The organism is Candidatus Thiothrix putei, from assembly GCA_029972225.1.
GTDB classification, from domain to species: Bacteria; Pseudomonadota; Gammaproteobacteria; order Thiotrichales; family Thiotrichaceae; genus Thiothrix; species Thiothrix putei.
The window spans coordinates 2,397,031-2,626,302 of record CP124756.1; the positions used below are offsets into that span (position 1 = coordinate 2,397,031).

Sequence of the window (229,272 nt, forward strand, 5' to 3'; positions counted from 1 at the left end):
GTGTCTTTGGGCGCTTTTTTCCTTGGGTATGGGCAGCCATTATCACCATTCTGGCCTCCGGTTATTGGATGCTTCTCGGCCCATTTGGTGGTTTTGCCAACGCCCCCGTGTTCGTGCACCTCATGAATGGGCTAGGTCTGATTATGATGCTGATCTTCTTTCACGTGTATTTTGCCCCCTATCAGAAACTGCGCAAAGCCGTCGCAGCCCAAAGCTGGCCGGATGGTGGCAAAGCACTCGCGCAAATTCGTGTTCTTGTCGGCATCAACACCCTGATCGGCGTGATCACCATTCTGCTAGCGGCTGGTGGGAAATATTTTCTGTGAGTGACGTATTGCGTTTACGGAATATTGGGAGAGAGGGAGTTGCCGCCCTACTCTCACGTTATGGTTTGCAACTGGAAATGGTAGCCGATACGCAACCCATCCCCGGCAGTTATTGGCATGAAGACGAAGCCGGTATCATTGGTTTGAGTGTGTTTGTACGCCAAGACACGCCCCTGCATTCAGTGTTGCACGAAAGCTGCCACACCATTTGTATGGATCAAGAGCGCCGTGCTGTGCTGCATACCGATGCTTGCGGTGAATACAGCGAAGAAGATGCCGTCTGTTACCTACAAATTCTACTGGCAGATTATGTCGCTGGGTTTGGACGTGAACGTGCTTTGCAGGATATGGATACATGGGGTTATACCTTCCGGCTGGGTTCAGCACAGCGCTGGTTTCAGGAAGACGCAGAAGATGCCCGCGCATGGTTAATTCAGCATGGCTTACTCACACAAACCGATGAGGTCATTTTCCGGTTACGCCAAACATAAGGCTGGCAACCAACCAAAACAGTGCCATTAACAAAGGCTGGTGTAATAAGTAAACCGCCAAACTGTGCTTACCCAACCACAATAAGACCGGCAACCAAAACCAACGGGGTAAGGGTTTCAAGCATTGCTTGCAATGTTCCAGCCGGTTTCCAACATAAATACCTAACAACATCACCCCAAACCAGGGCAACAACGGTGTGTAATCTTTGGTGTTGCTGACCACCGTACCTAACCCTAACCATTGCAACCATGCAGCATTAAATAAGGGATCAGCCAACCACTGCGGTAATAGCACCAACAGCAGACCCAGCGGCAGATTTAACCACCCCAAACGCAGGAACGGTACGGCTAACACGCTGGCAACCGCCATAAAATGCAATACCCCAAAAAAAATCCAACTCGTCGGAAAGACTGCGTAACTGCCAGCACTCACCAACACAGCACTGACCAGCAATAGCCCTTCACGCCGCCAAAAGCGTTGCCAATGCAACCCGTGCCGATTTGCCAACGCTAAACTAATACCCGCAACTCCCACAAACAATGCCACGATTGCTTTCTGAAAAGCAGGCCAGAACGTGCTGTGCAATAAATCAAGTTGGAGCAAATCGAAATGATTCAGGTCATACGCGCTATGGAAGACCAACATCAAGAAGACAGCCAAACCGCGTAATGCGTCCGGCCATTCAAGGCGGGAAACCTCCCCCCCCATGGGAGAGGAAGGCTTGGAAAGCAGCAAGTGAACCTTAGTTCTTAGACTTATCCACGATCTTTTGAATCCATGGCATCATTGCCCGCAATTTGCCGCCCGTCTGTTCAATCGGGTGTGCGGCGTTGTTACGACGGTAAGCCGTCATGGATGGGTAGTTGGAAGCCCCTTCCAGAATGAAGTTTTTCGCGTATTCGCCATTCTGAATGTCTTTCAGGGCTTGACGCATGGCTGCGCGGGATTGCTCATTGATGACTTTAGGGCCAGTCACGTACTCACCATACTCCGCGTTGTTGGAGATGGAGTAGTTCATGTTGGCAATGCCACCTTCGTACATCAAATCCACAATCAGTTTCAGTTCGTGCAAGCACTCAAAGTACGCCATTTCTGGTGCATAACCCGCTTCCGTCAGGGTTTCAAAGCCCATTTTTACCAGTTCAACCGCACCACCACACAGCACCGCTTGTTCACCGAACAGGTCAGTTTCGGTTTCATCCTTGAACGTGGTTTCGATAATACCCGTGCGACCACCGCCAATGGCAGAAGCGTAGGACAATGCCACTTCTTTGGCTTGACCAGATGCGTTCTGGAAGACAGCGATCAGGTCAGGGATACCGCCACCTTTGACGAATTCGTTACGGACGGTGTGACCCGGTGCTTTGGGTGCGATCATGATGACGTCCAAATCCGCACGTGGCACGATTTGGTTGTAGTGAATCGCAAAACCGTGCGCGAAAGCCAACGTAGCACCCTGTTTCAGGTTAGGCTGAATTTCTTCACGGTACAATTGGCTTTGGAACTCATCCGGGGTCAGAATCATGATTACATCAGCGGCGGCGACAGCTTCCGCAACCGGTGCTACTTTCAAACCAGCGTTCTGTGCTTTTGCTACTGTTGGAGAATTACTCCGCAGCCCCACGGTGACATCCACACCAGAATCTTTCAGGTTGCAAGCATGGGCGTGACCCTGTGAACCGTAACCGATGATGGCGACTTTCTTGCCGCGAATGATAGAAAGATCAGCGTCTTTATCGTAATAAATATTCAGTGCCATAAAGCCTTTTACCTTAAATCCAAAATATCATAATCAATTAAACGTGTAGGGACGCTTCGCCACGGGCGATGCCCATGCTACCAGAACGTACTACTTCAATAATACGAAAGTCTCGCAGTGCATTCACGAACGCATCCAACTTACTGCGGTCGCCAGTCAGCTCAATCGTGTACGTTTTATCGCTCACGTCAATGATGTTGCCCCGGAAAATATCCGATAAGCGTTTAACTGCTTCACAAGCCGCATTTTTTTCAACACCGACTTTGACAAACATCATTTCACGCTCTAAATGCGCATACTGGGCAAGATCCATCACTTTAACAACATCAATCAACTTATTGAGTTGTTTGACAATTTGTTCCACAATTTCTTCACTACCGCGTGTCACCAGTGTCAAGCGTGACAGCGTTGCGTCATCGGTAGGCGCAACCGTCAGGGACTCAATATTGTAACCGCGTGCCGAGAACAAACCGGCAACACGCGACAACGCGCCCGCTTCATTCTCCATTAAAATGGAAATTACATGCCGCATTTTGTCACCTATACCAGAATCATTTCATTTTGACCTGCGCCAGCAGGCACCATCGGGAATACATTGTTCTCACGTTCAGTAATGAAATCCATGAAAACTAAGCGGTCTTTCATCGCCAACGCTTCTTTTAATGCGCCTTCCACGTCACTGACTTTCTCGATACGCATCCCAACGTGACCATAGGCTTCCGCAAGTTTCACGAAATCAGGGAGTGCTTCCATGTAGGACATGGCGTAACGCTTCTGGTAGAAGAACTCTTGCCACTGGCGCACCATGCCAAGGTAGCCATTGTTCAACGACAAAATCTTGATCGGTAAGTGATACTGCAAACACGTCGCCAGTTCCTGAATGCACATCTGAATGCTGCCATCGCCGGTAATACAACCAACGGTTTCCTCAGGGAACGCCATTTGCACGCCCATCGCGGCGGGCAAACCAAAGCCCATCGTGCCTAAACCACCGGAGTTGATCCAACGGTTCGGCTGGCTGAAGCGGTAGTATTGCGCTGCCCACATCTGATGCTGACCCACGTCAGAACACACGTAAGCATCGCCGTTGGTCACTTCCCAGAACTTTTCGACTACGTATTGGGCTTTGATGGCTGCATTCACATCCTGATTGTATTTCAGGCAGTCGGCTTTGCGCCACCCATCAATTTCCTTCCACCATTCTGCCAAGGTTGCCGCATCGGGGCGTTCATTCCGGCTGCGGAACTCCTCCAACATGTCGACGATGACATTTTTGACATCACCCACGATAGGCACATCCACTTTCACGTTTTTAGAGATTGATGCCGGGTCAATATCAACATGAATAATCTTGGCGTAGGGACAGAACTTCTCGATATTACCGGTTACACGGTCATCAAAACGTGCGCCAATAGCAATCACCAAATCGGCATGATGCATCGCATTATTGGCCTCATACGTGCCGTGCATCCCCAACATACCGATGAACTGCTTATCCATTGACGGGAAACCGCCTAAACCCATCAGAGTATTGGTGATCGGAAAGCCCAGTTCACGGGTCAATTCCGTTAGTTCGTGCGCAGCACCCGACAACACCACGCCACCGCCGGTATACAGTACGGGCTTTTTGGCTTCCAACATCAGGTCAATGGCACGGCGTACTTGACGCTTATTGCCCTTAACCGTGGGGTTGTAGGAACGCATGGTGATTTCTTTGGGGTAATGGAACTCACACCGTGCCGTGGTAATGTCCTTAGGAATATCCACCAACACCGGGCCGGGGCGGCCTGTACTGGCGATATAAAAGGCTTTCTTGATGGTCGTTGCCAAGTCTTTAACGTCTGTCACCAAGAAGTTATGCTTAACACAGGGGCGCGTAATCCCCACGATGTCCACTTCCTGAAATGCATCATTCCCAATCAGATGGCGCGGCACTTGCCCGGTGAACACCACCATCGGCACAGAATCCATGTACGCATCTGCAATGCCGGTCACGGCATTGGTTGCACCGGGGCCGGATGTTACCAGCGCCACTCCCGGCCTATTGGTTGCTTTGGCATAACCCTCGGCTGCATGTACAGCCCCTTGCTCATGTCTTACCAGAATGTGGTTGATTTTGTCGTGCTGCTTGTACAATTCATCGTACAGAAACAACACAGCTCCACCAGGATAACCGAAGATGGTATCAACCCCTTCCTCTTTCAGACACTCGACGAATATCTCGGCACCGGTCAGTTCCACTGTAAACTCCGTAAATCGCTAATGGCGAAGGAAAAGACTCGCATCATAATACGAATGGATTGGGGATTACACCCCAAAAAGCTTGCGAGTATTGATTTTTTAAGAACAAACTGTGGAGACAAATAAAGACACATTCCAAAACACAAAAGCCCCGGCAGATTGCAGCCTGCAAGGGCTTTTGGGACATCATGGAGTACCATGAAACAATTTAATGGCGCATCCGGAAGGATTCGAACCTCCGACCACCTGGTTCGTAGCCAGGTACTCTATCCAACTGAGCTACGGATGCGCTGGAAGAGGTGCGCATTATGCTAACTTGTTCAGAGTCGGTCAAGCAAAAAATTAAAAAAATTTTACAAAAACGTGATAACCACCCGCAACGCTGATCATCGGCACATTATTTGCAGCCAGTTTGACACTTTCGTGACGCTTAGCAGACGAAATAACGCCCTCGGCACTTTCTATGCTACAGTTTGTTTGCACCGCAACAAAAAGGATATAATGACTATGGTAGACACTGATTTCATGCACTCCCTGAAACGGGCACGCACTTACGGGTTGGGCGAATTTTTGGAAATCATTGGGGAGCTTTCCCAAGAAAGCACCAAAAAAGGCATTCTGGATCGTAAACATAAAGAGTTGATTACGCTAGGAATTGCGCTTGCAAAAGGCTGTCATCGCTGCATCGACATCCATACCGAAGCCGCCGTTAAACTGGGCGCAACGGATACCGAAATGCTACAAGTACGCCGTGTAGCGCTGTATGTGCAAGCCAGCCCCGAACACCACCACACTGAGTTATGGAAAGCCTGGATGGACTCATGGCGCGAGTTTTCCCTTAGTAAAGGCTGTATCGACCGTCGCTGCCGTGAATTAGTCGGTTTGGGCATCGCGTTGGTGCAACAAGATGCACGTTTGATCGACATGCACGTCAAAGCCGCTCGTGAGTACGGGGCAAGCCCGGAAGAAATTTTCGAGGTCATGCCCATTGCATTGCTCATGGATGGTGCACCTGCACTTTCGCAAATCCCACAACTTGTCCATGCACTGGAACAGTCCGAACTGCTGGAGGTTGCTGCCTGAGCAAGCACCAACGCATTTATGCCATCGTGCGGCAGATTCCAGCAGGCTACGTCGCCACTTACGGTGACGTAGCCTCTCTAGCCCAGTTACCGGGACACGCCCGGTTAGTGGGTTATGCCTTACACGCCCTCCCCGAATTTTCCGACGTACCCTGGCAACGTGTTATTAATGCGCAAGGCAAAATCAGTCTCGGTCGCGCCTACCCCGGCGGCGACTTGCACCAGCGTCATCTACTCGAAGCGGAAGGCATCGTCTTCGATGCCAATGGCAACATTGATTTAAAACGTTTTCGCTGGCAACCCTAATGCTGAAATGCTGCACTATACTTAACGGATAGGGTAACAACACAGAGGGAGAAACTGATGTCACGACTCGCTGATATGACGCTGGCGCAAGCTAACACTTGGTACACCCAAAACCCGCAAGCCCGTTACGACCGGCCGTTACCGGCTTCTGCCTACACCATCAACGCCGCAAGCGCTCAAACGTTATGGAAAGACCCCACCCTCAAGACTGACCGCAGTCTCGTCACCAAATTGATCGAAGTCGGTGGCAAATGGGAAGAAGTCCCTACGCACATCCACAGTGACAAAGACTTACGCCTGATTGCCTACCAAAATGTCTGGAAAACCAAGCAGCGTGACTTGTTACGTTTTATCCAACCCGGCGAATGGTATCTTGGTTCCTCACACCACAACCCCGGCAACCGCCACATTGTGCAATCCGTGTTTCATAATGAGGAAAAAGGCTTGGAAATGCTCAAGTTCAGCATTACCCACATCCGCAATTACATTGGGGTAGCCAGCGGCATAGTAGCCACCGACAGCCCGCGCAGCTACGCCAATCAACATTCGGCGGGGCATGTGAATCCGAAGGATTACCCTTCCCTGCTGTGGCGCATTCGCTTTCTTGGAGACATTTCCCCCGCAGAACAACGTGCTTACGTTAATAATGTGCGTACTTGGTCGATGCTGTTACAAAAAGTCACCAAATTCCCGCCCGACTACAACGGCAACGACAATCTAATGACCAACACCCACGCTAAGGTCATCGAATTCGGGGGTAATGTACTCAACGCGGTACTCGGTAGCCGTACCGCGTTGGCTACCTTGCACAGCCAAGCTGAACAAGTGTATTGCTCGGAAGCGGGTATGCACCTTGCCCTCAATCTCGGTTTAAATGCCCCGCTAAACCAAGCCAGTGTTAGCGCCCTGTTTGGTGCAGATAAATGGGCAAAAGTCAGCGCCATGCTCAATGAAGGTGAAGCTTTTTGGCGCAATGGCAAATACCTAGACTACTACGGCAATGGCACAGATGGCTTTGTGCAAAATGCCGAACAAAACCGTTTGGTTGACTTAGAACCTGCCCCCACTTGGCTGCAAGCACTCAAAGACCGCTTACCCGGCAGACCCTTAGCAGGCGGGGGGCTAGTTTTCCGCCCGTGGGATGTCGCCGACATGATTGAAAACTTCATCAAAACCGCCATCCCCCGCAAGGGGCGTGAAACGTGGGAAGTCTCCAACGCACAAGCCGAATTACTCTTGTGGTTAAAACCCGGTATTTTTCACTCCATGGGCTTTAGCCGCACTAATCCACCACCGCCACCACTGGTGATGCTGTTTGATACCTTGGTTGCCAAAGTGCGGCGCAATTATGAATCGTATGAAGCCTTGCGGGCAGCCATTGCGCCAGAGTTACAGGCCGCGCAGCAAATCGTTGCCCCCAAAGCGCTGGGTGCGGGCGCGTTCGTCCCGCCCCACATGGTCACCACCATCACGGGTGATGCCGATGAACTGATTGCTTTGGAGGCTGTCGGGCAGTTATTCCATGAAGATGTGCTCAAAGCGAAGTAATCCTTTATAATCGCCGCATTTTAATGATAACCGGCGGTGATTCGCGGGAGCTTTTGCATTATGCCATTTTCAAACCGACCCTCTGTGGATGCTACTATCGGGCAAAATTTGCCAATCCTTCAGGAGCGTTATGCCCTGCGGCGCTGCATGGCCAATACCGCGCTTGGCAAACTGTATTGGGCACAAGACCTGAAACAAACCCAAGGCAACGGTGAACAAGCCAATGTACTGGCCTTCACATTATTGCCCGCCTTGGCACAAGACCCCGTATTTGAACAAGTCTTTGGGCACGTCTTACCCACTTACCAAAAATCAATGCCCGGTATGCCTCATGTCTTGGATGATGGCAAAACCGCAGACGGTACGCGCTGGATGGTGATGCGTAATATCAGCGGCATGTTACTTTCCGAACGCTTGGCAGAACTGGATGACCGGGGAATGCCACTCCCGGAAGCGCTAGAATTGCTGGACAATCTTAAGCATGTGTTTGCCAGCCAAACACCAGATGGCGTGTTTGGTTATGCCGAACCGAATGCTATCCTCCTCACTGAAAAAGCGCCTTGTTTATTGACAGCCCCTGTTGCGGCTGCGTTGCGCATGGCATACCGCAATCCACCTAGCGAATACACCCGCCAAACACTGCATTCCGGCTATATCAGCCCCGATGTGCTACTGGGCGACACCCCCACCAGCGCAGACGATACCTTTTCGATAGCCTGTTTAGCCTATCACCTGCTGCAAGGCTTACCACCGTTTGGCAAGCAAAGTACCCTGGAAGCAGCGGTGCGTAACGTTGCCCCCGGCAGTATCCGCAAATTACGCCCTGATACATGGGCAGCTTTGCAACAAGGGCTAAACTTAAAGCGAGCGGCTCGCCAGCCAACACCCACCGCGTTATTACGCATCTTGCAACGCAAGCAACAAAAAAAGCTGTTGTTACCCGCTATCGCTTTAGTTGCTGCCAGCGCGGTAGCCATCACCACCTACCAATTACTCTCCAGTTGGGGTGAGCCACCAGAAAATGCCGCCGACACGCGCATCACTGGCTTAGAAGCCATCCCATCCAATACCACCCTCCAGCCTGACGCCGCAGACACCACAACACTGGTCGGTGAAGGCAGTCTTCCACCGGTACTGGATCAAGACAGTGTGCAAGCAGAAGCTGACAAGCTCGCCGCTGAAACCGCAGCCAGAACGGAAGCCGAACGCCTCAGCGCCGAAGCTTCGAATCAAACCAAACCAACCACCACCAAGGAACTTAGTGTCTTACAAGCGCAAGCTGCCGAAGCCATTCGCACCGGTAAGCCCGCAGCGCTCGACTACTTACGCCAAGCCGTAGCGCTAGCGCCAGACAATGCCAAAACGCAGCAACTGCTAACGCAACTGATCACCGATCAACATGCCGAAACTGAAGCCTTGCTCAGTTCGGGTAAATTGGAAGAAGCCAGCAAACTACTCAGCACCACTGACCGACTGATCACCGAATTCACACTGGCTGACAGCCTAAAACGTCAAGTGAGTTTAGAAGCCGAGGTTAACCGAGCGCAGCGCAAACTCGCGTTAGCACAAGAACAGGAAACACCCGCCACAAACGCCACTACCCCACCCGAAACCACTACCGCAGCACCCAGTGATACGGATGACACCGATAGCAGGCAATACCTAGAACGTGCCCAACGAGCCATCAGCTATGGCAACCTCAGCCGTGGCGATGACCGCAGTGAAAGTGCCATTGCCTACCTCAGTCCTTTGTTGAAAAAAACACCGGATCACCCTGATGCCATGAAATTGCTGGAAAAGATCGTGGCAGCCCAACAGGAAGAAGCCCGTACACTATTGAGTAAACGTGATACCGACAAGGCTCGCACCGCCCTGAATGATAGCCAAACCCTGATTGGCAAATACAAACTGGATAATCAGGTTGAAGAACAAATCGCGCTAGAAAAGCGTTACCGTGAAACCTTGGCAATGGGTGTGTTTACCCCCGGCACCGAGCCAGAAACGCCTGCCACCACTGCCACCACCCAACCGGAACCCGCAAAGCCTGAACCAACAGCGACCATCACCGCCACGCCACCCGTCGCCGCCCCTGCCCCAGATCAGGAAACAGAAAACCCTGAAGCCGCTGAAATGGCTACTTCAACCGAAGCGGTACCGACGGCGAATCCCCCGATGGAAGTTCGAGTTTCCCCTGATATTCCCGTGCAGGATGCCATAAACGTTACCACAACCGAACTACCACCTGTTCAGTTAGAAAACGCAGTACCAGAACCTATTACCCCCCCCAGCAGCAACGTCATATTTGAGGTTCCTGCGACAGATGCAGACAACAGCGGCACTACCTTCACCCTCGATGTACCCAACCTGATCGAAGTACCGCTGGATACCATCAAGGAAAGCTTGCCACCTGCCGACAGATAAATGCAGACACTGGGCGACCATCGTCCAGTGTTTCTACCGTGTCCAGCAAAATGTCAGAGCCTGCAAATATTTGCGCCAACTCCCCCTGCTTCAGTAAGAAGTTGGGGTTACGCGGGCTACCGAACTGTTCCGCTCCCTGCATAAACGTTTGGTAGATGAGAATACCACCCGGTTTTAGCAAGCGTTGCAGCCAAGGAAACAGCGGGCGGTGCAAGTAACGCGCTACCGTGATCAGATCAAACTGCCCATTAGCGTAATGAATGAACGGATCCGTACCGGTTTCCAAATCCACACACGTGCTAAGGATGCAAACCTGCTGAGTTGCCGCCAATTGTTGAGCACGTTGCAACGCAGCGGGAATGTAATCAATACCGGTCATCGCCCAACCGTGCATCGCGAGATACACCATATCGCGCCCTGCCCCGCACGCAATATCCAAACCCTCGCCCGGTGTAAGCGCATACAGGGGCATGAATTCCGTGACGAAACGCGCAATCAACGGCGCGGGCTGCCATAAACGCTTGGAATGTTCCCCACACTGCCATAAACCTTCGGCTTGTAACATCGCCTCCACTTGCTGCGTCCATTCGGTTTGTTGTGCTACGTGATAGCCTTTGCTGGTGAGAAATGCGTAAGCTTGTTGCAGGTCATCACCAACACCGTATAAGGCGAGCGGTTCGCTGGTTTTGGGAAGTTCGTGCATTCGGGCAGGTAATTCTGCGCTGGGAATGGCGCAGGCAGCGGCATGATGCCCCGCACAAAACGCGGCGAAGGGGCGACAATCAAGGTGAGCAAGTGGCATTATTTTCCTGGAAGGCGTGCAAATAAATGCGAATAATTGCATGTAATGATGCTTAATGTGCGATTAATTTTTGTAATTCATGCAAATCAAGTGTAAATTACAGCCATCTCGTCAGAAAATCATCACAGTTCATCGGATTATGGTCGGTGCAGATCAGGGCGGTAGCGTCTCTAACATCGCGCTTAAATCATATCGGCTGGGCTGCGTACACTGATACCGGGTGTATTCAGAACGTGGGTATAGATCATGGTGGTCGACACATCCGAATGCCCCAGCAACTCCTGCACAGTGCGGATGTCGTAACCCGATTCCAGCAGATGGGTAGCAAACGAATGGCGGAAGGTGTGGGTAGTGGCGTGTTTGGTGATCCCCGCCTGTTTCACGGCGCGGCGAATAATTTTCTGCAAACTGGTTTCATGCAAATGATGACGGCGCACCAACCCTGAACGCGGGTCAACACTGACCGCACTGGCGGGAAACACGTATTGCCAGCGCAACTCCCGTGCCGCCTTCTGGTATTTCTGGCTCAAGGCTTCGGGCAAATACACTTCGCCAAAACCGTTACGCAAATCAATCTGATGCAAACGCGCCACCAACGCAAGCTGCTCTTTTAGTGCTTCTTTAAAACGCTCCGGCAATGGCACAACCCGATCTTTGCCCCCTTTGGCATTACGGATATGCAATTGGTTGTAATCGAAATCGACATCTAACACCCGCAAGGTCACGCATTCCATCAGCCGCAAACCACCGCCATAGAGCAAACCTGCCATCAGATGATGTGTGCCCTTGAGTTGCTGGAAGACGCGGCGCACCTCTTCGCGGGATAACACCACCGGCAATTTGCGCTGGCGCTTTGCCCCGATAAACTCACCCAAATCATCCAGTGGCTTTTGCCACACCTGATTAAACAGGAACGCCAAGGCATTTAACGCCTGCTTTTGTGTAGACACCGAGACATGACGTTTCAGCGCGAGATACTCCAGATAATGCTTTACGTGTTGCCCATTGAGATCACGCACATTATCGGGTTTGTGGAAATAGAAAAACCGTGAAACCCACCCCTGATAAGTTTGCTCCGTGCGGATGGAGTAATTTTTCAGGCGTATCGCCCGCACCACTTCGGCAATCGCAGGCTGATAACGCTGGTAAAGCTCATGGGAACAACGCTCCTCGCCGTCGAGCGTCGCCAAGCCATCCAGCACATTGCTGTAATCGCGGGCAACGGTCGCATGATCCACTTCCAGCGGTTTCGCTGACTCACGCCAATATTCCCAATCGAAATCACGCGCCCAGGGGAGCTTCAGCGCCAGACTAAACAGAATCCGTATAGCATCGACCACCTGCCCAAATTGCCAGGGTGATAGGCGGCTTTCACGCCCCACTTTGTTCAGAAACTGTTCCACATGATGCGGGGTGTGGGTACGAATGTGCTCCTCTGGAAACTCGGCAATGTACTGCTTGGTACGCAATACATACCATGAAACAACACCCTTCTTAACATTTTGTTTCAAAAGAAAAAGTGAATAGTTTTCCCAGAACTCATGAGAATATGCCATTGTTGATTCGACTGGGGTTAGTGTATGCTTCTTATCCATGAAAATCAGTGCCATTGGGGATACACAACGCATGATAATCCGAGACTATACGGAAGGCTTTACGAACAGGATAGGCGGCGTGTGCTCACTGATTATCCGCAGGCTGCCTAGTCTGTTAGACATAGATTCCGCCCAATAAACTGTTAATTGCTTTCGCTCCTCCCTCTGTTCTCCCTCCTTTAGATACGTTCTGTATCGCACTATTCCAAAATCTTTATTGAAGTTTTGTATTTCGCTATATACCTTTAGGGGTTTGTTTATGGCGCATTTTTTCTAATAGCGTCGGGTCGACGGAGTTAATACATTGAATCTATGTAGTTAGAATCCCACCCTGTTGTCCAGGGTGAGACTGTTCCTGAAAGTGTGAGCTTCCAAAAGCGAACTATAAGATTATATCAATTCGCCCTCAATAACTTTTGTATTTACAAATTCTTTTACTTCTTGATAAGAGTTTAAGAATCCATACTTAGTAAGAGTGGCTAACTCTTCTGTAATCTGTTTACGTTTTTCAAGTGTTTCAACTGGAATATCATTAATGTTCGTATACTCAAGGTGATTTTTAACTACTTTGTTTACATTACAATAGACATGCTGATTCTTAGGAAACGCTTGGTTCTGTTCAATGGCATCACCTAATAGCTTATGTGCAGAACTGAACTTATTACGTGTTCCAAATACATCATGTTCTATTAGAATATTCTGAACCTTATTGGCAATGAAGCCATCTATACCGGATAGTAGAACTAATACAAGGCGCTTGTGCATCCATGTTCCTTTATTGTAAACGGTCATTCTAGCCCGTCGTTGACATCCGCAAACAAATCCGAGCGCAATGGCTTATCCGCAAACCGTTGTTTCCAACATCTTGGCGTAAGGTCTTGCACCTGAGAAGCGGGATGCTCACTAACGCGCAACAGAACATCCATCAGATAGACATACGGGTTAATGTCATGCAGGCGGCAGGTGGTGATCAGGCTTTGGATGATGCCCACGTGTTCCGCGCCGAGTTCTGTCCAGCAGAACAACCAGTTTTTCCTGCCCATGGGGATGGGCCGCAGGGCGCGTTCGATGTGGTTGGTATCCATTGGCACGTCGGGATCTTCCAGAAACACGCGCAGTTCGTGTTCGCGGCGGATGACATAACCAAGGGCTTTGGTCAGCGGGTTGGAGGGGATTAAATCGGTACGTTGTAATTGGGTTTGGCACCATTCAAAGAACTGGTCGACCAACGGCTTGCTGTGGGTGAGGCGGTAGGTACGTTTGGCTTCCCCGTCGAGTTTTTTCTCGTTAATCTGGGCTTCGTGCTGATAGAGTGCCGCGATAGTGTCAAGGGCTTGGCGTACTGCTTGTGGTTCAGCGGTTTCGGCGGCAATGAAGGTGCGACGGCTGTGTACCCAGCATTGGGCATGGGTAATCTTGTCATTGGCGTTGACGTAACTGGCATAAGCACGGTAACCGTCGCTGAGCAGTGTGCCGCTGAACTGTTGGCGAAGAGTCTTTTCAATGTGTTGCCGCCCACGGCTGGCGGAGAAGGTGAAGACGATTTCGTCCTGATCCCCGTACAGCGGCCAGAAGTAGCCTTGCTTCATCTTGCCGTTGCCTGCGGGGCTGGCTTTGATGGGGGTTTCGTCCATCGCCAGCAGCTTGCTTTGCAGTACACTGGCGAGTTGCGCTTCGGCAATGGGTTTGAGCAGGTCGATGGCACGTTTCACCGCATTGGTCAGCGTCGTGCGGCTGAGGGTGATCCCCGCTTGGGTCAGGCGTTGGTGCTGGCGGTACAACGGCAGGTGGTACTGGAACTTGTCCACCAACATCCCCACCAAAAAGCTGACATCGGTGACACTACGTTCCAGCACGTTGGCGGGTGCAGGGCTGGGAAGTGGTGGGTTGCTGAGCGAAGCCGAAGCACTGCCCTTACGTTTGATGACCGGGCGCTCGTATTGCAGGATGAGGTAGCTGGCAGGGCGTTGCGCCACCCGATGGGTCACCTGGGTGCCGATCACCTCATACTGGTCAGCCTCTTCCCCCTGAAGTTCCGGCGGGGTGAGGTGAATCACCTTGACCGGGACATCGGCGGTAAAGCGTAACCCGCTGTCATTCACGCAGTCATCGGGGCGCAGCTTGGGGGCTTTGCCGCGTTGGTAGGTGACGGTAATGCTTTCACCCTCGGGTGCGGCAACCGGGGTGGCGGCGGGGGCAAACAACGGCAACTGCGCCACCGGTATCTCAACCGGACGCTTTTCCGATTTGCTGCCAAAGACCTGTTGCCTGAACCACACCAGTTGGCGTTTTAATTCAGAAACTGCCTGTTGCAGGACGGCATTGTCTGCACGTAACCCCGCATTTTCCTCACGCAACGCCAGCATTTCCGCCACAATCGGCGGCATGGGAACGCTGGTGTCAGACGGGGTGGATGGCTTTAAAATCATGGGCTTATTATACCAGAATGTGGCTGCACAGGATACTGGTAACGCTTGAATTGTCTGGATTTTTGCACCTCAATGCCCGCCAAAATCAACTGCAAATCCGTCCGGGTCAGTTCGCGCTGCCCGCTAGTTGTCGGCTGCACCCGGTATTGCCCCTGCTCCAGGCGTTGGCTCCATAAGCAATAGCCGCTGGGTTCAAAATAGAGGATCTTCATCTGGGTTTTACGCAGGTTCACAAACACGAAATAATGCCCACTCAGGGGATTTTGCCCTAACTGGTTTTTCACCAAAGCGGTCAGCCCCGTAAAGCTTTTGCGCATGTCGGTGGCTTGGGTGCATAGCCAGATGCGGGCGGTGGCTGCGGGGGCAAACATCAGCGTTGGCTCAGGCGTAGTTCAACACCATTCCCCAAACTCAGCACAATGTGCCAGCCTTGCCCCAGCGCGGCATGACCCGCCGATAATGCTCCCAAGTCGATGAAGGTATTAGCGGGAACGGCTGGTTCCTCCACGCCATCTGCGGAGCGTAGACGCTGCCGCCATTGGCAAAAACTGGCGTAACCGATACTGTGCTGTTCACAAAATGCCGGGGCGGATAAGCCGCTGGCTTGCCATTGGCTGATGAGGGTTTGCCATTCGCTGGCGCGGCGGTGAGGGCGTTTCATTGAGGTTTCCTTCGGTTGTTCAGGTTGGAAACCAGTTTAGGACGTGGAAATCGCGAGGGCTAGACGTGCTGAAATGGTCGCTTACCTTTATTAGCTCCTCTGCTTTTGGTTTTGATAACTGTAGGACACAGTTCAGAGATATTTGCAATACGACCTTTGTTATCTTTAGTAGCTTCAGATAAAATCATGTCCGGGAAATTCCCGGTCAAGTCTGCTTCAAGTGCTATAGCTGATTCAGTAAATAATTTATTCCTCATATGGTCATCAAGACGGATAGTCTTTTTACGCTTTCTAATGGAAACGTAATACTCGTTTATCTGTTTTATGAAATCAGTTATATAGACTAAATTTGATTTACTATCACCCAAAAAAGAAATGAGTGCATTATTGTTATTGTCTTCTAAAACTGGAACGTTTATTATTAATGACATAGTGATATGCCTCCTTGTGGTTTTAGTTATCGTAGAGACCACATTGAACTCTTGATTAGCCCTATTTGCGTTAGGGCTTTTTATTTGTCTGCTCCTTTTGGAACAGTATTAAAACATAACTTCAAAAAGTTCTCTGTATGCAACTACACGTAATGCAGAATCAATTTTGCCCATTGCTTCTAATGCAACGATAGGATGAACAAATGTTCCGCCTTTGCTGCCATGTACGACTTTAATAAAGTTATCTGGAGAAGTAGCATCTACTTCTTCTGTTAGTGCTGTTAAAAATTCTTTAGTTGTAGGTGAACCTACGAAATCTCTTAGATAGAGTTGGTTCTTACCTTTTAGAATTCTTAGCTTATTGCCAATTTTATAAAGCTGATTAAGGGATACTAATCCTGTCTCTGGGTCAGGATTCATAACTAAATCTAAAGCTTGTTGTAATAATTCGTTTTCCATTTTCAATTGCCCTCGCATTCATTGTTATTTACTTATTTGTTTTAACTATATTATTGAAGTTATACATTAAAGATAAGCTATCTATATAGTATGTCAATAGATAATAACGATACTATTAGAATAATTACATTACAAATTGTTAATGTTCTTTAATCCTTTAGGGGGTTGAAGGGGAACTTATGGGCGCATTTTCTATAAGTCGTTTTCCTTTTGGTGTTTTGGGAAACACCGGCTATTATGAAAATAGATAGATAGATAGATAGATAGAATAATAATGAAGGAGTTTGATATGACAGGTATAAAAAAATTTAGAGCAAAGAAGAAATTCATATTTGAGAACAAGGAAGGGAAACTTATAGTTGGTGTATCTGCCTTAGGGCAGTATCGGTATGTAGGTATTTATGATTCTCTTGAATTAGCTGAGGCGGCAAGAAATGCAGTATTAGAAGAAAATGAACTAATGTATCTGGTAGAGGAAGAGTATATTCCTAAGCCCAAGAAACGAGCTTCAAGAAATAGATCTAAGTATATTATAAAGCGATAGGCATTAATGCGTTAAATACTTACTGTGCTTCGTCCTATTGGGCGCAAATGGCATAAGCCTTATGGTTGTAGCCATAATAAAATAAAACGATTGTAGGACATCTTAGGCTCGTCTCTTGGCGAGACTCTCCACTTACAGGACTGTTGCTTTGTTGGTTGAGTGTAAGCGACCATTTCAGCACGTCTAGCCCTCGCGATTTCCACGTCCTAAACTGGTTTCCAACCTGAACAACCGAAGGAAACCTCAATGAAACGCCCTCACCGCCGTGCCAGCGAATGGCAAACCCTCATTAGCCAATGGCAAGCCAGCGGCTTATCCGCCCCGGCATTTTGTGAACAGCACAGTATCGGTTACGCCAGTTTTTGCCAATGGCGGCAGCGTCTACGCTCCGCAGATGGCGTGGAGGAACCAGCCGTTCCCGCCAATACCTTCATCGACTTGGGAGCATTATCGGCGGGTCATGCCGCGCTGGGGCAAGGCTGGCACATTGTGCTGAGTTTGGGGAATGGTGTTGAACTACGCCTGAGCCAACGCTGATGTTTGCCCCCGCCGCCACCGCCCGCATCTGGCTATGCACCCAAGCCACCGACATGCGCAAAAGCTTTACGGGGCTGACCGCTTTGGTGAAAAACCAGTTAGGGCAAAATCCCCTGAGTGGGCATTATTTCGTGTTTGTGAACCTGCGTAAAACCCAGATGAAGATCCTCTATTTTGAACCCAGCGGCTATTGCTTATGGAGCCAACGCTTGGAGCAGGGGCAATACCGGGTGCAGCCGACAACTAGCGGGCAGCGCGAACTGACCCGGACGGATTTGCAGTTGATTTTAGCAGGCATTGAGGTGCAAAAATCCAGACAATTCAAGCGTTACCAGTATCCTGTGCAGCCACATTCTGGTATAACAAGCCCATGATTTTAAAGCCATCCACCCCGTCTGACACCAGCGTTCCCATGCCGCCGATTGTGGCGGAAATGCTGGCGTTGCGTGAGGAAAATGCGGGGTTACGTGCAGACAATGCCGTCCTGCAACAGGCAGTTTCTGAATTAAAACGCCAACTGGCGTGGTTCAGGCAACAGGTCTTTGGCAGCAAATCGGAAAAGCGTCCGGTTGAGATACCGGTGGCGCAGTTGCCGTTGTTTGCCCCCGCCGCCACCCCGGTTGCCGCACCCGAGGGTGAAAGCATTACCGTCACCTACCAACGCGGCAAAGCCCCCAAGCTGCGCCCCGATGACTGCGTGAATGACAGCGGGTTACGCTTTACCGCCGATGTCCCGGTCAAGGTGATTCACCTCACCCCGCCGGAACTTCAGGGGGAAGAGGCTGACCAGTATGAGGTGATCGGCACCCAGGTGACCCATCGGGTGGCGCAACGCCCTGCCAGCTACCTGATCCTGCAATACGAGCGCCCCGTCATCAAACGCAAGGGCAGTGCTTCGGCTTCGCTCAGCAACCCACCGCTTCCCAGCCCTGCACCCGCCAACGTGCTGGAACGTAGTGTCACCGATGTCAGCTTTTTGGTGGGGATGTTGGTGGACAAGTTCCAGTACCACCTGCCGTTGTACCGCCAGCACCAACGCCTGACCCAGGCGGGGATCACCCTCAGCCGCACGACGCTGACCAATGCGGTGAAACGTGCCATCGACCTGCTCAAACCCATTGCCGAAGCGCAACTCGCCAGTGTACTGCAAAGCAAGCTGCTGGCGATGGACGAAACCCCCATCAAAGCCAGTCCCGCAGGCAACGGCAAGATGAAGCAAGGCTACTTCTGGCCGCTGTACGGGGATCAGGACGAAATCGTCTTCACCTTCTCCGCCAGCCGTGGGCGGCAACACATTGAAAAGACCCTTCGCCAACAGTTCAGCGGCACACTGCTCAGCGACGGTTACCGTGCTTATGCCAGTTACGTCAACGCCAATGACAAGATTACCCATGCCCAATGCTGGGTACACAGCCGTCGCACCTTCATTGCCGCCGAAACCGCTGAACCACAAGCAGTACGCCAAGCCCTTGACACTATCGCGGCACTCTATCAGCACGAAGCCCAGATTAACGAGAAAAAACTCGACGGGGAAGCCAAACGTACCTACCGCCTCACCCACAGCAAGCCGTTGGTCGACCAGTTCTTTGAATGGTGCCAAACCCAATTACAACGTACCGATTTAGTCCCCTCCAACCCGCTGACCAAAGCCCTTGGTTATGTCATCCGCCGCGAACACGAACTGCGCGTGTTTCTGGAAGATCCCGACGTGCCAATGGATACCAACCACATCGAACGCGCCCTGCGGCCCATCCCCATGGGCAGGAAAAACTGGTTGTTCTGCTGGACAGAACTCGGCGCGGAACACGTGGGCATCATCCAAAGCCTGATCACCACCTGCCGCCTGCATGACATTAACCCGTATGTCTATCTGATGGATGTTCTGTTGCGCGTTAGTGAGCATCCCGCTTCTCAGGTGCAAGACCTTACGCCAAGATGTTGGAAACAACGGTTTGCGGATAAGCCATTGCGCTCGGATTTGTTTGCGGATATCAACGACGGGCTAGAATGACCGTTTACGGTTGAGTGATGGGGGTTATCCCGCTTTGACACTCCGGCAGAATCTGCCTGTTAACGAGAACCTGAGAGCTGGTGCAATTTGTCTCTGTTTGGTCTGGGGGATTTGCCAGTGGAGAACGCACAATACCAGAATCTGGGATGAAACGAGAACCTAAGAGCAAGTGCCAAATTGGCAGGTTAACGAGAACCTGACAGATTCAGCCCATGAGCATGGATAAAGGGATGTTAGCTTTTGTATCCGTATCAGTATCAGACACTTCTATACGGGCTACCGTACTCTCAATTTCTGATAGTGGTATACCTGACATCTTCATGTGTCTAGGTTCAACCATCTGCAATAATGGGTTCATTCCCTCTCCATTGTAAGGACGAGCAAGGTCTACACCTATCTTATCCTTTACAGACTTTCTGTATCTTACTCGTGTTCGTTCTGCTGGAATGATTACCTCTAATGGGTCTCCAACATACTTCCATCTACAGTAGTATCCTGCTTCTACTGAATCCAATAAACTTAAATCTTCTGATACTGCTTTCATAAGTTTCAATTTCTCTCTGTATTTTTTATAAATAATTTCTGCTATGTTTATAGACCACTGGGCTACATCACTAAGCTCAAGTTTATCTAACTCTCTTGGCTTTAGTATAAGCTCTATACGTAGCTTGTCTGACATCCATTCTTGGTCTTTACTGGATAGGTATTGTAGCATCTTTTTATTATTGCGCTCTACCCATTTATCGTAAATACGAAAAGCTGAATCACTATGGACATGATTTCCAACATAGACGGTATTATCTTTTACCGTTATTGTTGCGTTTGTATCCAGACGATTAGGTAATAGACTTAGATACTGTGATGGTCTTGGAGTAATGCACATAGAGTTTATGTCTACACCGAGTATTTTTATCTCTGTGGACTCAACAACATTACCGCAGGCGGGACGGAAGACCCTAGGGAGTATGTCTATACGGTTTATTTCTGTTAGCGCCTTATGGACTGTCTCAGTGGTCAGAAACCGTATGTCTGAACTACCATACAAGTTATGACCGTAAAGGTATTTATTGGGTGAGGTTATGACCTCTATTGCTGTGTTATCTTCACATGACCTAATGTATAAAGTGGTTTCGTTTGTAGCATCTGTACTGAGTTTTATACTTTTATTGGTAGATTTTACCACTTCACCGTTATCATCCAGTTCAAGTAGGTATGTTTCTGCTATAGGACGATGTTCTCCTATTGAAATGATGAAATGTAATCTATCTATCATTACAGGTGAAAGAATGTCATGGCTGCTTAGGTAATAGTATCTTGTATTTAATAGATACTTTTTGATGATTTTAGATAAATGTTCTGGACATAATCGGGTATCGTTACTATAATGCACTTATTGAATCTCCTAATTTATTCGACTTCTTTTCGTTATGGGATTTAATGTTTTCAAACTGTAAACCTTAATACCCAATAGTCTGCATAACTACTGGGTATTTTTTTGTATTCAATCAATACAGGCTAACATAGCCATTTTGTATTTATCTGGTTCGTACTTTTGTAGTAGCTTGATGTAGTTATTTAATAACCTATCGTTCTCTGCTTGAAGTTCATCACAGCCTTGTGCTGTTCCAAGTGTCATTCTGTATCCTGCCTCTTCAAGGTGTTTAACTAAAGTAGGTGGAGCTTCCTTATGTTCTTTACAAAACTCCATTATCGTTAAACCTGATTTAATGTATTCGTTTACTAATTCCTTTAGTTGGGATTCTGAACGACGAACTACTTCTTTCCGCTTTTCTATTGTCTCTGCCATAGGTACTACCCTCGTATTAAAATTTTGAAGGTAGCACTTATGATAGTTCTGTAGCAAAAGTGTCTGACAGGTGGTCAGGAGATAAGTCTGCCTGAGAACTTATGTTCATAACGTAGAGTGTGGATTAGGTTAGCTAACTCATTGAGCTTATAATCAAGGTTGCTATCTATTGAGGTTTGGACTTGACCACCACCTAAGTTTAATGACGCTACATTAAGTGCAGTGACTTCATTTAGTAATTTTCTGATACTGGTTAACTGAGCGTTTACAGATACTACTGCTACTGGTGCTTTATCAACCCTGAAAGGTTTATTAAGTTCATCCTGCTCTCTGCGGTAATCTGCTAATTGTGCAGCTCTAAGGGCTTGCATTTCTTCTACTGTTTTAGTTTGAATTGTATTCATCATTGTAGTAGTGCTCCTTGTAAATATTCTTTTAATGATTCGTCTTTAATCAGATTTATTGCACTTGTGATTCTGATAATCTCAAAAGGATTACAACCAGTGGCAGTTAGTTCAAAAGTTTGGAATACTTCACCTTCCTCTGGTCTTTCCTTTAGCCTTAATGACCTTAGGGATACGTACTTAACGTCATCAATAGTGACGAAATGAAATTCGGTATGCTTAAAATACGAGACTCGTCTATTCATTGTTGTACCTCCAGCAGTTTCATCACATCTTCCAGCCATAGTAGGATGGCATAGGTTTCTCTATTCTCGCGCTTTGAGTAATCAATCCCTGCTGCTGTTCTGAAGAATGTCTTACCGTACTTGCTATGAGATACTTGTTTCTGTAGACCTGCCTTAACTAATAGTGAGTTAAGTGTGGGCGCGTCTAAATTATACATTGCCGCTAATTCACTAATCTTATAGTAAAGCTTATCTCCTATCTTCTCTGCCCCTATTGTGTTTCTACTTGGTAATGTTTTTTCTATACGCTCCAGCATTGTAGCTAATTCTGGTAGGTTATTATCGGTACAGTATTCTTTTAGTAGAAGTACGGTAGTATTTTTATCTACTCCTATAATGTCGTTTAAGGCTGCTACTGTTTTAGCTGTATCTAATAATTTTTCGATTTGATTTAATGTTTCCATAACTGCTCCTATTTGTGTTTTTATTATCTTGTGTAATAGCTTCACTTATGTAAGTTCACGTTTTAGATAGTTCTGCTCTATGGGAGCATCACGCTTACAGTAAATGTCTATTCCCGCTTTTTCTTTTAATGATTTTCTGTATTTGGCTCTTGTAGTTTGGTTTTGAATCCAATCTTTTACGTTATGACCAGCCTGCCAAGCTGCGTATAAACTCTTCTCAATAAAATTAAGGTCGGTATTTTCTAAAATCTCATTCATGTTTTATCGCCTTTAGGGGGTTGAGTGCGTTTAAAATTAAAATAGGTTCGTCTTGTAGCGTTTTGCCGCTTATGTGTGCGTAAGTATTTATTCCGTTTCATAGATTACCTTGGTTAAAATGCTATACGGGTAAATGGATACCGTCTTAGGGCGGAATCTTGTCTTACTTGAATGCGTTTTATACATAGGAATTCCATTTTCCTTGCACAGTTTCCTACATAAATTTGATACCCTGAGTATGTTGCTTCTGGTTAAGGCTTCATTAGTAAGTCGCTTTAAGCTTATTTCCTTTTGTAAAAAATTCCTAACGCTGTAATAGCTGCTTAGTGGAATTTCTGATTCTGGAGTATCTGTATTTGTCATTTTAGTTTAAAATCTCCTATAGTTTCTATTATTGTATCTATAAAATCTATAGTATAGGATAGCTTAGATAAGTCAATTAATAGAACTCTATTATTTGTAGTTTTTTTTATTGAGATTTTTAGGCTTACATCTGGTAGCGGAATTTATGAAATGCTGGAATTGAATAGAATAAAGGGATAAATGAAAATACAATTGTGTAGCTCGCATCTAAGCGATGCTCTCGTCTACGATAAGTGAGCACTTCTTAGCGAACGTCCCCAACCACAAGTTTGGGTAGGGGAATTAAACTTTCCCCTTATTTCTGCCGCTATAGCCTATACCCAAATACTTATCGACTCTGGAATTAAGTATGTACTCTAATGATTCGCCTGAATCTATTCTATTCCTTGGTAATTTAGGTTTGTACTTCCCGCGTTTGGATTGAATAGACTTTAGTGAATCTGAGTATCTACTTATAGCAAGACTGGGATTACTATAACTTTTGGTAGCAAAAACGAAATGCTCTCTACCTTTGAGGTAGCAGTTTAAGTAGAATAGTTCTGTAAGTGATAGGGCTTCATTACTCATCTTCTTTCTTGTATCCTGAGTATAATCCAACCGTTAAAACTGCCCCTGTTGCTGTAGCGTAAACGGTCATTCTAGCCCGTCGTTGATATCCGCAAACAAATCCGAGCGCAATGGCTTATCCGCAAACCGTTGTTTCCAACATCTTGGCGTAAGGTCTTGCACCTGAGAAGCGGGATGCTCACTAACGCGCAACAGAACATCCATCAGATAGACATACGGGTTAATGTCATGCAGGCGTAAACGGTCATTCTAGCCCGTCGTTGATATCCGCAAACAAATCCGAGCGCAATGGCTTATCCGCAAACCGTTGTTTCCAACATCTTGGCGTAAGGTCTTGCACCTGAGAAGCGGGATGCTCACTAACGCGCAACAGAACATCCATCAGATAGACATACGGGTTAATGTCATGCAGGCGGCAGGTGGTGATCAGGCTTTGGATGATGCCCACGTGTTCCGCGCCGAGTTCTGTCCAGCAGAACAACCAGTTTTTCCTGCCCATGGGGATGGGCCGCAGGGCGCGTTCGATGTGGTTGGTATCCATTGGCACGTCGGGATCTTCCAGAAACACGCGCAGTTCGTGTTCGCGGCGGATGACATAACCAAGGGCTTTGGTCAGCGGGTTGGAGGGGATTAAATCGGTACGTTGTAATTGGGTTTGGCACCATTCAAAGAACTGGTCGACCAACGGCTTGCTGTGGGTGAGGCGGTAGGTACGTTTGGCTTCCCCGTCGAGTTTTTTCTCGTTAATCTGGGCTTCGTGCTGATAGAGTGCCGCGATAGTGTCAAGGGCTTGGCGTACTGCTTGTGGTTCAGCGGTTTCGGCGGCAATGAAGGTGCGACGGCTGTGTACCCAGCATTGGGCATGGGTAATCTTGTCATTGGCGTTGACGTAACTGGCATAAGCACGGTAACCGTCGCTGAGCAGTGTGCCGCTGAACTGTTGGCGAAGAGTCTTTTCAATGTGTTGCCGCCCACGGCTGGCGGAGAAGGTGAAGACGATTTCGTCCTGATCCCCGTACAGCGGCCAGAAGTAGCCTTGCTTCATCTTGCCGTTGCCTGCGGGGCTGGCTTTGATGGGGGTTTCGTCCATCGCCAGCAGCTTGCTTTGCAGTACACTGGCGAGTTGCGCTTCGGCAATGGGTTTGAGCAGGTCGATGGCACGTTTCACCGCATTGGTCAGCGTCGTGCGGCTGAGGGTGATCCCCGCTTGGGTCAGGCGTTGGTGCTGGCGGTACAACGGCAGGTGGTACTGGAACTTGTCCACCAACATCCCCACCAAAAAGCTGACATCGGTGACACTACGTTCCAGCACGTTGGCGGGTGCAGGGCTGGGAAGTGGTGGGTTGCTGAGCGAAGCCGAAGCACTGCCCTTACGTTTGATGACCGGGCGCTCGTATTGCAGGATGAGGTAGCTGGCAGGGCGTTGCGCCACCCGATGGGTCACCTGGGTGCCGATCACCTCATACTGGTCAGCCTCTTCCCCCTGAAGTTCCGGCGGGGTGAGGTGAATCACCTTGACCGGGACATCGGCGGTAAAGCGTAACCCGCTGTCATTCACGCAGTCATCCGGGCGCAGCTTGGGGGCTTTACCGCGTTGGTAGGTGACGGTAATGCTTTCACCCTCGGGTGCGGCAACCGGGGCGGCGGCGGGGGCAAACAACGGCAACTGCGCCACCGGTATCTCAACCGGACGCTTTTCCGATTTGCTGCCAAAGACATGTTGCCTGAACCACGCCAATTGGCGTTTCAATTCAGCTATATCCTGTTTCAGGGCAGCATTTTCCTCACGCAACGCCAGCATTTCCGCCACAATCGGCGGCATGGGAACGCTGGTGTCAGACGGGGTGGATGGCTTTAAAATCATGGGCTTATTGTACCAGAATGTGGCTGCACAGGATACTGGTAACGCTTGAATTGTCTGGATTTTTGCACCTCAATGCCCGCCAAAATCAACTGCAAATCCGTCCGGGTCAGTTCGCGCTGCCCGCTGGTTGTCGGCTGCACCCGGTATTGGCCCTGCTCCAGGCGTTGGCTCCATAAGCAATAGCCGCTGGGTTCAAAATAGAGGATCTTCATCTGGGTTTTACGTAGGTTCACAAACACGAAATAATGCCCACTCAGGGGATTTTGCCCTAACTGGTTTTTCACCAAAGCGGTCAGCCCCGTAAAGCTTTTGCGCATGTCGGTGGCTTGGGTGCATAGCCAGATGCGGGCGGTGGCTGCGGGGGCAAACATCAGCGTTGGCTCAGGCGTAGTTCAACACCATTCCCCAAACTCAGCACAATGTGCCAGCCTTGCCCCAGCGCGGCATGACCCGCCGATAATGCTCCCAAGTCGATGAAGGTATTGGCGGGAACGGCTGGTTCCTCCACGCCATCTGCGGAGCGTAGACGCTGCCGCCATTGGCAAAAACTGGCGTAACCGATACTGTGCTGTTCACAAAATGCCGGGGCGGATAAGCCGCTGGCTTGCCATTGGCTAATGAGGGTTTGCCATTCGCTGGCGCGGCGGTGAGGGCGTTTCATTGAGGTTTCCTTCGGTTGTTCAGGTTGGAAACCAGTTTAGGACGTGGAAATCGCGAGGGCTAGACGTGCTGAAATGGTCGCTTACATGCAGGCGGCAGGTGGTGATCAGGCTTTGGATGATGCCCACGTGTTCCGCGCCGAGTTCTGTCCAGCAGAACAACCAGTTTTTCCTGCCCATGGGGATGGGCCGCAGGGCGCGTTCGATGTGGTTGGTATCCATTGGCACGTCGGGATCTTCCAGAAACACGCGCAGTTCGTGTTCGCGGCGGATGACATAACCAAGGGCTTTGGTCAGCGGGTTGGAGGGGATTAAATCGGTACGTTGTAATTGGGTTTGGCACCATTCAAAGAACTGGTCGACCAACGGCTTGCTGTGGGTGAGGCGGTAGGTACGTTTGGCTTCCCCGTCGAGTTTTTTCTCGTTAATCTGGGCTTCGTGCTGATAGAGTGCCGCGATAGTGTCAAGGGCTTGGCGTACTGCTTGTGGTTCAGCGGTTTCGGCGGCAATGAAGGTGCGACGGCTGTGTACCCAGCATTGGGCATGGGTAATCTTGTCATTGGCGTTGACGTAACTGGCATAAGCACGGTAACCGTCGCTGAGCAGTGTGCCGCTGAACTGTTGGCGAAGAGTCTTTTCAATGTGTTGCCGCCCACGGCTGGCGGAGAAGGTGAAGACGATTTCGTCCTGATCCCCGTACAGCGGCCAGAAGTAGCCTTGCTTCATCTTGCCGTTGCCTGCGGGGCTGGCTTTGATGGGGGTTTCGTCCATCGCCAGCAGCTTGCTTTGCAGTACACTGGCGAGTTGCGCTTCGGCAATGGGTTTGAGCAGGTCGATGGCACGTTTCACCGCATTGGTCAGCGTCGTGCGGCTGAGGGTGATCCCCGCTTGGGTCAGGCGTTGGTGCTGGCGGTACAACGGCAGGTGGTACTGGAACTTGTCCACCAACATCCCCACCAAAAAGCTGACATCGGTGACACTACGTTCCAGCACGTTGGCGGGTGCAGGGCTGGGAAGTGGTGGGTTGCTGAGCGAAGCCGAAGCACTGCCCTTACGTTTGATGACCGGGCGCTCGTATTGCAGGATGAGGTAGCTGGCAGGGCGTTGCGCCACCCGATGGGTCACCTGGGTGCCGATCACCTCATACTGGTCAGCCTCTTCCCCCTGAAGTTCCGGCGGGGTGAGGTGAATCACCTTGACCGGGACATCGGCGGTAAAGCGTAACCCGCTGTCATTCACGCAGTCATCCGGGCGCAGCTTGGGGGCTTTACCGCGTTGGTAGGTGACGGTAATGCTTTCACCCTCGGGTGCGGCAACCGGGGCGGCGGCGGGGGCAAACAACGGCAACTGCGCCACCGGTATCTCAACCGGACGCTTTTCCGATTTGCTGCCAAAGACATGTTGCCTGAACCACGCCAATTGGCGTTTCAATTCAGCTATATCCTGTTTCAGGGCAGCATTTTCCTCACGCAACGCCAGCATTTCCGCCACAATCGGCGGCATGGGAACGCTGGTGTCAGACGGGGTGGATGGCTTTAAAATCATGGGCTTATTGTACCAGAATGTGGCTGCACAGGATACTGGTAACGCTTGAATTGTCTGGATTTTTGCACCTCAATGCCCGCCAAAATCAACTGCAAATCCGTCCGGGTCAGTTCGCGCTGCCCGCTGGTTGTCGGCTGCACCCGGTATTGGCCCTGCTCCAGGCGTTGGCTCCATAAGCAATAGCCGCTGGGTTCAAAATAGAGGATCTTCATCTGGGTTTTACGTAGGTTCACAAACACGAAATAATGCCCACTCAGGGGATTTTGCCCTAACTGGTTTTTCACCAAAGCGGTCAGCCCCGTAAAGCTTTTGCGCATGTCGGTGGCTTGGGTGCATAGCCAGATGCGGGCGGTGGCTGCGGGGGCAAACATCAGCGTTGGCTCAGGCGTAGTTCAACACCATTCCCCAAACTCAGCACAATGTGCCAGCCTTGCCCCAGCGCGGCATGACCCGCCGATAATGCTCCCAAGTCGATGAAGGTATTGGCGGGAACGGCTGGTTCCTCCACGCCATCTGCGGAGCGTAGACGCTGCCGCCATTGGCAAAAACTGGCGTAACCGATACTGTGCTGTTCACAAAATGCCGGGGCGGATAAGCCGCTGGCTTGCCATTGGCTAATGAGGGTTTGCCATTCGCTGGCGCGGCGGTGAGGGCGTTTCATTGAGGTTTCCTTCGGTTGTTCAGGTTGGAAACCAGTTTAGGACGTGGAAATCGCGAGGGCTAGACGTGCTGAAATGGTCGCTTACGCTGTAGCTGCTACTATTTTGCCATAACTCCATTTTGCGAATTTTCCACCAAGATACGTACCTGCTACAGTTGAAAATTTATTTACCGTTTTATCGAAACTTCTCATGACTGACTCTGATAGTTCATCTACTACAGAGGGGTTTGTCTTTGGCGCGGGTTTTCCTGTAGCTTCAATCTTAGATGACTGGTACGCCTCATCCATAGCAATACTATGGTTCATTTGACGTATTCTTTCTGAACCCTCTCTACCACGACGATTATTGTAATTAAGTAGATGCTGGTCAAAATCAAAAGGAACGTGTTCCATCTCCATCATGTGTCTGTTTACGCTTGTATAAGAACTACTGTATTTATCATTTAGCGTTTGTGGCTTTTTTTGTTTCTGCTGTTTATCTTTTCTGCTCATTTTGTATTGACTCCTTATAGTAGTTTAAAAATTTATAATATTATTTTTTTAAGGTAAGTCATTTAAATCGAAAAGTGAAGTGAAAAAGTTGCCCCCGGTATAGCTTAAACTCATTATTATTTGAATACGCACCTGGTGCGTGTGAGGTAGGTTCTTATACTCCACCTAGGGGAGTATCGCGGTTTCCGCCCCGTGGGGGTCTCTACAGCCCTTGTCTCAAGCCAATCATTGGCGGTTAGGCAATCACATCAAACTGTTTATCAAATTCAATATAGGACTTGTCGTCCGCGTATCGTACCTTAGGAGGTTTATTATGTTCGTTTCTATTAAAAACTTTTTTAAATCTGCTTATGAATTCATGAGCAGTAAGATTACTGGCGCTTATGTACGAGTCAATGATTGGCTGGTAGACAAGCTCACAGGAGAGATACTTGATGAGCTTGATGTTAATCCAACATTTTGGAATGCGGTCTATAGAGCTGGTAGAATTGCTTTATTGGGCAAGCGTGATAGCTCTATTAAGGAATCTGTGATTAGGAATGCTACTGTAGCTTTAGTTGCTATTAGTGGTGGAGCATTAGCTGCTGGTGTATTTCAGATGACCCTTAGTTCTGGATTTATGATAGCCGTAGCTTCTATCTATGGTGCTCTATTTGTTTTTAATCTGGCACTTGAGCTGATTAGGAATCACATGATTAAGGAAGTCAATGCAGTGATGGGAAACTTTGAAGACTTTGCCACTGAATAAAATCCAAGTATCTCTATCAGTACAAGCCCTGTGGGAGAAATCTCATGGGGCTTTTTTTTGCCTATAACCTAAAGGAATCTTAATTATGAAAACCATTTGTTCTGTATCTGTATGGAATACACTATCATCTGAAGTATTCTTCTATTCTCAATTTACCCTAACTGGACTCAAGTTAGATAAAGCTAATAGGTATCTTGCTTCACTGAAGCGTAGGATTATGACTATCTCTAATGGTAGTCCTGATTTTGATACTGCTGTATCTGAATCTCGTATAGTTGTAGCTGGATACAATAAGGCTATAAACGATTTACTGGGTGAAGTATACGAACCTATTAGAACCGATTTTGAGTTAAACAGAGACACATCAAATCTTGTTCCTGTTGCCCCTGTCAAGGTCGAATCTGTTGAAGCTCTCCTTGTGAGGGTTCAAGAGTTTATGAGAACTAAGGGCTATTCACGTAAGACTGAGCAGGCTTATCTGATATGGATTAAGAGGTACGTATCCTTTAATAATAATAGACATCCCTCAAAACTGAATCATCTGAACATTGAAGCGTTTATTAATCATCTGGTAAATGTTGATAAGGTTGCTATAGCTACTCAAAGGCAGGCGTTTAATGGTGTAATGTTTCTGTATCTGAAATTTCTTCAGGTGAAACTTGACCCAATGAATTCTATGAAGCTGTCATCTAAGCAAGTTAAGTTGCCTACTGTCCTGAATAAGGATGAAGTAGCTAAACTTTTTGCTGAATTAGATGGGACACAGCTACTTATTGCGAAATTATTGTATGGAACAGGTATGAGACTTATGGAGTGTGCGACACTCCGTATTAGAGACATAGACTTTCAACGTGGTGAGATTCATGTACACGCTGGTAAAGGTGGTAAGGATAGGATTCTTATGCTACCTAAAACTCTTACTGCTGAAATGAAGGAACATGTTAACTCCGTAGCTGACATACACGCTAAGGATTTAGCTAATGGTTGGGGTAAAGTTGTTATACCTTGGCTTAAGGGTAATAAACTTAAGGCTCGTCAATCTGAATTAGGCTATCAGTTCTTGTTCCCTGCTTCTAAGATTTATGTTGATAAGGATAGCCATGAATGCTTTAGACATCACATCCATGAGACGTACATACAGAAGACTTTACGCAGTGCTGGCTTGAAAGCTGGTATCACTAAGGGCGTGTATCCCCACTGTCTCAGACATTCATTTGCCACAGCTCTACTTGAAGCGGGCTATGACATTAGGTCTATACAGGAACTTATGGGGCATTCCGACATTAGCACGACATCTGTATACCTCCACGTTGCTAACATAAGTGCTAACGGTTGCAGGTCTCCACTAGACTTGTGATAACGGTTTCTTCATCTGGGGCTTGCTGGTAACATTCCCTAGGGCATTTAACAAGATGTTGCTGCATACCTGACGGATGCAGAACTAAGACGTTAGAGTAATTACGCCTATCCTCTGAATGTCTCATAGAGATTGGTATTTGGGCTATTATCTTCTCTGAATGCTCTGTTTGTCTTGATGGCGTTCAGTAGCTCATAGATCTTTTCAAGATTAGCACTTACTTGGTGGGACAATTCAGCCTTGTTCGGCAGGACTGATGTATCTTGTAAAAGATTATCAATGGTGGCGGCTAAATATAATGCCGCGAATAGTTCTTTTTGAAGTTGTCTATAATTGTAAGTCTGATTTGGATTGCTCATTTGGATTTCCTCTTGATGGTATTGAATCTGATCCTTTTGGATCGTTTTATGTTGTGTCTACAGATTTTCACGAGTCATGCAGCCATTGCCACTTTTTCTCTTGTGATTTTCTAAGTCTTTGTTTTCTTTGAATTTCTTCAATGAGTCTACGTTTTTCTACTTCGGGAATTTCTTTTAATTCTCCTGAGTATCTGTCTTTTTGTGGTTCTTTTTTCATTTGCCCTCTATTGTTTTAATCCTTTTGTGAACCCTGTGATGATATGGGTCTCTGCAAATGGTTTGGCAATATCCAACCCTTTGATTTTTAATGCTTTCTTATAATTGAAGTACGTTCTCTTTGATGCTTTAGCTTTCCATTGATCAAGGTTTCCGGCTTTCCAATAGTCCACTAATTTTTCTTCGCCTAATGTTAGTTCTGGCATTTCTGGAACAATAGTGCCATCAGTGAGCTTGTAAAAGTTTTTATTGAATACATCTAATAGCTTTTGGGAATTTACTTGCTTCATGTCTCTTAGTCCTTGTCTTTTCATTTCTTGGTAGCGGAATCTAAATTCCACTCTGAGTGTGTTTTTCATTATTTCTATTTCTGCTGGGGTATACAGATGCTGCGTTCCATGTGCGACCACCTCGGCATATTTGCAATAGATAAGACAAGATGCCTCTCTGCCTGTGTGCCTTGTCCCAAAAACAATGGCGGTGGAAATAGTATTTCCTTTTGAATCAACATATTGCTGTGGCATTAGTCCTTTCCAGCGAAGTGGTGTCAACTTGGCATTAAGGTATAAAGGCTTCAGTTCTTGAGAAATATCAATCTGATTGGTTAAATCCATCATCGTGGTATCTGATAAACGGCGATAGGCATTTAGGAACTGCTGATATAGCTCATGCTTCCGATCTTTGGGGCTAAAGAATGCTGCCATAATTTCAAATGGGACGCTTCTAAAGACAAATGGATTTAGTGATCCTGTTAAATTTTTCCCTGTTGCTGCTTTTGGTGGACAATACTCAAATCCAATAAAATTTGGGTTGTCATTCGTGACAATAGTTATAAATCCCTTATTCTCTATGCTTGGGTTCTGGATACGATAGATTCCTTTGTAGGGTTGTGGAACTTTATAGTTTTCCATCAATTCCAGAAGGTATTGCAAATTTATCTCAGATTTGGGAATATTGTCCCTTGCCCAGTCGGCATGAGGTTGATGATTCCTTAAAATCATTTTTGGGTCTCCTTGGTGGTAGAGGAGTCCTAATAGAAAAGATCAGATGTAGCTCTCTGGTCTTTTTTTTTGTCTTCTGGTTTTGTCTCTGTTGTTCTTCACTTGGGACTCGGAACAACTATCAGAACCTAAGATTTTATCGTTCAGAATACCTTTGTGGGTATTCTTCTCTGAATCTTAGTTTCTTACTGATTTCTCTTTATGTTTTGTTCCCCTATTAAGAGATGCACTTTTGTTCCACCCCTAATTTTTGGAGATTTGAGAGAAAATCCAGAAATTTTTAATCCTCTGTAATCCTTATGGGATAAGGGCTGGAGGACTGTTTAGGTATAATTTTTTTATAGCCTTGGACGCTGATATTATATTAGCCAGCCAACAGAAAATCAATGCATAATTTGCACTAATGTTCTACCAAAATAATACTGGAATAGTTATAGAATCATTATGGAACAATAGAATTATCTTGATAGCTTTGTCTAATCCGTGAGAGTGTTTTCGGACTATAAAAATTAATCAAGGTCTAATATTGAGACTTTTGTTCCAGTCCTACATAATCAAATTTCGTCTGATTGTTTTTTAACAGTCGGACTTCCCAGAACATCAAGTGCCAATTGATGTAATTTGTAATTTCATTTTTTCCTTATTAGCCGCTTTGGGCAGAAATCCATCGCGGCTTTTTTTTTGGTCTGAAGAAATGCAACTTAACATCATTGCCTTATTATTCTTGTTTGAATTAATTACAGCTTTGGGGTATACTTTAATGATAGCCTGATTTAAAGGCTATGCCCGCTATTAAGCAAATCACTATATCTTGTAGTTTATGTCTTTTAAATCAACGAGATACCACAATAGGTTGTGGTTTTATTATCATAACCTACCGATGCCAGAATCCTATCAATTAAGAACAACTACCCTTGTGATAGAAATGGCACATAAAACCTATAGCCAAGGAAAAAAACAACATGGCCACTATAGGATATGCACGGGTCTCTACCATAGACCAAGACTTAACGATTCAATTAGAAAAACTACAGAACGCTGGCTGTGAGCGTACCTTCAGGGAAAAGAAATCAGGGACAAGCAGGGAATCAAGGGTAGAACTTGAATCATGCTTAGAGTTCTTATGCAAAGGCGATACATTGGTAATAACCAAGATTGACCGTCTTGCAAGGTCAACGCGGGACTTCCTGAACATTATGCACCAGCTCGACCAGAAAGGCGTAAGCCTTGAAGTGCTGGATGACCCTGTTGACGTAAAGTCAGAGCTTGGGAAGGCCATATTACCTATACTGGCTATCTTTGCCGAGATTGAGACTAAAAACAGAAAGCAGCGTCAAACTGCGGGAATCGAAAAGGCAAAAGCTAAAGGCGTTTACAAAGGCAGAAAGCCTACAGCGATGAGCCAACAAGCTGATGCCAAGAAATTGCTTGATGCTGGATTATCTAAATCCAAAATTGCCAAGATGCTGAATGTATCTGAGGCATCCATTTACAGGATGCTACCTGCTCAAGAAAAATCTCAGAAAGCTGCTTAATCAAAATGTTCTTAATTAACAATAGTTTATGAATTAATAATTAAGCAAATAATTTTTTATCTGCATTTTGGTATTTGAAAAAAAGCTCTAAATGTTGGTTAAAAATTAAAATCATTTACGTAATTTTTTGGAATGATTATTGCATAAGGACGCTTGGCATAATTATTGCGTAGATGACTAAGAAGACTCCTATAAAGGAGCAACAAATGTATAAAACGAATCTTCCTAATCAGGAATTTTTAAAATCTCTTTTTGACTATGATGCTGAACTTGGTGTCCTACGCTGGAAAGAATCCAGAAGAGGCACTGTTAAAGTTGGTGCTATCGCCGGATGTATTAACAAATCTACTGGCTATAGAGTAATCACGATTACTATTAATGGTAGAGCTAAAAGTTTTTTAGCGTCTCGATTAATCTACAAATGGCATAAAGGAATAGCACCAAATATTATAGATCACAGAGATCAAATTAGGTCTAATGATAAAATTGAAAACCTTAGGAATACTACCTCTGCGGGAAATAATAGAAACAAGAAGAAATCTTCTCGGAATACTTCTGGCTTTACTGGAGTCCATTGGGACAAAGCTAAGAATAAATGGCAAGCTCAGATAATGCTTAACGGCAAACAGAAACATCTTGGTTACTTTGACGATATTTTAGAAGCTGCACAAGCTTATAAAAATGCTCAAGCAGAATTGAATGCTGAGCTACCAAAGCATGAACGTTTTAGTCAACGTCATGGAAAAATAAGAACCGAATTACGGTTCGATTTACAATAATTACTTAACATATAAGGAAATATCTAATGAAAACAACTACTTATCACTTGGCACACGAAGAATTAATGCAAATAGCATCTACAGGAATGATTGGTTTTACTTTGCCAGAAGGCACTGAAAAGCTAATTGTGAAAACCGAAAAAGCTAAAGATGCTGTAAATCCTTTTTTAGTGGATTCATTCCCTCCTTTAGAAGGATTGCCTGAAAATGAAATCCCAGATTCATATTTTGATGGTGACATTCAGGCTTATATAGAAGTCAAAAGATTGATTCTCGAAAATGAATTGTCCCATCTATTGGCAACATCGCGCCAATTGGATTCTGCTGATGAAATCCTTGAAGAAATCGACAATTACAGAGAATCTCTGAATGTCTCGACTCCAAGTGTTCCTGATGATTTTGACAAAGCACCATTTTAATATATAATGTTTTTGTAGTCCCAGTATTGGCATTGTCTTCATTTCTCTTTGCTGATATTGGGGCTACTCCTCCAGACGTGTATTGATATGCTCTAAAAGCCTCAGGGATTTAAAAGTCCTTGGGGCTTTTTTATGACTATTACAATAGTCAATCTTTAAAGTTATCTCATTCTAAAAATAGCTGATAGTGGGACAGCATTAAAAGCTTTAAGGAAATTACTAATGTTTAAAATTATTATCCGGCGATTCTATTAAGTTATTGATTCTTAAGGATTAGACCTTGAATCATTGACCTAAAAAGAAAAGGAAACCCCTATTGTTCCTATGATAGATGTGATGCTTAACGCTTGCATATACGCAAAGGTCGGTTTGCTTCTATGCCGCTGTGATGGTTCTCTATGGCTCTGACAATGTGATTCTAAAGCCAATGATTATCCCTTGTATTTGCTGTTTTTAGCTAATCTCTGGAACTTTATGCTGCTGAGTGATGCTACCCTACATGACTGGTCTCTTAATTGCTTTAAAGTGGAAGATCAGCACACAACGATGCTTTGGCATTGGTGGATGCCGCCGCATCTTGGGACTGATTGAAGATTTTGAACAATAGGGGTGAACGGTCTTATGTTCGTGCTGCTTGTGCGCCTAATGCTTCCTTCATGCCGACTATCTGGGATTCAAGATCAGCAATTTTCTGGACTAACTGCTTATAGGTTGGCTTGTCCTTTGGTGCTGTCATGCCGAGAATCTCTTTCATTTTTGCCAATGATGGCTTTGGAATCTCTGGGTTTTTAATAGCGCACCATTCTTCAGGTGTTGCTTTCTCAGATTTGTAAAAATCTGCTTTGAATGCTTCAATTTGTTCATCTGTGTACTTTTTTGCCATATTTGATCACCTTTTTGTAGAAAAACATTAAAAAATTTAACGTCTCGCTTAGTCTGCAAACGTGGTGCAAATGGGTCAACTTTCTCTGACAAGTGGCTACACGTATAGCTTTGAGCAGTATCTATGTGTAAATATTTTAGCGAGATTTTTGTAAGTGATTGATATATAAATAAAAATCCTATAGTGGTTTTGAAAATTACATATATATATTTTTGAAAGCTGTAGTTCTGAAAATGATTCTAAATGGTATCTGATGCCCACACCCCTATTGATTACATCCTCGCTGACGACCTGGAGTGACTATATCGGTCATTCAAAACATGGGGGGAGTACTTCTGAAAGTGCCCCCACGGTGTCAAACTATTTGGAGAATATGACAATGGAACACAAATCAATTGCCTTGTGGAATAAAGTTCTTCCTGAAATTAACTTTGCTTCAGGTTTTAATCTCACTGAAGAAATGAAACTTGAAGCTGATAAGTTATTGCTAATATTGAAACGTGGCATCTTTAAATCCAATGATGAGAACGAAGCTTTAAAGCTGGTCTTCCAATATAACCATTCTGTTAATGAATTGGTTGCTCCTTTGTTTTCTCAGAACCTGAGCTATGGAATTTCTTACGAAGATTCCACAGAATCCTTCGGAAGCTAATAAGTCTCTCCTGAATTCTTCAGGAAAAACAAAGAGATACATCTTACTTACACGCCTAAGACGACTGATAGTAATCAATCGTCTCAGGCTCCTATTGTCCATAATTTGGAGAATACCCCATGTCCAAACTACTTGATGAAATTGCCTCTGTAATCCGGTTGCGCAATTATTCTTATCGGACTGAAGAGACCTATCTGATGTGGATTAAGAAATTTATCCTCTATCATAATAAGCTGCATCCTAAGGAAATGAACAGTTCTCACGTGGAAAGTTATATAAGCTACCTTGTGAATGTCCGTAGGGTCTCGGTGTCCACCAGTAAACAAGCCTTTAATGCAATTATGTTTATGTTTAATCAGGTGCTGAAAATACCACTTGATAGAATGGAGAACATTGCTAAAAGTAAAAAGCCTAAGAAATTGCCTGAAGTATTAAGCCAGCAGGAACTACGTGCTGTCTTGGAAAATCTGGAAGGTATGCACCTACTAATTTGCAAATTACTTTATGGCACGGGTTGCAGGCTTATGGAAGTCATGGAACTACGAGTCAAGGACGTTGATTTTGATAGAAATCACATAACAGTCAGGAACGGAAAAGGTCATAAGGACAGGATTGTTCCCTTGCCTATGGTTCTCAAGGAAGAATTACAGCAACACTTGGTGAAGGTGAAGAACCTACACGACAAGGATTTGAAGGATGGCTTTGGAACTGTGTTCCTGCCCCAAGGTCTTGAGAAGAAATACAATAGTAAAGATTTTGGGTTCCAGTGGTATTTTCCCAGCGGCAAGCTATCTGTGTGTCCTCAGACTGGGCTTGTTAGGCGGTGGCACTTCCACGAAGCATCTATACAAAAGGCTCTCAGAAATGCAGGAAAACAAGCAAAAATAACGAAGAATGTGCATCCTCATGTACTTAGGCATACCTTTGCAACCTATATGCTGGAACGTGGCACTGATATACGAACAATACAGAAGATTTTGGGACATACGAATTTAGAGACGACAAGCATCTATTTGCATGTGGTCAATATTGGAACGTCTGGTATAGTATCCCCGTTGGATATGTAATCCTGTGTCTACACGACTTCGCCCAACAGATTGGCACGAAACCGATACTCCGTAGCTATCTGGCTACGCCGATAAAGACCGCAAACATAAAAAATGGGGAGTTATTTGGACTTCAACTCGCAGGCAGTTTATCGTAGCGCATAGCGGAATACCTCAGAATACTTAAGATCTAACAATGGCTTACAGCAGTAAACGCCCCAGTGGTTCTTGTTGAAGTTCGGCAGTTGGGGAACTGCTGTGCTTCGATTATAGTGCTACAAGGGGCATTTCTGCTGAAGGCTTTAACGTTATGCCCATAAAACACAAAGGAGTGCCTCATTGAATATACGTGAGATTGCAGGACTTTCACCAAACTACTCAAAAATTAGTCGAGAGGAGCGTAATTATGCTGCTATTTTATTTGCAGTGTTATGTTTTCCAGATAATGCCCAGAGATTTTTAACAAAGTGTGGGTTTAATAAAGATATTAATTCTGACTTTGTTATATATTTCGAGTATGCATACCTACGTGATCTATGGAGCAAAATACAAGATGAAGAAACTAAAAAAAGAATTATAAGAAATAAACTAAAAATAAATAACATCGACGATATTTTAAACCAGCCACTTAAAGAGATTAATAAAAAATTTGGCGTGGGTGGCGAACCATCATCAGACTTTTTACAATATCCCGGCAAATGGTCAATTGCAAAATACAATAATAATTTCCTAGATAACGATGATTTTATAAAAATCTGCAAATTCAAATGGTCTTTTAATATAAAACCAGACATTGTTATTCATTTAGATAAAGATCATGCTATTTGCATAGAAGCAAAATATGAATCTGGCGAAGGTTTTTATCCGGGAACAGATGTAGAGAAAAAGATATTTAAAGACAGAGGCATTATTTATGTTGGTCAGATGGAGCTTCAAAAATATATGATGCAAGAACTACTTGGAGTAAAGACAGATTTTATGTTTTTAGTCTTTAACAAAGAGACAAGCACAACACATAAAGTTATAAGCTGGGCTGAGGCATTCAGCTTTGTCAAAATCGATCAGATGCCAGAATTTACAAAAGATATGATTGATAATATTTCAAAAAGAGCATAACGAGTGGTTCGACGACGGACGCGGTGACAGCCCGCGATTCTTCCCAATCTACTCCCCGCCGCGCCCGTCAACCGAGACGTTAGCGAATTAAATCAATCCTCTGCCTAATACCCTAAAAATCAATTTAAGATATAAAATACTTTGGAGTTTTTATGAAACAACTATTGGCATTTACATTTGTATTGCTATTTTTTAGTGCTTGTTCTTCTATGGAAACAAACATTAAAAACAGTAGTGATATAAAATTAAAGAAATATGCACCATATACTATTCAAGTTCGCACACCATCAAGCGACCTCTCACCTCTAATATATGAGTTTGCAGTCCAAGAATTTAGCAAATCTTTAGATATTGCTGAAAAAGAAAAAGGTAAAGGAACAATAGAAGTTACTTTTTCTAGCCAAGGAGAGAGTGCCTTCATAGGAACATCTTCAACTAATGCGCAAGCTTATAGTTCTGGTTGGTATACAGGTAACACATCTTATAACTCAAGTCGTATAACTGGACAAGCGAATACTATCACTTCAGGTGGGTCATTCACTTGGCAAAATAGTACATTATTTGTCGTAGTTAGAGATAGTGAAGGTCATCGTTTATATTCTGCTGATTATAAATATAAAGGTGGTTGGGAGTTATCTGGCTTCGTAGTTAATACGCCTGAAGAGGCGGCTCGACTTTGTATTGAGAGAGTTCATGAACAAATGATCAAAGAAGATATACTCTAAACTATTAGTTATACAATAATGAAATCACAACTAGAAAATTTATATAGACGATCTGGGATTACTAAAGAAAGTTGTTTTCAAGCTGGAAGACGACTTGATTTACATAACACATTATCACTTTGGTCATTAACAACTCTTGCTTTCAGCTTAATAGTTGTATCATTGATTACCCAAATATATGGTGCAAATAAATTCGTAGAGGAATATTCACGATTCCTTAATATTTCCATGACTGTTTTATCTATATTGGCATTAATAATCTCAGTAGTGGTTCAGAAAAGTGATTTTTCATTAAAAGCAGATAAATTTCGTCGACAAGCGATGGATATTAATGAATTAAGAATATCTTTCAAACATTTAATCGACAATAATGATCAAACAACTGATGACTTAAGAAAATTATATGAAGATAAAAGCAAAAATTACTCTGAAATACTAGAAAGAAATTTAATTCATGATCAAATTGATTACAATGTATCCAATACTCAAGGCATTGAGCACACATATTATTATATAAAGATGATTATTACAGAATTTTTAGGTTACTGGATTATCATTGCCCTAGCGCTATTTGTACTTTCATGGGCTAGTATAAATACATACTTTGTATCTATCGAAACACAAAATCAAAACACCATTAGCAGTTTATGATTTTTATATAAGAACACAACCTAAATCAATTAATTGCTAACGAGTGTTTCGACGACGGACGCGGTGACAGCCCGCGATTCTTAACAGCTTACTCCCCGCCGCGCCCGTCACACGAGACGTTAGATCACCAAAACCAAAAAAACCTATACGTTTTCAACAGCATAGAAGGATTATTCAAAAATAACAACAATTTGAGTGATGTGATATACTCAGAGGCTAATTTTTTTAATAGAGAACAGCTTAAAAATGAAGCTATATCTTGATAATTGCATGTTTAATCGACCATTTGATGATCAATCAAATCTCAAAGTATTATTAGAATCTGAAGCAAAATTAAAAATACAAGAAGATATTCGCTCAGGCATATACGATCTTATTTGGTCTTATATCTTGGATTACGAAAACAATAAGAATCCATTTAAAGAAAGAAAAGAACAAATTGGCAAATGGAGACTATATGCTCAAGCTGATATAGAAGAAGATGAAACTGTAATTAACCTTGCACAATCAATAAATCAGCTTGGCTTAAAAAAGTTTGATTCTTTACATATAGCTTGCGCTATCAAAGCAAATGCAAATTACTTTTTAACCACAGATATTGGCATAATTAAAAAAGCCAATCTTGTTCAAGCCATTAAGATAAAAGACCCAATTGATTTTATCAGGGAAGTGCTGGCATGATTACTGATACAGAGATAAGAGTAAAAGGGGTTCAAGTTCTTGCTCAATATTTAGGTGATATTGAGATGGAGAGATTTATAGCCCTTATTCAAAGAGAGCCTTTTGATTACACTAAATGGCGACAAAACATAGACGATGATGAGAGTATCGAGAGCATTAGCAAAAAGGCAATGCAATTAAGAGCTAATAAGATTAATTAAAATCATCTAACGAGTACATCGACGACGGACGCGGTGACAGCCCGCGTCTATCGCCCATTCTACTCCCCGCCGCGCCCGTCACACATGACGTTAGATCACCAAAACCAAAAAAACCTATACGTTTTCAACAACATAGAAGGATTATTCAAAAATAACAACAACTTGAGTGATGTGATATACTCAGAGGCTAATTTTTTTAATAGAGAACAGCTTAAAAATGAAGCTATATCTTGATAATTGCATGTTTAATCGACCATTTGATGATCAATCAAATCTCAAAGTATTATTAGAATCTGAAGCAAAATTAAAAATACAAGAAGATATTCGCTCAGGCATATACGATCTTATTTGGTCTTATATCTTGGATTACGAAAACAATAAGAATCCATTTAAAGAAAGAAAAGAACAAATTGGCAAATGGAGACTATATGCTCAAGCTGATATAGAAGAAGATGAAACTGTAATTAACCTTGCACAATCAATGAATCAGCTTGGCTTAAAAAAGTTTGATTCTTTACATATAGCTTGCGCTATCAAAGCAAATGCAAATTACTTTTTAACCACAGATATTGGCATAATTAAAAAAGCCAATCTTGTTCAAGCCATTAAGATAAAAGACCCAATTGATTTTATCAGGGAGGTGCTGGCATGATTACTGATACAGAGATAAGAGTAAAAGGGGTTCAAGTTCTTGCTCAATATTTAGGTGATATTGAGATGGAGAGATTTATAGCCCTTATTCAAAGAGAGCCTTTTGATTACACTAAATGGCGACAAAACATAGACGATGATGAGAGTATCGAGAGCATTAGCAAAAAGGCAATGCAATTAAGAGCTAATAAGATTAATTAACTGATGTTACGCAGTCCCACTTCTCCTCGACTATATTTCAGGTATGAACCAAACACGTCTTGACCTCTACACCGACTACCTGACCGTGACCTTTGGCTACGCCACAGCGACGGGCTTATCGCAACTATTGGATGGCGAGATCAGCCACGATGCGATCAGCCGCTTTCTCTCCGAACGGGAATACACCTCGAAAGACTTGTGGAAACAAGTAAAAAAGACCGTGAGGGAGGTCGAAGCAGCGGATGGCATCCTGATTTTCGACGATACGGTGCAAGAAAAGCCCTACATGGATGAAAACGACCTGATTTGTTGGCATTACGACCACTGCAAAGGTCGCAATATCAAGGGAATCAATCTGTTGAACTGTCTATATCATAGCAATGGCGCATCCATTCCCGTTGCATTTGAACTGATACGGAAACCGTTCCGTTTCTGCGACATCAAGACACGCCAAGAAAAACGGTGCAGCGATGTTACCAAAAATGAGCAAATGCGCTCCATGATTGTAAGCGACCATTTCAGCACGTCTAGCCCTCGCGATTTCCACGTCCTAAACTGGTTTCCAACCTGAACAACCGAAGGAAACCTCAATGAAACGCCCTCACCGCCGTGCCAGCGAATGGCAAACCCTCATCAGCCAATGGCAAGCCAGCGGCTTATCCGCCCCGGCATTTTGTGAACAGCACAGTATCGGTTACGCCAGTTTTTGCCAATGGCGGCAGCGTCTACGCTCCGCAGATGGCGTGGAGGAACCAGCCGTTCCCGCCAATACCTTCATCGACTTGGGAGCATTATCGGCGGGTCATGCCGCGCTGGGGCAAGGCTGGCACATTGTGCTGAGTTTGGGGAATGGTGTTGAACTACGCCTGAGCCAACGCTGATGTTTGCCCCCGCAGCCACCGCCCGCATCTGGCTATGCACCCAAGCCACCGACATGCGCAAAAGCTTTACGGGGCTGACCGCTTTGGTGAAAAACCAGTTAGGGCAAAATCCCCTGAGTGGGCATTATTTCGTGTTTGTGAACCTGCGTAAAACCCAGATGAAGATCCTCTATTTTGAACCCAGCGGCTATTGCTTATGGAGCCAACGCCTGGAGCAGGGGCAATACCGGGTGCAGCCGACAACCAGCGGGCAGCGCGAACTGACCCGGACGGATTTGCAGTTGATTTTGGCGGGCATTGAGGTGCAAAAATCCAGACAATTCAAGCGTTATCAGTATCCTGTGCAGCCACATTCTGGTACAATAAGCCCATGATTTTAAAGCTATCCACCCCGTCTGACACCAGCGTTCCCATGCCGCCGATTGTGGCGGAAATGCTGGCGTTGCGTGAGGAAAATGCTGCCCTGAAACAGGATATATACTTCAACCGCCCATAATTGCAGATTCCTCAAAGGTCTGAAAGTTGAGAGTCAGCAAGGAGTCCAAGGCTTTTTTATGCGTAGTGTGGGTTTGTGCCAAACAGGCATCAATGGCCTGCGCAAACGCGGTAAAGTTTTCATGGTAACGTGAATACAGGCATTCCTTCTTCACAAACTTCCAGAGGCGCTCAATCAGGTTCAGGTTGGGGGAATAAGCGGGTAGGAACAACAGTTCGATCCCGAGTGTTTGGGCGAATGTTTGTACCAGGCTACAGCGCTGGTAACGGGCATTGTCCATCACCAAGGTCACCGGGACATCCAGGGCCAATGCCTTGATTTGCCGAAGCAACTGACAAACACTTTGGGAGTTGATGTAACTGTCATTGGTCACGGTGACCAGTTCATGGGTGACTGCATTCAACGCACCGAGGACATTGTAGCGCTGGCGTCCGGCAGGGGCGCGGATGAACAGCCGGGTGAAACACCACAGGAACCCCAGAAACGGGGCCAGGACAAAATGGGCGGCGTCGACAAAGAAAACGGCGCGTTTTCCGGCCTTGGCCTCCTCAAGACGCGGCTCCAGCTCTTTTTTTAAAAGTCTCCTGGGCAGCAGGGTCGGCTTTCGCCGGTATCATCCCCACCTTCCTGACGGACAAACCCAAGTCATGCAGGAATAGCCGCACGGCTTCCCGCTTGAGTTCAAGGCCGGTTAAGCGCTGTATATCAGCGATCGCCTGACTGATCCGGGTCGGTGGATGCTTCTCAAAATGTTTCTTCAGGGGCTCACGGAAAGGTTCCAACCGGCGGGTTGGGCGACGGAAATCCAGTTGTTCCAAGGCAGCGATCCCACCTTGTTGGTAACGTTTCAAATAACGGGTGACCGTCGTTGAACTCACCTGTGCCAGCCGTTCAATGTCCCCATGCGCCATTCCCTGGCTTTTTAGCCACAACACTTCCATCCGTTGGCGGACGCGAGGGTGGGCATGGCGGTAACGCCCCTCATTCAAGGCGGTTTGATCGGATTCGCTGAAGTCTATCTGGATCATGGAAAGGACGACCGGTTGCCAATAACAGCCGTACTTTGCTTGAGGGCTTCTCATTATTCAACAGCTATTCACGGGCAAAGTATAGCTGAATTGAAACGCCAATTGGCGTGGTTCAGGCAACATGTCTTTGGCAGCAAATCGGAAAAGCGTCCGGTTGAGATACCGGTGGCGCAGTTGCCGTTGTTTGCCCCCGCAGTCGCCCCAGTTGCCGCACCCGAGGGTGAAAGCATTACCGTCACCTACCAACGCGGCAAAGCCCCCAAGCTGCGCCCCGATGACTGCGTGAATGACAGCGGGTTACGCTTTACCGCCGATGTCCCGGTCAAGGTGATTCACCTCACCCCGCCGGAACTTCAGGGGGAAGAGGCTGACCAGTATGAGGTGATCGGCACCCAGGTGACTCATCGGGTGGCGCAACGCCCTGCCAGCTACCTGATCCTGCAATACGAGCGCCCCGTCATCAAACGCAAGGGCAGTGCTTCGGCTTCGCTCAGCAACCCACCGCTTCCCAGCCCTGCACCCGCCAACGTGCTGGAACGTAGTGTCACCGATGTCAGCTTTTTGGTGGGGATGTTGGTGGACAAGTTCCAGTACCACCTGCCGTTGTACCGCCAGCACCAACGCCTGACCCAAGCGGGGATCACCCTCAGCCGCACGACGCTGACCAATGCGGTGAAACGTGCCATCGACCTGCTCAAACCCATTGCCGAAGCGCAACTCGCCAGTGTACTGCAAAGCAAGCTGCTGGCGATGGACGAAACCCCCATCAAAGCCAGCCCCGCAGGCAACGGCAAGATGAAGCAAGGCTACTTCTGGCCGCTGTACGGGGATCAGGACGAAATCGTCTTCACCTTCTCCGCCAGCCGTGGGCGGCAACACATTGAAAAGACCCTTCGCCAACAGTTCAGCGGCACACTGCTCAGCGACGGTTACCGTGCTTATGCCAGTTACGTCAACGCCAATGACAAGATTACCCATGCCCAATGCTGGGTACACAGCCGTCGCACCTTCATTGCCGCCGAAACTACTGAACCACAAGCAGTACGCCAAGCCCTTGACACTATCGCGGCACTCTATCAGCACGAAGCCCAGATTAACGAGAAAAAACTCGACGGGGAAGCCAAACGTACCTACCGCCTCACCCACAGCAAGCCGTTGGTCGACCAGTTCTTTGAATGGTGCCAAACCCAATTACAACGTACCGATTTAGTCCCCTCCAACCCGCTGACCAAAGCCCTTGGTTATGTCATCCGCCGCGAACACGAACTGCGCGTGTTTCTGGAAGATCCCGACGTGCCAATGGATACCAACCACATCGAACGCGCCCTGCGGCCCATCCCCATGGGCAGGAAAAACTGGTTGTTCTGCTGGACAGAACTCGGCGCGGAACACGTGGGCATCATCCAAAGCCTGATCACCACCTGCCGCCTGCATGACATTAACCCGTATGTCTATCTGATGGATGTTCTGTTGCGCGTTAGTGAGCATCCCGCTTCTCAGGTGCAAGACCTTACGCCAAGATGTTGGAAACAACGGTTTGCGGATAAGCCATTGCGCTCGGATTTGTTTGCGGATATCAACGACGGGCTAGAATGACCGTTTACCCATGATTGACACCTGCATTCAAAACCAACTGAAATTTTCATGGGTGTTGAGCGACATTTGGTTCGCCTCCGCCGAAAACATGGAACACATCAAGGAGAAACGGCAAAAGGACTTCATTATGGCATTGAAAAGTAACCGATTAGTCGCATTAAGCGAAAAAGATCGGAAGGAAAACCGTTACACACGGCTCGACCAATTGGCATGGACAGAACAAAAAGCCATCACGGGCTACTTGAAGGGACTAACATTCCCCGTCAAACTCGCCCGGCAAATCTTTACGAACAAAGACGGCAGTAGCGGCATTTTGTATCTGGTTTGTAGCAAATTGGCGGCAGAGTGGGACGAAATCACGACAACCTACCAAAAACGGTGGAAAGTCGAGGTCTTCCATAAATCGCTCAAATCCAATGCGGCGTTTGCCAAATCCCCTGCACACACCGCTAGAACACAAGCGAATCACCTATTCGCTTCCATCGTCGCCGTATTCAAAATGGAGTGTTTGACCATCAGCAAGCATTTTAACCACTTTGCCTTGCGTTCAAAGCTCTACGCGAAGGCAATTCGGGTCGCTTTTGATGAGCTACAGGTGCTTAGGGCTGCGTAACATCAGTAATTAAAATCATCTAACGAGAACATCGACGACGGACGCGGTGACAGCCCGCGTCTATCGCCCATTCTACTCCCCGCCGCGCCCGTCATGTTGACGTTAGCCACATTCAAAATGATTGCTCTCAAACTATCGCTTGATGGAAAAGCACTAATTACCGCCGGAGTGGAAGACTGGTCGTTAGTCAGGGCTGAGGTCCTGGCAATGCGTAACGAACCAGACTCGAAGGTTCGAGACGGATATATAGAGTTGTCTTCTGGTGGCCTGACGCTTCCTAATGAGGAAGATATTCGTCACCACTTTCGGTGGCCAAAACTCGATCTCAAAGTTGGCAGCGTCGTCACCATCGAGGTTGTCGAAACAATAACCCCAACGCCACCCAAAAAGCGTTACCGCTCAGACTCTAAGGTTCAGGAAAGTCCTTTTACTGAGGACGAAATGCGGCAGATGCGTTACCAAGACTACTTAGCTCTCAAAGCAGAGTTTGAGAGTGGCTCTAATGGCTAACAAACGCTTCGAGCCGACCGCCCAAAAGCTACGCTTTTGGGTTCCCTCCGCGCTGCGCGCTCCGGCGTCGGCTCAAGCTGCACGTTAGACTTAATATCTCATGGACTTAAAAAAAGCTTTCTTAGATAATTGGGGACGTGAAAATGAAGATTTTTACCCAAAAACGACTCCCAAAAACCATAATTTTCATCAACAAAACATAAAGGATAATTTAGTGAATCAGTCCGATCTTCAAAAAATTCTTGACGACGTTTTCAGCACTTCAGAGATAGACTCTAATGCAAAAGCCGCACTTATAAAAACTATAACCTTACGAGTTGGTCAGTATACTGACCTTACCAATTTAAAAGCCAAGCTGGCGGTATTATATGAATATGAGAAAAACTATCTTGAACTAATAAAAACATATAAAGAAGAAATTAAGTTTGCAGGCTCTTTACAAGAAGACTTGAGAAAAGAAAGAGCCAAATTCTTTTCTGAAACATTAAAAGAGGTTTCAAGTGCATTAGAGTCATCTCAAGTTGACACTAATGTAGCATCTATTTGGCTAAAAGAGTTAGTCGATAGCTATACTAAAAGTTTAGACTTAAGTAGTGGTTTAATTGAAGAGAATACTCTTGATATGATAGGGAAAATCAGAAGAGAAGCAAAATCTGAAGCAAAACAAGTCAGTATTGATAACACTGGAAACTCTCCAACAAGATGAGTCGTGATGAGTTAAAAATATTACTAGCAATTTTTAAAAAAGCAAGAGAGAGTCTTGTCGATGATTTTAAAAGTGAAAATATAGAAATATATGACGCAATGTTTCGTTATGAAGAAAACAAAAAGTTAATGCAAATTTCTATAGATAAGTACTTTATGTCTTGGCTAGACTCTCATTTTAACATATTTGATAAATTACCCGATACAATTGTTTCGGATGATTTTATAAAAAAATTCATGGGGCAAATGCTTGCTTTGATTAGTAAGAATGAAACATCTATTAAAAACAATGATGTAATTTTTATTGAATTATTAAAAGAAAAAAAGGAGATGCTAGGTGCGCTGCTATCAGTGGCTAATAAAGCAGATGCAAACTACAAAAAGTTAATATATATACATCAAAAAGACAATGCTCTATTTAACCGCGAGCTTTTAAGATTGGAAAGAGAAAAAAGATGAGTATTTTAGATAAATTAGCAAAACTTGGTGATATTATTTTAAAGCCTATTGAAGTATTAACCGATTGGACAAGAGAACCACTAAAGAAACGAGAACACGAAAGACATGAGACAACTAGACAAAGGCAACATGACCGTGAAGAACAAGCAAGAAATTCAGAACATGAAAGAAATGTTGAACTCGAAACATTAAAAATAAAAACTGACTCAGAAATTAGAATCAAAGAAAAAGAGTTAGATTCAGAGCTTAGAATAAGAGAAACCGAAGTAGAAGCAAATTTAACGATAAAAAAAGAAACTGGAATTAAAAAAATCCTTATAGAGCTTGATGAGTGGAAAAAAGATCAAGAAATTCAAAGAATGGAAAGAGTTTCAGAAGCAATAATGCGCTATCAAGAGCAATTAACAAAACTAAATGTTAATGCAACTAATGCTATTGGTCATATGCAATTAGAACTGAGAGAGCGTGCGCAAGAATTAGTATATGATAAAACGTAACTACTCAGTCTCCTAAAAAATCAGCTACACTATCGATATGAACCAGCTACCCCGCCCAACACGAGAAAGTCTCCAGCAGTTAAGCCACGCCGAATTGGTGGAGTTAGTGTTGACGCTGTTTGACCGCATTGATCAGTTGACCGCCCGCGTGAATGAGCTGGAAGCACAGCTCAACAAAAACAGTAAAAATTCACACAAGCCCCCGTCATCGGATGGACTGAAACGCCAACCCGCACAGCCGCGTCAGCTTGGACAACGCCCAAAAGGTGGTCAGCCAGGTCATAAAGGGCATAGCCTCGTGATGCACCCATCACCCGATCACGTGGAATATTACGGTGTTGCCGGGCATTGCGACTGTGGTTTGCCGCTAACCGAAGCCCTGATTGAGACAGGTGAATGTCGGCAACAGTGGGACATTCCCGAACCCCAAATCGTGGTCACGGAACACCGCCAACTGATTTGCACGTGTGGTTGTGGCAAGGTTCATAAAGGCGAGTACCCGGCAACACTCGCCCCTTACATCAGTTACGGCGCACGTTTAAAGGCCTATACGGTGGGTTTGGTACAAGGTCATTTCATTTCGCTGTCACGGGCAAGCGAGATTGTATTCGACCAATACGGTGTTAAGCCTTCCGATGGCAGTGTGCAGCACTGGATCGGTCAGGCGAGTGAAAACCTGACGGCCACTTATACAGCTATTCAGAACACCATTAGTAGCAGTGACGTGGCTCACTTTGATGAAAGCGGAATGCGGGCGCAAGGCAAAACCCAATGGTTGCATGTAGCCGCAACACCCGAAGCCGTTTACTACACTGCCCATGCACGGCGCGGATACGAGGCCATGACAGCGGCGGGAATCCTGCCGGTATTCCAAGGCGTTGCGGTTCATGACCATTGGAAACCGTATTTCCGCTTTGATCAGGTGGTACACAGCCTTTGTGGGGCGCATCTGCTGCGGGAGTTGAACTACTTTGATGAAACCCTCAAACATCAATGGCCTGCACAACTCAAACAGGTGTTGATTGATGCTAAGACCGCAGTAGCTCAAGCAAAAGACGCGCAACAAACGGCATTGTCACTGGAGCAAATGACTGAACTCAAGCAACGTTATGACCAATGGGTGAATCACGGACTGTTGATTTTCCCTGAACAACCTAAAATCAACCCTAAACAAGGCAAAGCCAAACAAGACCCCGCCAGAAACTTGTTATGCCGTCTACGTGACTTCAAGGATTCGGTGTTGCAGTTCATTCAGCGGTTTGATGTACCGTTTGACAACAATCTGGCTGAACGAGCCGTTCGACCCGTCAAAGTTAAACTCAAGGTGGCGGGTGGATTCCGCGCAATGGGCGGTGCGGAGGCTTTTTGTGTTATCCGTTCCGTGTGGGAAACCGACAAGCTTCAGGGGCGAAATCCGTTTGAGTCTCTCAGAGCGGTTTTTGGATAGACTGAGTAGTTACGATAAAACCTTGAAATATAAAGAACTTCAAGATTTAGCATTAGAAGAAGCCATGAAAGACTTAGCTAGAATTGAAAGTAGTTTTGAAGGAAATGAAATTGCAAAGAAAATTTTAATTAATGCAGTGGATAAAAAACTATCTAATATTATTGATACAGCACAAAGTTTCTTAATTGAGTTAAATAATGATATTAAACTTTTAAATCAGAGCATAAGTCAACTAGCAGAGAAAGGACAACTATTCATAGAAAATCACTTGGCGCATTTTCATGTGGCTGAGCTATCACTTGATGACAAACAACTAATTGAACAGCAACCAAAATTGATTAAGCATTAAAGAGTCTAACGAGTGTGTCGACGACGGACGCGGTGACAGGCCGCGACTCCAACCACCCTCCTCCCCGCCGCGCCCGTCACACGAGACGTTAGATTGCAAAACCCGACCAAAGCATCCTCAAAAGACTGAAAAAGGAAAAATTAATAATGAAATTAATCAAGCATTTCTCCAAGATATTGCTTGTCTTTATTTTTCCAATGATTTTAAACATAGCTATTGCAGAAGATCTCATCAAGGAAGAAATAAATACTAGCAGTGCTAATGAAATTAACCAGCAAAAGTATAAAGAACTTCAAGATACAAATACAAAACTTCTAGAAGAATCTAAGACAAATATCGAATTAGCATCAAAGATTATTGACTGGTCTGCAATGATTTTTTCAGCACTAGCAGTCTTGTTTATTATAGCTGGAGCTGTAGGGCTAAGAGAATTCTCAAATTTCAAAAATATCAAAGAAGCAATGAGTGAGGAAATATCAAAAATTAGAAGTGAGATAATACAGATACAAAGTACAAGACAAGAGGTTCAAGATGAACTTTCCTTATTAAAAAACAAATTGAGAAAAGAAAGTGGCGATATATTTAAAACAATCTATCTATTAAATGAGGCAATATCAAGTTTTAATACTGGCAGTTTGCAACATGCAATTAATATGCTTACCGATATATTAACTATCAATCCAAACGACTATGAAGCCACCTGCTTACTTGCACGCTGTTAAGTACTTATGCAAAAGTTTTTCGGAAAAACCACCCCTTACAAATCAATCGGTTACGATTGCAAAGTTCCGAGTAACTTATGCCTAAGTACTTACAGCGGACAAGAAAAACATGAAAAAGCTATTGATATAGCTCAACTTGCTGTAAGTCTTTCGGCCACCCCCTACAGAGCATTTTATATTATGGCTGAAAGTTATCGCAGAATGGAAAAATATGACAATGCTATCGAACAACACAAAAAATCATTAGAATTAGCAAAGAGAGCACCTACCCAAAATAGTTTGGCTTACTGCTATTATAAAAAGAAGAACTTTATAACTGCTGAAGCTGAATTTAGAAAATCACTTGAAATATCTCGAAATCCTACTGCCGTAATAGGTGTAGCCAAATCTCTATTAATGCAAGACAACTACGAAAAAGCCTGTGAATATTGTCATGAAGGCGTTGTCCTAACAAAAGAAGAGATAGAAAGGGGGACTACTTTAGTATGGTCATACTACAATATAGCAACAGCATATCTTATTCTTAATAAAAAAGAAAAATGCATTGAAGCCATTAATAAGTCAATATTCATTACAAGTAAAAACAGAGCACAAATTCGAGAACAAGTTTATGATTATGAATTAATGGCAAATAACGAAAATATTAATCAAGACTTAGCAAAAGAATGCATCGACCTTTGGAAGATAGCAATCTAACAAGATTCTCGACGACGGACGCGGTGACAGCCCGCGATTTTTAACGACTTACTCCCCGCCGCGCCCGTCATGCTGGACGTTATACCCACTAAAATGAAGCTATCATTTCAAGTATATAAAAATACAAAAACCAAAATAGAATCATCTATTTTTGATTTAATTTCGGGAGACGGCGAAACAAAACAGACTAAAGGATTAGCATATCTTTTTTCACAAAATCACAGGTTTTGTCTGGCTTTTTTAAATAAATTTTGTCAAACAAGAAGTTCATATCTTAATGAAAAAGATATTTTATCAATTAAAATAATTGCAGAGGCTTTTACTTCATCAGGCAAAAGAATTGATATTTTAATTCTTATTAAAAAACCGAAATTAAACATAGCTTTTGTCATTGAGGCAAAAGAAGTAAATATTTCTACTTCTTTAAACAAAATAAGCAAACAAATTAACTTTTATAACAACCACGAAGAGCTAAAACTAAACAAGAGCTATGAGTTAAAACCCATAATTATTACAAAGTATAAACATATAAGCAAAGATACTACATCAGTTACTTGGACAGAAATAACATCTCTTATCTCAATATTTCTGACAAAAGATATAAACAATAATAAAATTATGATGGATTACTATAGTTTTCTAATCGGAGTATCAAAAGAGATGAATTACTATGAAAAAGAAGTTCTTTCAATCCCTGCCGGAAAAAGTATCGACTTTGTAAAAAAGCATTTAATATATGAGTGTCCAAACACTACACCATATAATTATAAGAAGTCTATTTTTATATGTTTCCGAGAGTCTGGCGGTGGACAAATGGATATGTTATATAAACTTGATGAAATAGTAATATTCGATAGAGCAGATGAAGATAGCACTGATAGATTATATGATTTAGACTTAAATAAGCGAACAATCGAACGATTAAAGAATTATATAGCTGACACAAACTATCAACATAGTTCAGATGTTGAGAAAAAACTATATATTCTTTCAGAAAATAAAAATATAAAATTAAAACACTTGCCTCGCCCGGAAAGAAATAATGCCAAATACACATATTACTCCCTGCATGAAATTTTAGGAAAAGAAATAGTAACTCCAGAATCAAAAGAGTAAATCAAATTATGATATTAAACAGCTTAAGTTTATAAGAAACAACTACTACTAAAAACATAAAAAAGTATAACGAGCACATCGACGACGGACGCGGTGATAGCCCGTGACTCCGTTTTGATTACTCCCCGCCGCGCCCGTCAACCGAGGCGTTAGCTTTTGGTAGGCTCACGGTTCTATACATAAATCGACGAAAAAATTTGAAGTGATTGGAAAATGGCTATTATTTGCCCCGACCTAGAAAATATTCAGCGCCTTAAGGTTCCACCAACCCACGGGGAATTGCATTTGCTAAGTTTTCTCAAAGATAACCTTGATGACACCTATGAGGTGTTTTTTAATCCCTACCTAGATGGCGATAGACCTGATTTTATTATCTTGAAGCAGCATTGCTCCGCGTTCATAATTGAAGTCAAAGACTGGGATTTAAAAAATTATGAAATTACAGAAAATAACAAGTGGAAAGTTTTTGATGGTTATAAATCATCAAACAAAGCATCGCCGCAATCTCAAGCTTTTCGATATAAAAAGAACCTTTACGACTTGCATTTGCCAGTAGTTGGCTTATCAAGACTCACAAACCCAAACTTTTATAATCTGGTTCACTGCTTTGTATATTTTCACAGTGCAGATAAACGTGAGATTGATTCACTTTACTCTCCAGCAGAAGAAAGGCAGAAAGAGGAGCAGTCGAGACTAAATCAGGCTGTACAGGAAAAGAAAATAGCTTTTGATTCTTACGAGAAGGCAAGTGAGTTCCTAGCTCGAAAGAAGCGCAATCTGCAAAGAGATAAAAATATGTCTTTTGGTCATGATCGACTAGCTCACCTGGTGAAAAAGATCAATCAAAATTCTAAACATGTGCTATTTGACGATAATGTTTATCGGGATTTCAAGCGAAGATTTAACCCACCTGAACATACTCTAAATCAAGGAATACCAATCAAATTTGACAATAAGCAGTTATCTTTAACGAATAGTGAAAAGAAAAAAGGAAAAATAAAAGGTGTCGCTGGCTGTGGAAAAACATCTATTTTATCTCAGCGTGCTATAAATGCCTTTCAAAGGCATAATTCAACTGTTCTTATATTGACATTCAATATTACACTAAAAAACTACATCAGAGACAAAATTAGCGATATTCAGGGAAATAGAGATTTTTCATCTTTTGAAATATCCAATTATCATCAATTTTTCAACTCTCAAGTCAATAATACGGGGCAAGATTTCGGTGAGTTAATTGAAAAGTATGGAATAGAAAAACTCTATCTTGTCGATGTCTTTCAAGGCATTGATGTGGCGAAGTATCAAACAATTCTTATTGATGAGATACAAGATTATCAATCCGAATGGGTCAAGATCATTCGAGATAATTTCCTTCAAGAAGATGGTGAGATGATTCTATTCGGAGACGAGGCTCAGAATATTTACCAAACGGACTTTGCTAGGTCTCCCGTGATAGCCCAAGGTTTTGGGCGGTGGACTAAGCTTACTCGATCTTATAGAACGAACTTGGATTCTCCTCTAAATCAGCTATTTAAAGATTTTCAACTAAAATTCCTTGTCGAAAAGCATTCAGACATAGAATTAACTGATGTAAGACCCACTCAAATGAGCATCGGATTTAGTTTACTAAAATATGAGGAGACTACAGTGGATGGATGGAAAGAATTAGTGTTTGAATCAATAAATAGCTATATCAGAGGTTACGATTTACACCCAAATGATATGGTTATTTTATCTTCAAAAATTTCGCTGGTTAGGCAGTTAAACGAGTTATGGATAAAAGGTGAGAAAACGCACTGCATGTTCGAAACGTATGAAGAGTTAGCTGCGTGCACAAATAAAAGTGTAGATGAAATAAATAAGTTAAATGAAAAAGAAATAAACACACTTGTAAATCAAAACAAAGAAGATGTCGAAAGGGTTAGACGGGCAAAAAAGAACCATTTTTATGCAAATAGCGGTTTAATAAAGCTTTCTACTATTCATAGTTATAAAGGGCTTGAGTCAAAAACTGTTTTTTACGTGATGAGCGAGGATGATGATCCAGAAATCGTATATACTTCGATAACGCGCTCCTCAGAGAATCTCGTGGTTTTTGATGTTGGGAGTAATAACAAATGCTCTAGTTTTCTGAAAAATGCTATTAATTGACATCGCAAAAGAAAGCTAGCAAGCCACTAGTATCAGACAAAAAATTTGTATAATTGATGTCAACCCAATTTTTCAGGGTTTTGACGATATGCCGTGCTAACCAAACGTATACAAAGAGAAGATAATTTTAATAATTTCAATTGATTGGCTAACGAGTGTGTCGACGACGGACGCGGTGACAGCCCGCGACTCCGGTCATTCGACTCCCCGCCGCGCCCGTCACACGAGACGTTAGATCACCAAAACCAAAAAAACCTATACGTTTTCAACAGCATAGAAGGATTATTCAAAAATAACAACAATTTGAGTGATGTGATATACTCAGAGGCTAATTTTTTTAATAGAGAACAGCTTAAAAATGAAGCTATATCTTGATAATTGCATGTTTAATCGACCATTTGATGATCAATCAAATCTCAAAGTATTATTAGAATCTGAAGCAAAATTAAAAATACAAGAAGATATTCGCTCAGGCATATACGATCTTATTTGGTCTTATATCTTGGATTACGAAAACAATAAGAATCCATTTAAAGAAAGAAAAGAACAAATTGGCAAATGGAGACTATATGCTCAAGCTGATATAGAAGAAGATGAAACTGTAATTAACCTTGCACAATCAATAAATCAGCTTGGCTTAAAAAAGTTTGATTCTTTACATATAGCTTGCGCTATCAAAGCAAATGCAAATTACTTTTTAACCACAGATATTGGCATAATTAAAAAAGCCAATCTTGTTCAAGCCATTAAGATAAAAGACCCAATTGATTTTATCAGGGAGGTGCTGGCATGATTACTGATACAGAGATAAGAGTAAAAGGGGTTCAAGTTCTTGCTCAATATTTAGGTGATATTGAGATGGAGAGATTTATAGCCCTTATTCAAAGAGAGCCTTTTGATTACACTAAATGGCGACAAAACATAGACGATGATGAGAGTATCGAGAGCATTAGCAAAAAGGCAATGCAATTAAGAGCTAATAAGATTAATTAAAATCATCTAACGAGTACATCGACGACGGACGCGGTGACAGCCCGCGTCTATCGCCCATTCTACTCCCCGCCGCGCCCGTCACACATGACGTTAGTTTTACAAATGAGGCTTCATTCCAATGGCATTATTCTCAAAAGAAAATATTTCTTTGGTGCTTTCCATACTTGCAATTCTTATTTCAGTTTGGCAAGCCAGCATATCAATATGGCAAACAAATATAACAAAAACACATAACGAAACATCAATAGCCCCTGATCTATCAATTGATTATGATGATAAAAATGGAAAATTTGGAATTATCAATAAAGGGTTCGGGTCAGCAAAATTCGGTGATTTGTATGTTATAGTAAATAACAAAGAAACAAAGATTAATAATAATAATGAATTCAAATACATCACAAATTCATTAGACATATCGGGAGAATATACTACAACTTTTCTAGGGACTAAAGAACCTATAGCAAAAGATGAAAACATCCCCATATTGGAATACAAACCACAAGAAAACCCAGGGTTAAAAAACAAGATAAGATTCAGATTTACTTACAGCGATTACTATAATAATCAATACGAATATCCAGAATGATTTTCAAAACATCAAGAGATTGATAAATTGATGACTTACAAATACATTGTATTATCTTTAATTGTTTTATCATTTCCAGTTATTGCTTTTGCAGAGAGTGGGCGTTTCACAGAGACACATAACAAAGCAAGTAATGAAGTTGATAAAAATAAAATCCCAAACAAATATGGAGCGACTTGCAAAATCCGACAAACTGAGTTGCTCAATTTTCAGCATTGACCGAACGCCGCATATTCAGCCGATTTTTTACTCAATTTGACCAACGAAACCTGAGCTTTTTCAGTTTTACCGTAACTTTTGCTAAATTTCACCCATACCGATGCGACTGCTCCTGTTTTTCAGTCAGTCTTCCCGTGTTTTTTCAAACCCAGTCGCTTTATAACAAGACACGCATCAGTTGATCAGCACTCAACACCAAAATCCCAAACATCAAGTGGCTGTAAACTTTTTGCGCACCTTGCACCCACACATTCCGACCACCAAATTCATCCTTCAGGCGGGCATTGGTTCGTTCTACGGTGCTGCGAATTTTGTAACGCTCGGCATCAGCAGGTTCAAACGCTTCTTTCTGTCCGCCGCGAGGATTGTGATCAATCAGAGGGACATGCCCCAGATGACGGCTGTATTCGTGCAAATCAGCACTGCAATAGGCCGCATCCATCAGGTCGTAGAGACTGGTGACACGTTGGGCACTGATTTGAGAGAGTGGGATGGCTGCCCCGCTGTCGTGAAAGGAGGCGGAAGACAGAATGGCTGCTATCGGGACACCACAATCGGCGGTATCGATATGCAGTTTGTAGCCGTTCCAACTGTGCTTGTAGCCTTGGGCATTCTTCTTCGTCCCCCGGTTACACTGAACCGGTATCTCATCGAGTGCTTGCTGAAGTGACTGTTCCCGTTGGCGCTGAATCCGTGTTTGCCCTTGTTTTTTCTTTGGCTTTTCCTCGGCAACAGGCCGTTCACGTGCCTCAATGGCTGTTGAATCCCGACACAGGTGGCCGATCAGCGCATCGCCCAAATACGTTTTCACCAACGTTTCATGCACACGTTCCGCTAAACGCTGTTCAGCAAATTCAGCGAAGGCACGTGAAAAGGTGGATTCGGAAGGCAGTTTCTTGGTCAGGGGAAACCCGCAGATGCGTCGCAGGGAGCGATCGTTTTGCAGCCGGTCAATGAGTGCTCGCGTATTGACAATATTGAGCACGCTTTTGGCGACAAAAGCATTGGCAAACCAAGATCGCTCCGTCGCTGGCCGTCCAGACCCATCACGAAAAGAGCGCACAAAATCTTCAATGCGCGTCAGCTCCAGTACGTGAATGAGCTTTTCAAGCTTGGGGGTCAATGTGCCAAAGGCATCATTGAAGCAAGGCAGTATTTCAATTTGCAGCAAACTCCAGCGTTGTGCAATCAGGGCGCGTTCGGTAGAATTCATAGCGTGGGCTTAATGGTTGTTTTGACGCTTCTATTATCGCCGAAAACGGCAGCCCACACTTCTTTTTTCCTTCAGATGAAGGAAGGTTCACGCTGAAAATGTAATTTTGCAAGTGGCTCAGCCAACAAGTCATTCGACGACGGACGCGGTGACAGCCCGCGATTCTTACTTTCTACTCCCCGCCGCGCCCGTCAATTCAGACGTTGGCGTGGGGCAAAAACAAAAAGCATCGCCAGATTGAGAGCGTTTAAAAAGATGGGATTTCCCTTGCCGACAAAATGCGGTGGTTACGATTATTTGCCCAAAGAGGTGGTTGCTTGATCGTTCACGGTGCGCTGATGCGTGATAGACAACGCCAACTTGAGCGACCGAAAACAGAGAGTTTATCCATTGCCGACAAAGTGCGGTGGCTACGTTGATTTACCAAGATTGGTGGTTGCTTGATCGTTCACGGTGCGCTGATGCGTGACAGGTCGTGCCAGATTGAGCGACCAAAATAGAGAGATTATCCATTGCTAACAAAATGCGGTGGTCATATTGATCTACCGAGATTGGTGCTTGCCCAATCGTTCACAGTGCGCTGATGCGTGACAGACAACACCAAGCCCCAAAAACTGAAAAATTTGGACTGTTGCCCCTGAAAAATACCATGGGCGCATTCCGCTTCCACTTCTGGAGCCGTTACCTGCCGCGCCATTCCCGGCGACCTACCGCCAATCGGCATCTCAAAGCCCCCCAAGCACAGCACCTCCCCACGGTGGTGGCCTGCTGGCAGGCAATGGAAACCTTTGTGTTGTGTGCCTGCATCGCCACCGGTTTGCTACAACTGTTTTCCCTCAAGTACCATGAGGGGCTTTGGAAGCAGCAGGTCTTGTATTTGCGCACCCGTTCCCGTGAATTGCCTTCCGAGAACACCGTGCGACAGATTTTAGCACCACTACTGGCACGGCAATTACTGCGCTCTCCCCCCAAAGCCTTCTGGTGGCGAATTAACGCGGCCGTCAACGGCGATGAGGACGATGATAGGCAAACATGAACCGCTAACAGCGGGAAAATACCCATAATCAAGGTGTTAAAACAGCAGTTCAGTAAGGCTGCTGCCTAACATCATGCTTGGTTTTGGGGGAATGTCACGACTGTTGAGTTTTCAGGGCATCAAACAAGGTTTCAATCCGGGTGCGTCGGCAGTACAGGGTGAGGATGGTTTCCGCGTCCAGCACCAAATCCGAACACATCAGCAGGATGGGGCCACGGGAAGTGACTGCCCAGACAAATTGCAGCGGCTGCCCTAACGGTTTCCACCACAGGGTATGGGACATCAGGCGTACCGACTCCTCCTTGCCATAAATGCACAGGGTCACTTCACGGAAAAAATCAGCATGGTCAAAGGCTTCCCACAACACCAGCTTCATCCCGTACTGGCGTTGCCGCCCACGCCTTCCCGGCGGTTTGGGTGGCGCAGGGAAGTAGGCCACATAGTTCTTTTTAGCGCGGGTGATGACCTGCACCAGTGGTTGTTGTAACGCCACCGACCAAACCGAGCGTGCCAGCCGGAACACCGAAGCCGTGGCAAAGAACGCATCCAGCACCAGCCACACCGGGCGGTCATTCACCTGCGCAAACGACAACGCCATCTGCACCACCCGTGTCCCCAGTTTGAGTGTCGGGTCGTTAGCATCCTCTTCCCCCAAATGCCGAAACCCCTGATGGATTTGCAAACTCAGCGGCAGGCAGAAACAGGCGGACAGGCTCCCCACCAACAACCCCACGGCTCCCCAACACTGCCCCCGGAAATAGTCCGGTTTGCTTTGGGTTTCCGAGGTTTCCCGCAAGGAAACGACCCCCGGCATCCGCCCACCATCCTTAACCACATGGGTATGGTCGCCCAGCACCACCAAACGCCCCGCCACCTCAACCAGCGGCGCATGGGACAACACCCACCGCTGCCAGCTCGCCCGTAACCGCTCAGGATGGTAAGACCCGGCACGAAAAAAATGGAGCAACCGATGGTAGCCCCGTTCATCCGATAACCAGTAACGGCACATCGACGTGACCCCGCTCATCTCGGTCGCCGCTAAAAAGCTCAGGATGATGGCGCAAAACAATAGCCATGCTCGCTGGCGCGAAAATTCACTTTTAAAGTGGTGAAGGCTCTGGTATAGATCAACTAGCATGATGTCCCTTGGATAATAGGTCGCTGGTAACGCCTACTCTAAGGGATTTCGTGCTGCTTGGGGGAATGGGGAGAACTTATGACTGTTGAGTGGAAATTGATGAGCTTAAAAATACTACTCAAGAATAATTGAAAAAGTATTGACAGATATTGTGTGTAACACAATAGGTAACGCTCTGTATTGCCCTCTGTTGCGTTTAAAGCAACGAGGGTATCTTAGGGTAGCTTGTATAGGAAAAAATGGCTTAGAAGCCAGTATAAGAAGAATTAGAGCTGTTGGGGAAATTATGAGCTTAAGGCTATCAGTAGATAAATTTTGTAAAAGCGTAAGCGACCATTTCAGCACGTCTAGCCCTCGCGATTTCCACGTCCTAAACTGGTTTCCAACCTGAACAACCGAAGGAAACCTCAATGAAACGCCCTCACCGCCGCGCCAGCGAATGGCAAACCCTCATTAGCCAATGGCAAGCCAGCGGCTTATCCGCCCCGGCATTTTGTGAACAGCACAGTATCGGTTACGCCAGTTTTTGCCAATGGCGGCAGCGTCTACGCTCCGCAGATGGCGTGGAGGAACCAGCCGTTCCCGCCAATACCTTCATCGACTTGGGAGCATTATCGGCGGGTCATGCCGCGCTGGGGCAAGGCTGGCACATTGTGCTGAGTTTGGGGAATGGTGTTGAACTACGCCTGAGCCAACGCTGATGTTTGCCCCCGCAGCCACCGCCCGCATCTGGCTATGCACCCAAGCCACCGACATGCGCAAAAGCTTTACGGGGCTGACCGCTTTGGTGAAAAACCAGTTAGGGCAAAATCCCCTGAGTGGGCATTATTTCGTGTTTGTGAACCTACGTAAAACCCAGATGAAGATCCTCTATTTTGAACCCAGCGGCTATTGCTTATGGAGCCAACGCCTGGAGCAGGGCCAATACCGGGTGCAGCCGACAACCAGCGGGCAGCGCGAACTGACCCGGACGGATTTGCAGTTGATTTTGGCGGGCATTGAGGTGCAAAAATCCAGACAATTCAAGCGTTACCAGTATCCTGTGCAGCCACATTCTGGTACAATAAGCCCATGATTTTAAAGCCATCCACCCCGTCTGACACCAGCGTTCCCATGCCGCCGATTGTGGCGGAAATGCTGGCGTTGCGTGAGGAAAATGCTGCCCTGAAACAGGATATAGCTGAATTGAAACGCCAATTGGCGTGGTTCAGGCAACATGTCTTTGGCAGCAAATCGGAAAAGCGTCCGGTTGAGATACCGGTGGCGCAGTTGCCGTTGTTTGCCCCCGCCGCCGCCCCGGTTGCCGCACCCGAGGGTGAAAGCATTACCGTCACCTACCAACGCGGTAAAGCCCCCAAGCTGCGCCCGGATGACTGCGTGAATGACAGCGGGTTACGCTTTACCGCCGATGTCCCGGTCAAGGTGATTCACCTCACCCCGCCGGAACTTCAGGGGGAAGAGGCTGACCAGTATGAGGTGATCGGCACCCAGGTGACCCATCGGGTGGCGCAACGCCCTGCCAGCTACCTCATCCTGCAATACGAGCGCCCGGTCATCAAACGTAAGGGCAGTGCTTCGGCTTCGCTCAGCAACCCACCACTTCCCAGCCCTGCACCCGCCAACGTGCTGGAACGTAGTGTCACCGATGTCAGCTTTTTGGTGGGGATGTTGGTGGACAAGTTCCAGTACCACCTGCCGTTGTACCGCCAGCACCAACGCCTGACCCAAGCGGGGATCACCCTCAGCCGCACGACGCTGACCAATGCGGTGAAACGTGCCATCGACCTGCTCAAACCCATTGCCGAAGCGCAACTCGCCAGTGTACTGCAAAGCAAGCTGCTGGCGATGGACGAAACCCCCATCAAAGCCAGCCCCGCAGGCAACGGCAAGATGAAGCAAGGCTACTTCTGGCCGCTGTACGGGGATCAGGACGAAATCGTCTTCACCTTCTCCGCCAGCCGTGGGCGGCAACACATTGAAAAGACTCTTCGCCAACAGTTCAGCGGCACACTGCTCAGCGACGGTTACCGTGCTTATGCCAGTTACGTCAACGCCAATGACAAGATTACCCATGCCCAATGCTGGGTACACAGCCGTCGCACCTTCATTGCCGCCGAAACCGCTGAACCACAAGCAGTACGCCAAGCCCTTGACACTATCGCGGCACTCTATCAGCACGAAGCCCAGATTAACGAGAAAAAACTCGACGGGGAAGCCAAACGTACCTACCGCCTCACCCACAGCAAGCCGTTGGTCGACCAGTTCTTTGAATGGTGCCAAACCCAATTACAACGTACCGATTTAATCCCCTCCAACCCGCTGACCAAAGCCCTTGGTTATGTCATCCGCCGCGAACACGAACTGCGCGTGTTTCTGGAAGATCCCGACGTGCCAATGGATACCAACCACATCGAACGCGCCCTGCGGCCCATCCCCATGGGCAGGAAAAACTGGTTGTTCTGCTGGACAGAACTCGGCGCGGAACACGTGGGCATCATCCAAAGCCTGATCACCACCTGCCGCCTGCATGACATTAACCCGTATGTCTATCTGATGGATGTTCTGTTGCGCGTTAGTGAGCATCCCGCTTCTCAGGTGCAAGACCTTACGCCAAGATGTTGGAAACAACGGTTTGCGGATAAGCCATTGCGCTCGGATTTGTTTGCGGATATCAACGACGGGCTAGAATGACCGTTTACGTAAAAGCTGCATTTATGATCCAGCTAACGCTGGTGCTGGTACATGGAGACAACAAGTAGAAGATTGTACCGTTACCAAATGTGAACTTTGGGTACATAGACCCAAAACGATTGAGACGAGAATACAAACGTCAAAGATAAGAACAGAATTACGCACGATAAGGGCATTAAATGGCGATAACCTGCACCAACCTATCCTACCCTACATGGTCTAGTGGAAAATGGCTTAGAACGCCATATAAGCGTAATTTGGGTATATACGTTATCTGGATAAAAGCAGATGATTGAATCAAGAGGATGTTGTTCACATCCTACCTATGTCCTTAACCGGACTGGGTTTGTCATAGCTCCTATTGCCTCGTGCTGAAGCACTCGGTTACACGCTGCAAGTATTGGTTGCTTTGGTTATATACTTCAACCGCCCATAATTGCAGATTCCTCAAAGGTCTGAAAGTTGAGAGTCAGCAAGGAGTCCAAGGCTTTTTTATGCGTAGTGTGGGTTTGTGCCAAACAGGCATCAATGGCCTGCGCAAACGCGGTAAAGTTTTCATGGTAACGTGAATACAGGCATTCCTTCTTCACAAACTTCCAGAGGCGCTCAATCAGGTTCAGGTTGGGGGAATAAGCGGGTAGGAACAACAGTTCGATCCCGAGTGTTTGGGCGAATGTTTGTACCAGGCTACAGCGCTGGTAACGGGCATTGTCCATCACCAAGGTCACCGGGACATCCAGGGCCAATGCCTTGATTTGCCGAAGCAACTGACAAACACTTTGGGAGTTGATGTAACTGTCATTGGTCACGGTGACCAGTTCATGGGTGACTGCATTCAACGCACCGAGGACATTGTAGCGCTGGCGTCCGGCAGGGGCGCGGATGAACAGCCGGGTGAAACACCACAGGAACCCCAGAAACGTGGCCAGGACAAAATGGGCGGCGTCGACAAAGAAAACGGCGCGTTTTCCGGCCTTGGCCTCCTCAAGACGCGGCTCCAGCTCTTTTTTTAAAAGTCTCCTGGGCAGCAGGGTCGGCTTTCGCCGGTATCATCCCCACCTTCCTGACGGACAAACCCAAGTCATGCAGGAATAGCCGCACGGCTTCCCGCTTGAGTTCAAGGCCGGTTAAGCGCTGTATATCAGCGATCGCCTGACTGATCCGGGTCGGTGGATGCTTCTCAAAATGTTTCTTCAGGGGCTCACGGAAAGGTTCCAACCGGCGGGTTGGGCGACGGAAATCCAGTTGTTCCAAGGCAGCGATCCCACCTTGTTGGTAACGTTTCAAATAACGGGTGACCGTCGTTGAACTCACCTGTGCCAGCCGTTCAATGTCCCCATGCGCCATTCCCTGGCTTTTTAGCCACAACACTTCCATCCGTTGGCGGACGCGAGGGTGGGCATGGCGGTAACGCCCCTCATTCAAGGCGGTTTGATCGGATTCGCTGAAGTCTATCTGGATCATGGAAAGGACGACCGGTTGCCAATAACAGCCGTACTTTGCTTGAGGGCTTCTCATTATTCAACAGCTATTCACGGGCAAAGTATAAAAACCGAAAAATGAGAGCTTTATCTTTCATCTGCCGCGCTAATACGCGGGTAAACAGCGTGCCAAACCCAAAAAAGAGAAGAATGGAATGGTGCGCCGCGCTGATGCGCGGGTAACTTCAGTGCCAGCCCCATTCTTTGTTTCCCAACGTGTGTCGTGCGCTGATGCGGGTCAATAGTGTGCCAGCTTCAAAGTCTGGTTTTAATGCATTGGTGCGCCACACTGATGTGCGGGAAAGATGGATACCAGCACAATTTTAAAGTTCTTTACATCCGTATCCATTCAGATACAATCGTCCCTATGAACATCATCCTCAAATCAGACAAGTTTGACGATTGGTTATCCAATCTGAGGGACAAGAAGGCAAAAGCCAAAATTGCTTTACGGCTTGGACGCGCCGAACAAGGCAATTTCGGTGATTGTGAGCCTGTTGGGGAGGGCGTGTCTGAGATGCGCATTCATTACGGCCCCGGCTATCGCCTTTATTTTACCCGACATGGTGAGGTCGTTTATTTGCTGTTGTTGGGTGGCGATAAATCGACCCAACAACGGGACATAGCCAAGGCTATTGAGATGGCTAATAATCTGCCCAAGGACTCGACACCATGACAAAATTTACCCCATTTGATGCGGCTGATTATCTTGATGATGAAGATACTGTTGCCGCTTATTTATCTGAAGCCCTAGAAGATCCAGACCCAGATACATTTTTGATGGCGGTCAGGACTGTCGCCCGTGCGCGTGGCATGGCACAACTGGCAAAAGATTCAGGGCTTGGGCGTGAGAGCCTTTATAAAGCCCTAACCCCAGGCGCAAAACCCCGTTATGACACAATGATGAGGGTTGTCCGTGCGCTTGGGGTCAAGTTACATGCTGAAGCTGCCTAAAAATCAATGGCTCAATATGCGTTTCAGGGTCTTATCCCAGCAGCAGCGAAAGCAAGGAATGCAGTGCAGTTTTTCCCCGCTTTCTGATGTTGTGTAAAGACTCAAAGAACGCAAGGTAATACGGCAGTTTCTCTTGTGAGATACCCCGATGTGGGCGTAACCATGAGCGCAACAGTGACCAAAAACCTTCCATCGTGTTGACGTGAACCTCATGGAAACCGCCACCATCCTCGTCACGGGCATATTCACCTGAACCATGATTGACAGTTTTGTGGGCATAACCCCAAGCTTCCAACCGGCTGTAAATGTTGTACTCATCGGTGTACACCAGCGTACCTGCTGCCACCGTTTCCACAATCAACGGCTTGATCGTCGCCTGTTTCACATTCGCCAGCATACGGATCACCACCTCCCCGGAACGCTGGATCATGCCGAAGATGGGGGGGTTGTCTTTCTCCAGTGTCCCACGCCCCGGTGCACCTTTCAGGGCGCGGCGGCGACCTTCACGCCCGGCATCCGCGACGGCTTCGGGATTTCCCTTGTGTCCAGCCTTGACGTAGAGTTCATCAAACTCAACATTCCCAGACAGGTTTACTGGCGTTTTTTTTCTCGACACCGCGCCGTAACTGTTCCGTCATCGCCTGAACATCATCCTTGTTCAACCCCAATTCGCGAGCAATTGGGTGTGAACAAAAGTGCGGTGTCCTGTAGACTAAGATGGCATCCCCTAAAACCAGAGAAAAAGGACTTTCCCATGTTGACAGTTAGCTCCCGCGACCAAAAACTTTTAGAAGCCTTGAACCGCAACCCAGCATTAAAAGCTCGGATGGAAGGGCTAATCGAGGTGGTTGAAAATGCCGGTGATGACATTATCAAAGCAGCAGACGCCGAACAGCGGGTGATAGAAGAACTGCGCCAAATGGGAAATGATGCGATCACTGCATGGGCAAACAAACGTGTAGAAAAATGCACAGCCCCAGCCTGTGAAGAAGGCATTGGGAAGTATGTAAAGAGTGGAAAAAAAACTGTCATTGGCACACGACCTACGGAAAAATCCACATAAGCGAACCGGTCTACCGGATTCCCGGCAAGCGTGTCCGCCCCTTTAGCCAGAGTGCCGAGGTTGTTTGCCGAGGCTGTTCGCTCCCGCTGCAACGGGCGGTGACGGACTTTGGGGCGGACTGTTCATTTGCTCAAGTGCCTGATAAATTAGAAGAACATTACGGGATACGGCTGGCATCCAGCAGCATCCGACACATCACCGAAGGTCACGCCAAACGCATCCATGAATCCCAAGTGTTGATAAAAGACTATCCAAGCACGTTGGGAAAAGCCTATGTCATTGCCGAAATGGACGGCAGCATGATCCCCATCGTCGAGATTGACGAAACAGCCCCCGACAAGCGCAAAGGCAAAAAGGAAAGCTGGAAAGAAGCCCGCCTGTGTCTTGCCCACGCCAAAGGCAGTGCTACGCCAACGTTTGGCGCAATATTCGGTGGCACGGTAGAAGATGCTGGAAAAATCTTATTCGACACCGCCTGCCGTGCTGGATTTGGAAAAAGCACGTTCCTCCATGCGGTGGGTGATGGGGCAAGCTGGATCAACCGTCAAGTGGATGAACAATTTGGCACACAAGGACATTACCTGATTGATTTTTATCATGTTTGTGAATACCTATCAGCAGCATCCGCAAGCTGTTCATGCCTCAAGGACAAGGATAAATGGTTTGCCAAACAGAAAAAAGCCCTACAGGATGGTCAAGCTCAAGCGGTCATCGACACACTGAAACCTTTCCTCGAAGCAGAAACGGTAGAAGACAGTAACGCCCCAGTACGAGCTTGTCACCGTTACCTGAGCAACCGCATTGAGCAACTGGATTACCCGACAGCAAAATCCCTCGGATTGCCCGTGGGGTCGGGCGAAATAGAAAGTGCACACCGTTACATCATCCAGCAACGCTTAAAAAAATCGGGGGCATGGTGGAAAAGTGATAATGCGGCGGATATGTTGGCGTTGAGGGTCATGCGGGGAAACCAGCAATGGAAGCATTATTGGCGAAACACCGCTGAGGCGGCATGAGGTTTACCGCACTTTTGTTCACACCCCGAGCAATTTGCTGGTTGGACAAGTTCAACGACATTAGGTACAGGCACAACACCCACACTTTTAGCGGCTGATGGTGACCTTCAAACACCGTTCCCGTCAGGTCATCAAAACGCTTTTGGCAATCCTTACATTGGTAACGTTGGCGTTCCTGCTGGGTGTCATCCTTGCCTCGACGGATAGTGTCCTGTGAACCGCAGTGCGGACAAATCACCCCATTAGGCCAACGCACGGAACGGACTTGCTCGAAACAAGCGGCATCACTGGTCAGGCTGGAAATACTGATGAGCGAGGTCATAAAGCCTCTCCTTGGCTATCGAAAATGACTAACTTTACCGCTATCCATCACGTTTGCAATGCCGGGGAAAACAAGACCCTGAAACACATATTGAGCCATATTTTTTAAGTTCATATCATGCTCTCTAATTGTATACTTCAACCGCCCATAATTGCAGATTCCTCAAAGGTCTGAAAGTTGAGAGTCAGCAAGGAGTCCAAGGCTTTTTTATGCGTAGTGTGGGTTTGTGCCAAACAGGCATCAATGGCCTGCGCAAACGCGGTAAAGTTTTCATGGTAACGTGAATACAGGCATTCCTTCTTCACAAACTTCCAGAGGCGCTCAATCAGGTTCAGGTTGGGGGAATAAGCGGGTAGGAACAACAGTTCGATCCCGAGTGTTTGGGCGAATGTTTGTACCAGGCTACAGCGCTGGTAACGGGCATTGTCCATCACCAAGGTCACCGGGACATCCAGGGCCAATGCCTTGATTTGCCGAAGCAACTGACAAACACTTTGGGAGTTGATGTAACTGTCATTGGTCACGGTGACCAGTTCATGGGTGACTGCATTCAACGCACCGAGGACATTGTAGCGCTGGCGTCCGGCAGGGGCGCGGATGAACAGCCGGGTGAAACACCACAGGAACCCCAGAAACGGGGCAAGGACAAAATGGGCGGCGTCGACAAAGAAAACGGCGCGTTTTCCGGCCTTGGCCTCCTCAAGACGCGGCTCCAGCTCTTTTTTTAAAAGTCTCCTGGGCAGCAGGGTCGGCTTTCGCCGGTATCATCCCCACCTTCCTGACGGACAAACCCAAGTCATGCAGGAATAGCCGCACGGCTTCCCGCTTGAGTTCAAGGCCGGTTAAGCGCTGTATATCAGCGATCGCCTGACTGATCCGGGTCGGTGGATGCTTCTCAAAATGTTTCTTCAGGGGCTCACGGAAAGGTTCCAACCGGCGGGTTGGGCGACGGAAATCCAGTTGTTCCAAGGCAGCGATCCCACCTTGTTGGTAACGTTTCAAATAACGGGTGACCGTCGTTGAACTCACCTGTGCCAGCCGTTCAATGTCCCCATGCGCCATTCCCTGGCTTTTTAGCCACAACACTTCCATCCGTTGGCGGACGCGAGGGTGGGCATGGCGGTAACGCCCCTCATTCAAGGCGGTTTGATCGGATTCGCTGAAGTCTATCTGGATCATGGAAAGGACGACCGGTTGCCAATAACAGCCGTACTTTGCTTGAGGGCTTCTCATTATTCAACAGCTATTCACGGGCAAAGTATAACTGTTCACGGAACAGCTCCCCTTAAGCGGCAAGAAATCCAGTAACCGGATTCAGTACTTGCGGTGGAGGAATCGGCAAACGCACCGTCACTGGTTTTTTGGTCAGTGCCTGCTGGCACGCTTGGCGGATAATTCGGTAAGCGCTGACACCTAGGCGTTTGCAGGTTTCCACAATAGTCAGTATCAACGGGCGGAATTGGTCGCCCCGGAAAGATTGGCTGAAAAAACTGGTCTTACGCCAGATGACATAGGGGCGGATGGCACGTTCGGCGGCATTATTGGTCAGAGGAACACCGGGATGACGCAGAAATGTCCATAACATAAGCTCATCATCCAGTAAACGTTGGCACTGGTTAGCGGTTTTAGTGGGCTTATCAGGATGTTGTGCTTGCCGTAAGCCGCTACCTGCTACCAATGTCTGCCGAAAGGCTTCGCGGAGTTTATCCATGCGTTGCCGGTAGAGTCTGTCAGCGTAAGCGCCTGCGAGCCTGCGGTTATGCAAGTGGACAATCAGGCGTGCCAGACGCAGTAAACGTTTCCCTAAGATGCCTGCACGCCCGTAACGTTGTGCCATTTTTTTGAACTTGCGGATGATATGCGCCCAGCACAGTTGCCGCCGTTCAGTGGGGTGGTGGTTATAGCCGCCGTGCTGGTCGGTTACGAGTATGCCATCGAATGCACCCAACAATTCATCCGCTGCGCCTTTGCCGCGTGAGTAATGCGTCATGAAATACACCACTTGCGGCGAACACATCACCCACAACCATTCACGTTCGCGCCCACGGTAGTGACTGGTTTCGTCCGCGTTTACCACCGGGCTGCTACGCACCGCTTCACCTGCCTGCGCATATAAAGGCGCTAACCAACCGCTGACGGGTGCAGTCGCTTCACTGATCGCACCGCTACTGAAGGATAACTGCCATTGTTCTTCCAGCAGTAACTGGATTTGCCGCGTGGATAGGCGGCAAGCCCCATTCATCAGGGTAATCCAACTGATCAATCCTGCTCCCATCTGCCCACTGGGGACGTTTTCGGGCAACTCAGCTACCTGACGTTTCCCGCAGCAAGTACACGTACCCGCATACAGGCGGTGTTCCGTTACATGGTAAGCGACTTCCGGCAGGTCAAACACCTGATGACGCTGGCTCGGTGTGGTTTCCATCGCCAGATGCCCTCCACAACGGCAACAGCTTTCAGGATAATAGTGCTGGATATACCTTACAGCGTCAAGACCTGAACATTTTTAAAGGTTTGAAAATTTGTTGTCATCAACTGGGTCAGTTCTTTCTTGTGATCGGTATCCAGCTTGTCGAGACAGTTGGTGATGGCCGCCTTGAAAGCGGGAAACTTATCATAGTATTTCGAGTACAAGCATTTTTTCTTGACGAACTTCCACAACCGTTCAATCAGATTGAGGTTGGGTGAATAGGTCGGTAAAAATAATAGTTCAATATTGAGCCTTTTCGCACAGGCAAACACGGCTTCACAGCGTTGATACTTGGCATTATCCAAGACCAAAGTGATCGGTATTTTGAGTGCTAACGCTGCAATTTTTTCCAATAATTCACACACGCTGTTAGCGTTGATATAGGAGTCGTTAGTGATCGTGATGAGTTGTAGCGTTATCGCATTGAGTGCGCCCAATACGTTGTAGCGTTGTCGACCACAGGGGGCTTTGATGAATACGCGGGAAAATGACCACAAAAACCCCAGAAACGGTGCTAACACGAAGTGGGCGGCATCGACAAAAAAAGGGCGCGTTTGCCCTCCTTAGCCTCCTGAATGCGCGGTTTTAGTTCATTTTCCAGGAACTTTTCTTGTGCTTCCACATCAGCTTTGGCGGGTATCATCCCCACTTTATGGATGTCCATCCCTATTTTCTTCATAAAGACACGTACCCTGTCCTCACTGCGTTTGATGCCTGTCAGCTCCTCAATCTTAGCGGCTGCCGCCTTGCTGGTTGCGGGGGGATATTCACGAAAATAGGCTTCAATCTTGTCTTTATATGCCATCAAATCACTCTGTGGTTTATTGAATCGTATTTCTTTAAGAGCTTCTAAACCGTTAGGTTGTAGGTAGGCGTTTAGGTAGGCAAGCAGCGTGGCTTCTGTAATCCTTTCCAATCGTTTGATTTCCTTATGCGTCAACTGTTGGGATTTCAGGTACAGCACGGACATTTTCTTACGGACTCTGGGATGAGGATGGCGCTCCTTCCAGTAGAACAGCTCCGCTATCTCATCCTCAGTGAAAGTGATTTTTAATGTCATACATTACTCATGGCTGCTTTTGTTACCAGTCATCTAACCATATTTCCTTGATCAAAAAAACTATTTTATGGCACGGACTGGTATAGCATCCAGCCGCGATTCCTCCACTAAGGCACGTTCATGTTTGCTGTGCCCCGGCTGACCGCCGCGTTTTAGCGAGCTTTTGGGTTTGCGTTCGCGCTGGGCGCGTTGTTCGGGCGTGTCCCGTGAGGGTGGGTTAGAGGAGTTACTGGAGGAGTCATTCAGGCGTTCTTTTAGTTCTGTCAGTTCCGCTTCCAGTCGTTTGACCCGTGCTTGCAACGCAACCACCAACGTCAGCAGATCACGGTTAAGCTTCTGGGAGGCTGCCAAATCGGTGGGCAACGCAATGTCGGTAAAATCGGTGGTGATGGTCAGATCGTTCATTCATCAAGCATAGCTCAAGCTGGGGCAGTTGCAAGCTCGTGAACAGTTACCTAATTAGAGGGTTGAAAAGCCAACGTCACAGTTGTTGACGGGCGCGGCGGGGAGTAGATTGGGCAAAATCACGGGCTGTCACCGCGTCCGTCGTCGAACGCCTCGTTATCTGTATTATTCTTTGTATTCCCAAGGATTGAATAGTTCTGCTGTGCTTTGCTCCATGTCTGAGGTGTTTCTTGTGGCTACAACACAATTATAAGTTAATCCTGAGACAGCTATAAGCCCATCTAGGGTTGGCATTGTTCTTCCTGCTAGTTCCGCCAAACCTTGAATAGAACCCCAGTTAGTCACAACCTTTAAATCAATGGGGATAATCCGATTTTCAAACCGTTTTTTTAAGTCTTCTTCGACCCATATTTTTAATTTCTTCGTAACTACTCAGTCTCCTAAAAAATCAGCTACACTATCGGTATGAACCAGCTACCCCGCCCAACACGAGAAAGTCTCCAGCAGTTAAGCCACGCCGAATTGGTGGAGTTAGTGTTGACGCTGTTTGACCGTATTGATCAGTTGACCGCCCGCGTGAATGAGCTGGAAGCACAGCTCAACAAAAACAGTAAAAATTCACACAAGCCCCCGTCATCGGGTGTGAACAAAAGTGCGGTGTCCTGTAGACTAAGATGGCATCCCCTAAAACCAGAGAAAAAGGACTTTCCCATGTTGACAGTTAGCTCCCGCGACCAAAAACTTTTAGAAGCCTTGAACCGCAACCCAGCATTAAAAGCTCGGATGGAAGGGCTAATCGAGGTGGTTGAAAATGCCGGTGATGACATTATCAAAGCAGCAGACGCCGAACAGCGGGTGATAGAAGAACTGCGCCAAATGGGAAATGATGCGATCACTGCATGGGCAAACAAACGTGTAGAAAAATGCACAGCCCCAGCCTGTGAAGAAGGCATTGGGAAGTATGTAAAGAGTGGAAAAAAAACTGTCATTGGCACACGACCTACGGAAAAATCCACATAAGCGAACCGGTCTACCGGATTCCCGGCAAGCGTGTCCGCCCCTTTAGCCAGAGTGCCGAGGTTGTTTGCCGAGGCTGTTCGCTCCCGCTGCAACGGGCGGTGACGGACTTTGGGGCGGACTGTTCATTTGCTCAAGTGCCTGATAAATTAGAAGAACATTACGGGATACGGCTGGCATCCAGCAGCATCCGACACATCACCGAAGGTCACGCCAAACGCATCCATGAATCCCAAGTGTTGATAAAAGACTATCCAAGCACGTTGGGAAAAGCCTATGTCATTGCCGAAATGGACGGCAGCATGATCCCCATCGTCGAGATTGACGAAACAGCCCCCGACAAGCGCAAAGGCAAAAAGGAAAGCTGGAAAGAAGCCCGCCTGTGTCTTGCCCACGCCAAAGGCAGTGCTACGCCAACGTTTGGCGCAATATTCGGTGGCACGGTAGAAGATGCTGGAAAAATCTTATTCGACACCGCCTGCCGTGCTGGATTTGGAAAAAGCACGTTCCTCCATGCAGTGGGTGATGGGGCAAGCTGGATCAACCGTCAAGTGGATGAACAATTTGGCACACAAGGACATTACCTGATTGATTTTTATCATGTTTGTGAATACCTATCAGCAGCATCCGCAAGCTGTTCATGCCTCAAGGACAAGGATAAATGGTTTGCCAAACAGAAAAAAGCCCTACAGGATGGTCAAGCTCAAGCGGTCATCGACACACTGAAACCTTTCCTCGAAGCAGAAACGGTAGAAGACAGTAACGCCCCAGTACGAGCTTGTCACCGTTACCTGAGCAACCGCATTGAGCAACTGGATTACCCGACAGCAAAATCCCTCGGATTGCCCGTGGGGTCGGGCGAAATAGAAAGTGCACACCGTTACATCATCCAGCAACGCTTAAAAAAATCGGGGGCATGGTGGAAAAGTGATAATGCGGCGGATATGTTGGCGTTGAGGGTCATGCGGGGAAACCAGCAATGGAAGCATTATTGGCGAAACACCGCTGAGGCGGCATGAGGTTTACCGCACTTTTGTTCACACCCCCCGTCATCGGATGGACTGAAACGCCAACCCGCACAGCCGCGTCAGCTTGGACAACGCCCAAAAGGTGGTCAGCTAGGTCATAAAGGGCATAGCCTCGTGATGCACCCATCACCCGATCACGTGGAATATTACGGTGTTGCCGGGCATTGCGACTGTGGTTTGCCGCTAACCGAAGCCCTGATTGAGACAGGTGAATGTCGGCAACAGTGGGACATTCCCAAACCCCAAATCGTGGTCACGGAACACCGCCAACTGATTTGCACGTGTGGTTGTGGCAAGGTTCATAAAGGCGAATTCCCGGCAACACTCGCCCCTTACATCAGTTACGGCGCACGTTTAAAGGCCTATACGGTGGGTTTGGTACAAGGTCATTTCATTTCGCTGTCACGGGCAAGCGAGATTGTATTCGACCAATACGGTGTTAAGCCTTCCGATGGCAGTGTGCAGCACTGGATCGGTCAGGCGAGTGAAAACCTGACGGCCACTTATACAGCTATTCAGAACACCATTAGTAGCAGCGACGTGGCTCACTTTGATGAAAGCGGAATGCGGGCGCAAGGCAAAACCCAATGGTTGCATGTAGCCGCAACACCCGAAGCCGTTTACTACACTGCCCATGCACGGCGCGGATACGAGGCCATGACAGCGGCGGGAATCCTGCCGGTATTCCAAGGCGTTGCGGTTCATGACCATTGGAAACCGTATTTCCGCTTTGATCAGGTGGTACACAGCCTTTGTGGGGCGCATCTGCTGCGGGAGTTGAACTACTTTGATGAAACCCTCAAACATCAATGGCCTGCACAACTCAAACAGGTCTTGATTGATGCTAAGACCGCAGTGGCTGAAGCAAAAGACGCGCAACAAACGGCATTGTCGCTGGAGCAAATGACTGAACTCAAGCAACGTTATGACCAATGGGTGAATCACGGACTGTTGATTTTCCCTGAACAACCTAAAATCAACCCTAAACAAGGCAAAGCCAAACAAGACCCCGCCAGAAACTTGTTATGCCGTCTACGTGACTTCAAGGATTCGGTGTTGCAGTTCATTCAGCGGTTTGATGTACCGTTTGACAACAATCTGGCTGAACGAGCCGTTCGACCCGTCAAAGTTAAACTCAAGGTGGCGGGTGGATTCCGCGCAATGGGCGGTGCGGAGGCTTTTTGTGTTATCCGTTCCGTGTGGGAAACCGACAAGATTCAGGGGCGAAATCCGTTTGAGTCTCTCAGAGCGGTTTTTGGATAGACTGAGTAGTTACATTTCTTCTTTCTATTTTGATCTGAATCTTTTTGAATGCCTTTCTGTATTTCACCAAACGTCAATATGCTTAAAAATAAATCATCCTCATCTTGGGCTTGTAACCAAGAAATAACATTTTTATTTGGTTCTCTCTTTATTACCTCAGAGATAACACAGGTATCTAGTAGGTACTTCATAGTTCAATATCTCTGGGCATATCTTTATTTCTTGAGAAATCAAGCCCACTTTCTGCCAGAGGCGAGTTTCTGAAGAATGATACCAAATCATCTTTTGGCTTAATAAATCTTATATAGTCTTCAAATGAAATGATAACAACAGCATTACTCCCATGCTTAGTTACAAACTGAGGTCTGTGGTGTATTGCACTATCGACTAATTGACTGAATTTGCTTTTTGCATCTTGGAGTTGCCATATGTTCTTTTCCATAGCTCTAACCTCGTATTAAACTACTCAACAGTCATAAGTTCTCCCCATTCCCCCAAGCAGCACGAAATCCCTTAGAGTAGGCGTTACCAGCGACCTATTATCCAAGGGACATCATGCTAGTTGATCTATACCAGAACCTTCACCACTTTAAAAGTGAATTTTCGCGCCAGCGAGCATGGCTATTGTTTTGCGCCATCATCCTGAGCTTTTTAGCGGCGACCGAGATGAGCGGGGTCACGTCGATGTGCCGTTACTGGTTATCGGATGAACGGGGCTACCATCGGTTGCTCCATTTTTTTCGTGCCGGGTCTTACCATCCTGAGCGGTTACGGGCGAGCTGGCAGCGGTGGGTGTTGTCCCATGCGCCGCTGGTTGAGGTGGCGGGGCGTTTGGTGGTGCTGGGCGACCATACCCATGTGGTTAAGGATGGTGGGCGGATGCCGGGGGTCGTTTCCTTGCGGGAAACCTCGGAAACCCAAAGCAAACCGGACTATTTCCGGGGGCAGTGTTGGGGAGCCGTGGGGTTGTTGGTGGGGAGCCTGTCCGCCTGTTTCTGCCTGCCGCTGAGTTTGCAAATCCATCAGGGGTTTCGGCATTTGGGGGAAGAGGATGCTAACGACCCGACACTCAAACTGGGGACACGGGTGGTGCAGATGGCGTTGTCGTTTGCGCAGGTGAATGACCGCCCGGTGTGGCTGGTGCTGGATGCGTTCTTTGCCACGGCTTCGGTGTTCCGGCTGGCACGCTCGGTTTGGTCGGTGGCGTTACAACAACCACTGGTGCAGGTCATCACCCGCGCTAAAAAGAACTATGTGGCCTACTTCCCTGCGCCACCCAAACCGCCGGGAAGGCGTGGGCGGCAACGCCAGTACGGGATGAAGCTGGTGTTGTGGGAAGCCTTTGACCATGCTGATTTTTTCCGTGAAGTGACCCTGTGCATTTATGGCAAGGAGGAGTCGGTACGCCTGATGTCCCATACCCTGTGGTGGAAACCGTTAGGGCAGCCGCTGCAATTTGTCTGGGCAGTCACTTCCCGTGGCCCCATCCTGCTGATGTGTTCGGATTTGGTGCTGGACGCGGAAACCATCCTCACCCTGTACTGCCGACGCACCCGGATTGAAACCTTGTTTGATGCCCTGAAAAATACCATGGGCGCATTCCGCTTCCACTTCTGGAGCCGTTACCTGCCGCGCCATTCCCGGCGACCTACCGCCAATCGGCATCTCAAAGCCCCCCAAGCACAGCACCTCCCCACGGTGGTGGCCTGCTGGCAGGCAATGGAAACCTTTGTGTTGTGTGCCTGCATCGCCACCGGTTTGCTACAACTGTTTTCCCTCAAGTACCATGAGGGGCTTTGGAAGCAGCAGGTCTTGTATTTGCGCACCCGTTCCCGTGAATTGCCTTCCGAGAACACCGTGCGACAGATTTTAGCACCACTACTGGCACGGCAATTACTGCGCTCTCCCCCCAAAGCCTTCTGGTGGCGAATTAACGCGGCCGTCAACGGCGATGAGGACGATGATAGGCAAACATGAACCGCTAACAGCGGGAAAATACCCATAATCAAGGTGTTAAAACAGCAGTTCAGTAAGGCTGCTGCCTAACATCATGCTTGGTTTTGGGGGAATGTCACGACTGTTGAGTAAACTAGACAGACTAGACGGTATTTTCTTTTCTGAATTTTGTCAAGTGTGTGAGGAATCTATGTGCAGCCAACGAGGGTGTAGAAAAACCCGAATCTGATCATCCCATCCAGACCGGTCAGTCATTTTTTCACCGCTGCCAATTCCTGCTTCCCCATAACGACCTGAATGCCACCTGATACGGGCAATACGGTGGATTTTTGCGTGTTTGGCTGCATCATTTCCCCCTTCATGCGGCATACCCGTAATGAGCCAGCTTTTCGAGGTTGTGCATCAGGCAAAACAGTTTCCATTGCCCGTCCACTTTGGCTTTGCTGCGCAAGGTGAAGCGGTGCAGGCGTTTGTTGCCGCGCAAGTTCCCAAACACCGGTTCGACGGTGGCGAAGCGTTGGGTGATCATGCGTTTGCCGAGGTCAGAGTCGATTTTGGGCTTCATCAAATCGCTGTGGCTGGGGGTGTCATCGCGCTTGCCTTGCAGGAACGTCACTTGCCGGGCGCGGGTTTTTGCCGGGTCTTTCAGGCATTGGGGACGCTGTGTACAGGGTTCACAGTCACGGAACGCGCCTTGGAAACGTACCGAAGCATAGCCATTCAGGGTGCAATTCTTGCCAGTACGGTAAAGGCGTTTTCCCGCAGGGCAAAGACAATGGCTAAGGTCAGCGGCTAATTGGAAGTCGGCAGGTTTATAGGTTTTGGCTTTGCTGGGCTTGGGGCATTTGTTCGATAAGGAACTGTCCCGAAATAACTTCCCGAAATCAGGGGGACTGAGGGACAGCGGAGTAGTTCCATTTTGGCAGGAAGTCATCGAACTGGATGGTCATGTTATCCTTGAACGCTTGGGTATACTTGCGCCCGGTTTCAAAAACTTTACTGATGATGCGGACAGCGACCTTCAAGCCAGTGGTGGTTTCCGTTTTTGCCATGTAGTGTTTGGCGGTTTCGACCGTTTCCAACGGCACACCCCGGCAGGCACGGGTCACATGGGGGAACAGTCGGTGTTCAATCGGGTTGTATTTGGAGCAATAGGGCGGGTAGTGGGCGATGCGTATTGTCAGGTTCAGGCTGTCCGCCAATGCCTGCAAGTCTTGCTTGAACAGGTACGCAGAGGAACTGTTGCTGCCACCACCGTCACATAAGACCAACAGCTCGTCAGCTTCGGGGTAGTTGGGTTTCCCTTGCTCACGCCACCATAAGCCAAGGCTTTCGCAGGCAAACTCGGTGGTGTCGTGGCTGGTGTTCAGGTGCAGTGCCGCTTCGTTGCGGGCAAGGTCGTAGATGCCGTGGGGGATCACCTGACCATTGCCATAGCTGGGGAAGTCATGGTCATTGACCTCCGTGGGTTCGACGGCATCCGTTACCCCTTCACGGTAAAAGTTGCCCAGCAGTTCCTTCTTTTTGGTGTCAATGCTGATCACGGGTTTGCCTGCTTGCAGGTAGGTTTGTTTGAGTTGGGCAATCTTTTCAAACTGGGCATTACGGTCAGCGTGTTGCCCCATGGTGCGTTTCTTCTGGGGCTTGCGGCGGCGGTAGCCGTGCTCCCGCAATAGGCGCGACACCACGTTTTTCCCAGCCGATGTCCCCAATGCCTGCATCCGCCGGGCAATCTGCCGACGTGACAGGTTCGTCCATTTCACCGCCTCCCGCATGGGGTCGCCTGCCGTATGATCCTTTAAAACTTGGCGAAAATGCTCATCCAATTGCAGGTGCGTAGCGTTCAGCCGTTTGCGCCCGCCCCTTTTTTTCGCTGCCTTACGGTGGGCAAGCCATCTTCCGATTCCAACTCCGTCAACCCGTGGCGGATGGTTTTGGGGTCACAGTCCAATAACCGGGAAATGTAGTCCTGCCCCCCGTGCCCAAGCCGGACGGCTTCCACGGCGGCGTAGCGGCGGCGGTCACGCTCATTGAGCGATTGGTAGAACCGCTGCATTTGTTTTTCTATGGCTGATGGGTAAACATCCATTGGCTCATCCTCGGTGTTGATTGGCATTACAAGGGGCTATCTTCCCCCTTTCGCTGTTAGCAGAAAAGAGGGAAGTTATTTCGGGACAGTTCCTAAGGGGTCAGGTTTTTGCTGATGCACCGTCTGATCGGCATAGCGTTCATCGCGTTTGCGGTAATCCTTGTCAGGGATGTAGGCATCAATTCCAGCATCTGCCAAGGCTTTGAGGTTGGCTTCACTGTGGTAGCCGTTGTCGGCGGTGATCACCGTTTCGGGCTTACGCATTGAAGCGGTGGCATTGACCACCGGGATCAGCAGTTCTTGCTCCGACCCTGTGCCGTGGGCTTGGGCTTCGACAATGATTTGGTAGTGGCAATCCACGGCTGCTACGCCGGTATAACCTTGCACCACGCCTTTGCTGGTCGCCATTTTGGCCGATTCGTTGTCGGTGCGGTTGGACAGGCGGATACTGCCTTTGGCGCCTTGGCGGTCTTTGGGGTTGTCTGCCAACCAGTCACGTAACTGCTGGGCTTCGTGTTGCAGGCATTTCAGTTGTGGCTCAATATGTGTTTCAGGGTCTTGTTTTCCCCGGCATTGCAAACGTCATGGATAGCGGTAAAGTTAGCCATTTCCGATAGCCAAGGAGAGGCTTCATGACCTCGCTCATCAGTATTTCCAGCTTGACCAGTGATGCCGCCTGTTTCGAGCAAGTCCGTTCCCTGCGTTGGCCTAATGGGGTGATTTGTCCGCACTGCGGTTCACAGGACACTATCCGTCGAGGCAAGGATGACACCCAGCAGGAACGCCAACGTTACCAGTGTAAGGATTGTCAAAAGCGTTTTGATGACCTGACAGGGACGGTATTTGAAGGCCACCATCAGCCGCTGAAGGTGTGGGTGCTGTGTCTTTACCTGATGTCGTTGAACCTATCCAACCAACAAATCGCCCGCGAATTGGGGTTGAACAAGGATGATACGCAGGCGATGACGGAACAGTTACGGCGCGGTGTCGAGAAAAAAAACGCCAGTAAACCTGTCTGGGAATGTTGAATTTGATGAGGTTTATGTCAAGGCCGGACACAAGGGAAACCCCGAAGCCGTCGCGGATGCCGGGCGTGAAGGTCGCCGCCGCGCCCTGAAAGGTGCACCGGGGCGTGGGACACTGGAGAAAGACAACCCCCCCCATCTTCGGCATGATCCAGCGTTCCGGGGAGGTGGTGATCCGTATGCTGGCGAATGTGAAACAGGCGACGATCAAGCCGTTGATTGTGGAAACGGTGGCAGCCGGTACGCTGGTGTACACCGATGAGTACAACATTTACAGCCGGTTGGAAGCTTGGGGTTATGCCCACAAAACTGTCAATCATGGTTCAGGTGAATATGCCCGTGACGAGGATGGTGACGGTTTCCATGAGGTTCACGTCAACACGATGGAAGGTTTTTGGTCACTGTTGCGCTCATGGTTACGCCCACATCGGGGTATCTCACAAGAGAAACTGCCGTATTACCTTGCGTTCTTTGAGTCTTTACACAACATCAGAAAGCGGGGAAAAACTGCACTGCATTCCTTGCTTTCGCTGCTGCTGGGATAAGACCCTGAAACGCATATTGAGCCACCTAAAATTTATTCGAATTCGACGACCAAATCACCCTGCTCGACCAATTCTCCAGCCTGCAAGTGAACTTTCTTCACCTTACCCGCTTCTGGCGCAGTAATCGTCGTTTCCATCTTCATCGCCTCAATGACAAACAGCGGCGCATTCTGCTCCACTTCATCACCCGCCTTGACCATGATGGCAGAGAGCTTGCCCTGCAACGACGTACCCACTTCATTCGGGTCAACCGCTTTCTGATTGGTAGCACGAGTCGGCTTCACCGACAAATCGCGGATTTGCACCGCACGGATTTGCCCATTGAAGTCAAACGTCACGCCACACATACCGTTCTCATCCGTCGGTGAACGGTACAGCAAGCGGATAATCAGTACCTTACCGCGTCCCAAATCAACCAGCACTTCCTCGTTCAGCTTCAAGCCATAGAAGAACAGCGAAGTCGGCAAATGGCTAATTTCGCCGTATTCCTGCTGATGCTTGTAAAAGTCGCGGAATACCGCCGGATACATGGTGAATGACAGGAAATCGAGGAACGTTTGCTCAGGGTCAAACTCTTGCTTAAATGCTTCAAATGCCGCCTCCAAATCCACCGGCTTCAAGTGATCATTCGGACGACCCGTGTACGGCTTTTCGCCTTTAAGGATGATGTCACTCAAGTCTTTCGGGAAACCGCCCGGTACTTGTCCCAAGCCGCCTTTGAACAAGTCGATCACGGAATCAGGGAACGCCAAGGTGCGCCCACGTTCCATCACATCCTGCTCGGTCAGGCCGTTGGAAGTCATGTAAATCGCCATGTCACCGACGACTTTGGACGATGGGGTAACTTTCACGATGTCGCCGAACATGCGGTTGACAACAGCGTAGTTTTCCTTCACTTCCTCGAATTTATGTTCCAATCCCAGCGCAATCGCTTGCGGGCGCAGGTTGGAATATTGCCCACCCGGAATTTCGTGGTTGTACACTTCCGCCGTCCCTGCCTTCAAGCCAGACTCGAACGGGTAGTACATTTCGCGCACGTCTTCCCAGTAATTCGCGTAAGCATTCAAAGACTTGAGGTTGTACGGCTGTTCACGCGGCTGTCCTTCCATCGCTGCAATCAGCGAGTTCAGGTTAACCTGTGAAGTCAGCCCCGACATGGAACTCATGCAACCGTCCACGATGTCCACACCCGCTTCAATCGCTTTCAGCAAGGTAGCGGATTGAATCGAGGCGGTGTCATGCGTGTGCAAATGAATTGGAATACTCACCGTGTCTTTCAACGCCGTAATCAAGGTGGTCGCCGCATACGGCTTCAACACGCCTGCCATATCCTTGACCGCCAGCATGTGCGCCCCCGCATCTTCCAGTTGCTTCGCCAAATCGAGGTAGTATTGCAAGTTGAACTTATTCGCCGGATCTTTGTTCAACACATCGCCGGTATAGCAAATCGTGCCTTCCGCAATCCCGCCAGTACGCTCACGCACGCACTGAATGGACTTGCGCATCCCTTCAATCCAGTTCAGCGAGTCGAAAATACGGAATACGTCGATACCGTTTTCCCACGACTTTTCGATGAAGGCTTCCACCACATTGTCGGGGTAGGCGGTATAACCCACTGCATTCGAGCCACGGAACAGCATCTGGAACAGGATGTTAGGAATCGCTTCCCGCAACAGCTTGAGACGATCCCACGGGCATTCGTGCAAGAAGCGCATCGCCACATCAAACGTCGCTCCACCCCACAATTCTAGCGAGAACAATTGCGGGTGATTCTTGGCCAAACCTTCGGCAATTTTCATCATATCGTCGGTACGCACGCGGGTCGCCAGCAAGGACTGGTGCGCATCACGTAGCGTGGTATCGGTATAGAAAATATTCGGCTGGTCTTTCACCCATTGGCAGAACTTTTCCGCACCCATTTCGTCCAGCAAGTTTTTGCTGCCCTTCGGGTATGCGCCTAATTTGTCGAAATCGGGAATAATCGGCTTGCGGAAATGCTTATTAGGGTCAACGTATTTCACATCGGGGTTGCCATTAACGGTCACATTGCCGATGAATTTCAACGTTTTGGTGCCACGGTCAAAGCGCAACGCGGTGTGGAACAGTTCTGGGTGGTTGTCGATGAACGTCACCGCGCATTTGCCACTGGTAAATACTTCATGTTGCAACACATTTTCGAGGAAACCGATATTGGTTTTCACGCCACGGATGCGGAATTCCTGCAAGGCACGTAAGTTGCGGTTGGCAGCACCTTCCAGCGTGCGCCCCCACGTCGTCACTTTGACCAACATCGAATCGAAGAACGGCGATACTTTTGCACCAGGGTAAGCCGCACCCGCATCCAGCCGCACGCCGAAACCGCCACTGCTGCGGTACGCGATAATTGTGCCGTAATCGGGTTTGAAACCGTTTTCAGGGTCTTCGGTGGTAATGCGGCACTGCACCGCGTAACCGTTGCATTCGACTGATTCTTGGTTGGGAATACCGATTTCAGGGTCATCCAACCGTGCACCGCCTGCGATCAAAATCTGGCTACGCACAATGTCGATGCCAGTGATTTCTTCGGTGATGGTGTGTTCCACTTGCACACGCGGGTTCACTTCGATGAAGTAAATGCGTTCGTCTTTGTCGACCAAGAATTCAACCGTACCCGCACACGAATAGTCTACGTGACGGGTGATGGCTAGGGCGTATTTGTACAGATTTTCGCGCGTTTCATCTTTCAGACTGGTACTGGGCGCAACTTCGACCACTTTCTGAAAGCGGCGTTGCACGGAACAATCGCGTTCGTACAAATGCACCAGATTGCCGTGCGTATCGCCCAAAATCTGAATTTCGATGTGCTTGGGCGAGTCGATGTATTTTTCGAGGAAAACGGTAGCATCACCGAAGGCTTTTAGCGCTTCGTTACGCGCATCGTGGTACGCACCCTCCAACTGCGACGGGTCACGCAACACGCGCATCCCGCGCCCACCGCCACCCGACGCAGCTTTCAACATCAGCGGATAGCCAATGCGGTCGGCTTCGCGACGTGCGATGTCCAGCGTATCTAACGGTTCACGGCTGTCTTCGATGACAGGCAGTCCGGCAGTGATGGCGTTTTCTTTCGCGGCAACTTTGTCGCCTAAACGCTGCATCGCTTCGGGTGTCGGTCCCACGAAAATAATGCCTTCTTCGCGACAACGCTGGGCAAAGCGCACATTTTCGGACAGAAAACCGTAACCGGGGTGAATCGCATCAACATGATGGCGCTTGGCAGTTTCAATAATGGCTTCAATATCGAGGTAGGGTTTGAGCGGTTCGTCGTCTTTGCCGATCTGGTAGGCTTCGTCCGCCTTGTAACGGTGTGGTGAAAAACGGTCTTCATAGGTGTAGATGGAAACCGTACACAGCTTGAGTTCGGCTGCTGCACGCAGGATACGGATCGCAATTTCGCCACGGTTGGCGACCAGAAGTTTCTTGATTGAGCGGGTCATGGAACTACCTTCGATAAGAGTGGAATGGGTTGCCATTAACGGTGGGCTGGGTGTGGAACTTGAGCGTATCCACACTATTATTATGCCAATAGTTTGCGTGAGTGGGCGGCGCTAGTCAAACCGCTATTGGTGCTTTAATCAGCGGATGGTGGGCGTAATCAACCAATTCAAAGTCATCATAAGTAAATGCGAACAAATCAGTCACTGCGGGGTTCAACTTCATCTGCGGCAGTGGGTACGGTTCACGGCTCAGTTGCAATTCCACCTGCTCCAAATGATTGGAATACAAATGTGCATCCCCCAGCGTGTGAATAAATTCACCGGGTTGCAGCCCCGTGACTTGCGCCACCATCATGGTCAGCAACGCGTAGGAGGCAATATTGAACGGTACACCGAGGAAAATATCCGCGCTGCGCTGGTACAACTGACACGACAGCTTGCCTTCCGCCACATAAAACTGGAAAAAGGCGTGGCATGGTGGCAATGCCATATTATCCACATCCGCCACATTCCACGCGCTGACGATAATGCGGCGCGAATCCGGGTTGGTTTTCAATTGCTGGATAATTTGGGCAATTTGGTCAATATGCCGCCCGTCAGGAGTCGGCCAGTTGCGCCACTGATAGCCGTAAACTGGCCCCAGTTCACCACGTTCATCCGCCCATTCATCCCAAATACTAACCCCATTATCCTTGAGGTAACGAATATTGGTATCGCCCTTCAGAAACCACAGCAACTCATGAATAATCGAGCGCAAATGCAACTTTTTGGTGGTGACAACGGGAAAACCAGCACTCAAATCAAAACGCATCTGATAGCCGAATACGGATACCGTACCCGTTCCTGTGCGATCGGCTTTGACGAAACCATGATCACGCACATGGCGCATTAAATCGAGGTATTGCTTCATGCCTTCGCCTTTTTATACGCAAACCACATAAACAACACGCCGAGCAGAATCATCGGCACACTCAACACCTGCCCTTGCGTGACCCAGCCCCACGCCACGTAGCCGAGCTGCGCATCCGGTTCACGCACAAATTCCACAATAATCCGCGCCATGCCATAACCAACAAGAAATAAGCCAGAAATTGCTCCCACCGGCGGCGAACGCTTCCGAAACCAATTCAGCACGAGGAACAGCACCAAACCTTCGAGGAATGCCTGATAAAGTTGTGACGGATGCCGCACGATATTATCCACTTGCGGAAACACCATACCCCACGGCACATCCGTCGCCCTGCCCCACAATTCGCCATTAATGAAATTGCCGATACGCCCCGCTCCCAAACCGATGGGGACAAGTGGCGCAACAAAATCACTGACTTGAAAGAAATTCAGCTTCCAACGCCGCGCCAGCAAGAACATCGCCAGAATCACCCCCAGCAAACCGCCGTGGAAACTCATGCCGCCATCCCAAATCTGGAACAACGACATCGGGTCAGACAAGAAGCCTTTCAAGTTGTAAAACAGCATGTAACCAATGCGCCCACCGGCAACCACGCCAATCGCGCCCCAAAACATCATGTCATCCACACGATCTTCGGTCATGACGCTATGCGGTTCTTTCGCCCGCATTTTGCCAATGAATAAAAAGCCGAGGAAACCGATCACGTACATTAGCCCGTACCAATGCACTTGCAACGGGCCCAGCGATAACGCAACGGGGTCAAATTGAGGGTGTACCAGCATAAGTTGTGTTTACTCGCTTGCTAGAAAAACAGTTTTTTGAGTTCGGAGCCGGGATCTTCCGCCCGCATGAAGGCTTCGCCCACCAGAAAGGCGTTCACGCCGTGGTCACGCATCAGTTGCACATCGGCGGGGGTATGGATGCTGCTCTCTGTCACCAGCAACACGTTTTCCGGCACGTCAGGCAACAGATCAATCGTGGTTTGCAGAGACGTTTCAAACGTCCGCAAATTGCGGTTATTGATGCCGATCAGTGGCGCATTGAGACGCAAGGCACGCCCAAGTTCATCCTTGTCATGCACTTCAATCAGCGCATCCATGCCCAGTTCCGTTGCCAGCGCGTACAGATCCGTCATCTGTGCGTCAGCCAATGCCGCCACGATCAGCAGGATGCAATCTGCACCGATGGCGCGTGCTTCATACACCTGATACCGATCAACGATGAAATCTTTACGAATAACGGGCAGTTGGCACGCCGCACGTGCGGCTTGCAAATAGCTTTCGCTGCCTTGGAAATAGTGCGCATCGGTCAACACCGACAAACACGCCGCACCGCCGCGCTCGTAACTCGCCGCAATCGCAGGCGGGTCGAAATCGGCACGAATCAAGCCTTTGCTCGGCGACGCTTTCTTGATTTCGGCAATCACCGCCGCTTCACCCGCCGCGAGACGTTTGCGCATGGCTTGCTCGAAACCGCGCACGGGCGAAGCACTCGCCGCCTCTGCCTGCAATTGCGCCAAGCTACGCACGGCAGAACGTGCCGCGATTTCTTCCTGCTTGGTGCGCAGGATTTTTTGCAAAATATCAGGAGTACTCATCAGGCATCAAAACTTTTCGTTAGGTCAATCAATTGCTGCAAACGCACAGCGGCTGCACCGGAATCCAGCACTTGCTGGGCTTTAGCAACACCAGCCGCATGGCTATCCGCCAGACCTGCCACATAAATTGCCGCACCCGCATTCAAGCACACAATATCACGCGCGGTGCCTTGCTCACCGGCAAACACGCGCTGAATCAGTTGCAGGCTCTCTTGCGCCGTTTCCACCCGCACACTGTCGAGGCTGGATTGCTGCAAACCTACATCTTCGGGCTGGATGGTATATTCGGTGATCATGCCGTCTTTCAACTCTGCGACGAAAGTGAGTGCAGCGGTGCTGATTTCATCCAAACCGTCAGCGGCGTGTACCACCATGACATGTTTACTGCCTAAATTTTTCAGCACTTCCGCCATCGGGCGTACCCAATGTTGGTCAAACACGCCTAGGACTTGGTTGGGCGCATTCGCTGGATTCGACATCGGCCCCAATAAGTTGAAAATCGTGCGTACACCCAACTCGCGGCGTGGCGCACTCGCATGACCCATGGCACTGTGGTGCTTTTGCGCAAACAAAAAGCCCACACCTAAGGTATTGATGCACTCAGCCACTTGTTCAGGGGTAATGTTCAAATTCACGCCAGCCGCCTCCAACACATCCGCACTGCCGGATTTGCTGGAAATCGAACGGTTGCCATGCTTAGCCACTCGCGCCCCCGCTGTGGCGGCAACAAACGCACTCGCGGTGGAAATATTGAACGTGCCGGACGAATCCCCGCCCGTACCACAGGTATCCACCAAATGCTCCGGCGATACAGCAACGCGGGTCGATAATTCGCGCATCACACTGGCAGCAGCACTGATTTCGGTAACGGTTTCACCACGCATCCGCAAGCCAATCAGAAACCCACCGATTTGCGCGGGAGTCGCCTGACCTGTCATGATGGTACGCATCGCATCTGTCATTTCTTCGGTGGAAAATGAGCCGTTTTCCGTGATCTTACGTATATATTTTTGCAATTCCATGAAATCTGCTTGATTCTTGCTAAGATAGGTATGGATGAATGCTAACATGGATTTGGTCTTTTGTGTTCACTACTGAAAGAGGTGTCTTATGGAAAAGAACGTTGGCAGCATGGATAGAAATATCCGTTTCGGGGCAGGCGCTGTTCTGCTGATTTGGGGCTTGGTGTTTAAGGGCGGTATCTTGCTCACGCTGATCGGGATTGTGCTGTTAGCCACTGGCTACCTGAACTTCTGCCCAGCTTATAAATTGATTGGCATGAATACCGATAAGAAATAAGTCGATTTCTACTGCGCTGGCTAGCGTCATTTGCCGCTAGTCGGTCAGTATGCGATATTCACTACCATTTTTAGAATGGATAGTTTGCACCATGATCATCAAACCCAGTGAACACCCCGGTTCACACGAACGTCATTTACTCCGCAAAGCCAGCAACCCGCTATTCCCTAACGCCCCCACGCTGGACGATGACAACCTCATCGACGCGCAACGGCTGGATCACGAAGCCCTGCAAACCTTCAACACCGAATTTCGCGCTTTGCTGGAAGAAACGACTTCGCTCACTGGCAATGTTGAGAGTGAGGTGATTTTGCAGCTCAAAGACCGGTTAGATCGGGCGTATGAAGCCGCTTCCAGCGTTGGCGGCGATACCACTGCCATGAAAGGCGCGATTCGCAAATTGCTAGGCTTTATGATGGCCAGCGTGCGCCGAGGTGCAGGCAATGATGCGCACGCACACCTAGAGCTTGATCAGGAAGAAACGGCGCGTGAAGCCCATTTTGCCTTGCTGGATGCACCATTAGTGGCAGATTTGTTACACCCCGAATCGCCGATTCACCCCGACGAACTCGTTCCCACCCTGCTGTCTGCCGACAAGGACGAGCTGCAATTAGCCCTGCAAATGTTCGACGAAGTGCAATTGCTGACCATTTTAAGCCAAGGTGCAGCACTGCTGGAACAATTACAGGGCGAAGGCGTGAATGTCAGTCTTCCGCAGGAAAAACTGGCATTCATGCAAGGCTATGCGGAATTTGCGGGCGGATTGTCACCCTAAGCAACCGCTTCCATCACCATCCGCCCAACCTCACTTTCCACCGCGACGATTTCACCGCGCAGGGAATTCGGTTGGGCTTCGGTAATGCGGACATCCACAAACCGACCAATCAAATTCGCCTGCCCGTCGAAATTCACTACACGATTATTTTCGGTACGCCCTGCCATTTGCGCATGTTTGCGGGAGGGGCGTTCCACCAATACCCGTTGCACCGTCCCCACCATTGCTGCGCTGATGGCATTGGCTTGCGCCAGAATGCGGGTTTGCAAGTGTTGCAAGCGGTCTTTTTTCACCGATTGCGGCACATCATCCGGCAAGCTCGCGGCGGGTGTGCCGGGGCGTTGGCTGTAGATAAAGCTGAAACTCAAATCGAAGTTCATCTCTGCAATCAGCTTCATGGTATCGGCAAAATCCTGCTCGGTTTCACCGGGGAAGCCAATAATAAAGTCGGATGACAAGCTCAAATCCGGGCGAATCTTGCGTAACTTGCGGATTTTGGCTTTGTATTCAATCGCCATGTGATTGCGCTTCATCGCCATCAAAATCCGGTCAGAACCGCTTTGCACCGGCAAATGTAAATGGCTGACCAATTCCGGCACATCCGCGTACACCTCAATCAAACTGTCGTTGAATTCATTAGGGTGTGAGGTGGTGTAACGGATGCGATCAATTCCATCGACCGCTGCCACGAAAGTAATCAAGGTCGCTAAATCAGCAATCGAACCGTCGTGCATTTTGCCGCGATACGCATTCACGTTTTGCCCCAGCAAATTGACTTCACGCACCCCTTGCGCCGCGAGTTGCACGACTTCAGTAATCACGTCATCAAAGGGACGGGAAATTTCTTCACCACGGGTGTAAGGCACCACACAGAAGGTGCAATATTTGCTGCAACCCTCCATCACCGACACAAACGCCGTCGGGCCTTCGGCACGCGGTTCGGGCAAATTGTCGAACTTTTCGATTTCGGGGAAGGAAATATCCACCACCGCATGGTGTTCGGTGCGTACTTGGCGAATCATATCCGGCAAGCGGTGCAAGGTTTGCGGGCCAAACACCACATCCACCACGGGTGCGCGTTGGCGTAAGGCTTCACCCTCTTGACTCGCTACACAACCGCCGACACCAATCACAATATTGGGATTTTTATCTTTGAGTTTTTTCCAGCGCCCCAATTGCGAGAACACTTTTTCCTGCGCTTTTTCGCGGATCGAACAGGTATTCATCAGCAGCACATCGGCTTCTGCGGGGTTATCAGTGAGTTCCATACCCTGCGCATGATGCAGCACGTCCAGCATCTTGGCTGAATCGTACTCGTTCATTTGGCATCCGTGGGTTTCGATAAAAATTTTGCCTGCCATTGTGTCCGTTCTATCCGTCGTGAAAGCGTGGGGAAACGGGCTATTATCCCCGCTCTGTTGAATCCAAACAACTTTTCGCGAAAACAGACTAAAATTGTGGGTGTAATGCCCGCGAGGGGCACTTTAATGAATAGAAATCGTAGGAATACACCATGAAAGCAGCTTCATTTTTCTCAGCATTGGCCTTAGCGCTGGCACTCAGCGTTTCCAGCGTACAAGCGGCAACGGATGTGCACGTAGTCACTGGTGTGACAGCAGGTGAATTCTTAAACATGCGGGCGAATGCTGGCACTAATAACAGCATTGTCGGTCGAATCCCACATAACGGCCAAGGTATTGTTACCACCGGTGAAGAGAAAAAAGTCGGTAGCACTGTCTGGGCAAAAATTTACTGGAACGGCGTAGGCGGCTGGGTTAGCAAACGCTATTTATTACCGGAAGACCAAGCAGCGAGTGCGCCACCTGCACCAATGCCAGCGCCTGCTGCACCACCTGCGGTTGTCGTGCCACCAATCAAAGTTCCGTCTAATGTCACGCCACCACCCGCAAAAGCCGCGAGTAATACCTTGGTGTGCAGTGGCACCGAACCCTTCTGGCGCATCGACGTGACCGATACCAATTTAAGCGTGAATATGATGGATGGCCCACAGTACAGCGTACCTGTGACTTTCCGCCAAACGTCGGCAAATAACGCCACCATCGCGGTGATTGCCGGAATCGCTGGTGCGAATAATACCCAAGCATTCATGCAAAAAGTCAGCAGTTGCAGCGACGGCATGTCAAATACGAATTACCCGTATGCCATCACAGCGGTCTTGAATAACCAGCGTGTGGTATCCGGCTGCTGCCGCGTGCAGTAAACACCTATGCCCCTCGCTGAAGAGTGAGGGGTATATGATGCTGTAGCTCTTTACGCTTTCAGCAATGACAATGGCAACACCCGCAATAACCCGCGTAAATTCCAATAACCCGCCACCCCGACCAGCACACTGCCCAGCAATGTCCCCAGCAACAATGGCAGCAGATTTAAATGCATATCCAGATCAAACAGGTAATAAGCCAACACATTTCCCGCCGTTAACGCCAATAATCCCGCCAATGCCCCAGCTAATGCCCCCAACAACAGGAACTCACCCCAAATCCGCCGTTGCAATAATGCCCGCCCTGCCCCCAGCGATTTAAGAATAGCCAATTCGCGCCGCCGCTCCGCCTTTTGCGACTGCAACGCCGCAATCAACACCACCACACCCGCAATCAAGGTGAATACAAAAATCCCCTGCACCGCAAGACTGACCTGTTCCACCAAAGAACGCACTTCATTCACAATCGCCCCCACATCAATCGCGGTAACGCTAGGAAATTGGCGAATCAGCGCCGTCACCAGTGGCTTTTTATCGCCCAAATGAATGCTGGTAATCAAAGTTTGCGGCATCGTTGTCACACTACCGGGTGCAGCAATCACAAAGAAATTCGGCTGCATACTGTCCCAGCGCACTTCGCGCACACTGGTCACAGTATCGCTCAAACGCTGCCCCGCAATATCAAACGTCAGTTTATCGCCCATGCCAAACTGTAAGGTTTCGCCAATCCCCTGCTCAATCGACAAGCCGCTTTGCTTGCCATCAAACCACTGACCTTCCAGCAACGCATTGCTGGCAGGAAAAGTAGCAAATGACGACAGGTTAAACTCACGTTCTAGTAAACGTTGCGCCCGCTGCTCCTCATAATCTTCCGGCTTCACCGGCTTATCATTGATTGCCACCAAACGCCCGCGAATCATGGGATACAGCGTCGCCTTCACGCCGTGTTCGCTGAAAAAACCTTGTAACGGTGCGGCTTCAGCCGGTTGAATATTAATCAAGAAATGATCGGGCGCATCCGCAGGCAAGGTTTCCTGCCACCGATCCAATAAATCAGTACGCACCGTTGTCAGTAACAATAACGCAAACAAGCCCGTTGCAAACACCACCACCAGCAATACCGCCCGCTGTGACCGCCCCAAGGCAGGCAACCACCCGCCCCCAACACGCTTGCCCAGATGCTGTGCCAGCCGTAACGCTGCCCCTGCCAATACCCAAAACAAACCAATCCCAACGACCAGCCCTACCAATAACAACCCCGCCAGTTTCACATCACGCGCTTGCAGCCATAGCAAACCAAACACCGCCAACACCACACACCCCACCACCAACCACAACGATTGCTGTGGGCGTTGCAATGCCCCCTGCAAAATTTGCATCGGCGACGTATTCACTAAGCGTAATAACGGCGGCAAGGCAAACCCCAGCAATAGTACCACCGCCGTCAACAAGCCATTCAGCGCAGGCATCATGCTTGGCGCAGGCAAATCCTTACCCACAAAACGGCTCAACCATTCCGCCAAACCCAATTGCAACACCAAACCTAACACCACACCGATAGCCGCAGCCAGCAACGCAGTCAACAGCAGCGAAAACGCATGATCCAGCAGCACTTGCCGCCGTGACATCCCCATCGCTTTTAACACCGCCACCGCTGGCAATTCGCGCCGCATCAAACTCGCCGACGTCAGCACCACTGCCGCACCCGCCAATACCACGCTCAATAATGCCGCCAACCCCAGAAAACGCCCCGAACGTTGCAAGGTTTGCTGCACCGATGATAAATCTTCATCCAAGGTACGCACCCGCTCCGTCGACTTTAACTGCGGCTCCAGTTCCTGCTGCAACTGCTTAATCAGTTTGACTTGCCCTGCAAACAACTGGTTGAAACGCGCCCGACTGGCAGGTGACAGCAATTCTGTGGCGGGCAAATCGTCCACATTCATCAACACCACCGGCGCAAGCTGGAATAAATTGCTGCTACGGTCAGGCTCTTGAGTCAATACGCGCGTGAGTTTAAAAGTGCTACGCCCCAGCGTCACCATTGCACCCGCTTGCACCTCCAGTTCGGCGAACAAACGGGCTTCTGCCCAAATTTCCCCACGTGCCGGAATTTGCCCGGTAGATAGCACTTCCACAGCATCCGGCGCAGCGGCTGTTTTCAAATCACCCCGCAACGGGTAAGCGCTGGAAACCGCTTTCAATTGGGTCAGTTGTAACTTGTCACTGATGGAAGCCATGCTAGGGAAACTCACGGTTTCTGCCGTTTCCAACCCTAAGGCTTGCGCCCGTTGCACATAAGCTTTGTCTAAAGGACGTGCCGACGTTAGCACCAAATCACCACCCAACAACTGCCGGGCTTGCGCTTGCATGGCATTTTCCACGCGACTGCTGAAAAAACCGACGGAAGTCACCACCGTGACCGACACAATCAATGCCAGCAGCAACAACCGCAATTCCGGCATCCGCCAGCGTTGTTGCCAATGCCTGAACAGCAAACTCATACCAACGCCCCTTCGACCAACCGATAATGCTGTTGGCAACGTGCCGCCAGCGTTTCATCATGTGTCACTAGCACCAAGGTGGTTTGCAACTGTGCTTGCAATGTAAACAACAGATCACTGATTTCCTTACCAGTTTCCCGATCCAAATTGCCCGTTGGTTCATCGGCAAACAGCACTTGCGGGCGTGTCACAAACGCCCGCGCCAGCGCTACCCGCTGTTGCTCACCACCGGAAAGCTGATTCGGGTAATGGCTCAAACGTTCCGCCAGCCCCACTTGTTGCAAGGCTTCCGTTGCGAGACGAGTACGGTCAGTCCCCGACGCCCCCAACTCCAAAGGCAACATCACATTTTCCAGTGCCGTCAGATTTTCCAGCAAATGGAAAGATTGGAACACAAACCCGACTCGCCCCAAACGCAATGCCGCCCGCTGGTCTTCATCCAAACCCTCAAGGTTTTGCCCAAACAACGTCACCGTACCACTGGTCGGCAAGTCCAAGCCCGCCAATAAACCTAACAAGGTGCTTTTACCCGACCCCGACAACCCAGTAATCGCCACCGACTCCCCAATGTCAATAGCGAGACTCACACCCCGGAGAATTTGCAATTCACGCCCAACTTGGGGGATAGTTTTGACCAAATGAGTGGTCTGAATAACTGTTTTGTTCATGTTCTGAAGGAATCCGTTGATGTTGCGCACACTTTACCTGATCTTTTGCCTCTTGGGCTTTTTACCAGTCACGACTGTGGTTATGGCGAATGAGACACCTCCCGCTGCTAGGGATTTCCCAACCCTCTTAATTTGGGGTGATAGCTTGAGCGCCGCTTATGGGATTCCGGTCGAAGAAGGCTGGGTAAACCTGTTACAAGAGAAGCTGGAAGATAAATACCGCGTGGTTAACGGCAGCATCAGCGGTGAAACCAGTGCTGGCGGCTTGACCCGTTTACCCGACGCCCTTAAAACACACCAACCCGCTTATCTGTTACTGGAGCTGGGCGCAAACGACGGGTTACGTGGTATTGACTTGCCGACCATGCGCAGCAATCTGGAACAAATGGTGAAACTGGCACAGGAAGCCAAGGCACAAGTAATACTGATCGGCATTAAGCTACCACCGAATTATGGCACAACTTTCACTGACAAATTTGAAGCCATCTATGCAGAACTAGCCAAACAATACGCGCTGCCAATCGTGCCATTTTTGCTTGAGGGCGTAGCGGAAGATTGGGATTTGATGCAGGCAGATGGCTTGCACCCCACCGCAGCAGCGCAGCCGCAGGTGTTGGGAAATGTTTGGAAGGTATTAGAGGGCGTGTTGCCCTGATATGCTCATATACTGTAAGCGACCATTTCAGCACGTCTAGCCCTCGCGATTTCCACGTCCTAAACTGGTTTCCAACCTGAACAACCGAAGGAAACCCCGATGAAACGCCCTCACCGCCGCGCCAGCGAATGGCAAACCCTCATCAGCCAATGGCAAGCCAGCGGCTTATCCGCCCCAGCATTAGCCTCCTGAATGCGCGGTTTTAGTTCATTTTCCAGGAACTTTTCTTGTGCTTCCACATCAGCTTTGGCGGGTATCATCCCCACTTTATGGATGTCCATCCCTATTTTCTTCATAAAGACACGTACCCTGTCCTCACTGCGTTTGATTCCTGTCAGCTCCTCAATCTTAGCGGCTGCCGCCTTGCTGGTTGCGGGGGATATTCACGAAAATAGGCTTCAATCTTGTCTTTATATGCCATCAAATCACTCTGTGGTTTATTGAATCGTATTTCTTTAAGAGCTTCTAAACCGTTAGGTTGTAGGTAGGCGTTTAGGTAGGCAAGCAGCGTGGCTTCGTAAACGGGGTAAAATGCCGCACCAAAATCATGACTCGCCGCGCAATTTCCGCTTGAACATGAGCATTCATTCCCATTTTCCTAGCGCACTCAGAACCGATTCCACCATTGCCAATGAAATACCCAGATTTTTAACAATACTCGCCGTGTCAAAACCGTTGGAATGCAATGCCAATATGGATTGCCTCATCCCCTCTTCGCGCCCTTTCTGAATACCTTCCTCCAGCCCTTCTTCACGCGCTGTATCGACGGCATTCTTCAAATCACGGTAATGCTTCAAACTGTCTTCGTAAGCGCGACGTTCTGTCGGGTTGAAACAAGCAATTTGTGCCGCATCAAACAGCTTAAGGAATATTGCTTCGTGCAAAACAGGCGGTATTTCCTGCATTTCGTGCAAATGCCTGAATATATACAGCCATTTGTCTTGCGTCGTATGCAGTTCATCCAGCGACTTATTAAAATGGGGAAGTGTCAGGTAAATGAATGTCAGCTTGTCGTAAAACACATGCCCATTCTGGTTTTTAAGCTGGATGGTGTGAATCACCTCCTTGTCGTGGATTTCCCGGTCTTCCTCAAACACAAAATCAAGGATACCGATGGTATAAACCGCCGCCAGCTTATAATCCCAATCGCCCCGCTGTGCCTGCTCCTGAATCGGAAACGTGGCGTAATACAGGCTGCGATCCTTGAAAAAATTCTGCTTGGCTTTCTGCAACTCGACAATGAAACGTTCACCCGTCGGGCTGATACAGTTCAGGTCAAAAATGGCTTTGCGGTCAAGCGCGGTGTAGCCCTGATGTTCATTACGGGTGTACTGCAAGTCCTGAACCCGGTGTTTTTCTGGCAGCAGCGTATTCAGGAAACTGATCAGCAGTTCCTTGTGCGGCTCTTCCCCAAACAACTTCTTGAAACCGAAGTCAGTGAAGGGGTTGATGTACTTGTCCTGCATAGTGCTGACCTACCGAAGTGATGACTGTAGGACTGTGATTTTAGCACAAACCCAACTCACGGCGATGCGACAAGTTGCCGATCTCCACCCCCGATAGCCTTCCCACCCGCCCGCATTGGACAGACGGTGGACATCAATTGAGCAGGAAGCAAAAAGCCCCGCCTTGCAAAAGGAGGGGCGGGGGGAGGTTAGGAGGGGGTTATTATGACCGCCGTAAATCCAATGTATACGGATAATCCGCATTCACCTCTTCCGGCGGCGGACTCATCGGCTGCGGCTTCGCCCCATGCTCATAGAACGCCCGCGTGGCTTCCGACAAGAACTTCGGCTCAATAACCCCCGGCGTATGTTCCTCACGGAAACGCGAGAAGCGCCGACTTTCCGCCTCATACGCATTCACCGGGAAGATCTCGGAATTGCGCCCGCCCGGATGCGACACATGGTAAGTGCAACCACCCACCGAACGCCCATTCCAAGTATCAATGATGTCGAACACCAACGGCGCATGAATCCCAATCGTCGGATGCAACGCGGAAGGCGGCTGCCAAGCGCGGAAGCGCACTCCCGCCACATACTCACCCTTCACGCCAGTAGCCTTCATCGGCACACGCCGCCCATTACACGCCACCACGTAGCGCGAATCGGTCAAACCATTGATTTTCACCTGCACCCGTTCCAACGACGAATCCACAAACCGCGCCGTACCCGCCGTCCCCCAACGCACCAAGCGATGCGCATACGGCGTATTCCAGAACCGCACCATCAGGGTACGGATCAACAAATTGCGCCGCAAACGGTCAAATTGAGTGCATGGTTCTAATTATTCCAAATATCCGCGCTGTGCTAACATAGAGAATGTAGCATCATCGGGAAATTGATCATGACAACCCTTACGACACCACCGCCAACTTTTGACGACATTCTGCGTCTGTTGCAGGAATTGGTTGCCTCCCAGAAAGAAACTGACCAAAAGTTCAAAGATACCGACCAACAGATCAGGGATACTTCACAGCAAATCAAGGAAATGTCTCAAGCTACCGACCGCAAAATCAAGGAAGTCTCCACTCAAATCGGTAGGCTGGGCAATCGTTTAGGTGACTTTATTGGGGAAGCTGTACGTCCTGCTGCGGTGCGGCTTTTCCGCGAACGTGGGATTGATGTGCATGAAGTTCACCAGAACATCATCGCCAAACGGGATGGCGAGTCACTGGAACTGGACTTGCTGGTGGTCAACGATACCGACACGGTGGCGGTAGAATGCAAAAGCAACCTCAGCATTGATGATGTAAACGAGCATCTGGAACGCTTGGGCAAACTGAAACGATTGTTGCCGCGTTATGCCGATTCGTGCGTGTATGCGGCGGTGGCGGGAATGGTGATCCCGTCCCATGTGGCGGCGTATGCCATCCGCAAGGGGTTGTTTGTGATTGGGCAGAATGGGGATGACCTTAGTCTGCTCAATGACGTGTCATTTAGTCCGATTTGCTGGTGATTAGTGTTTTTACCAAGGCTCACTGACATCCCCATCTATAAACTTACTGATGGCTACGGGCGTGGTTTGTGCTAAAGGTTCATTCAGGCTGGATTGATGACAGGCAGTAGCTGGGTATTGAGCCTTCAGGTTATCTAGCCGTGCATGGAAATCGGGTAATCCATCCAAAGCGACCAAACGGTTATGCTGTGACTCACCCTGATGGCTGTTGTAAATAGCGGTGAAACGTTCGAGATTAAGCATGGCATCATTATCACGTCCCATCAACGCCCGACACCCTATTGCACTGGCATGACGTAAGCCAATCCGCAGGTGGAACTGGTCTTTCACGTCGCCTTCCAGCTCGACATTTTGGAAAGATTGCGTGCTGAGGATCATGTGTACCCCCGCCGCCGCGCCTTTTTTCGCGATGTTGCTAAGAATGCGCTTCACCTCGCTTTTTTGTTGATAGTCACGCCCTTCAAATAAACTTTGTACTTCATCCACCACTAATAAACAGCGCGGTAACGGTTGCGCGGACACGTTGTTATAGTCCGCTAAACGCGCTACCCGTTCAGTACGGAATTGGGCGTAGCGAGTGCTGATCTGTTGTTCAAATTGTGCCAAACACTGTAACGCAGCCGGAAAATTCGCCTCAGTCGGTGCGTAAAGCGCGGCAATATGCCCCAAATCGGCATACTCCCAGAAACTTACCCCATCCTTGAAATCCATTAAGGTCAGTTGCAATTGTTGCGGCGAATAGGCTTCGCAAGCATTGAGAATCAAATTGTTCAGCAATGTGGTTTTGCCCGTGCGCGTGGCACCACCAATCAATGCATGATACGCATCGGACTTTTCCCCCATGCTGAAATACGCCGGATTCGCCCCCGCCAGCCCAATGCGGCTGTGCAGGAAATCGCTTTCGCCGTTATTATCTTGCGCTTGCTGAGTCGCTGCCAACAAGTTATCCGCCCATGATTTATACCAGTCCGTGCCATAAAATAGTTTTTTTGATCAGGGAAATATGGTTAGATGACTGGTAACAAAAGCAGCCATGAGTAATGTATGACATTAAAAATCACTTTCACTGAGGATGAGATAGCGGAGCTGTTCTACTGGAAGGAGCGCCATCCTCATCCCAGAGTCCGTAAGAAAATGTCCGTGCTGTACCTGAAATCCCAACAGTTGACGCATAAGGAAATCAAACGATTGGAAAGGATTACAGAAGCCACGCTGCTTGCCTACCTAAACGCCTACCTACAACCTAACGGTTTAGAAGCTCTTAAAGAAATACGATTCAATAAACCACAGAGTGATTTGATGGCATATAAAGACAAGATTGAAGCCTATTTTCGTGAATATCCCCCCGCAACCAGCAAGGCGGCAGCCGCTAAGATTGAGGAGCTGACAGGCATCAAACGCAGTGAGGACAGGGTACGTGTCTTTATGAAGAAAATAGGGATGGACATCCATAAAGTGGGGATGATACCCGCCAAAGCTGATGTGGAAGCACAAGAAAAGTTCCTGGAAAATGAACTAAAACCGCGCATTCAGGAGGCTAAGGAGGGCAAACGCGCCCTTTTTTTGTCGATGCCGCCCACTTCGTGTTAGCACCGTTTCTGGGGTTTTTGTGGTCATTTTCCCGCGTATTCATCAAAGCCCCCTGTGGTCGACAACGCTACAACGTATTGGGCGCACTCAATGCGATAACGCTACAACTCATCACGATCACTAACGACTCCTATATCAACGCTAACAGCGTGTGTGAATTATTGGAAAAAATTGCAGCGTTAGCACTCAAAATACCGATCACTTTGGTCTTGGATAATGCCAAGTATCAACGCTGTGAAGCCGTGTTTGCCTGTGCGAAAAGGCTCAATATTGAACTATTATTTTTACCGACCTATTCACCCAACCTCAATCTGATTGAACGGTTGTGGAAGTTCGTCAAGAAAAAATGCTTGTACTCGAAATACTATGATAAGTTTCCCGCTTTCAAGGCGGCCATCACCAACTGTCTCGACAAGCTGGATACCGATCACAAGAAAGAACTGACCCAGTTGATGACAACAAATTTTCAAACCTTTAAAAATGTTCAGGTCTTGACGCTGTAAGGTATACTCAGTTGCCCAACACCCACTTGCAAGCCGAAACGCTGTAGTAACCGCCATAATTCGCTGGGAATATTCAGCGGTTGCACTTGCCCACGCATATCCAATCCCACGGATTGCGAATACACCGTCTGCCAAAAACTTTGCAGGGCTTTACGCCGCGCATCCGGTAGCTGTAGGTCGGTTTGTTCCTGCGTATTATGCAACAGCAACGGAATAATGCCGACCGCTGCCCCTTGGCTGCACAGGGTTTCCAATTGTTGCAAGGGTTGCGGTTCGGATAGGGCATTGCCCAACCCATTGAGCAACAAGTAAATAATGGGTTCGGCGCGGGCAGCATTTGCATTGTAGGTGTGGATGTCCGCCGCGCCCGCTTGCGCCAATAACGCAAAACGGCGGTGTACCAATTCCTCCAACTCCGTCAGGCGTTTTAGGCAATCTTTGGCGGTGAAAAGCTGTTCGCCCCAACGTTGTTCCGAAGCGGCGAACAGTCGTTTAAGCTGGACGAAATGCGGGCTTGGATTTGCTTCAAACAGTGCCACCCGTGCGTGACCCAAGCCATATTGCTGCAACAATTGCAACGCCACACCTTCGCCCACCTCCGCAGCTAATGGCAAGGAAGTGGTGTCGTAAGCCAATAACCACGGGCTGCGGTTCTCATACGGCACAAGCGCAGGGTGCTGTAATTGCCCCAACGAACCGATGTGCAATTGCGGCATTAATGCGACTCCAAATAGCTGATTTCACGCTCGACGGTGGGAATATCGCTGGCACTGATGTGGTCAACTAACCGTGCAATCATCGCTTGAGTTTGTGCCAACTCATTCTCGATGTAACGAGCGTAGGTTTCATCCATCATGCCCGCGCAGTGCAACTCATCTACCTTGCGCTGGTAATTGGCTGAAACACCCAACAAGCGTTCTTGAAAATCGCCCAAGTACTGTTTCAGGTTTTGTAACAATTCAACCTGATGGGAAAACGATGTCGCTGACATGGAAGAACCTCTGTTTAAAGTAGAATACGTTGCTGCTTTCACTTGCTCCTGCAAGTTGGCTAATGTTGCCGAAGTCGTAGCCTGTACGTCCTCTGTTGCAGGTTTATTTTCCAATGGACGTTGCGGAGTGATTTCCACGCTTCTTTCACTGTGACCGCGCCCTTGTGTATCGTTCATACTCGCCCCCGTTGCTGTTGTCTGAATAACCCGAACCGAATCCCGCACACCGTCTTTATATCCATCGAAAAACTCCGCATCCCGCGCCTCAAACCCCGGAAAATACGCGCTCACGTTCAACAAACGCTTAAACGCCCGCATCGCCAAACGGTTATTGCCACCATCTTCCCGCGCTTGCTGATAACCCTCAGCATAATCTTTGCCCATATTCCGTTCCACATCAGAGGACAGTGCAATAGTCATTGTATTAAAAGTCGAAAACCGACATCGTTACTTCGATATACCAGTCCGTGCCATAAAATAGTTTTTTTGATCAAGGAAATATGGTTAGATGACTGGTAACAAAAGCAGCCATGAGTAATGTATGACATTAAAAATCACTTTCACTGAGGATGAGATAGCGGAGCTGTTCTACTGGAAGGAGCGCCATCCTCATCCCAGAGTCCGTAAGAAAATGTCCGTGCTGTACCTGAAATCCCAACAGTTGACGCATAAGGAAATCAAACGATTGGAAAGGATTACAGAAGCCACGCTGCTTGCCTACCTAAACGCCTACCTACAACCTAACGGTTTAGAAGCTCTTAAAGAAATACGATTCAATAAACCACAGAGTGATTTGATGGCATATAAAGACAAGATTGAAGCCTATTTTCGTGAATATCCCCCCGCAACCAGCAAGGCGGCAGCCGCTAAGATTGAGGAGCTGACAGGCATCAAACGCAGTGAGGACAGGGTACGTGTCTTTATGAAGAAAATAGGGATGGACATCCATAAAGTGGGGATGATACCCGCCAAAGCTGATGTGGAAGCACAAGAAAAGTTCCTGGAAAATGAACTAAAACCGCGCATTCAGGAGGCTAAGGAGGGCAAACGCGCCTTTTTTTGTCGATGCCGCCCACTTCGTGTTAGCACCGTTTCTGGGGTTTTTGTGGTCATTTTCCCGCGTATTCATCAAAGCCCCCTGTGGTCGACAACGCTACAACGTATTGGGCGCACTCAATGCGATAACGCTACAACTCATCACGATCACTAACGACTCCTATATCAACGCTAACAGCGTGTGTGAATTATTGGAAAAAATTGCAGCGTTAGCACTCAAAATACCGATCACTTTGGTCTTGGATAATGCCAAGTATCAACGCTGTGAAGCCGTGTTTGCCTGTGCGAAAAGGCTCAATATTGAACTATTATTTTTACCGACCTATTCACCCAACCTCAATCTGATTGAACGGTTGTGGAAGTTCGTCAAGAAAAAATGCTTGTACTCGAAATACTATGATAAGTTTCCCGCTTTCAAGGCGGCCATCACCAACTGTCTCGACAAGCTGGATACCGATCACAAGAAAGAACTGACCCAGTTGATGACAACAAATTTTCAAACCTTTAAAAATGTTCAGGTCTTGACGCTGTAAGGTATAAGTCTGTGAGCGCGAACGACGATGAGCAGATCGGCAATAGAGACCCTTGTTATACCAAGAACCACCGCGTATAACGCGGTCAGTACTTTTGGCATCTCCTTGTGGATCAATAGACGACTCAGTAGGGTAGCGACCATAACGATCTTGACACCATTCCCACACATTACCATGCATCTGGTACAGTCCCCATTTATTAGGAGGCAATTCCTTAACAGGTATCGTTTTATTTCTAAATACTCCTGCTTTACCTTCATACGGCCAACTACCATCGTAATTAATCTGCTGTGGATCACTGCTTGTACCAAAATAGAAAGCTGTTTTTATGCTTGCACGACAGGCATATTCCCATTCCGACTCTGTTGGTAAACGCACACCACCAGTTAATAGAGCCACTTGCAAAATTACATTTTCAGCGTGAACCTTCCTTCATCTGAAAGAAAAAAGAAGTGTGGGCTGCCGTTTTCGGCGATAATAGAAGCGTCAAAACAACCATTAAGCCCACGCTATGAATTCTACCGAACGCGCCCTGATTGCACAACGCTGGAGTTTGCTGCAAATTGAAATACTACCTTGCTTCAATGATGCCTTTGGCACATTGACCCCCAAGCTTGAAAAACTCATTCACGTACTGGAGCTGACGCGCATTGAAGATTTTGTGCGCTCTTTTCGTGATGGGTCTGGACGGCCAGCGACGGAGCGATCTTGGTTTGCCAATGCTTTTGTCGCCAAAAGCGTGCTCAATATTGTCAATACGCGAGCACTCATTGACCGGCTGCAAAACGATCGCTCCCTGCGACGCATCTGCGGGTTTCCCCTGACCAAGAAACTGCCTTCCGAATCCACCTTTTCACGTGCCTTCGCTGAATTTGCTGAACAGCGTTTAGCGGAACGTGTGCATGAAACGTTGGTGAAAACGTATTTGGGCGATGCGCTGATCGGCCACCTGTGTCGGGATTCAACAGCCATTGAGGCACGTGAACGGCCTGTTGCCGAGGAAAAGCCAAAGAAAAAACAAGGGCAAACACGGATTCAGCGCCAACGGGAACAGTCACTTCAGCAAGCACTCGATGAGATACCGGTTCAGTGTAACCGGGGGACGAAGAAGAATGCCCAAGGCTACAAGCACAGTTGGAACGGCTACAAACTGCATATCGATACCGCCGATTGTGGTGTCCCGATAGCAGCCATTCTGTCTTCCGCCTCGTTTCACGACAGCGGGGCAGCCATCCCACTCTCTCAAATCAGTGCCCAACGTGTCACCAGTCTCTACGACCTGATGGATGCAGCCTATTGCAGTGCTGATTTGCACGAATACAGCCGTCATCTGGGGCATGTCCCTCTGATTGATCACAATCCTCGCGGCGGACAGAAAGAAGCGTTTGAACCTGCTGATGCCGAGCGTTACAAAATTCGCAGCACCGTAGAACGAACCAATGCCCGCCTGAAGGATGAATTTGGTGGTCGGAATGTGTGGGTGCAAGGTGCGCAAAAAGTTTACAGCCACTTGATGTTTGGGATTTTGGTGTTGAGTGCTGATCAACTGATGCGTGTCTTGTTATAAAGCGACTGGGTTTGAAAAAACACGGGAAGACTGACTGAAAAACAGGAGCAGTCGCATCGGTATGGGTGAAATTTAGCAAAAGTTACGGTAAAACTGAAAAAGCTCAGGTTTCGTTGGTCAAATTGAGTAAAAAATCGGCTGAATATGCGGCGTTCGGTCAATGCTGAAAATTGAGCAACTCAGTTTGTCGGATTTTGCAAGTCGCTCAATAGATAACTTTTAAATCGCTCTAAAAAGATATGAATATCATCCCAACTCACACGCTCAACTGGATGCTCCAGACTGATCTGAAAACGTGCGGGATTACTACCCATCACTGCTACCCACAAATCCTGTGTGCAAGCAGTATCTGCCAGCCAAAATCCTTGCGTAAGCGTTACACGATGTTGCTCTTCATCGTTGAAACGGCTGGTTTCTGACTTTGGTGATCCCATCAAGAAACTTCCCGGATCAATCCAGCGGAAACGCTGATGCACTCCGTTGATAACCAAATCACCGTAACGACCCCATTGGTCTTGCCCCATTGTATTTGCCCAGCTTTTTTCCTGCTTTGGAATAGCTTTATCCTTTACAAAGGATCGATCAATATCATCGCATAATTCACTGAATTGAGTACTAAAGCGTTCCACAAACTGCAACCCCATTTCCTGTTGCAAACGCTGTAAAAACTCTCGCATTTTGGGCACATCACGCTGTAACCGAGCTAAACCCTGAATTTTAAATTGCAAGTTGGCAGCCTCCCCCAATATGGTACGCAAACGATCATCAAGCTTATGAAAAGCGATACCATCAGTATTATGGAAAGCATTCAGTTCTTCGTGCAGTTTGGGGAAGTAGTTCAACACGCCCATAAATTCGAGGCTGAGGGTGCGGAGTTTGGCGAGTTCTTGTTCGCGCTCGATGCGTTGCAGTTCGCTAAGGTAACCGGCGGGATTGTTGGTGAGGTTGTCAGTCATGAGAAGCCCTGTGATGGAAAATTAGCAAGGCTTTATATAGCAGAATATGGGCAGAGAAAACAGGGGTTATGCCAAAGAATGAAATTCTCTCACCTCCTACAACAACGCAACATTAATGGAGGTCATGCAATTCCTCGCGTATCTCATCCGCTGTTAGCTGGAAAGGGGAAACCTTCGCCAACGACAATGCAGTGATGAAATCAGCGCGGCTGATTCCGGCAATTTCCGCCGCTTTTTCCTGCGACACGCGCCGCAACTCATACCACTTGATGGCAGCGGCAAGGCGCATCTCTTCCACAAAGCCTGCGGGGTCTAGGTGCAGCACGGGCAAAACGGAATCTGGTATTTGAAGTCATGGAGCGCGTTCTCTAGTAATTTAGGTATTCTGACTATAGGCGCAAGCAAGGCAGGCATCAAGCCCGCCCCGTGTATCATGAACCAGAGAGCAAGCCATTTTCCTCCGCATACTGCCTGACAGTCAGTACCCGAATATTCTTGTAGGGATTCAGCACCAGCAAATCATTAGACATTATCTATAAAAAACTGAAATATATAAATAATAATTATCAATGGCAAGATACACAGCCAGAGTGTAAATTCCTGACAGTAATAATAGCCTAGAGTAGGGACTAACGGCATGGCGGAGTACAGTTTTAACGCATTGAAATCCAATGAAAAGGCATTTGTTGCCATGACCAGTCTCAACGTTAAGGAGTTTTTGGGTTTGCTCGAACGGTTCAGTGCAGCTTACCAAACTGACCTACACGCCCGGGGCAAACGTGTTGATGAGACGCGGGGTCGTTCTGATGGGAAACTGGCATTAATAGAAGACAAACTGTTTTTCATTCTGTTTTACCTGAAGACCTATCCTTTACAAGAAGTGCTGGCGTATTCATTTGATCTTCCCCAAAGTGTGGCAAACCACTGGATACACCGCTTGTGTCCCGTATTACAAAGTGCATTGGATAACATGGGACATAAGCCCATTCGACTATCCTCAGAATTAATGGAACGGCTAGCAGAAGAAGGGCAGGGTGTGAACGGAAGTGATGCCCGGACACATTAAGCAGCGTTGCAGGCGGAGAAATTCTGCCAATAATCATTCCATCCGCCATTCAGGCGAGTCACGCGAAGGGCGAGCATGGGATCGACATTCTCTGCTGCCCACCAAGCACCCGGCTTTTTCAGGTGTGCTTGTACGACAAAGCGGTGAGCACTTTCAATTTCGCCGGAGCCGATAGGGCGTCCCTGCCGGATAGCCCCGGCATAATCCACTTGCTCACGTCGGTTATTGAGGTAGCGGTAAGCTTTCCTGACAGGAGCTTGCGCATCCACTGTGGCGGGAGCTTCCAGATGAGGCAACAGGGCTTCCAGTACCTTGGCAGAACGGTTGGCTTTCAATTCCGCTTGCCGCTGCTCCAGCCATGCGTCGGTGTCAGAGGAGCAGGAGGGGGCGGCTTCCGCGAGGTATTCGCTCAAATGGTAAAAATCCACCAGATAAGCACCCTGACTGCCAAACCAGTGTTCTATCTGGTCGGCAATCCAGACCGCCCCGTCGCCCACGCCATGAATGTCGGTTGCCCGTCCAAAGCCTGCCTGACAGGCACAATGGTACAGGTGTTGTCCGGCCTGTTCCGTGCCGCCGTTAAACGTTCCGCCATAAAACCGGCGGGTGCTCCCCAATTCGCGGGCAATGCACAGCTTTAATTCTTGCCAGTTCAGGGTTTTACCTTTGCGGCGGTCAGCCGCTTCCGGGGCGCTCGTGACAATGGGAACCATGCCGCCATCCATTTCCACCAGCACACAGGCTTTTCCCGTGCGCTCAGGCCGGGTCGTTTCCAGTACCGTATTGTCCAGCATCAGACGTCCATGACGTTCCGTTGTCTGCCGGATCGTTTCCGGGGGCAAGCTGATGCCATAATGTTCCTGAAGTTTTTCACTCACCTGCCGGAAAGGATGATCCGCCCCAAAATCCGTGACCACCCGTTGCAGCGGCGCGGATACTCCCCGGCAACGCACCGCCGCACTGGCGGAAAAAGGCCGTTGCAGGCACGTACCTTGGCGAAACAACCGTTCGTTTACTTCAATCTGTCCGTAGGTACTGTGCCAGTAGAGTTTTTTTGACCCATAGGACGCCAACCCGCTGTCTGTTGCCCTTGATCGGCGGCCGCTGCTTCATGCTGTTGTGCCCAGCCGGATAGCGCATCGTGCCCCAGTTGGCGCAGGGTTTCGATGATCTGCCGTTCTGCTTCATCGGCGCGTTTCAAGTCGTCACTGCTGGATTCCATAATGGTTAGGATCGATTCAATCCGTTCCTGAAGTGCGGGATGACGGGCAAGGCGTTGGGCGAGCTGCGTTGGTTTGTCTAACATCGGGGGGACTCATTTAATGGTAATGGCAATATTTACCGGATATTAGACCATGCATCACTTCCGGTCACACCCAGAAGGGCAACAGGAATTGATTATTGACGGAACAGAGCGGAGAATCCAGCGCCCCGTGGATAATGATGTCCAGCGCGAATACTATAGTGGTAAAAAAAAAGCCCATACGGTTAAAAACAATGTCATCGTTGGCTGTGCTGACAGACATATCAAATACTTAGGGGATACTCACTCAGGCAAGAAGCATGACAAGAAAATTGCCGATGAGGAGCAGACCCAATTACCGGAGGGTTCTGTGATTTTACGTGATTTAGGCTTCAAGGGGGCTGACATGGGAAAAGGTGTCACCGTCATTGAGCCAAAAAAGAAGCCACGGAATAAATGTCTGACCCCACAAGAAAAAGAAGAAAACCGTCAAATTTCTGCCCGCAGGGTAGTCGTTGAACATATCATCAGTGGTATTAAACGCTGCCGATGCCTGAAAGATGTGTACCGTAATTTAAAAGATGACTTTGATGACCAGATTATGGAAATTGCTTGCGGACTACACAACCTGAGAAACTCCATGCGAAATCCAATCTATTGAAAGTTTTAAAAACTTTTCGATAATTATTATTTATAGATAATGTCTATTATCACTGGAGACGATCATATCCGCTTCAACCGACAAGGCGAGCGATAAAAACATATTGTCGTTTGCATCCCGACACTCAGTCGCGGTATGCGTGGGTTCAACAAGCTGAGCGATTGCACGGTATTCAGCAAAGAAATCTTCTCTCCGGCTCGCCTCTTTCCCGATGAAATAGCGGTCAAATTTCTTTCTGGCAACAACTGTTTGAAGTTCGGCGATAGTTTCCAACGAAATGAACAATGTGTGCGCTTGTTTGGCTTGGGCAAAGACCAAAGCAGGCAAGGATTTGGCATTGATGACCGCCCCAATCAGAGAACTGGTATCAAAAATGAGTTTCTTTGTTGTGTGGGTCATGTGCGACTTTGATTAATGACGACTGGCTTGTATAGCTTCTAACGCCCGCTTTTCCGCGCGGTGTTGTTTGACTTCAGCATCTGCCATCGTAAGCAATTCGTCATCGGTCATCGCCTCAAGATCAGGGTGTACCGCATGTTGCACAGCATCATCCAGCCACTGCTCAACCGATGCGATCCTGTTTACCTTGCGCCCTGTTTCGGCTTCGATTTTTTGAATGATTTTTTCACGCTCTGCCCACTCTTCAAGCTCATCCAGAATGGCAAGCGCATCCGTGACCGATTCGCCTTTGCCAATCGCAAACGGGACTTTCTTGGTAATAGCCACAAAACGCAGTAAGTCAGCGAAAAGCTGAGCAGGGTTTACCCCACGATCACGAAACACCGAAAAAGCGGCCGCCTTCTCTGCGGCTGACAATTCAGCCAGTGGACTGGGATTTACAGTGGTCATGCGATTACCCTAAAAATTGGATGTAACTTCATTGTAGGGTGAAGGCAGGAAAAAGCAAGACGAGCGTCCTGTCCCTCCCCTGACAAGGGGAGGTTAGGAGGGGTTTCTTACGACCGCCGTAAATCCAGAGTATACGGATAATCCGCATTCACCTCTTCCGGCGGCGGACTCATCGGCTGCGGTTTCGCCCCATGCTCATAGAACGCCCGCGTGGCTTCCGACAAGAACTTCGGCTCAATAACCCCCGGCGTATGTTCCTCACGGAAACGCGAGAAGCGCCGACTTTCCGCCTCATACGCATTCACCGGGAAGATCTCGGAATTGCGCCCGCCCGGATGCGACACATGGTAAGTGCAACCACCCACCGAACGCCCATTCCAAGTATCAATGATGTCGAACACCAACGGCGCATGAATCCCAATCGTCGGATGCAACGCGGAAGGCGGCTGCCAAGCGCGGAACCGCACCCCCGCCACATATTCACCCTTCACGCCCGTAGCCTTCATCGGCACACGCCGCCCATTACACGCCACCACATAGCGCGAATCGGTCAAGCCATTGATTTTCACCTGCACCCGTTCCAGCGACGAATCCACAAACCGCGCCGTGCCTTGGCTACTCAATTCCTCGCCCAACACATTCCACGGCTCCAGCGCCGCCCGCAATTCCAGCTCAATGCCGCAATATTGCACGCGCCCATACACCGGGAAACGGAACTCATGGAACGGAGCCAACCATTCCAACTGAAACGGATACCCCGCCGCCTGCAAGTCCGCGCACACGTCCTTCATGTCTTCCCACACGTAATGCGGCAACATGAAACGGTCGTGCAACGCTGTGCCCCAACGCACCAAACGATGCGCATACGGCGTATTCCAGAAACGCACCATCAGGGTACGAATCAGCAACATCTGCACCAGCGACATCCGCGCATGAGGTGGCATTTCAAAGCCACGGAATTCCAGCAACCCTTGGCGACCGCTGAAAGAATCCGGCGAATACAGCTTGTCGATGCAGAACTCCGCCCGATGCGTATTCCCCGTAATATCGATCAGCAAGTTACGCAACAAACGGTCAACCAACCACGGCTGATCATTGTGTCCGCTCGGCATTTGCTGGAACGCGATTTCCAGCTCATACAAACTCTCATCCCGCGCCTCATCGACCCGTGGCGCTTGGCTGGTCGGCCCAAGGAACATGCCAGAGAACAGATAAGACAGCGCCGGATGGTGCTGCCAAAACGTCAACAAACTGCGCAACACATCCGGCTGACGCAAGAACGGGCTATCGCTCGGCGTAGCCGCACCCAGCGTGACGTGATTACCGCCGCCCGTGCCGGTATGACGCCCATCCAGCATGAATTTTTCCGCACCCAGCCGCGACAACCGCGCCTCTTCGTACAGAATTTCAGTATTCTGAACCAATTCCTTCCACGTCGTTGCCGGATGAATATTCACCTCGATAACACCCGGATCAGGCGTAACCTTGAACGACTTCAAACGCGGATCAGACGGCGGCTCGTAGCCTTCCAACAACATCGGCATCTGCAATTCAGCGGCAGTGGTTTCAATGGTTGCCACCAAATCCAGATAATGCTCCAAGAAATGCAACGGCGGCAGGAACACATACAAACGCCCTTCCCGCGCCTGCACGCACAAGGTAGTGCGCGGCACTTCGCGCCATTCCTTCACCATCGTCTTGGTTGCATCGGCGTGCTGCAAAGTCGGCTCAGGCGGCGCGACATACGCACTGTAACGCTGCTCCACTTCACCGTGGAAATCTGCCAACGCCGGGCGATCTTCAAACGGGCAAGGCTGCGCCTCGACTTCACGCTCGTCCTCAGCCGTCCACGCCAAACTATCCAACGGCAAACGGAAACCCATCGGTGAATTGCCCGGAATCAAATACATTTCTTGGCGGCGGAATTCCCACGGCGCACTCGCCCAGCCCTTCTCCGCATCATCCCAACGCAACGGCAGCGCGTACCCCGTCGGCACATCCAAACCGCGCTGCAACGCCATCACTAAATCGTTACGGTGCTTACTATCCCGCAAATTCAGGGTCAACCAATCCACATTCGCAGGCTGATTCGCTTCTTTCCACAAATAATACAAACGGTCTTCGTAACCCGGCACAAGGTACTTTTTGTTCAACGCCAGCTTGGCGCAAACCGTTTCCGCAAACACTTTCGCGTGCGTATCGTTGTAGCCGTAATCCTTCTGATCATCCGCCACTAGCGCAGGGTCTTTCCACACCGGCACACCGTCCGGTCGCCAGAAACAACCCAGTGCCCAACGCGGGAACGGTTCGCCCGGATACCACTTGCCCTGCCCAAATTGCAGCGCACTGCCCGGTGCAAATACCTTCTGCATCCGCCGCAACAACACGCCCGCCCGTTCGCGCTTGTGTTCGCCCAACGCCGCCGTGTTCCACTCCGCCCCATCCATATCGTCGATGGAAACACTTGAACGGGTACTTCATGGCATACTCTTCCACAAAGAAATCGAACGGGTCGATCGTCACCATATCGGCAACCACATCGACTTCCACGCTGAATTCCATCGTTTTTTCGGGGAACACCAAGCGTGCCAGCCAGTTACCGAACGGGTCTTGCTGCCAGTTGATGTAATGCTTTTCCGGCTTGATTTTCAAGGAATACGCCAGAATCGGCGTGCGTGAATGCACCGCAGGGCGCAAACGCACCACATGCGGCGACAGGCTTACCGGGCGATCAAATTTGTAGCCGGTGTAATTTCGCTCTGCAAATAATCCATCAAGGTATGTACCTTTTCTGCCGGAATCGCGCCGACATCTTCACGTTTGGTGTGTTCTAACACCCGATACGCCATCGTCATCGCCATTTCGGGGTCGGGTAAATAGCGCATCCGGCGGCTCATGGCGGCGAGAAAGTAGCTGACCGAGCCGGGGAATACGTTGTCATTCATCAAAAAACGCATCACGCTTGCGCCTTCCACCCGCGAATGTTGGTATCCGCAATCAGAAATTGCATGATATTGGCTTCATTACCACGTTCGTAATGTTCACTGAAAACCTTTTCAGCATTAAACAAGCGAATCAAGGTGAACCAGTTGATTTCCATGCGCCCCGGCAAATCCATCAGCAACGCGGTATGCACGTTGATCAGGCGGGCAGTTTTTTCGGCACGTTCTAAGTAACGCGCCATCCAGTAAACACGTTCAGCTACACGGGATAACATCAGACTTCCTCCCCTTCCATGACATCGCCCACAATCCAAGTGTCTTTGCTGCCACCGCCTTGCGACGAATTAACCACCAAGGAACCTTCCACCAAAGCCACACGGGTCAAACCGCCAGCAGTAACAAAAATGTCCTTACCGCTGAGGATGAACGGGCGTAAATCGACGTGGCGCGGGGCAATTTTAATGCGGCTTTTCGGATCAGAAGTACGGCGATGCACATCTGCGTCGCTATCGGTTTCGCACGAAGTCGGTGTCACCGACAAACTCAAGGTCGGTTGGGCAATGTAATTGTTAGGGGCTTCCTGAATCAGCTTGCGGAATTCCTCGACTTTTTCAGCAGTGGAATGTGCCCCCCCAACATGCCGTACCCACCGGATTCGTTGGCAGGTTTCACCACCAATTCGGCGAGGTGTTCCAACACGTAAGCACGGTCTTCGTCACGACGGCACACGTAAGTCGGCACATTCGGCAAGCTCGGCTAAAGCATGTTCAAAGTAGGCGGAGTTGTAGATGCCGGGGGTCATCAACGCAATGGTCGGGTCATCCAAATCGGGGCGTAACGATGCGAGCATTTCATACAATTGCGCGGGGGTAATTACTGACTGGACGAATCGGCAAGGTGTTGAAAATTTCCGGCAGCACCCTTTTGGTGATATTGCGGTTTTACAGCATGTACGCCACGCCAGACGGTACACGCAAGTTGTCTTCCAACACATACAACACGCCATCGCTGTGGCGCACCAAATCGGAGCCGCAAATATTTGCCCAAACACCGTGCGGTGGGGTCATGCCGATGCACGCTTTTCGATAGCCTTTGGATTGCAGCACGATGTCAGCGGGCATTACGCCATCTTTGAGGATCTTGCCACCGTTGTAAATATCCTGAATGAACATATTCAGTGCGCGGATGCGTTGCTTCAGCCCTATTTCGGTGCGATCCCATTCCGTCGCGGGGATAATGCGCGGAATAATGTCGAATGGCCAAGCGCGGTCAATGTTGCCTGCATCGCTATAAACCGTGAAGGTGATGCCCATTTCGCGGATAACAGCCTCGGATTCCTGCACACATTGGCGAAAACGGTCGGGGGTAAGGTGACGTAAATATTCGACCAGCTTGTAGCTGGCCTCACGCGGCTGATGCAGCGCAGCAATCAGTTCGTCATACAACGAACCGGGATCGTACTGATTCCATTCTTTTTTCATAATAATGTTCCGAGCGAAAATCGACGTTATTGTTATAATTCACTAGCAAGATTCATGCCCAACCCTTCCCGTTAGCAGGAAGGGAGGAACATAAAGAAGCGATTACTCGACTACAGAAACCTTAGTCATAATGATCGGCTGCACAGGTACATCGCCGTGTGGGCCGAAATTGCCTGTTTTCACGCCAACGATAGCATCAACTACATCCATGCCTTCGGTTACTTTACCAAATACCGCATAGCCCCAACCTTGTGGTGTTTCGGAGCGGAAGTTCAGGAAATCGTTGTTGTTAACGTTGATAAAGAACTGTGAAGATGCTGAATGCGGGTCATTAGTACGCGCCATTGCCAAGGTACCACGGTCATTTTTCAGACCATTGTTGGCTTCGTTCTTCACTGGAGGACGCTTGTCTGCTTTTTCCTTCATGGTTTCAGAAAAACCACCGCCTTGAATCATAAAGCCCGGAATAACACGGTGAAAAATCGTACCGTTGTAAAAACCTTCATTGACATAAGCCAGAATATTTTCGACGGTTTTGGGTGCAGCGTTAGCGTCCAATTCAACTGTAATGTTGCCTTTGGTGGTTTCGATCAGAATAGTAGACATTTTATCTCCAGATTTGGATGGTTCAGCGGCCTTGTCAGCGACTTTATCGGCGGCATTGCAGCCAACAGAAGCGAACAGGCCAATCATCATGGCAAAAAGAAAACTTACAACACGTTTCATGCATAAACCCCGTATTTTTGATTGTGTTCAGGAAGTGCGCATCATACCGCGCACCACCTGTTTTTCCAACCGATTACGGCAGTTCGACCTTGGGTGATGGCTGCCAGCCCGCTTGGTGATGCTCGACAACTACCGTTGTGTAAATACCACCACGTACATTCCACACCCCGGTTAAGCGCATAAAACGTGGCTCAGTCGCAGCCACCAGATCCTCTAAGATTTTATTGGTGACAGCCTCGTGGAATGCACCCTCTTCACGGTAGCTCCACATGTACAATTTCAGGGATTTCAGTTCAACATTTTTCTGGTCAGGCACGTATTCAAGCTTGAACTGCGCAAAATCCGGCTGACCTGTTTTTGGGCATATACACGTGAATTCCGGCATATCAATGCGGATCGTGTAATCACGCTGTGGGTTAGGGTTAGGGAAAGTTTCAAGGTCTTTGCTGGGGCGTGTGGACATGGTTGCTCCTGTGCCTCCCGATGAACAGTCGGGAGAAGTTGAAAAGGCACAGGTTTATACCACGATACCGGCATTTGTCCAGAACCATGGCATTTAACCATTTAAAAAATGGTCATTAACCTTAAGCCAAGAACAAAGACCAAGGCTGCAACCAACCCCGTGACAGCACCTTTGATAAACACGCTTTGTACTCCGGCGGCGTACTTAACCACGCTTTTATCGAGTTTGTCGATTTGGCGATCCCGTTGGGCAATGATTAAATCACGTTGATGCAGCGCTTCATCACGGTTCTGCAATTGCTGAAGCTGTTCTTTCAGCGTGTTTTCCAACGATTGAATGCGTAACGTTAATTCCTGAAGGCGTTCATCACGACGGCGAATATGCGCTTCTTTGGCAATAATCGTTTGATCACGGTCATGCACACTGGTATCGCGTTTATGGAGTTGCTCATCACGTGCCTGAAGCTGAGCATCGCGCAAGGAAAGCGTGGTATCGCGCTCATGCAGGCTACTATCACGCTTTGCCACTTCAGTATCACGTAGGTGAATCTGTTGATCACGTGCTTGTAATGCCTCTTCTTTGTGCTGGAGGTGCAAATCACGCTGTTCGAGTTGCGCATCACGCTCGGCGATGGTGGCATCACGTTCTGCGATGGTTTCTTCACGTTCTGAAAGAAACTCATCGCGATCTTGCACCGTTTGGTCACGAAGCTGTAACTGCACATCACGTTCTGCAATGCTTTGATCCCGCAGATGCACTTCGAGTTGCAGGTTACGTACTTGCTCATCGCGGGCAGAAATTTCCGTGTCACGCACTTGCAGACTCGTATCGCGCTCTGTCAGGAACTCACCTAAGGTTTGGATGTGTTGGTCGCGCTCATTCAAAGAAGTATCCCGCTGCTGAACGGTATGATCACGCTCAGTCAGTTGAAAGTCACGTTCCCTTATGGTGTCGTCACGTTGCTGAATAGCGGCATTACGCTCTGTAAGCAGCGAATCCCGGAAATGAATGGTTTCGTCACGCTCCTGCATTTGCCCGTTGAGTTGCGCAATATGCCCATCGCGTTCTTTGATGCTGTGATCCCGTTCGCCGATGGTGACATCACGGCTTTGCATTTGGGAATCACGTAACTGCAATTGCTTGTCACGTTCGCGCAGTTGCAAGTCTTGCCCACTGATGCGCGTGTCACGCTCACGCAACGAAATATCACGTTCCTTCAGGCGGCGATCACGTTCTGTAATTTGCACATCACGTTCTTCAACCGTGCGATCACGGCTAGACAGGCGGGTATCACGATCCCGCAGGTCTTCGTCAGCTTTGTTAATGCGTTCATCACGCATCATTAATTGGCGATCACGCTCCGTAAGCTGGCTATCGCGTGCCTGTAAGTGATCTTCTAGTTCACGGATGGTTTGCAGAAAATCCAACCCTTGCTGATCACGACTACGAATCGCCTCTTCCCGCAAACGCAATTCGTTATCACGCTCAGCAACCGTGCGATCGCGTTCGCTGATTTCCCGATCACGCTGGCTTAAGGTTGCATCACGCTTTTCTACTTGCTGCTGCTGAATACCGATGCGCTGATCACGCTCTTGCAGCAGACTGGCTTTTTCCTTCAGTAACAGTTCACGGGCTTGAATTTGCTGATCACGCTCCGCAATGGTGCGATCACGGGATTGTAAGTGCTGATTCGCCAGATCAATATGGGAATCGCGGGCAGCCAACTGGCGGTCACGTTCCGAGAGGTGGTTATCCCGTTCGCTCAGGTGTTTGTCACGTTCCTTGAGCATTTTTTCCTGCTCTAAGGTTTGGCGGGTACGTTCCTGCAATAAAGTTTCGCGATCCAACAATTGCTGGTCTTTTTTGATAATGCTGTCATCACGGCTTTGCAGCAGCTTATCTTTACTTTGAATGGCTTGGTCGATACGTGACAGCGAACGGTCTTTGTCTTCAAGACTGCGGTCACGCATTTGGATTTGCAGTTCTTTTTCCTGCAACAATTTTTCGTAATGTGCTAAGTTTTGTTCGAGGTTATTTAAGCGGGTTTCGCGATCCTCCAGCATGGTATCCCGCTGTTGAACGGCACGATCCCGCGCGATCATGACGTCATCACGGTGACGTAAGGCTTTTTCCTTGTCTTCTAGCAATTGATTTTGCTGTGTTAATAGCTTTTCTTTTTCGCCCAGCAACCGTGCCAACGTTTCCATGCGTTTATCACGTTCGTCGATCCGTGCATCACGCACCCGAATGTGCCCATCTTTTTCTAGCAATAAGCCTGATATTTCGCGCAAGCGCTGATCGCGCTCTTGTAAACGTAGCGCCAACTCATCCACGCTGGTTTTCAATGCCTGCTTATCATTCAATGTGAGATAAACATTTGAATCCAGTTTCTTAAAAATATCGAGATCCTTTTCTTCTAATTTCATGATTGCTTCCTAAGCACTACCAGCACGCACCATTAGCAGACATTTGCCCTATCTGTGCAAAAACTCATGGAGAAATGCTCTGGATTTTGGCATAAATAATAATATTTCGCCATGCTACTTTTTACATTAGCGATTCCACAGATGCATTTGTGCGGTGCGCCATTCGCGTACTTGTCTATTTTCACCAGAAGCAGGGAAATCTAGGCGCAATTCCCCCGTTTCAGACGTGTTTAGCAATTTTATATCACGGGCAACATAACGTTGCATAACGCTAGGATGCGGATGATGAAAACGATTACGGTAGCCACTGGTCACAATACCCAAGGTTGGCGCAACCGCCTGAATAAAGGCGGGGCTGGAAGATGTCTTACTACCATGATGCGGTAGCAATAATACCTCAGCGCGTAAGTCTGCGGCCTGCTTGACTAACCACTTCTCTGCCGGACGCTCAATATCAGCCGTTAATAATACACTGTGGTAGGCATTTGCTATTTTTAATACACAAGAACGGTTGTTTTGTGTGACATCTGGAAATTTTTCATCTGGATGCAAGAGCATGAATTCAACCCCGTCCCACTGCCATGCCTGACCGGCCGTACACAAATCGGCATGATGAGCTGGCAAGGTATCCACGCTACTGACTAACACCTGACTAACCGGCATGGCGCTCACTAGCGCCGCTGCCCCACCGCTATGATCATTATCTGCATGAGACACGACTAAGGTATCGAGTTGCGTAATACCTTGCCCACGCAACCAGGGTAATACCACTAACGCCCCCGTATCAAAACTATCGGATACTTTAGGGCCAGTATCGAAAACCAAAGTATGATGCGCTGTTTGCACCACGCTGGCTAAACCTTGCCCAACATCCAACACGCTGACACGAAAAGCACCGTTCTCTACCTTGGGCGGTTGCCATAATACCAATGGCAACATCAGTAACATCCCCAACCAGCGTCCAGGCATTCCACGCGGCAACCACAAGATAACAAAGCCTAATAACGCCAGAAATAACCAAGGCATGGGAAGTAACGGCATGTACATTGCCGAAAAGGGGAGCGATGCCAACCACTCCAACACCCACATCAGCCACTCCAACAAGGTAGCCGCTAGGATCCAAACCCAGCTTGCGGCTGTTGCCCACCACCCTGCCAGCACAATCCCCAACAATACCAAGGGTGTCACCACAAACGTGACGATGGGAATAGCCAACAGATTCGCTAAGGGCGAACTCAACGAAATCATCCCGAAAAAACCAGCAGCCAAAGGAATCGTCCCCAGTGATAACACCAACTGCATCCACACCACTGCGGATTTGCCCAGTTTACGTTGGCGTATTCCCAACCATACCAGTAACGCCACCGTTGAAAACGATAACCAAAAACCCACGGATAAACTGGCTAACGGGTCAAGCAATAACACCAGCAACAAAGCAAGACTCATGGTGACACTGAACGGCACGTGTCGTCGCCACACCAAACCCGCCATAACCACCAGCAACATAATCAAGGTACGCTGGGTTGGAATATTAAAGCCCGCTAGCAATGCATAACCCGTTGCCAACACACCACCGGTTAAGGCTGCTGCTACCCGTAAGGGCAACCACAAATACAACATAGGGAACAAACGCCAGACTCCCCAAACCGGCAAAATACCCAAACTCGCCACCATCGTGATATGCAAACCCGAAATCGCTAACAGATGAATCGTGCCGGTTTTGCGCAACACATCCCATTGTTGCTGAGGAATCGCTTCGGTATAGGCAATTGCCAACCCCTGCACCAACCCGGTCATCTCGGAACCTGACAAGGCCGTCGCAATTTTTTCCTGCAAATGCTGGCGCAGATGATTCGGTTGCCACCAATCGGCTGCGTCTAAGCGTTGATTATCCGCAGACTTGCGCACATAGCCACTTCCTCCAATGCGTTGCGTAAACAACCATTGCTCATAGTCAAAACCATTAGGGTTCATGAAACCGTTAGGGCGTTTAGCGCGTATCAGCAATTGCCAGCGCTCACCCGCACGAATAAAAGGAACATCATCCGCATACCAAGCTACCTTTAAATGTCCACGGTAATGTGGCGTATCAGCCGCAAACAGAAAACTTAAGCCATCAACCCGCTGTTCCGGCACATCAGCAACCATACCCGTTAGGAGAATGTCCTCACCTTCCCAAGCTTCCGGCAACCAATCCGCCCGTACCCCATGTGCAACCCATAAGGCGTAAACACTACCCAGCAACATCCCTGCCAATAGCGTCACCGCAACCCAACGCCGGTACAAACTCAAACCCACAATCAAGCCCGTGAGACTCGCAACAACACCCCAAAACAGTGCATCCATAACCGGTAGACGCGGCAAAACCAGCAACACCAACGTGCCTATAAAAAAACTCACTGAAAAGGTGCGCATATTTCGCAAACCATGGATAATGAATAACCTTTATTCTTATTGCTGTTAAAACTTCATGCCGCGAAAATTTCTGCGTAAACTGTTTCCCGACCCTGAGAAACTCAAAGAGCACAAACATCTTCAGTTTTTAGGGGATACGCTGCATTTGCCTTGTCTGTGGCATTTGAATCGACGGAATGTTGCCTCAGCATTTGCTATCGGGCTGTTTTGCATGTGGATTCCTGTACCATTCCAGTCCATTATCGCCGCATTATTAGCCGTTTTTTTCCGTGCAAACCTGCCCTTAGCCGTCGTCTTAGTCTTTGTCACCAATCCCGTCACCATGCCCCCAATGCTCTATGCAGCTTACTTGTTAGGGGCTGCCATCGTCGGGCATCCTCCTGCGGGTTTCAACTTTGAACCCAGCCTTGACTGGTTAATGAATGGACTGATATTAATCTGGAAACCGTTTTTACTCGGTATCTTCATTAGTGCGGTGTTGTCATCCATCTCAGGCTATTACATGGTTCATCTATTGTGGCGCTTGCACCTGATCCGACATTTAAAAGAGCGGCGCGAACGCAAACACCGTAAAACACCACCGCCGCAAGACTAAGCATGACTCAACACACCATCGGTCAAGCGATACACCGTATCCATTTTTGCAGCCAATTGCAGGTCATGCGTGACCACCACAAACGCGGTTCCCAAAGAATCATTCAAACTCTGCATCAAATTAAATACATTCTCAGCCGTGTGGTGATCCAAGTTACCCGTAGGTTCGTCGGCTAATACCGCTTGCGGGCGTGTCACCAAAGCACGGGCAATCGCCGCACGCTGACGTTCCCCACCAGACAGTTGCGCCGGTTTATGGTTGAGTCGCTCTTTTAAACCTACCTTCGTCAACATATCCGCTGCCTGAGCGCTGGCTTCTGCGACTTTTACCCCACGAATCAACAGCGGCATTGCTACATTTTCCAATGCGGTAAATTCAGGTAGCAAATGATGAAACTGGTAAATAAAGCCCATTGACTCATTACGCAACACCCCCCGTTCTGTATCCGATAACTGATCCATGCGCTTGCCTAGCACTTCCACATGCCCTGAGGATGGCAAATCCAAGCCCCCCATCAAATGCAACAAAGTGCTTTTACCACTACCGGAACTACCTAAAATTGCTACTTTTTCACCCGCATGAATCTGTAAATCCACCCCGCGTAACACTTCCACGTCTAAACGGCCTTCCGTGAAGCGCTTGCCCAGTTGTTGGCAGGAAATAATCACCTTACTCATAACGCAGCGCCTCCGCAGGCTGAACTTTGGACGCACGCCAAGCAGGGTAAAGCGTCGCGAGAATCGACATAAACAGCGCACTCAAGGCAATCACCATGACATCACCGGGATTCACCCGTGATTCGAGTTCGCTAATAAAATAAACATCGGCATTAATGAAATGCGTATCAAACAGACGCTCCAGAAACGGCACAATCACATCCAGATTCGTCGCCAGCAACACGCCCAACACAACCCCAATCAGGGTTCCGAACACACCGATCAGTGTCCCTTGCACCATAAAAATTTTCATGATACGACCCGATGACAAGCCTAAAGTACGTAAGATAGCAATATCGCCTTCCTTATCGGTGACAACCATCACTAACGTTGACACCAAATTAAACGCAGCCACGGCAATGATCAGCAATAAAATAATGAACATCACCGATTTTTGCGCTTGAATTGCCTTGAACTGGTTTTTGTTCAAATTCGTCCAATCATTGGCCCACATATCCGGCCATGCAGACCCCATGCGTTGCAAGATGGTTTGTGCCATTTGTGGCGCAAGATACAAATCACTCAACGTCATGCGCAAACCCGTGACATCGCCCGCCATTTCAAATGTTTTGGCGGCATCTTCAAGGTTTACATAAGCCGTGGTGGTATCAAATTGCTGCATATCCACCCGAAAAATTGCTGCAATGGTGAAACGCTGTAACGCTGGCATTTCGCCGGTTTCCAAGGCATTTTCACTGGGGCTAACCAAGGTAAGCGCATCGCCTACGTCTACTTTCAGCTCTTTTGCCATCGTTGCCCCGATAGCAACGTTAAAACTGCCCGGTTGCAGTTTGTGCATATCGCCTTTGACGACATGCTTAAAAACTGTACTGACTTGCTCTTCCTGCTCCGGCACAATGCCTTGCAACACGGCAGCGCGAGCTTCATCACCCTGATTCAGCATGGCGGGCTTTTCGATAAACGGTGAAACCGCTTTAACACCCGGAAAATTTAACAAATCCTGTTGCACTGCTTGCCAGTCGGATACCCCTAAATCGTGTTCGGATACCGTGACATGCGCCAACATCCCCATAATACGTTCGCGCATGGTTTGCTCGAAACCGTTCATCACTGACAGTACCGTGATCAACACCAAAACGCCAATGGCGATGCCAATCATCGAGGCCAGTGAGATGAAGGAAATGAAATGCTTCTGCCGCTGCGAGCGGGTATAGCGCAAGCCGACAAACAGCTCCATAGGCTGGAACATTTTACTCATAGCGCAGTGACTCCGCCGGTTGGATTTGCGAGGCGCGCCAGGCCGGATAAAGGGTTGCCAATACCGACGCAATCAGCGAGGCAATACCGATCCAGATCACATTGCTCCAACGCAAATCTGAGGGAATTTCGCTGATATAAAACACGTCAGACGAAAAGATTTTGAACCCAAACGTGTTCTCCAAAAACGGAATCACGGTATCAATATTCAGCGATAGCCAGACCCCTAAACCAACCCCTACCAAGGTGCCAAATACCCCGATAATGCTGCCCTGAATCATGAAAATTCGCATAATGCGCTGCCCGGACATCCCAAAAGTCCGCAGGATAGCAATATCCGACTCTTTATCATTCACCGCCATCATCAACGAGGCCACCAGGTTAAACAGTGCGACACATACCACCAAAAACAGAATCATGGTCATCACAATGCGCTCGGTTTTCACCGCCCGGAAAAAGCTGCCGTGTTCTTCACTCCAGTCAACAACTTCAAAGTCCTTGCCTAATTTAGCTTGTAATTCATGTCCGATAGCGGGTGCTGCAAACATATCATCCAGTTTCAAACGTACCCCACCAACATTTTCCCCCAGCCTGAATAGGCGTGACGCATCACTCAGCTCAATAAAACCGGTCATGCCATCGTATTCGGGGTGTCCAATTTGGTAGATACCGGTGACAGTAAAGCGTTTCAGGCGCGGTAAAATTCCCGCAGGGGTAACTTGTACTTGCGGCACAATCACCGTGACTTTATCACCGGGAATGACACCGAGTGCTGCGGCAGCTTCAACGCCCAACACAATACCGTACTCACGCGGGACAAGATTACTGAAACTGCCATCCAACATCTTGAAATTCACATCGCTGACCTGGCCTTGTAGTGCCGGATCAATACCTTGCAACACAATACCGCGCATCAAGTTGCCATTGGTGAGCATGACCTGTTTTTGCACATAAGGCGCTGCACCAATGACGTGTTTTTGCGCCTTTAATCCGTCCAGCTTTGCCGTCCAATCGGAGAGTTGCCCATTTGTCCCCGAAACCGTGACATGGGAAACCACTCCCAGTATCTTGTCCCTGAGTTCCTTTTCAAACCCGTTCATGATCGACAAAACCGTGATCAGCACCATGACCCCCAGCAGGATGCCGAGCATCGAGGCGAACGAAATGAACGAGATGAAACGGTTACGCCGCCGTGAATGCGTGTACCGCTGTCCGATGAATAATTCGAGTGGTGTAAACATGGGTGGCGATTGTACAGATGATGAGTGTCGTTTAATAGTGAAGTATCGGGAGATCAGACATGCGTTTGTCTAAATGGTTTAGTGCCTTGTTGCTGGCGGTACCTTTTTTTGCCAATACAGCCTTTGCGGATTACCCCAACCGTGGCATGAGCATGAATAGCGTCAAGGCGCAGTATGGCGAACCGCAATCGGTAAGGCAGTCAGCTAATCCGGTCAAAAAACGCTGGCCTCGGATTACGGTGTGGAATTATGGCACATTTTCAGTGTATTTTGAGCGCAAGACAGTGCTGCATACGGTGGTGCATTAAAAGGGTGGTGGATGCTTAACGGATCGACATAACCGGGCTACTGATGCTCAAATCTTTCCAGATTTTATCGGCGGTCACAATTTCCATCTGCATGTCTTCGCCCGTCGCCACACAAGCACGGTCAGCCAGTGATAAACCCAAAGGGGCAGCTTGTTGCCACAGTTCTGCCGCGATTTCAGCCTGTTGTTGCGAAAACGGTACGACTTCAAGCCCCAGACTTTGCAGCAATTGCCCGATACTGCCTGCATTCAACCCCGCTTTGCGTAGCTTTTGCATCACTTCTGACCAGTTGACGCTGGAAATCACCGCCTCATCCAGCAAAGGCTGTACCTTGTCGGCTCCGGTTTCTTTGTGAATGACTGCCAACAATGCGGAAGCATCCAGCACATAACGTTTATCCAGCATCATTCCTTCCTTGCACTCTCCCTGCGCTCATCAATCAACTCTTGTGCAAGATCAATCGTTGCAGGAATGGCTGACATTTCCTGATAAATTTTCTCCCACAACAGAGCTTTTGGTTCCAACACCAAACGCCCATTTTCCATATGGGCAATCAGGCGTGAACCGGCTGTCAAACCTAATTGCTTGCGAAAAACAGAGGGTATGACCAAACGGCCTTGCTGGGTAACAGCGATTTCAAATGCTTGTGCAGGCATGGTGGATAGTCTCTTGTGTGGCAGATACAAATGAGTATGCCACAATTAGTCGACTTCACCAAAAAACATGTTTGCTGCGCATTCACAATGCGCGTAAAATAGCGGGTAATACATGAGGAAATCACACATGCAAACTGCGCTTATTTACGACAAAAGCTCCCCCAAACGTGCTTCCAATCTCAGTATCAACAGTTCACTGCTTGAACAAGCTCGCCATTACAAAATTAACCTCTCGAAGTTGTTGGAAAATGCGCTTATTGACACCCTCCAGCAAAAAAAGTCTAGCGAGTGGTTGGAACAAAATCGTCTCGCACTCAATGCCTACAATGAACGCATCGAACAGCGCGGTGTATTCAGTGACGGCTTAAGGAGATTTTAAATTGGCGCAATTCGACGTTTACCGCAACACCAACAGCGCAACGTTTGCTGACATTCCCTACTTGCTGGATGTGCAAACCGATTTGTTGGATGTACTCAAAACACGCGTCGTTGTACCACTGGAATTGTGCGGCAATGCCAAACCCGCCCAAACCCTAACGCCCATTTTCAACATCGAAAACACACTGGTAATGATGTCCACGCCTGAACTGGCTGGTATTCATGCGCGTTATTTGGGTGAATACGTCACATCGGTTGCAAACCAACGCCAAGAAATCATGGCAGCACTGGATTTGTTGTTTTCAGGGATATAGTCAGCACCTGAGCAACCGACACTTTACGGATTGCCCCTAACCCGCTATTTTGACGCGCATCCCGACCAGAACTGACGAGAATAATGAGCAACAACACCTACAACGCCTCTTCCATCGAAGTCCTCACCGGACTCGACCCCGTGCGCAAACGCCCCGGCATGTACACCGACACCACGCGCCCTAACCACCTTGCGCAAGAAGTCATCGACAACAGCGTGGACGAAGCCCTCGCCGGACACGCCAACCAAATCGACGTAACCCTACACGCTGACGGCTCAGTTTCCGTCACCGACAACGGGCGCGGAATGCCGGTCGACATCCACCCCGAACAAGGTAAACCGGGGATCGAAGTCATCCTCTGCACCCTGCACGCAGGCGGCAAATTTTCCGACCAAAACTACCAATTCTCCGGCGGTTTACACGGTGTCGGCGTATCCGTTGTCAACGCCCTGTCGCGCAAACTCGAAGTCACCATCAAGCGCAATGCCCAGCTTTACCGCATGACATTTGCCGACGGCAACAAAGCCAGCGAACTCGAAGTCATCGGCAAAGCAGGCAAGCGCGAAACCGGCACAACCGTGCATTTCTGGCCAGATGGCAAATACTTCGACACCGTAAAATTCGGCGTAAAAGCCCTCAAGCACAATTTACGCTCAAAAGCGGTACTCTGCCCCGGCTTACGCATCCGTTTCACCGACGCTTCGACCACCGAACCCGAAGTCACCGAATGGTATTACCAAAGCGGTTTGCGCGATTACCTCAACGAAGCCATCAGCGAATTCATCACCTTGCCCGAAGACCCGTTCACCGGCTCACTCACCGCGCCGCGTGAAACGCTCGATTGGGCATTGCTGTGGCTACCCGAAGGCGGCACAGCCATCCAAGAAAGCTACGTCAACCTGATTCCGACGGTGCAAGGCGGCACACACGTCAACGGCTTGCGCACGGGTGTCACCGATGCGTTGCGCGAATACTGCGAATTCCGCAATCTATTGCCACGCGGCATGAAACTGACCCCCGATGATGTGTGGGAAAATATCGCCTTCGTGCTGTCATTCAAGATGCAAGACCCACAATTCGCCGGGCAAACCAAAGAACGCCTGTCCTCCCGCGAAGCCGCCAGTTTCATCAGCGGCGCAATCAAGGACGCATTCAGCCTCTATCTCAACAACAACACCGTGATCGGCGAACAACTCGCGCAACTGGCAATCAACAACGCCACCAAACGCCAGAAAGCCAGCAAAAAAGTTATCCGCAAGCGCGTCACCGCAGGCCCCGCCCTTCCCGGAAAACTCGCGGATTGTTCCTCGCAAGACACTACCCGCACCGAATTGTTTCTGGTCGAAGGCGATTCCGCAGGCGGTTCCGCCAAGCAAGCGCGTGACCGCGAATTCCAAGCCATCATGCCGTTGCGCGGTAAAATCCTGAATACGTGGGAAGTCGATTCCGAACAAGTGTTGGGTTCGCAAGAGGTACATGACATTTCCGTGGCAATTGGCGTAGAACCCGGCAATGTCGATTTGAGCCAATTGCGCTACGGCAAAATCTGCATTCTCGCCGACGCGGATTCGGATGGGGCGCACATAGCCACGCTGCTGTGTGCTTTATTTGTCAAACACTTCCGCCCCTTAGTGGAAGCTGGTCATGTCTTCGTGGCGATGCCACCGCTGTACCGCATCGACATTGGCAAGGAAGTCTATTACGCGCTGGATGAAGCTGAAAAACAGGCACGTCTCGACATCATTACTGCCGAGAAAAAACGCGGCACGGTTGCCGTCACCCGCTTCAAAGGCTTGGGTGAAATGAACCCGTTGCAATTGCGCGAAACCACCATTTCCCCCGACACCCGCCGTCTGGTGAAACTCAGCCTCGACGACACCGACGCCGCCGACCTGATGATGGATATGTTGCTGGCAAAAAAACGTGCATCCGACCGCAAGCAATGGCTGGAAACCAAAGGCAATCTGGCAAGCGTATGATGGATACCGCTCAACTCACCACGCACTTGCACTTGCTGCATTCCAGCTTCCGCCATTACGTCGGGCGTGATTTGGCGGATTTACCTTGGCAAGGTGAAAGTACAGTCAATACCCTCGATACTGCGCCGTTTGTGTTGCTCTCACACAATACGGATGCTGACCCAATCTTCACTTACGGCAATCAGAAAGCGCTGGAAGTATTTGAAATGGATTGGGAAACGCTCACTCAATTGCCCTCGCGCTACTCTGCTGAAGCGTTAGTACGCGAAGAGCGCGAACACTTGCTGCAAACCGTTGCCCGCCAAGGCTACATCGACAATTACGCGGGGGTGCGCATTTCCAGCACTGGGCGACGTTTTTTGATTCACCAAGCCATTGTGTGGAACTTGCGGGATGCGCACGGCAACTACGCGGGGCAGGCCGCTTACTTTGATCATTGGGAATTTCTGCCTTAAAAGCTCACGGGTAGGTCTATACTCTAAGGCTCAATAACATCGGGCAACCCGCCAAGCGGACAAGGAGATATAAGTATGTCGACCACCATTGAGCAACAAATCAATGCTGATCTCGCGGCTTTTGCACAAGACCCCAAAGCCTTCATGAATCGCCAACCGCCGAAAACCGATGCCGCAGGCAATCCCGTTACCGGCGCAACTCTGTTTTCACGCACGGCTATTGAGAACCAAGACTACATTGCAGCGCGTGATGAACAACGCATGGACATCCTGCAACCGTCTGCTGGCACACCGGGCGGTGTTTCCACCCGTGCAGCGATTGCCTCCAACGACAAACCCGTCAACTTGGTCGATGCACTGACCTACAACAAACTCAGTGAGATGGAAACGGCTGGTCTGAAAAAAGCCACACTCGCCGAATCACCTTGGTCAGACGATTATTGGGCCATTTACAAAGGGATTCTCGGCGCACGTTATGCCGACCCTAATTTCCCGAAAGATTCGGACTGGAAAAAGAATTACGATTACATCCGTGCCATACCTGCTGCCAGCATTCTTGCCAGCGGCAATGCCAGCAAAATCAACAACCTTTCCCCATCCGAAAAATACGATGCCCTAATCGGTGACACTAACGAAACCCTCACCAAAAAAATGTGGGCAGACGGCAAATATTATTACGACAAAACCGGTTCGGTCGAAACCTGGATGGGCATTTGTCACGGTTGGGCACCCGCCGCTTATATGCTCGCCCGCCCCACCAAAAGCGTGACGCTCAAAACCCCAAGCAACGTTGCCATTACCTTTTACCCTTCTGACATCAAAGCTTTAGCATCGCTGCTATGGGCAAATGCCGCCAGCGCTACACGCTTTATCGGCGGTCGTTGCAATACCAAAGCGCCAGAAACCGATCCGGTCACGGGGCGGGTCAAATCGGCGGATTGTTTTGATACCAATCCCGGTGCATGGCATCTTGCCATCGTCAACCAGCTTGGTGCAGGCAAGCGCAGCATGGTGCTGGATGTCACCTTCGACTACGAAGTCTGGAATCAACCCCTTTACGCTTACGAATACCGCTATTTCAACCCGCAAAAAATGGTTTATGCCAACACACTGGCAGAAGCAACCGTGACGAAAGCGGCTTTCACCAACGATAAGTTCAAAGCTTACCGGGGAGCACAAAGTCAATCGGTGGTTGGGGTACGCATGGATGTTTCCTATGTGGTCGAAACCAGCCCCAGCCACAACACCAGTGACAGCCCAGAACGTGATTCCATCCAAAAAGTGACCTATTACTACGATGTGGAACTGGATGCGGCTGGTACTATCGTTGGCGGTGAGTGGTATACCAATAAACACCCCGATTTCTTGTGGACACCCGGCAAGGAGATGCGTGCCAAAACTACTTATGAATCTCAAGCAACCGGAACTTGGACAGCGGGCAACCCCGTACCGACTACGTGGCGGGCGGCAGCAAAGTTAGCCAGTCCGAAGGGGCAGCCACTCGCGGCGATTGTGGAACACATCATTAAGTTCGCAAACGGCGCTCAACCTGCTACGAGTGCGAACCCAGCACCAGCAAGCCCGACACCGGCTGCACCCATACCACCAAGCGTTACAACACCCACCACACCGGCTCCAGCGACACCTGCGCCAGTAACGCCAGCACCTGCGACACCCATTCCGGCAACACCTACGCCTCCAACAACACCCCCAGTATCCTCTGGTTCTTGGTTGAGTCGCTTGTTAAGACGCTGGTTTGGCTAACGCTGCCGCTGCCCGCCGTTCACGAAAGAATGCCTGCAATAGTGCGGCGCATTCTTCCTGTAATACACCGCCTTGCACCGCTGCCACTTTGTGGTAGTGGCGCGGGTGTTGTAGCAAGTCAAAGGCACTGCCCGCCGCGCCGGTTTTGGGGTCATACGCACCAAAGACTACCCGCTCCACCCTTGCATGTAACATCGCGCCGACACACATTAGGCAGGGTTCTAAGGTGACGTATAAGGTTGTATTAGGCAGGCGGTAATTGCCGACTGTCTGACCTGCTGTGCGCAGAGCAAGCATTTCGGCATGAGCAGAAGGGTCGTGTAAGGTAATCGGTTGATTCCAGCCTTCGGCAAGTATTTCACCATCGCGCACAATCACTGCCCCGACGGGGACTTCGCCTTGTTGCCATGCGTTGCGGGCGAGGGTTAGGGCGTGGCGCATCCAGTGTTCGTCGTGGGAAACCCCTCCCAGCCTCCCCTTATCAGGGGAGGAGCGAAGAGATACCGCCGTTTCTTGTCCCTCCCCTGACAAGGGGAGGTTAGGAGGGGTTTCTTCTGACGAGGTATTCATTGGCGAGTTACTCTATACAGCAGATTTACACCACCCGCCCAACAAACGCCCAACTTCTTCCAGCAAACGGCTGGCGTGTTCAAAGCGGCGTGTGTCCAGTAGCGTTAGGTCGTGGCTGAGGCGCAAGTAAAAACGTAGCTGTTTGAGTTTTACATCCGCCTGTTTGAGGGCGTTGGTTTGTTGCGTCTTATCGGTTGCCTGATACAGGCATTCCATGAAATCCATCGCCGTGGTTTGCAGGCGTTCGGTGACAACAAAGCGTTGAGTGCGAGGAAATTTAACGGTTTGGGGAATTAGCCAACGGATAAAATCGTAGCTTTTGGCAAATAAAGGGGATTCTTTCATGCAGCTTGGCGCCCGCTTCCCGTTACCTTGCGCACGGGTACAGGCTTGGCAAACAAACTACGCCGCAAACCCCACGTATCGGCGCGTTTCACGTGCGCCACCCAACCCTGAATACGCTGGTTCAAATCTTCACGGCTTAACTCACCTCGCGCATATTCGCGGTAATAACGCTGTAAACGCCGTTGGAAATTCACCCCATTTTTGCGCTTGAGGCGGCGATGGTCGGTATAAAGGCGGAAGCCGAGAAACGGGATACCACTGGTAACGGGATAGACCGTGCTGGATTTTTCATGCAACGCAAGGCGCAAGCCAAACAGGAATTCGCGGATGGCGGTTTTCCATTGCCACAATTGCGCTTTGCTATCGGCAAACAGCAGAAAATCATCCACATAGCGGACATAACCCCGACAACCTAATTCACGCTTCACAAACTGATCAAGTTCGTTAAGGTAAACATTCGCCCAAAACTGGCTGGTGAGGTTGCCGATGGGTAGCCCACGCGGACGGTTGACGGCGAACAGATCATCGCTGGGAAAATACACCATCTGATATTCACCCGTGAGAATGCCTTCACCGCTTTTGACGATTTGGCGCATCAGCCAACGGATTTTTTCGTCGGTGATTTTGCGGTAGAGCAGCGATTCCATCACTGCGTGGTCGATGCTGGGGAAGAATTGGCGCAGGTCACATTGCAGCACGTAGGGGTAACGCCGCATCAGGGTTTGGGCTTTGTCGATGGCGGCGTGTGTGCCTTTGCCCTTGCGGTTGGCGTAGGAGTCGCCGATAAAGGTATTGTCGTAAATCGCTTCGGTGATGTTGTGTAGGGCGTGATGCACTACCCGATCACGGAATGGCGCGGCGGATACCAGCCGTTTTTTAGGGTCGCGGATGTAGAAAGAATAGTATTCGCCCGGTTGCCACGTCTGGTCAGTTAATTCGCGTTTTAGGCGGATCAACTCATCGGCAAGGTTCATCTCGAAGCTGGCGGCAGCGGGACAGCCACGCTTGCCCTTCGCGGCTTTTTGCCAAGCAGCGTAGAGGTTGCTGAATTCCAGCAATTGTGGATACAAATTATCAAATACTTTTGCCATAACTTTTGCGCGTCGCCGCTACGCGGCGTTCGTTACCCAACTTCACCGTTATCTCATTGAACCAACAGCCTGCCAAACTGAACGTTTTAGTATTCAGAAGAGCAGGAATCAGCAGTCAGCATACCAGTACCCAGCACCTCAGCATAGCCAGGGAGAACTCAACAACCTAACAACAAACGAAAACCCAGATTGAGGTCCCGAATGTCAGGATGATACCTGTAACGAATCGCGCACCGCACGAAGTCGGCAGAATAGTACCAAGAACCCCCGCGAGTTATCTTATAATCAATTTTATCTATCAAGTTGCGTTCATTTTCCTGCCTTTCCCATTCGGCGTAGGTAAATTCAGGGCTACCAAAATCACTCCCCCAACGGCTGCTTGTCCACTCCCAGACATTGCCACTCATATCATGCAAGCCAAATGCCTTACCCGCTGGAAACATTCCCACTGCTGATGTACGCTTTAATTCGGTATCCTTATAGTTGCCCAGTTTAGGGTCAGGGTCAGATCCCCACGCATAACGTAAATCTTGCTTCCCACGCGCTGCATACTCCCATTCCGCTTCGGTGGGCAAACGAATTTTCAAGCACTCAATCTCACCCTCAGGCTTTACATCATCAAGCAAGTCATTCAGCCACACGCTGTAAGCCAGCGCCTCAAACCACGACACCCCAACAACTGGGTGATTATCCAGATTCCACTGTTTGTCATTCCAGTAATACGGCTGGAAGCGTTTTTTATCGTTTTTCAGCCACTTCCTGTAAGCCTCCCTACTGTCTTCAGGAAATGTCTCCAGCAGATTTTCACCGACCATTTCCCCGGCAAGCCACAAACCAGCGGCTTCCGGCAGTCTTTCGTGCCAAAAGGCTTGATCTTCGTACATCCCAGCTTCGATAAAACAACGGTATTGGGCATTGGTGACAGGATAACGGCTGATGAAAAAGCGCGGTAACGTGACATCGTGGGCTGGTTTTTCATCGTCATAACCTTCATCCCCTTCTGTCCCCATACGGAATGTACCTGTTGGGATTTCCTGCCAGTCAATGTCGGGGACGGTGCGCTGATTATCCTGCGTTTTTTTCACTGTGACACCGGGACGTGTATCGCCAATATCGCTAAGGATGCGCCCTGCTTTAGCGCGATCCTGCATGTCTGCTTCACCATCACGCATCAGGTCAACTAAACCATGCCGAATCTTCTGTGTTATCGCGTTACCTAGCGGGGCTGCCCCCACATCGTTCAATACCTCACCCGCAAACAACACATACTGCGATTCGCCGATAGCCAACAGTTTTTCCAGAATCGCTTTCGCTTTCTTCTGATCAGAATTCACCGCAGCGATAACACCCAATGACAACAGCAGGGTTTCTTTCCAATGTTCCGCTTGACCTAACAGTTCGGGGATTTTTTCAAACAATACCTCTTTTTCTTCCAATGCCAGCCCAAAACCTGCCAAGTATTCCTCAAACGTCAAATGGATAAAGCCGTATTGCTGATGCCCTCTCTCAATCAGCAGATTGGAATATTCATGAACGGATACCAGAAAACCCTTGGCTTGTTCAACAGCTTCGCGTTTGGAATACTCCTCTTCGGTTCGATAATACCGCTCCAAATAAGCGCGTATCGCTGTTTCGTTGATCAAACCACCCTGCGGATTGGTTTCACGCAAATGCAATGCCAGTTTTGCCAGCAAACTTTGTGTGGAACTCAGGTCAATATCGGGGCCAATCTGCCGACCGTCAAGATTACGGTTTTTCTTCCAACTGCCCAGCAATGTCCGCATATAGAGGCTATACAATTCAACCCGACGGTGCGGCAAGGTTACGCCCAATCGCTTAATAAGTGCCAACATCGAAGCCAATAAGGGGTTACTGGCAAGCCGCCGGATTCCCTCGTTATGCTCAACGACTTGTAACAGGGTTTGTAACTCCTGCTCTGCCAAACGTCGGGCATGGGCGTTATCTTTGCCCTGCGCCCATGCCAATTCCACCGCCAAGGTAAAGACGTTGAAAAAACGCCCAATTTCTTCGCCATTCCAGTCATTCAATGCCACCGTCTGCCAACGCGGATCACTCAAAGGACAGTCACGGTAGCCCACAAAACGGCTAGTAACGACCATACGATTACCGCTTTTCCGGTCACTTTGCGGGCTAGGAATCCATACCCGCACAAAATCTTCTACCAGTGAAACCACTTGCCCACGATTGTCACCCACCTCATCCAAGCCATCCATCAGAATAAAGGCTTTACCCTGTTCCAGCGCCGTATCAAACAGAAGACGTAATTTGTTGCCCTGTAACTGTGTTAACTTACCTTGAAAATACTGGGGCAGAAAATCTTGAAAGCTGATGTTTTGACGTTCCAAGGCTTCACTGTAAGCATTCAGCGGCAGCAAGATAGGCAACGGCGCATCCTCACGTTGTGCCAACCCTAACGCCAAACGCTTCATGCTGGTGGATTTGCCGCTACCGGGATCACCCAAGATCACCAATGCCTGTTGCCCATTGATCCATTGTTCCACGGGCAACGCGGCAGCATCCGCCCGTAAGATTTCTTGTTCTATCTTGTCAGGGTCTACATCTGATACAGCCTTTGAACCACAATAATAACGCCCCGCCTTGCGATGCCAAGACTCACCATCCGGCGTATCCAGACGGGCGCGGAGTGGCACATACACCGATTCAAGCTTAACCCCAACCGCCCCAAAGTTTTTTGCTGCCTCAACAATGCCATCCATGCCCTTGAAACTTAAATAATTGTAGGCTTCGACAATATAGCGGCGGTAGATAGCAAGCTGCTGTTGCAATTCCTCATCGCTAAACTGCGGGCTGGCGTGTTCACCGTAGATATTGATGACCAGCTTTTCGATGGTGTGTTTGTCACCCTGTACGAAGTCCTGATCGACTTCGACCTTATCCTTGAAAATCGTACCCGCTTTATCCAGCATCTCTGCCACCGTGAATTACCTTGTCACGCCCCACAAGGTCGCCCCTCACATCAACCTTGCCGTGAAAGGTAGTGCTGGTTGTGGAAGTATCCGTACTTTGAGGGCTGGTTTCTGATTTCCCCTCAATAAACACTTTAACAGCGGTGAGAATACCACCGAGAATTCCCAACACCTTAGCGCCAGTCTCGACCAACCAAGTAATCTGTTCCCGACCTGCTTGATCAAGCGTCAAAATATGCTGAGTCAAAGCAAAAATGTCATCCGCAAAATAAAACGCCACACCAGCCAATAAAGCAAATACCCAAATAACGATAATCAAACGCCACGTCATCACGATTTCCTCCACATCCACCACCATAAAAACCCCGCACCGCGCCACTCAAGACAGGATGCGGGAAAGTTTCGCTATTTGACCGGAGGGCAAACCGTCGCGATCCGGGTCGGGACAAGCTGGCTGTTGGCATTGCACCACCGTCGGCTATCCGTGGATACACCGCACTGCCGGGTACAAGCCGTTGACTATGGAGAACTCAACAACCTAACAACAAACGAAAACCCAGATTGTTGTTTCGATTGTTAGGATGATTCCTGTTACGAATCGCGCACCGCACGTTGTCGGTAGAATTGTTCCAAGAACCCCCGCGAGTTGCCCCAACCCGCCGTTAATCTGACCGATAAACGGTGATTTTGCAAACACTAATTGCCAAACAAATCGCTGTCATCTACCATGATAACCATCATCAAACCGGAGATTTACCATGCCGCAAACAGCCAGATTATTCATGTCAGGGCGTAGCCAAGCGGTACGCCTACCCAAACAATTCCGTTTTCAAGGTAACGAAGTCTTCATTCGGCGCGTTGGTGATCAAATTATCCTCTCACCCAAGCCTGCAAGCTGGGACGATTTTTTCAACGACACGCAACGTCCCACCGCCGATTTCATGGCTGAACGGGTAGATTTGCCACCGCAAGAACGGGTGTTGTTCTGATGAAACGTTACATGCTAGACACGGATACGAGCAGCTACATCATTAAAAATCGCCCTGCGCAAGTTGCTGAGCGTTTCCGCACCCTAAAAATGGAGCAGCTCTGCATTTCCGTCATTACCTACGCAGAATTGCTATACGGTGTGGAATGCTCATCCTCAGAACGGGTAAACCGCCCCATCATCGAAAATTTCGTCGCGCATCTGGATGTATTGGATTGGGATAAAGACGCAGCCGACCACTATTCTCGCGTCCGTACCCAACTGGAGCGCAACGGTACACCCATCGGCGGCATGGATATGCAAATCGGTAGTCATGCCCTCAGCCAAGGCATTATTTTAGTCACCAACAATACGCAGCACTTTGAACGGATTATCGGTCTGCAACTCGAAACGTGGGTGTAAACCGATCAACCGCTCCCCCACATACACCAACGGCAAGCGCTCTCGCTCCCACGGCGGTACACCCCACTCTTGCAACAAATGCTTAAGACTATGATACCCGCCGCGCTCTGGCAGATACACGCTTTCCCCACCCTGTCGAAAACGTACCGTCACGACTTCAGGATACCCCGCCCCCGCCACCAAGGCGCGCCCCAGCGACGCAATCACCAACGGCTCGCGCGTATCCCACACAAATACTTGCTTAGGGTCATGCGCAGACAATGGCAACATTGCATACACATCATCCCGATAACGGCGAACTTCACAACTATCCCAGTGCACACACGGCGTAGCATCCGCCCGCGCTTGCAACACATCGTGCAACACTTGACGCAGCTTTTTCTCTTCCGGCAAACGAAAACCGCGCTGTGCTAACCATTCGCGCAACACCGCTTTTTGCATTGACGGCTCTTCTGCCAGCAACTTACTCACTGACAACGTATTAGGCTGTTTTCCTTGCATCAACTGGAGCTTATCGCGCAAAAAACCAGCCAATAAGGTACGGCTTTCACCCTGCAACCGCGCCGCCCGCGCCAAGGTCTTACCCGCCGCAGACCAACGCTGTTCCAGCAACGGCATCACCTGATTGCGCAAAAAATTGCGATCAAAGCGGCTGTCTAGATTGCTAGGGTCATCTATAACATTCAACCGATGTTGTTTCGCATACGCCGCCAATTCCGCACGGCTACATCCCAATAACGGTCGCCCCAAAAAACCCATCGCGAAAGTGCGAATTTCCGGCATTGCCGCCAACCCATCCACGCCACTTCCGCGCAGCAAATGCAGCAACAAGGTTTCCGCCTGATCATTCTGATGATGCGCGGTCAACACAAGTTCACCCGCTTGCAAGTGTTTGCTGAAAGCTGCATACCGCGCCGTCCGCGCCACCGCTTCCACACTTGACCCCGCCGGAATTACCAATTGCAAGGTTTCAACCAGCAGTGGCATTTCCAAATCGGCACACACCGCATGGCAATGCGCCGCCCATGCCGCAGACATCGCCTGCAAACCGTGATCAATGTGCAGGGCGCGAAAGGATAAATGAGGGTATTGCCCGCGCAGACCCGCACAGGCGTGAAGCAATACATGCGAATCCAGCCCTCCACTGAAACCAATCAGATAACTAGGTGCTGGATGTTGTTGAAAAAACCGTAATAAATGCTCAGCAGGGGCGCATGGCATACGCCCTCCCTATTCCTCAAACTGCCCAAAGCCCATAATGCGCTGATAACGTTTATCCAGCAGCTTATCGAGGTTCATGGTTTTAAGATTGCGTAAATTAGCCTCTAACGCTTCACCGATATGTTGCGCCGCTGCTTCCATATCACGGTGCGCTCCGCCCAATGGCTCAGGAATAATCTGCTCAATTAAACCCAACGATTTCAGACGATCGGCGGTAATGCCCATCGCATCCGCCGCATCCGCCGCTTTTTCAGCGCTTTTCCACAAGATCGACGCGCAACCTTCCGGCGAAATCACCGAGTACGTCGCGTATTGCAACATCATCACCCGGTCGCCCACCCCAATGGCTAATGCACCGCCCGAACCGCCTTCGCCCACCACGGTACAAATAATCGGGGTACGCAATTTCGCCATTTCGTACAAATTGCGGGCAATCGCCTCACTTTGACCGCGCTCTTCCGCGCCGATACCGGGGTATGCGCCGGGCGTGTCGATAAAGGTAATAATCGGCAGTTGGAATTTTTCCGCCATCCGCATCAAACGCAAGGCTTTGCGATACCCTTCTGGTCGCGGCATACCGAAGTTGCGCTTGATATTTTCATTGGTATCGCGGCCTTTCTGATGCCCAATGACCATCACTGACTGACCACGAAACCGTGCCATGCCGCCAATAATCGCCTTATCATCGGCAAAGGCACGATCACCGTGCAATTCTTTGAAATCCGTGAATAAATAACGGATCAAGTCCAGCGTATACGGGCGTTTGGGATGACGCGCAAGCTGCGAAATCTGACGCGGGGTCAGTTTGGAAAAAATGGAACGTGTCAACGAGGCAGCTTTTTCTTCCAGCTTGCCAATCTCTTCGCTCAGGTTAATTTCAGCGTCACCGACGTAACGCAGCTCTTCGATCTTCGCCTGTAATTCGGCAATCGGTTGTTCAAAATCCAGAAAATCCGGGTTCATGCCTGTTGTTTATCCGTTGACCCATGTAATCAAGCGGTTAATTTTACAGTGCTTGCACCCAGATTACGACTTTAAAAATACTGTTCTGTGGTGATATGCCCCGGCTTGTGGCGCAAATGGCGCTGCATCCCGCGATTGCCCAGCAAGGCTTTCATATCATTGAGCATATTATGGTTGCCGCACAGCATGACGTGGGTATCGTCGGCGGTAATGGTTGTGCCTGCCGTTTGTTCCAATGTGCCAGATTCTAGGTGAGTGGTAATCCGCCCTTCCAGCCCGTGCGCATTGGCTTCGCGGGTCACACAGCTAATAAAACGGAATTGCTCAGGGTGTTGTGTGGCAAACGCTTGGATCAACTCGGCATAAGCCAATTCCTTCACCAATGGCACACCGTGTACCAACACGATTTTCTGGAAACGCTGCCAAGGCTGCGCGGTTTTGAGAATCGACAAATAAGGCCCTAAACCTGTACCCGTCGCAATCATCCACAGATTCGGCACGGCGGGAATTTCATCCAACACGAAAAAGCCTTTGGCAGGTTGCGAAATTTCGAGGCTATCACCCGGCTGCAATCGTGCTAAAGCGTTCGAGAGTTTACCGTTGGGGACGATATTGTAGAAAATTTCCAACGCTTCTTCATCAGGCGCATTGATTAGCGAGTAGGATTTCGCCACCAGCTCGGTAGCCTCACCTGTGGTGATAGGTAGTCGCAAAGTGACGAATTGACCCGCTGTAAACGGTAGCGCTTCTGTGCGAATACGCAAGGTCAACAAACGCTCCGTCCAGCGCTGATTGCTCAGTACTTCAGCGTTGTGCCAGGTGGTGCGAATGATTCCGGTCATGGTGAGCCTCCAGCATTTGAGTAGCCAATGCCTCCGCGACGCGGATACCATCCACGCCTGCCGAGAGAATTCCGCCAGCATAACCCGCGCCTTCGCCAGCCGGAAAAAGCCCTTTAACGTTTAGGCTTTGCAAATCTTCACCGCGCGTCATGCGCAGTGGCGAAGACGTGCGCGTTTCCACCCCGGTTAACACCGCGTCATGCATCGAAAAGCCTTTGATTTGCCGTTCAAAGGCTGGCAAGGCTTCCCGAATCGCCTCAATCGCGTAACCCGGCAAACTGGTTGCCAAATCGGTCAAATGCACACCCGGCTGATACGATGGCTCCACTGAACCCAATTGCGTCGAAGCTCTGCCCTTGAGGAAATCCCCCACCAATTGCCCCGGTGCAGAATAATCGCCGCCGCCCAATTCGTAAGCACGGGATTCCCATTGGCGTTGAAATTCCATCCCTGCCAATGGATTGCCGGGGTAATCGCTTGGCGTAATACCGACCACAATCCCTGCATTGGCATTGCGTTCCGCCCGCGAATACTGGCTCATGCCATTGGTAACAACCCGCCCGACTTCAGAGGTAGCAGCCACCACTTGCCCGCCCGGACACATGCAAAAACTGTACACCGAACGCCCGTTTTTGGCGTGATGTACCAGCTTATAATCCGCCGCACCCAGCAATTCATTGCCCGCATGTTTACCAAACCGTGCCTGATCAATCAGCGTTTGCGGGTGTTCAATCCGAAAACCGAGGGAAAACGGCTTCTGCTCCATAAACACGCCGCGCTCATGCAACATTGCAAACGTATCCCGCGCACTGTGTCCCAGCGCCATAATCACCTGATCGACTCGCAATTGTTCACCACTCGCCAGTGTCAAGCCACGCACCTGACCGGCTTCGATCAAAATATCGGTCACTTGCTGCTGAAAACGGATTTCACCGCCTAAGGCTTCAATCTGCGCACGCATGTTTTCCACCATTTTCACGAGGCGAAACGTGCCGATGTGTGGCTTGCTAACGTAGAGGATTTCTTCGGGAGCGCCCGCCTTGACGAATTCAGTCAAGACTTTACGCCCGTAGTGCTTGGGATCTTTGATCTGGCTGTAGAGTTTGCCATCGGAAAACGTGCCTGCCCCGCCTTCGCCGAATTGCACATTGGATTCAGGATTTAGCTGATTTTTACGCCATAATGCCCAAGTATCTTTGGTGCGTTCGCGGACTTTTTTACCACGCTCCAGAATAATCGGGCGCAAGCCCATTTGTGCTAACACCAAACCTGCCATTAAGCCGCACGGACCAAAACCGACAACAACAGGGCGAATATCAGGTGCTTCTTGCACATGCGCCACAAAACGGTAAGTCGTATCAGGGGCAATTTTAACGTGCGGATCATCTGCAAACGTAAGCAATATTGCCGCCTCATCCGCTAGCGTTGCATCTATAGTATAAACCAACACAATCGCGTCACGCTTGCGGGCATCGTAACCACGCTTGAAAACAGTGAAACTTAACAAGTCAGGCGGCGCAATACCTAAACGTTCGGTAATAGCCACAGGCAAAGCATCGGCGGGGGATTCCAGCGGCAGGCGCAATTCGGTGATACGTATCATGGGGCTTGGTCGGTGCGCTAATAACGTTAATACAAAAAAGCCCTTACAGACATCGACCTGCAAGGGCTTTTGATACAATCATGTCAAAAACACGACGTATGAATATGGCGGAGAGGGCGGGATTCGAACCCGCGATGGGCTTTTGGCCCATACTCCCTTAGCAGGGGAGCGCCTTCGGCCTCTCGGCCACCTCTCCGGTACTGATTGAAGGCGGCAAGGATACCTTCAAATGTGATTAACGTAAAGCCCTAATTTGCATTTTCTTCAATCGCCAACGGCTCAAGGTGTTCGTGCCGAATGCGTTCAAAGATTTCTTCGCGGTGTACGGCAACATCTTTCGGTGCATTGATCCCCAAGCGAACTTGATTACCCTTTACCCCTAAGACCGTAACGCTGATATTATCCCCAATCATGAGGGTTTCCCCTACCCTCCGTGTTAGAATCAACATATCGCATAATCTCCATATTGCTGCATTTATGTATCCCAAAAGCCCCGTGATAGTCCTAAAGCATCATCACAGTCGTTGGTAGGGTCAACCATCCCATATTAGCACTTAACTGAGGCTTAACTATTTGCATGAAAGTTGCATTTTTACCAATGTCTTATTTATACAACAAACATTAAATAAATCACCTAAAAGCTTCATCTATAGGCAAAAAAACCCACTGGGCAGAGCCTGCCGCAGTGGGTTTTTTCAACAATTTATTCAGAAATCAAGCGGCTGTTTGCGCCAAGCCAAACGCTTGGTGCAACACACGTACTGCGAGTTCCAAATATTTTTCATCGACAACGACCGCGACTTTGATTTCAGACGTGGAAATCATGCGGATATTAATGCCCTCGTCTGCCAGTGTTTTGAACATCTTGCTGGCAACCCCGGCATGAGAACGCATTCCCGCACCCACAATAGCTACCTTGGCAATATTTTCATCGCCTGTGCATTGCTTGGCTCCCAAGGTTTCGCCGGTTTTACACAGAATGTCACGCGCTTTCGCGTAATCATTTTTGTGTACCGTGAAGGTGAAATCGGTCGAACCATCGGAACCAATGTTTTGCACGATCATATCGACTTCGATATTAGCATCCGAAATCGGCCCCAGAATCTGGTAAGCAACACCGGGGCGATCCGGCACACCCGTTACCGTCAATTGAGCTTCATCACGATTAAACGCAATCCCACGGACTGAGACTTCTTCCATTACTTCTTCCTCACGAGTGACCAGCGTGCTTTTGCCCTGACCAAATTCGTCAAAGCTGGACAGCACACGGATAGGCATATCATATTTGTAGGCAAATTCAACCGAACGAATTTGCAGCACCTTGGAGCCTTGGCTGGCCATTTCCAGCATTTCTTCCAAGGTCAGGCGCGGAATGTGACGCGCTTTGGGTTCGACACGCGGGTCGGTGGTGTAAACGCCATCCACGTCGGTGTAAATCTGACATTCGTCGGCTTTTAACGCCACTGCCAAAGCCACGCCCGTGGTATCCGAACCGCCGCGCCCTAAGGTGGTAATGCTGCCATCTTCGGTCACACCTTGGAAACCTGCTACCACCACCACTTTGCCGTCAGCCAAATCCTTACGGATCGGTTCGGCATCAATGTCGCGGATACGCGCTTTGGTGTGCGCATCATCGGTCAAAATGCGGACTTGCGCCCCGGTGTAAGAACGCGCCGGTTGGCCTTTCTTTTCCAACGCCATCGCCAGCAAGCCAATCGTGACTTGTTCGCCGGTGGACAGAATCGCGTCTTTTTCGCGCTCCGAACCTTGTGGGTTAATGGCGTTGATGAGCGCGACCAGCTTATTGGTTTCGCCCGACATCGCGGAAACCACCACGATGACATCATTGCCCTGTTGTTTCCAGCGGATTACCCGGTCAGCCACAGCCTCGATACGCTCAGGTGTGCCAACCGATGTACCGCCGTATTTCTGTACGATCAGTGCCATTGTTTACTGTTTACCTTCAAAACACTTCTAAATTAAACCCGTTCGGCAACCCAGCCCTGTACGCTGGCTAACGCGGCAGGCAATGCTGCTACATCCGTGCCGCCGCCTTGAGCCATGTCCGGGCGACCGCCGCCTTTGCCACCCAGTTGCGTGGCAACAAAGCCCAGCAAATCACCGGCCTTGACTTTGGCGGTTTCGTCTTTGGTGACACCTGCCACCAGACTGACTTTGCCGTCCGCTACCGTGGCGAGAATCACCACCGCTTTGCCCAGTTTGTTTTTCAACTGGTCAACAGTGTCGCGCAAGGATTTGGGATCAGCCCCTTCCAGATGCGCCGCAAGGACGCGCATTCCGCCCACGTCCACCGCTTGATCGGCAAGGTTGGAACCGGCTTGGGAAGCCATTTTGCTTTTAAGCTGTTCCAGTTCCTTTTCGAGAGCGCGGCTTTTTTGCAGCATTGCATCGAGCTTGTCTGTCACTTCCAACGGATTGGATTTGAGCAAACGCGCCACATTATCCAAACGGCTGGTCACGTCAGCAAGCCATGCCAGCGCATTCGCGCCAGTCACAGCTTCGATACGGCGCACACCGGCGGCAACCCCACCTTCGCTGACGATTTTGAACAAGCCGATGTCGCCAGTACGATTAACGTGGCAACCGCCGCACAATTCCGTGGAGAAACCGATTTTCAAAACACGCACTTCGTCGCCGTATTTTTCGCCGAACAATGCCATTGCACCGGCTTGCTTGGCGGCTTCCATGTTCATGACTTGCGCAGAAGTGGCAGCATTGGCGCGAATTTCACGGTTGACGATGGCTTCTACCTCAGCAATTTGCTCGGCGGAAACCGGGTCAGGTTGCGAGAAGTCAAAGCGCAAACGGTCGGGTGTCACCAATGAGCCTTTTTGCTCAACGTGCGTACCCAATACTTGGCGCAGGGCGGCGTGCATTAAGTGCGTGGCGGAATGGTTGAGAATGATGGCTTGGCGGCGTTCGGCATCCACTTCGGCAGCAACGTTTACGCCAACAGCCAATGTGCCGGATTCCAGCGTACCGATATGAATAAACGTCGCGCCCTGCTTACGGGTATCGGTAACGCGGAATACCGCATCCCCCGTGTGCAACACACCCATATCGCCCACCTGACCACCGGATTCTGCATAGAATGGGGTGTGATCCAGCACGATGCGCCCTTCATCACCGGCTTGCAGGCTCGTCACCGCTTCGCTACCACGGAACAGCGCGGTAATGGTGGACGTTTCTGCCAATTGCTCGTAACCGTGGAATGCCGTTGCGCCACTCACATCCAGCTTGTCGCCATAATCCGCGCCGAATTTACCGGCAGCACGGGCGCGTTCGCGTTGCGCATTCATTGCTGCTTCAAACCCGGCTTCGTCCAGCTTGAGGTTGCGTTCGCGGGCAATATCACCCGTCAAGTCCACCGGGAAACCGTAAGTGTCGTACAACTTGAACACGGTTTCGCCGTCAATGGTGTCGCCGGACATGCCCGCAATCGCTTCTTCCAGAATCTTCATACCCTGTTCGAGGGTTTCGGCAAAGCGGCGTTCTTCTTTTTCCAACGCCTGTTCGACCAAAGGCTGGGCAGCGGCAAGCTCAGGGTAAGCTTTGCCCATTTCATCCACTAACGGCTGTACCAGCTTGTGGAAAAACGGTGCTTCCATACCTAGCTTGTAACCGTGGCGGATAGCGCGGCGAATAATCCGGCGCAACACATAACCACGCCCTTCATTCGACGGCAATACCCCATCCACAATCAAGAAGGAGCAAGAACGGATATGATCCGCAATGACCTTCAATGACGGGCTATTCGGGTCGGCATTTTTCGCCAGTTCCGTGCCTTTTTTGAGCAGCGTTTGGAACAGGTCGATTTCGTAATTGCTGTGAACGCCTTGCATCACCGCCGCCAGACGTTCCATGCCCATACCGGTATCAACGGAAGGTTTCGGCAGCGGACGCATTTCGCCATCCTTGGTGCGCTCATACTGCATGAACACCAGATTCCAAATCTCGATGTAGCGGTCGCCGTCCTCTTCCGGTGTTCCCGGTGGCCCGCCCCAAATATGCTCGCCGTGATCGTAGAAAATTTCGGTGCAAGGCCCACACGGCCCGGTATCACCCATCTGCCAGAAATTGTCGGAAGCATAACGTGCTCCCTTATTATCGCCGATGCGGGTAATGCGATCGGTTGGCACACCGATTTGCTGCGCCCAAATGTTATAGGCTTCGTCATCGTCTGCGTAAACCGTCACCCACAGCTTGCTTTTGGGCAATTTCAGCACTTCAGTGAGGAACTCCCACGCATAGTGAATCGCATCGTGTTTGAAATAATCCCCAAAACTGAAGTTGCCGAGCATTTCAAAAAAGGTGTGGTGACGTGCGGTGTAACCGACGTTTTCCAAGTCATTGTGTTTGCCGCCCGCACGCACGCAACGCTGCGAAGTCGTCGCACGGTTATAGGCGCGTATATCGTCGCCCAAAAACACGTCCTTGAATTGCACCATGCCTGCATTGGTGAACAGCAAGGTCGGGTCATTGCCCGGTATCAACGAGCTGGACGGGAGGATTTCATGGCCTTTGCTGGCAAAAAAATCGAGAAAATGTTGTCTGAGTTCAGCAGTATTCATCGAAAATCCTTTGGTTGAAACCTCCCACTTCAGGGGAATATACTGATTTAAAATTCGCTCTCATGGGCGTGGATTGAAACGAAAGCAGCTTTAATCGCATCGGTATAAAAACCGCGCCCGGCAAGAAATCGAGATTGCCGGGCGCGTTCCTTGTAATCAGCCGGGATTTCCCCGCCAAATTTTTTGATCCGTTGTTCACAGGCCAGATCGTGCCAGTCGACATCGGCTTCTGCCAACGCCTGAGCAGCCGTGGTGTCATCCACGCCATGCTCACGTAATTCATAGTTAATCCGCTGCGGGCCACGCCCCCGCGAGATTGACGAACGGACAAAAGCAGCCGCGTAACGGGCATCATCCAGATAACCCAGCGACTGCAATTTATCCAAGAGCGCGTTCAGGCTGATAGTATCGCACTCGCAACGCTGACGCACTTTTTGCGCGAGTTCATGGCGGGAATGCTCACGCTGCGCCAACAAGCGCACCGCTACCGTTTCGCATTCCCGCCCGTTAGTCATTAAACAACGTCATCAAGACCGGCATCGCTGTCGGCTTCTTCGGTAACGGTGGCGGCAAAACCGGGCGCATTCATGCAGGCTTCACGGATGGCTTTTTCAATTTCAGCCGCCGCTGCCGGATGCTCTTTCAGGTAATTGCGGGCATTATCCTTACCTTGACCGATTTTGTCGCCATTGTAGCTGTACCATGCGCCAGCTTTGCCGATCAGCCCTTGCTTGACACCGAGGTCAACCAATTCACCTTCGCGGGAAATGCCTTCGCCGTACAGAATTTCAAATTCGGCTTGTTTAAACGGTGGCGCAACCTTGTTCTTGACCACTTTAACGCGGGTTTCAGAGCCAGTGACTTCCTCACCTTTCTTGATCGAACCGATGCGGCGAATATCGAGACGCACGGAAGCGTAGAATTTCAGCGCATTACCACCCGTCGTCGTTTCCGGGTTGCCAAACATGACACCGATTTTCATCCGAATCTGGTTGATGAAAATTACCAAGGTGTTGGAACGCTTGATATTACCGGTGAGTTTGCGCAGAGCTTGTGACATTAACCGCGCTTGCAAGCCGACGTGGGAATCGCCCATATCGCCTTCAATTTCCGCTTTTGGAGTCAACGCCGCTACCGAGTCAACGACTACCACATCAACCGCGTTGGAACGCACCAACATATCGGCGATTTCCAAGGCTTGTTCGCCGTTGTCTGGCTGGGAAACCAGCAAATCGTCAACGTTAACGCCGAGCTTTTGCGCGTAAATCGGATCAAGAGCGTGTTCCGCATCGACAAAAGCCGCCGTGCCGCCCATTTTTTGGCATTCGGCAATCACTTGCAGCGTCAGGGTGGTTTTACCGGAAGATTCCGGGCCGTAAATTTCGACGACACGTCCCTTAGGCAGACCGCCGATGCCGAGGGCAATATCCAGCCCCAACGAGCCGGTAGAAATCACTTCGATGTCGCGGGCAGCACTGGAGTCGCCCATGCGCATCACCGCGCCTTTACCAAACTGACGTTCAATCTGGCCTAGGGCGGCGGCGAGGGCTTTCTTTTTGTTCTCGTCCATGCGGACACTCCTTAATAAAGGTAAATTCTGTGTGGGTGGTATGAAAGCGGGGATTATTTCATAACGGGTCGCTGCAAGCCAATGCCGAAAGATGAACGTCGGGCATTTATGGTATAATCAGCGGCTTGAAGCAGCAGCAAACCGTCTCATCACTCGATCGGGAGAACAGCCCATGTCAGTTGCCCATCAATTAGACACACAACAGCGTTACACCTATCAGGATTACCTGCGTTGGCCTGATGAAGTGCGTTATGAATTGCTGGACGGTGAACCGGTGATGATGTCTGCGCCTAGCACGATGCATCAACGGGTTATTCGCGAACTGGTACGCCAAATCGGCAATTTTTTGTTGGGTAAATCTTGCGAAGTTTTTCCTGCACCGTTTGATGTTTGCCTTGCCGCCGCTGATGCTGCGGATGACCAGATCAACAACGTGGTGCAACCTGACATCAGCGTGATTTGTGACAGCAACAAAGTCCATGACAAAGGGTGCAAAGGTGCGCCCGATTGGATCATTGAGGTGCTGTCCCCTTCCACTGCCTCCAGAGACCTGATCCATAAGTTGCGGTTGTATGAACGCTACGGGGTGCGGGAATATTGGGTGGTGCATCCAATAGACCGGGTGGTGATGATGTGGCAGTTGTGCGCCGATAGCGGGCGTTATGGCGCGGTACTGATCGAAGAAACGCAGGGTACGCAAACGTCTGCGCTGTTTCCCGATTTGGTGCTGGAATGGGATGTGCTGTTTCCTCCGCCAGAACCGCCGGTTTATGTGAAAGAGCCACCGCCGGGAGTTTATTATTCGCGGTCATAGGCTTTTTTACGCCACCCCCATACCCGCAAACCCGCGCACATCCTCCAGCAACTGCTCCAGCAAACTTGTGGGTAACTCCAGTGCCTGCGCCAGCGCGATTGAACGCATCACCAAAGCCGCTTCCTCGTATGCAAGCCAGCCGTTTGGTACGGCTTCGGCATACACCCACACACCCGCCTGTGCCGCCTTGGGCGCACGCTCCAGATTGCCCCGTGCTGCTGCGGTGTTCAACACCGCCTCCAGCAGCAATTCCAGCGGCACATTGGTCATGCCTTGCTCCAACAGCAATTCAGCCGCACGAAATTTTTCTTGTGCCTTCAACAGCAAACGCGGCACGGGTGGCTCCTCTGCTTCCACCGTTGTTGCCGCATCATAATACGGCTGAGCATCTTTCAGCGGGGAAGCAGCCCCCAACCGTTGCAAGCTGCGTAAGGTACGCGGGTCAAGCAAAGCTACCGGAATGTCACCACCCATGCGAACCCCGCCGCCGCCAACAAATACGGTCACTGGGTCAATGAAACGCTAGACGACAATGCGGATGATTGGCTGTTTGATGCCAACAAAGTAGACATGTCCTGGTGGCATGATTGGAATCGCTGGGTAGCAACGTTCTCCAGCGAAGAAGTCGATGCGCGTATTCCCGGCGCGGGCAAACTGGAAGTACTGGGTGATGGTAAACGGTCATTCTAGCCCGTCGTTGACATCCGCAAACAAATCCGAGCGCAATGGCTTATCCGCAAACCGTTGTTTCCAACATCTTGGCGTAAGGTCTTGCACCTGAGAAGCGGGATGCTCACTAACGCGCAACAGAACATCCATCAGATAGACATACGGGTTAATGTCATGCAGGCGGCAGGTGGTGATCAGGCTTTGGATGATGCCCACGTGTTCCGCGCCGAGTTCTGTCCAGCAGAACAACCAGTTTTTCCTGCCCATGGGGATGGGCCGCAGGGCGCGTTCGATGTGGTTGGTATCCATTGGCACGTCGGGATCTTCCAGAAACACGCGCAGTTCGTGTTCGCGGCGGATGACATAACCAAGGGCTTTGGTCAGCGGGTTGGAGGGGACTAAATCGGTACGTTGTAATTGGGTTTGGCACCATTCAAAGAACTGGTCGACCAACGGCTTGCTGTGGGTGAGGCGGTAGGTACGTTTGGCTTCCCCGTCGAGTTTTTTCTCGTTAATCTGGGCTTCGTGCTGATAGAGTGCCGCGATAGTGTCAAGGGCTTGGCGTACTGCTTGTGGTTCAGTAGTTTCGGCGGCAATGAAGGTGCGACGGCTGTGTACCCAGCATTGGGCATGGGTAATCTTGTCATTGGCGTTGACGTAACTGGCATAAGCACGGTAACCGTCGCTGAGCAGTGTGCCGCTGAACTGTTGGCGAAGAGTCTTTTCAATGTGTTGCCGCCCACGGCTGGCGGAGAAGGTGAAGACGATTTCGTCCTGATCCCCGTACAGCGGCCAGAAGTAGCCTTGCTTCATCTTGCCGTTGCCTGCGGGGCTGGCTTTGATGGGGGTTTCGTCCATCGTCAGCAGCTTGCTTTGCAGTACGCTGGCGAGTTGCGCTTCGGCAATGGGCTTGAGCAGGTCGATGGCACGTTTCACCGCATTGGTCAGCGTCGTGCGGCTGAGGGTGATCCCCGCCTGGGTCAGGCGTTGGTGCTGGCGGTACAACGGCAGGTGGTACTGGAACTTGTCCACCAACATCCCCACCAAAAAGCTGACATCGGTGACACTACGTTCCAGCACGTTGGCGGGTGCAGGGCTGGGAAGTGGTGGGTTGCTGAGCGAAGCCGAAGCACTGCCCTTGCGTTTGATCACGGGGCGCTCGTATTGCAGGATGAGGTAGCTGGCAGGGCGTTGCGCCACCCGATGGGTCACCTGGGTGCCGATCACCTCATACTGGTCAGCCTCTTCCCCCTGAAGTTCCGGCGGGGTGAGGTGAATCACCTTGACCGGGACATCGGCGGTAAAGCGTAACCCGCTGTCATTCACGCAGTCATCGGGGCGCAGCTTGGGGGCTTTGCCGCGTTGGTAGGTGACGGTAATGCTTTCACCCTCGGGTGCGGCAACCGGGGTGGCGGCGGGGGCAAACAACGGCAACTGCGCCACCGGTATCTCAACCGGACGCTTTTCCGATTTGCTGCCAAAGACCTGTTGCCTGAACCACGCCAATTGACGTTTTAGTTCAGCTATACCAGTCCGTGCCATAAAATAGTTTTTTTGATCAGGGAAATATGGTTAGATGACTGGTAACAAAAGCAGCCATGAGTAATGTATGACATTAAAAATCACTTTCACTGAGGATGAGATAGCGGAGCTGTTCTACTGGAAGGAGCGCCATCCTCATCCCAGAGTCCGTAAGAAAATGTCCGTGCTGTACCTGAAATCCCAACAGTTGACGCATAAGGAAATCAAACGATTGGAAAGGATTACAGAAGCCACGCTGCTTGCCTACCTAAACGCCTACCTACAACCTAACGGTTTAGAAGCTCTTAAAGAAATACGATTCAATAAACCACAGAGTGATTTGATGGCATATAAAGACAAGATTGAAGCCTATTTTCGTGAATATCCCCCCGCAACCAGCAAGGCGGCAGCCGCTAAGATTGAGGAGCTGACAGGCATCAAACGCAGTGAGGACAGGGTACGTGTCTTTATGAAGAAAATAGGGATGGACATCCATAAAGTGGGGATGATACCCGCCAAAGCTGATGTGGAAGCACAAGAAAAGTTCCTGGAAAATGAACTAAAACCGCGCATTCAGGAGGCTAAGGAGGGCAAACGCGCCCTTTTTTTGTCGATGCCGCCCACTTCGTGTTAGCACCGTTTCTGGGGTTTTTGTGGTCATTTTCCCGCGTATTCATCAAAGCCCCCTGTGGTCGACAACGCTACAACGTATTGGGCGCACTCAATGCGATAACGCTACAACTCATCACGATCACTAACGACTCCTATATCAACGCTAACAGCGTGTGTGAATTATTGGAAAAAATTGCAGCGTTAGCACTCAAAATACCGATCACTTTGGTCTTGGATAATGCCAAGTATCAACGCTGTGAAGCCGTGTTTGCCTGTGCGAAAAGGCTCAATATTGAACTATTATTTTTACCGACCTATTCACCCAACCTCAATCTGATTGAACGGTTGTGGAAGTTCGTCAAGAAAAAATGCTTGTACTCGAAATACTATGATAAGTTTCCCGCTTTCAAGGCGGCCATCACCAACTGTCTCGACAAGCTGGATACCGATCACAAGAAAGAACTGACCCAGTTGATGACAACAAATTTTCAAACCTTTAAAAATGTTCAGGTCTTGACGCTGTAAGGTATAGAGCCGGAGGATACGTCAGCACGGACTTCCAACTTGCAGCAAACTAATACCAACGGTTATAAGTTCCAAGGCACTGCCGCGCAGTATGTTCTGGCACAACAAATAGTGCAAAATTGGGGCGCTGGTGGTGCGGCTTATTTGCCAACCCGTGAATATCAAGCCCTGTTGCGGGCATTGTTGGCACAGTTTCCGTACCGTTTGGATACCAACTTTGCCAAACTTGACCGCATTGCTCACCCGGCTATTGAGCGTTTTAAGACGGAGATTTATGCGGCTGACTTTCAGGGGCGTACCGTTGGGGAGTGGAATCGTTTGCTTGCCAAGGGTGACGATGCCAGCATCAGTGCGATACTGGCGGCGCAATTCGGTATCCAGCCCAATGGTAACGTGGTGCGCTGATGCTTAAAACAGAGTGGACTGGCGCGGCATGAAGCGTTCCAGACCAAGTTGGAAATAAGTCGGGTCGAGTTCCCCGGCAAAGGCTTTGCGTCCGGCGCGTTTTGCTGCCAATGATGCTGAAAACAAACCGCCGAACGGTTCCCACACTACGTCGCCTGCGTCGCTGGCGGCTTCAATGATCATGCCCATCAAGTCCAGCGGTTTTTGGTTGAGGTGGGCGGCTTTGCCACTGATTTCGGGGACGCGGATGCGTTCTGCGCCTTTGAGGGGATTGCGTTCCCAGACGTTGGTGAAACCCATGGGGCAGTGGAATTTGCTGCGTTGGCTTGCCCATTCGTCGGCGGTCATCGGACGTATGCCGTCGCGGGAGAAGTAGGGGCGACCTGCCGGGTTGCCATGCTGGTTGGCGTAAATTGCCATTTTGGCGAAGGTTTCTGGCGGTGGCGGATACCAGAGGTGGCCTTGGTCGAGGTATTTGCGGGTGGCTACGTCCTTGACTTCGCAGGCGGTGTTGGCTTGGCGCAGGGTCAATCCGGTGCGTTTCCATTCGCGGTAGAGCCATTGCTGCAAGCTGAGGTTGTCGAGCCGTGCTTCAAACACGTATTGGACGCACATTTCGGTGACGACGGGGAAGCGGCGGATTTTGGCGGTGTTGACGTTGCCTGCGATGTGGGCTTTGCCTTTGTTCCAGACATTGGCGTTGACGTAACGCCAGCCGTGGCGTTCCAACGCGGGGTGGACGCTTGCCCAGCCGATTTCGGAGTTCCAGAACCAGAGGGTGGTTTGCGCGGTGGCGTGTTGGCTCCATGCCCGAATGTGCGGTTCGTACCATGCGGCGATGCCAAGATGGTCGGAGGTGTCGCCTTCAAAGCCGAGGATGCCATACGCGCCGTCGGAAACGATGACGGTTGGGGTGTCCCATTGGGCGTAGTGGTTGAGGCTGTCGCCGAGGTGGAGGCTGACTTGCCCGTCTGTCCAATGCGTGTGGGTGGGAAGGCTGTCGAGGGTGACAGCTTTACCGCGTCCGACAGTGCCGGGGGATGGGGTGTTCTTTGCCTTGAGTGCTACCGATGCGGACATAAACCCGTACAGCCCTTACGCCGCTTGTGGCTGGATGCGTGGTTTACGCGGCATACGGGTGACGGCTTTGCGACCTGCCTGTGCTTGACGCTGGCGCATTTCTTCACAGATTTTGTGCAGGTCGTAGCCTAGTCGTTTGGCGTATTCTTCACGGATGCGGTGGATTTCTTCCACAATCGGGTCTTGTAACATGGTTAGTCCCTCATCAGCTCAAGTGGGGTGCAGATAACGGGCGGTTCGTAGCCTGCTGCCCGGCAAATCCATTCGATTTTCGGGCGAGTAATGGCATTGGCAATGTGTTTGCAGTTCCACGTCAACAGGTAGTCAATCCCGTGTATGGTGGAAACTGCAATGTGCAATGCATCCAGTTTTGCCTTTTCGGGTAACGCCGCACCCGCCAATAGTCGTTGTGCCAAGGGTTCAACTTCGCTGGAAATGTCCAGTTCCGGCAGGTTCTGGATGGCGGCAAGCCTGCGTTCCGCAGCATCCGCGTTACCACTGGCGCATTCTGCCATGACGAATTCCGAAATGAACAGGTCATAGTCAAATCGTACCGTATCCCACCAGTTGCGGGTTGCCTCTTGGTGGGCAGCCATCAGCAGGCTTGGATTGCGCCATGCTGTCAGGTAGCTGGGTATGGTGGTTTCGATGTAAACGCTTGGTTTCATGAGGAACAGTATACACCAGACGGGATTTGTCGGGATTATTTCAGTGCTTTATTTTTGGCTATAAATTGGGTTAAGCTGTCAGTCATGTTGCGTAAGTTGTACAAGGGGCGATCACTGGCGCAAGCGTAAGGGCTTTGCCGAAATCCGCTTGCCGGATGGCTCATTGCATCAGGCTGAAATCCATTGGTACGAAGCCAGCGGAATTGGCAAGAAAGAATTCAAAATCAAATACTTCATCGAGTAATTGTTATGTCTGGACACACATTCGCCATTTGCATCAAGAACGAAGATTACGAAGCGTCACTGGAACTGCGCAAGTTGTACGAAGTGCTGCCTGACCCGAAGAGTGAGCAGTTGGGGATGGTTCGGGTGGTGGATGAGTCGGGCGAGGATTATTTGTACCCGCAAGCGTTTTTTGTGCGGATTAGCTTGCCTGAAATGGTGGAAGAACAGGTTCTGCTGGCGGCGTGATTGTGAAAACAATCAGGCAAGATTCGCGACAAGCCAAAGAAGAACCGATTGGATATTTTTACTGAGTGAGGAAAACGATGGGATATTGTAAATATTGTAAGCGGGATCTAGCTCCAACTGCGAGAACGTGTCCGAATTGTGGAAATGCCGATTTCGCAATTGAGGAGCGTAAATGGTATGCCTACTATGTTCCAAAGTGCGAAGCATGTGGTGGTAGTGGATTGATTACTAGACACAGCACTCAAAGACGGGGACAAGATGGGTATGTTTCGCGTACTGATACTTTTGAATGTTCTTTCTGTTCTGGTGACCGTATACATGCTCGACACGGCTATATAAAAGTATGTCAAGAGATTTCTATACAGGATACTAAGAGTGGATCGGTAACTTATAGGGAAGGAGACTGCTTTTTCATCCGAAGTGGAACGATAGGGATACCAGGCACAAAGATGTATCTCACTGATGCTACCGCTAATTCTTTAAAAGCACAGAGATTTTTCTGATTTTTAGTCACAACTCTACCAAGCCCAATAGCTGCCTGTTGGTGGGATTGCCGTTTTACCTAATGGGTTAGGTCAGGCGGCAATCTCCCCCATCAACTTAATAACCCACTCCTCCCGCTCCTCCACGGTCGGGAGTTCAATCTCAAACCGCAACTTATCCTGCCCATCCAGCTTAAACACCCACGGGCGTTTCTGGATCAGCGTAATCACCTTCATCGGGTCAATATTCGGTTTGTCGTCGAAGATAATCCGCCCGCCCTTGACGTGCATATCCAGCTTGCGGATGCCCAGTTCCTGTGCCAGCAGTTTGACCCGCGTGACGCTGAACAGCGTCTTGGTCGGCTCTGGCAGCAGCCCGAAGCGGTCGATCATTTCCACCCGCAATTCGTCGAGTGCCGCCTGCGATTCCGCGCTGGCAATGCGTTTGTAGAGGATCAGTCGCGCATGGACATCCGGCAAATAATCGTCCGGGATCAGCGCAGGCGCACCCAATTCCACCGTGGTGCGGCGGCTGGTGGCGCTCAATTCCGGCACTTTGCCCGACTTCAACGCCTTCACCGCCCGTTCCAGCAGGTCGTTGTAGAGGTTGAAACCGATTTCCTGAATCTGCCCGCTTTGCCCTTCGCCGAGCAATTCGCCCGCGCCGCGAATCTCCAAATCGTGCGTCGCCAGCGTGAAACCGACCCCCAGTTCTTCCAGCGATTCAATCGCTTCCAGCCGCTTGACCGCATCCGGCGTGAGCGCGGATTTCGGCGGCGCAATCAAATAAGCATAAGCGCGGTGGTGCGAACGCCCGACCCGCCCACGCAACTGGTGCAACTGCGCCAGCCCCAGCTTGTCGGCGCGGTTGATCAAAATCGTGTTGGCGGTCGGCACGTCGATGCCGCTTTCAATGATGGTGGTCGCAATCAGAATCTGGAAACGCTGGTGGTAAAAATCGCTCATGATGCTTTCCAGATCGTTCGCCCGCATCTGCCCGTGGGCATGGCGCACCGTCACACCGGGCAACATTGCGCTCAGTTCCTGCTCCACCTTGTCGATGGTTTTGACCTCATTGTGCAGCACGTACACCTGCCCGCCGCGTGACAATTCCCGCGCACACGCCTCCTGAATGATGGTCTTGTTCCACTCGCACACAAAGGTTTTGATCGCGTGGCGTTGCGTCGGCGGGGTAGCAATGATCGACAAATCGCGCAAGCCCGACAGCGACATATTCAGCGTGCGCGGAATCGGCGTCGCGGTCATGGTCAACATATCGACATTGGCACGCAGCTTTTTCATCTGCTCCTTGTCACGCACCCCGAAGCGGTGTTCTTCGTCGATAATCACCAGCCCCAGTTGCTTGAAATGCACATCGTCCTGCAACAGCTTGTGCGTACCGATCACAATGTCGATCTTGCCGGAGGCGAGTGCCTCCAGTGCCTTGCTGGTTTCCTTGCCGGTCTTGAAGCGCGACAGCGATTCGATATTGAACGGCCAATCGGCAAAACGGTCACGGAAATTGTTCAAATGCTGCTGTGCCAGTAAGGTCGTCGGCGCAATCGCCATTAGCTTCATATTTCCACATAAAAGTCAATGTGGAAATTTCCACCTATTATATTTCTGGAAAAACCTATAAGTTTTGCAACAAGGGGTTGAAAAAAATACAATTAAAGAATATAATTTGTTTATTAAATATTAATTATTTTTAATTGAAAATAGTTCAATTTTGCGGTGAATGTATTATTTATATTGGTGGGAAAACTGTCTGATTGAGGGTAACACTAATACAAAGTAGTGATGTTAAGCATCATAGAGATGGTTGTTGCTTTTGTGTGGATTTTTAAAATGTGTTTTGTATTTAATAAGGAAAAGGAATGTTATTATGATTAATAAAGTGTATCTTAGTGTTTTGGTTGGGTTATCATTGGCTATTCCAAACATTACAATTGCCAATCCACCTAGCAAAAAAGTACATTCACCAGAACAAATTGAGAAATTCAAAAAATACATAGATGACCTCTATGATAAAAAAGATATAGTTGACACGTTCCAAAACTCTGCGGGGCAGATTATTGATTGTGTCAAAATCGAAGGTCAGCCATCTCTCAAAGGGAAAGGATTAAAAAATAAAGATATTCCTCGGCAACCAACAATTGTCCCTCTTGATTTGAATCCTTCTGTTAACTCAAGTGATCCGATGTTCAGTGATATACCCTCAGATGATAGAGGCTGTCCTGTAGATAGTGTTCCGATTGTACGTCTAAGTTTAGATGTATTGACTAATTTCGATGATATAGCTTCATTTCATAGGAAATATCCAAAAGGTAAAAAAGATATATTATCTGGAGATGTATCTGCGCCTGCAACAGCGGCGGCGTAAACGGTCATTCTAGCCCGTCGTTGATATCCGCAAACAAATCCGAGCGCAATGGCTTATCCGCAAACCGTTGTTTCCAACATCTTGGCGTAAGGTCTTGCACCTGAGAAGCGGGATGCTCACTAACGCGCAACAGAACATCCATCAGATAGACATACGGGTTAATGTCATGCAGGCGGCAGGTGGTGATCAGGCTTTGGATGATGCCCACGTGTTCCGCGCCGAGTTCTGTCCAGCAGAACAACCAGTTTTTCCTGCCCATGGGGATGGGCCGCAGGGCGCGTTCGATGTGGTTGGTATCCATTGGCACGTCGGGATCTTCCAGAAACACGCGCAGTTCGTGTTCGCGGCGGATGACATAACCAAGGGCTTTGGTCAGCGGGTTGGAGGGGATTAAATCGGTACGTTGTAATTGGGTTTGGCACCATTCAAAGAACTGGTCGACCAACGGCTTGCTGTGGGTGAGGCGGTAGGTACGTTTGGCTTCCCCGTCGAGTTTTTTCTCGTTAATCTGGGCTTCGTGCTGATAGAGTGCCGCGATAGTGTCAAGGGCTTGGCGTACTGCTTGTGGTTCAGCGGTTTCGGCGGCAATGAAGGTGCGACGGCTGTGTACCCAGCATTGGGCATGGGTAATCTTGTCATTGGCGTTGACGTAACTGGCATAAGCACGGTAACCGTCGCTGAGCAGTGTGCCGCTGAACTGTTGGCGAAGAGTCTTTTCAATGTGTTGCCGCCCACGGCTGGCGGAGAAGGTGAAGACGATTTCGTCCTGATCCCCGTACAGCGGCCAGAAGTAGCCTTGCTTCATCTTGCCGTTGCCTGCGGGGCTGGCTTTGATGGGGGTTTCGTCCATCGCCAGCAGCTTGCTTTGCAGTACACTGGCGAGTTGCGCTTCGGCAATGGGTTTGAGCAGGTCGATGGCACGTTTCACCGCATTGGTCAGCGTCGTGCGGCTGAGGGTGATCCCCGCTTGGGTCAGGCGTTGGTGCTGGCGGTACAACGGCAGGTGGTACTGGAACTTGTCCACCAACATCCCCACCAAAAAGCTGACATCGGTGACACTACGTTCCAGCACGTTGGCGGGTGCAGGGCTGGGAAGTGGTGGGTTGCTGAGCGAAGCCGAAGCACTGCCCTTACGTTTGATGACCGGGCGCTCGTATTGCAGGATGAGGTAGCTGGCAGGGCGTTGCGCCACCCGATGGGTCACCTGGGTGCCGATCACCTCATACTGGTCAGCCTCTTCCCCCTGAAGTTCCGGCGGGGTGAGGTGAATCACCTTGACCGGGACATCGGCGGTAAAGCGTAACCCGCTGTCATTCACGCAGTCATCCGGGCGCAGCTTGGGGGCTTTACCGCGTTGGTAGGTGACGGTAATGCTTTCACCCTCGGGTGCGGCAACCGGGGCGGCGGCGGGGGCAAACAACGGCAACTGCGCCACCGGTATCTCAACCGGACGCTTTTCCGATTTGCTGCCAAAGACATGTTGCCTGAACCACGCCAATTGGCGTTTCAATTCAGCTATATCCTGTTTCAGGGCAGCATTTTCCTCACGCAACGCCAGCATTTCCGCCACAATCGGCGGCATGGGAACGCTGGTGTCAGACGGGGTGGATGGCTTTAAAATCATGGGCTTATTGTACCAGAATGTGGCTGCACAGGATACTGGTAACGCTTGAATTGTCTGGATTTTTGCACCTCAATGCCCGCCAAAATCAACTGCAAATCCGTCCGGGTCAGTTCGCGCTGCCCGCTGGTTGTCGGCTGCACCCGGTATTGGCCCTGCTCCAGGCGTTGGCTCCATAAGCAATAGCCGCTGGGTTCAAAATAGAGGATCTTCATCTGGGTTTTACGTAGGTTCACAAACACGAAATAATGCCCACTCAGGGGATTTTGCCCTAACTGGTTTTTCACCAAAGCGGTCAGCCCCGTAAAGCTTTTGCGCATGTCGGTGGCTTGGGTGCATAGCCAGATGCGGGCGGTGGCTGCGGGGGCAAACATCAGCGTTGGCTCAGGCGTAGTTCAACACCATTCCCCAAACTCAGCACAATGTGCCAGCCTTGCCCCAGCGCGGCATGACCCGCCGATAATGCTCCCAAGTCGATGAAGGTATTGGCGGGAACGGCTGGTTCCTCCACGCCATCTGCGGAGCGTAGACGCTGCCGCCATTGGCAAAAACTGGCGTAACCGATACTGTGCTGTTCACAAAATGCCGGGGCGGATAAGCCGCTGGCTTGCCATTGGCTAATGAGGGTTTGCCATTCGCTGGCGCGGCGGTGAGGGCGTTTCATTGAGGTTTCCTTCGGTTGTTCAGGTTGGAAACCAGTTTAGGACGTGGAAATCGCGAGGGCTAGACGTGCTGAAATGGTCGCTTACGCGGCGGCTGCATATGAAGCACATTATTATGGTCATGCGAGCAGGTCTGTTGCCAATATGGGAGCGGAAAGTTACATTAATATATGGAATCCTGCGGTGGGTGTGAACAAAAGTGCGGTAAACCTCATGCCGCCTCAGCGGTGTTTCGCCAATAATGCTTCCATTGCTGGTTTCCCCGCATGACCCTCAACGCCAACATATCCGCCGCATTATCACTTTTCCACCATGCCCCCGATTTTTTTAAGCGTTGCTGGATGATGTAACGGTGTGCACTTTCTATTTCGCCCGACCCCACGGGCAATCCGAGGGATTTTGCTGTCGGGTAATCCAGTTGCTCAATGCGGTTGCTCAGGTAACGGTGACAAGCTCGTACTGGGGCGTTACTGTCTTCTACCGTTTCTGCTTCGAGGAAAGGTTTCAGTGTGTCGATGACCGCTTGAGCTTGACCATCCTGTAGGGCTTTTTTCTGTTTGGCAAACCATTTATCCTTGTCCTTGAGGCATGAACAGCTTGCGGATGCTGCTGATAGGTATTCACAAACATGATAAAAATCAATCAGGTAATGTCCTTGTGTGCCAAATTGTTCATCCACTTGACGGTTGATCCAGCTTGCCCCATCACCCACCGCATGGAGGAACGTGCTTTTTCCAAATCCAGCACGGCAGGCGGTGTCGAATAAGATTTTTCCAGCATCTTCTACCGTGCCACCGAATATTGCGCCAAACGTTGGCGTAGCACTGCCTTTGGCGTGGGCAAGACACAGGCGGGCTTCTTTCCAGCTTTCCTTTTTGCCTTTGCGCTTGTCGGGGGCTGTTTCGTCAATCTCGACGATGGGGATCATGCTGCCGTCCATTTCGGCAATGACATAGGCTTTTCCCAACGTGCTTGGATAGTCTTTTATCAACACTTGGGATTCATGGATGCGTTTGGCGTGACCTTCGGTGATGTGTCGGATGCTGGTGGATGCCAGCCGTATCCCGTAATGTTCTTCTAATTTATCAGGCACTTGAGCAAATGAACAGTCCGCCCCAAAGTCCGTCACCGCCCGTTGCAGCGGGAGCGAACAGCCTCGGCAAACAACCTCGGCACTCTGGCTAAAGGGGCGGACACGCTTGCCGGGAATCCGGTAGACCGGTTCGCTTATGTGGATTTTTCCGTAGGTCGTGTGCCAATGACAGTTTTTTTTCCACTCTTTACATACTTCCCAATGCCTTCTTCACAGGCTGGGGCTGTGCATTTTTCTACACGTTTGTTTGCCCATGCAGTGATCGCATCATTTCCCATTTGGCGCAGTTCTTCTATCACCCGCTGTTCGGCGTCTGCTGCTTTGATAATGTCATCACCGGCATTTTCAACCACCTCGATTAGCCCTTCCATCCGAGCTTTTAATGCGGGGTTGCGGTTCAAGGCTTCTAAAAGTTTTTGGTCGCGGGAGCTAACTGTCAACATGGGAAAGTCCTTTTTCTCTGGTTTTAGGGGATGCCATCTTAGTCTACAGGACACCGCACTTTTGTTCACACCCTCCTGCGGTTGAAAGTAAGCGACCATTTCAGCACGTCTAGCCCTCGCGATTTCCACGTCCTAAACTGGTTTCCAACCTGAACAACCGAAGGAAACCTCAATGAAACGCCCTCACCGCCGTGCCAGCGAATGGCAAACCCTCATTAGCCAATGGCAAGCCAGCGGCTTATCCGCCCCGGCATTTTGTGAACAGCACAGTATCGGTTACGCCAGTTTTTGCCAATGGCGGCAGCGTCTACGCTCCGCAGATGGCGTGGAGGAACCAGCCGTTCCCGCCAATACCTTCATCGACTTGGGAGCATTATCGGCGGGTCATGCCGCGCTGGGGCAAGGCTGGCACATTGTGCTGAGTTTGGGGAATGGTGTTGAACTACGCCTGAGCCAACGCTGATGTTTGCCCCCGCCGCCACCGCCCGCATCTGGCTATGCACCCAAGCCACCGACATGCGCAAAAGCTTTACGGGGCTGACCGCTTTGGTGAAAAACCAGTTAGGGCAAAATCCCCTGAGTGGGCATTATTTCGTGTTTGTGAACCTGCGTAAAACCCAGATGAAGATCCTCTATTTTGAACCCAGCGGCTATTGCTTATGGAGCCAACGCTTGGAGCAGGGGCAATACCGGGTGCAGCCGACAACTAGCGGGCAGCGCGAACTGACCCGGACGGATTTGCAGTTGATTTTAGCAGGCATTGAGGTGCAAAAATCCAGACAATTCAAGCGTTACCAGTATCCTGTGCAGCCACATTCTGGTATAATAAGCCCATGATTTTAAAGCCATCCACCCCGTCTGACACCAGCGTTCCCATGCCGCCGATTGTGGCGGAAATGCTGGCGTTGCGTGAGGAAAATGCGGGGTTACGTGCAGACAATGCCGTCCTGCAACAGGCAGTTTCTGAATTAAAACGCCAACTGGTGTGGTTCAGGCAACAGGTCTTTGGCAGCAAATCGGAAAAGCGTCCGGTTGAGATACCGGTGGCGCAGTTGCCGTTGTTTGCCCCCGCAGTCGCCCCAGTTGCCGCACCCGAGGGTGAAAGCATTACCGTCACCTACCAACGCGGTAAAGCCCCCAAGCTGCGCCCGGATGACTGCGTGAATGACAGCGGGTTACGCTTTACCGCCGATGTCCCGGTCAAGGTGATTCACCTCACCCCGCCGGAACTTCAGGGGGAAGAGGCTGACCAGTATGAGGTGATCGGCACCCAGGTGACCCATCGGGTGGCGCAACGCCCTGCCAGCTACCTCATCCTGCAATACGAGCGCCCGGTCATCAAACGTAAGGGCAGTGCTTCGGCTTCGCTCAGCAACCCACCACTTCCCAGCCCTGCACCCGCCAACGTGCTGGAACGTAGTGTCACCGATGTCAGCTTTTTGGTGGGGATGTTGGTGGACAAGTTCCAGTACCACCTGCCGTTGTACCGCCAGCACCAACGCCTGACCCAAGCGGGGATCACCCTCAGCCGCACGACGCTGACCAATGCGGTGAAACGTGCCATCGACCTGCTCAAACCCATTGCCGAAGCGCAACTCGCCAGTGTACTGCAAAGCAAGCTGCTGGCGATGGACGAAACCCCCATCAAAGCCAGCCCCGCAGGCAACGGCAAGATGAAGCAAGGCTACTTCTGGCCGCTGTACGGGGATCAGGACGAAATCGTCTTCACCTTCTCCGCCAGCCGTGGGCGGCAACACATTGAAAAGACTCTTCGCCAACAGTTCAGCGGCACACTGCTCAGCGACGGTTACCGTGCTTATGCCAGTTACGTCAACGCCAATGACAAGATTACCCATGCCCAATGCTGGGTACACAGCCGTCGCACCTTCATTGCCGCCGAAACCGCTGAACCACAAGCAGTACGCCAAGCCCTTGACACTATCGCGGCACTCTATCAGCACGAAGCCCAGATTAACGAGAAAAAACTCGACGGGGAAGCCAAACGTACCTACCGCCTCACCCACAGCAAGCCGTTGGTCGACCAGTTCTTTGAATGGTGCCAAACCCAATTACAACGTACCGATTTAGTCCCCTCCAACCCGCTGACCAAAGCCCTTGGTTATGTCATCCGCCGCGAACACGAACTGCGCGTGTTTCTGGAAGATCCCGACGTGCCAATGGATACCAACCACATCGAACGCGCCCTGCGGCCCATCCCCATGGGCAGGAAAAACTGGTTGTTCTGCTGGACAGAACTCGGCGCGGAACACGTGGGCATCATCCAAAGCCTGATCACCACCTGCCGCCTGCATGACATTAACCCGTATGTCTATCTGATGGATGTTCTGTTGCGCGTTAGTGAGCATCCCGCTTCTCAGGTGCAAGACCTTACGCCAAGATGTTGGAAACAACGGTTTGCGGATAAGCCATTGCGCTCGGATTTGTTTGCGGATGTCAACGACGGGCTAGAATGACCGTTTACTTTGTAGAGGATCAGCCGCGCATGGACATCCGGCAAATAATCGTCCGGGATCAGTGCAGGCGCACCCAATTCCACCGTAGTGCGGCGGCTGGTCGCGCTCAGTTCCGGCACTTTGCCCGATTTCAACGCCTTCACCGCGCGTTCCAGCAGGTCGTTGTAGAGGTTGAAACCGATTTCCTGAATCTGCCCGCTTTGCCCTTCGCCGAGCAATTCGCCCGCGCCGCGAATCTCCAGATCGTGCGTCGCCAGCGTGAAACCGACCCCCAGTTCTTCCAGCGATTCAATCGCTTCCAGCCGCTTGACCGCATCCGGCGTGAGCGCGGATTTCGGCGGCGCAATCAAATAGGCATAAGCGCGGTGGTGCGAACGCCCGACCCGCCCGCGCAACTGGTGCAACTGCGCCAGCCCCAGCTTGTCGGCACGGTTGATCAAAATCGTGTTGGCGGTCGGCACGTCGATGCCGCTTTCAATTCAGCACGTACACCTGCCCGCCGCGTGACAATTCCCGCGCACCAAATCGCGCAAGCCCGACAGCGACATATTCAGCGTGCGCGGAATCGGCGTGGCGGTTATGGTCAGCATATCGACGTTGGCACGCAGCTTTTTCATCTGCTCCTTGTCGCGCACTCCGAAGCGGTGTTCCTCGTCGATAATCACCAGCCCCAGTTGCTTGAAATGCACATCGTCCTGCAACAGCTTGTGCGTGCCGATCACGATGTCGATTACATTTTGTCTAAATTGATGCCTAAAAATCGAAAATCTTTCAGATTGAACGTGAACAGCGTCAAGTTGTGGCGTTGGGCTGTAGCGGCAATGAGTGCATCGGCAAGGTGCAGGGTGTGCGATAAGCCATATTCTCTAACCCAGTGGCGGGCTGTTGTGGATATGGTTTCGTCAATATCGAGAATAGCGATGCCCAAGATATCCAGCAGTTTTTGGTGTTGCTGGAGTTCACGCTTGTTGCGTACACCGTAGGCGATTTCCATATCCGTGACGGCAGAAATACACATTTTCCCTTTGTTCCCGTTGAGAAAAGCAGACACAGCAGGATTTGCGCCTCGGTAATGTTCGATCAGGATGCAGGTATCAATCAGGATCATAGGGTGTAACGTGGTTTTCTGGCGTCGCGCAGGTATTCCTCAGTGCTGGGCATATCCTGACGGTTTGCCCACATACCGAAACCGGGCAGGGGTTCTTCTTCTTTGCTGGGTGTTTCCTGAGTGGTAGCAGCAAGTTTTTTCAGTTTGGCTTGCAGGTATTCGAGAAAATCCAGCACTTCCCGCGCTTGTTCTTCTGGCAGGGTCTTGGCGCGTTCGTAGATGATGTCGGCGGTGGTTATGGTGTTCATGGTTGCCTCCGTTGGTGTCTTCTTGCGATTGTAGCGAAATGAGGGGCAAACAGCACTATGATCGACGGGTGGTAATAGTCAACCGCTGTAAGGCTTATTATACTTGCGTTTAATTTCCTATACCCAAATAACTAACTACAATAAGGAAAACACCATGAACTCCGTCTTTCAGAGAGTCAAACAGGCTGCGTCGGCTATACAGACCGCCAAGACTATCGCTGCGGTAGTCAGCCAATCTCCGGTCATCCCGATACCGCAACAAGCCCTGAATCTCGTGCTTCCCTACCTGTATAAAGATATTCCTGAAGTGCAATCCATGCAGTTGAGCATCCATGACGGGTACTTTTGTGCAGAGATCCGCGTCAAAAAGTGGCTGGAAGTGGAAACTACCCTGCGGTTCGAGATCGTGAGTGCAAAGCTGACGGCAGACGAGCAATACATCCAACTACGCCAAATGGAAAAAACCAGCCTTTACAGCGATAGTTTCATTGGCAAAATCGCGTTGGCTATTGTTGAGGCGATATTTTTCTCATTAGTCAAAACTGATCCTGTGCATTATGCGGCGAACAAACAGGATGGCATTGCGGTGCAAGATGGGATCTATGACATCAATCTGGGGCAGTTGGGGTTGAAAGATTGGTTGGCACAACATCCGAAAACTGAAACCTTCTTGAAGTTTGGTGGTATTGGTGAAATTCGCTGTGTTGAAGGTGCGTTTCAGGCTGTGCCAGTGTTGGATTTGAGTGTGCCGAGCCAGTATTTGACCAAGTTTACAAGTCAATTCGTAACTACTCAGTCTCCTAAAAAATCAGCTACACTATCGGTATGAACCAGCTACCCCGCCCAACACGAGAAAGTCTCCAGCAGTTAAGCCACGCCGAATTGGTGGAGTTAGTGTTGACGCTGTTTGACCGTATTGATCAGTTGACCGCCCGCGTGAATGAGCTGGAAGCACAGCTCAACAAAAACAGTAAAAATTCACACAAGCCCCCGTCATCGGATGGACTGAAACGCCAACCCGCACAGCCGCGTCAGCTTGGACAACGCCCAAAAGGTGGCCAGCCAGGTCATAAAGGGCATAGCCTCGTGATGCACCCATCACCCGATCACGTGGAATATTACGGTGTTGCCGGGCATTGCGACTGTGGTTTGCCGCTAACCGAAGCCCTGATTGAGACAGGTGAATGTCGGCAACAGTGGGACATTCCCGAACCCCAAATCGTGGTCACGGAACACCGCCAACTGATTTGCACGTGTGGTTGTGGCAAGGTTCATAAAGGCGAATTCCCGGCAACACTCGCCCCTTACATCAGTTACGGCGCACGTTTAAAGGCCTATACGGTGGGTTTGGTACAAGGTCATTTCATTTCGCTGTCACGGGCAAGCGAGATTGTATTCGACCAATACGGTGTTAAGCCTTCCGATGGCAGTGTGCAGCACTGGATCGGTCAGGCGAGTGAAAACCTGACGGCCACTTATACAGCTATTCAGAACACCATTAGTAGCAGCGACGTGGCTCACTTTGATGAAAGCGGAATGCGGGCGCAAGGCAAAACCCAATGGTTGCATGTAGCCGCAACACCCGAAGCCGTTTACTACACTGCCCATGCACGGCGCGGATACGAGGCCATGACAGCGGCGGGAATCCTGCCGGTATTCCAAGGCGTTGCGGTTCATGACCATTGGAAACCGTATTTCCGCTTTGATCAGGTGGTACACAGCCTTTGTGGGGCGCATCTGCTGCGGGAGTTGAACTACTTTGATGAAACCCTCAAACATCAATGGCCTGCACAACTCAAACAGGTCTTGATTGATGCTAAGACCGCAGTGGCTGAAGCAAAAGACGCGCAACAAACGGCATTGTCGCTGGAGCAAATGACTGAACTCAAGCAACGTTATGACCAATGGGTGAATCACGGACTGTTGATTTTCCCTGAACAACCTAAAATCAACCCTAAACAAGGCAAAGCCAAACAAGACCCCGCCAGAAACTTGTTATGCCGTCTACGTGACTTCAAGGATTCGGTGTTGCAGTTCATTCAGCGGTTTGATGTACCGTTTGACAACAATCTGGCTGAACGAGCCGTTCGACCCGTCAAAGTTAAACTCAAGGTGGCGGGTGGATTCCGCGCAATGGGCGGTGCGGAGGCTTTTTGTGTTATCCGTTCCGTGTGGGAAACCGACAAGATTCAGGGGCGAAATCCGTTTGAGTCTCTCAGAGCGGTTTTTGGATAGACTGAGTAGTTACGTTTTTTCATGAAAGGATTATACTCATGCTGATGCCATTGCTTGCAGTGTTAGCTGGTTTTGCGTTACTCATGTGGAGTGCCGATAAGTTTGTTGATGGTGCTGCGGCCACAGCCAAACATTTGGGGGTTTCTACCTTGTTGATTGGTATGGTGGTTGTAGGTTTTGGAACCTCTGCCCCAGAAATGGTGGTTTCTGCTTTTGCTGCTTTGGATGGTAAACCAGCTCTTGCGCTGGGGAATGCTTATGGCTCTAATATTATCAATATCACGCTGATTTTGGGGTTTTCAGCAGTATTTGCCATCATTGCGGTGCATTCTAGTATTGTGCGTAAAGAAATGCCGATTTTACTGGCTGTGACCTTATTGGCAGGTTGGCAGTTGTGGGATGGGGAGGTCAGTCGCGCTGATGCCATTGTATTATTACTATTGCTTTTTACCATTATGGGGGGGATGGTGTATTCAGCCAAGCGCAGCAAGCAAGATGCCCTAAGCGCGGAAATGGCAGAAGAACTGATTGAGCATCCGTTAACGTTGAAAGCTGCCGTGATGTGGTTGGTGGTTGGCTTATTATTGTTAATGGCAAGCTCGAAAATGTTGGTATGGGGCGCAGTAAGTATCGCTCAAGGATTGGGTATTAGCGAGTTGATTATTGGTTTGACTATTGTGGCGTTCGGTACGTCGCTACCGGAATTGGCAGCGTCTATTGCAGCAGCCCGTAAGGGTGAGGCAGATTTGGCACTGGGTAATGTTGTCGGCTCTAACTTGTTCAATACACTGGCAGTGGTGGGGATTGCGGGGTTAATTGCACCCATTCAGGTGGCTCCAGAAGTACTGAGTCGTGATTGGGGGGTGATGTTAGCCGTGACGTTTGGCTTATTCATTATGGCTTATGGTTTCAGGAAGCCGGGGCATCTAACACATTGGGAAGGTATTCTATTACTCAGTATGTACGTGGGGTATACCGGTTGGTTGGTGTACGCGGTGTTGTCGCCTTAAAACTTGACCTGTGCCCTACACCCCCGCTTCGATAAGCGTTAAACTCGCTTTCTTTTGAGGTTGACCCCAAGCGGAGACAGGAATGCAGCAAGATTTATTGGCTTATGTGCCATCTGAGAGTGCTTTGCAAGAGCGCGTGATTTTGGTCACGGGTGCTGCCGCAGGCATGGGCAAAGCGATTGCTAAAGCTTGTGCACAATATGGCGCAACGGTCGTCATGCTCGACAAAGAAGTGCGTCGCGCGGAGGAAACCTACGACGAAATCGTCAACGCAGGCTACCCCGAACCGGCGCTGTATCCGCTGGATATGCAAGGTGCTACCGCCAAAGATTACTACGATCTTGCTGAAAACATCCGTGAACAATTAGGGCGTTTGGATGGGGTGATGCTGAATGCGGCATGGCTGGGGGCATTTACGCCGATCAGCCACTACGACACAGAACTGTGGTCGAAAATGATCATGGTGAATTTGCACGCTAATTTTCTGCTGACGCACGCTTGTTTGCCGTTACTCAATGCAGCGGCTGACCCGGCGATTGTGTTTGCGGGGCATACGTCGAATAAAGCGTTTTACGGCGCATTTGGGGTGGCAAAAGCCGGAATGACTGCGTTTTGCGATATTTTAGCGGCGGAATATGATGACCCTGCGCATTTTATCCGAGTGAATACGGTGGATACGGGGCCTGCACGTACCAGTATGCGTACCCTGAATTTCCCCGGTGAAAATCCCCAGAGTGTGGCGCGTCCTGAAGCGTTGGTTGCGCCTTACCTGTACTTTCTTGGCGCTGATGCGGGCAAACGCACCGGTGAGCATGTGGTGTTTGCGCGTCAGCCGGGTGAGGCACGTTGGGCGGGGGAGGCAGTGGCAGCGTAATGCAACGTGATTCCATCTACGCACTCCCGCAAGGACAAGTGATTGATTTTGCTTTCAATGAAGCGGTCGCGGATGTTTTTCCTGATATGATTCGCCGTTCTGTACCGGGGTACGAGACGATCATTGGCTTGTTGGGGGTAATTGCTCGTCGTTACGCTCAACCCAATAGTCAGGTTTACGATCTCGGTTGTTCATTGGGTGCGGCAACTTTGTCGATGGCATCGCAAGTGCGGGCAGATGGGGTGCGCTTTGTATGCGTGGATAATTCGGTGGCGATGACACGGCGCTGTGAGCAAATCTTACAACGGCATTTGCCAATGGGGCAGTTTCAGGTGGAATGTGCGGATATTCAGGCAATTTCTTTGGAAAAGGCGTCGGTGGTGGTGCTGAATTTTACGCTGCAATTCCTTAAGCCTGCCGAGCGTTTGCTGATGTTGTGTAAAATTTATGAGGGTTTATTGCCGGGCGGTATTTTGATTTTGTCGGAGAAGCTTCAGTTTGCGGATGCGTCAGAACAGGCGTTATTGACGGATATTCACTTGGAATTCAAGCGTGCCAATGGGTATAGCGAGCTAGAAATTAGCCAGAAACGTTCCGCGTTGGAAAATGTGCTGATTCCCGATACGTTTGAGCAGCAAGTGGAGCGCTTGCAAGCAGCGGGATTTTCCCAAACCGTCAAGTGGTTCCAAGGTTTTAATTTTGCTTCCTTATTAGCGGTGAAAGTGTGAACGGGTTGGATTCACTCTACGCTTTCTTGCAAACATCGCGTCTCGCGCCTTGGCTGAATACGTTGCCTGAGCAACTGGATAGTGCGCTGCACCATTCGCACGGTAAGTGGGAGGAGTGGCAGGCAGCGTTGGCAAATGCGCCGTTATTGCCGACTCAGCATATTGATTTCAATAGCCGTGCCGTGACGTTGGGGTCAGCCGCTGAAGTTGATGCACCGATTCAGGCGCAATTGCATACCGTGTTACAAGCCTTGATTCCTTGGCGCAAAGGGCCTTATGAGCTGTTTGGCATTAAAGTGGATACCGAGTGGCGGTCGGATTGGAAATGGGAGCGGGTATTGCCGCATCTGAGTCCTTTACCCGGTCGGCTGGTGTTGGATGTGGGGTGCGGCAGCGGTTATCACCTCTGGCGTATGCGAGGTGCTGGGGCAGAAGCGGTGATTGGCATTGACCCCACTTTATTGTTCCTGACCCAGTTCCAATTCATGCAACGTTATGCCGGTGAGCATCCTGTGTGGATGTTGCCGTTGAAAAGTGAAGATTTGCCGGATTTGCAGCAAAAAGGTTTCGACACGGTGTTTTCGATGGGTGTGTTGTACCACCGCCGTGATCCGTTGGGGCATTTGCAGGAATTACGCCGTGCCTTGCGTGCAGGCGGTGAGTTGGTCTTAGAAACCTTGGTGGTGGACGGTGATGAACACACGGCGCTAATGCCACATGACCGTTATGCCAAAATGCGCAATGTTTGGTTTATTCCTTCTGTACCAATGTTGTGTTTGTGGTTGAAACGGCTGGGATTCACCCATATTCGTGTGGTAGATGTTACCCCAACCAGTACACAAGAGCAGCGTTGTACCGCGTGGAGTAAAGGCGAATCATTAGTGGACTTCCTTGATTCCACAGACATTACGCGGACAGTAGAGGGGTATCCCGCTCCGATAAGGGCTACGCTTATCGCTAATACACCCGCGTGATCTGGTCAAGGCAATATCACTAAATTACAATATGATTAAGCATTGAAATAAAGTGAGCCAAGTGGATACGCTATTGCAAAAACTAGGGTTTATGTTCGCGATGGGCAAAACCAATCGCCTGCAACAACAACTAGCTCGTCGTATGGGGCAGGCATACCAGCGCTTTCGCCACAGTTGGGGCGGTTTGTTGCTGGATCCGTATTTGCGGGATGGGGGAAATTACCGTTATCGGCGCTATTCGGTATTTCACTGGAAAAATAACGCTTTAGAGGTCTTACCTCATGAGCCGCATTATCAAAGCAGTCACTACAACCGTGTGCATGGCGGTTTTAATCGCCACTTCCGCGCATGGTTACCCACTACTTTGAAAAACCCGGCGTTAAAAGAAATTGTGCGTTGGGCAACACAGCAATTTTCGCGTAGTCCAGCAGAATTGTGGCGTATCCAGGCACATCAATTCCGTATTATTGCCCGCCCTGAGCAACAGGGTAAGCCGACACCTGAAGGCATCCATAAGGACGGTGCAGAGTATATTCTGATCATGATGATGGATCGGCACAATGTAAATGGCGGTGTGAGTCGTATTTACGACAATGCCATGCAGCCTTTAGCGGAAGGAACCTTGGCACAAGCAGGGGATTTGGTATTGGTGAATGATCATGCCGTTTACCACGGGGTAACGGAGATTAGCCCCGCAGACCCAACACAACCCGCATGGCGAGATGTGTTGGTGTTGACGTTCCACAAGGCTTAGCCGGGGCCTTCAAAGTATTTCCAGGGGTATTGGAGATCGTTCTTGATGGTACTCCAATACAAGTCGCCAGAATTGCGCCATGGGTCAAGCAAAATACCGGTTTCAAACGGCTTGCCTTTGGCGGTGACAATCAGGGTACTGTGTTCGCGCCATGGGTTGCCTTTGTAGGCGACTCCCCAATACAGGTCGAAAGTCTTTAGGTTTTTGGTACGCATCCGCGCTCGCATGGCTCGCGCCCAATCCACGCACAAACCTGCTTTGCGCTGTTTGGAGTTACGCAAGGTATTATGGAACACCGGTGGCCATGTTAACCCCCAATCATTCGCTAAATACATGGGGTATACAAAAGCATCATGGGCAACCGATTGTGCTTCTCGCGGGTCGACAATAGTAGGGTCAAGCGCAATCAGTGCTTGGTTTAATTCGTCGATACGCTGCTTCATCTTGGGTGTCAGGTTTTGCAGGCGTGGATTACCGTCAGAGGTAAGCGTTACATTATCGTACTGGACGGCACAGCCACTGACGGCGAACATGATTAGCAATAAGCTAATCAGTCGTTTACTATCAAACATTAATCACATTTCCTTCTTAAAATACATGAGATAATTAACATTTACGTCTTTTCCTAAACGATAACTTTGGAATAGCGGATTGTATGTCATCCCCGTGATATTCCGCAGTTCTAAGCCGACAGAACGCGCCCAGCGTTCGAGTTCAGAGGGCTTGATGAATTTGGCGTATTCGTGTGTGCCCTTGGGCAGCATCTTCATCACGTATTCTGCGCCTAAAATCGCAAACGCAAACGCTTTGGGGTTGCGGTTGATGGTGGAGAAGAATACATCGCCACCGGGTTTGACCAGTGTGGCACACGCGGCAATCACTGAGGCAGGGTCGGGAACGTGTTCTAGCATTTCCATGCAAGTGACGACATCAAATGACGCTGGTGCGGTTGCTGCCATGTTTTCGGCGCTAATTTGCCGGTAAGTGACTTCCACTTGCGATTCTAGCGCGTGGAGTTCAGCAACTTCGAGCGGGGTTGCGCCCATGTCAATGCCGGTCACGTTTGCCCCGCGTTGCGCCATGCTTTCCGCCAGAATGCCGCCACCACAGCCAATGTCGATGACGGTTTTGCCGCTGATGTGCGCGTGGTCGTCGATGTAGTTCAGACGTAAGGGGTTGATGTCGTGGAGCGGTTTGAATTCGCTGTCTCGATCCCACCAACGCCAAGCGAGGTCTTCAAATTTGCGGATTTCATTGGGGTCGACATTGGGTGTGGTATGGGTCATGAGGTTTCTCCAATTTTTTGTTGCCAGCAATGCGCTTTGGCAATCAGGGTGGCGCTGTCCAGCGTAGTCAGTTGGCGATTGATCATCAGTGCTTTGCCTGCTACCCAGGTGTGTGTGACTTGTTCGCGGCTGGTGCAATATACCAAGTGTGAAACAGGGTCGTATAGGGGGCTGGATTCGAGTGTGCCAAGGTCAACGGCAATCATGTCGGCGGATTTGCCAACCTCCAGCGAGCCAATCTTTGAATCCAAGCCTAGGGCTTTTGCACCATTGATGGTTGCCATGCGTAAGGCTTGGGTGGCGGGTATGGCACTGGCATCTTGGGCGACAGCTTTGGCAATCAGGGCAGCGGTGCGCATTTCACCGAGCATGTCCAAGTCGTTGTTACTGGCATTGCCGTCAGTGCCAAGTGCGACATTGACACCTGCTGCGGTGAGTTTTGCGACCGGGCAAAAGCCACTGGCAAGTTTTAGGTTGGATTCTGGGCAGTGAATGACGTGTACGCCTTTGGTCGCGAGTAAGGCAATGTCTTCATCATTTAATTGCGTCATGTGGACAGCGAGGAAATGTTTGTCAAGTAGGCCTAGTTGCTCCAAGCGCGTGAGGGGGCGTAACCCCGTTTGTGCTTGTGCTTGCTGGACTTCAAATGCCGTTTCGTGCACATGCATGTGAATAGGCACATCGAGTTCGCAAGCGAGATGCCGCACTTTATGCAATGGCTCATCGGAGACGGTATATGGGGCATGTGGGGCAAAAGCGGTGGTTAGCAACGGTTTTTCTTGCAACTGGTCATGCAAGGCTAAGCCTTTTTGCAGGTATTCCTCAACACCGCTGCCCCAACGCGTGGGAAAGTCGATGATGATCATGCCAATGCAGGCACGGATTCCGCTTTCATCTGCCGCTTGTGCCGCAGCTTCGGGGAAGAAATACATGTCGTTGAAACAGGTTGTACCGGAACGGATCATTTCCGCTATGGCAAGTTGAGCACCGTTGTAGACAAATTCAGCATCTGCCCAACGGGCTTCCGCAGGCCAAATGTGATGTTGTAACCAGTCCATCAGGGGTAAGTCATCCGCCAGACCTTTGAGTAATGACATAGCGACATGGGTGTGTGCGTTCACCAGCCCCGGCAGTAACGCTTGTTGTGGTAATGCGACAGTTTGTCGGGGCATATAGCATTTTTCTGCCTCAGAAGTGGGCATAATGCCCACAATCCTGCTATCATCCACTGCTATAGTGTGGTGTCGCAAAACCTGATTACCTGAATCAACAGTGATAATCCATTCAGGTGTAATGAGTAAATCAATTTCCATTGTCATTGGGTGTTGTAAGATTGCCACGGTAAAGCAACCTATTTATGCCGAAAATCATCATGAGTCAACACGATTCGATCCGTGCCGTAGAGTGGAAAGACAATCATCTGGTGTTACTTGACCAGCGCAAACTGCCGCATAACGAGCAGTATGTGCAGCTATACAGTGCCGAAGATACCGCTGAGGCCATTCGGAATATGGTGGTACGTGGTGCGCCAGCGATTGGGATTGCCGCTGCTTATGCGGCTGCGATGGCTGCTAGAAAATGTTACAAACAGTATCCGCAAGATTGGCGTAAGCGTTTAAGTGCGGAAATCGACATTCTGCAAAACTCCCGCCCAACGGCTGTCAATCTCATGTGGGCGTTAAAGCGCATGTGTGATTTAGCCGATACTGTGGAAGGCGACCCGGAAGAACCATTGCTGGCGCTGGCACAACAAATTCATCAAGATGACATTAATGCTAATTACCGCATGGGTGAATTGGGTAGTGCATTGATTCAGCCTTCTCATGCTGTATTGACCCATTGCAATACAGGTTCATTGGCAACCGGCGGCTATGGTACAGCATTAGGCGTTATTCGCAGTGCTTATAGCAATGGGCAAATTGAACATGTGTATGCTGATGAAACCCGCCCTTGGTGGCAAGGCTCGCGTCTGACAGCCTGGGAATTGGTGAAGGATAAAATTCCTGCACATTTACTCTGCGATGGTGCAGCGGCACACTTGATGAAACAGGGTAAAGTGTCGTGGGTCATCGTTGGCTCTGACCGTATCGCGGCGAACGGTGATGTTGCTAATAAAATTGGTACGTACAGCCTTGCGGTGAATGCGCGTTACCACGGTGTAAAATTCATGGTAGTTGCCCCGACCAGCACCATTGATTTGGCAACCCTGAGTGGTGATGCTATTCCTATTGAAGAGCGCTCTCAGGAAGAAGTCTTGAACGTTGCAAATCAGCGCATTGCTGCTTACCACACGCAGGCTTGGAATCCTGCTTTTGATGTAACGCCTGCTGCGCTGGTTGATGCACTGGTTACGGAAAAAGGGGTTATTTTGAACCCCGATGCTGCAAAAATTGCTGCATTGATGGCTGCTTAAATCCATTCATACATCCCTAAGCCGTTTTAGCCAAACCATACATACGTTGGTGTAAACAGCGGTTTAGGTGTTGTATATCGGTATCTAGCCGGTAACGTTCTTGCCATTCGGTCTGACGGAAAGGGCGTTCGCTGACAGGTAATGCTGCACACTCATAGCTTTTACCAGTCACTGTTTTAATGCTCATCACACTTACCGCTTGCTGAAAATAACGTTGATAAAGGTGTTCGGGTAAACGTTGTTTTAATAGCGGCTCTTCGGGCAAGTGCTGTTCGGTGAGTTCGAGGTGTGATAGTTGTGCATAAGGGTAAAACTCTTGTTGTTCATACAGGAATTGCTTAGCAACCCGGTCAAAATACCCTCGCCCCATGAGTAAGCCTCGCTGGGTTAAGATCCACAGATGCAGGTATTGCACACGGTACACACTGTATCCCTTGCGCTTATAGGGATCATCCTGCATCGCAACAAGGGGAATATGCTGATCGTCTAGCAAGGTGTGCCTGATTTCTGTATGTTGTTGCGCAGCCAAGGGTAGTTGTAGATAGCCCCAGCTTTCCATTATAAAACCTTCCCAGCGTTGTTGGCGTAACGTTTGTGACAAATTGCTGCATTCTGCTGGCGGCAGTACATACAGCAAGGTGTTGTGAAACAGTTTTGCTACAGCTTGCTGATATTCCGTGTTGAGTTGTGTCAGCATGGCAGGTGGCGGTAAGCTTTCAAGCTGGTGGGCGATACTTTCCTTTTGTATATCCAACGCCTGCATTTTATCGAGATGTTTACCTAACAGTTGTTGAGTGGCGCGAATCTTACGCTCCGATGCATACCAGTATCCTGCCAGTGCTAGGATAGGCACACTCGGCAATAGAAAATGACCGCGCATTACTAACAAAATAATAACGATAAATGTCGCCATAAACAGAATCAGGCGTGGTGAATTCAAATGAAATAAGCTTTGTTTTAAAACTTCTAATTGTTCATCTAATTGTTTTTGATAGTTTATTTGCGGTAGTTTCCATGGGTCTGGCTCATAAAAAACACGCCAGCGTTCGCAATAGGCTTCTTCTGAGTTTGTTTTGAGTAACTCTTTGGCGTCGTGATTACCGCACGCATGGTTAGAGAAAATCGGGTAAGTTAGCACTTCATGATCGAACTGCTGATAGTCCAGTTTAGTGTTTTCCTGTGTTTTGGCATCTTGTTGTTGCTTGCATTGTTCCCGAAATTCTCGCAGCATGTATTGGCTCATCGCCATGCTCTGGTATTCATTATCAGTCATTATTTTAGCCCTTTGGATATTCGTAGAGTTTGTTCACATTTCACTCTCTTGTCATAAGACCATGAAACCTGAAAAAAAATCCCTACCCGCTATCATGCGTATAAATTGCCTGAATCAAGCATTAATTGATCGTTTTTTGGACGCTTTTTGGTCAGAACGCGGGGTGAGCCGAAATACACTGACCAGCTATGAACGTGACTTACGTTTGTTATGCCATTGGCTAGATGAACGCAGTGTGGCGTTAGATCAGGCAGAACGTGGTAACTTATTGGAATATTTAGCCATTCGGGTACGTGATGGTGCAAAAGCAGCGACGACCGCCCGCTTATTGTCCAGCTTGCGGCGTTTTTACCGTTGGCAAGTACGCGAAAACTTGCGTAAAGATGATCCCACCGCGCAGATCGAAGCGCCCAAACAAGGTCGGCATTTACCGCATACGTTGTCAGAAGAAGAAGTCGATGCCTTGTTACAAGCACCTGATATTGGTAATCCGCGTGGTTTGCGTGATCGGGCGATGCTGGAATTGTTGTATGCCACCGGCTTGCGGGTGTCTGAATTGGTGGGAATTCGTTTAAATGAATTATCCCTGCAAAATGGTGTTATTCGCATTACCGGCAAAGGCAATAAGGAACGTCTTGTGCCGATGGGGGAAGAAGCGCATGACTGGATACAAACGTATTTGCGGAATGCGCGGGGCTTGTTGATGCAAGGTAAGGATATTGCCGAACAAGTGTTTGTCACTACCCGTGGCAGTGGCATGACCCGGCAGATGTTTTGGGTGCTGATTCAGCGCTATGCGTTAGAGGCAGGGATTGTTAGGAATATTTCCCCGCATACCTTACGTCACGCTTTTGCCACGCATTTGTTGAACCATGGGGCGGATTTACGGGTCGTACAAATGCTGTTGGGGCATAGTGACCTTTCAACCACGCAAATTTATACTCATGTGGCACAGGCACGATTGCAGGATTTGCACCGTCAACATCACCCGCGTGGTTAAGGGACTGTAATGTGGGGAAACGTATACACGCTATAGTCAGCCATGATAAGGTATCATCCACTATCTGATTAAAGAATAAGCATTTTTTTACTGTAAGATTTTCATTCAGGAATAAAGAAACCATGTACAAGAAAATGATTCTGGGCGCACTGATCGGTATTGCGCTCGCAACGACTGGGGCAATGGCTGACGATGTGCCTGCGGATCTGGGCGAAAAGCTGAAGCCGATGTTTGGCGGTCAAGCACCGGACTCGCTGAAAACTACCCCACTTGCCAATCTGTTTGAAGCCAAATTTGGCGGCGAAATCATCTACGTGAGTGGTGATGCGCGTTATGTGTTTGCGGGTGAGTTGATTGACGCGCAAACCAAGTCCAGCCTGACTGAAGCGTCGCGTTCTGCCGACCGTGTGGCGGTTGTCAAAACGATTGATGCAGGCAAAAGCATTGAATTCAAAGCCAAGGGTGAAGAAAAGCATGTGTTGTATGCATTCACTGACGTGGATTGCCCATTCTGCGTGAAGTTACACAAAGAAGTACCCGCATTGAATGAAAAGGGTGTTACGGTGCGTTACTTAGCGTATCCGCGTGCGGGTGTCGGCTCACCTGCCTACAAAAAGATGGCGAATATCTGGTGTGCCGATGATAAGCAAGCCGCGATGAACCAAGTGAAAAATGACGGCAAAGAAGTAGCAGCGAAAGAATGCACCAATCCAGTGGCTGAGCAGTTTGAACTGGGGCAAAAACTGGGTGTAAATGGTACGCCAGCATTACTGACCATGGACGGTATGATGATTCCGGGCTACCGTCCGGCTGATCAATTAGCCAAAATGTTGGATGACGCGAAAGCAGCGGCGGCAAAATAAATATTCTGGAAGGGCGTATGCAATACGCCCCTACCCAAATTCCCTGTAGGGGCGTATTGCATACGCCCTCTTCATTTTTACGACAACAACTTCCTCAACCGATACAATTCGTCTAGCGCTTGGCGCGGGGTGAGTTCATCCGGGTCTACGGCGGCTAAAGCCGCTTTCACTTTTTCGGCAATTTCATCTTTCGGTTCGGTGGGTGTGCCAAACATCAACGGCAAGGTTTGTCCGGGTTGTGGGGCTTGCTGACTGTGTTTTTCTAACGACACCAGTTTCTTTTTGGCTTGGGCGATAATGCTTTTGGGGACACCGGCCAATTGCGCCACTTGTAAGCCGTAGCTTTGGTTGGCTGGGCCATCTTTCACCGCGTGTAAAAATACGATCTTGTCGCCATGTTCTATCGCATCAATGTGGACGTTGACGATGGTGCTGATTTGTTCGGGCAATACCGTCAGCTCGAAGTAGTGGGTAGCGAACAGGGTGAAAGCCTTGCGATCCCGCGCTAGGTATTCCGCAAACGCCCAAGCCAGTGACAGGCCATCGAATGTGCTGGTTCCGCGTCCGATTTCGTCCATTAGCACTAGACTGTGGGCGGTGGCGTTGTTGAGGATATTGGCGGCTTCGGTCATTTCCACCATGAAGGTGGAACGCCCGGTGCTTAAGTCGTCGTGTGCGCCGATGCGGGTGAAAATACGGTCGATATTGCCAAGACGGGCGGTTTGCGCGGGGACGTAGCTGCCGATGTGTGCTAGTAATACGATTAGGGCAATTTGGCGCATGTAGGTCGATTTGCCGCCCATATTGGGGCCGGTGATCATTAACATACGGCGGCGCGAATCCATGTACAAATCATTCGGCACGAAGGGGTTGTCGAGGGTGCGTTCCACGACGGGGTGGCGTCCGCCTTCGATTTGGATGCCAGCGCCATCGACCAGTGCGGGGCAATTGTAATTCAGGGTGTTAGCGCGTTCGGCGAAGTTGCTCAAAACATCAAGTTCGGCGATGGCTTGCGCACTGTTGCGGATGGGGTTGAGGTGTTCCAGCAAGTCGCCTAACAGGTTGTCGTAAATGGCTTTTTCGCGGGCAAGCGCACGTTCGCGGGCGGAGAGCACCTTGTCTTCAAACTTTTTCAGTTCGGGCAGAATGAAGCGTTCCACTCCCTTAAGGGTTTGGCGGCGAATATAGTCGGCAGGGATGCGGCTTAATTGGCTTTGCGGAATTTCGACGTAATAGCCGTGAACGCGATTGTAGGCAACTTTGAGATTGTTGATGCCGGTGCGGACTTTTTCGCGGGCTTCGAGATCCAGCAGGTATTGGTCGGCGTTTTCGCTTAAGTTGCGCAATTCATCAAGTTCGGCATCGAAACCTAGGGCGATTACGCCGCCGTCGCGGATCACCACGGGCGGGTTGTCGATGATGGCACTGTCGAGCAGGTAGCGCAGTTCCGCGTGTAAGTCGATGTTGGTTTGTAATTGCTGGATGTGCGGGTTATCGATGGTGTTGATCAAGCCGTGAATGCGCGGCAATACGTGCAAGGAGCTGCGTAGGGTGGATAAGTCACGCGGACGTGCCGAACCCAGCGCGATGCGACTGGCAATGCGTTCGATGTCACCGATACCGCGCAAGGTTTCCAGCAAGGTTTCGTAGCGGTATTGGTCGAGCAATGCGCCAACGGCTTGGTGGCGGTTGCGCAGGGTGAAACGATCCCGCAGCGGTTTGTTGAGCCAACGGCGTAGCAGGCGGCTGCCCATGCTGGTGGCGGTTTTGTCGATGACTGAAATCAGGGTATTTTTGTGTTCACCGCTGATGCTGTATTCAAGTTCTAGGTTACGGCGGCTGGCAGCGTCAAGAATGATGCCTTCGTCGCTGAGTTCCACAGTGAGACTGTTGATGTGGGGCAGAGCTGTACGCTGAGTTTCTTGCACGTAGTTGAGCAATGCGCCCGCAGCGGCAATCGCGAGTGGCAGGTGATTGCAGCCGAAACCGTCGAGATCGTGTACCCCGAATTGGCGTAGCAGCAGGCGTTTGGCAGTGTCGGGGTCGAAGTGCCATTGAGGGCGTGGAGTGGAAATGCGGTTGCGGGCGAAGGCGGGTTTCCAGTCTTCGTCGTGCAAGATTTCAGCGGGTTGCAGGCGTTCGATTTCGTTGTGCAGGGTGGTGTCGGAATCGGCTTCTTGTACGGTGAAGCGTCCGGTGCTGAGGTCGATGGCGGCGATGCCGTAAGAAGCCCCCCCCTTCCCCAGCCCTTCCCCCGCAAGGGGGGCAGGGAGTGAAGAGCGGTGGATGGCGACTAGGAGGTTGTCGCGGCGGTCGTCGAGGAGGTAGTCGTCGGTGACAGTGCCCGGGGTCAGCAGGCGGGTGATTTTGCGTTCGACCGGGCCTTTGGATTTGGCAGGGTCACCGACTTGTTCGCAAATGGCGACGGATTCACCGACTTTAAGGAGTTTGGCGAGGTATTGTTCGACGGCGTGGTAGGGAACGCCTGCCATGGGAATCGGTTCACCCGCCGTTGCGCCGCGTGCGGTGAGGGTGATGTCGAGCAAGGCAGCGGCTTTTTTGGCGTCGTCCATGAACAGTTCGTAGAAATCCCCCATACGGTAAAACAGAAGGATGTCAGGGTATTCCGCTTTGATGCGGAAATATTGTTGCATCATGGGGGTGTGCTGCTGTTCTTTGCTCATAACTCATCGGGGCTGCTGGATTAAGCAGGGGAGTTTAGCAGTAATCGGCTGGGGGCGTGAATGGCAATCAAGAAGGCTTTTTCTTAGTTCCCCTCGCCCCTTGTGGGATGAACCTGCAAGGGGCTGGGTATGGGGCTGTGGGTTAGGGGTTCTTTAACCCGCCACTACCGGAATCGGCACAACTTTCACCGCCGCCTTCTGGTAGTTTTCCATCTTGTCGAAGTTCAGGTAACGGTAAATGTCAGCCGACATGCTATCCAGCTTATTGGCATATTCCATGTACTCTGCAACCGTTGGCAATTTACCCATAACAGCCGCCACCGACGCAAGTTCCGCCGAAGCCAAGAACACGTCAGTGTTAGTCCCCAGACGATTCGGGAAGTTACGAGTGGACGTAGACACGGCAGTTGAACCTTCCTGAATCCGTGCCTGGTTGCCCATGCACAGTGAGCAGCCCGGCATTTCCATCCGCGCACCCGCACGACCGTAGATATTGTAGTAACCTTCGTCACTCAACTGGGCTGCATCCATCTTGGTTGGTGGTGCAATCCACATACGGGTTGGGATTTGCTTGTTGGCAGCATCCAACAGCTTGCCTGCCGCACGGAAGTGACCGATGTTGGTCATGCAGGAACCGATGAAGACTTCATCAATTTTGCGACCCGCTACTTCAGACAACAGACGCGCATCATCCGGGTCATTCGGCGCACACAGGATAGGCTCTTTGATCTCATCCATATTGATTTCGATCACAGCCGCGTATTCTGCATCTGCATCAGCACGCATCAGGCTGGGGTTCGCCAGCCACTCTTCCATCTTGCCGATACGGCGTTCGATGGTGCGTGGATCGCCATAACCTTCTGAGAGCATCCATTTCAGCATGACGATGTTGGAACGCAGGTATTCAGCAACCGAGGCTTCAGAGAGCGCAACCGTACAGCCAGCAGCAGAACGTTCAGCAGAAGCGTCAGACAGTTCAAATGCCTGTTCGACAGTCAGGTGATCCAGACCTTCGATTTCCAGCACCGTGCCGTTGAACACGTTTTTCTTGCCTTTCTTTTCAACCGTCAGCAGACCCATTTGGATCGCTTTGTGTGGAATAGAGTGCACGAGGTCACGCAAGGTGATGCCCGGTTGCATTTTGCCAGTGAAACGTACCAACACAGATTCCGGCATATCCAATGGCATAACCCCTGTCGCAGCCGCAAACGCCACCAAACCAGAACCCGCTGGGAAGGAAATACCAATCGGGAAACGGGTATGGGAGTCGCCCCCCGTACCAACGGTATCCGGCAACAACATGCGGTTCAACCACGAGTGGATAACGCCATCACCGGGGCGCAACGAAACACCGCCACGGGTCATAATGAAATCTGGCAACGTGTGATGCGTTACCACGTCAACCGGCTTAGGGTAAGCCGCCGTATGGCAGAAAGACTGCATCACCAAATCCGCCGAGAAGCCCAAGCAAGCCAAATCTTTCAGCTCGTCACGGGTCATCGGGCCGGTAGTGTCTTGTGAACCCACGGTAGTCATTTTGGGTTCGCAGTACATACCGGGGCGTACACCCGGCAGACCGCACGCCTTACCGACCATTTTTTGCGCCAGTGTGTAACCTTTGCCAGTATCAGCAGGCTGTTCAGGCGTGCGGAACAAATCAACCGCTGGCAGACCCAGTGATTCACGCGCTTTCGCCGTCAAACCACGCCCGATGATCAAGTTAATACGACCACCCGCACGCACTTCGTCCAACAACACTTGGGTTTTCAGACTGAAGGTGGAAATGACTTCATCCGTACCGTGACGCTTAGCAACGCCCTCATACGGATAAACATCAATCACGTCGCCCATGTTCATTTGGGCAACGTCCATCTCAATCGGCAGTGACCCGGAATCTTCCATTGTATTGAAGAAGATCGGCGCAATTTTGCTACCAAAACAGTAACCGCCCACACGCTTGTTCGGAATCCCCGGCATATCATCGCCAAAGAACCACAGCACGGAGTTGGTGGCAGACTTACGTGAAGAACCCGTACCTACCACGTCACCGACGTAAGCCACGGGGAAACCTTTCGCTTTCACCGCTTCGATTTGCTTCAAAGGACCAACCGAACCCGGTACTTCCGGCTCAATACCGTCACGCGGCATTTTCAACATCGCGTTAGCATGGAGTGGAATGTCAGGGCGTGACCATGCATCCGGTGCTGGCGACAAATCGTCAGTATTGGTTTCGCCGGGAACCTTGAAGACCGTGACGGTGATTTTTTCCGCCACTTCAGGCTTGGAAGTGAACCATTCGCCCGCTGCCCAAGATTCCATGACTTTTTGTGCAGACGCATTGCCCGCTTGCGCTTTGGCTTCCACGTCGTGGAACGCATCAAACATCAGCAAGGTGTGTGACAGTGCTTTCGCCGCCGCCTCAGCCGTTGCAGGCACATCCAACGCCGCAATCAACGGTTGCACGTTGTAACCACCCAACATCATGCCGAGAACTTCAACCGCACGCACTGGGCTAATCAATGCACAACTGGCTTCACCCTTAACGATGGCGGCAAGGAAACCGGCTTTCACATAAGCGGCTTCGTCGACACCCGCCGGAACGCGGTTTTCCAGCAAATCCACCAGAAACGCTTCTTCGCCTGTCGGAGGGTTTTTCAGTAATTCCACCAGTGCAGCGGTTTGCGCCGCATCCAATGGCTTAGGCGGGATGCCCTGAGCGGCGCGTTCAGCAACGTGTTGGCGATATTCTTGCAACATTTTCTATAGACTCCTCAAAACAACAAAACTTATCTTTCATCCACTGGAACATATTCGCGGCGTTCCGCACCCACGTACAACTGGCGTGGACGACCGATACGCGACTCCTCATCACCCATCATTTCATCCCACTGTGAAATCCAGCCGATGGTACGTGCCAGCGCAAACATCACCGTAAACATGCTGACCGGAATCCCCATGCTCAGGAATATAACACCAGAATAGAAATCGACGTTCGGGTACAGGTTACGCGCTTTGAAATACTCATCGTTCAAGGCCACCTGTTCCAGCTCACGCGCAATCGCAAACAGTTTCTGGTTCGGGTCATTGGCGGGCAAGCGATCCAGAATCTCATTCGCCAATTCACGGATAATCCGGGCGCGTGGATCATAGTTTTTATACACGCGATGCCCGAAGCCCATTAAGCGGAAACGGTCATTTTTGTCTTTAGCGCGGTCTACCCAATGCGACAAGGGCAAGCCAGACTTTTCAATGTCACGCAACATAGTGATCACGGCTTCGTTCGCACCGCCGTGCGCAGGCCCCCACAAGGACGCAATCCCCGCTGCCACCGCTGCAAACGGGTTCGCTTCCGAACTGCCCGCCAAACGCACGGTTGAGGTTGAGGCATTTTGCTCATGGTCAGCGTGCAAAATCATAATGACTTCCAACGCTTTCACATGCAACGGGTCAGGCGTATACGGTTCAGTCGGCACGGAGAACATCAGGTGCAAGAAATCTTCCGCATACGACAATCTATTGCACGGGTAGACAAACGGCAAACCCACGGAATAACGGTAGCTCCATGCCGCAATCGTCGGCATTTTCGCAATCAAACGGTGCGCAGAACGCTTACGTTGTTCTGGGTCATGAATATTCATGTCATCATGGTAGAACGCGGACAACGCCCCCACAACCCCAACCACGGTTGCCATCGGATGCGCATCGCGACGGAAACCCCGGAAGAAATACTGTACCTGATCATGCAACATGGTGTGGCGCGAGATCATGTACTCAAAATCTGCCAACTCTTGCTTGGTGGGCAAGGTTTTATTCAGCAGCAAATAGCAGACTTCCAAAAAGCTGCTGTGTTCTGCCAACTGCTCAATCGGATAACCACGGTAGAGCAGCGTGCCTGCATCCCCATCCAAATAGGTAATTTCACTGGAACAACTCGCCGTTGACATAAAACCGGGGTCATAGGTGAAATACCCCAGTTCCTTGTACAGTTTACGGATGTCAATGGTTTTGACCCCGATGCTAGGCTGAAGTACATCCAACTCGACTTGTTTGCCAGTGGTGTTATCAGTAATGGTGACAGTTTGTTTGGTCATGCAGGCACTCCAAAAAATTAACGAAAACTTATCCTTGCAGGGCTGCGAATGCAGCAGCGACACCCTTCCCTAGTTCAGCCGGAGACTGAACAGTATACACGCCCGCATGTTGCAGTGCAGCATACTTTTCCTGCGCCGTGCCTTTCCCACCTGCAATAATCGCACCAGCGTGACCCATGCGCTTACCCTTAGGTGCGGTAACGCCTGCAATGTAAGAAACCACGGGTTTGGTGACGTGCGCTTTAATGAATTCCGCTGCTTCTTCTTCCGCTGAACCGCCGATTTCGCCACACATTAAAATGACTTCGGTTTGCGGGTCAGCTTGGAACAAGGTCAGCGCATCAATGAAGCTTGTGCCCGGAATGGGGTCGCCACCGATGCCGATACAAGTACTTTGACCCCATTCGCCGGTTTGCTTGACCGCTTCATAAGTCAGCGTGCCGGAACGTGACACAATGCCAACACTGCCCGGTTTATGGATGTGACCCGGCATAATGCCGATTTTGCATTCGCCCGGTGTAATGATACCGGGGCAGTTGGGGCCAATCAGACGCACGCCAAGGCTATCCACCACCACTTTCGCATCCAGCATATCCAGCGCCGGAATGCCTTCGGTAATGCACACGATCAGCTTGATACCCGCGTAAGCCGCTTCAATAATCGAATCTTTGCAGAATGCTGCCGGAACGTAGATCACGCTGGCATCCGCGCCGGTCGCTTCCACCGCTTCGCGCACGGTATTGAACACCGGCAAACCTAAATGCGTTGTGCCACCTTTACCCGGTGTAATCCCGCCGACCATTTTCGTGCCGTAAGCAATCGCTTGCTCAGAGTGGAAAGTTCCTTGCTTGCCGGTGAAACCTTGGCAAATGACTTTGGTGTCTTTATTGATTAATACGCTCATGCGGCATCTCCTACGGCAGCAACGATTTTACGGGCAGCATCGCCAAGATCGCTTGCAGCAATCACAGCCAAGCCGCTATTAGTCAGCAATTCAGCACCTTTTTCGGCATTATTGCCTTCCAAACGCACTACAACAGGGACAGAAACGTTAACTTCTTGCACCGCTTTGATAATCCCTTCGGCAATCAAATCGCAACGCACAATGCCACCGAAGATATTAATCAGAATGCCTTTAACCGCAGCGTCGGACAGAATGATCTTGAAAGCCGCCGCTACCCGTTCAGCCGTTGCGCCACCGCCTACGTCGAGGAAGTTAGCCGGTTGACCACCGGACAGTTTGATAATGTCCATCGTCGCCATTGCCAAGCCTGCGCCGTTGACCATGCAACCGATATTGCCTTCGAGTGCGACGTAGTTCAGTTCCCACTCGTCCGCTTCCAGTTCGCGGGCATCTTCCTGGGATTTGTCACGCATCGCTACCAGTTCAGGCTGGCGGTAGAGCGCGTTGCTGTCTACATTCACTTTGCCATCGAGACACAACAAGTTGCCTTCAGCCGTGACTACCAGCGGGTTTATTTCGACCAGAGACAGGTCTTTTTCCTTGAACATTTTGCCCAAGCCAACCAGCAATTTGGTGAATTGCCCAATCTGTGCGCCTTGCAAGCCTAAGCCGAAGGCGAGTTCACGCCCTTGGTAAGGCATCACGCCAACCAGCGGATCAACCATCGCTTTGAGGATTTTTTCTGGGGTTTCGTGCGCAACCTTCTCGATTTCCATGCCGCCTTCGGTGGAGGCCATGATCACGATACGGCGGCTGGAACGGTCGAGGACTGCGCCGAGGTACAATTCGCGGGCGATATTGCAGGTTTCTTCCACCAGAATGGTGTTGACGGGTTGACCATGTTTGTCAGTCTGATAAGTAACCAGGTTTGTGCCCAGCAAGCTGGCTGCAAAGGTGGCTGCATCAGCCGGAGTCTTAACCAGTTTCACGCCACCGGCTTTGCCGCGTCCACCTGCGTGGACTTGCGCTTTGACCACTACTGTCGCCGTGCTTAAAGAAGCCGCTGCTGCTTCGGCTTCCGCCGCTGTGGAGGCGATTTTGCCAGTGGGTACAGGCATACCGTATTGGCTAAAAACCGCTTTGGCCTGATATTCGTGTAAATTCATCCTCAGTTTTCCTTTGGTAGTTCACCGCGAAAACGCGGGTTATAATCGTACAAACGCCACGTATCTGCGTGCAGCAGACCGTGGCGTTAAAGCGTAGGGGTTAACGGTGTGGCTTACTTACGCTTTTTGCCAACGGCATGTAATGCCCGCCCATCCACAGCCAGCATGGCTTCGTGTATTGCTTCGGAAACGGTCGGGTGCGCAAATGTCATGCGTGCCAAATCTTCTGATGAACATTCGGTTTCCATCGCAATCACCGCCTGACCAACCAGTTCGGAAGCCAATGGCCCCACAAAATGCACGCCCAAAATCCGGTCAGTTTTGGCATCTGCCAGCACTTTCACCAAGCCGTCGGCTTGATCCATCGCTTTGGCGCGACCGTTGGCGGCAAATGGGAAGCTGCCTGTGTTATACGCAACACCAGCGGCTTTCAATTCGGCTTCGGTCTTGCCGACCCATGCGATTTCCGGGTGAGTATAAATAACCCACGGAATCGCGTCATAATTGATGTGCGGCTTTTGACCGGCAATCTGTTCGGCAACCAGCACACCCTCTTCCGAGGCTTTGTGTGCCAGCATGGGCCCTACAATGCAATCACCAATCGCGTAAACACCCGGCACAGCGGTTTGCAGATGCGCATCGACAACGACACGTCCGCGATCATCCAGTTGCACCCCGCAATCAGCCGCGAATGCGCCCGCAGTGTTGGATTTACGCCCGACGGCGACGATCAAGCGGTCAACCAGCAAGGTTTGCTCACCTTTCGGGTCATTGTAGGTCACGGTAACACCGTTATCACCGGCTTCGACCTTGGCAACTTTAGAGCTAAGGCGGATGTCCAGCCCTTGCTTTTTGAATTGCATCTGCGCGGACTTAGCCACATCACGGTCAGCCGCACCGAGGAAATCGTCCATCGCTTCGAGAACGACCACTTCGGAGCCGAGCCTACGCCATACGCTGCCCATTTCCAAACCGATCACGCCTGCACCGATCACGCCGAGTTTGCCGGGAGTTGTTTCCCAATCCAGCGCACCCGCAGAATCCACAATGCGGGTATCCAACCACTTGGCAATCGGCAATTCAATCGGGGTAGAACCTACCGCGATAATTACATTGTCAGCCGCAGCCGTTGAAACAGTGCCGTCATGAGTGGTCACTTCCACCTGCTTGCCAGCCAGCAATTTACCGCGACCTTGCAGCCATGTAATACCGTTGGCTTTGAACAATTGCTCAATACCGCCTGTCAGTTGGCTGACGATTTTGTCCTTGCGGGCAATCATCTTGGCAACGTCAATCTGCAAACCGTCAACCGTAATACCGTGGTCGGCATTGTGTTTGGCGATTTCTTCGTAACGTTCGGAGCTTTCCAGCAACGCTTTGGAAGGGATACAACCGACATTCAGACAAGTGCCGCCGAGGGCAGGCTTTTGCTGTTTGTTGATCCATTCTTCCACACATGCAGTTTTTAAGCCAAGTTGGGCGCAACGGATGGCTGCGACATAACCACCGGGACCTGCGCCAATAACGATAACATCATACTTTTCAGTCATGGCAGGCTACCTCAAACATCCAACACCAAGCGAACCGGATTTTCAACCAATTCCTTGATGGTTTTGAGGAAGGTAACAGCACCTTGACCGTCGACGATGCGGTGGTCATACGAGAGAGCCACATACATCATCGGGCGAATAACGATCTGATCATTGACAACGACAGGGCGCTTCTGGATCGCGTGCATCCCCAGAATCGCGCTTTGAGGAGGGTTTAGAATTGGGGTTGATAGCAACGACCCAAAAACGCCCCCGTTGGTTATAGTGAACGTACCACCAGTCAGATCGTTCATATCCAGCTTACCTTCACGGGCTTTAGCAGCGTAACCAGCAATGCCGGATTCGATGTCAGCCAGACCCATGTTTTCAGTGTTGCGCAGGATAGGCACGACTAGTCCGCGATCAGATGACACGGCAATCCCAATATCGCAGAAGCCGTGGTAAACAATGTCATTGCCATCAATCGAGGCATTGACTTCAGGGAAACGTTGCAGCGCGACAGCGGCTGCTTTCACGAACAGAGACATAAAGCCCAGTTTCGCTTTGTGTTTTTTCTCGAATGCGTCTTTGTATTCAGTACGCAGATCCATCAACGGCTTCATGTCGATTTCGTTGAAGGTAGTCAGCATCGCAGTGGATTGCTTGGCGTACATCAGGCGTTCGGCGATGCGGGCGCGGAGGCGGGTCATGGGAACGCGCTGTTCCATGCGAGCACCGGAAGCAGTAACGGCAACAGTTGGTGCAGGTGCGGCGGCGACTGGAGCAGCAACAGGAGCTGGTGCGGCAGCAGGTTTCGCGGCAACAGCGGCTTGCACGTCTTCTTTGAGGATACGGCCTTGCTTGCCAGAACCGTCAACATCAGCAGCAGTGAGGTTGTTTTCTGCCATCAGTTTGCGGGCAGCGGGAGCGGTTTGTGGTTCAGTGCTTGCTGCTGGAGCAGAAACCACAGGAGCTGCTTCGGCTTTTGGAGCAGCGGCAACTGCGCCAACGGTCATACGACCCAACAACTGGCTGCTAATGACGGTTGCACCCGCTTGTTGGACTATTTCGGTGAGGACACCATCAGCAGGAGCAGGTACTTCCAGTACCACTTTGTCTGTTTCGATTTCAACCAGTACTTCATCCTGTTTGACACTGTCACCGACTTTCTTGCTCCATGTTACCACGGTAGCGTCGGCGACGGATTCCGGCAGTACCGGGGTCAGAATTTCACTGCTCATCTGCACACATCCTTAGCTTTTGACTAATCTTATTAATTGTCGACATTATAGGGTTTTTTATGTGTAAGATCAATTGAAAAAACGTCACATTGTCGACACTAAAAACACAAAAGACCCCGTAGGGTCTTTTGCTGAGTATTAACGAGGCGAAGAAAACTTACTCGCCTTCGCCCACCGCTTTCATGCTCAAGCGCATCCGACCTTGGCGGTCGATTTCGATGACTTTGACTTTAACCGTATCGCCTTCATTGACGAAATCGGTCACGCGCTCGACACGCTCATCGCTGATTTGTGAAATATGCAGCAAACCGTCTTTGCCCGGCAGAATGGTGACAAATGCACCGAAGTCCATCAGACGCACGACTTTACCGGTGTAAACCTTGTTGAGTTCGACTTCGGCAGTAATCGCTTCGATCATGCTGCGAGCTTCGTAAGCTGCTTTCGCATCAATTGCCGCAATCTTGATGAAACCTTCGTCGTTGATGTCAACACTTGCGCCAGTCGCAGCGGTAATAGCACGGATGGTTTCGCCACCTTTACCGATGACTTCGCGGATTTTGTCCGGGTTGATTTTCATGGTGACATAACGTGGTGCGTATTCGGATACTTCATCACGCGGCGCTTCCAGCCCTTTCGCCATTTCACCCAAGATATACAAACGCCCCGCTTTGGCTTGTACCAAGGCTTGCTGCATGATTTCTTTGGTAATGCCGGTGATTTTGATGTCCATTTGCAGCGCGGTAATACCGTCAGCGGAACCTGCTACTTTAAAGTCCATATCGCCAAGGTGATCCTCATCACCAAGGATGTCGGACAATACCGCGAAACGCTCGCCTTCCTTGATCAAGCCCATCGCGATACCCGCCACAGGAGCTTTCAACGGCACGCCTGCGTCCATCATCGACAAGGAACTACCGCACACACTCGCCATCGAGCTAGAGCCGTTGGATTCAGTGATTTCAGACACGCAACGAATGGTGTAAGGGAAATCGTCAGTAGTCGGCACCATCGCCTTCACGCCACGCTTGGCAAGACGACCATGACCAATTTCACGACGCTTAGGTGAACCGAAACGACCGATTTCACCCACGCTGTACGGCGGGAAGTTGTAATTAAACAGGAAGTTATCTTTGTATTCGCCAGTAATCGCGTCGATCACCTGTGCATCGCGTTCTGTACCCAACGTGGTCACAACCAATGCCTGTGTTTCGCCACGCGTGAACAGCGCGGAACCGTGGGCACGCGGCAATACGCCAACACGCACGGTAATTTTACGCACGGTATCTAGGGTGCGACCATCAATACGTGGTTTGCCATCAAGGATGCTGCCGCGCACGACTTTCTTTTCAGCGTTTTTGAATTCGCCTTTGATTTCGTCAGCCGTGAAGCCCTCTTCGCCCTCTTTCGCTGCCAGTTTCTCAATCAGCGCATTCTGCACTTCATGGATACGGGCATAACGCGCTTGCTTGTCAGCGATTTGGAAGGCTTCAACCAGATCCGCCGAACAAGCCGCTTCTACTGCATCTGCCAATGCGGTATTGGCTACCGGTGCAGTCCAATCCCATGCGGGGGTAGCCACTTCAGCCGCCAATTCTTTGATGGCGTTAATAGCAACTTGCATTTGTTCGTGACCGAACATCACCGCGCCCAACATCACGTCTTCGCTGAGTTCATTCGCCTCAGATTCAACCATCAGCACGGCACAATCCGTGCCTGCAATCACCAGATCCAAATCCGACGTGAGCAAGTCTTCTTTGGATGGATTCAGCAAATAGCCGCCGTCACGGTAGCCCACGCGAGCGGCACCGATAGGGCCTTGGAAAGGCATACCGGAAAGTGCCATGACCGCTGATGCACCCAGTAACGCCGGAATGTCAGCGCTGACAGAAGGGTTCATGGAAACCACGGTGGCAATCAATTGCACTTCGTGAGTGAAGCCTTCTGGGAACAGCGGACGCAATGGACGGTCGATCAAACGTGCCACCAGCGTTTCTTCTTCGGTAGCACGCGCTTCACGCTTGAAGAAACCACCGGGGATGCGACCGGCTGCGTAAAATTTTTCTTGGTAATCAACCGTCATTGGGAAGAAATCGCGACCGGGCACAGTTTCTTTGCTGCCAACGACAGTGACCAGCACGCTGGTGTCATCCATTGTGATCATGACGGCGGCGGTGGCTTGTTTGGCGATTTCGCCGGTTTCGATAGTGACGGTGTTATTGCCGTATTGGAAAGTCTTGGTGATTTTTGCCATGACGTTGGGCGTTCCTTTGATAGGTGTTATTACAATTGCAAATGGAGTGTCACGGGCAGGCTGTTGATAAAGATTCGGAAGTGAGCGTGATACAAACCTTTATCAACAACCTTCCTGCGCGACGAATGATAGTAAACGATCAGTTCTTACATAACAAAACACCGCACAATGGCGGTGTTTTGGAGTGGTTGCCCCGACTTAGCGACGCAGACCCAAGCTGGAAATCAGCGCTTGATAACGCGCCAGATCTTTACGCTTCAAGTAATCCAACATCTTACGACGCTGACTTACCATTGCCAACAACCCGCGACGGGAATGGTGGTCATGCTTGTGGGTTGCAAAATGGTCCGTCAGATGCTGAATCCGCGCTGTTAACAGCGCAACTTGCACTTCCGGGGACCCGGTATCTGTGTCTGATTGGCGGTATTGTGCAACAACACCGGCCTTAACTTCTGCACTCAGAGACATATTCGCCTAGGCTCCAGATTAATGGTTGGTAAAAAGGCGTAGATTATACACATGAAGGTAAATGTAGTATAGTTCCGCCCAACATTAAAATAATTAGCGGCTAGTATCATGCGCGTTCAGCATCACCATTATGGCATTCCAATCCGAAAATACTATTTTGCACACACCATAAAACCTACATGGCGAGACACTTTATTACCAACAGCTTATATGGACTGTTTTACTTCAGAAAAGCCGCGCCTATTCCAAACCGAATACCGCCATACCCTACTGACCGATCTTAAACCTGATGAAGTCACGATTTTCCAAAACTTTCCCAAAGATACCCGTAACCAAATTCGGCGTTGTGAGCAAGAAAAATGCTTTGATCTCAACCTCAACACACCCTTAGAGCAGTTTATACCCCTTTATAATGCCTTTGCGCAGGCTCGTGGCCTCTCATTATTTACACCAGAAGATGCTACGGCTATCGGCAGTGAGAATTACCGTATTTTCAGTGTTGAGCATGAAGGCAAGGCTATTATTTGTCACTTTTATTTGTTATCCGCAACCATGGGCGTAACCAATCTACTCATTTCAGCCAGTACCCAACAGCATAATGATGATGCGGATATGCGCCGCTCCATGGGTTTTGCTAATCGTTGCCTGCATTGGCAGGGAATGCGGTATTTCAAAGCCATGGGATTTCATACGTATGACTGGGGCGGATACGCATTAGATGCGACTGACCCTACCATGCAAGGCATCAACCGCTTCAAACGCACCTTCAATGGCACATTAACGCCGATTTACAACTATTACTCACTTTCCTACGCTTTTATTGAAAAGCTGCGGCACAAATTGCGATGATGCGCTGTCTAACGACACCGTTTACGAATAAATAATTGAAGGAGCGAACAGATGAACCTGTTACAAAAAACCCTAGCCATTGCTATTGCTGCCATCGGTTTTGCCGTTGTCACTAACGTCATGGCAGATGAGAAATCTCCAGCAGAAGCAGCGATTGACTACCGTCAAGGCGCATTCACCATGATCAAACACCATTTCGGCCCAATGGGTGCTATGGTCAAAGGTGAAATGGAATTCAATGCGGCTGAATTTGCCAAAAATGCGGATGCAGTAGCAGCGCTGAGCAAATTCCCTGCTAATGGCTTTATCGCAGGCAGTTATGAAGGTGAAACCGAAGCCAAACCTGAAATTGAACTCAATGCTGATGATTTCAAAAAGAAAATGGAAACCTTCCAAGTTGAAGCGGCTGCTTTAGCTGAAGTTGCCAAAGGTGGAGACATTGCCGCCATCAAACCCCAATTTGGTAAAGTCGGCGAGTCTTGCAAAGCTTGCCACAAAGAATACAAAAAAGATTAAGAAACGCCTACAGCCTCCCCTGATTTGGGGAGGCTTTCAGGAAGGCTCAGTTGACCCGTACTAAATCGGGAGCTTGGGCAAACTCCGGCATATTTTCTGTTGCTAACCGTGCTGCTTCTGCGGCGGCTTTAAGTTCATCCGCCTTACGGTCTACCACCCAATCCATCACGCCAGCACCAATCCACATGCTAAACAGTGCAACCCAAGCCGTGATGACCAACATGACCCCACCGGTAACGCCAGCACCGACCGCACAACCGCCTGCTAACATCCCACCGAACCCCATCAAGACTGCGCCGATGAAGAAACGGGTAAAACCGCTATCTTGCGTAAACTGTTGCCATTTAAACTCACGAGTCACCAGCGCCGCCAGCAGCGAACCAAGGAAAACCCCAGGCACTAATCCAACATTGAAATTGAGCGGCAAGTAAGGTTGATTAATCAAGCCCATCAAGGTATCGGCTGAAGGCCCAGTGAAACTAACACTCTGCACCTGCACAATGTCAAACGAATTACTCGCCTGCCAACTGGTCAACAACCACCCCAAGGCAACAGACAAACCTGTCACCATTGCAGCAATGCTCCACCACTTGTTAACCTCATGACGCTTGGCAAACCACAATGCAAACAGCAGAAAAGCCGCACCCAACAGCAGTCCACCATACGGTGGCAACCACGCCGAAAAACTACGTGAATTACCATCCACCAACCACCAAGACGATATTTCCTCACGCAACGGCGATAGCCCACCGGTCAAAGAAGCTTGTGCCACAATCGTCACGACCAGCCCTGCCACCATCGTGCGCATATTGCCAGTCGCTGATAACACCAGTAAACGGCTGGCACAACCGCCCGCTAACACCATGCCCCCACCAAACAACAAACCACCGATAATTGCACCCGACATAGACCCGGCATTATTCAATTGCCGAATTTGACCGGTATCAATCGCCCCCATTTCAATAAAATACTGTGTAGCCAGCATTGCAGCACCAAACGCCAGCAACCAAATGGCAAACTTTTTACCGGTTTGACCGCGCCAGAACTCCACACAAGCAGCACGCAAACAAAAGCGGCTTTGCTGTGCAAAAATACCGAAGGTAAGCCCCACCAACGCCCCAATGACGGCAGATATTTCTTCAGTACTCAATTGCTCTAAGAAGGTTTCATAATTCATCTTACTCTCCACTCACCGTGAGGCGATCACGATAAAGTCACACAATAGTCAATGGAGAGTATCTTAGTTAAGTATATTAATAATTGCTAATGATCTATATCAACATTGCGCATAACGCGTCTTATAATTTCGCAAGAAAGGCAATTCCACCCACGACACTTGCATAGACAATGGCAAAAACTAGGATTCCCAACCATGCAGGTTTGAATGCCAAATGCGTAGGTTGGGGCTGCTGTGCAGGCCAGTCGACTTTACCGACGACCATTGCCTTAATCAGATTAGTACGCTTATAGAAACGGTAAAATAAAACAGCCGTAACATGCACCGCTGCTAGTAACAAGATGATATTGAAAGTGAAATGATGGATAGAAGTCAGTGACTCTGCGGTTTTACCCGATACCAAGCCCATCAACGGCCCTTCGGTCATAATATCGTCGGTAGCAAATAAACCGGTAGCCGCTTGTGCCAACACTGCCAGCAACAATACCATCACCATCCACGCCCCCAACGGATTATGCCCGGCATGAAACGCCGTTGCCCTGCTCCGCCAATCACGCAAATGCGCCAACGCTTGCACCGGCGACGTCAGAAATTGCCGAAACTGGGCGGTATCACTCCCAATAAAGCCCCAGACAACCCGAAACAGCACCAGCGCGAGCAGAAAAATACCGCTGCGCTCGTGCCACACCATCCAGTTACCGCCGGTTTCCGCACAAAACCACGAAAAACCAATACCGATCACTAGAGTCCAGTGGAACAGGCGTGTCGGCAAATCCCACAGTTTTACCGGAGTCGTTTGCATCACTTCAACCCTAATACATCCTGCATATCAAACAAGCCAGATGATTTGTCATCAAGCCAACCAGCAGCACGTACTGCGCCTTTCGCAAACGTCATCCGGCTGGACGCTTTATGGGTAATTTCCACCCGTTCACCCACATCGGCAAACAATACCGTGTGATCACCGACCACATCGCCAGCACGTACCGTGGCAAATCCAATGGTTTGGCGCTCACGTTCGCCAGTCACGCCTTCGCGCCCATAAACCGCGCATTCTTTCAGATCACGCCCCAGTGCATTCGCCACCACTTCGCCCATGCGCAACGCCGTGCCGGAAGGCGCATCGACCTTGTGGCGATGATGTGCTTCCATAATCTCAATGTCGACGGTATCGCCCAGCACTCGTGCTGCCATATCCAGCAACTTCAGGCATAAATTCACGCCAACACTCATATTCGGCGCAAATACCACCGCGATTTGCTCGGCAGCTTTGGCGATAGCAGCTTTGCCATTGTCATCAAAACCCGTCGTGCCAATGACAATTTTTTTGCCTTTGGCAACACACCAATTCAGATGCAGCAAGCATGGCTCAGGGCGCGTAAAGTCGATCAATACATCGAAATCGTTCGCCGCATCATCTAACGTTGGCGCAATGAGCACACCATTTTTGCCAATGCCCGCGACTTCGCCTGCATCCGCCCCAATCAGCGAACTGGCAGGTTGTTCCGTAGCAACCGTCAGTTCCAAGCCGTCGGTTTGCGCACACGCTTCGATCAACGCTTTGCCCATGCGCCCCGCCGCGCCTACGATGGCAATCCTAGTCATTATTTGTCACCTTCAAACAAGTCTTTGACGAAACCTTTTGCTTTGTCCAACCAGCCGTGTTCTTGCGGGCTGTGTTTTTTGCCGCCATGCACAAAGGTAGCATCCAATTCTTCCAACAATTCACGCTGCCGTTTGGTCAAATTCACCGGCGTTTCGACCACGACACGGCAAATCAAATCACCGACAGCAGCGCTGCGCACCGATTTTACGCCTTTGTTGCGCAAGCGGAACTGTTTGCCGGTTTGCGTTTCCGCTGGAATCTTCAGGCTAACGCGGTTGCCATCCAGCGTTGGTACTTCAAGCTCGCCACCAATGGCTGCGGTGGTGAAGCGAATCGGCACTTCACAATGCAAATTGTCGCCTTCGCGCTGGAATAAATCGTGTGGCTTGACGAATACTTGCACGTACAAATCACCGGCTGGCCCACCATTGACACCGGCTTCACCTTCGCCTGCTAAGCGTACCCGATCGCCATTGTCCACCCCCGCAGGAATCCGCACTGACAGGGTTTTCTGCTTTTCTTTACGGCCTTGACCGTGACAGTCAGGGCAAGGGTCTGCAATGATTTTGCCTTTGCCGTGACAATGCGGACAAGTCTGCTGGATAGCAAAGAAACCTTGCTGAATCCGCACTTGACCACTGCCATGACAGGTTGGGCAAGTTTGCGGATGCGTACCCGGTTTCGCCCCACTGCCATTACACGTTTCACAATTTTGCAAGGAAGGCACGCGAATATCAGTCGTTGTGCCGAATACGGCATCTTCCAGCGTTAATTCAAGGTTATATTGCAGGTCGCTACCACGGTAAGCACGGTTCGCACCGCCACCACCTCTGCCGCCACGTCCACCACCGAAGATATCACCGAAAATATCCTCGAAGACATCACCAAAACCACCTTGCGCACCACCGCGACCACCACCAAACCCTCCGGACTGGTCGACACCGGCATGACCAAACTGATCATAAGCAGCACGCTTTTGCGGATCGTTAAGCACTTCGTAAGCTTCTTTGGTTTCTTTGAATTTGGCTTCAGCTTCTGCATTGTCAGGGTTACGGTCAGGATGATACTTCATCGCTAAGCGCCGAAATGCCTTTTTCAGGTCATCTTCGCTGACATTTTTTTGCACACCAAGGACTTCGTAATAATCCCGCTTAGACATAAATTCGGTTCCTGCTTAGACAAAATCAGGCACAGCAGGAAAATCCCGCTGCGCCTGCTTTTTAGAAGATAGCTAGATTACTTTTTGCCGTCGACTTCTTCAAACTCGGCATCCACGATGTCATCGTCGCCCGGTTTGCCGCCTGCTTGTTGTGCACCCGCACCAGCAGCCCCACTATCGGCTTGACCTGACATTGCTTGCATCAATTTGCCGGAGGCTTCCATCAGTGCTTCAGACTTGCGCTCAATCACATCTTTATTGTCACCTTTGACAGCATCACGCAATTCACTAATCAACGATTCGATGTTGGCACGGTCAGCACCCGGTACTTTATCACCGTACTCCTTCAACGACTTTTCAGTGCCATGAATCATACTATCTGCTTGGTTACGGGCATCCACCAGCTCACGTTGCTTACGGTCTTCTTCCGCATGAGCTTCCGCATCTTTAACCATTTGCTCGACTTCAGCATCCGATAACCCAGAAGAGGCTTTGATTACGATAGTTTGTTGTTTACCGGTGGCTTTATCCTTCGCACCCACATTGAGAATACCATTTGCATCAATATCGAAAGTAACCTCAATTTGCGGCATACCACGTGGTGCTGGCGGAATGTCTTGCAAATCGAAACGACCCAGTGACTTATTATCACGTGCCATTTCACGCTCACCTTGCAATACATGCACAGTAACCGCCGTTTGATTGTCATCCGCTGTTGAGAACACTTGTGATGCCTTGGTCGGAATCGTGGTGTTCTTAGTGATCAGCTTAGTCATGACACCACCAAGGGTTTCGATACCCAATGACAGTGGCGTAACATCCAACAACAGGATGTCTTTGACACCACCGCTCAAAACACCACCTTGAATCGCTGCACCCACCGCAACTGCTTCATCAGGATTCACGTCTTTACGTGGTTCTTTGCCAAAGAAGTTTTTAACAGCTTCCTGTACTTTCGGCATACGGGTTTGTCCACCAACCAGAATCACATCACTGATCTGAGAAGCCGATAAACCAGCATCTTTCAAAGCCACCTTGCACGGCTCAATGGTGCGACTGATCAAATCATCCACTAATGATTCCAACTTAGCGCGGCTAACCTTGATGTTCAAGTGCTTTGGCCCTGTGGCATCAGCGGTAATGTATGGCAGATTCACATCACTTTGCTGGCTGGTAGACAATTCGATCTTGGCTTTTTCAGCCGCATCTTTCAGACGCTGCATCGCCAGTGGATCACCTTTCAGATCAATACCACTGGTTTTGCGGAACTCATCTGCCAGATAGTCGATCAAGCGCATGTCGAAGTCTTCACCACCGAGGAAGGTGTCACCGTTGGTAGACAGTACTTCAAACTGCATTTCGCCATCGACATCCGCAATTTCGATGATGGATACGTCGAAGGTACCGCCACCTAAGTCATAGACCGCGATTTTGCTGTCGCCTTTGGATTTGTCCATCCCGTAAGCCAACGCCGCTGCCGTTGGCTCATTGATAATACGCTTAACTTCCAGCCCGGCGATTTTACCGGCATCTTTAGTCGCCTGACGTTGCGAGTCGTTGAAGTACGCAGGAACCGTAATCACTGCTTCAGTTACCGGTTCGCCCAAGTAGTCTTCAGCGGTCTTTTTCATCTTCATCAACACACGCGCCGAAATTTCTGGCGGAGCCATTTTCTTGCCACGTACATCTACCCATGCATCACCATTGTCCGCTTTGATGATTTTATAGGGTACGAGCTTAATGTCTTTTTGCACCGCATCCTCTTGGAAACGGCGACCGATCAAACGCTTGATGGCGTACAGGGTATTTTCCGGGTTCGTGACCGCTTGGCGCTTGGCAGTTTGACCGACCAGCACTTCGTCATCCATGAAGGCGATAATGGAAGGCGTGGTACGGTCGCCTTCTGAGTTTTCAATCACTCTCGGTTTGTCGCCATCCATGACAGCTACACAAGAGTTGGTTGTACCCAAGTCAATGCCAATAATCTTTCCCATAATCTATCTCCAGAATTCTTTATCTTTGAAAGTTTTCACAATTGGCTTGTTTATGTGGGGTTATCCGCCCGTTTTCAAGAGCCAAGGTGACAAAATCTTTAAATCTTTATTTTTTACAAACCATTACCATTGCCGGACGTACTACACGCCCATTCAGCAAATAACCTTTTTGCATCACCATCGATACCGTGTTGTTATCAAAGTCCGGGTGTGGCTGCATGGACATAGCTTGATGATGCTCAGGGTTGAATGCATCACCGGGTTTGCCGACAGCTTCAATATTGAATTTGCCCATGACGGTCTCGAATTGCTTAAGCGTCAGTTGCATCCCTTCACGGATTTGCTCAATATCACCCTGTGCTTGCATCCCCATTTCCAGGCTATCAATAACGGGAATAATGGATTCGAGGAATTTTTGAGCTGCATATTTATGAGCATCTTCGATTTGCTTTTCTGCCCGACGGCGCTGATTAGCCAGTTCAGCTTGAGAGCGCAGTAATTGTTCGTAGTTATCCGCAGCTTCGGCTTTGGCTTTATCGAGTTCAGCTTGTAGTTCTTCGGTGTTTAACGGCTCGATATCCATGACATCAGTCACGGCTGCTGCGTTATCGTTTGTCGCTGCGTCTTGCAGGTTATTGTCTTTGGGATCATTCATTGTGCTACTCCACGGCGATAAAAATCATTTCGCCGTGGAAAGTAGGGTTTAGTTTGAAGATTTCAAGGGCAAACGGCAACTTTTGCCCAAAATAGGCATAACAAATAGCAGATGGCTCAATAAAGTAGCGCAAACAACTTATTGCGATACTTTTTCACCAAAGGATTGCTACCACCGATCAGGTCAAACGTGCTGAATAAACCTTTTTTGCCAGCACCGTCTTGAAAGTTGCTATCTTTCTTGTGAACCGTGAAATACAACTCCAAACCGGCTTCGATTTCATCCAGTGCAATCCGAATTTTGGCTAACTCTAACATGGTCGCCAGATCATCAGGGTTCGCGGCTAATTGCTGTTCGAGTGCTGAGGTATCTACCCCCACCACTTGCGCCTGCAACTTGGCACGTTTCACGTCAGCCAGAAGCTGACTAATCACTTGATTATCAACCGCTGCGGGAGGAATTGCCTGCAACAGGGCTTCGGCCTCATCCACACGCGCTTGCTGGATCAACATACCGGCGAGTTCAATCGCCGCTTCGTGGAAATCCGGTTCATGCTGAAGCACCTGTTCCATCAGTTGAGTTGCACCCACCAAATCACCGTTATTGTACATTTCTAAGGCTTGCTGACGGTAAGGTTCCGTCTTGCGCACCCGATGGCGATCAATGAGTTTACGAATGTCTGCCTCCGGCTGTACCCCCATGAACTCATCCACAATCCTGCCATCTTTAATGATTTTGACGGTAGGCAAATTACGCACACCAAACTGCGCTGCAAGTTGCTGTTGTTGGTCGCTGTTGACCTTGACTAACAGAAAACCACCTTGGTACTCATTCACCAATTTAATCAAAATCGGCAGCAACATCTTGCACGGCTGACACCAATCAGCCCAAAAATCTACCAAGATTGGTACTTGGTAGGAACTTTCCATAATCTGCTGAAAGTTCTGCGGGGTTGCTTCAAAAATATAGGGGGAGGTTGCATTTTCCGCCATTATCCGTTACTCCTTTTTATCGTCTGCCTTAGGCGCTGGTTCCGTTTCGGGTAAACCCTCAACGCCTAGTTGCTGTTGCATTTGTTGCAATTGCTTCATGATTTCAATGGTTTCTTTAGGTACATCATCGCTTTCTTCCAGTAATTGCATGATTTCTGGCGTGAGACCCTCTGCCTCGATCTTTTGCATCAAGTCATCCGGGATACCCATATTAGGATCACCGCCCTCTTCCGGCATACCTGACTCCATGCCTGCTGGCGCGAGTTTATTGATGAAATCAGCAAAAGGCATTTGTTGACCATTGAGGGTAACGTTTTCACCGGCAAGTTCGACCACACTCATGATTTTCTCACCTTCCAGCTTGAGCAGACCTTGTTCACTCAACGGGGTCAACAACATTTCAGTACCGGGGGGCAGCATAGCTTTATCCGCATCCAGGGTCATTTTACCCTTCAGCATCTTCGCCCATTCATTCGGAGCATAACCAGCAAGCGCCATCAGATCGGGAGCTTCTTTACCGGTGTAAGTAAGATCAATATCGGCATTCAGCTTACCTTTAGCACTTTCTGCCAAGAGGGTACTGTGTACGCGGCTTTTGTCCGTTTTCAGCACTTTACCGAACAACGTTTCAACAACTTTGCCCGTGGTATCGGTCAGTTGAGTCATTAACGCCTGCTGCTTTTGCTGACCTTCTGGGGTTTCGGTGGCTTCGCCGCTCCACAGCATTTGGTTCTGGATGCTTTGCGACTCGACTTGTAGCTTGCCTAGTTCTTGTACGCCAGCCACATCCAGACCACTGACATCGAGTTTGAAATCAAGCTTACTGAGCGCATCGTCTACGCCCTGAATATTCGTCGCTTGCAGCGCAACTTTACCTGACAAGGCATTATCAGCCACACCGCTGTCAGACTGCATCGCCAGATCAAAACTCACCGGTACGGTTGTATCTTCCGCTAAGATAGAAACCCCCGGCATCTTGAGATCAAAGGTTCCCAACGCTTGCCCACCGATCATGCCGGTAATGTCACCATCCATTTGCAGGGAAGGCAGGGTAAATTGGGCAGTTGCATCTTTAATCTCGATTTTGCCTGCTTGCAACTTGATATTGCCGGTCATATCCGCTGCCGAGGTACCGGATAGCGTCATGCTTTCCAGCAACGCAGTCGTGCCATCTTGGTCGACTTTGAGTGGATTGATAAGGAAGTCGTAATCGGTACTGCCACCAAAACCAATGACAGTATTGCCTTCCAGCGGTGGCTTGCCATCAAACGCAGTGGTCAGCCATTGACGCTGCTCAGCCTCCAACGACTCCATATCCAACTGAGTGTGAATACGCGCCGTGCCAAATTGAACCGGACTAGTCCCCCCCACAAACACGGGGCCATTGGTAATATCGTTGATAAATTGAATTTCACCCAAGCCACTCAATGGTGGCACATCAATAATCAACTTAGTAACAGCTTTAGCACCAAACGCACTTTTTTCGTAACTGACTAATTCTTGTTTGATGCCGCTTTGTGCAGACGCTTGATTTTGCTGTTCGATGAAGTGTTTCAACGACGTTTCAGTCTGCTGCCCCACATACCAATTCGTGCCGCCCCACGCGACCAGCAAAACAACGGGAACAGACAGCAGTGTAACTAACTTTTTCATTATAGATTCCTATAGGATGTATTTTGACACTTGCGCGAAGTGTACCAGAGAAAAAAGTTTCAGCGCCCCAGCATTTGCCTAAACGGCATTCCCAGCAAGCGCAAGGTTACAAAATAACTGGCAAGTGCCAACCCAATTAAACCTGTGAGCCAACTCACTTTAAGCCACACCGTCGCGGTTTGCCACCACATATCATTAGGTGAGGCCAACCAAACTGCCCCCCCCATTGCCACACATGCCGCACCAATTTTGCTCAGAAACACGCTCCAACCTTTTTCAGGGTCAAAGATATGCTGTTTGCGTAAATGGTAGAACAATAAACCCGCATTCACATACCCCGCCAACGCAGTTGCCAACGCTAAACCGGCGTGCGCCCCTGCTATGCCCGAAAAATACCAAGGCAAGACGATCAACACGTTCAACGCCATATTCGCAACGATCGAGATCATGCCGATTTTCACGGGTGTGCGCGTGTCCTGCCGCGAATAGAAACCGGGGGCAAGCACCTTCACCAAAATGAAACCGCTCAAACCCACCGCGTAAGTCATTAAGCTCAAGGATGACATTTGCACATCTCGCCAAGCAAATTCACCGTGCATCATCACGGTTGCCAGAATCGGCTTTGCCAGCAACACCAAACCCAGCGTAGCAGGCAAGGAAATCAACAACCCTAACCGCAATGCCCAATCCATCGTATGCCGAAATTGTGTTGCATCCGCTTTGGCGTGATCGCTCGACAGCTTTGGCAAAATCACCGTACCCAACGCCACGCCCACGATCGCCAACGGCAATTCCACAAAACGGTCGGAATAATACAGCCACGAAATGCTGCCCACCGCCAAAAACGATGCCAGCAAGGTATTAATCAATAAATTTAATTGCGCCACCGACGAACCAAACAAGGTAGGAATCATCAGTTTCATTATCCGACCAACTCCCTCATGGGCTTTACGCAACCGCAAACGCGGTAACAAACCCAACCGTGTCAAGGTCGGTAACTGAAACACCAATTGTGCCAGTCCCGCAAAAAACACGCCCCACGCCAATGCCATGATAGGTTCATCAAAATACGGCGCACCCCAGACCGCCGCCGCAATCATCACCACATTGAGCAAAGCAGGCGTTAATGCAGGTATCGCAAACTTATGGAAAGCATTCAAAATGCCACTGACAAACGCTGTCAGCGAAATGAACAAAATATAGGGAAACGTAATCCGCAGCATCTCTACGGCTAAATCAGGGCGGGCACTCGGCTTGCTCTCAAACCCTGGCGCAAACACCCACATCACCACAGGCGCGGCAACCACGCCGATCACCGTAATCACTAGCAGAATCAGTGCCAAATACCCCGCCACATGATCAATCAAATCCTTAAGCGCGGCACGATCCCGTTTCTCTTTGTACTCCGACAGCACCGGCACGAAAGCCAATGAAAAAGCCCCTTCAGCAAACAAACGGCGCAACAGATTAGGAATCCTGAACGCCACATAAAACGCATCCGTTGCCCCATCTACCGGAAAATAGCGGGCAACAATCATATCGCGTAACAAGCCCAACACACGGGAAATCATAGTCATGGCACTGATCACAGCACCGGAACGCAACAAACGGCTCATAGTTCAGGTTGGTTTCCACAAATCGAAGCCGCGATTCTGCCCGAATCACGTGCAAAGGTCATGCAGGAAATGTGGATTTTTCCTCACATTTGCCTAAGCACCGAATGTTGGAACAATACCTTACCAACATAACGCGCTCCTTCCTTGGTCAAATGCCGCCCATCATACGAAATCAGATTCAGGTCATCGGTAAACAACGGGCAACTGGTGTCATCACCGCACAGCAAGGCATGAGGGTCAATAAAAGCCACGTCTTTATCCAATTGCTTTGCCAATACCGCATTAATTGCTTTTGCCTCTTCAGCATCCACTTCATTTTGCAATGTTTTTAATTCATTGGCAGGCATTCGCAGGTATTGCCTCACCGAGATTTTGCCGAAAAACTTACTCCCGACCACCACCACTTTCTGCTGTGGCGTCAAACCCAATTGGTGCAGCGTTTGTGGTAATGCAGCAGCTATCGCTGGCTTCCAACGTGATGCAAAAATCACTAAATCGGCTTCCTGTATCTGGGCTTTAGCACGTTCCAAGCTATCAGCACGCTCTGGTTTAGCACAAAAGGCACGGTCTTTAGCTTCAATAAACTTAGCAGCATCCTCACCTGAAACCGTTTGGCAGTTATACGGAATAAAACGCAGACGAATTTGGTAATCTTTCAAATAACCATTTTCTTGTACACTGTTGATGAAATCACAAGCATAGCTATCACCCACAATCACCGCTTTTTTCTGGTTGCTCCGTGCATCAAAAGGCTCGCCCTGTAACTGGCGACATTGAGAAAAAGCATATTCACCGCTGGCTTTGGTATCAGCCGCTTCCAGCAAATTGCCCTGAACCGCTGAATCAGCCGCCATCGCGACCGATACCCACCCTATCGTAACCATGCTGGCAAGCAACAGCGCTGCTTTGCGTAACATGTGAACCTCCTTTATAGCACTTAGCGCCTAACCACAATCATCATGAGCACATACTATAGAATGAATTTCACGCTTCAACCCATCAAACTTTACGCTATTCGCTCACTCGTGGCGCAATGCATCAATCGGGTCTAGCCGCGCCGCCCGTTTCGCAGGCATGTACCCAAACAACACACCAATACCTGCCGAAAACACAAACGACAACAAATTAATGCCCACGTTGAAGGTATACGGCACATTCATCACCTGCGACAAGCCGATGGATGCCAGCGTTGCCAACCCAATCCCGATCAAGCCGCCAAGGGACGCCAGTACCACCGCTTCGATCAAAAATTGCAGCAACACTTCACGTTCCAACGCCCCAATCGCCAGCCGGATACCGATTTCGCGGGTACGTTCGGTCACGGACACCAGCATAATATTCATAATGCCAATCCCACCGACCAACAAGCTGACCGAAGCCACCGCTGCCAGCAATGTAGTCATCACTTGCGTCGTGCCGGACAAGGCTTCGGCAATCTGGCGCGTATCCTGCACATTGAAATTGTCGTCCTTATCATCCCCCAATCTGCGGCGTTCGCGCATCAAGTTGGTCAATTGCTCTTTGACGCTGGTAATGTCGTTTTCGTCCTCGACCGACACCTGAATGCTGGACACGTTCTGATTGCCGGTCAAACGCCGTTGCACCGCTTTGATCGGCATAATCACCGTATCATCCTGATCACGCCCCATCGACGCTTGCCCTTTGGATACCAAAATGCCGATGATTTCGCAGGAAAAGTTATTCACCCGCAAGCTCTCACCCACGGGCTGTTGCGTGCCAAACAATTCGCGGCGAATGGTTTCCCCGATCAAACACACCGTTTGCCCTGCTTTTTCTTCTGCCTCGCTGAAAGTGCGCCCGGATGCCAGCTTCCAACTTCCGGCAATAAAGAAATCGTTGGTTGAACCCGTCACGCTGGTTGACCAGTTGTTTGACATGGAAACGACCGTGGCGCTCTTGCTCACTTCTGGTGCAACGGCTGCAAGCCCAGTAATCTGACTGCGAATCGCAGCGACATCTTCCAGCGAAAACGGTGGTGAACCGCCGCCACCGCCGCCGCCCGGTGGCCCCATCATGCGTTGCCCGTTACGGATTTGTAGTAGGTTGCTGCCAAGGCTGGATACCTGATTTTTCACCGCTTGGGTTGCGCCATTGCCCAGCGTTACCATCGTGATCACAGCAGATATACCTTACAGCGTCAAGACCTGAACATTTTTAAAGGTTTGAAAATTTGTTGTCATCAACTGGGTCAGTTCTTTCTTGTGATCGGTATCCAGCTTGTCGAGACAGTTGGTGATGGCCGCCTTGAAAGCGGGAAACTTATCATAGTATTTCGAGTACAAGCATTTTTTCTTGACGAACTTCCACAACCGTTCAATCAGATTGAGGTTGGGTGAATAGGTCGGTAAAAATAATAGTTCAATATTGAGCCTTTTCGCACAGGCAAACACGGCTTCACAGCGTTGATACTTGGCATTATCCAAGACCAAAGTGATCGGTATTTTGAGTGCTAACGCTGCAATTTTTTCCAATAATTCACACACGCTGTTAGCGTTGATATAGGAGTCGTTAGTGATCGTGATGAGTTGTAGCGTTATCGCATTGAGTGCGCCCAATACGTTGTAGCGTTGTCGACCACAGGGGGCTTTGATGAATACGCGGGAAAATGACCACAAAAACCCCAGAAACGGTGCTAACACGAAGTGGGCGGCATCGACAAAAAAAGGGCGCGTTTGCCCTCCTTAGCCTCCTGAATGCGCGGTTTTAGTTCATTTTCCAGGAACTTTTCTTGTGCTTCCACATCAGCTTTGGCGGGTATCATCCCCACTTTATGGATGTCCATCCCTATTTTCTTCATAAAGACACGTACCCTGTCCTCACTGCGTTTGATGCCTGTCAGCTCCTCAATCTTAGCGGCTGCCGCCTTGCTGGTTGCGGGGGGATATTCACGAAAATAGGCTTCAATCTTGTCTTTATATGCCATCAAATCACTCTGTGGTTTATTGAATCGTATTTCTTTAAGAGCTTCTAAACCGTTAGGTTGTAGGTAGGCGTTTAGGTAGGCAAGCAGCGTGGCTTCTGTAATCCTTTCCAATCGTTTGATTTCCTTATGCGTCAACTGTTGGGATTTCAGGTACAGCACGGACATTTTCTTACGGACTCTGGGATGAGGATGGCGCTCCTTCCAGTAGAACAGCTCCGCTATCTCATCCTCAGTGAAAGTGATTTTTAATGTCATACATTACTCATGGCTGCTTTTGTTACCAGTCATCTAACCATATTTCCCTGATCAAAAAAACTATTTTATGGCACGGACTGGTATACGCCAATCACAATCCCCAAAATCGTCAGGAAGGAACGCAATAAATTGCGGCGGATTTCGCGCAGGGCGAGTAAAAAGCTGCTCCATAACATCAGGTGATCTCCCGTTTGCGCACGTCGCTGTCGATATTACCGTCAACGAAGTGGATGATGCGTTTGGCGTATTCCGCCATATCCGGTTCGTGCGTCACCATGAGCACGGTAATGCCTTTGTTTTCGTTCAGGTCGGTGAGTAATGCCATGATTTCGTTGCTGGTTTTGGTGTCGAGATTGCCGGTCGGCTCATCCGCCAGCAAAATGGTCGGGTTAGTGACTAACGCCCGTGCAATCGCTACCCGTTGCTGTTGCCCGCCGGACAGTTCTGCGGGGGTATGATGCCCCCAGCCTTCCAGCCCCACTTGTTTCAATGCGGCTTGAGCAGCAATATGCCGCGCTGCGGTGGATTCGCCCCGATACAGCAGCGGCAATTCCACATTTTCCTGTGCGGAAGTCCGCGCCAACAGGTTGAAGCCTTGGAACACAAAGCCCAGATAATGCCGCCGCAACAACGCGCGTTCGTTGCGCGACAACTGTTCCACATGCACATCGCGGAACAAATATTCACCGCCGCTGGGGACATCCAAACAGCCCAGAATATTCATCGCGGAGGATTTGCCTGAACCGCTCGGCCCCATGATGGCGACAAAATCGCCTTGCTCAATGGTCATATCGACACCATCCAGCGCCTTGAAACTCGCCTGCCCTTGCCCGTAGATTTTGGTGATGCCGCGTAATTCGATTAACGCACTCATGGCTTACCACCTGTTGTACCGCCTGTGCTTTCGGTGATCACCGCCATTCCTGCTTTCAAGTCGCCGCTGACAATTTCGGTTTGTTTACCATCGCTAATGCCGGTTTTGACTTCGACTGCTACGGGCGCGTTGTTGTCCAGTACCCAGATTTTTTGCATTCCATCGGGGCTGGCGACGGGTGATGTGCCGTTGGGGCGTTTTTTGGCTGTCCCCATACCCGGAGGACGGGGCATCAATTGTGAAATGAAGCTGCTATTGGCACTCGCCGCAACAGGTGCAGCCGCCACCACGGGGGTAAAGCGCAGGGCAGTATTGGGAATGAGCAGCACATTTTCCCGTGCTTCGGTCTTGATGGTGGCGGTGGCGGTCATGCCGGGACGCAAGGTCAGGTCGGTGTTTTGCACCGCCAGCACGGTGAGGTAGGACACCACATTTTCAGAAGTATCCGCCCCCAGACTGACGCGGGTAATTTCGGCGGGGTATTTGCGCCCCGGCCATGCGTCCACGCTGAATTCGGCTTTTTGCCCAGCTTTGACTTGCCCAACATCGGCTTCATCCACGCCGACTTCGACTTCCATTTGTGCCAAATCTTCTGCCAGTGTGAACAAAGTTGGGGCAGACAAGGACGAGGCGACGGTTTGCCCCGGTTCGACGGTGCGGGTCAACACTACGCCGTTAATCGGTGAAGTGATCGTGGCTTTGCCGAGATTGGTTTCGGAAGAGCGCAATTCAGCAGTGGCAGAAGTCACGGTGGTTTTGGCGACTTCGGCATCAGCTTGGGAGCGTTCCAGCGTCGCTTCGGCGGTATCCAACTCGGATTTAGCGGGCAATTTACCGCCGGAGGCGCTGTACAACTCTCGTAAACGGTTGAGCTTGGTACGCGCTTCTTTGACGCTGGCGGCTGATTGTTTGACTTTGGCTTGCGCGGAAGCCAGCGAGGCTTTGCCTTTGGTAATCGTGTCTTGCAACTGCGTGGTGTTTAGGCTTGCTAACTTTTGACCTTTTGTCACCACGGCGTTAGCGTCGACCAAAACATCATCGACCGTACCCGACAGTTCCGTGCCAATGTCGACTTGGTTCTTGGGTTTTAAATTACCCGTTGCCGTCACCGTGACGCTGAGATTGCCGGTTTTGGCGGGGGGGGGTTTATAGCTGGCTTGGCTTTTGGTTTGCGATTGCCCCATGAAGTAATAGCCCGCGCCGCCTGACACTAGCCCCGCGACCAGTAATGCTAATAGCCACTTGCCCTTGTTGCCTTGGGAGGTTTTTTTGCCGCCTGCTGCCAATACCGCTTTGACGGAATCGTTCGTGGTTGAATTGATTGGGTTGCTCATAAGGTTCTCCTACCAGGCGCCGCCGATGGCTTTGTAAAGGCTGATCATTGCCTGAGTGTTTTCTGCTTGTGCGGACAACTGGCTTTCTTGTGCGCTCAAGACGCTGCGTTGCGCATCCAGCACGTTTTGGAAATCGGCAGTGCCTGCGTCATAGCTGAGTTGCGCCAGATGTTCGGCGCTGCGTGCCAATGCGACATTTTGCGCCAGTAACGGTTGGCGTTCGCGTAGCGATTGCAGGGTGGAAAAGCTGTTTGCTACGTCCTGTAACGCCCCTAATACCGCTTTTTTGGTAGCTGGCAACGGCTTGTTCACGGGCGGCATCTTTGGCTTCGACCTGTTGTTTCAGCCTGCCACCGTCAAACAAAGGTGCGCTGATGGAAGCGGCGAGGGAACGGGCAATACTGCCGGTATCCAGCAAATCCGCCAGACTCAGGCTGCTGAGGCTGAGTGATCCGCCGAGGTTGAAGCTGGGGTAGAGGTTGGCTTTGGCTTCACCGACCCGCAATCCGGCGGCGGTGACTTTGTATTCGGCAGCGCGGATGTCCGGGCGTTGGCGAATAGCATTTGCCGGAATGTTATTCAGCAGTTGTCCGCCAGCGGTGGGAATCGGTTTGGCGGCGGCAAGGCGGGTATTAAGTGCGCCCGGTTCTTTGCCGGTGAGGATGGCGAGGGCGTGTTGCGATTGGGTCACGCTGTTTATCAATGCGGGGATTTGGGCTTGGGTTTGCCCCAAACTCAGGTTGGCTTGATCGGTTTCTAAGCCGCTGGCAAGCCCTGCTTGTTGTTTCAGACCGATCAGGCGCACGGTTTCGTCACGCGAGGCGAGGCTTTGGCGCGAAACGGCGAGGCGAGCTTGTGCCAGCCGCAGGTTGACGTAGCTGCTGGCAACTTCGGCAGCGAGGGAGGCTTTTACGTCTTCCAGACTGGCTTGGGTGGCTTGCAAGTCGGCGGCAGAGGCTTTATCGGCTAAACGGTTGCCGCCGAAGATGTCGGCTTCCCAACTGGCATCGAGGTTTGCGCCGTAGCTGTCATTGCCACCGCTGCGGCGGGCGGATGCGCCGCTGGAAAGACTGGGTAACAGGCTTGCTCCGGCAATGGCGCGTTGCGCACGGGCGGCTCGCAGGCTGGCTTGCGCGGTTTTGATGTCGGGGCTGGCTTGCAGGGCTTCCTGAATCAGCGCAGTCATTAGCGGGTCGTGGAAGGTTTGCCACCATGCGGCTTGGATGGGTTTGCGTGCCAGCGCATTGCTGGGTTGAATTTGAATGGTGCTACTAGTGGGCGTCGCGGTATCCCGAATGCTGGCGGGCGTACACGCGACCGTTACCATGCAAACAGCGAGGCTAATCAGCAGGCGTTGCGGAGTAGATGCCATGAACATAATCCTGTGAGTGATTTCCATGACAAGAGTGTGGCGCAGGCTGACGTAAAGGTGGGTAAATCGTATGTAAAGTTAGGTAAAAGTGCTAAGCCGCCAGTTGCACGACCTGCTGAATAATGGTTTTGCCCATGATCGGAATAATGCCGCCCTTGTCGGTGTAGATCGGATTTTGTAATTGCCCCCACAAATCCCGATCCATGTAACCCATGCGAATTTCACTGTGCAAGGTCGGCTCATACTGTTCAAGAAACAGGATATTGTCGCGGTTATGGGTAAGCAGCAAAGCGATATAGACTTTCCGTGCTTCCGCATCCAGCAGGCGTTGATTGAACTGTTTGCGATAAGCCTGTTTGGTATTGCTGAACAGCGCATCCGCATCTGAATGCCGTTGTTTAGCAGCATTTTCAGCAGAAGTGTAAGCATTCACGCAGTGCTGAACCGCCGCCGCATCAAACGCCCCCATTGCCAACACCTGCTGGTAAATTGCCTCCAACACCGCTTTATCCGGCTCTTGTTCCTTGTAGGGCGAACCTTGACGAAATTGGTTGAAGGCTTTGAAAATAGCCTCCGAACTGTTGGTGAAATCCACCACCAGCAAATCATCCTGTTCCTTGTCGGCGCGTTTGCGGTTGAGGCGCGAAACGGTCTGGATGGCATTCACCGTTATTTCAAACCTACCCAAATCTACCTATAGCTAACTAAAAGTAGTCATGGTGTTGAATTCCTGCTTCACGGGGGCTGGTTTCGTCTTCGGCTTGCGCCCAAGACCAGAGCCTTCCCCTCCACAGGCAGACACCGTGTAACTCACGGCGTATTTTTTCAAATTTTTGGCGGCATTTATGTCACGGTCATGGACTGCACCGCAAATGGGGCAAGTCCATTCACGTACCGACAGTGGCAGCTTCTCCACTTTATGCCCACAGCCAGCAGCAGAACAGGTTTTGCTGGAGGCAAAAAACCGATCAGCCACCACGACCACCGCACCCCGCATTCCCGCCTTGTATTCCAGTTGACGGCGAAACTCGAAAAACCCCATATCACTGATGGCACGGGATAAATGACGGTTTTTCACCATGCCCGACACGTTCAAATCTTCAATGCCGATGGTGTGAAAACGGCGGGTTAAATCCGTAGTGAGTTGGTGCAAACTGTCTTGGCGAATGTTGGCAATACGTGCGTGAAGTGTTGCCAGTTTTTGTTTTGCCTTGTGGCGGTTGGCACTGCCTTTGACCTTGCGGGACAGGCTGCGCGAGAGCCGTTTTAGGCGGGAAAGCAAGGCTTTATGCGGCTTCGCCCCAACCACTTTTTCCCTCGTTGATAGGGTTCCCAGTGCAGATACGCCCAAATCCACCCCTACCGTGCCTTGGTTTTTGGCAGGCGGGAGATGATGTTGGTCGGTATCCACGGTGATGCTGGCGAACCACTGGTCAGCGGTGCGGGAAACCGTGGCAGAGAGAATTTTACCGGAAAAGCGTAACGTTTCCCGCATCCGTACTAACCCAAGGTTGGGAATGCGGATGCGGCAACCGTCAAGGCTGAACTGGTCGTTGGTGAGGGTGAAACTGTCGCGGCTTTTACCTTTCTTTTTGAATTGCGGGTACTGGGTGCGTCCCGCAAAGAAGTTTTTGAAGGCTACGCCGAGTTGGATAATTGCCATTTGCGGGGCATTTTTGGTGACTTCCAGCATCCAGGGGAATTGTTCGCGTTTGATGGCGTTCAATTGGCGGCGCAAGCGCATTTGGTTGGGTTTTGGCTGGGTGTTGTCTTCCTTCCATGCCGTGTATTGGGTTTGCCATTCCGCTAATGCCCAATTGTAGGCAAACCGCGCTGTACCTGCGGCTTTCGCCAAGTACGTCGCTTGCTTATGGTTGGGGTCAAGGCGGATTTTGTGGCTGATGATCATGGCAAACAGAATGCAGCACGGTGTGATAGTTGTCTAGTCATCCGTGCTTTTGCTGCTATCTTTTACGGATAAACGGCACTACGCTTTTATAAACCTAACCAAAATGATAAAGCTTGAATAGATTTAGATAGATTTTATGGTAACTGTTTCAAACCCCTTTCACCGCTTTATCCAAAAACATTGCCGACAACAACGGTTGGTCAAACCCGGTCTGGAATTTGTTAGCAACCACCAGAATGCGGTAATCATCCTGCTCAAACACCTCTTCAATCACGCGCCCATCGTACAAGGTGTCCAATTGATTGACTTTGATCTCTTCGATGCTTTGATTGGTTTTAGGGTCGGTGTAACCGCTGAAGGCAAACAGCACCTTATACGGCAAATCCTTTTCCGCCAAAATCGTTTGCAACGTCTGGAAATATTTGTAGCCCGCCGGACGTGACGACGCGACCACCATTGCCTTGCCTCGCCCTTGAATCGACGCGGCTACCTGTTCCTGAAACAGTTTGACGATCACCTCAGACTTGTACTGGATCAAGTCATCATCGCTGAACGCCAGATCACGCAAGGCTTTAGCAACCAACACCCGCCGAAAATTCCTTGTCTGGCAACGCCTTGCTTGATTGCAGGTGGTAGAGCGTTTTGTACGACACAATGTGTTGCACCACATCCAGAATATAGCCTTCCTGAATGGCTTCTTCTTCGCTGTAAATGTCGATGGGTTCACCGAAAAACGCCACGGTTTTGGGTGTTGGCGTTGCGGTGAATGCCACGCACACTTGATTGCTGATATTCAGCTTTTCCAAGGTGGCGGCTACGGCATCGCTATTGGGCGTTTCGTCTTCCTCTTCTTCGTATTCACCTTCAGCCGTGAATACCTTGCGCATTTTTAAAGCCATTTTGCCGTCTTGCGATCGGTGCGCTTCGTCAATCAGGAAGGCGATATGCCGCGATTTGAGTGCTTCACTTTGCTGGATTTTGTCTTGTATGTAGCCGAATTTCTGGATGGTGGAGACGATAATATCGCGGTCTTTTGCCAGAAAATCGGCAAGTTGGCTGGAACGCTCGGCAAAATGCACTTTGCTTTTCAGATGCGTGAAACGCTCAAGATCATCGCGGATATTCTTATCCAGACTTTTGCGGTCTGTCAGGATAATGATGTTGTCGAATACCTTGCGGTTGTCGGTGGTGTACAAGCTGTCCAACTGATCCGCCATCCACGCCATCGTTAGCGTTTTGCCCGACCCCGCCGAGTGATTGACCAGATATTTCAGCCCCAAACGGTGATGCTGATTGGCGTGTAGACGTACCCGTTCTGCCAGTTGACGGCTGGCACGTAGCTGGTGATAACGCGGGAAAATGCTAAACGCGAGTTCAGTCAGCACCTCACCTGTTGCAGTGATTTCCTGTTTGGCGGGTGCATAGACAAGGAAATGTTCCAGATAACGAGCGATCGTGTCTTTGGCAAACGCATCGCGGTACAGAGGGTGTGAACAAAAGTGCGGTGTCCTGTAGACTAAGATGGCATCCCCTAAAACCAGAGAAAAAGGACTTTCCCATGTTGACAGTTAGCTCCCGCGACCAAAAACTTTTAGAAGCCTTGAACCGCAACCCCGCATTAAAAGCTCGGATGGAAGGGCTAATCGAGGTGGTTGAAAATGCCGGTGATGACATTATCAAAGCAGCAGACGCCGAACAGCGGGTGATAGAAGAACTGCGCCAAATGGGAAATGATGCGATCACTGCATGGGCAAACAAACGTGTAGAAAAATGCACAGCCCCAGCCTGTGAAGAAGGCATTGGGAAGTATGTAAAGAGTGGAAAAAAAACTGTCATTGGCACACGACCTACGGAAAAATCCACATAAGCGAACCGGTCTACCGGATTCCCGGCAAGCGTGTCCGCCCCTTTAGCCAGAGTGCCGAGGTTGTTTGCCGAGGCTGTTCGCTCCCGCTGCAACGGGCGGTGACGGACTTTGGGGCGGACTGTTCATTTGCTCAAGTGCCTGATAAATTAGAAGAACATTACGGGATACGGCTGGCATCCAGCAGCATCCGACACATCACCGAAGGTCACGCCAAACGCATCCATGAATCCCAAGTGTTGATAAAAGACTATCCAAGCACGTTGGGAAAAGCCTATGTCATTGCCGAAATGGACGGCAGCATGATCCCCATCGTCGAGATTGACGAAACAGCCCCCGACAAGCGCAAAGGCAAAAAGGAAAGCTGGAAAGAAGCCCGCCTGTGTCTTGCCCACGCCAAAGGCAGTGCTACGCCAACGTTTGGCGCAATATTCGGTGGCACGGTAGAAGATGCTGGAAAAATCTTATTCGACACCGCCTGCCGTGCTGGATTTGGAAAAAGCACGTTCCTCCATGCGGTGGGTGATGGGGCAAGCTGGATCAACCGTCAAGTGGATGAACAATTTGGCACACAAGGACATTACCTGATTGATTTTTATCATGTTTGTGAATACCTATCAGCAGCATCCGCAAGCTGTTCATGCCTCAAGGACAAGGATAAATGGTTTGCCAAACAGAAAAAAGCCCTACAGGATGGTCAAGCTCAAGCGGTCATCGACACACTGAAACCTTTCCTCGAAGCAGAAACGGTAGAAGACAGTAACGCCCCAGTACGAGCTTGTCACCGTTACCTGAGCAACCGCATTGAGCAACTGGATTACCCGACAGCAAAATCCCTCGGATTGCCCGTGGGGTCGGGCGAAATAGAAAGTGCACACCGTTACATCATCCAGCAACGCTTAAAAAAATCGGGGGCATGGTGGAAAAGTGATAATGCGGCGGATATGTTGGCGTTGAGGGTCATGCGGGGAAACCAGCAATGGAAGCATTATTGGCGAAACACCGCTGAGGCGGCATGAGGTTTACCGCACTTTTGTTCACACCCCGGTACAGATGCTCAATCGGGTATTCGCCGTGGGTTTGCGCCGTGTTGGTCAGTTGCGCATTGAACCAGCGGAAATGCTTGTCAGAACGGGGATCAGTAGCAACTTTCACTTGGGTATCGCTGGCAGCCACGTACAGAAACGGTAGTCGATACAGGCTATTGTTCAAATCGCGGGTCAAGAAACTGCTGTGAATCGCATCATCGACGAATTGCCCTTCATCCTCGTGCTTGAGTTCCACCACAATGATTGGCAAGCCATTCAGCCACAGCACCAGATCGACGCGCTCATCATTGTTGGGATTGTAACGGTATTCTTTTTTGTAGCTAAAACGGTTGTGCCGGTAATGCTGGTGTTGCAATTCGCTGGTGGCAGAACGCGGCTTGGGTTTGTACAGCTCGAATTTAACACCCCTGACCTGTAAACCTTCACGCATGATCAACCACAATGGCTTGGCTTTAGCGCAGGCTTGTTTGAGGGTTCGGATAATTTCGTCGTCGGTTTTCAGACCAAAAACAGCGTGCAATTCCGCGCAACGATCGGGCTGGGTGGCTTGGATGAATGCCAACAGGTGTGATTCGATAATATGGAAATCTTGCGGGGGCAACTCCGCTTTCGTCAGGGCGTGATAGCCGTGCTCGCGTTTCAAAAAGGCGCAAATATGATTTTGAAACAGCGTTTCTTTGTTGCTCGGCATTGCCCATCCCCATAGTCACTTCTTATCGACAATAACGAGGACGGGATAAAAAGACAACCGTTCATCGGGATATTAGCCATTATTCCAAATATTTTTCAGAACGTCTTCACTCAAGCAAACGCAAAGTGATAGCATTGATAGCATATATCTAATATCTAACTGGAGCGTTAAACGATGACAAACTTAATCGTCCGCAAACTTGAACCTGAAATTGTCGAGGCACTCAAGCAACGTGCTGCCCGTAACGGCAGAAGTGCTGAGATGGAACACCGCGCTATCTTGCGTGAAGTGCTGCTGGTGCTAAAAAAGCGCAGTCTCGCTGAAGTATTGGCGGCTATGCCAAATGTGGGAACGGATGCCGACTTTGAACGCATTCAAGGTAAGCAGCAGGTTGCCGATGTATTTGCTTGATACCAATGTCATCAGCGAAATCCGTAAAGGGTCACGCGCCAATCCGGGTGTGCAAGCTTTTTTTCAGCGCGTCATCAGCAACGGCGACAAGCTCTTTCTTTCTGCGGTGACTATTGGGGAATTACGTCGTGGGATTGAACTGATCCGTTACCGTAACGATCATGCGCAGGCGCACCAACTGGAACAATGGTTAGAGCAAATTCTAACCGACTACCAAGACTATATCATCGGGCTGGATGCTGATGCCGCACAACTGTGGGGTCGATTGCGTGTCCCCCACCATGAACATGAGTTAGATAAGCTGATTGCGGCAAGCGCATTGCTCTATGATTTAACAGTAGTAACACGCAATGTGGATGACTTCGCGGGGACAGGCGTTAAGCTGCTGAACCCGTTTACTTGAGTACGTGACCTGCCTAATCCCAAGGATTTATCAGTAATACCCCCGTCGGCGAGAAATCATCAACGTTGCGTGTCATGACCCGTAAACCGTAACGAATCGCAGTGGCGGCGATCAAGCCATCCGCTGCCGCAACTATTTTGCCAGCCTGTTGTGCTTTGGCGGTGATGTCGCCCCACACGCGCACGGTTTCCAAATCGACAGGTAAAATGCGTTCGCCATACTGTTGTTCTAGGGTTTCCAACCAATCACGCAAGGCACGTTTACGCTTGCTTTCATCCAACAAGGCAATGCCTTTGGCAATTTCGCCGAGGGTAATCACACTGACGAAAAGATCGGAATCATCCAGCATTTCTACCGCTGACTTTACTTGTGCAGGGCAATCTTGCTTGCGTAATTCGGATAAAACGCAGGTATCCAGCAATACTCTCACAGCTCTACCTCACGCATGGGAGACTTGTCGCGGGATAAGTCCAGCCCTTCCAGACTCGGCGTGTGATCCAACAGAAAACGTTTGAAGCTGGCACGTTTACCTGTCAAACGTTGATAATCTGCCAATGACAACACCACGACCGCATCATTACGGCGGGAAACTTGTTGCGGTCCTTCACACAAAGCGCGGTTAACCACTTCGCTAAACCTATTTTTGGCATCTGCCAAGCGCCATTGCATCATATTCTTCACCTCATATTATCTAGCCAATCTAGCTAGAATTATCTGCTTGCGGTGAGAACAGGTCAAGCAAAAAACGTTGGCGTCAAGCCCAATGCCTGCAATACCGCCAGATCGCGCTCAACTGTGTCGATCACCGGGTCAATCAGTACGCACTCGCCCGACTGTTCACAAGCCAGCAGGTAGGTGTAAGTGCTGGAGTCTTGCTCAAAAAGCTGTCTGAAAATCATCTTGCTTCTCCTCGCAATGTTGAAACATACCGCTAGCAGTATAGACGACACCGCGTCATGCACAAAATCGCCCCATCTACCAAGCAATATCTTCGCGTAACACCGAAGGCGCCGCCGCTGGCAAACGGCGGAAACCTTGTGCTTCACACGCTCAGTGGTGGCTTATAGCTTGGTGAGACTGGAGGCTTTCAAACTCACATTATCACTGGTGATGCTGGTGCTTTTATCCAAGAAACTATCCAGCGGGTAGCCCAGTGTAGTGTCATACGCCGTTTTGACGATGGCGTACTTGCTGTTGATGGCGGTTTCGATTTGCGTGAACAACTGTTCAATAGTTTTGCCTTTGGCTTTCAAATCACGTGCAGACAACTTTTCATTGGTTGCCAGATTCACACCTTCGGTCAAGACACCTGCTTTCACCGTCAGTTTTAAACGCAATGCCGAACTCGTGCCGGTTTTCTGCTCCAATACATAAGTGTAATTCAATAAATTTTGCGTACGCCACAGGTCACGGTTTTTCTTCAAATCACTCAGCAAGACGGCGTAAGGGTCAACAGGTGCGGTGAAATTGGTAGCTGCTTGCACAGCGGCGGTGGCATCCAACAAACCTGTCCCGCAACTCGCGCAAGGTTGCGGGAAAGCACGTGCACTTGATTTCAGCAGATTTTCCACTTGATCCGGTGTCAGGCTGGGATTGGCAGCTAACATCAACGCCACCACGCCTGACACATGCGGCGTTGCCATGCTCGTGCCTTGGTAATATTTATAAGTATCGGCAAGCGCCGTTTGCGTCCCCGTATTCAGGGTAGACACAATACCGTCTGCTGCCCCCGTATTCATCGAACCGCCCGGTGCGGCTAAATCGACAACAGTGCCATAGTTGGAATAGTAAGCACGCCCGCCATTTCTGCCGGTTGCTGCCACGGTCACAACGCCTGCACAGTTGGCGGGTGAAAATTGACTGGCATCGGTATTGCTATTTCCCGCTGCCACCACGACAACGGCATTTTTACCACGCGCTGTATTGATGGCATTTTGCATGGTTGAACCGCACGCGGATGCGCCGCCCAAGCTCAAGTTAATAACACGAGCGGGATTCGGATTCGCTGGCGCCCCGGATACCGTGCCGCCTGCTGCCCAAATAACCCCCGCCGCAATGTCGGAGGTATAGCCGCCGCACTTGCCCAATACCCGCACGGGCAAGGCTTTGGCAGCATAAGCGACCCCAGCAATACCTTCGGCGTTATTCCCAGCGGCAGCAATCGTGCCAGCTACATGCGTACCGTGCCAACTGCTATTGATATTGGTGGTACTGCCGCATTCACCAGCTAACACGTAGTCACCCACATCCGTCGCATCACTGTCGCGCCCGTTACCGTCATTAGCCACAGCAGCATCGGCAATCATGTCATAGCCCGCCAATAGATTCGGCAATAAATCCACATGCGGCAAGACACCCGTATCGACAACAGCCACAACGCTACCCTGACCAGCGGTGTAACCCCATGCCTGATCGGCACGAATACCACTAATGGCATCCAACAATGACCATTGATAGCTCAGGTAAGAATCGTTTGGTGTGACCGGTGCTGACACTTCCATGCGGTTCATGATGAAATCCGGTTCGACGTATTCCACTTCTGGCAATTGCTTCAACCAAACCGATAACTTATCCCAATCGGCTTTCTTTTTGCGCTTCTCGAAACGAAACACAGCGGCGTTATCGTGTGTGGTTTTGGTGTAAGCAAATTTTTCGCCTTTTTCAGTACGCAGACGTGACAGCACTTTATCAGCCGCAGTAGTACCCACATTGTCGCGGAAACGAATAATGAGTTGATCGGTATCGGGTGCAGAAGCAGCATTGGATATTTTATCAGGCGCGTTAGCGAACACGGTTGGGGAAGAGACACTGGCAGATACCGCCAATACTAGGGCACAGACACGCAGATGTTTAGGAGTTAACATCGAAGACTCTCTCGCATTATTATGATGCCCTATTTACTTATAGTTTTTTTATATTTATGGCTGGATAATGCCAGAAAGCTGACGAAGTGCAACCCCCAACTGATAAAGGGTAGTTAGTCGTTCAGGAATGTGCGCTAGGGTTCTTGCCCAGTAGTAAGTACTCATCAATTGGAGTATAGCGAGTAGCTGCATTGATGAGGGAATTCGCTGTCAAACCGGGTACGCCATACACTTCGGTTTCCACACCGTAACGCTGGCTTGCACGATTTAACAGCATATCGAAATCGCCATCACCGGAAGCCAACACAATAATGTCAGTATGGGCGGCGGCTTCGATCACATCCAGCGTAATACCCACGTCCCAATCGCCTTTAGCAGAACCGTCGCTACGCTGGATATAGGGTTTGAGTTTCACCTCAAAACCAATCGCCCGCAGGATATTTTGGAACTGCATCTGCTTTTCATCACCGCGCCCGATAGCGTAAGCCCTGGCTTGCACCACTTCACGCCCATTGGTAGCTTGCGCCCAAAAGCGGTTGTAATCAAAACTGCGCCCGTAGGCAGAGCGCGTGGTGTAGTAGATGTTTTGTACATCGACAAACAAACTGACTTTTTTCATTATTCCTTTTCTGCACTCTCTCCCCTTGAGAGACGATCCTGCAAGGGGATGAGTATGGGAAGTGAGAGGACAGCCCCTTACCAGTAAGTACCCTTACCGCCCTGACTCTGCGTTGCCGTTTGTGCCAGCGTGCTAACCACACCCGCTTTACGCATCAAATCCGCTAATTCACGTTGCTGGCTGGCATCCTGACACGCGGCAGTGGCTTTAGCGTACAAGCTCTCGGCTTTGCTGCTATTGCCCCATTTTTGCGCCAGTTCTGCCATGTACGCAAAGTGGAAATGGTTTTGAGCTTTGGCTTCGCCTTTATCCAGAATGGTTTGCGCTTGCGCGTCGTCATCCAAATGCTCTTTCACCGCTTTGGCAAGCTTGTTGTACTCGAAAGTGCTGGCGTTGCTGGCATCCAGCTTTGCCAGTTGCGCGGCGTAGAATTGCTGCGTCCAAGTTTTGCCAAATTCGGTGTCGCTGAGTTGCTTGCTGACGGTTTCGCCAAGGTTGCGCACGGCTGCAAACGTATTGCTATGGTTGGCGGCTAAATCCAGCAAGCGTGCCAGCCATTCTTTGTCTTTAACCAGATTGCCAACCGCGACGATTAGTGGCTGATAAGCTGCGAAGCTGAAGATGCCCGCTTCCTGCATCTTTTCTTCCGCCGTGGTCAGCAATTGGCTGGCGTAGGAGGTGTCTTCCAGTTCTTCGACTACCGCACCGGCGAGTGCAATGAATTGGTTGGGGCGCGTTAGTGTCTTTTCCTGATTTTGGAATTCGGTGTAACGCGCTTGGCTGGCTTCGCGTTTTGCCAGTTTCCCGCTAATGCGGTCGTTGCGCTCGGCATCATCTGCCAGCAATTGCTTGGAGGCGTTCGCGAGTTTGCGCATTTCATCGAGGGAACTGACGTTGGCTTCGGCCTTGTCGAGAGCTTGGATAACCACGGTATTGTCGCCCGGTGTCAGTTTTTGTGCGCGTTGCGCCACGTCTAACACTTGTGCGTTGGTTTCGGTCAGTTCCAAGGCTTTTTGCAGGGAAGTGGCTGCGAGTGCGGCATCGGCTGGGTTTTTCGCCAGTGCTTCGAGGATGCTGGTTGCGTCAGTGTAAACTTTGCAAGCGTCAACTGCTTTGGCGTACAGCGCGTTGGTTTTGGCAGGGTCTTGCAGGTTGGCGTTGACTTCGCCTGCGAGTGATACCAAGGCGGCAGCGTTAGTGGCTTTGCTTTCGGCGGCAGCGTAAATGCTGGCAACGCGGTCTTTGTCACCGAGGTTGTCGTTGACGGCTTTTGCCAACATTGCCAAATCGGTAGGGGTGCTGAGTTTGCTGGCGAGTTTGTCGTAAGCTTTGCCTGCGATGGTTTTGTCATCCATATTGGCGGCAACGGCACTGGCGAGCTTTAGCAGGTCTTCTTTGCCGCTGAATTCGTTCAGGGCAACACTGTACATATCTTTAGCAGTGGCTTGATCGTTCAGCAAGCTGGCGTAACCGGTTGCCAGATCGAGGTTTTCTTCACCACTCATGGCGAAGTTTTTGCCTTGTTCCAGCAAGTCTTCGGCTTTGGCTTTGTCGCCGAGCAGGTTCATGAAACCGCCTGCGAGTACCACGAATTGTGCGGGGAACATGCAGTTGCTTTCCGCATCGCCCAGTGTTGCGGCGACTTCTTTATCATCACCGAACAGGTCTTTCAAACCTTTGGCGAAGCTCACCACATCGGCAGTTTCGCTGCTGGAAGGTGCGGCCTTTTTGAAGACCATCAGTGCGGTAGTGGGGTTGCCGCTGTTTTTAATGTCGGTTGCCAGTTTCTGGTAATCGGCAATGCTTTTGCAGTTGGCAGTGACTTTGCTGAACAGTTTGTTGGCAAGCGCATTGTCTTGCAGCGCGTCTTGCACGTAACCGGCGTAAGACAGCAATTCGGTGGTATTGGTGGTTTCGCTGATGGCTTCTTCCAATAACGCACGACCTTTGTCGCGGTCGCCGAGGAATTTGGCCATGCTGTAGCCAGTTTCCGCTTTTTCTTTGGCATCAAAGCACGCATTGGCGGCTTCGTCGTACAGGGCAGTGGCTTTGTCCTTATCACCCACCGCGACATAGCCTTCTGCAACGGCGACGTAATGCGCGGGGAAGGAACAGTTGGATTCGCCTTTTGCCAGCAATTCTTTGGCGTAGTCCAGATCGGCGGGTTCGGCTGCGGCTTGTTTAGCAAGGGCGGCGTAGGATTCTGCATCATTGCAGGCGGATGCTTGTGCGCTGAGTTCTTCGCGGGTTGCCATGTGTCCTCCAAAAGCGATTAAGGCGAAATTGACGAGTAAGTGGTGTTGTAAAGCATATTGGCGATGGGTTCAAGTGTAGCGCTTAGCCTTACCGCTTATAAGGGAAAAATGTCTGCCTGTCTGAAGATAATCGGTACTGATGTTGCAAGAGCGAAGAATGGGAAACGCCAAATTGGGCATTACCCTAACACTGGAGGATTCACGATGACAGGGATAACACAGGGCAGTGAAATCAGATCAACGCAAGTAAAAAACAGCAGCGGTTCAGCCGCTACACTGGCAGTCGCCACTAGCGTGCTTGACGATGCGGTGAAAGCGATTCAAAACAAGTCAGGCAACAACACCTTTGGAAAAGGCGACAATGAAGCCCTAATCAAGCTCATTATGCAGTTAATTCAGGTAATTGGTGAGAAATTACCTGCAACTGAGCCATCCAAGCCGCAGCCTACAGCGCTACAATTGACGCGGCAGCAAGATAAAGCGTTGCGCGAACGTTTCGACATTAATGGCGCGTTGAGTTACGAGGTGCTGGATAGTAAAAAGGATGGCAAGCTCAGTGTGGGCGATACCTTAGTCATTTCCGGCGGCATTACCGGTGGGGAAATTTCGCGGCAGAAATTGACACAACAGGATGTTAAAGCCATTAATGCAGGCGGTTCCACCAGCTCAGACGCGCAACAACAGTTGGACGCGAACCGTAAAAAGTGGGACTCGCTGGATATTGACGATTATTCATTTACCTTGCAGCGCAATTGCTTCTGTCGGGGCGATGCTATCCGCCCGATTAATATTGAGGTGCGTGACGGGAGCGTTAAGTCGGCTACCTATGCGGATACCGGTGAGTTGCTCCCTGATGACCGCCAAACCAATAAGCAGTCTATTTACAATTTGAATGCGGATGGTTTGTTTAATTTGGTGGAGCAGGCTATCAAGAGCGGTGCGGCTAAGGTTGATGTCAGCTACGACAAGCAATATGGTTTGCCAACGTCGATTTATATTGATCAAAGCTTCCAAATAGCCGACGAGGAAATGGGCTACACCATTAGCAATTTTCAGCCAGAACCGCAATTCACAACTTTAGCACTGGGTGAGGAAGACGGTGGTTTGCCGCCAGTGGATGACCCGATTGTGACCACATTGGCAATTGGCGAAGAAGACGGTGGGCATCACGATTACAAATAAGGTGATTCAACCATGACAATAAAGCCCCGATTGCTATTAGCAGGCGGTGACACTGACCCTCAATTGGTACGTCTGCTGAAACGGGCGGCATTGCATGATATTTCCGTGCATTGTTTGCTCACAGGGCAATCGGGTTCGCCGCGTTTGCATTGGGATATTCACCGCAACCGTTTGCTGGATGACGACAAGGAAGTCGCGGTATCGGCAGCATTTATCCGACAGGATGTGTTTGCTTACCTGAAGAGCAACAATGCTCAAGATAATTCAGCAGCGCGTGAATGGTTTGTTAGCGTGTCCGGCTGGCTGTTAAGTTCGCCGGATATTGCGTTATGTAATCGGCGGTTCCTGCCGTGTGGCGGGGTTAATAAGCCTTACATGTTGCGCTTGGCGTTGAGCATGGGGTTTAACGTTGCTGACACGTATGTCAGCAACGACCTTCTCGCGATGGCCCAGTTGCATGAGCATGGGGAGTGGGTGGCTAAGCCTGTGACGGGCGGCGCTTACTGTACCCCGTTGGCAGCGCATGAAATCACCGGCAATAACATACTGTCTTACCCGCAGATTGTGCAACGGCGTTTAGCTTCGCCGGAGTTGCGGGTATTTCGTATTGGTAACGCGTGGTTTGGCTTTCTGATTCAGGCGGAGGCATTGGATTACCGCTCATCGTCTGCTACCCGGATGCAGGTGGTGGATGTGCCGGGTGATTTGGTGGAAAAACTGGCGTGCTTGTCGGATCATTTAGGGCTGGATTTCGCAGCGGCTGATTTCAAAACTGACCCGCATACGGGGGAGTGGCAATTTTTGGAGATCAATACCAACCCGATGTTCGCGGGATTTGATCAAGTGGCCGCCGGTGCGTTAAGTGATGCTTTGCTTAAACAGCTTGGTCTTTTACTGTAAGTGATGTGTGTCAGTGGGTCGCCTCAAATTGGATGGAGGTACGCAATTCCCCCTCAAATAACGCATCAAATCCCACCACACCTTCTTGCTGCTGTAGGGCAAAACCAGGTTGAATACTGGGTGTAACCGTTCCTACTTTTAGTAAATTCGCTGGGTACTCAATCTGCATAGAAACCCGCATTGGGTAATAACCATCCAAAAACTTACGCATGTAAGGGCCATTCACCAAAACATACGTACCATCATCCTGAAACCGTAAGGCACGCGTATGCGCCTGCAAACAAATACGCGCATTTTCACCGACCTTACTCAGTTGTACGCTAGAACCTTCTACCCATGCTTTGCCAATGTTGCGTTGCTCCGTTACCCGCATGTCACGTATGTAGCCATCGCGAAAAGTGATTTGCATCGCAGCAGCCTGATCCAGATTATCGTGGCATTGCTCAAGTTGCGTCCAACCTTCGTCCAATGATTCAGCGGTAATCTTGACCTTATTTTGATGATGGTGAAGTGCTTCTCCAACAGGTGCTTGATTCAGGAAATCCAGTGAACCTTCGTTAATCTCATCCGCATTAGTTTTAGTTAAAGTATCTTCCTCGAACCACTTTTCCAACGCTTCACGGGTAGCGCCTGCTGCGGGCTCATCCGCTGAAGCAGGAAACGACAACCCCACTAAGCAAACCCAATAAAAAATATTGCGCATGTTAGAATTTGTCTCCGAATAAATCCTCACGAACGTGATTTTAACGCCAAACTTAGCAGTTTTGCGGTAATATCCACCACTGGAATCACGCGCTCATAGGGCATACGCTTAGGGCCGATCACCCCCAACACGCCCAATTGTTCACCATCTACTTCATAGGGTGCTGTTACTAAACTACACTCATCGAATACCGCTTGTCCTGATTCACGCCCGATGAAGATTTTCACCCCATCCGCCTGCAAACACTTGTCCAGCAACCCCAAAATATCGCGTTTGCGGGTAAAGGCTGCAAACAGTTCACGTAATTTGTGAATATCGGATAAGTCATCGTAGCCCATCAGATTGGTTTCACCCGCAATCACGCAATCCTCTTCCTTCTTATCACCTAAATCGGCAACTGCTTTTTCACCCAATTCAATCGCGGAGAGCATCATGCGGTTCATGTCTTCGCGGTGTTCGCGCATTTCTTCCAGCAAGGCAGCACGGGCTTGCTGCAAATCTTTGCCGATCAAGCGTTCGTTGAGGAAATTGGCGGCTTGTTGCAACTCCGAAGAACTCACATCCGCATCGAGTTGGATAATGCGGTTTTGCACTTCATTGCGGTTCATCACCAGAATCGCCAGCACTTGCCGACTCGATAAGCTCAGAAATTCAATCTGGCGGATGGACGAAGGATTGCGGCGCGGCAAACTCACCACACCCGTCAGTTGAGTAATGCCGGAAAGCAAGTTGGAGGCGGATTGGATTAACGCAGCGGGGTCACGTTCCGCCTTCAACTGCCCTTGCAGAATGTGCATAGCGTGCTGTTCCAGCGGCTTAATATTGACCAACACATCCACGAAGAGGCGGTAGCCTTGCGAAGTGGGAATACGCCCCGCCGAGGTGTGCGGAGCGCGGATGTAGCCCATATCCTCCAAATCCGCCATCACATTGCGGATGGTGGCGGCACTTAAATCCAGCCCACTGCTGCGGGCAAGGTTGCGTGAACCGACGGGCTGTCCGTCTTGGATATAGCTTTCCACCAACACTTTGAGGATGTGCCGGGCGCGTTCGTTCAGTTCTGGATGCAGGCGTATTGTCATGCCATCATTTATAGGGGCAAAGTGCCGTAGATACAAGCCTGTTTAACTTGCAATTTAAATGAGGCACACATAACGGTGCGCCCCACCAATAACGGCTTAGAAGTTGTAAACCACACCGAGGGAAATCACGGGCAAGTTTTTCAGCGCATCCACATCATTGCGCACGGAGGCAATTTCAGCGTCGATGTCGCTTTGTGCAACAGTACCAGTCGATTCCGTCAAGGCAATTTTGGGGTCGCCTTGCAGGAGTACGCCTGCATCCGCCGCAAAGGTTAAGCCTTTTGCACCGTTGACTGGCTTGCGATAGCCAACACCGACATACGGTGACAGGTCATCGAAACTGATGTCGGAGGTCACTGTACCACTGGTAATGGTGTTTGTACCGATGGTGACAGGTTCGGCAGCGGTAGCGGTGGCGGTTGCGTTCAGTTTGTTGTCATTCGCCATGACACCGCCGCTGACAAAGAAACCGTTCGCGGCGGGGTGGAAGTCTGCCAGTGCAGAGACGGTTTGCATCCCCAGCGTGGCGGTGTAGTCCACGCCATCGAGGGTTTCATTGGCATCATAGTCAAACTTGTTAACACCAACACGTAAATCCAGATTGTTGTTTACTGGCTTGATAGCCTCTAAACCTAAGCCGAGTGTGCCGACTTTTGCGCCTACGCCGAAGCCTTCGACCCCCAGCCCAGCAGTACCGCCTGCGAAAGCGTTACCTGCCAACAGTGCCAATGTCATGGCAGTTAATGTGTACTTTTTCATAAAAATATCTCCAACATTATTATCAATAAAACCGACTTTTGCGCCGGTTAGCCCAAATTGCAGACAATGCAATGCTTTAAAAGAGAGCTGCTACTAGGGCAGCTCAAAATTCTAACTCAGGATGCCGGAAGCCCAGTGTTGCTGATAGCATGTATTAAGGAACTGTCCCGAAATAACTTCCCTCTTTTCTGCTAACAGCGAAAGGGGGAAGATAGCCCCTTGTAATGCCAATCAACACCGAGGATGAGCCAATGGATGTTTACCCATCAGCCATAGAAAAACAAATGCAGCGGTTCTACCAATCGCTCAATGAGCGTGACCGCCGCCGCTACGCCGCCGTGGAAGCCGTCCGGCTTGGGCACGGGGGGCAGGACTACATTTCCCGGTTATTGGACTGTGACCCCAAAACCATCCGCCACGGGTTGACGGAGTTGGAATCGGAAGATGGCTTGCCCACCGTAAGGCAGCGAAAAAAAGGGGCGGGCGCAAACGGCTGAACGCTACGCACCTGCAATTGGATGAGCATTTTCGCCAAGTTTTAAAGGATCATACGGCAGGCGACCCCATGCGGGAGGCGGTGAAATGGACGAACCTGTCACGTCGGCAGATTGCCCGGCGGATGCAGGCATTGGGGACATCGGCTGGGAAAAACGTGGTGTCGCGCCTATTGCGGGAGCACGGCTACCGCCGCCGCAAGCCCCAGAAGAAACGCACCATGGGGCAACACGCTGACCGTAATGCCCAGTTTGAAAAGATTGCCCAACTCAAACAAACCTACCTGCAAGCAGGCAAACCCGTGATCAGCATTGACACCAAAAAGAAGGAACTGCTGGGCAACTTTTACCGTGAAGGGGTAACGGATGCCGTCGAACCCACGGAGGTCAATGACCATGACTTCCCCAGCTATGGCAATGGTCAGGTGATCCCCCACGGCATCTACGACCTTGCCCGCAACGAAGCGGCACTGCACCTGAACACCAGCCACGACACCACCGAGTTTGCCTGCGAAAGCCTTGGCTTATGGTGGCGTGAGCAAGGGAAACCCAACTACCCCGAAGCTGACGAGCTGTTGGTCTTATGTGACGGTGGTGGCAGCAACAGTTCCTCTGCGTACCTGTTCAAGCAAGACTTGCAGGCATTGGCGGACAGCCTGAACCTGACAATACGCATCGCCCACTACCCGCCCTATTGCTCCAAATACAACCCGATTGAACACCGACTGTTCCCCCATGTGACCCGTGCCTGCCGGGGTGTGCCGTTGGAAACGGTCGAAACCGCCAAACACTACATGGCAAAAACGGAAACCACCACTGGCTTGAAGGTCGCTGTCCGCATCATCAGTAAAGTTTTTGAAACCGGGCGCAAGTATACCCAAGCGTTCAAGGATAACATGACCATCCAGTTCGATGACTTCCTGCCAAAATGGAACTACTCCGCTGTCCCTCAGTCCCCCTGATTTCGGGAAGTTATTTCGGGACAGTTCCTAATCTTGTGCAATTATAAAATTATAGCAGACAAGATGTAAATAGGGGGTTACGGAATTAATAATTTTTATCAAGAAATGATTGAATTGATGATACCCAAGAACCACATCCCGATAATCCTGCCATCCTGAAAATCCCAGTTCAGACAATCTATTTCCCCCACCCTGTTTAACTTGCATTTTATTCCCAGCTTTGCCAGCCTTACCGCTTTACTCCTACAAGCATTGGTTATGAACCCGTTTTCTCACATCGGTCTGTTTACCAAACCCAACGATACCCGCGTTGATAAGACGCTGTTCGCGTTACACCAATTCCTCTTGGAACGCGGTTATCACGTCCATTGCGACCGCGATGCAGGTATTATTCTGGGCTTGCCCACCATGCCCTCCGACATGCTGGCGCGGCAAATTGACCTTGCCATTGTGGTCGGCGGCGACGGCACATTACTCTCCACCGGACGTTTACTCGCCGATCACGAAGTGCCGCTGATTGGCATCAACTTGGGGCGTGTCGGCTTTCTGGTGGATATTTCCCCCGCTGACATGCTCACCCAATTGGAGCAAATGCTAGCGGGGCAGTACAAAGAAGAACCACGCTTTGTGCTACATGCCGATGCTATCCGTGACGATGAGCTTATCGGTAGCGGCGATGCACTCAACGACGTGGTACTGCATGTGCGCAATGAAATTCGCATGATTGAGTTCACCACCTATATCGACGGGCATTTCGTCAATACCCAACGTGCTGATGGTCTAGTCGTTACAACCCCCACAGGTT

At 49.8% G+C, this 229,272-nt stretch carries 224 protein-coding genes, 2 tRNA genes and 28 pseudogenes (2 of these 254 cut by a window edge); 104 read left to right on the forward strand and 150 right to left on the reverse strand.

All coding sequences use genetic code 11. From position 1 onward, the window contains the following. Positions 1–326, forward strand: the 3' portion of a protein-coding gene (locus QJT81_12235; protein WGZ92637.1) for a CopD family protein. 133 nt of this gene lie to the left of the window's left edge; the window shows 326 of its 459 coding nt (coding positions 134–459); its start codon lies off the left edge, out of view; its stop codon occupies positions 324–326. Continuing rightward, positions 314–817 carry a hypothetical protein gene (locus QJT81_12240; GenBank protein WGZ96480.1) on the forward strand — a complete coding sequence of 168 codons (504 nt, stop codon included), beginning with the start codon at positions 314–316 and terminating at the stop codon, positions 815–817. The genes QJT81_12235 and QJT81_12240 overlap by 13 nt, the downstream gene beginning before the upstream one ends. On the opposite strand, the gene QJT81_12245 is transcribed toward QJT81_12240, so the two are convergent. From QJT81_12245 to QJT81_12265, 5 genes are all read right to left on the reverse strand, one after another. Further along, positions 792–1,553, reverse strand: coding sequence for a heparan-alpha-glucosaminide N-acetyltransferase (locus QJT81_12245; GenBank protein WGZ92638.1), 762 nt, complete (start codon positions 1,551–1,553; stop codon positions 792–794). The two genes, QJT81_12240 and QJT81_12245, sit on opposite strands and share 26 nt — an antisense overlap. Before the next feature lie 7 nt (positions 1,554–1,560). Next, positions 1,561–2,571: a ketol-acid reductoisomerase gene (gene ilvC / locus QJT81_12250; protein WGZ96481.1), complete on the reverse strand. Its 1,011-nt coding sequence runs from the start codon at positions 2,569–2,571 to the stop codon at positions 1,561–1,563. Positions 2,572–2,614: 43 nt separating this feature from the next. Then, positions 2,615–3,109, reverse strand: coding sequence for an acetolactate synthase small subunit (ilvN, locus tag QJT81_12255; protein WGZ92639.1), 495 nt, complete (start codon positions 3,107–3,109; stop codon positions 2,615–2,617). 8 nt (positions 3,110–3,117) lie between these two features. Further along, positions 3,118–4,818 carry a biosynthetic-type acetolactate synthase large subunit gene (gene ilvB, locus QJT81_12260; GenBank protein ID WGZ92640.1) on the reverse strand — a complete coding sequence of 567 codons (1,701 nt, stop codon included), beginning with the start codon at positions 4,816–4,818 and terminating at the stop codon, positions 3,118–3,120. 212 nt (positions 4,819–5,030) lie between these two features. Further along, a tRNA-Arg gene (locus QJT81_12265) sits at positions 5,031–5,107 on the reverse strand. Between the two features lie 218 nt (positions 5,108–5,325). Between QJT81_12265 and QJT81_12270 the strand changes: the two genes are divergently transcribed. Genes QJT81_12270 through QJT81_12285 form a run of 4 tightly spaced genes read left to right on the forward strand, consistent with a single transcriptional unit; the run spans position 5,326 to position 10,175 of the window. Continuing rightward, positions 5,326–5,901, forward strand: a complete 576-nt coding sequence (locus QJT81_12270) for a carboxymuconolactone decarboxylase family protein (protein ID WGZ92641.1) — start codon at positions 5,326–5,328, stop codon at positions 5,899–5,901. 26 nt (positions 5,902–5,927) lie between these two features. Continuing rightward, positions 5,928–6,206, forward strand: coding sequence for an MGMT family protein (locus QJT81_12275; protein WGZ92642.1), 279 nt, complete (start codon positions 5,928–5,930; stop codon positions 6,204–6,206). Between the two features lie 57 nt (positions 6,207–6,263). Continuing rightward, positions 6,264–7,754, forward strand: a complete 1,491-nt coding sequence (locus tag QJT81_12280; protein WGZ92643.1) for a hypothetical protein — start codon at positions 6,264–6,266, stop codon at positions 7,752–7,754. Between the two features lie 60 nt (positions 7,755–7,814). After that, a complete protein-coding gene (locus QJT81_12285) occupies positions 7,815–10,175 on the forward strand; it encodes a hypothetical protein (GenBank protein ID WGZ92644.1) in 2,361 nt (786 codons plus the stop codon). Here the strand turns inward: QJT81_12285 and QJT81_12290 are convergent. From QJT81_12290 to QJT81_12325, 8 genes and pseudogenes are all read right to left on the reverse strand, one after another. After that, a complete protein-coding gene (locus QJT81_12290) occupies positions 10,144–10,977 on the reverse strand; it encodes a class I SAM-dependent methyltransferase (protein WGZ92645.1) in 834 nt (277 codons plus the stop codon). The genes QJT81_12285 and QJT81_12290 overlap by 32 nt on opposite strands. A gap of 233 nt (positions 10,978–11,210) precedes the next feature. Continuing rightward, positions 11,211–12,533 (reverse strand): annotated as a pseudogene (locus QJT81_12295) (integron integrase). A 429-nt stretch (positions 12,534–12,962) separates the two neighbouring features. Beyond that, complete coding sequence (locus QJT81_12300; GenBank protein ID WGZ92646.1) at positions 12,963–13,364, reverse strand: hypothetical protein; 402 nt, start codon at positions 13,362–13,364, stop codon at positions 12,963–12,965. Then, on the reverse strand, positions 13,361–15,001 hold the full coding sequence (locus QJT81_12305; GenBank protein ID WGZ92647.1) for an IS66 family transposase: 1,641 nt from the start codon (positions 14,999–15,001) through the stop codon (positions 13,361–13,363). The genes QJT81_12300 and QJT81_12305 overlap by 4 nt, the downstream gene beginning before the upstream one ends. Further along, a complete protein-coding gene (gene tnpB / locus QJT81_12310) occupies positions 14,998–15,372 on the reverse strand; it encodes an IS66 family insertion sequence element accessory protein TnpB (GenBank protein ID WGZ92648.1) in 375 nt (124 codons plus the stop codon). Before tnpB (QJT81_12310) ends, QJT81_12305 begins: the two co-directional genes overlap by 4 nt. After that, positions 15,372–15,662: an IS66 family insertion sequence element accessory protein TnpB gene (locus tag QJT81_12315; GenBank protein WGZ92649.1), complete on the reverse strand. Its 291-nt coding sequence runs from the start codon at positions 15,660–15,662 to the stop codon at positions 15,372–15,374. Before QJT81_12315 ends, tnpB (QJT81_12310) begins: the two co-directional genes overlap by 1 nt. Positions 15,663–15,721: 59 nt before the next feature. Further along, positions 15,722–16,093: a hypothetical protein gene (locus QJT81_12320; GenBank protein ID WGZ92650.1), complete on the reverse strand. Its 372-nt coding sequence runs from the start codon at positions 16,091–16,093 to the stop codon at positions 15,722–15,724. Between the two features lie 108 nt (positions 16,094–16,201). Next, positions 16,202–16,552 carry a hypothetical protein gene (locus tag QJT81_12325; protein WGZ92651.1) on the reverse strand — a complete coding sequence of 117 codons (351 nt, stop codon included), beginning with the start codon at positions 16,550–16,552 and terminating at the stop codon, positions 16,202–16,204. A gap of 289 nt (positions 16,553–16,841) precedes the next feature. Between QJT81_12325 and QJT81_12330 the strand changes: the two genes are divergently transcribed. The 4 genes from QJT81_12330 to QJT81_12345 all read left to right on the forward strand — a co-directional run bounded on the left by QJT81_12330 (position 16,842) and on the right by QJT81_12345 (position 19,644). Next, positions 16,842–17,096: a hypothetical protein gene (locus QJT81_12330; GenBank protein WGZ92652.1), complete on the forward strand. Its 255-nt coding sequence runs from the start codon at positions 16,842–16,844 to the stop codon at positions 17,094–17,096. A gap of 246 nt (positions 17,097–17,342) precedes the next feature. Further along, complete coding sequence (locus tag QJT81_12335; GenBank protein ID WGZ92653.1) at positions 17,343–17,633, forward strand: IS66 family insertion sequence element accessory protein TnpB; 291 nt, start codon at positions 17,343–17,345, stop codon at positions 17,631–17,633. Further along, positions 17,633–18,007 (forward strand): IS66 family insertion sequence element accessory protein TnpB, encoded by a 375-nt coding sequence (tnpB, locus tag QJT81_12340; GenBank protein WGZ92654.1) that lies wholly within the window; start codon positions 17,633–17,635, stop codon positions 18,005–18,007. Before QJT81_12335 ends, tnpB (QJT81_12340) begins: the two co-directional genes overlap by 1 nt. Further along, positions 18,004–19,644: an IS66 family transposase gene (locus QJT81_12345; protein WGZ92655.1), complete on the forward strand. Its 1,641-nt coding sequence runs from the start codon at positions 18,004–18,006 to the stop codon at positions 19,642–19,644. The genes tnpB (QJT81_12340) and QJT81_12345 overlap by 4 nt, the downstream gene beginning before the upstream one ends. Before the next feature lie 205 nt (positions 19,645–19,849). On the opposite strand, the gene QJT81_12350 is transcribed toward QJT81_12345, so the two are convergent. The 13 genes and pseudogenes from QJT81_12350 to QJT81_12410 all read right to left on the reverse strand — a co-directional run bounded on the left by QJT81_12350 (position 19,850) and on the right by QJT81_12410 (position 28,952). Beyond that, positions 19,850–21,034 (reverse strand): phage/plasmid replication protein, II/X family, encoded by a 1,185-nt coding sequence (locus QJT81_12350; GenBank protein WGZ92656.1) that lies wholly within the window; start codon positions 21,032–21,034, stop codon positions 19,850–19,852. Between the two features lie 111 nt (positions 21,035–21,145). Beyond that, entirely contained in the window at positions 21,146–21,451 is a 306-nt protein-coding gene (locus tag QJT81_12355) for a hypothetical protein (protein ID WGZ92657.1), read from the reverse strand. Positions 21,452–21,525: 74 nt separating this feature from the next. Next, entirely contained in the window at positions 21,526–21,858 is a 333-nt protein-coding gene (locus QJT81_12360; GenBank protein WGZ92658.1) for a hypothetical protein, read from the reverse strand. A gap of 238 nt (positions 21,859–22,096) precedes the next feature. Next, positions 22,097–22,543, reverse strand: a complete 447-nt coding sequence (locus tag QJT81_12365) for a hypothetical protein (GenBank protein WGZ92659.1) — start codon at positions 22,541–22,543, stop codon at positions 22,097–22,099. A 45-nt stretch (positions 22,544–22,588) separates the two neighbouring features. Next, positions 22,589–22,801, reverse strand: a complete 213-nt coding sequence (locus QJT81_12370) for a hypothetical protein (protein WGZ92660.1) — start codon at positions 22,799–22,801, stop codon at positions 22,589–22,591. A 996-nt stretch (positions 22,802–23,797) separates the two neighbouring features. Continuing rightward, positions 23,798–23,935 (reverse strand): hypothetical protein, encoded by a 138-nt coding sequence (locus QJT81_12375; GenBank protein ID WGZ92661.1) that lies wholly within the window; start codon positions 23,933–23,935, stop codon positions 23,798–23,800. Positions 23,936–23,975: 40 nt separating this feature from the next. Further along, positions 23,976–25,514 (reverse strand): annotated as a pseudogene (locus QJT81_12380) (IS66 family transposase). A 77-nt stretch (positions 25,515–25,591) separates the two neighbouring features. After that, positions 25,592–25,966 carry an IS66 family insertion sequence element accessory protein TnpB gene (gene tnpB, locus QJT81_12385; protein WGZ92662.1) on the reverse strand — a complete coding sequence of 125 codons (375 nt, stop codon included), beginning with the start codon at positions 25,964–25,966 and terminating at the stop codon, positions 25,592–25,594. Next, on the reverse strand, positions 25,966–26,256 hold the full coding sequence (locus QJT81_12390) for an IS66 family insertion sequence element accessory protein TnpB (GenBank protein ID WGZ92663.1): 291 nt from the start codon (positions 26,254–26,256) through the stop codon (positions 25,966–25,968). Before QJT81_12390 ends, tnpB (QJT81_12385) begins: the two co-directional genes overlap by 1 nt. A gap of 73 nt (positions 26,257–26,329) precedes the next feature. Then, positions 26,330–27,718, reverse strand: a pseudogene (locus QJT81_12395) (IS66 family transposase). Between the two features lie 77 nt (positions 27,719–27,795). Then, the gene (gene tnpB / locus QJT81_12400) at positions 27,796–28,170 is read right to left on the reverse strand and encodes an IS66 family insertion sequence element accessory protein TnpB (GenBank protein ID WGZ92664.1); all 375 of its coding nucleotides are present in this window, start codon (positions 28,168–28,170) and stop codon (positions 27,796–27,798) included. Then, positions 28,170–28,460 carry an IS66 family insertion sequence element accessory protein TnpB gene (locus QJT81_12405; protein ID WGZ92665.1) on the reverse strand — a complete coding sequence of 97 codons (291 nt, stop codon included), beginning with the start codon at positions 28,458–28,460 and terminating at the stop codon, positions 28,170–28,172. The genes tnpB (QJT81_12400) and QJT81_12405 overlap by 1 nt, the downstream gene beginning before the upstream one ends. A gap of 81 nt (positions 28,461–28,541) precedes the next feature. Then, positions 28,542–28,952, reverse strand: coding sequence for a hypothetical protein (locus QJT81_12410; protein WGZ92666.1), 411 nt, complete (start codon positions 28,950–28,952; stop codon positions 28,542–28,544). A 313-nt stretch (positions 28,953–29,265) separates the two neighbouring features. Here QJT81_12410 and QJT81_12415 point away from each other — a divergent pair, with 313 nt between their 5' ends. Then, positions 29,266–29,700: a hypothetical protein gene (locus QJT81_12415; protein WGZ92667.1), complete on the forward strand. Its 435-nt coding sequence runs from the start codon at positions 29,266–29,268 to the stop codon at positions 29,698–29,700. Between the two features lie 85 nt (positions 29,701–29,785). Further along, entirely contained in the window at positions 29,786–31,057 is a 1,272-nt protein-coding gene (locus QJT81_12420) for an integron integrase (protein WGZ92668.1), read from the forward strand. Between the two features lie 107 nt (positions 31,058–31,164). Here QJT81_12420 and QJT81_12425 read toward each other — a convergent pair whose 3' ends face one another. From QJT81_12425 to QJT81_12435, 3 genes are all read right to left on the reverse strand, one after another. Then, positions 31,165–31,416, reverse strand: a complete 252-nt coding sequence (locus QJT81_12425) for a hypothetical protein (protein ID WGZ92669.1) — start codon at positions 31,414–31,416, stop codon at positions 31,165–31,167. A 67-nt stretch (positions 31,417–31,483) separates the two neighbouring features. After that, a complete protein-coding gene (locus QJT81_12430; protein WGZ92670.1) occupies positions 31,484–31,633 on the reverse strand; it encodes a hypothetical protein in 150 nt (49 codons plus the stop codon). Between the two features lie 7 nt (positions 31,634–31,640). Continuing rightward, a complete protein-coding gene (locus QJT81_12435; GenBank protein ID WGZ92671.1) occupies positions 31,641–32,633 on the reverse strand; it encodes a hypothetical protein in 993 nt (330 codons plus the stop codon). Between the two features lie 962 nt (positions 32,634–33,595). Between QJT81_12435 and QJT81_12440 the strand changes: the two genes are divergently transcribed. The 3 genes from QJT81_12440 (at position 33,596) to QJT81_12450 (ending at position 35,366) form a co-directional block, all read left to right on the forward strand. Beyond that, entirely contained in the window at positions 33,596–34,168 is a 573-nt protein-coding gene (locus QJT81_12440; GenBank protein WGZ92672.1) for a recombinase family protein, read from the forward strand. A gap of 206 nt (positions 34,169–34,374) precedes the next feature. Continuing rightward, positions 34,375–34,947 (forward strand): AP2 domain-containing protein, encoded by a 573-nt coding sequence (locus QJT81_12445; GenBank protein ID WGZ92673.1) that lies wholly within the window; start codon positions 34,375–34,377, stop codon positions 34,945–34,947. Positions 34,948–34,973: 26 nt separating this feature from the next. Then, positions 34,974–35,366 (forward strand): hypothetical protein, encoded by a 393-nt coding sequence (locus QJT81_12450; GenBank protein ID WGZ92674.1) that lies wholly within the window; start codon positions 34,974–34,976, stop codon positions 35,364–35,366. Positions 35,367–35,985: 619 nt separating this feature from the next. On the opposite strand, the gene QJT81_12455 is transcribed toward QJT81_12450, so the two are convergent. Continuing rightward, the gene (locus QJT81_12455; GenBank protein WGZ92675.1) at positions 35,986–36,249 is read right to left on the reverse strand and encodes a hypothetical protein; all 264 of its coding nucleotides are present in this window, start codon (positions 36,247–36,249) and stop codon (positions 35,986–35,988) included. Positions 36,250–36,628: 379 nt separating this feature from the next. Here QJT81_12455 and QJT81_12460 point away from each other — a divergent pair, with 379 nt between their 5' ends. The 13 genes and pseudogenes from QJT81_12460 (at position 36,629) to QJT81_12520 (ending at position 43,549) form a co-directional block, all read left to right on the forward strand. After that, the gene (locus QJT81_12460) at positions 36,629–36,901 is read left to right on the forward strand and encodes a hypothetical protein (protein WGZ92676.1); all 273 of its coding nucleotides are present in this window, start codon (positions 36,629–36,631) and stop codon (positions 36,899–36,901) included. Between the two features lie 119 nt (positions 36,902–37,020). Beyond that, positions 37,021–37,968 (forward strand): integron integrase, encoded by a 948-nt coding sequence (locus QJT81_12465; GenBank protein ID WGZ92677.1) that lies wholly within the window; start codon positions 37,021–37,023, stop codon positions 37,966–37,968. 318 nt (positions 37,969–38,286) lie between these two features. After that, entirely contained in the window at positions 38,287–39,063 is a 777-nt protein-coding gene (locus QJT81_12470; protein WGZ92678.1) for a hypothetical protein, read from the forward strand. 152 nt (positions 39,064–39,215) lie between these two features. Then, positions 39,216–39,788 (forward strand): hypothetical protein, encoded by a 573-nt coding sequence (locus tag QJT81_12475; protein ID WGZ92679.1) that lies wholly within the window; start codon positions 39,216–39,218, stop codon positions 39,786–39,788. 18 nt (positions 39,789–39,806) lie between these two features. Continuing rightward, positions 39,807–40,439 (forward strand): SLATT domain-containing protein, encoded by a 633-nt coding sequence (locus QJT81_12480; protein WGZ92680.1) that lies wholly within the window; start codon positions 39,807–39,809, stop codon positions 40,437–40,439. 270 nt (positions 40,440–40,709) lie between these two features. After that, positions 40,710–41,120 carry a PIN domain protein gene (locus tag QJT81_12485; protein ID WGZ92681.1) on the forward strand — a complete coding sequence of 137 codons (411 nt, stop codon included), beginning with the start codon at positions 40,710–40,712 and terminating at the stop codon, positions 41,118–41,120. Beyond that, complete coding sequence (locus tag QJT81_12490; protein WGZ92682.1) at positions 41,117–41,320, forward strand: hypothetical protein; 204 nt, start codon at positions 41,117–41,119, stop codon at positions 41,318–41,320. The genes QJT81_12485 and QJT81_12490 overlap by 4 nt, the downstream gene beginning before the upstream one ends. A 241-nt stretch (positions 41,321–41,561) precedes the next feature. Then, a complete protein-coding gene (locus tag QJT81_12495) occupies positions 41,562–41,972 on the forward strand; it encodes a PIN domain protein (protein WGZ92683.1) in 411 nt (136 codons plus the stop codon). After that, entirely contained in the window at positions 41,969–42,172 is a 204-nt protein-coding gene (locus tag QJT81_12500) for a hypothetical protein (protein ID WGZ92684.1), read from the forward strand. Before QJT81_12495 ends, QJT81_12500 begins: the two co-directional genes overlap by 4 nt. Before the next feature lie 43 nt (positions 42,173–42,215). After that, positions 42,216–42,677, forward strand: a pseudogene (locus QJT81_12505) (transposase). Positions 42,678–42,762: 85 nt separating this feature from the next. After that, positions 42,763–43,053 (forward strand): IS66 family insertion sequence element accessory protein TnpB, encoded by a 291-nt coding sequence (locus QJT81_12510; protein WGZ92685.1) that lies wholly within the window; start codon positions 42,763–42,765, stop codon positions 43,051–43,053. Continuing rightward, positions 43,053–43,427, forward strand: a complete 375-nt coding sequence (gene tnpB / locus QJT81_12515) for an IS66 family insertion sequence element accessory protein TnpB (GenBank protein ID WGZ92686.1) — start codon at positions 43,053–43,055, stop codon at positions 43,425–43,427. Before QJT81_12510 ends, tnpB (QJT81_12515) begins: the two co-directional genes overlap by 1 nt. Beyond that, the gene (locus tag QJT81_12520) at positions 43,424–43,549 is read left to right on the forward strand and encodes a hypothetical protein (protein ID WGZ92687.1); all 126 of its coding nucleotides are present in this window, start codon (positions 43,424–43,426) and stop codon (positions 43,547–43,549) included. The genes tnpB (QJT81_12515) and QJT81_12520 overlap by 4 nt, the downstream gene beginning before the upstream one ends. On the opposite strand, the pseudogene QJT81_12525 reads toward QJT81_12520, so the two are convergent. After that, a pseudogene (locus QJT81_12525) lies at positions 43,536–44,577 on the reverse strand (IS630 family transposase). The gene QJT81_12520 and the pseudogene QJT81_12525 sit on opposite strands and share 14 nt — an antisense overlap. Positions 44,578–44,652: 75 nt before the next feature. Here QJT81_12525 and QJT81_12530 point away from each other — a divergent pair. The 16 genes and pseudogenes from QJT81_12530 to QJT81_12605 all read left to right on the forward strand — a co-directional run bounded on the left by QJT81_12530 (position 44,653) and on the right by QJT81_12605 (position 57,239). Further along, a pseudogene (locus QJT81_12530) lies at positions 44,653–46,149 on the forward strand (IS66 family transposase). After that, positions 46,058–46,786 (forward strand): annotated as a pseudogene (locus QJT81_12535) (transposase). Before QJT81_12530 ends, QJT81_12535 begins: the two co-directional pseudogenes overlap by 92 nt. Positions 46,787–46,879: 93 nt before the next feature. Then, positions 46,880–47,296: a hypothetical protein gene (locus tag QJT81_12540; protein WGZ92688.1), complete on the forward strand. Its 417-nt coding sequence runs from the start codon at positions 46,880–46,882 to the stop codon at positions 47,294–47,296. 100 nt (positions 47,297–47,396) lie between these two features. Continuing rightward, positions 47,397–48,002, forward strand: a complete 606-nt coding sequence (locus tag QJT81_12545; protein ID WGZ92689.1) for a hypothetical protein — start codon at positions 47,397–47,399, stop codon at positions 48,000–48,002. Continuing rightward, on the forward strand, positions 47,999–48,460 hold the full coding sequence (locus QJT81_12550; GenBank protein WGZ92690.1) for a hypothetical protein: 462 nt from the start codon (positions 47,999–48,001) through the stop codon (positions 48,458–48,460). Before QJT81_12545 ends, QJT81_12550 begins: the two co-directional genes overlap by 4 nt. Beyond that, positions 48,457–48,957, forward strand: coding sequence for a hypothetical protein (locus QJT81_12555; protein WGZ92691.1), 501 nt, complete (start codon positions 48,457–48,459; stop codon positions 48,955–48,957). The genes QJT81_12550 and QJT81_12555 overlap by 4 nt, the downstream gene beginning before the upstream one ends. Positions 48,958–48,994: 37 nt before the next feature. Next, complete coding sequence (locus QJT81_12560) at positions 48,995–50,404, forward strand: IS66 family transposase (GenBank protein WGZ92692.1); 1,410 nt, start codon at positions 48,995–48,997, stop codon at positions 50,402–50,404. 22 nt (positions 50,405–50,426) lie between these two features. Next, a complete protein-coding gene (locus tag QJT81_12565; GenBank protein ID WGZ92693.1) occupies positions 50,427–50,753 on the forward strand; it encodes a hypothetical protein in 327 nt (108 codons plus the stop codon). A 146-nt stretch (positions 50,754–50,899) separates the two neighbouring features. Then, the gene (locus QJT81_12570; GenBank protein ID WGZ92694.1) at positions 50,900–51,475 is read left to right on the forward strand and encodes a hypothetical protein; all 576 of its coding nucleotides are present in this window, start codon (positions 50,900–50,902) and stop codon (positions 51,473–51,475) included. Positions 51,476–51,481: 6 nt separating this feature from the next. After that, complete coding sequence (locus tag QJT81_12575) at positions 51,482–52,171, forward strand: tetratricopeptide repeat protein (GenBank protein WGZ92695.1); 690 nt, start codon at positions 51,482–51,484, stop codon at positions 52,169–52,171. 93 nt (positions 52,172–52,264) lie between these two features. Further along, a complete protein-coding gene (locus QJT81_12580; GenBank protein WGZ92696.1) occupies positions 52,265–53,287 on the forward strand; it encodes a hypothetical protein in 1,023 nt (340 codons plus the stop codon). A 213-nt stretch (positions 53,288–53,500) separates the two neighbouring features. Continuing rightward, positions 53,501–55,441: an NERD domain-containing protein gene (locus QJT81_12585; GenBank protein ID WGZ92697.1), complete on the forward strand. Its 1,941-nt coding sequence runs from the start codon at positions 53,501–53,503 to the stop codon at positions 55,439–55,441. A gap of 382 nt (positions 55,442–55,823) precedes the next feature. Beyond that, positions 55,824–56,234: a PIN domain protein gene (locus tag QJT81_12590; GenBank protein ID WGZ92698.1), complete on the forward strand. Its 411-nt coding sequence runs from the start codon at positions 55,824–55,826 to the stop codon at positions 56,232–56,234. Continuing rightward, positions 56,231–56,434, forward strand: a complete 204-nt coding sequence (locus QJT81_12595; protein WGZ92699.1) for a hypothetical protein — start codon at positions 56,231–56,233, stop codon at positions 56,432–56,434. The genes QJT81_12590 and QJT81_12595 overlap by 4 nt, the downstream gene beginning before the upstream one ends. 118 nt (positions 56,435–56,552) lie before the next feature. Continuing rightward, entirely contained in the window at positions 56,553–57,020 is a 468-nt protein-coding gene (locus QJT81_12600) for a hypothetical protein (GenBank protein WGZ92700.1), read from the forward strand. 30 nt (positions 57,021–57,050) lie between these two features. After that, positions 57,051–57,239, forward strand: a complete 189-nt coding sequence (locus QJT81_12605) for a hypothetical protein (protein WGZ92701.1) — start codon at positions 57,051–57,053, stop codon at positions 57,237–57,239. Positions 57,240–57,396: 157 nt separating this feature from the next. Here the strand turns inward: QJT81_12605 and QJT81_12610 are convergent, their stop codons facing one another. After that, complete coding sequence (locus QJT81_12610; protein ID WGZ92702.1) at positions 57,397–58,452, reverse strand: transposase; 1,056 nt, start codon at positions 58,450–58,452, stop codon at positions 57,397–57,399. Between the two features lie 583 nt (positions 58,453–59,035). Here QJT81_12610 and QJT81_12615 point away from each other — a divergent pair. Next, positions 59,036–59,488 (forward strand): hypothetical protein, encoded by a 453-nt coding sequence (locus QJT81_12615; GenBank protein WGZ92703.1) that lies wholly within the window; start codon positions 59,036–59,038, stop codon positions 59,486–59,488. Positions 59,489–59,582: 94 nt separating this feature from the next. Here the strand turns inward: QJT81_12615 and QJT81_12620 are convergent, their stop codons facing one another. Next, positions 59,583–60,626 carry a transposase gene (locus QJT81_12620; GenBank protein WGZ92704.1) on the reverse strand — a complete coding sequence of 348 codons (1,044 nt, stop codon included), beginning with the start codon at positions 60,624–60,626 and terminating at the stop codon, positions 59,583–59,585. A gap of 410 nt (positions 60,627–61,036) precedes the next feature. Here QJT81_12620 and QJT81_12625 point away from each other — a divergent pair, with 410 nt between their 5' ends. The 3 genes and pseudogenes from QJT81_12625 (at position 61,037) to QJT81_12635 (ending at position 63,317) form a co-directional block, all read left to right on the forward strand. Next, positions 61,037–61,327 carry an IS66 family insertion sequence element accessory protein TnpB gene (locus tag QJT81_12625; protein ID WGZ92705.1) on the forward strand — a complete coding sequence of 97 codons (291 nt, stop codon included), beginning with the start codon at positions 61,037–61,039 and terminating at the stop codon, positions 61,325–61,327. Next, on the forward strand, positions 61,327–61,701 hold the full coding sequence (tnpB, locus tag QJT81_12630) for an IS66 family insertion sequence element accessory protein TnpB (GenBank protein WGZ92706.1): 375 nt from the start codon (positions 61,327–61,329) through the stop codon (positions 61,699–61,701). The genes QJT81_12625 and tnpB (QJT81_12630) overlap by 1 nt, the downstream gene beginning before the upstream one ends. Positions 61,702–61,778: 77 nt before the next feature. Further along, positions 61,779–63,317 (forward strand): annotated as a pseudogene (locus tag QJT81_12635) (IS66 family transposase). A gap of 422 nt (positions 63,318–63,739) precedes the next feature. On the opposite strand, the pseudogene QJT81_12640 reads toward QJT81_12635, so the two are convergent. Continuing rightward, positions 63,740–64,781: pseudogene (locus QJT81_12640) on the reverse strand (IS630 family transposase). 384 nt (positions 64,782–65,165) lie between these two features. Between QJT81_12640 and QJT81_12645 the strand changes: the two are divergent. Both QJT81_12645 and QJT81_12650 read left to right on the forward strand, forming a co-directional pair. After that, on the forward strand, positions 65,166–65,474 hold the full coding sequence (locus QJT81_12645; GenBank protein ID WGZ92707.1) for a type II toxin-antitoxin system RelE/ParE family toxin: 309 nt from the start codon (positions 65,166–65,168) through the stop codon (positions 65,472–65,474). Continuing rightward, on the forward strand, positions 65,471–65,752 hold the full coding sequence (locus QJT81_12650; GenBank protein ID WGZ92708.1) for a putative addiction module antidote protein: 282 nt from the start codon (positions 65,471–65,473) through the stop codon (positions 65,750–65,752). The genes QJT81_12645 and QJT81_12650 overlap by 4 nt, the downstream gene beginning before the upstream one ends. A gap of 31 nt (positions 65,753–65,783) precedes the next feature. Here the strand turns inward: QJT81_12650 and QJT81_12655 are convergent, their stop codons facing one another. Continuing rightward, positions 65,784–66,368, reverse strand: a complete 585-nt coding sequence (locus QJT81_12655; protein WGZ92709.1) for an IS1595 family transposase — start codon at positions 66,366–66,368, stop codon at positions 65,784–65,786. A 138-nt stretch (positions 66,369–66,506) separates the two neighbouring features. Here QJT81_12655 and QJT81_12660 point away from each other — a divergent pair. Next, positions 66,507–67,831 (forward strand): annotated as a pseudogene (locus tag QJT81_12660) (UPF0236 family protein). On the opposite strand, the gene QJT81_12665 reads toward QJT81_12660, so the two are convergent. From QJT81_12665 to QJT81_12685, 5 genes and pseudogenes are all read right to left on the reverse strand, one after another. After that, positions 67,773–68,153, reverse strand: coding sequence for a transposase (locus tag QJT81_12665; protein ID WGZ92710.1), 381 nt, complete (start codon positions 68,151–68,153; stop codon positions 67,773–67,775). The pseudogene QJT81_12660 and the gene QJT81_12665 sit on opposite strands and share 59 nt — an antisense overlap. Before the next feature lie 137 nt (positions 68,154–68,290). Continuing rightward, positions 68,291–69,332, reverse strand: a pseudogene (locus QJT81_12670) (IS630 family transposase). Between the two features lie 106 nt (positions 69,333–69,438). Further along, positions 69,439–70,578, reverse strand: a complete 1,140-nt coding sequence (locus QJT81_12675; GenBank protein WGZ92711.1) for an IS66 family transposase — start codon at positions 70,576–70,578, stop codon at positions 69,439–69,441. Positions 70,579–70,634: 56 nt separating this feature from the next. Beyond that, a pseudogene (locus QJT81_12680) lies at positions 70,635–71,683 on the reverse strand (IS630 family transposase). Between the two features lie 60 nt (positions 71,684–71,743). After that, positions 71,744–72,088: a DUF6444 domain-containing protein gene (locus QJT81_12685; protein WGZ92712.1), complete on the reverse strand. Its 345-nt coding sequence runs from the start codon at positions 72,086–72,088 to the stop codon at positions 71,744–71,746. Positions 72,089–72,553: 465 nt separating this feature from the next. Between QJT81_12685 and QJT81_12690 the strand changes: the two are divergent. From QJT81_12690 to QJT81_12700, 3 genes and pseudogenes are all read left to right on the forward strand, one after another. Then, positions 72,554–72,733, forward strand: a pseudogene (locus QJT81_12690) (DUF6444 domain-containing protein). 66 nt (positions 72,734–72,799) lie between these two features. After that, positions 72,800–74,124, forward strand: a pseudogene (locus tag QJT81_12695) (UPF0236 family protein). A 126-nt stretch (positions 74,125–74,250) separates the two neighbouring features. After that, entirely contained in the window at positions 74,251–75,396 is a 1,146-nt protein-coding gene (locus QJT81_12700; GenBank protein WGZ96482.1) for an IS66 family transposase, read from the forward strand. Between the two features lie 187 nt (positions 75,397–75,583). On the opposite strand, the gene QJT81_12705 is transcribed toward QJT81_12700, so the two are convergent. Next, positions 75,584–75,838, reverse strand: a complete 255-nt coding sequence (locus QJT81_12705) for a type II toxin-antitoxin system Phd/YefM family antitoxin (GenBank protein ID WGZ92713.1) — start codon at positions 75,836–75,838, stop codon at positions 75,584–75,586. 113 nt (positions 75,839–75,951) lie between these two features. Between QJT81_12705 and QJT81_12710 the strand changes: the two genes are divergently transcribed. Beyond that, positions 75,952–77,373, forward strand: a complete 1,422-nt coding sequence (locus QJT81_12710; protein WGZ92714.1) for a transposase — start codon at positions 75,952–75,954, stop codon at positions 77,371–77,373. Positions 77,374–77,710: 337 nt separating this feature from the next. On the opposite strand, the gene QJT81_12715 is transcribed toward QJT81_12710, so the two are convergent. From QJT81_12715 to QJT81_12730, 4 genes are read right to left on the reverse strand one after another with little or no spacing between them, the layout of a single operon-like run. Beyond that, complete coding sequence (locus QJT81_12715; GenBank protein WGZ92715.1) at positions 77,711–78,286, reverse strand: transposase; 576 nt, start codon at positions 78,284–78,286, stop codon at positions 77,711–77,713. Beyond that, positions 78,237–79,178 carry an ISAzo13 family transposase gene (locus QJT81_12720; GenBank protein ID WGZ92716.1) on the reverse strand — a complete coding sequence of 314 codons (942 nt, stop codon included), beginning with the start codon at positions 79,176–79,178 and terminating at the stop codon, positions 78,237–78,239. Before QJT81_12720 ends, QJT81_12715 begins: the two co-directional genes overlap by 50 nt. 17 nt (positions 79,179–79,195) lie before the next feature. Beyond that, positions 79,196–79,468 (reverse strand): hypothetical protein, encoded by a 273-nt coding sequence (locus QJT81_12725; GenBank protein ID WGZ92717.1) that lies wholly within the window; start codon positions 79,466–79,468, stop codon positions 79,196–79,198. 48 nt (positions 79,469–79,516) lie between these two features. Further along, positions 79,517–80,020, reverse strand: a complete 504-nt coding sequence (locus tag QJT81_12730; protein ID WGZ92718.1) for a transposase — start codon at positions 80,018–80,020, stop codon at positions 79,517–79,519. Between the two features lie 53 nt (positions 80,021–80,073). On the opposite strand from QJT81_12730, the gene QJT81_12735 reads away from it, so the two are divergent. Next, positions 80,074–80,469 (forward strand): transposase, encoded by a 396-nt coding sequence (locus QJT81_12735; protein ID WGZ92719.1) that lies wholly within the window; start codon positions 80,074–80,076, stop codon positions 80,467–80,469. Between the two features lie 176 nt (positions 80,470–80,645). Next, positions 80,646–80,942: pseudogene (locus QJT81_12740) on the forward strand (transposase). Positions 80,943–81,043: 101 nt separating this feature from the next. Here QJT81_12740 and QJT81_12745 read toward each other — a convergent pair. From QJT81_12745 to trpD, 5 genes are all read right to left on the reverse strand, one after another. Further along, complete coding sequence (locus QJT81_12745) at positions 81,044–84,487, reverse strand: pyruvate carboxylase (protein ID WGZ92720.1); 3,444 nt, start codon at positions 84,485–84,487, stop codon at positions 81,044–81,046. Positions 84,488–84,602: 115 nt separating this feature from the next. Further along, entirely contained in the window at positions 84,603–85,397 is a 795-nt protein-coding gene (locus QJT81_12750) for a thymidylate synthase (GenBank protein WGZ92721.1), read from the reverse strand. Then, positions 85,394–86,179: a prolipoprotein diacylglyceryl transferase gene (gene lgt, locus QJT81_12755; protein ID WGZ92722.1), complete on the reverse strand. Its 786-nt coding sequence runs from the start codon at positions 86,177–86,179 to the stop codon at positions 85,394–85,396. The genes QJT81_12750 and lgt overlap by 4 nt, the downstream gene beginning before the upstream one ends. A 20-nt stretch (positions 86,180–86,199) precedes the next feature. After that, positions 86,200–86,994, reverse strand: coding sequence for an indole-3-glycerol phosphate synthase TrpC (trpC, locus tag QJT81_12760; GenBank protein WGZ92723.1), 795 nt, complete (start codon positions 86,992–86,994; stop codon positions 86,200–86,202). Continuing rightward, positions 86,994–88,016 (reverse strand): anthranilate phosphoribosyltransferase, encoded by a 1,023-nt coding sequence (trpD, locus tag QJT81_12765; GenBank protein WGZ92724.1) that lies wholly within the window; start codon positions 88,014–88,016, stop codon positions 86,994–86,996. Before trpD ends, trpC begins: the two co-directional genes overlap by 1 nt. Before the next feature lie 88 nt (positions 88,017–88,104). On the opposite strand from trpD, the gene QJT81_12770 reads away from it, so the two are divergent. Both QJT81_12770 and QJT81_12775 read left to right on the forward strand, forming a co-directional pair. Next, positions 88,105–88,293: a DUF2892 domain-containing protein gene (locus QJT81_12770; GenBank protein WGZ92725.1), complete on the forward strand. Its 189-nt coding sequence runs from the start codon at positions 88,105–88,107 to the stop codon at positions 88,291–88,293. A 91-nt stretch (positions 88,294–88,384) separates the two neighbouring features. Next, positions 88,385–89,068, forward strand: a complete 684-nt coding sequence (locus QJT81_12775; protein WGZ92726.1) for a hypothetical protein — start codon at positions 88,385–88,387, stop codon at positions 89,066–89,068. Here QJT81_12775 and miaB read toward each other — a convergent pair. Continuing rightward, positions 89,065–90,429, reverse strand: a complete 1,365-nt coding sequence (miaB, locus tag QJT81_12780; GenBank protein ID WGZ92727.1) for a tRNA (N6-isopentenyl adenosine(37)-C2)-methylthiotransferase MiaB — start codon at positions 90,427–90,429, stop codon at positions 89,065–89,067. The genes QJT81_12775 and miaB overlap by 4 nt on opposite strands. Positions 90,430–90,581: 152 nt before the next feature. Here miaB and QJT81_12785 point away from each other — a divergent pair, with 152 nt between their 5' ends. Continuing rightward, positions 90,582–91,289: an SH3 domain-containing protein gene (locus QJT81_12785; GenBank protein ID WGZ92728.1), complete on the forward strand. Its 708-nt coding sequence runs from the start codon at positions 90,582–90,584 to the stop codon at positions 91,287–91,289. A gap of 50 nt (positions 91,290–91,339) precedes the next feature. Here the strand turns inward: QJT81_12785 and QJT81_12790 are convergent, their stop codons facing one another. After that, a complete protein-coding gene (locus QJT81_12790; GenBank protein ID WGZ92729.1) occupies positions 91,340–93,793 on the reverse strand; it encodes an FtsX-like permease family protein in 2,454 nt (817 codons plus the stop codon). Continuing rightward, positions 93,790–94,461 carry an ATP-binding cassette domain-containing protein gene (locus tag QJT81_12795; GenBank protein WGZ92730.1) on the reverse strand — a complete coding sequence of 224 codons (672 nt, stop codon included), beginning with the start codon at positions 94,459–94,461 and terminating at the stop codon, positions 93,790–93,792. Before QJT81_12795 ends, QJT81_12790 begins: the two co-directional genes overlap by 4 nt. A 19-nt stretch (positions 94,462–94,480) precedes the next feature. On the opposite strand from QJT81_12795, the gene QJT81_12800 reads away from it, so the two are divergent. Next, complete coding sequence (locus tag QJT81_12800; GenBank protein WGZ92731.1) at positions 94,481–95,116, forward strand: arylesterase; 636 nt, start codon at positions 94,481–94,483, stop codon at positions 95,114–95,116. Between the two features lie 110 nt (positions 95,117–95,226). On the opposite strand, the gene QJT81_12805 is transcribed toward QJT81_12800, so the two are convergent. The 3 genes and pseudogenes from QJT81_12805 to QJT81_12815 form a co-directional block, all read right to left on the reverse strand. Further along, on the reverse strand, positions 95,227–95,412 hold the full coding sequence (locus tag QJT81_12805) for a hypothetical protein (GenBank protein ID WGZ92732.1): 186 nt from the start codon (positions 95,410–95,412) through the stop codon (positions 95,227–95,229). Between the two features lie 288 nt (positions 95,413–95,700). Next, positions 95,701–96,582, reverse strand: a complete 882-nt coding sequence (locus QJT81_12810) for an Rpn family recombination-promoting nuclease/putative transposase (GenBank protein ID WGZ92733.1) — start codon at positions 96,580–96,582, stop codon at positions 95,701–95,703. Positions 96,583–96,784: 202 nt separating this feature from the next. Next, positions 96,785–97,375 (reverse strand): annotated as a pseudogene (locus tag QJT81_12815) (transglutaminase family protein). A gap of 87 nt (positions 97,376–97,462) precedes the next feature. On the opposite strand from QJT81_12815, the gene QJT81_12820 reads away from it, so the two are divergent. Beyond that, positions 97,463–98,074, forward strand: a complete 612-nt coding sequence (locus QJT81_12820; GenBank protein ID WGZ92734.1) for a hypothetical protein — start codon at positions 97,463–97,465, stop codon at positions 98,072–98,074. 9 nt (positions 98,075–98,083) lie between these two features. Here the strand turns inward: QJT81_12820 and QJT81_12825 are convergent, their stop codons facing one another. Then, positions 98,084–99,016 carry an FtsK/SpoIIIE domain-containing protein gene (locus QJT81_12825; protein WGZ92735.1) on the reverse strand — a complete coding sequence of 311 codons (933 nt, stop codon included), beginning with the start codon at positions 99,014–99,016 and terminating at the stop codon, positions 98,084–98,086. A 102-nt stretch (positions 99,017–99,118) separates the two neighbouring features. Here QJT81_12825 and QJT81_12830 point away from each other — a divergent pair. After that, positions 99,119–100,167: pseudogene (locus QJT81_12830) on the forward strand (IS630 family transposase). Here QJT81_12830 and QJT81_12835 read toward each other — a convergent pair. Next, positions 100,149–100,883 (reverse strand): hypothetical protein, encoded by a 735-nt coding sequence (locus tag QJT81_12835; GenBank protein ID WGZ92736.1) that lies wholly within the window; start codon positions 100,881–100,883, stop codon positions 100,149–100,151. The pseudogene QJT81_12830 and the gene QJT81_12835 overlap by 19 nt on opposite strands. Then, on the reverse strand, positions 100,883–101,578 hold the full coding sequence (locus QJT81_12840; protein ID WGZ92737.1) for a hypothetical protein: 696 nt from the start codon (positions 101,576–101,578) through the stop codon (positions 100,883–100,885). Before QJT81_12840 ends, QJT81_12835 begins: the two co-directional genes overlap by 1 nt. Positions 101,579–101,699: 121 nt before the next feature. Here QJT81_12840 and QJT81_12845 point away from each other — a divergent pair. Beyond that, positions 101,700–102,747 (forward strand): annotated as a pseudogene (locus QJT81_12845) (IS630 family transposase). 511 nt (positions 102,748–103,258) lie between these two features. Further along, positions 103,259–104,314, forward strand: coding sequence for a transposase (locus tag QJT81_12850; protein ID WGZ92738.1), 1,056 nt, complete (start codon positions 103,259–103,261; stop codon positions 104,312–104,314). A 179-nt stretch (positions 104,315–104,493) separates the two neighbouring features. Here the strand turns inward: QJT81_12850 and QJT81_12855 are convergent, their stop codons facing one another. After that, positions 104,494–105,270 (reverse strand): SUMF1/EgtB/PvdO family nonheme iron enzyme, encoded by a 777-nt coding sequence (locus QJT81_12855; protein ID WGZ92739.1) that lies wholly within the window; start codon positions 105,268–105,270, stop codon positions 104,494–104,496. 112 nt (positions 105,271–105,382) lie between these two features. Then, positions 105,383–105,595 (reverse strand): UPF0175 family protein, encoded by a 213-nt coding sequence (locus QJT81_12860; GenBank protein WGZ96483.1) that lies wholly within the window; start codon positions 105,593–105,595, stop codon positions 105,383–105,385. Positions 105,596–105,907: 312 nt separating this feature from the next. On the opposite strand from QJT81_12860, the gene QJT81_12865 reads away from it, so the two are divergent. Beyond that, a complete protein-coding gene (locus tag QJT81_12865) occupies positions 105,908–106,336 on the forward strand; it encodes a transposase family protein (GenBank protein WGZ92740.1) in 429 nt (142 codons plus the stop codon). Here QJT81_12865 and QJT81_12870 read toward each other — a convergent pair. Continuing rightward, a protein-coding gene (locus tag QJT81_12870) for an ISKra4 family transposase (protein WGZ92741.1) occupies positions 106,333–107,642 on the reverse strand; the annotation gives its coding sequence in 2 pieces (ribosomal slippage) (positions 106,333–107,430 and positions 107,433–107,642; 1,308 coding nt in all). The two genes, QJT81_12865 and QJT81_12870, sit on opposite strands and share 4 nt — an antisense overlap. A 49-nt stretch (positions 107,643–107,691) precedes the next feature. Here QJT81_12870 and QJT81_12875 point away from each other — a divergent pair. Then, positions 107,692–108,240 (forward strand): transposase family protein, encoded by a 549-nt coding sequence (locus QJT81_12875; GenBank protein ID WGZ92742.1) that lies wholly within the window; start codon positions 107,692–107,694, stop codon positions 108,238–108,240. Positions 108,241–108,270: 30 nt separating this feature from the next. Here the strand turns inward: QJT81_12875 and QJT81_12880 are convergent, their stop codons facing one another. The 11 genes and pseudogenes from QJT81_12880 to QJT81_12930 all read right to left on the reverse strand — a co-directional run bounded on the left by QJT81_12880 (position 108,271) and on the right by QJT81_12930 (position 119,527). Continuing rightward, entirely contained in the window at positions 108,271–108,639 is a 369-nt protein-coding gene (locus QJT81_12880; protein WGZ92743.1) for a putative toxin-antitoxin system toxin component, PIN family, read from the reverse strand. Positions 108,640–108,651: 12 nt separating this feature from the next. Beyond that, the gene (locus QJT81_12885) at positions 108,652–109,089 is read right to left on the reverse strand and encodes a hypothetical protein (GenBank protein WGZ92744.1); all 438 of its coding nucleotides are present in this window, start codon (positions 109,087–109,089) and stop codon (positions 108,652–108,654) included. Between the two features lie 107 nt (positions 109,090–109,196). Continuing rightward, entirely contained in the window at positions 109,197–111,506 is a 2,310-nt protein-coding gene (locus tag QJT81_12890) for a transglutaminase family protein (GenBank protein ID WGZ92745.1), read from the reverse strand. Positions 111,507–111,678: 172 nt separating this feature from the next. After that, positions 111,679–111,792 (reverse strand): annotated as a pseudogene (locus tag QJT81_12895) (transglutaminase N-terminal domain-containing protein). Between the two features lie 17 nt (positions 111,793–111,809). Continuing rightward, positions 111,810–112,034: a hypothetical protein gene (locus QJT81_12900; GenBank protein WGZ92746.1), complete on the reverse strand. Its 225-nt coding sequence runs from the start codon at positions 112,032–112,034 to the stop codon at positions 111,810–111,812. Positions 112,035–112,045: 11 nt separating this feature from the next. Then, a complete protein-coding gene (locus QJT81_12905; GenBank protein ID WGZ92747.1) occupies positions 112,046–112,306 on the reverse strand; it encodes an alpha-E domain-containing protein in 261 nt (86 codons plus the stop codon). Further along, positions 112,306–113,512 (reverse strand): annotated as a pseudogene (locus QJT81_12910) (circularly permuted type 2 ATP-grasp protein). The gene QJT81_12905 and the pseudogene QJT81_12910 overlap by 1 nt, the downstream one beginning before the upstream one ends. Positions 113,513–113,614: 102 nt before the next feature. Then, the gene (locus QJT81_12915; GenBank protein WGZ96484.1) at positions 113,615–114,118 is read right to left on the reverse strand and encodes a peptidylprolyl isomerase; all 504 of its coding nucleotides are present in this window, start codon (positions 114,116–114,118) and stop codon (positions 113,615–113,617) included. Positions 114,119–114,311: 193 nt separating this feature from the next. Next, on the reverse strand, positions 114,312–114,701 hold the full coding sequence (queF, locus tag QJT81_12920) for a preQ(1) synthase (GenBank protein ID WGZ92748.1): 390 nt from the start codon (positions 114,699–114,701) through the stop codon (positions 114,312–114,314). A gap of 101 nt (positions 114,702–114,802) precedes the next feature. Further along, positions 114,803–117,127 carry a hypothetical protein gene (locus tag QJT81_12925; GenBank protein WGZ92749.1) on the reverse strand — a complete coding sequence of 775 codons (2,325 nt, stop codon included), beginning with the start codon at positions 117,125–117,127 and terminating at the stop codon, positions 114,803–114,805. A 126-nt stretch (positions 117,128–117,253) separates the two neighbouring features. Beyond that, positions 117,254–119,527 (reverse strand): DNA internalization-related competence protein ComEC/Rec2, encoded by a 2,274-nt coding sequence (locus QJT81_12930; GenBank protein ID WGZ92750.1) that lies wholly within the window; start codon positions 119,525–119,527, stop codon positions 117,254–117,256. 70 nt (positions 119,528–119,597) lie between these two features. Between QJT81_12930 and QJT81_12935 the strand changes: the two genes are divergently transcribed. After that, entirely contained in the window at positions 119,598–120,137 is a 540-nt protein-coding gene (locus QJT81_12935) for a DUF2062 domain-containing protein (protein WGZ92751.1), read from the forward strand. Here the strand turns inward: QJT81_12935 and lolD are convergent. From lolD to QJT81_12950, 3 genes are read right to left on the reverse strand one after another with little or no spacing between them, the layout of a single operon-like run. Next, positions 120,134–120,814, reverse strand: coding sequence for a lipoprotein-releasing ABC transporter ATP-binding protein LolD (gene lolD / locus QJT81_12940; protein WGZ92752.1), 681 nt, complete (start codon positions 120,812–120,814; stop codon positions 120,134–120,136). The two genes, QJT81_12935 and lolD, sit on opposite strands and share 4 nt — an antisense overlap. Then, complete coding sequence (locus tag QJT81_12945) at positions 120,807–122,072, reverse strand: lipoprotein-releasing ABC transporter permease subunit (protein ID WGZ92753.1); 1,266 nt, start codon at positions 122,070–122,072, stop codon at positions 120,807–120,809. Before QJT81_12945 ends, lolD begins: the two co-directional genes overlap by 8 nt. After that, on the reverse strand, positions 122,065–123,312 hold the full coding sequence (locus tag QJT81_12950; protein ID WGZ92754.1) for a lipoprotein-releasing ABC transporter permease subunit: 1,248 nt from the start codon (positions 123,310–123,312) through the stop codon (positions 122,065–122,067). The genes QJT81_12945 and QJT81_12950 overlap by 8 nt, the downstream gene beginning before the upstream one ends. 59 nt (positions 123,313–123,371) lie before the next feature. On the opposite strand from QJT81_12950, the gene QJT81_12955 reads away from it, so the two are divergent. After that, the gene (locus QJT81_12955) at positions 123,372–123,620 is read left to right on the forward strand and encodes a hypothetical protein (GenBank protein ID WGZ92755.1); all 249 of its coding nucleotides are present in this window, start codon (positions 123,372–123,374) and stop codon (positions 123,618–123,620) included. Between the two features lie 15 nt (positions 123,621–123,635). On the opposite strand, the gene QJT81_12960 is transcribed toward QJT81_12955, so the two are convergent. Continuing rightward, positions 123,636–124,025 (reverse strand): type II toxin-antitoxin system VapC family toxin, encoded by a 390-nt coding sequence (locus tag QJT81_12960; protein ID WGZ92756.1) that lies wholly within the window; start codon positions 124,023–124,025, stop codon positions 123,636–123,638. After that, on the reverse strand, positions 124,025–124,276 hold the full coding sequence (locus tag QJT81_12965; protein WGZ92757.1) for an AbrB/MazE/SpoVT family DNA-binding domain-containing protein: 252 nt from the start codon (positions 124,274–124,276) through the stop codon (positions 124,025–124,027). The genes QJT81_12960 and QJT81_12965 overlap by 1 nt, the downstream gene beginning before the upstream one ends. Before the next feature lie 127 nt (positions 124,277–124,403). Here QJT81_12965 and QJT81_12970 point away from each other — a divergent pair, with 127 nt between their 5' ends. The 5 genes from QJT81_12970 to QJT81_12990 all read left to right on the forward strand — a co-directional run bounded on the left by QJT81_12970 (position 124,404) and on the right by QJT81_12990 (position 129,166). Beyond that, the gene (locus QJT81_12970) at positions 124,404–124,655 is read left to right on the forward strand and encodes a type II toxin-antitoxin system CcdA family antitoxin (protein WGZ92758.1); all 252 of its coding nucleotides are present in this window, start codon (positions 124,404–124,406) and stop codon (positions 124,653–124,655) included. A gap of 1 nt (position 124,656) precedes the next feature. Beyond that, the gene (locus QJT81_12975) at positions 124,657–124,968 is read left to right on the forward strand and encodes a CcdB family protein (protein WGZ92759.1); all 312 of its coding nucleotides are present in this window, start codon (positions 124,657–124,659) and stop codon (positions 124,966–124,968) included. Between the two features lie 83 nt (positions 124,969–125,051). After that, positions 125,052–126,947, forward strand: coding sequence for a DNA topoisomerase IV subunit B (gene parE / locus QJT81_12980; protein ID WGZ92760.1), 1,896 nt, complete (start codon positions 125,052–125,054; stop codon positions 126,945–126,947). Continuing rightward, a complete protein-coding gene (locus QJT81_12985) occupies positions 126,944–127,402 on the forward strand; it encodes an MEKHLA domain-containing protein (protein ID WGZ92761.1) in 459 nt (152 codons plus the stop codon). The genes parE and QJT81_12985 overlap by 4 nt, the downstream gene beginning before the upstream one ends. A 75-nt stretch (positions 127,403–127,477) precedes the next feature. After that, the gene (locus QJT81_12990) at positions 127,478–129,166 is read left to right on the forward strand and encodes a hypothetical protein (GenBank protein ID WGZ92762.1); all 1,689 of its coding nucleotides are present in this window, start codon (positions 127,478–127,480) and stop codon (positions 129,164–129,166) included. On the opposite strand, the gene tadA is transcribed toward QJT81_12990, so the two are convergent. From tadA to QJT81_13020, 6 genes are all read right to left on the reverse strand, one after another. Continuing rightward, on the reverse strand, positions 129,146–129,607 hold the full coding sequence (gene tadA / locus QJT81_12995; GenBank protein ID WGZ96485.1) for a tRNA adenosine(34) deaminase TadA: 462 nt from the start codon (positions 129,605–129,607) through the stop codon (positions 129,146–129,148). The two genes, QJT81_12990 and tadA, sit on opposite strands and share 21 nt — an antisense overlap. Positions 129,608–129,748: 141 nt before the next feature. Further along, positions 129,749–130,081, reverse strand: a complete 333-nt coding sequence (gene avd, locus QJT81_13000; protein ID WGZ92763.1) for a diversity-generating retroelement protein Avd — start codon at positions 130,079–130,081, stop codon at positions 129,749–129,751. Beyond that, positions 130,078–131,172, reverse strand: coding sequence for a reverse transcriptase domain-containing protein (locus QJT81_13005; GenBank protein ID WGZ92764.1), 1,095 nt, complete (start codon positions 131,170–131,172; stop codon positions 130,078–130,080). The genes avd and QJT81_13005 overlap by 4 nt, the downstream gene beginning before the upstream one ends. 158 nt (positions 131,173–131,330) lie before the next feature. After that, positions 131,331–134,120: an SUMF1/EgtB/PvdO family nonheme iron enzyme gene (locus QJT81_13010; protein ID WGZ96486.1), complete on the reverse strand. Its 2,790-nt coding sequence runs from the start codon at positions 134,118–134,120 to the stop codon at positions 131,331–131,333. Then, positions 134,110–134,451, reverse strand: coding sequence for a hypothetical protein (locus QJT81_13015; protein WGZ92765.1), 342 nt, complete (start codon positions 134,449–134,451; stop codon positions 134,110–134,112). Before QJT81_13015 ends, QJT81_13010 begins: the two co-directional genes overlap by 11 nt. Before the next feature lie 199 nt (positions 134,452–134,650). Next, positions 134,651–134,731 (reverse strand): hypothetical protein, encoded by an 81-nt coding sequence (locus QJT81_13020; protein ID WGZ96487.1) that lies wholly within the window; start codon positions 134,729–134,731, stop codon positions 134,651–134,653. 147 nt (positions 134,732–134,878) lie between these two features. Here QJT81_13020 and vapB point away from each other — a divergent pair, with 147 nt between their 5' ends. Beyond that, positions 134,879–135,109: a type II toxin-antitoxin system VapB family antitoxin gene (vapB, locus tag QJT81_13025; GenBank protein ID WGZ92766.1), complete on the forward strand. Its 231-nt coding sequence runs from the start codon at positions 134,879–134,881 to the stop codon at positions 135,107–135,109. Next, positions 135,109–135,510: a type II toxin-antitoxin system VapC family toxin gene (locus QJT81_13030; protein WGZ92767.1), complete on the forward strand. Its 402-nt coding sequence runs from the start codon at positions 135,109–135,111 to the stop codon at positions 135,508–135,510. The genes vapB and QJT81_13030 overlap by 1 nt, the downstream gene beginning before the upstream one ends. Here the strand turns inward: QJT81_13030 and tilS are convergent. The 10 genes from tilS to recA form a co-directional block, all read right to left on the reverse strand. After that, entirely contained in the window at positions 135,445–136,731 is a 1,287-nt protein-coding gene (gene tilS, locus QJT81_13035) for a tRNA lysidine(34) synthetase TilS (protein ID WGZ92768.1), read from the reverse strand. The genes QJT81_13030 and tilS overlap by 66 nt on opposite strands. 9 nt (positions 136,732–136,740) lie before the next feature. Next, complete coding sequence (locus QJT81_13040; GenBank protein ID WGZ92769.1) at positions 136,741–137,694, reverse strand: acetyl-CoA carboxylase carboxyltransferase subunit alpha; 954 nt, start codon at positions 137,692–137,694, stop codon at positions 136,741–136,743. Positions 137,695–137,765: 71 nt separating this feature from the next. Continuing rightward, the gene (locus QJT81_13045; protein WGZ92770.1) at positions 137,766–138,536 is read right to left on the reverse strand and encodes a ferredoxin--NADP reductase; all 771 of its coding nucleotides are present in this window, start codon (positions 138,534–138,536) and stop codon (positions 137,766–137,768) included. Continuing rightward, positions 138,499–140,139, reverse strand: coding sequence for an NAD(P)/FAD-dependent oxidoreductase (locus QJT81_13050; GenBank protein ID WGZ92771.1), 1,641 nt, complete (start codon positions 140,137–140,139; stop codon positions 138,499–138,501). Before QJT81_13050 ends, QJT81_13045 begins: the two co-directional genes overlap by 38 nt. 105 nt (positions 140,140–140,244) lie before the next feature. Further along, positions 140,245–140,335 (reverse strand) — tRNA-Ser (locus tag QJT81_13055). A 52-nt stretch (positions 140,336–140,387) separates the two neighbouring features. Beyond that, positions 140,388–140,588 (reverse strand): carbon storage regulator CsrA, encoded by a 201-nt coding sequence (gene csrA, locus QJT81_13060; protein WGZ92772.1) that lies wholly within the window; start codon positions 140,586–140,588, stop codon positions 140,388–140,390. 265 nt (positions 140,589–140,853) lie between these two features. Next, on the reverse strand, positions 140,854–142,086 hold the full coding sequence (locus QJT81_13065) for an aspartate kinase (protein WGZ92773.1): 1,233 nt from the start codon (positions 142,084–142,086) through the stop codon (positions 140,854–140,856). A 32-nt stretch (positions 142,087–142,118) separates the two neighbouring features. Continuing rightward, a complete protein-coding gene (gene alaS, locus QJT81_13070; GenBank protein ID WGZ92774.1) occupies positions 142,119–144,731 on the reverse strand; it encodes an alanine--tRNA ligase in 2,613 nt (870 codons plus the stop codon). A 47-nt stretch (positions 144,732–144,778) separates the two neighbouring features. After that, a complete protein-coding gene (locus tag QJT81_13075) occupies positions 144,779–145,246 on the reverse strand; it encodes a regulatory protein RecX (GenBank protein ID WGZ92775.1) in 468 nt (155 codons plus the stop codon). Then, positions 145,246–146,301: a recombinase RecA gene (gene recA / locus QJT81_13080; GenBank protein ID WGZ92776.1), complete on the reverse strand. Its 1,056-nt coding sequence runs from the start codon at positions 146,299–146,301 to the stop codon at positions 145,246–145,248. The genes QJT81_13075 and recA overlap by 1 nt, the downstream gene beginning before the upstream one ends. Before the next feature lie 172 nt (positions 146,302–146,473). Here recA and QJT81_13085 point away from each other — a divergent pair, with 172 nt between their 5' ends. Further along, the gene (locus QJT81_13085) at positions 146,474–147,115 is read left to right on the forward strand and encodes a Uma2 family endonuclease (GenBank protein ID WGZ92777.1); all 642 of its coding nucleotides are present in this window, start codon (positions 146,474–146,476) and stop codon (positions 147,113–147,115) included. A gap of 6 nt (positions 147,116–147,121) precedes the next feature. Here QJT81_13085 and QJT81_13090 read toward each other — a convergent pair whose 3' ends face one another. Both QJT81_13090 and QJT81_13095 read right to left on the reverse strand, forming a co-directional pair. Then, complete coding sequence (locus QJT81_13090; GenBank protein ID WGZ92778.1) at positions 147,122–147,622, reverse strand: hypothetical protein; 501 nt, start codon at positions 147,620–147,622, stop codon at positions 147,122–147,124. 174 nt (positions 147,623–147,796) lie between these two features. Further along, positions 147,797–149,308, reverse strand: a pseudogene (locus QJT81_13095) (IS66 family transposase). Between the two features lie 85 nt (positions 149,309–149,393). Here QJT81_13095 and QJT81_13100 point away from each other — a divergent pair. Together QJT81_13100 and QJT81_13105 are read left to right on the forward strand one after the other, a co-directional pair. Further along, a pseudogene (locus tag QJT81_13100) lies at positions 149,394–150,442 on the forward strand (IS630 family transposase). 39 nt (positions 150,443–150,481) lie between these two features. Continuing rightward, positions 150,482–150,847, forward strand: coding sequence for a hypothetical protein (locus QJT81_13105; protein ID WGZ92779.1), 366 nt, complete (start codon positions 150,482–150,484; stop codon positions 150,845–150,847). A gap of 3 nt (positions 150,848–150,850) precedes the next feature. Here the strand turns inward: QJT81_13105 and QJT81_13110 are convergent, their stop codons facing one another. The 3 genes from QJT81_13110 to QJT81_13120 are packed head-to-tail and all read right to left on the reverse strand — an operon-like array spanning position 150,851 to position 152,595. Continuing rightward, the gene (locus QJT81_13110) at positions 150,851–151,927 is read right to left on the reverse strand and encodes a DNA methyltransferase (protein WGZ92780.1); all 1,077 of its coding nucleotides are present in this window, start codon (positions 151,925–151,927) and stop codon (positions 150,851–150,853) included. Positions 151,928–151,942: 15 nt separating this feature from the next. Further along, positions 151,943–152,119: a hypothetical protein gene (locus QJT81_13115; GenBank protein ID WGZ92781.1), complete on the reverse strand. Its 177-nt coding sequence runs from the start codon at positions 152,117–152,119 to the stop codon at positions 151,943–151,945. A 2-nt stretch (positions 152,120–152,121) separates the two neighbouring features. After that, on the reverse strand, positions 152,122–152,595 hold the full coding sequence (locus QJT81_13120) for a type II toxin-antitoxin system VapC family toxin (GenBank protein ID WGZ92782.1): 474 nt from the start codon (positions 152,593–152,595) through the stop codon (positions 152,122–152,124). Positions 152,596–152,844: 249 nt separating this feature from the next. On the opposite strand from QJT81_13120, the gene QJT81_13125 reads away from it, so the two are divergent. Continuing rightward, a complete protein-coding gene (locus tag QJT81_13125) occupies positions 152,845–153,066 on the forward strand; it encodes a hypothetical protein (GenBank protein WGZ92783.1) in 222 nt (73 codons plus the stop codon). A 575-nt stretch (positions 153,067–153,641) separates the two neighbouring features. Here QJT81_13125 and QJT81_13130 read toward each other — a convergent pair. After that, positions 153,642–155,111: pseudogene (locus QJT81_13130) on the reverse strand (helicase-related protein). A 322-nt stretch (positions 155,112–155,433) separates the two neighbouring features. Between QJT81_13130 and QJT81_13135 the strand changes: the two are divergent. Continuing rightward, a complete protein-coding gene (locus QJT81_13135) occupies positions 155,434–155,931 on the forward strand; it encodes a hypothetical protein (GenBank protein WGZ92784.1) in 498 nt (165 codons plus the stop codon). Between the two features lie 4 nt (positions 155,932–155,935). On the opposite strand, the pseudogene QJT81_13140 reads toward QJT81_13135, so the two are convergent. The 4 genes and pseudogenes from QJT81_13140 to QJT81_13155 form a co-directional block, all read right to left on the reverse strand. Further along, positions 155,936–157,474, reverse strand: a pseudogene (locus QJT81_13140) (IS66 family transposase). A gap of 77 nt (positions 157,475–157,551) precedes the next feature. Continuing rightward, positions 157,552–157,926, reverse strand: a complete 375-nt coding sequence (gene tnpB, locus QJT81_13145; GenBank protein ID WGZ92785.1) for an IS66 family insertion sequence element accessory protein TnpB — start codon at positions 157,924–157,926, stop codon at positions 157,552–157,554. Beyond that, positions 157,926–158,216 (reverse strand): IS66 family insertion sequence element accessory protein TnpB, encoded by a 291-nt coding sequence (locus QJT81_13150; GenBank protein WGZ92786.1) that lies wholly within the window; start codon positions 158,214–158,216, stop codon positions 157,926–157,928. Before QJT81_13150 ends, tnpB (QJT81_13145) begins: the two co-directional genes overlap by 1 nt. A 209-nt stretch (positions 158,217–158,425) precedes the next feature. Further along, positions 158,426–159,750, reverse strand: a pseudogene (locus QJT81_13155) (UPF0236 family protein). A gap of 172 nt (positions 159,751–159,922) precedes the next feature. Between QJT81_13155 and QJT81_13160 the strand changes: the two are divergent. From QJT81_13160 to QJT81_13170, 3 genes are read left to right on the forward strand one after another with little or no spacing between them, the layout of a single operon-like run. Beyond that, the gene (locus QJT81_13160; GenBank protein WGZ92787.1) at positions 159,923–160,213 is read left to right on the forward strand and encodes an IS66 family insertion sequence element accessory protein TnpB; all 291 of its coding nucleotides are present in this window, start codon (positions 159,923–159,925) and stop codon (positions 160,211–160,213) included. After that, positions 160,213–160,587, forward strand: a complete 375-nt coding sequence (tnpB, locus tag QJT81_13165) for an IS66 family insertion sequence element accessory protein TnpB (GenBank protein ID WGZ92788.1) — start codon at positions 160,213–160,215, stop codon at positions 160,585–160,587. The genes QJT81_13160 and tnpB (QJT81_13165) overlap by 1 nt, the downstream gene beginning before the upstream one ends. Further along, positions 160,584–162,224: an IS66 family transposase gene (locus QJT81_13170; protein ID WGZ92789.1), complete on the forward strand. Its 1,641-nt coding sequence runs from the start codon at positions 160,584–160,586 to the stop codon at positions 162,222–162,224. The genes tnpB (QJT81_13165) and QJT81_13170 overlap by 4 nt, the downstream gene beginning before the upstream one ends. Positions 162,225–162,232: 8 nt before the next feature. Here the strand turns inward: QJT81_13170 and QJT81_13175 are convergent. From QJT81_13175 to QJT81_13185, 3 genes and pseudogenes are all read right to left on the reverse strand, one after another. Further along, positions 162,233–162,952: pseudogene (locus tag QJT81_13175) on the reverse strand (hypothetical protein). A 2-nt stretch (positions 162,953–162,954) separates the two neighbouring features. Further along, on the reverse strand, positions 162,955–163,332 hold the full coding sequence (locus tag QJT81_13180; protein ID WGZ92790.1) for a type II toxin-antitoxin system VapC family toxin: 378 nt from the start codon (positions 163,330–163,332) through the stop codon (positions 162,955–162,957). Then, positions 163,329–163,580: a DUF2281 domain-containing protein gene (locus tag QJT81_13185; protein ID WGZ92791.1), complete on the reverse strand. Its 252-nt coding sequence runs from the start codon at positions 163,578–163,580 to the stop codon at positions 163,329–163,331. Before QJT81_13185 ends, QJT81_13180 begins: the two co-directional genes overlap by 4 nt. Before the next feature lie 154 nt (positions 163,581–163,734). On the opposite strand from QJT81_13185, the gene QJT81_13190 reads away from it, so the two are divergent. The 7 genes from QJT81_13190 (at position 163,735) to QJT81_13220 (ending at position 170,155) form a co-directional block, all read left to right on the forward strand. Further along, on the forward strand, positions 163,735–164,409 hold the full coding sequence (locus QJT81_13190) for a hypothetical protein (protein ID WGZ92792.1): 675 nt from the start codon (positions 163,735–163,737) through the stop codon (positions 164,407–164,409). Continuing rightward, the gene (locus QJT81_13195) at positions 164,406–165,815 is read left to right on the forward strand and encodes an IS66 family transposase (GenBank protein ID WGZ92793.1); all 1,410 of its coding nucleotides are present in this window, start codon (positions 164,406–164,408) and stop codon (positions 165,813–165,815) included. The genes QJT81_13190 and QJT81_13195 overlap by 4 nt, the downstream gene beginning before the upstream one ends. Positions 165,816–165,859: 44 nt before the next feature. Further along, positions 165,860–166,825, forward strand: coding sequence for a calcium/sodium antiporter (locus QJT81_13200; GenBank protein WGZ92794.1), 966 nt, complete (start codon positions 165,860–165,862; stop codon positions 166,823–166,825). 82 nt (positions 166,826–166,907) lie between these two features. Next, positions 166,908–167,699 carry an SDR family NAD(P)-dependent oxidoreductase gene (locus tag QJT81_13205; protein ID WGZ92795.1) on the forward strand — a complete coding sequence of 264 codons (792 nt, stop codon included), beginning with the start codon at positions 166,908–166,910 and terminating at the stop codon, positions 167,697–167,699. Further along, complete coding sequence (cmoA, locus tag QJT81_13210) at positions 167,699–168,427, forward strand: carboxy-S-adenosyl-L-methionine synthase CmoA (protein ID WGZ92796.1); 729 nt, start codon at positions 167,699–167,701, stop codon at positions 168,425–168,427. The genes QJT81_13205 and cmoA overlap by 1 nt, the downstream gene beginning before the upstream one ends. Next, positions 168,424–169,401 (forward strand): tRNA 5-methoxyuridine(34)/uridine 5-oxyacetic acid(34) synthase CmoB, encoded by a 978-nt coding sequence (cmoB, locus tag QJT81_13215; GenBank protein ID WGZ92797.1) that lies wholly within the window; start codon positions 168,424–168,426, stop codon positions 169,399–169,401. The genes cmoA and cmoB overlap by 4 nt, the downstream gene beginning before the upstream one ends. 52 nt (positions 169,402–169,453) lie before the next feature. Then, positions 169,454–170,155: a 2OG-Fe dioxygenase family protein gene (locus tag QJT81_13220; GenBank protein WGZ92798.1), complete on the forward strand. Its 702-nt coding sequence runs from the start codon at positions 169,454–169,456 to the stop codon at positions 170,153–170,155. On the opposite strand, the gene QJT81_13225 is transcribed toward QJT81_13220, so the two are convergent. The 3 genes from QJT81_13225 to QJT81_13235 are packed head-to-tail and all read right to left on the reverse strand — an operon-like array spanning position 170,152 to position 172,754. Then, positions 170,152–170,727, reverse strand: a complete 576-nt coding sequence (locus tag QJT81_13225; protein ID WGZ92799.1) for a hypothetical protein — start codon at positions 170,725–170,727, stop codon at positions 170,152–170,154. The two genes, QJT81_13220 and QJT81_13225, sit on opposite strands and share 4 nt — an antisense overlap. A gap of 3 nt (positions 170,728–170,730) precedes the next feature. Further along, the gene (gene ubiG, locus QJT81_13230) at positions 170,731–171,441 is read right to left on the reverse strand and encodes a bifunctional 2-polyprenyl-6-hydroxyphenol methylase/3-demethylubiquinol 3-O-methyltransferase UbiG (GenBank protein ID WGZ92800.1); all 711 of its coding nucleotides are present in this window, start codon (positions 171,439–171,441) and stop codon (positions 170,731–170,733) included. After that, complete coding sequence (locus QJT81_13235) at positions 171,438–172,754, reverse strand: TRZ/ATZ family hydrolase (GenBank protein WGZ96488.1); 1,317 nt, start codon at positions 172,752–172,754, stop codon at positions 171,438–171,440. The genes ubiG and QJT81_13235 overlap by 4 nt, the downstream gene beginning before the upstream one ends. Positions 172,755–172,798: 44 nt before the next feature. On the opposite strand from QJT81_13235, the gene mtnA reads away from it, so the two are divergent. Further along, positions 172,799–173,854, forward strand: a complete 1,056-nt coding sequence (gene mtnA / locus QJT81_13240; GenBank protein ID WGZ92801.1) for an S-methyl-5-thioribose-1-phosphate isomerase — start codon at positions 172,799–172,801, stop codon at positions 173,852–173,854. A 16-nt stretch (positions 173,855–173,870) separates the two neighbouring features. Here mtnA and QJT81_13245 read toward each other — a convergent pair whose 3' ends face one another. Then, positions 173,871–175,127, reverse strand: a complete 1,257-nt coding sequence (locus tag QJT81_13245) for a hypothetical protein (protein ID WGZ92802.1) — start codon at positions 175,125–175,127, stop codon at positions 173,871–173,873. A gap of 61 nt (positions 175,128–175,188) precedes the next feature. Between QJT81_13245 and xerD the strand changes: the two genes are divergently transcribed. Together xerD and QJT81_13255 are read left to right on the forward strand one after the other, a co-directional pair. Continuing rightward, positions 175,189–176,127 carry a site-specific tyrosine recombinase XerD gene (gene xerD, locus QJT81_13250; GenBank protein WGZ92803.1) on the forward strand — a complete coding sequence of 313 codons (939 nt, stop codon included), beginning with the start codon at positions 175,189–175,191 and terminating at the stop codon, positions 176,125–176,127. Positions 176,128–176,249: 122 nt separating this feature from the next. Then, positions 176,250–176,990, forward strand: coding sequence for a DsbC family protein (locus tag QJT81_13255; GenBank protein ID WGZ92804.1), 741 nt, complete (start codon positions 176,250–176,252; stop codon positions 176,988–176,990). 77 nt (positions 176,991–177,067) lie between these two features. Here the strand turns inward: QJT81_13255 and mutS are convergent, their stop codons facing one another. From mutS to rpsO, 9 genes are all read right to left on the reverse strand, one after another. After that, positions 177,068–179,674, reverse strand: coding sequence for a DNA mismatch repair protein MutS (gene mutS, locus QJT81_13260; GenBank protein ID WGZ92805.1), 2,607 nt, complete (start codon positions 179,672–179,674; stop codon positions 177,068–177,070). 153 nt (positions 179,675–179,827) lie between these two features. Further along, complete coding sequence (gene acnB / locus QJT81_13265) at positions 179,828–182,431, reverse strand: bifunctional aconitate hydratase 2/2-methylisocitrate dehydratase (GenBank protein ID WGZ92806.1); 2,604 nt, start codon at positions 182,429–182,431, stop codon at positions 179,828–179,830. 29 nt (positions 182,432–182,460) lie between these two features. After that, positions 182,461–183,765, reverse strand: a complete 1,305-nt coding sequence (locus QJT81_13270) for a citrate synthase (protein WGZ92807.1) — start codon at positions 183,763–183,765, stop codon at positions 182,461–182,463. Between the two features lie 28 nt (positions 183,766–183,793). Further along, positions 183,794–184,669, reverse strand: a complete 876-nt coding sequence (gene sucD / locus QJT81_13275) for a succinate--CoA ligase subunit alpha (protein WGZ92808.1) — start codon at positions 184,667–184,669, stop codon at positions 183,794–183,796. Further along, the gene (gene sucC / locus QJT81_13280; GenBank protein ID WGZ92809.1) at positions 184,666–185,835 is read right to left on the reverse strand and encodes an ADP-forming succinate--CoA ligase subunit beta; all 1,170 of its coding nucleotides are present in this window, start codon (positions 185,833–185,835) and stop codon (positions 184,666–184,668) included. Before sucC ends, sucD begins: the two co-directional genes overlap by 4 nt. Before the next feature lie 113 nt (positions 185,836–185,948). After that, a complete protein-coding gene (gene lpdA / locus QJT81_13285; GenBank protein WGZ92810.1) occupies positions 185,949–187,385 on the reverse strand; it encodes a dihydrolipoyl dehydrogenase in 1,437 nt (478 codons plus the stop codon). An 11-nt stretch (positions 187,386–187,396) separates the two neighbouring features. Further along, positions 187,397–188,605: a 2-oxoglutarate dehydrogenase complex dihydrolipoyllysine-residue succinyltransferase gene (gene odhB, locus QJT81_13290; protein WGZ92811.1), complete on the reverse strand. Its 1,209-nt coding sequence runs from the start codon at positions 188,603–188,605 to the stop codon at positions 187,397–187,399. Positions 188,606–188,762: 157 nt separating this feature from the next. Next, complete coding sequence (gene pnp / locus QJT81_13295; protein ID WGZ92812.1) at positions 188,763–190,856, reverse strand: polyribonucleotide nucleotidyltransferase; 2,094 nt, start codon at positions 190,854–190,856, stop codon at positions 188,763–188,765. 198 nt (positions 190,857–191,054) lie between these two features. After that, positions 191,055–191,324 carry a 30S ribosomal protein S15 gene (gene rpsO, locus QJT81_13300; GenBank protein ID WGZ92813.1) on the reverse strand — a complete coding sequence of 90 codons (270 nt, stop codon included), beginning with the start codon at positions 191,322–191,324 and terminating at the stop codon, positions 191,055–191,057. Between the two features lie 210 nt (positions 191,325–191,534). Between rpsO and QJT81_13305 the strand changes: the two genes are divergently transcribed. Both QJT81_13305 and QJT81_13310 read left to right on the forward strand, forming a co-directional pair. Beyond that, complete coding sequence (locus QJT81_13305; GenBank protein ID WGZ92814.1) at positions 191,535–192,173, forward strand: hypothetical protein; 639 nt, start codon at positions 191,535–191,537, stop codon at positions 192,171–192,173. Positions 192,174–192,224: 51 nt separating this feature from the next. Then, the gene (locus QJT81_13310; GenBank protein ID WGZ92815.1) at positions 192,225–192,689 is read left to right on the forward strand and encodes a cytochrome c; all 465 of its coding nucleotides are present in this window, start codon (positions 192,225–192,227) and stop codon (positions 192,687–192,689) included. Positions 192,690–192,735: 46 nt separating this feature from the next. On the opposite strand, the gene QJT81_13315 is transcribed toward QJT81_13310, so the two are convergent. The 20 genes and pseudogenes from QJT81_13315 to QJT81_13410 form a co-directional block, all read right to left on the reverse strand. Beyond that, entirely contained in the window at positions 192,736–193,866 is a 1,131-nt protein-coding gene (locus QJT81_13315) for a YeeE/YedE family protein (GenBank protein WGZ92816.1), read from the reverse strand. Positions 193,867–193,987: 121 nt separating this feature from the next. Further along, positions 193,988–194,668, reverse strand: a complete 681-nt coding sequence (locus QJT81_13320; GenBank protein ID WGZ92817.1) for a cytochrome b/b6 domain-containing protein — start codon at positions 194,666–194,668, stop codon at positions 193,988–193,990. After that, complete coding sequence (dapB, locus tag QJT81_13325) at positions 194,668–195,471, reverse strand: 4-hydroxy-tetrahydrodipicolinate reductase (GenBank protein WGZ92818.1); 804 nt, start codon at positions 195,469–195,471, stop codon at positions 194,668–194,670. The genes QJT81_13320 and dapB overlap by 1 nt, the downstream gene beginning before the upstream one ends. Then, positions 195,471–196,631 (reverse strand): molecular chaperone DnaJ, encoded by a 1,161-nt coding sequence (gene dnaJ, locus QJT81_13330; protein WGZ92819.1) that lies wholly within the window; start codon positions 196,629–196,631, stop codon positions 195,471–195,473. Before dnaJ ends, dapB begins: the two co-directional genes overlap by 1 nt. Before the next feature lie 77 nt (positions 196,632–196,708). After that, complete coding sequence (gene dnaK, locus QJT81_13335) at positions 196,709–198,625, reverse strand: molecular chaperone DnaK (GenBank protein ID WGZ92820.1); 1,917 nt, start codon at positions 198,623–198,625, stop codon at positions 196,709–196,711. Between the two features lie 106 nt (positions 198,626–198,731). Further along, a complete protein-coding gene (gene grpE / locus QJT81_13340; GenBank protein ID WGZ92821.1) occupies positions 198,732–199,280 on the reverse strand; it encodes a nucleotide exchange factor GrpE in 549 nt (182 codons plus the stop codon). 116 nt (positions 199,281–199,396) lie between these two features. After that, complete coding sequence (locus tag QJT81_13345) at positions 199,397–200,272, reverse strand: tetratricopeptide repeat protein (GenBank protein ID WGZ92822.1); 876 nt, start codon at positions 200,270–200,272, stop codon at positions 199,397–199,399. Positions 200,273–200,278: 6 nt separating this feature from the next. Continuing rightward, a complete protein-coding gene (locus QJT81_13350) occupies positions 200,279–201,925 on the reverse strand; it encodes a DUF945 family protein (GenBank protein ID WGZ92823.1) in 1,647 nt (548 codons plus the stop codon). A gap of 59 nt (positions 201,926–201,984) precedes the next feature. Beyond that, the gene (gene murJ / locus QJT81_13355) at positions 201,985–203,541 is read right to left on the reverse strand and encodes a murein biosynthesis integral membrane protein MurJ (protein WGZ92824.1); all 1,557 of its coding nucleotides are present in this window, start codon (positions 203,539–203,541) and stop codon (positions 201,985–201,987) included. Positions 203,542–203,624: 83 nt separating this feature from the next. Beyond that, positions 203,625–204,458 (reverse strand): SGNH hydrolase domain-containing protein, encoded by an 834-nt coding sequence (locus QJT81_13360; protein ID WGZ92825.1) that lies wholly within the window; start codon positions 204,456–204,458, stop codon positions 203,625–203,627. A gap of 102 nt (positions 204,459–204,560) precedes the next feature. Beyond that, positions 204,561–205,670, reverse strand: a complete 1,110-nt coding sequence (locus QJT81_13365; GenBank protein WGZ96489.1) for an ABC transporter permease — start codon at positions 205,668–205,670, stop codon at positions 204,561–204,563. A 21-nt stretch (positions 205,671–205,691) separates the two neighbouring features. Next, a pseudogene (locus QJT81_13370) lies at positions 205,692–206,740 on the reverse strand (IS630 family transposase). A 175-nt stretch (positions 206,741–206,915) separates the two neighbouring features. After that, positions 206,916–207,614 (reverse strand): ABC transporter ATP-binding protein, encoded by a 699-nt coding sequence (locus QJT81_13375; protein ID WGZ92826.1) that lies wholly within the window; start codon positions 207,612–207,614, stop codon positions 206,916–206,918. Then, the gene (locus QJT81_13380) at positions 207,611–208,948 is read right to left on the reverse strand and encodes an efflux RND transporter periplasmic adaptor subunit (GenBank protein ID WGZ92827.1); all 1,338 of its coding nucleotides are present in this window, start codon (positions 208,946–208,948) and stop codon (positions 207,611–207,613) included. The genes QJT81_13375 and QJT81_13380 overlap by 4 nt, the downstream gene beginning before the upstream one ends. A 9-nt stretch (positions 208,949–208,957) precedes the next feature. Continuing rightward, entirely contained in the window at positions 208,958–209,185 is a 228-nt protein-coding gene (locus tag QJT81_13385) for a TolC family protein (GenBank protein ID WGZ96490.1), read from the reverse strand. Continuing rightward, complete coding sequence (locus tag QJT81_13390; GenBank protein ID WGZ92828.1) at positions 209,097–210,320, reverse strand: efflux transporter outer membrane subunit; 1,224 nt, start codon at positions 210,318–210,320, stop codon at positions 209,097–209,099. Before QJT81_13390 ends, QJT81_13385 begins: the two co-directional genes overlap by 89 nt. A 91-nt stretch (positions 210,321–210,411) precedes the next feature. After that, complete coding sequence (locus tag QJT81_13395) at positions 210,412–210,987, reverse strand: hypothetical protein (GenBank protein WGZ92829.1); 576 nt, start codon at positions 210,985–210,987, stop codon at positions 210,412–210,414. Between the two features lie 33 nt (positions 210,988–211,020). Beyond that, positions 211,021–212,229 (reverse strand): RNA-guided endonuclease TnpB family protein, encoded by a 1,209-nt coding sequence (locus QJT81_13400; protein WGZ92830.1) that lies wholly within the window; start codon positions 212,227–212,229, stop codon positions 211,021–211,023. A 148-nt stretch (positions 212,230–212,377) separates the two neighbouring features. Beyond that, positions 212,378–212,815, reverse strand: a complete 438-nt coding sequence (locus QJT81_13405; protein WGZ92831.1) for a hypothetical protein — start codon at positions 212,813–212,815, stop codon at positions 212,378–212,380. Continuing rightward, positions 212,802–213,614, reverse strand: a complete 813-nt coding sequence (locus tag QJT81_13410; GenBank protein WGZ92832.1) for a DEAD/DEAH box helicase family protein — start codon at positions 213,612–213,614, stop codon at positions 212,802–212,804. The genes QJT81_13405 and QJT81_13410 overlap by 14 nt, the downstream gene beginning before the upstream one ends. A 173-nt stretch (positions 213,615–213,787) precedes the next feature. Here QJT81_13410 and QJT81_13415 point away from each other — a divergent pair. Then, a pseudogene (locus QJT81_13415) lies at positions 213,788–215,112 on the forward strand (UPF0236 family protein). On the opposite strand, the gene QJT81_13420 reads toward QJT81_13415, so the two are convergent. Then, positions 215,054–215,833: a type I restriction endonuclease gene (locus tag QJT81_13420; GenBank protein ID WGZ92833.1), complete on the reverse strand. Its 780-nt coding sequence runs from the start codon at positions 215,831–215,833 to the stop codon at positions 215,054–215,056. The pseudogene QJT81_13415 and the gene QJT81_13420 overlap by 59 nt on opposite strands. Before the next feature lie 174 nt (positions 215,834–216,007). On the opposite strand from QJT81_13420, the gene QJT81_13425 reads away from it, so the two are divergent. Both QJT81_13425 and QJT81_13430 read left to right on the forward strand, forming a co-directional pair. Next, positions 216,008–216,244 carry a DNA-binding protein gene (locus tag QJT81_13425; protein WGZ92834.1) on the forward strand — a complete coding sequence of 79 codons (237 nt, stop codon included), beginning with the start codon at positions 216,008–216,010 and terminating at the stop codon, positions 216,242–216,244. After that, positions 216,231–216,647: a type II toxin-antitoxin system VapC family toxin gene (locus QJT81_13430; protein WGZ92835.1), complete on the forward strand. Its 417-nt coding sequence runs from the start codon at positions 216,231–216,233 to the stop codon at positions 216,645–216,647. The genes QJT81_13425 and QJT81_13430 overlap by 14 nt, the downstream gene beginning before the upstream one ends. Positions 216,648–216,660: 13 nt before the next feature. Here QJT81_13430 and QJT81_13435 read toward each other — a convergent pair whose 3' ends face one another. From QJT81_13435 to QJT81_13460, 6 genes are all read right to left on the reverse strand, one after another. Beyond that, the gene (locus tag QJT81_13435) at positions 216,661–217,068 is read right to left on the reverse strand and encodes a type II toxin-antitoxin system VapC family toxin (GenBank protein ID WGZ92836.1); all 408 of its coding nucleotides are present in this window, start codon (positions 217,066–217,068) and stop codon (positions 216,661–216,663) included. 5 nt (positions 217,069–217,073) lie between these two features. Then, positions 217,074–217,319 carry a type II toxin-antitoxin system prevent-host-death family antitoxin gene (locus tag QJT81_13440; protein WGZ92837.1) on the reverse strand — a complete coding sequence of 82 codons (246 nt, stop codon included), beginning with the start codon at positions 217,317–217,319 and terminating at the stop codon, positions 217,074–217,076. Positions 217,320–217,381: 62 nt separating this feature from the next. After that, a complete protein-coding gene (locus QJT81_13445; GenBank protein WGZ92838.1) occupies positions 217,382–217,546 on the reverse strand; it encodes a hypothetical protein in 165 nt (54 codons plus the stop codon). Between the two features lie 162 nt (positions 217,547–217,708). Further along, a complete protein-coding gene (locus QJT81_13450) occupies positions 217,709–219,511 on the reverse strand; it encodes a S8 family serine peptidase (protein WGZ92839.1) in 1,803 nt (600 codons plus the stop codon). Between the two features lie 121 nt (positions 219,512–219,632). Continuing rightward, entirely contained in the window at positions 219,633–220,130 is a 498-nt protein-coding gene (locus QJT81_13455) for an NYN domain-containing protein (protein ID WGZ92840.1), read from the reverse strand. Between the two features lie 77 nt (positions 220,131–220,207). Then, positions 220,208–222,385 carry a hypothetical protein gene (locus tag QJT81_13460; protein WGZ92841.1) on the reverse strand — a complete coding sequence of 726 codons (2,178 nt, stop codon included), beginning with the start codon at positions 222,383–222,385 and terminating at the stop codon, positions 220,208–220,210. A gap of 204 nt (positions 222,386–222,589) precedes the next feature. Between QJT81_13460 and QJT81_13465 the strand changes: the two genes are divergently transcribed. Then, on the forward strand, positions 222,590–223,567 hold the full coding sequence (locus QJT81_13465) for a DUF6174 domain-containing protein (protein ID WGZ92842.1): 978 nt from the start codon (positions 222,590–222,592) through the stop codon (positions 223,565–223,567). A 12-nt stretch (positions 223,568–223,579) separates the two neighbouring features. Beyond that, complete coding sequence (locus QJT81_13470; protein WGZ92843.1) at positions 223,580–224,467, forward strand: hypothetical protein; 888 nt, start codon at positions 223,580–223,582, stop codon at positions 224,465–224,467. 10 nt (positions 224,468–224,477) lie between these two features. Here the strand turns inward: QJT81_13470 and QJT81_13475 are convergent, their stop codons facing one another. From QJT81_13475 to QJT81_13485, 3 genes are all read right to left on the reverse strand, one after another. Then, complete coding sequence (locus QJT81_13475; protein ID WGZ92844.1) at positions 224,478–225,170, reverse strand: hypothetical protein; 693 nt, start codon at positions 225,168–225,170, stop codon at positions 224,478–224,480. 26 nt (positions 225,171–225,196) lie between these two features. Then, entirely contained in the window at positions 225,197–226,252 is a 1,056-nt protein-coding gene (gene hrcA / locus QJT81_13480) for a heat-inducible transcriptional repressor HrcA (GenBank protein WGZ92845.1), read from the reverse strand. Positions 226,253–226,348: 96 nt separating this feature from the next. Beyond that, positions 226,349–227,011: a hypothetical protein gene (locus QJT81_13485; protein ID WGZ92846.1), complete on the reverse strand. Its 663-nt coding sequence runs from the start codon at positions 227,009–227,011 to the stop codon at positions 226,349–226,351. A 224-nt stretch (positions 227,012–227,235) separates the two neighbouring features. On the opposite strand from QJT81_13485, the gene QJT81_13490 reads away from it, so the two are divergent. The 3 genes from QJT81_13490 to QJT81_13500 form a co-directional block, all read left to right on the forward strand. Then, complete coding sequence (locus QJT81_13490) at positions 227,236–227,508, forward strand: hypothetical protein (protein ID WGZ92847.1); 273 nt, start codon at positions 227,236–227,238, stop codon at positions 227,506–227,508. A gap of 17 nt (positions 227,509–227,525) precedes the next feature. Next, on the forward strand, positions 227,526–228,467 hold the full coding sequence (locus QJT81_13495; GenBank protein WGZ92848.1) for an ISAzo13 family transposase: 942 nt from the start codon (positions 227,526–227,528) through the stop codon (positions 228,465–228,467). A 258-nt stretch (positions 228,468–228,725) separates the two neighbouring features. Beyond that, positions 228,726–229,272, forward strand: the 5' portion of a protein-coding gene (locus QJT81_13500) for an NAD(+) kinase (GenBank protein ID WGZ92849.1). It continues 320 nt past the right edge of the window; only the first 547 of its 867 coding nucleotides appear in the window; it begins with the start codon at positions 228,726–228,728; its stop codon lies off the right edge, out of view.

What these genes read in the sequence shown, in the direction of transcription:
- ilvN (WGZ92639.1), bottom strand. Translation starts at nt 3,109, where the DNA reads ATGCGGCATGTAATTTCCATTTTAATGGAGAATGAAGCGGGCGCGTTG.
- QJT81_12270 (WGZ92641.1), top strand. Translation starts at nt 5,326, where the DNA reads ATGGTAGACACTGATTTCATGCACTCCCTGAAACGGGCACGCACTTAC.
- QJT81_12280 (WGZ92643.1), top strand. Translation starts at nt 6,264, where the DNA reads ATGTCACGACTCGCTGATATGACGCTGGCGCAAGCTAACACTTGGTAC.
- QJT81_12285 (WGZ92644.1), top strand. Translation starts at nt 7,815, where the DNA reads ATGCCATTTTCAAACCGACCCTCTGTGGATGCTACTATCGGGCAAAAT.
- QJT81_12290 (WGZ92645.1), bottom strand. Translation starts at nt 10,977, where the DNA reads ATGCCACTTGCTCACCTTGATTGTCGCCCCTTCGCCGCGTTTTGTGCG.
- QJT81_12300 (WGZ92646.1), bottom strand. Translation starts at nt 13,364, where the DNA reads ATGACCGTTTACAATAAAGGAACATGGATGCACAAGCGCCTTGTATTA.
- QJT81_12305 (WGZ92647.1), bottom strand. Translation starts at nt 15,001, where the DNA reads ATGATTTTAAAGCCATCCACCCCGTCTGACACCAGCGTTCCCATGCCG.
- tnpB (WGZ92648.1), bottom strand. Translation starts at nt 15,372, where the DNA reads ATGTTTGCCCCCGCAGCCACCGCCCGCATCTGGCTATGCACCCAAGCC.
- QJT81_12315 (WGZ92649.1), bottom strand. Translation starts at nt 15,662, where the DNA reads ATGAAACGCCCTCACCGCCGCGCCAGCGAATGGCAAACCCTCATCAGC.
- QJT81_12320 (WGZ92650.1), bottom strand. Translation starts at nt 16,093, where the DNA reads ATGTCATTAATAATAAACGTTCCAGTTTTAGAAGACAATAACAATAAT.
- QJT81_12325 (WGZ92651.1), bottom strand. Translation starts at nt 16,552, where the DNA reads ATGGAAAACGAATTATTACAACAAGCTTTAGATTTAGTTATGAATCCT.
- QJT81_12330 (WGZ92652.1), top strand. Translation starts at nt 16,842, where the DNA reads ATGACAGGTATAAAAAAATTTAGAGCAAAGAAGAAATTCATATTTGAG.
- QJT81_12335 (WGZ92653.1), top strand. Translation starts at nt 17,343, where the DNA reads ATGAAACGCCCTCACCGCCGTGCCAGCGAATGGCAAACCCTCATTAGC.
- tnpB (WGZ92654.1), top strand. Translation starts at nt 17,633, where the DNA reads ATGTTTGCCCCCGCCGCCACCGCCCGCATCTGGCTATGCACCCAAGCC.
- QJT81_12345 (WGZ92655.1), top strand. Translation starts at nt 18,004, where the DNA reads ATGATTTTAAAGCCATCCACCCCGTCTGACACCAGCGTTCCCATGCCG.
- QJT81_12355 (WGZ92657.1), bottom strand. Translation starts at nt 21,451, where the DNA reads ATGGCAGAGACAATAGAAAAGCGGAAAGAAGTAGTTCGTCGTTCAGAA.
- QJT81_12360 (WGZ92658.1), bottom strand. Translation starts at nt 21,858, where the DNA reads ATGATGAATACAATTCAAACTAAAACAGTAGAAGAAATGCAAGCCCTT.
- QJT81_12365 (WGZ92659.1), bottom strand. Translation starts at nt 22,543, where the DNA reads ATGGAAACATTAAATCAAATCGAAAAATTATTAGATACAGCTAAAACA.
- QJT81_12370 (WGZ92660.1), bottom strand. Translation starts at nt 22,801, where the DNA reads ATGAATGAGATTTTAGAAAATACCGACCTTAATTTTATTGAGAAGAGT.
- QJT81_12375 (WGZ92661.1), bottom strand. Translation starts at nt 23,935, where the DNA reads ATGGATGTTCTGTTGCGCGTTAGTGAGCATCCCGCTTCTCAGGTGCAA.
- tnpB (WGZ92662.1), bottom strand. Translation starts at nt 25,966, where the DNA reads ATGTTTGCCCCCGCAGCCACCGCCCGCATCTGGCTATGCACCCAAGCC.
- QJT81_12390 (WGZ92663.1), bottom strand. Translation starts at nt 26,256, where the DNA reads ATGAAACGCCCTCACCGCCGCGCCAGCGAATGGCAAACCCTCATTAGC.
- tnpB (WGZ92664.1), bottom strand. Translation starts at nt 28,170, where the DNA reads ATGTTTGCCCCCGCAGCCACCGCCCGCATCTGGCTATGCACCCAAGCC.
- QJT81_12405 (WGZ92665.1), bottom strand. Translation starts at nt 28,460, where the DNA reads ATGAAACGCCCTCACCGCCGCGCCAGCGAATGGCAAACCCTCATTAGC.
- QJT81_12410 (WGZ92666.1), bottom strand. Translation starts at nt 28,952, where the DNA reads ATGAGCAGAAAAGATAAACAGCAGAAACAAAAAAAGCCACAAACGCTA.
- QJT81_12415 (WGZ92667.1), top strand. Translation starts at nt 29,266, where the DNA reads ATGTTCGTTTCTATTAAAAACTTTTTTAAATCTGCTTATGAATTCATG.
- QJT81_12420 (WGZ92668.1), top strand. Translation starts at nt 29,786, where the DNA reads ATGAAAACCATTTGTTCTGTATCTGTATGGAATACACTATCATCTGAA.
- QJT81_12425 (WGZ92669.1), bottom strand. Translation starts at nt 31,416, where the DNA reads ATGAGCAATCCAAATCAGACTTACAATTATAGACAACTTCAAAAAGAA.
- QJT81_12430 (WGZ92670.1), bottom strand. Translation starts at nt 31,633, where the DNA reads ATGAAAAAAGAACCACAAAAAGACAGATACTCAGGAGAATTAAAAGAA.
- QJT81_12435 (WGZ92671.1), bottom strand. Translation starts at nt 32,633, where the DNA reads ATGATTTTAAGGAATCATCAACCTCATGCCGACTGGGCAAGGGACAAT.
- QJT81_12440 (WGZ92672.1), top strand. Translation starts at nt 33,596, where the DNA reads ATGGCCACTATAGGATATGCACGGGTCTCTACCATAGACCAAGACTTA.
- QJT81_12445 (WGZ92673.1), top strand. Translation starts at nt 34,375, where the DNA reads ATGTATAAAACGAATCTTCCTAATCAGGAATTTTTAAAATCTCTTTTT.
- QJT81_12450 (WGZ92674.1), top strand. Translation starts at nt 34,974, where the DNA reads ATGAAAACAACTACTTATCACTTGGCACACGAAGAATTAATGCAAATA.
- QJT81_12455 (WGZ92675.1), bottom strand. Translation starts at nt 36,249, where the DNA reads ATGGCAAAAAAGTACACAGATGAACAAATTGAAGCATTCAAAGCAGAT.
- QJT81_12460 (WGZ92676.1), top strand. Translation starts at nt 36,629, where the DNA reads ATGGAACACAAATCAATTGCCTTGTGGAATAAAGTTCTTCCTGAAATT.
- QJT81_12465 (WGZ92677.1), top strand. Translation starts at nt 37,021, where the DNA reads ATGTCCAAACTACTTGATGAAATTGCCTCTGTAATCCGGTTGCGCAAT.
- QJT81_12475 (WGZ92679.1), top strand. Translation starts at nt 39,216, where the DNA reads ATGAAACAACTATTGGCATTTACATTTGTATTGCTATTTTTTAGTGCT.
- QJT81_12480 (WGZ92680.1), top strand. Translation starts at nt 39,807, where the DNA reads ATGAAATCACAACTAGAAAATTTATATAGACGATCTGGGATTACTAAA.
- QJT81_12485 (WGZ92681.1), top strand. Translation starts at nt 40,710, where the DNA reads ATGTTTAATCGACCATTTGATGATCAATCAAATCTCAAAGTATTATTA.
- QJT81_12490 (WGZ92682.1), top strand. Translation starts at nt 41,117, where the DNA reads ATGATTACTGATACAGAGATAAGAGTAAAAGGGGTTCAAGTTCTTGCT.
- QJT81_12495 (WGZ92683.1), top strand. Translation starts at nt 41,562, where the DNA reads ATGTTTAATCGACCATTTGATGATCAATCAAATCTCAAAGTATTATTA.
- QJT81_12500 (WGZ92684.1), top strand. Translation starts at nt 41,969, where the DNA reads ATGATTACTGATACAGAGATAAGAGTAAAAGGGGTTCAAGTTCTTGCT.
- QJT81_12510 (WGZ92685.1), top strand. Translation starts at nt 42,763, where the DNA reads ATGAAACGCCCTCACCGCCGTGCCAGCGAATGGCAAACCCTCATCAGC.
- tnpB (WGZ92686.1), top strand. Translation starts at nt 43,053, where the DNA reads ATGTTTGCCCCCGCAGCCACCGCCCGCATCTGGCTATGCACCCAAGCC.
- QJT81_12520 (WGZ92687.1), top strand. Translation starts at nt 43,424, where the DNA reads ATGATTTTAAAGCTATCCACCCCGTCTGACACCAGCGTTCCCATGCCG.
- QJT81_12540 (WGZ92688.1), top strand. Translation starts at nt 46,880, where the DNA reads ATGTTGACGTTAGCCACATTCAAAATGATTGCTCTCAAACTATCGCTT.
- QJT81_12545 (WGZ92689.1), top strand. Translation starts at nt 47,397, where the DNA reads ATGGACTTAAAAAAAGCTTTCTTAGATAATTGGGGACGTGAAAATGAA.
- QJT81_12550 (WGZ92690.1), top strand. Translation starts at nt 47,999, where the DNA reads ATGAGTCGTGATGAGTTAAAAATATTACTAGCAATTTTTAAAAAAGCA.
- QJT81_12555 (WGZ92691.1), top strand. Translation starts at nt 48,457, where the DNA reads ATGAGTATTTTAGATAAATTAGCAAAACTTGGTGATATTATTTTAAAG.
- QJT81_12560 (WGZ92692.1), top strand. Translation starts at nt 48,995, where the DNA reads ATGAACCAGCTACCCCGCCCAACACGAGAAAGTCTCCAGCAGTTAAGC.
- QJT81_12570 (WGZ92694.1), top strand. Translation starts at nt 50,900, where the DNA reads ATGAAATTAATCAAGCATTTCTCCAAGATATTGCTTGTCTTTATTTTT.
- QJT81_12575 (WGZ92695.1), top strand. Translation starts at nt 51,482, where the DNA reads ATGCAAAAGTTTTTCGGAAAAACCACCCCTTACAAATCAATCGGTTAC.
- QJT81_12580 (WGZ92696.1), top strand. Translation starts at nt 52,265, where the DNA reads ATGAAGCTATCATTTCAAGTATATAAAAATACAAAAACCAAAATAGAA.
- QJT81_12585 (WGZ92697.1), top strand. Translation starts at nt 53,501, where the DNA reads ATGGCTATTATTTGCCCCGACCTAGAAAATATTCAGCGCCTTAAGGTT.
- QJT81_12590 (WGZ92698.1), top strand. Translation starts at nt 55,824, where the DNA reads ATGTTTAATCGACCATTTGATGATCAATCAAATCTCAAAGTATTATTA.
- QJT81_12595 (WGZ92699.1), top strand. Translation starts at nt 56,231, where the DNA reads ATGATTACTGATACAGAGATAAGAGTAAAAGGGGTTCAAGTTCTTGCT.
- QJT81_12600 (WGZ92700.1), top strand. Translation starts at nt 56,553, where the DNA reads ATGGCATTATTCTCAAAAGAAAATATTTCTTTGGTGCTTTCCATACTT.
- QJT81_12605 (WGZ92701.1), top strand. Translation starts at nt 57,051, where the DNA reads ATGACTTACAAATACATTGTATTATCTTTAATTGTTTTATCATTTCCA.
- QJT81_12610 (WGZ92702.1), bottom strand. Translation starts at nt 58,452, where the DNA reads ATGAATTCTACCGAACGCGCCCTGATTGCACAACGCTGGAGTTTGCTG.
- QJT81_12615 (WGZ92703.1), top strand. Translation starts at nt 59,036, where the DNA reads ATGCGTGACAGACAACACCAAGCCCCAAAAACTGAAAAATTTGGACTG.
- QJT81_12620 (WGZ92704.1), bottom strand. Translation starts at nt 60,626, where the DNA reads ATGCTAGTTGATCTATACCAGAGCCTTCACCACTTTAAAAGTGAATTT.
- QJT81_12625 (WGZ92705.1), top strand. Translation starts at nt 61,037, where the DNA reads ATGAAACGCCCTCACCGCCGCGCCAGCGAATGGCAAACCCTCATTAGC.
- tnpB (WGZ92706.1), top strand. Translation starts at nt 61,327, where the DNA reads ATGTTTGCCCCCGCAGCCACCGCCCGCATCTGGCTATGCACCCAAGCC.
- QJT81_12645 (WGZ92707.1), top strand. Translation starts at nt 65,166, where the DNA reads ATGAACATCATCCTCAAATCAGACAAGTTTGACGATTGGTTATCCAAT.
- QJT81_12650 (WGZ92708.1), top strand. Translation starts at nt 65,471, where the DNA reads ATGACAAAATTTACCCCATTTGATGCGGCTGATTATCTTGATGATGAA.
- QJT81_12665 (WGZ92710.1), bottom strand. Translation starts at nt 68,153, where the DNA reads ATGACCTCGCTCATCAGTATTTCCAGCCTGACCAGTGATGCCGCTTGT.
- QJT81_12675 (WGZ92711.1), bottom strand. Translation starts at nt 70,578, where the DNA reads ATGGAAACCACACCGAGCCAGCGTCATCAGGTGTTTGACCTGCCGGAA.
- QJT81_12685 (WGZ92712.1), bottom strand. Translation starts at nt 72,088, where the DNA reads ATGAACGATCTGACCATCACCACCGATTTTACCGACATTGCGTTGCCC.
- QJT81_12700 (WGZ96482.1), top strand. Translation starts at nt 74,251, where the DNA reads ATGCACCCATCACCCGATCACGTGGAATATTACGGTGTTGCCGGGCAT.
- QJT81_12705 (WGZ92713.1), bottom strand. Translation starts at nt 75,838, where the DNA reads ATGGAAAAGAACATATGGCAACTCCAAGATGCAAAAAGCAAATTCAGT.
- QJT81_12710 (WGZ92714.1), top strand. Translation starts at nt 75,952, where the DNA reads ATGCTAGTTGATCTATACCAGAACCTTCACCACTTTAAAAGTGAATTT.
- QJT81_12715 (WGZ92715.1), bottom strand. Translation starts at nt 78,286, where the DNA reads ATGACTTCCTGCCAAAATGGAACTACTCCGCTGTCCCTCAGTCCCCCT.
- QJT81_12725 (WGZ92717.1), bottom strand. Translation starts at nt 79,468, where the DNA reads ATGCCAATCAACACCGAGGATGAGCCAATGGATGTTTACCCATCAGCC.
- QJT81_12735 (WGZ92719.1), top strand. Translation starts at nt 80,074, where the DNA reads ATGACCTCGCTCATCAGTATTTCCAGCTTGACCAGTGATGCCGCCTGT.
- QJT81_12745 (WGZ92720.1), bottom strand. Translation starts at nt 84,487, where the DNA reads ATGACCCGCTCAATCAAGAAACTTCTGGTCGCCAACCGTGGCGAAATT.
- QJT81_12750 (WGZ92721.1), bottom strand. Translation starts at nt 85,397, where the DNA reads ATGAAGCAATACCTCGATTTAATGCGCCATGTGCGTGATCATGGTTTC.
- lgt (WGZ92722.1), bottom strand. Translation starts at nt 86,179, where the DNA reads ATGCTGGTACACCCTCAATTTGACCCCGTTGCGTTATCGCTGGGCCCG.
- trpC (WGZ92723.1), bottom strand. Translation starts at nt 86,994, where the DNA reads ATGAGTACTCCTGATATTTTGCAAAAAATCCTGCGCACCAAGCAGGAA.
- trpD (WGZ92724.1), bottom strand. Translation starts at nt 88,016, where the DNA reads ATGGAATTGCAAAAATATATACGTAAGATCACGGAAAACGGCTCATTT.
- QJT81_12770 (WGZ92725.1), top strand. Translation starts at nt 88,105, where the DNA reads ATGGAAAAGAACGTTGGCAGCATGGATAGAAATATCCGTTTCGGGGCA.
- QJT81_12775 (WGZ92726.1), top strand. Translation starts at nt 88,385, where the DNA reads ATGATCATCAAACCCAGTGAACACCCCGGTTCACACGAACGTCATTTA.
- miaB (WGZ92727.1), bottom strand. Translation starts at nt 90,429, where the DNA reads ATGGCAGGCAAAATTTTTATCGAAACCCACGGATGCCAAATGAACGAG.
- QJT81_12785 (WGZ92728.1), top strand. Translation starts at nt 90,582, where the DNA reads ATGAAAGCAGCTTCATTTTTCTCAGCATTGGCCTTAGCGCTGGCACTC.
- QJT81_12790 (WGZ92729.1), bottom strand. Translation starts at nt 93,793, where the DNA reads ATGAGTTTGCTGTTCAGGCATTGGCAACAACGCTGGCGGATGCCGGAA.
- QJT81_12795 (WGZ92730.1), bottom strand. Translation starts at nt 94,461, where the DNA reads ATGAACAAAACAGTTATTCAGACCACTCATTTGGTCAAAACTATCCCC.
- QJT81_12800 (WGZ92731.1), top strand. Translation starts at nt 94,481, where the DNA reads ATGTTGCGCACACTTTACCTGATCTTTTGCCTCTTGGGCTTTTTACCA.
- QJT81_12805 (WGZ92732.1), bottom strand. Translation starts at nt 95,412, where the DNA reads ATGAAGAAAATAGGGATGGACATCCATAAAGTGGGGATGATACCCGCC.
- QJT81_12810 (WGZ92733.1), bottom strand. Translation starts at nt 96,582, where the DNA reads ATGCAGGACAAGTACATCAACCCCTTCACTGACTTCGGTTTCAAGAAG.
- QJT81_12820 (WGZ92734.1), top strand. Translation starts at nt 97,463, where the DNA reads ATGACAACCCTTACGACACCACCGCCAACTTTTGACGACATTCTGCGT.
- QJT81_12835 (WGZ92736.1), bottom strand. Translation starts at nt 100,883, where the DNA reads ATGCCGCAATTGCACATCGGTTCGTTGGGGCAATTACAGCACCCTGCG.
- QJT81_12840 (WGZ92737.1), bottom strand. Translation starts at nt 101,578, where the DNA reads ATGACTATTGCACTGTCCTCTGATGTGGAACGGAATATGGGCAAAGAT.
- QJT81_12850 (WGZ92738.1), top strand. Translation starts at nt 103,259, where the DNA reads ATGAATTCTACCGAACGCGCCCTGATTGCACAACGCTGGAGTTTGCTG.
- QJT81_12855 (WGZ92739.1), bottom strand. Translation starts at nt 105,270, where the DNA reads ATGACTGACAACCTCACCAACAATCCCGCCGGTTACCTTAGCGAACTG.
- QJT81_12865 (WGZ92740.1), top strand. Translation starts at nt 105,908, where the DNA reads ATGGCGGAGTACAGTTTTAACGCATTGAAATCCAATGAAAAGGCATTT.
- QJT81_12875 (WGZ92742.1), top strand. Translation starts at nt 107,692, where the DNA reads ATGCATCACTTCCGGTCACACCCAGAAGGGCAACAGGAATTGATTATT.
- QJT81_12880 (WGZ92743.1), bottom strand. Translation starts at nt 108,639, where the DNA reads ATGACCCACACAACAAAGAAACTCATTTTTGATACCAGTTCTCTGATT.
- QJT81_12885 (WGZ92744.1), bottom strand. Translation starts at nt 109,089, where the DNA reads ATGACCACTGTAAATCCCAGTCCACTGGCTGAATTGTCAGCCGCAGAG.
- QJT81_12900 (WGZ92746.1), bottom strand. Translation starts at nt 112,034, where the DNA reads ATGAATGACAACGTATTCCCCGGCTCGGTCAGCTACTTTCTCGCCGCC.
- QJT81_12905 (WGZ92747.1), bottom strand. Translation starts at nt 112,306, where the DNA reads ATGTTATCCCGTGTAGCTGAACGTGTTTACTGGATGGCGCGTTACTTA.
- QJT81_12915 (WGZ96484.1), bottom strand. Translation starts at nt 114,118, where the DNA reads ATGTCTACTATTCTGATCGAAACCACCAAAGGCAACATTACAGTTGAA.
- queF (WGZ92748.1), bottom strand. Translation starts at nt 114,701, where the DNA reads ATGTCCACACGCCCCAGCAAAGACCTTGAAACTTTCCCTAACCCTAAC.
- QJT81_12925 (WGZ92749.1), bottom strand. Translation starts at nt 117,127, where the DNA reads ATGAAATTAGAAGAAAAGGATCTCGATATTTTTAAGAAACTGGATTCA.
- QJT81_12935 (WGZ92751.1), top strand. Translation starts at nt 119,598, where the DNA reads ATGCCGCGAAAATTTCTGCGTAAACTGTTTCCCGACCCTGAGAAACTC.
- lolD (WGZ92752.1), bottom strand. Translation starts at nt 120,814, where the DNA reads ATGAGTAAGGTGATTATTTCCTGCCAACAACTGGGCAAGCGCTTCACG.
- QJT81_12945 (WGZ92753.1), bottom strand. Translation starts at nt 122,072, where the DNA reads ATGAGTAAAATGTTCCAGCCTATGGAGCTGTTTGTCGGCTTGCGCTAT.
- QJT81_12950 (WGZ92754.1), bottom strand. Translation starts at nt 123,312, where the DNA reads ATGTTTACACCACTCGAATTATTCATCGGACAGCGGTACACGCATTCA.
- QJT81_12955 (WGZ92755.1), top strand. Translation starts at nt 123,372, where the DNA reads ATGCGTTTGTCTAAATGGTTTAGTGCCTTGTTGCTGGCGGTACCTTTT.
- QJT81_12960 (WGZ92756.1), bottom strand. Translation starts at nt 124,025, where the DNA reads ATGCTGGATAAACGTTATGTGCTGGATGCTTCCGCATTGTTGGCAGTC.
- QJT81_12965 (WGZ92757.1), bottom strand. Translation starts at nt 124,276, where the DNA reads ATGCCTGCACAAGCATTTGAAATCGCTGTTACCCAGCAAGGCCGTTTG.
- QJT81_12970 (WGZ92758.1), top strand. Translation starts at nt 124,404, where the DNA reads ATGCAAACTGCGCTTATTTACGACAAAAGCTCCCCCAAACGTGCTTCC.
- parE (WGZ92760.1), top strand. Translation starts at nt 125,052, where the DNA reads ATGAGCAACAACACCTACAACGCCTCTTCCATCGAAGTCCTCACCGGA.
- QJT81_12985 (WGZ92761.1), top strand. Translation starts at nt 126,944, where the DNA reads ATGATGGATACCGCTCAACTCACCACGCACTTGCACTTGCTGCATTCC.
- QJT81_12990 (WGZ92762.1), top strand. Translation starts at nt 127,478, where the DNA reads ATGTCGACCACCATTGAGCAACAAATCAATGCTGATCTCGCGGCTTTT.
- tadA (WGZ96485.1), bottom strand. Translation starts at nt 129,607, where the DNA reads ATGCGCCACGCCCTAACCCTCGCCCGCAACGCATGGCAACAAGGCGAA.
- avd (WGZ92763.1), bottom strand. Translation starts at nt 130,081, where the DNA reads ATGAAAGAATCCCCTTTATTTGCCAAAAGCTACGATTTTATCCGTTGG.
- QJT81_13005 (WGZ92764.1), bottom strand. Translation starts at nt 131,172, where the DNA reads ATGGCAAAAGTATTTGATAATTTGTATCCACAATTGCTGGAATTCAGC.
- QJT81_13010 (WGZ96486.1), bottom strand. Translation starts at nt 134,120, where the DNA reads ATGCTGGATAAAGCGGGTACGATTTTCAAGGATAAGGTCGAAGTCGAT.
- QJT81_13015 (WGZ92765.1), bottom strand. Translation starts at nt 134,451, where the DNA reads ATGACGTGGCGTTTGATTATCGTTATTTGGGTATTTGCTTTATTGGCT.
- vapB (WGZ92766.1), top strand. Translation starts at nt 134,879, where the DNA reads ATGCCGCAAACAGCCAGATTATTCATGTCAGGGCGTAGCCAAGCGGTA.
- QJT81_13030 (WGZ92767.1), top strand. Translation starts at nt 135,109, where the DNA reads ATGAAACGTTACATGCTAGACACGGATACGAGCAGCTACATCATTAAA.
- tilS (WGZ92768.1), bottom strand. Translation starts at nt 136,731, where the DNA reads ATGCCATGCGCCCCTGCTGAGCATTTATTACGGTTTTTTCAACAACAT.
- QJT81_13040 (WGZ92769.1), bottom strand. Translation starts at nt 137,694, where the DNA reads ATGAACCCGGATTTTCTGGATTTTGAACAACCGATTGCCGAATTACAG.
- QJT81_13045 (WGZ92770.1), bottom strand. Translation starts at nt 138,536, where the DNA reads ATGACCGGAATCATTCGCACCACCTGGCACAACGCTGAAGTACTGAGC.
- QJT81_13050 (WGZ92771.1), bottom strand. Translation starts at nt 140,139, where the DNA reads ATGATACGTATCACCGAATTGCGCCTGCCGCTGGAATCCCCCGCCGAT.
- csrA (WGZ92772.1), bottom strand. Translation starts at nt 140,588, where the DNA reads ATGTTGATTCTAACACGGAGGGTAGGGGAAACCCTCATGATTGGGGAT.
- QJT81_13065 (WGZ92773.1), bottom strand. Translation starts at nt 142,086, where the DNA reads ATGGCACTGATCGTACAGAAATACGGCGGTACATCGGTTGGCACACCT.
- alaS (WGZ92774.1), bottom strand. Translation starts at nt 144,731, where the DNA reads ATGAATACTGCTGAACTCAGACAACATTTTCTCGATTTTTTTGCCAGC.
- QJT81_13075 (WGZ92775.1), bottom strand. Translation starts at nt 145,246, where the DNA reads ATGACTAACGGGCGGGAATGCGAAACGGTAGCGGTGCGCTTGTTGGCG.
- recA (WGZ92776.1), bottom strand. Translation starts at nt 146,301, where the DNA reads ATGGACGAGAACAAAAAGAAAGCCCTCGCCGCCGCCCTAGGCCAGATT.
- QJT81_13085 (WGZ92777.1), top strand. Translation starts at nt 146,474, where the DNA reads ATGTCAGTTGCCCATCAATTAGACACACAACAGCGTTACACCTATCAG.
- QJT81_13110 (WGZ92780.1), bottom strand. Translation starts at nt 151,927, where the DNA reads ATGTCCGCATCGGTAGCACTCAAGGCAAAGAACACCCCATCCCCCGGC.
- QJT81_13115 (WGZ92781.1), bottom strand. Translation starts at nt 152,119, where the DNA reads ATGTTACAAGACCCGATTGTGGAAGAAATCCACCGCATCCGTGAAGAA.
- QJT81_13120 (WGZ92782.1), bottom strand. Translation starts at nt 152,595, where the DNA reads ATGAAACCAAGCGTTTACATCGAAACCACCATACCCAGCTACCTGACA.
- QJT81_13125 (WGZ92783.1), top strand. Translation starts at nt 152,845, where the DNA reads ATGTCTGGACACACATTCGCCATTTGCATCAAGAACGAAGATTACGAA.
- QJT81_13135 (WGZ92784.1), top strand. Translation starts at nt 155,434, where the DNA reads ATGATTAATAAAGTGTATCTTAGTGTTTTGGTTGGGTTATCATTGGCT.
- tnpB (WGZ92785.1), bottom strand. Translation starts at nt 157,926, where the DNA reads ATGTTTGCCCCCGCAGCCACCGCCCGCATCTGGCTATGCACCCAAGCC.
- QJT81_13150 (WGZ92786.1), bottom strand. Translation starts at nt 158,216, where the DNA reads ATGAAACGCCCTCACCGCCGCGCCAGCGAATGGCAAACCCTCATTAGC.
- QJT81_13160 (WGZ92787.1), top strand. Translation starts at nt 159,923, where the DNA reads ATGAAACGCCCTCACCGCCGTGCCAGCGAATGGCAAACCCTCATTAGC.
- tnpB (WGZ92788.1), top strand. Translation starts at nt 160,213, where the DNA reads ATGTTTGCCCCCGCCGCCACCGCCCGCATCTGGCTATGCACCCAAGCC.
- QJT81_13170 (WGZ92789.1), top strand. Translation starts at nt 160,584, where the DNA reads ATGATTTTAAAGCCATCCACCCCGTCTGACACCAGCGTTCCCATGCCG.
- QJT81_13180 (WGZ92790.1), bottom strand. Translation starts at nt 163,332, where the DNA reads ATGATCCTGATTGATACCTGCATCCTGATCGAACATTACCGAGGCGCA.
- QJT81_13185 (WGZ92791.1), bottom strand. Translation starts at nt 163,580, where the DNA reads ATGAACACCATAACCACCGCCGACATCATCTACGAACGCGCCAAGACC.
- QJT81_13190 (WGZ92792.1), top strand. Translation starts at nt 163,735, where the DNA reads ATGAACTCCGTCTTTCAGAGAGTCAAACAGGCTGCGTCGGCTATACAG.
- QJT81_13195 (WGZ92793.1), top strand. Translation starts at nt 164,406, where the DNA reads ATGAACCAGCTACCCCGCCCAACACGAGAAAGTCTCCAGCAGTTAAGC.
- QJT81_13200 (WGZ92794.1), top strand. Translation starts at nt 165,860, where the DNA reads ATGCCATTGCTTGCAGTGTTAGCTGGTTTTGCGTTACTCATGTGGAGT.
- QJT81_13205 (WGZ92795.1), top strand. Translation starts at nt 166,908, where the DNA reads ATGCAGCAAGATTTATTGGCTTATGTGCCATCTGAGAGTGCTTTGCAA.
- cmoA (WGZ92796.1), top strand. Translation starts at nt 167,699, where the DNA reads ATGCAACGTGATTCCATCTACGCACTCCCGCAAGGACAAGTGATTGAT.
- QJT81_13225 (WGZ92799.1), bottom strand. Translation starts at nt 170,727, where the DNA reads ATGTTTGATAGTAAACGACTGATTAGCTTATTGCTAATCATGTTCGCC.
- ubiG (WGZ92800.1), bottom strand. Translation starts at nt 171,441, where the DNA reads ATGACCCATACCACACCCAATGTCGACCCCAATGAAATCCGCAAATTT.
- QJT81_13235 (WGZ96488.1), bottom strand. Translation starts at nt 172,754, where the DNA reads ATGGAAATTGATTTACTCATTACACCTGAATGGATTATCACTGTTGAT.
- mtnA (WGZ92801.1), top strand. Translation starts at nt 172,799, where the DNA reads ATGCCGAAAATCATCATGAGTCAACACGATTCGATCCGTGCCGTAGAG.
- QJT81_13245 (WGZ92802.1), bottom strand. Translation starts at nt 175,127, where the DNA reads ATGACTGATAATGAATACCAGAGCATGGCGATGAGCCAATACATGCTG.
- xerD (WGZ92803.1), top strand. Translation starts at nt 175,189, where the DNA reads ATGAAACCTGAAAAAAAATCCCTACCCGCTATCATGCGTATAAATTGC.
- QJT81_13255 (WGZ92804.1), top strand. Translation starts at nt 176,250, where the DNA reads ATGTACAAGAAAATGATTCTGGGCGCACTGATCGGTATTGCGCTCGCA.
- mutS (WGZ92805.1), bottom strand. Translation starts at nt 179,674, where the DNA reads ATGAGCAAAGAACAGCAGCACACCCCCATGATGCAACAATATTTCCGC.
- acnB (WGZ92806.1), bottom strand. Translation starts at nt 182,431, where the DNA reads ATGTTGCAAGAATATCGCCAACACGTTGCTGAACGCGCCGCTCAGGGC.
- QJT81_13270 (WGZ92807.1), bottom strand. Translation starts at nt 183,765, where the DNA reads ATGACCAAACAAACTGTCACCATTACTGATAACACCACTGGCAAACAA.
- sucD (WGZ92808.1), bottom strand. Translation starts at nt 184,669, where the DNA reads ATGAGCGTATTAATCAATAAAGACACCAAAGTCATTTGCCAAGGTTTC.
- sucC (WGZ92809.1), bottom strand. Translation starts at nt 185,835, where the DNA reads ATGAATTTACACGAATATCAGGCCAAAGCGGTTTTTAGCCAATACGGT.
- lpdA (WGZ92810.1), bottom strand. Translation starts at nt 187,385, where the DNA reads ATGACTGAAAAGTATGATGTTATCGTTATTGGCGCAGGTCCCGGTGGT.
- odhB (WGZ92811.1), bottom strand. Translation starts at nt 188,605, where the DNA reads ATGAGCAGTGAAATTCTGACCCCGGTACTGCCGGAATCCGTCGCCGAC.
- pnp (WGZ92812.1), bottom strand. Translation starts at nt 190,856, where the DNA reads ATGGCAAAAATCACCAAGACTTTCCAATACGGCAATAACACCGTCACT.
- rpsO (WGZ92813.1), bottom strand. Translation starts at nt 191,324, where the DNA reads ATGTCTCTGAGTGCAGAAGTTAAGGCCGGTGTTGTTGCACAATACCGC.
- QJT81_13305 (WGZ92814.1), top strand. Translation starts at nt 191,535, where the DNA reads ATGGACTGTTTTACTTCAGAAAAGCCGCGCCTATTCCAAACCGAATAC.
- QJT81_13310 (WGZ92815.1), top strand. Translation starts at nt 192,225, where the DNA reads ATGAACCTGTTACAAAAAACCCTAGCCATTGCTATTGCTGCCATCGGT.
- QJT81_13315 (WGZ92816.1), bottom strand. Translation starts at nt 193,866, where the DNA reads ATGAATTATGAAACCTTCTTAGAGCAATTGAGTACTGAAGAAATATCT.
- QJT81_13320 (WGZ92817.1), bottom strand. Translation starts at nt 194,668, where the DNA reads ATGCAAACGACTCCGGTAAAACTGTGGGATTTGCCGACACGCCTGTTC.
- dapB (WGZ92818.1), bottom strand. Translation starts at nt 195,471, where the DNA reads ATGACTAGGATTGCCATCGTAGGCGCGGCGGGGCGCATGGGCAAAGCG.
- dnaJ (WGZ92819.1), bottom strand. Translation starts at nt 196,631, where the DNA reads ATGTCTAAGCGGGATTATTACGAAGTCCTTGGTGTGCAAAAAAATGTC.
- dnaK (WGZ92820.1), bottom strand. Translation starts at nt 198,625, where the DNA reads ATGGGAAAGATTATTGGCATTGACTTGGGTACAACCAACTCTTGTGTA.
- grpE (WGZ92821.1), bottom strand. Translation starts at nt 199,280, where the DNA reads ATGAATGATCCCAAAGACAATAACCTGCAAGACGCAGCGACAAACGAT.
- QJT81_13345 (WGZ92822.1), bottom strand. Translation starts at nt 200,272, where the DNA reads ATGGCGGAAAATGCAACCTCCCCCTATATTTTTGAAGCAACCCCGCAG.
- QJT81_13350 (WGZ92823.1), bottom strand. Translation starts at nt 201,925, where the DNA reads ATGAAAAAGTTAGTTACACTGCTGTCTGTTCCCGTTGTTTTGCTGGTC.
- murJ (WGZ92824.1), bottom strand. Translation starts at nt 203,541, where the DNA reads ATGAGCCGTTTGTTGCGTTCCGGTGCTGTGATCAGTGCCATGACTATG.
- QJT81_13360 (WGZ92825.1), bottom strand. Translation starts at nt 204,458, where the DNA reads ATGTTACGCAAAGCAGCGCTGTTGCTTGCCAGCATGGTTACGATAGGG.
- QJT81_13365 (WGZ96489.1), bottom strand. Translation starts at nt 205,670, where the DNA reads ATGGTAACGCTGGGCAATGGCGCAACCCAAGCGGTGAAAAATCAGGTA.
- QJT81_13375 (WGZ92826.1), bottom strand. Translation starts at nt 207,614, where the DNA reads ATGAGTGCGTTAATCGAATTACGCGGCATCACCAAAATCTACGGGCAA.
- QJT81_13380 (WGZ92827.1), bottom strand. Translation starts at nt 208,948, where the DNA reads ATGAGCAACCCAATCAATTCAACCACGAACGATTCCGTCAAAGCGGTA.
- QJT81_13390 (WGZ92828.1), bottom strand. Translation starts at nt 210,320, where the DNA reads ATGGCATCTACTCCGCAACGCCTGCTGATTAGCCTCGCTGTTTGCATG.
- QJT81_13400 (WGZ92830.1), bottom strand. Translation starts at nt 212,229, where the DNA reads ATGATCATCAGCCACAAAATCCGCCTTGACCCCAACCATAAGCAAGCG.
- QJT81_13420 (WGZ92833.1), bottom strand. Translation starts at nt 215,833, where the DNA reads ATGCCGAGCAACAAAGAAACGCTGTTTCAAAATCATATTTGCGCCTTT.
- QJT81_13425 (WGZ92834.1), top strand. Translation starts at nt 216,008, where the DNA reads ATGACAAACTTAATCGTCCGCAAACTTGAACCTGAAATTGTCGAGGCA.
- QJT81_13430 (WGZ92835.1), top strand. Translation starts at nt 216,231, where the DNA reads ATGTATTTGCTTGATACCAATGTCATCAGCGAAATCCGTAAAGGGTCA.
- QJT81_13440 (WGZ92837.1), bottom strand. Translation starts at nt 217,319, where the DNA reads ATGATGCAATGGCGCTTGGCAGATGCCAAAAATAGGTTTAGCGAAGTG.
- QJT81_13445 (WGZ92838.1), bottom strand. Translation starts at nt 217,546, where the DNA reads ATGATTTTCAGACAGCTTTTTGAGCAAGACTCCAGCACTTACACCTAC.
- QJT81_13450 (WGZ92839.1), bottom strand. Translation starts at nt 219,511, where the DNA reads ATGTTAACTCCTAAACATCTGCGTGTCTGTGCCCTAGTATTGGCGGTA.
- QJT81_13455 (WGZ92840.1), bottom strand. Translation starts at nt 220,130, where the DNA reads ATGAAAAAAGTCAGTTTGTTTGTCGATGTACAAAACATCTACTACACC.
- QJT81_13460 (WGZ92841.1), bottom strand. Translation starts at nt 222,385, where the DNA reads ATGGCAACCCGCGAAGAACTCAGCGCACAAGCATCCGCCTGCAATGAT.
- QJT81_13465 (WGZ92842.1), top strand. Translation starts at nt 222,590, where the DNA reads ATGACAGGGATAACACAGGGCAGTGAAATCAGATCAACGCAAGTAAAA.
- QJT81_13470 (WGZ92843.1), top strand. Translation starts at nt 223,580, where the DNA reads ATGACAATAAAGCCCCGATTGCTATTAGCAGGCGGTGACACTGACCCT.
- QJT81_13475 (WGZ92844.1), bottom strand. Translation starts at nt 225,170, where the DNA reads ATGCGCAATATTTTTTATTGGGTTTGCTTAGTGGGGTTGTCGTTTCCT.
- hrcA (WGZ92845.1), bottom strand. Translation starts at nt 226,252, where the DNA reads ATGACAATACGCCTGCATCCAGAACTGAACGAACGCGCCCGGCACATC.
- QJT81_13485 (WGZ92846.1), bottom strand. Translation starts at nt 227,011, where the DNA reads ATGAAAAAGTACACATTAACTGCCATGACATTGGCACTGTTGGCAGGT.
- QJT81_13490 (WGZ92847.1), top strand. Translation starts at nt 227,236, where the DNA reads ATGCCAATCAACACCGAGGATGAGCCAATGGATGTTTACCCATCAGCC.